213 protein-coding genes and 3 pseudogenes (2 of these 216 only partly in view) are annotated in these 222,526 nt (G+C 73.9%); 117 read left to right on the top strand and 99 right to left on the bottom strand.

Features of this window, described 5'->3' with window-relative positions; genetic code table 11:
- The 6 genes in view from ACFYWG_RS08165 to ACFYWG_RS08140 are tightly spaced (each overlapping or abutting the next) and all read left to right on the top strand, a layout consistent with a single transcriptional unit that may run on beyond the window.
- A protein-coding gene (locus ACFYWG_RS08165) for an ATP-binding protein (protein WP_389200014.1) crosses the window boundary here: on the top strand, positions 1–80 show its end. It extends 1,567 nt beyond the left edge of the window; 80 of the gene's 1,647 nt are visible here — the last part of the coding sequence; the start codon falls outside the window, past its left edge; its stop codon occupies positions 78–80.
- A complete protein-coding gene (locus ACFYWG_RS08160) occupies positions 77–499 on the top strand; it encodes a roadblock/LC7 domain-containing protein (RefSeq protein WP_376334747.1) in 423 nt (140 codons plus the stop codon). Before ACFYWG_RS08165 ends, ACFYWG_RS08160 begins: the two co-directional genes overlap by 4 nt.
- Positions 496–858, top strand: a complete 363-nt coding sequence (locus tag ACFYWG_RS08155; protein ID WP_376334749.1) for a DUF742 domain-containing protein — start codon at positions 496–498, stop codon at positions 856–858. Before ACFYWG_RS08160 ends, ACFYWG_RS08155 begins: the two co-directional genes overlap by 4 nt.
- Positions 830–1,456 (top strand): ATP/GTP-binding protein, encoded by a 627-nt coding sequence (locus tag ACFYWG_RS08150; protein WP_376334751.1) that lies wholly within the window; start codon positions 830–832, stop codon positions 1,454–1,456. The genes ACFYWG_RS08155 and ACFYWG_RS08150 overlap by 29 nt, the downstream gene beginning before the upstream one ends.
- Positions 1,453–2,694, top strand: coding sequence for a cytochrome P450 (locus ACFYWG_RS08145; RefSeq protein ID WP_385420149.1), 1,242 nt, complete (start codon positions 1,453–1,455; stop codon positions 2,692–2,694). The genes ACFYWG_RS08150 and ACFYWG_RS08145 overlap by 4 nt, the downstream gene beginning before the upstream one ends.
- On the top strand, positions 2,691–3,920 hold the full coding sequence (locus ACFYWG_RS08140; protein ID WP_383509771.1) for a cytochrome P450: 1,230 nt from the start codon (positions 2,691–2,693) through the stop codon (positions 3,918–3,920). The genes ACFYWG_RS08145 and ACFYWG_RS08140 overlap by 4 nt, the downstream gene beginning before the upstream one ends.
- 243 nt (positions 3,921–4,163) lie before the next feature.
- Here ACFYWG_RS08140 and ACFYWG_RS08135 read toward each other — a convergent pair whose 3' ends face one another.
- On the bottom strand, positions 4,164–5,651 hold the full coding sequence (locus ACFYWG_RS08135) for a helix-turn-helix domain-containing protein (protein ID WP_383509774.1): 1,488 nt from the start codon (positions 5,649–5,651) through the stop codon (positions 4,164–4,166).
- 163 nt (positions 5,652–5,814) lie between these two features.
- On the opposite strand from ACFYWG_RS08135, the gene ACFYWG_RS08130 reads away from it, so the two are divergent.
- The 3 genes from ACFYWG_RS08130 to ACFYWG_RS08120 all read left to right on the top strand — a co-directional run bounded on the left by ACFYWG_RS08130 (position 5,815) and on the right by ACFYWG_RS08120 (position 9,270).
- The gene (locus ACFYWG_RS08130; RefSeq protein ID WP_376334759.1) at positions 5,815–6,435 is read left to right on the top strand and encodes an L-threonylcarbamoyladenylate synthase; all 621 of its coding nucleotides are present in this window, start codon (positions 5,815–5,817) and stop codon (positions 6,433–6,435) included.
- A gap of 222 nt (positions 6,436–6,657) precedes the next feature.
- The gene (locus tag ACFYWG_RS08125) at positions 6,658–8,163 is read left to right on the top strand and encodes a metallophosphoesterase family protein (RefSeq protein WP_389200009.1); all 1,506 of its coding nucleotides are present in this window, start codon (positions 6,658–6,660) and stop codon (positions 8,161–8,163) included.
- 81 nt (positions 8,164–8,244) lie between these two features.
- Complete coding sequence (locus tag ACFYWG_RS08120; protein ID WP_389200007.1) at positions 8,245–9,270, top strand: LLM class flavin-dependent oxidoreductase; 1,026 nt, start codon at positions 8,245–8,247, stop codon at positions 9,268–9,270.
- 57 nt (positions 9,271–9,327) lie between these two features.
- Here ACFYWG_RS08120 and ACFYWG_RS08115 read toward each other — a convergent pair whose 3' ends face one another.
- From ACFYWG_RS08115 to ACFYWG_RS08100, 4 genes are all read right to left on the bottom strand, one after another.
- The gene (locus ACFYWG_RS08115; protein WP_376334764.1) at positions 9,328–10,302 is read right to left on the bottom strand and encodes a TauD/TfdA dioxygenase family protein; all 975 of its coding nucleotides are present in this window, start codon (positions 10,300–10,302) and stop codon (positions 9,328–9,330) included.
- A 112-nt stretch (positions 10,303–10,414) separates the two neighbouring features.
- Entirely contained in the window at positions 10,415–12,757 is a 2,343-nt protein-coding gene (locus ACFYWG_RS08110; RefSeq protein ID WP_389200005.1) for a SpoIIE family protein phosphatase, read from the bottom strand.
- A 70-nt stretch (positions 12,758–12,827) separates the two neighbouring features.
- Positions 12,828–13,295: a peroxiredoxin gene (locus ACFYWG_RS08105; RefSeq protein ID WP_376334767.1), complete on the bottom strand. Its 468-nt coding sequence runs from the start codon at positions 13,293–13,295 to the stop codon at positions 12,828–12,830.
- Positions 13,292–13,672: a MauE/DoxX family redox-associated membrane protein gene (locus tag ACFYWG_RS08100; protein ID WP_383509783.1), complete on the bottom strand. Its 381-nt coding sequence runs from the start codon at positions 13,670–13,672 to the stop codon at positions 13,292–13,294. The genes ACFYWG_RS08105 and ACFYWG_RS08100 overlap by 4 nt, the downstream gene beginning before the upstream one ends.
- A 214-nt stretch (positions 13,673–13,886) precedes the next feature.
- Here ACFYWG_RS08100 and ligD point away from each other — a divergent pair, with 214 nt between their 5' ends.
- The 3 genes from ligD (at position 13,887) to hemC (ending at position 16,874) form a co-directional block, all read left to right on the top strand.
- Complete coding sequence (gene ligD / locus ACFYWG_RS08095; RefSeq protein WP_389200002.1) at positions 13,887–14,867, top strand: non-homologous end-joining DNA ligase; 981 nt, start codon at positions 13,887–13,889, stop codon at positions 14,865–14,867.
- Between the two features lie 144 nt (positions 14,868–15,011).
- Positions 15,012–15,785: an NPP1 family protein gene (locus tag ACFYWG_RS08090; RefSeq protein WP_385420134.1), complete on the top strand. Its 774-nt coding sequence runs from the start codon at positions 15,012–15,014 to the stop codon at positions 15,783–15,785.
- Between the two features lie 153 nt (positions 15,786–15,938).
- Positions 15,939–16,874 (top strand): hydroxymethylbilane synthase, encoded by a 936-nt coding sequence (gene hemC / locus ACFYWG_RS08085; protein WP_383509792.1) that lies wholly within the window; start codon positions 15,939–15,941, stop codon positions 16,872–16,874.
- Between the two features lie 24 nt (positions 16,875–16,898).
- On the opposite strand, the gene ACFYWG_RS08080 is transcribed toward hemC, so the two are convergent.
- The gene (locus ACFYWG_RS08080; RefSeq protein WP_376334777.1) at positions 16,899–17,420 is read right to left on the bottom strand and encodes a hypothetical protein; all 522 of its coding nucleotides are present in this window, start codon (positions 17,418–17,420) and stop codon (positions 16,899–16,901) included.
- A 561-nt stretch (positions 17,421–17,981) separates the two neighbouring features.
- Between ACFYWG_RS08080 and ACFYWG_RS08075 the strand changes: the two genes are divergently transcribed.
- Positions 17,982–18,773, top strand: a complete 792-nt coding sequence (locus ACFYWG_RS08075) for an RNA polymerase sigma factor SigF (RefSeq protein WP_383509795.1) — start codon at positions 17,982–17,984, stop codon at positions 18,771–18,773.
- Positions 18,774–18,815: 42 nt separating this feature from the next.
- Here the strand turns inward: ACFYWG_RS08075 and ACFYWG_RS08070 are convergent, their stop codons facing one another.
- On the bottom strand, positions 18,816–19,136 hold the full coding sequence (locus ACFYWG_RS08070) for an ANTAR domain-containing protein (protein ID WP_376334780.1): 321 nt from the start codon (positions 19,134–19,136) through the stop codon (positions 18,816–18,818).
- A gap of 241 nt (positions 19,137–19,377) precedes the next feature.
- On the opposite strand from ACFYWG_RS08070, the gene ACFYWG_RS08065 reads away from it, so the two are divergent.
- Positions 19,378–20,181 (top strand): VOC family protein, encoded by an 804-nt coding sequence (locus ACFYWG_RS08065; protein WP_383509798.1) that lies wholly within the window; start codon positions 19,378–19,380, stop codon positions 20,179–20,181.
- A gap of 71 nt (positions 20,182–20,252) precedes the next feature.
- Here the strand turns inward: ACFYWG_RS08065 and glgX are convergent, their stop codons facing one another.
- Together glgX and ACFYWG_RS08055 are read right to left on the bottom strand one after the other, a co-directional pair.
- Positions 20,253–22,412, bottom strand: a complete 2,160-nt coding sequence (glgX, locus tag ACFYWG_RS08060; RefSeq protein WP_389199998.1) for a glycogen debranching protein GlgX — start codon at positions 22,410–22,412, stop codon at positions 20,253–20,255.
- Positions 22,409–22,909 carry a pep a2 gene (locus ACFYWG_RS08055; protein WP_376330751.1) on the bottom strand — a complete coding sequence of 167 codons (501 nt, stop codon included), beginning with the start codon at positions 22,907–22,909 and terminating at the stop codon, positions 22,409–22,411. Before ACFYWG_RS08055 ends, glgX begins: the two co-directional genes overlap by 4 nt.
- A 361-nt stretch (positions 22,910–23,270) precedes the next feature.
- Between ACFYWG_RS08055 and ACFYWG_RS08050 the strand changes: the two genes are divergently transcribed.
- From ACFYWG_RS08050 to ACFYWG_RS08025, 6 genes are all read left to right on the top strand, one after another.
- Positions 23,271–23,570: a DUF5133 domain-containing protein gene (locus ACFYWG_RS08050; protein ID WP_376330752.1), complete on the top strand. Its 300-nt coding sequence runs from the start codon at positions 23,271–23,273 to the stop codon at positions 23,568–23,570.
- Between the two features lie 74 nt (positions 23,571–23,644).
- Entirely contained in the window at positions 23,645–25,642 is a 1,998-nt protein-coding gene (locus tag ACFYWG_RS08045) for an alpha-1,4-glucan--maltose-1-phosphate maltosyltransferase (RefSeq protein ID WP_389199995.1), read from the top strand.
- Entirely contained in the window at positions 25,639–27,357 is a 1,719-nt protein-coding gene (treS, locus tag ACFYWG_RS08040; RefSeq protein ID WP_376329582.1) for a maltose alpha-D-glucosyltransferase, read from the top strand. The genes ACFYWG_RS08045 and treS overlap by 4 nt, the downstream gene beginning before the upstream one ends.
- Before the next feature lie 28 nt (positions 27,358–27,385).
- Positions 27,386–28,756: a maltokinase gene (locus ACFYWG_RS08035; protein ID WP_383511268.1), complete on the top strand. Its 1,371-nt coding sequence runs from the start codon at positions 27,386–27,388 to the stop codon at positions 28,754–28,756.
- A gap of 3 nt (positions 28,757–28,759) precedes the next feature.
- Positions 28,760–30,964, top strand: a complete 2,205-nt coding sequence (glgB, locus tag ACFYWG_RS08030; protein ID WP_383511266.1) for a 1,4-alpha-glucan branching protein GlgB — start codon at positions 28,760–28,762, stop codon at positions 30,962–30,964.
- A 111-nt stretch (positions 30,965–31,075) separates the two neighbouring features.
- A complete protein-coding gene (locus tag ACFYWG_RS08025) occupies positions 31,076–32,164 on the top strand; it encodes a glutamate--cysteine ligase (protein ID WP_389199992.1) in 1,089 nt (362 codons plus the stop codon).
- A gap of 27 nt (positions 32,165–32,191) precedes the next feature.
- On the opposite strand, the gene ACFYWG_RS08020 is transcribed toward ACFYWG_RS08025, so the two are convergent.
- Complete coding sequence (locus tag ACFYWG_RS08020; protein ID WP_383511262.1) at positions 32,192–32,425, bottom strand: DUF6480 family protein; 234 nt, start codon at positions 32,423–32,425, stop codon at positions 32,192–32,194.
- Between the two features lie 152 nt (positions 32,426–32,577).
- On the opposite strand from ACFYWG_RS08020, the gene ACFYWG_RS08015 reads away from it, so the two are divergent.
- Both ACFYWG_RS08015 and ACFYWG_RS08010 read left to right on the top strand, forming a co-directional pair.
- Positions 32,578–34,476 (top strand): AMP-dependent synthetase/ligase, encoded by a 1,899-nt coding sequence (locus tag ACFYWG_RS08015; RefSeq protein ID WP_383511260.1) that lies wholly within the window; start codon positions 32,578–32,580, stop codon positions 34,474–34,476.
- Between the two features lie 117 nt (positions 34,477–34,593).
- Positions 34,594–35,028 carry an ATP-binding protein gene (locus ACFYWG_RS08010; RefSeq protein ID WP_333930237.1) on the top strand — a complete coding sequence of 145 codons (435 nt, stop codon included), beginning with the start codon at positions 34,594–34,596 and terminating at the stop codon, positions 35,026–35,028.
- A 176-nt stretch (positions 35,029–35,204) separates the two neighbouring features.
- Here the strand turns inward: ACFYWG_RS08010 and ACFYWG_RS08005 are convergent, their stop codons facing one another.
- A complete protein-coding gene (locus tag ACFYWG_RS08005; RefSeq protein ID WP_376329565.1) occupies positions 35,205–35,576 on the bottom strand; it encodes a PRC-barrel domain containing protein in 372 nt (123 codons plus the stop codon).
- A 350-nt stretch (positions 35,577–35,926) separates the two neighbouring features.
- Between ACFYWG_RS08005 and ACFYWG_RS08000 the strand changes: the two genes are divergently transcribed.
- From ACFYWG_RS08000 to ACFYWG_RS07960, 9 genes and pseudogenes are all read left to right on the top strand, one after another.
- On the top strand, positions 35,927–36,319 hold the full coding sequence (locus ACFYWG_RS08000) for an STAS domain-containing protein (RefSeq protein WP_383511883.1): 393 nt from the start codon (positions 35,927–35,929) through the stop codon (positions 36,317–36,319).
- 264 nt (positions 36,320–36,583) lie between these two features.
- A complete protein-coding gene (locus tag ACFYWG_RS07995) occupies positions 36,584–37,471 on the top strand; it encodes an STAS domain-containing protein (RefSeq protein WP_383511881.1) in 888 nt (295 codons plus the stop codon).
- A complete protein-coding gene (locus tag ACFYWG_RS07990) occupies positions 37,468–37,887 on the top strand; it encodes an STAS domain-containing protein (protein ID WP_376329558.1) in 420 nt (139 codons plus the stop codon). Before ACFYWG_RS07995 ends, ACFYWG_RS07990 begins: the two co-directional genes overlap by 4 nt.
- The gene (locus tag ACFYWG_RS07985; RefSeq protein ID WP_376329556.1) at positions 37,887–38,327 is read left to right on the top strand and encodes an anti-sigma regulatory factor; all 441 of its coding nucleotides are present in this window, start codon (positions 37,887–37,889) and stop codon (positions 38,325–38,327) included. The genes ACFYWG_RS07990 and ACFYWG_RS07985 overlap by 1 nt, the downstream gene beginning before the upstream one ends.
- Positions 38,327–38,725: pseudogene (locus tag ACFYWG_RS07980) on the top strand (ATP-binding protein); the annotation flags it as partial. The gene ACFYWG_RS07985 and the pseudogene ACFYWG_RS07980, both read left to right, overlap by 1 nt.
- A 45-nt stretch (positions 38,726–38,770) precedes the next feature.
- Entirely contained in the window at positions 38,771–39,787 is a 1,017-nt protein-coding gene (locus ACFYWG_RS07975) for a PP2C family protein-serine/threonine phosphatase (protein ID WP_389200740.1), read from the top strand.
- Positions 39,784–41,511 (top strand): PP2C family protein-serine/threonine phosphatase, encoded by a 1,728-nt coding sequence (locus tag ACFYWG_RS07970; RefSeq protein WP_389199987.1) that lies wholly within the window; start codon positions 39,784–39,786, stop codon positions 41,509–41,511. Before ACFYWG_RS07975 ends, ACFYWG_RS07970 begins: the two co-directional genes overlap by 4 nt.
- 218 nt (positions 41,512–41,729) lie before the next feature.
- A complete protein-coding gene (locus ACFYWG_RS07965) occupies positions 41,730–43,100 on the top strand; it encodes an NAD(P)/FAD-dependent oxidoreductase (RefSeq protein ID WP_383511422.1) in 1,371 nt (456 codons plus the stop codon).
- A gap of 82 nt (positions 43,101–43,182) precedes the next feature.
- Entirely contained in the window at positions 43,183–45,420 is a 2,238-nt protein-coding gene (locus tag ACFYWG_RS07960; RefSeq protein WP_389199985.1) for an FUSC family protein, read from the top strand.
- Positions 45,421–45,438: 18 nt separating this feature from the next.
- On the opposite strand, the gene ACFYWG_RS07955 is transcribed toward ACFYWG_RS07960, so the two are convergent.
- The 6 genes from ACFYWG_RS07955 to ACFYWG_RS07930 form a co-directional block, all read right to left on the bottom strand.
- Complete coding sequence (locus ACFYWG_RS07955; RefSeq protein ID WP_376329549.1) at positions 45,439–45,873, bottom strand: hypothetical protein; 435 nt, start codon at positions 45,871–45,873, stop codon at positions 45,439–45,441.
- Positions 45,874–45,901: 28 nt separating this feature from the next.
- Positions 45,902–46,738 carry a DUF1206 domain-containing protein gene (locus tag ACFYWG_RS07950; RefSeq protein ID WP_383511414.1) on the bottom strand — a complete coding sequence of 279 codons (837 nt, stop codon included), beginning with the start codon at positions 46,736–46,738 and terminating at the stop codon, positions 45,902–45,904.
- A 142-nt stretch (positions 46,739–46,880) separates the two neighbouring features.
- Entirely contained in the window at positions 46,881–47,726 is an 846-nt protein-coding gene (locus tag ACFYWG_RS07945; protein ID WP_385414247.1) for an ANTAR domain-containing protein, read from the bottom strand.
- 120 nt (positions 47,727–47,846) lie between these two features.
- Complete coding sequence (locus ACFYWG_RS07940) at positions 47,847–48,116, bottom strand: DUF5133 domain-containing protein (RefSeq protein WP_376329543.1); 270 nt, start codon at positions 48,114–48,116, stop codon at positions 47,847–47,849.
- Between the two features lie 31 nt (positions 48,117–48,147).
- The gene (locus ACFYWG_RS07935; protein ID WP_389199982.1) at positions 48,148–49,011 is read right to left on the bottom strand and encodes a SigB/SigF/SigG family RNA polymerase sigma factor; all 864 of its coding nucleotides are present in this window, start codon (positions 49,009–49,011) and stop codon (positions 48,148–48,150) included.
- Positions 49,012–49,225: 214 nt separating this feature from the next.
- Positions 49,226–49,708, bottom strand: coding sequence for an ATP-binding protein (locus ACFYWG_RS07930; protein WP_389199980.1), 483 nt, complete (start codon positions 49,706–49,708; stop codon positions 49,226–49,228).
- 275 nt (positions 49,709–49,983) lie between these two features.
- Here ACFYWG_RS07930 and ACFYWG_RS07925 point away from each other — a divergent pair, with 275 nt between their 5' ends.
- From ACFYWG_RS07925 to ACFYWG_RS07915, 3 genes are all read left to right on the top strand, one after another.
- Entirely contained in the window at positions 49,984–50,205 is a 222-nt protein-coding gene (locus ACFYWG_RS07925) for a hypothetical protein (protein WP_383503812.1), read from the top strand.
- Positions 50,206–50,470: 265 nt separating this feature from the next.
- Entirely contained in the window at positions 50,471–51,946 is a 1,476-nt protein-coding gene (locus ACFYWG_RS07920) for an aminotransferase class I/II-fold pyridoxal phosphate-dependent enzyme (RefSeq protein ID WP_385414254.1), read from the top strand.
- A 305-nt stretch (positions 51,947–52,251) separates the two neighbouring features.
- Entirely contained in the window at positions 52,252–52,707 is a 456-nt protein-coding gene (locus ACFYWG_RS07915) for a cyclic nucleotide-binding domain-containing protein (protein ID WP_383503810.1), read from the top strand.
- 4 nt (positions 52,708–52,711) lie between these two features.
- Here ACFYWG_RS07915 and ACFYWG_RS07910 read toward each other — a convergent pair whose 3' ends face one another.
- Both ACFYWG_RS07910 and ACFYWG_RS07905 read right to left on the bottom strand, forming a co-directional pair.
- Positions 52,712–54,007 carry an MFS transporter gene (locus ACFYWG_RS07910; protein WP_385414257.1) on the bottom strand — a complete coding sequence of 432 codons (1,296 nt, stop codon included), beginning with the start codon at positions 54,005–54,007 and terminating at the stop codon, positions 52,712–52,714.
- A gap of 81 nt (positions 54,008–54,088) precedes the next feature.
- Positions 54,089–54,706 (bottom strand): LysE/ArgO family amino acid transporter, encoded by a 618-nt coding sequence (locus ACFYWG_RS07905; RefSeq protein ID WP_389199976.1) that lies wholly within the window; start codon positions 54,704–54,706, stop codon positions 54,089–54,091.
- A gap of 69 nt (positions 54,707–54,775) precedes the next feature.
- Between ACFYWG_RS07905 and ACFYWG_RS07900 the strand changes: the two genes are divergently transcribed.
- A complete protein-coding gene (locus ACFYWG_RS07900) occupies positions 54,776–55,675 on the top strand; it encodes a LysR family transcriptional regulator ArgP (RefSeq protein WP_389200738.1) in 900 nt (299 codons plus the stop codon).
- Between the two features lie 13 nt (positions 55,676–55,688).
- On the opposite strand, the gene ACFYWG_RS07895 is transcribed toward ACFYWG_RS07900, so the two are convergent.
- The gene (locus tag ACFYWG_RS07895) at positions 55,689–56,399 is read right to left on the bottom strand and encodes a TetR/AcrR family transcriptional regulator (protein WP_383503806.1); all 711 of its coding nucleotides are present in this window, start codon (positions 56,397–56,399) and stop codon (positions 55,689–55,691) included.
- A gap of 184 nt (positions 56,400–56,583) precedes the next feature.
- On the opposite strand from ACFYWG_RS07895, the gene ACFYWG_RS07890 reads away from it, so the two are divergent.
- A complete protein-coding gene (locus ACFYWG_RS07890) occupies positions 56,584–57,801 on the top strand; it encodes a saccharopine dehydrogenase family protein (RefSeq protein WP_376329521.1) in 1,218 nt (405 codons plus the stop codon).
- 102 nt (positions 57,802–57,903) lie between these two features.
- Positions 57,904–58,155, top strand: a complete 252-nt coding sequence (locus ACFYWG_RS07885) for a WhiB family transcriptional regulator (protein ID WP_376329519.1) — start codon at positions 57,904–57,906, stop codon at positions 58,153–58,155.
- A gap of 25 nt (positions 58,156–58,180) precedes the next feature.
- Here ACFYWG_RS07885 and ACFYWG_RS07880 read toward each other — a convergent pair whose 3' ends face one another.
- Complete coding sequence (locus ACFYWG_RS07880) at positions 58,181–58,624, bottom strand: DUF6098 family protein (RefSeq protein ID WP_389199972.1); 444 nt, start codon at positions 58,622–58,624, stop codon at positions 58,181–58,183.
- Positions 58,625–58,766: 142 nt separating this feature from the next.
- Between ACFYWG_RS07880 and ACFYWG_RS07875 the strand changes: the two genes are divergently transcribed.
- Complete coding sequence (locus ACFYWG_RS07875; protein ID WP_383503802.1) at positions 58,767–59,117, top strand: DUF488 domain-containing protein; 351 nt, start codon at positions 58,767–58,769, stop codon at positions 59,115–59,117.
- A 192-nt stretch (positions 59,118–59,309) separates the two neighbouring features.
- Here ACFYWG_RS07875 and ACFYWG_RS07870 read toward each other — a convergent pair whose 3' ends face one another.
- Together ACFYWG_RS07870 and ACFYWG_RS07865 are read right to left on the bottom strand one after the other, a co-directional pair.
- Positions 59,310–60,983 carry an FAD-binding dehydrogenase gene (locus ACFYWG_RS07870; protein ID WP_389199969.1) on the bottom strand — a complete coding sequence of 558 codons (1,674 nt, stop codon included), beginning with the start codon at positions 60,981–60,983 and terminating at the stop codon, positions 59,310–59,312.
- A gap of 17 nt (positions 60,984–61,000) precedes the next feature.
- Positions 61,001–61,633 carry a TetR/AcrR family transcriptional regulator gene (locus ACFYWG_RS07865; RefSeq protein ID WP_389199967.1) on the bottom strand — a complete coding sequence of 211 codons (633 nt, stop codon included), beginning with the start codon at positions 61,631–61,633 and terminating at the stop codon, positions 61,001–61,003.
- A gap of 102 nt (positions 61,634–61,735) precedes the next feature.
- On the opposite strand from ACFYWG_RS07865, the gene ACFYWG_RS07860 reads away from it, so the two are divergent.
- From ACFYWG_RS07860 to ACFYWG_RS07850, 3 genes are all read left to right on the top strand, one after another.
- A complete protein-coding gene (locus ACFYWG_RS07860) occupies positions 61,736–62,356 on the top strand; it encodes an alpha-ketoglutarate-dependent dioxygenase AlkB (protein WP_383503799.1) in 621 nt (206 codons plus the stop codon).
- A 123-nt stretch (positions 62,357–62,479) separates the two neighbouring features.
- A complete protein-coding gene (locus tag ACFYWG_RS07855; RefSeq protein WP_389199964.1) occupies positions 62,480–63,226 on the top strand; it encodes an MBL fold metallo-hydrolase in 747 nt (248 codons plus the stop codon).
- A gap of 41 nt (positions 63,227–63,267) precedes the next feature.
- On the top strand, positions 63,268–64,539 hold the full coding sequence (locus tag ACFYWG_RS07850; protein ID WP_383503797.1) for a DUF4032 domain-containing protein: 1,272 nt from the start codon (positions 63,268–63,270) through the stop codon (positions 64,537–64,539).
- Between the two features lies 1 nt (position 64,540).
- Here the strand turns inward: ACFYWG_RS07850 and ACFYWG_RS07845 are convergent, their stop codons facing one another.
- Entirely contained in the window at positions 64,541–65,434 is an 894-nt protein-coding gene (locus ACFYWG_RS07845) for a universal stress protein (protein WP_383503796.1), read from the bottom strand.
- A gap of 183 nt (positions 65,435–65,617) precedes the next feature.
- Between ACFYWG_RS07845 and ACFYWG_RS07840 the strand changes: the two genes are divergently transcribed.
- The 4 genes from ACFYWG_RS07840 to ACFYWG_RS07825 all read left to right on the top strand — a co-directional run bounded on the left by ACFYWG_RS07840 (position 65,618) and on the right by ACFYWG_RS07825 (position 72,095).
- The gene (locus ACFYWG_RS07840; protein WP_389199961.1) at positions 65,618–67,294 is read left to right on the top strand and encodes an FAD-dependent oxidoreductase; all 1,677 of its coding nucleotides are present in this window, start codon (positions 65,618–65,620) and stop codon (positions 67,292–67,294) included.
- On the top strand, positions 67,291–68,736 hold the full coding sequence (locus ACFYWG_RS07835; protein WP_385414285.1) for an ATP-binding protein: 1,446 nt from the start codon (positions 67,291–67,293) through the stop codon (positions 68,734–68,736). The genes ACFYWG_RS07840 and ACFYWG_RS07835 overlap by 4 nt, the downstream gene beginning before the upstream one ends.
- A complete protein-coding gene (locus tag ACFYWG_RS07830) occupies positions 68,733–69,086 on the top strand; it encodes a UBP-type zinc finger domain-containing protein (protein WP_376329491.1) in 354 nt (117 codons plus the stop codon). The genes ACFYWG_RS07835 and ACFYWG_RS07830 overlap by 4 nt, the downstream gene beginning before the upstream one ends.
- A gap of 75 nt (positions 69,087–69,161) precedes the next feature.
- The gene (locus ACFYWG_RS07825; RefSeq protein WP_389199958.1) at positions 69,162–72,095 is read left to right on the top strand and encodes an AAA family ATPase; all 2,934 of its coding nucleotides are present in this window, start codon (positions 69,162–69,164) and stop codon (positions 72,093–72,095) included.
- A gap of 54 nt (positions 72,096–72,149) precedes the next feature.
- Here ACFYWG_RS07825 and ACFYWG_RS07820 read toward each other — a convergent pair whose 3' ends face one another.
- Together ACFYWG_RS07820 and ACFYWG_RS07815 are read right to left on the bottom strand one after the other, a co-directional pair.
- Positions 72,150–73,397 (bottom strand): SGNH/GDSL hydrolase family protein, encoded by a 1,248-nt coding sequence (locus tag ACFYWG_RS07820; RefSeq protein WP_389199954.1) that lies wholly within the window; start codon positions 73,395–73,397, stop codon positions 72,150–72,152.
- 68 nt (positions 73,398–73,465) lie between these two features.
- The gene (locus ACFYWG_RS07815; protein WP_389199952.1) at positions 73,466–73,675 is read right to left on the bottom strand and encodes a hypothetical protein; all 210 of its coding nucleotides are present in this window, start codon (positions 73,673–73,675) and stop codon (positions 73,466–73,468) included.
- A gap of 85 nt (positions 73,676–73,760) precedes the next feature.
- Here ACFYWG_RS07815 and ACFYWG_RS07810 point away from each other — a divergent pair.
- The 5 genes and pseudogenes from ACFYWG_RS07810 to ACFYWG_RS07790 form a co-directional block, all read left to right on the top strand.
- Positions 73,761–74,213 (top strand): annotated as a pseudogene (locus ACFYWG_RS07810) (AIM24 family protein); the annotation flags it as partial.
- Positions 74,214–74,386: 173 nt separating this feature from the next.
- Positions 74,387–75,442, top strand: coding sequence for a tetratricopeptide repeat protein (locus ACFYWG_RS07805; protein WP_385414298.1), 1,056 nt, complete (start codon positions 74,387–74,389; stop codon positions 75,440–75,442).
- Between the two features lie 200 nt (positions 75,443–75,642).
- Positions 75,643–76,641 (top strand): polyprenyl synthetase family protein, encoded by a 999-nt coding sequence (locus ACFYWG_RS07800; RefSeq protein WP_385414818.1) that lies wholly within the window; start codon positions 75,643–75,645, stop codon positions 76,639–76,641.
- Between the two features lie 103 nt (positions 76,642–76,744).
- Positions 76,745–77,704: a threonine/serine dehydratase gene (locus ACFYWG_RS07795; RefSeq protein ID WP_385414301.1), complete on the top strand. Its 960-nt coding sequence runs from the start codon at positions 76,745–76,747 to the stop codon at positions 77,702–77,704.
- Between the two features lie 361 nt (positions 77,705–78,065).
- Positions 78,066–79,712 (top strand): serine/threonine-protein kinase, encoded by a 1,647-nt coding sequence (locus tag ACFYWG_RS07790; RefSeq protein ID WP_385414304.1) that lies wholly within the window; start codon positions 78,066–78,068, stop codon positions 79,710–79,712.
- Here the strand turns inward: ACFYWG_RS07790 and ACFYWG_RS07785 are convergent.
- Complete coding sequence (locus ACFYWG_RS07785; protein WP_383503787.1) at positions 79,704–81,143, bottom strand: serine hydrolase domain-containing protein; 1,440 nt, start codon at positions 81,141–81,143, stop codon at positions 79,704–79,706. The genes ACFYWG_RS07790 and ACFYWG_RS07785 overlap by 9 nt on opposite strands.
- Positions 81,144–81,216: 73 nt before the next feature.
- On the opposite strand from ACFYWG_RS07785, the gene ACFYWG_RS07780 reads away from it, so the two are divergent.
- The 4 genes and pseudogenes from ACFYWG_RS07780 to ACFYWG_RS07765 all read left to right on the top strand — a co-directional run.
- Positions 81,217–82,188 (top strand): LLM class F420-dependent oxidoreductase, encoded by a 972-nt coding sequence (locus ACFYWG_RS07780; protein ID WP_389199948.1) that lies wholly within the window; start codon positions 81,217–81,219, stop codon positions 82,186–82,188.
- Between the two features lie 101 nt (positions 82,189–82,289).
- Entirely contained in the window at positions 82,290–83,330 is a 1,041-nt protein-coding gene (locus ACFYWG_RS07775; RefSeq protein ID WP_389199946.1) for a hypothetical protein, read from the top strand.
- Between the two features lie 62 nt (positions 83,331–83,392).
- The gene (locus ACFYWG_RS07770) at positions 83,393–83,818 is read left to right on the top strand and encodes an SsgA family sporulation/cell division regulator (RefSeq protein ID WP_376329465.1); all 426 of its coding nucleotides are present in this window, start codon (positions 83,393–83,395) and stop codon (positions 83,816–83,818) included.
- A 234-nt stretch (positions 83,819–84,052) separates the two neighbouring features.
- Positions 84,053–84,610: pseudogene (locus ACFYWG_RS07765) on the top strand (DUF2238 domain-containing protein); the annotation flags it as partial.
- A 132-nt stretch (positions 84,611–84,742) separates the two neighbouring features.
- On the opposite strand, the gene ACFYWG_RS07760 reads toward ACFYWG_RS07765, so the two are convergent.
- Entirely contained in the window at positions 84,743–85,168 is a 426-nt protein-coding gene (locus ACFYWG_RS07760) for a DUF6328 family protein (RefSeq protein WP_376329699.1), read from the bottom strand.
- Between the two features lie 213 nt (positions 85,169–85,381).
- Between ACFYWG_RS07760 and ACFYWG_RS07755 the strand changes: the two genes are divergently transcribed.
- Positions 85,382–85,726 (top strand): hypothetical protein, encoded by a 345-nt coding sequence (locus ACFYWG_RS07755; protein ID WP_376329463.1) that lies wholly within the window; start codon positions 85,382–85,384, stop codon positions 85,724–85,726.
- Between the two features lie 79 nt (positions 85,727–85,805).
- On the opposite strand, the gene ACFYWG_RS07750 is transcribed toward ACFYWG_RS07755, so the two are convergent.
- Positions 85,806–86,789: an aldo/keto reductase gene (locus tag ACFYWG_RS07750; RefSeq protein ID WP_389199943.1), complete on the bottom strand. Its 984-nt coding sequence runs from the start codon at positions 86,787–86,789 to the stop codon at positions 85,806–85,808.
- A 100-nt stretch (positions 86,790–86,889) separates the two neighbouring features.
- Positions 86,890–88,098, bottom strand: a complete 1,209-nt coding sequence (locus tag ACFYWG_RS07745) for an FAD-dependent monooxygenase (RefSeq protein WP_376329458.1) — start codon at positions 88,096–88,098, stop codon at positions 86,890–86,892.
- 346 nt (positions 88,099–88,444) lie between these two features.
- On the opposite strand from ACFYWG_RS07745, the gene ACFYWG_RS07740 reads away from it, so the two are divergent.
- Complete coding sequence (locus ACFYWG_RS07740; protein WP_383503785.1) at positions 88,445–88,819, top strand: tyrosinase cofactor; 375 nt, start codon at positions 88,445–88,447, stop codon at positions 88,817–88,819.
- Positions 88,820–88,851: 32 nt separating this feature from the next.
- The gene (locus tag ACFYWG_RS07735) at positions 88,852–89,673 is read left to right on the top strand and encodes a tyrosinase family protein (protein WP_383503784.1); all 822 of its coding nucleotides are present in this window, start codon (positions 88,852–88,854) and stop codon (positions 89,671–89,673) included.
- Positions 89,674–89,690: 17 nt separating this feature from the next.
- Here ACFYWG_RS07735 and ACFYWG_RS07730 read toward each other — a convergent pair whose 3' ends face one another.
- The gene (locus tag ACFYWG_RS07730) at positions 89,691–90,416 is read right to left on the bottom strand and encodes a ribonuclease H (protein WP_389199940.1); all 726 of its coding nucleotides are present in this window, start codon (positions 90,414–90,416) and stop codon (positions 89,691–89,693) included.
- Positions 90,417–90,467: 51 nt separating this feature from the next.
- Positions 90,468–91,265: a VOC family protein gene (locus ACFYWG_RS07725; RefSeq protein WP_385414321.1), complete on the bottom strand. Its 798-nt coding sequence runs from the start codon at positions 91,263–91,265 to the stop codon at positions 90,468–90,470.
- A gap of 197 nt (positions 91,266–91,462) precedes the next feature.
- Here ACFYWG_RS07725 and ACFYWG_RS07720 point away from each other — a divergent pair, with 197 nt between their 5' ends.
- Together ACFYWG_RS07720 and ACFYWG_RS07715 are read left to right on the top strand one after the other, a co-directional pair.
- The gene (locus ACFYWG_RS07720) at positions 91,463–92,395 is read left to right on the top strand and encodes an SGNH/GDSL hydrolase family protein (protein WP_389199937.1); all 933 of its coding nucleotides are present in this window, start codon (positions 91,463–91,465) and stop codon (positions 92,393–92,395) included.
- Positions 92,396–92,401: 6 nt separating this feature from the next.
- Positions 92,402–93,289, top strand: coding sequence for an aminoglycoside phosphotransferase family protein (locus tag ACFYWG_RS07715; protein ID WP_389199935.1), 888 nt, complete (start codon positions 92,402–92,404; stop codon positions 93,287–93,289).
- A 46-nt stretch (positions 93,290–93,335) separates the two neighbouring features.
- Here the strand turns inward: ACFYWG_RS07715 and ACFYWG_RS07710 are convergent, their stop codons facing one another.
- Positions 93,336–93,818: a VOC family protein gene (locus tag ACFYWG_RS07710; RefSeq protein WP_376329441.1), complete on the bottom strand. Its 483-nt coding sequence runs from the start codon at positions 93,816–93,818 to the stop codon at positions 93,336–93,338.
- A 206-nt stretch (positions 93,819–94,024) separates the two neighbouring features.
- Here ACFYWG_RS07710 and ACFYWG_RS07705 point away from each other — a divergent pair, with 206 nt between their 5' ends.
- A complete protein-coding gene (locus ACFYWG_RS07705; protein WP_376329438.1) occupies positions 94,025–94,666 on the top strand; it encodes an ATP-dependent Clp protease proteolytic subunit in 642 nt (213 codons plus the stop codon).
- Complete coding sequence (locus ACFYWG_RS07700) at positions 94,666–95,268, top strand: ClpP family protease (protein ID WP_389199932.1); 603 nt, start codon at positions 94,666–94,668, stop codon at positions 95,266–95,268. Before ACFYWG_RS07705 ends, ACFYWG_RS07700 begins: the two co-directional genes overlap by 1 nt.
- A gap of 18 nt (positions 95,269–95,286) precedes the next feature.
- Here ACFYWG_RS07700 and ACFYWG_RS07695 read toward each other — a convergent pair whose 3' ends face one another.
- Positions 95,287–95,697, bottom strand: coding sequence for a helix-turn-helix domain-containing protein (locus ACFYWG_RS07695; RefSeq protein WP_383503779.1), 411 nt, complete (start codon positions 95,695–95,697; stop codon positions 95,287–95,289).
- Between the two features lie 173 nt (positions 95,698–95,870).
- Between ACFYWG_RS07695 and ACFYWG_RS07690 the strand changes: the two genes are divergently transcribed.
- Positions 95,871–96,758, top strand: a complete 888-nt coding sequence (locus ACFYWG_RS07690; protein ID WP_389199930.1) for an RNA polymerase sigma factor SigF — start codon at positions 95,871–95,873, stop codon at positions 96,756–96,758.
- Positions 96,759–97,029: 271 nt separating this feature from the next.
- Here ACFYWG_RS07690 and ACFYWG_RS07685 read toward each other — a convergent pair whose 3' ends face one another.
- Positions 97,030–97,494 (bottom strand): ATP-binding protein, encoded by a 465-nt coding sequence (locus ACFYWG_RS07685; RefSeq protein WP_376329427.1) that lies wholly within the window; start codon positions 97,492–97,494, stop codon positions 97,030–97,032.
- Positions 97,495–97,682: 188 nt separating this feature from the next.
- Between ACFYWG_RS07685 and ACFYWG_RS07680 the strand changes: the two genes are divergently transcribed.
- Genes ACFYWG_RS07680 through ACFYWG_RS07670 form a run of 3 tightly spaced genes read left to right on the top strand, consistent with a single transcriptional unit; the run spans position 97,683 to position 98,817 of the window.
- Positions 97,683–97,823 (top strand): hypothetical protein, encoded by a 141-nt coding sequence (locus tag ACFYWG_RS07680; protein WP_376329424.1) that lies wholly within the window; start codon positions 97,683–97,685, stop codon positions 97,821–97,823.
- Positions 97,820–98,404, top strand: coding sequence for a PRC-barrel domain-containing protein (locus ACFYWG_RS07675; protein WP_389199927.1), 585 nt, complete (start codon positions 97,820–97,822; stop codon positions 98,402–98,404). Before ACFYWG_RS07680 ends, ACFYWG_RS07675 begins: the two co-directional genes overlap by 4 nt.
- On the top strand, positions 98,401–98,817 hold the full coding sequence (locus ACFYWG_RS07670) for a PRC-barrel domain-containing protein (protein WP_376329419.1): 417 nt from the start codon (positions 98,401–98,403) through the stop codon (positions 98,815–98,817). The genes ACFYWG_RS07675 and ACFYWG_RS07670 overlap by 4 nt, the downstream gene beginning before the upstream one ends.
- Positions 98,818–98,920: 103 nt before the next feature.
- Here ACFYWG_RS07670 and ACFYWG_RS07665 read toward each other — a convergent pair whose 3' ends face one another.
- Complete coding sequence (locus tag ACFYWG_RS07665) at positions 98,921–100,105, bottom strand: DUF6777 domain-containing protein (protein ID WP_376329417.1); 1,185 nt, start codon at positions 100,103–100,105, stop codon at positions 98,921–98,923.
- Between the two features lie 184 nt (positions 100,106–100,289).
- Between ACFYWG_RS07665 and ACFYWG_RS07660 the strand changes: the two genes are divergently transcribed.
- Positions 100,290–101,588, top strand: a complete 1,299-nt coding sequence (locus tag ACFYWG_RS07660; protein WP_385414347.1) for a streptophobe family protein — start codon at positions 100,290–100,292, stop codon at positions 101,586–101,588.
- A 28-nt stretch (positions 101,589–101,616) separates the two neighbouring features.
- On the opposite strand, the gene ACFYWG_RS07655 is transcribed toward ACFYWG_RS07660, so the two are convergent.
- Genes ACFYWG_RS07655 through ACFYWG_RS07640 form a run of 4 tightly spaced genes read right to left on the bottom strand, consistent with a single transcriptional unit; the run spans position 101,617 to position 106,520 of the window.
- Entirely contained in the window at positions 101,617–102,618 is a 1,002-nt protein-coding gene (locus ACFYWG_RS07655; protein ID WP_383503772.1) for a serine/threonine-protein kinase, read from the bottom strand.
- Positions 102,615–103,715, bottom strand: a complete 1,101-nt coding sequence (locus ACFYWG_RS07650) for a hypothetical protein (protein ID WP_385414351.1) — start codon at positions 103,713–103,715, stop codon at positions 102,615–102,617. The genes ACFYWG_RS07655 and ACFYWG_RS07650 overlap by 4 nt, the downstream gene beginning before the upstream one ends.
- Before the next feature lie 9 nt (positions 103,716–103,724).
- Positions 103,725–106,055, bottom strand: coding sequence for an FHA domain-containing protein (locus ACFYWG_RS07645; RefSeq protein ID WP_389199923.1), 2,331 nt, complete (start codon positions 106,053–106,055; stop codon positions 103,725–103,727).
- A gap of 54 nt (positions 106,056–106,109) precedes the next feature.
- On the bottom strand, positions 106,110–106,520 hold the full coding sequence (locus ACFYWG_RS07640) for a hypothetical protein (RefSeq protein ID WP_376329720.1): 411 nt from the start codon (positions 106,518–106,520) through the stop codon (positions 106,110–106,112).
- 399 nt (positions 106,521–106,919) lie between these two features.
- Between ACFYWG_RS07640 and ACFYWG_RS07635 the strand changes: the two genes are divergently transcribed.
- Positions 106,920–107,204, top strand: a complete 285-nt coding sequence (locus tag ACFYWG_RS07635; RefSeq protein ID WP_376329723.1) for a DUF1905 domain-containing protein — start codon at positions 106,920–106,922, stop codon at positions 107,202–107,204.
- 144 nt (positions 107,205–107,348) lie between these two features.
- On the opposite strand, the gene mgrA is transcribed toward ACFYWG_RS07635, so the two are convergent.
- A complete protein-coding gene (mgrA, locus tag ACFYWG_RS07630) occupies positions 107,349–108,341 on the bottom strand; it encodes an L-glyceraldehyde 3-phosphate reductase (protein ID WP_376329726.1) in 993 nt (330 codons plus the stop codon).
- Positions 108,342–108,457: 116 nt separating this feature from the next.
- Between mgrA and ACFYWG_RS07625 the strand changes: the two genes are divergently transcribed.
- Positions 108,458–109,375, top strand: coding sequence for a LysR substrate-binding domain-containing protein (locus ACFYWG_RS07625; protein WP_385414359.1), 918 nt, complete (start codon positions 108,458–108,460; stop codon positions 109,373–109,375).
- Between the two features lie 120 nt (positions 109,376–109,495).
- Positions 109,496–110,011, top strand: a complete 516-nt coding sequence (locus ACFYWG_RS07620) for a DUF664 domain-containing protein (RefSeq protein ID WP_383510541.1) — start codon at positions 109,496–109,498, stop codon at positions 110,009–110,011.
- Here the strand turns inward: ACFYWG_RS07620 and ACFYWG_RS07615 are convergent.
- Positions 109,993–111,072, bottom strand: coding sequence for an adenosine deaminase (locus ACFYWG_RS07615; protein WP_389199920.1), 1,080 nt, complete (start codon positions 111,070–111,072; stop codon positions 109,993–109,995). The two genes, ACFYWG_RS07620 and ACFYWG_RS07615, sit on opposite strands and share 19 nt — an antisense overlap.
- 75 nt (positions 111,073–111,147) lie before the next feature.
- Positions 111,148–111,540 (bottom strand): VOC family protein, encoded by a 393-nt coding sequence (locus ACFYWG_RS07610; RefSeq protein ID WP_385414365.1) that lies wholly within the window; start codon positions 111,538–111,540, stop codon positions 111,148–111,150.
- 302 nt (positions 111,541–111,842) lie between these two features.
- On the opposite strand from ACFYWG_RS07610, the gene ACFYWG_RS07605 reads away from it, so the two are divergent.
- The 3 genes from ACFYWG_RS07605 to ACFYWG_RS07595 are packed head-to-tail and all read left to right on the top strand — an operon-like array spanning position 111,843 to position 114,969.
- Positions 111,843–113,504, top strand: coding sequence for a PP2C family protein-serine/threonine phosphatase (locus tag ACFYWG_RS07605; protein ID WP_389199917.1), 1,662 nt, complete (start codon positions 111,843–111,845; stop codon positions 113,502–113,504).
- A gap of 11 nt (positions 113,505–113,515) precedes the next feature.
- Entirely contained in the window at positions 113,516–114,589 is a 1,074-nt protein-coding gene (locus ACFYWG_RS07600; protein ID WP_389199915.1) for a B12-binding domain-containing protein, read from the top strand.
- Positions 114,586–114,969, top strand: a complete 384-nt coding sequence (locus ACFYWG_RS07595) for an STAS domain-containing protein (RefSeq protein WP_383510549.1) — start codon at positions 114,586–114,588, stop codon at positions 114,967–114,969. The genes ACFYWG_RS07600 and ACFYWG_RS07595 overlap by 4 nt, the downstream gene beginning before the upstream one ends.
- A gap of 247 nt (positions 114,970–115,216) precedes the next feature.
- Here ACFYWG_RS07595 and ACFYWG_RS07590 read toward each other — a convergent pair whose 3' ends face one another.
- Entirely contained in the window at positions 115,217–116,587 is a 1,371-nt protein-coding gene (locus ACFYWG_RS07590) for a phospholipase (protein ID WP_389199912.1), read from the bottom strand.
- Positions 116,588–116,662: 75 nt separating this feature from the next.
- On the bottom strand, positions 116,663–117,553 hold the full coding sequence (locus ACFYWG_RS07585) for a glycoside hydrolase family 19 protein (RefSeq protein WP_383510553.1): 891 nt from the start codon (positions 117,551–117,553) through the stop codon (positions 116,663–116,665).
- 281 nt (positions 117,554–117,834) lie between these two features.
- On the opposite strand from ACFYWG_RS07585, the gene ACFYWG_RS07580 reads away from it, so the two are divergent.
- On the top strand, positions 117,835–118,884 hold the full coding sequence (locus ACFYWG_RS07580; RefSeq protein WP_389199910.1) for an acyl-CoA dehydrogenase family protein: 1,050 nt from the start codon (positions 117,835–117,837) through the stop codon (positions 118,882–118,884).
- A gap of 41 nt (positions 118,885–118,925) precedes the next feature.
- Here the strand turns inward: ACFYWG_RS07580 and ACFYWG_RS07575 are convergent, their stop codons facing one another.
- Positions 118,926–119,099 carry a hypothetical protein gene (locus ACFYWG_RS07575; protein WP_369194118.1) on the bottom strand — a complete coding sequence of 58 codons (174 nt, stop codon included), beginning with the start codon at positions 119,097–119,099 and terminating at the stop codon, positions 118,926–118,928.
- A gap of 226 nt (positions 119,100–119,325) precedes the next feature.
- Here ACFYWG_RS07575 and ACFYWG_RS07570 point away from each other — a divergent pair, with 226 nt between their 5' ends.
- Positions 119,326–119,766, top strand: coding sequence for an SPW repeat protein (locus ACFYWG_RS07570; RefSeq protein WP_376329753.1), 441 nt, complete (start codon positions 119,326–119,328; stop codon positions 119,764–119,766).
- 15 nt (positions 119,767–119,781) lie between these two features.
- On the opposite strand, the gene ACFYWG_RS07565 is transcribed toward ACFYWG_RS07570, so the two are convergent.
- Entirely contained in the window at positions 119,782–120,573 is a 792-nt protein-coding gene (locus tag ACFYWG_RS07565) for a GNAT family N-acetyltransferase (RefSeq protein ID WP_389199907.1), read from the bottom strand.
- A gap of 153 nt (positions 120,574–120,726) precedes the next feature.
- Between ACFYWG_RS07565 and ACFYWG_RS07560 the strand changes: the two genes are divergently transcribed.
- The 3 genes from ACFYWG_RS07560 (at position 120,727) to ACFYWG_RS07550 (ending at position 126,382) form a co-directional block, all read left to right on the top strand.
- Positions 120,727–121,212, top strand: coding sequence for a nucleoside deaminase (locus ACFYWG_RS07560; RefSeq protein ID WP_376329756.1), 486 nt, complete (start codon positions 120,727–120,729; stop codon positions 121,210–121,212).
- A gap of 154 nt (positions 121,213–121,366) precedes the next feature.
- Complete coding sequence (locus tag ACFYWG_RS07555; RefSeq protein WP_389200735.1) at positions 121,367–125,641, top strand: aminotransferase class I/II-fold pyridoxal phosphate-dependent enzyme; 4,275 nt, start codon at positions 121,367–121,369, stop codon at positions 125,639–125,641.
- Positions 125,642–125,647: 6 nt separating this feature from the next.
- Positions 125,648–126,382, top strand: a complete 735-nt coding sequence (locus ACFYWG_RS07550; protein ID WP_383510717.1) for a class I SAM-dependent methyltransferase — start codon at positions 125,648–125,650, stop codon at positions 126,380–126,382.
- Positions 126,383–126,399: 17 nt separating this feature from the next.
- Here ACFYWG_RS07550 and ACFYWG_RS07545 read toward each other — a convergent pair whose 3' ends face one another.
- Complete coding sequence (locus ACFYWG_RS07545) at positions 126,400–127,041, bottom strand: chaplin (RefSeq protein ID WP_389199904.1); 642 nt, start codon at positions 127,039–127,041, stop codon at positions 126,400–126,402.
- Positions 127,042–127,335: 294 nt separating this feature from the next.
- Between ACFYWG_RS07545 and ACFYWG_RS07540 the strand changes: the two genes are divergently transcribed.
- Both ACFYWG_RS07540 and ACFYWG_RS07535 read left to right on the top strand, forming a co-directional pair.
- Complete coding sequence (locus ACFYWG_RS07540) at positions 127,336–128,904, top strand: alpha/beta hydrolase (protein WP_376329765.1); 1,569 nt, start codon at positions 127,336–127,338, stop codon at positions 128,902–128,904.
- 291 nt (positions 128,905–129,195) lie between these two features.
- Positions 129,196–130,593: a PP2C family protein-serine/threonine phosphatase gene (locus ACFYWG_RS07535; RefSeq protein ID WP_389199902.1), complete on the top strand. Its 1,398-nt coding sequence runs from the start codon at positions 129,196–129,198 to the stop codon at positions 130,591–130,593.
- A gap of 33 nt (positions 130,594–130,626) precedes the next feature.
- Here the strand turns inward: ACFYWG_RS07535 and ACFYWG_RS07530 are convergent, their stop codons facing one another.
- On the bottom strand, positions 130,627–132,120 hold the full coding sequence (locus ACFYWG_RS07530; protein ID WP_376329770.1) for a hypothetical protein: 1,494 nt from the start codon (positions 132,118–132,120) through the stop codon (positions 130,627–130,629).
- A gap of 232 nt (positions 132,121–132,352) precedes the next feature.
- On the opposite strand from ACFYWG_RS07530, the gene ACFYWG_RS07525 reads away from it, so the two are divergent.
- Positions 132,353–133,492: an aminoglycoside phosphotransferase family protein gene (locus ACFYWG_RS07525; protein ID WP_389199899.1), complete on the top strand. Its 1,140-nt coding sequence runs from the start codon at positions 132,353–132,355 to the stop codon at positions 133,490–133,492.
- A gap of 69 nt (positions 133,493–133,561) precedes the next feature.
- On the opposite strand, the gene ACFYWG_RS07520 is transcribed toward ACFYWG_RS07525, so the two are convergent.
- From ACFYWG_RS07520 to ACFYWG_RS07510, 3 genes are all read right to left on the bottom strand, one after another.
- Entirely contained in the window at positions 133,562–134,059 is a 498-nt protein-coding gene (locus tag ACFYWG_RS07520; RefSeq protein WP_333930152.1) for a hypothetical protein, read from the bottom strand.
- A gap of 91 nt (positions 134,060–134,150) precedes the next feature.
- Complete coding sequence (locus tag ACFYWG_RS07515) at positions 134,151–135,053, bottom strand: universal stress protein (RefSeq protein ID WP_385414398.1); 903 nt, start codon at positions 135,051–135,053, stop codon at positions 134,151–134,153.
- 218 nt (positions 135,054–135,271) lie between these two features.
- Positions 135,272–135,514, bottom strand: a complete 243-nt coding sequence (locus tag ACFYWG_RS07510; RefSeq protein ID WP_333930150.1) for a DUF397 domain-containing protein — start codon at positions 135,512–135,514, stop codon at positions 135,272–135,274.
- A 228-nt stretch (positions 135,515–135,742) separates the two neighbouring features.
- Between ACFYWG_RS07510 and ACFYWG_RS07505 the strand changes: the two genes are divergently transcribed.
- A complete protein-coding gene (locus ACFYWG_RS07505; RefSeq protein WP_389199896.1) occupies positions 135,743–137,566 on the top strand; it encodes a sulfatase in 1,824 nt (607 codons plus the stop codon).
- Positions 137,567–137,659: 93 nt separating this feature from the next.
- On the opposite strand, the gene ACFYWG_RS07500 is transcribed toward ACFYWG_RS07505, so the two are convergent.
- A complete protein-coding gene (locus ACFYWG_RS07500; protein ID WP_389199894.1) occupies positions 137,660–138,493 on the bottom strand; it encodes an alpha/beta fold hydrolase in 834 nt (277 codons plus the stop codon).
- A 54-nt stretch (positions 138,494–138,547) separates the two neighbouring features.
- Positions 138,548–140,065, bottom strand: a complete 1,518-nt coding sequence (locus ACFYWG_RS07495) for an acyl-CoA synthetase (protein ID WP_389199892.1) — start codon at positions 140,063–140,065, stop codon at positions 138,548–138,550.
- 337 nt (positions 140,066–140,402) lie between these two features.
- Between ACFYWG_RS07495 and ACFYWG_RS07490 the strand changes: the two genes are divergently transcribed.
- Positions 140,403–142,184 (top strand): serine hydrolase, encoded by a 1,782-nt coding sequence (locus ACFYWG_RS07490; protein WP_389199890.1) that lies wholly within the window; start codon positions 140,403–140,405, stop codon positions 142,182–142,184.
- A gap of 13 nt (positions 142,185–142,197) precedes the next feature.
- On the opposite strand, the gene ACFYWG_RS07485 is transcribed toward ACFYWG_RS07490, so the two are convergent.
- The 4 genes from ACFYWG_RS07485 to ACFYWG_RS07470 all read right to left on the bottom strand — a co-directional run bounded on the left by ACFYWG_RS07485 (position 142,198) and on the right by ACFYWG_RS07470 (position 145,973).
- Positions 142,198–142,389 (bottom strand): DUF2795 domain-containing protein, encoded by a 192-nt coding sequence (locus ACFYWG_RS07485; RefSeq protein WP_376329786.1) that lies wholly within the window; start codon positions 142,387–142,389, stop codon positions 142,198–142,200.
- A gap of 94 nt (positions 142,390–142,483) precedes the next feature.
- Entirely contained in the window at positions 142,484–144,061 is a 1,578-nt protein-coding gene (locus ACFYWG_RS07480) for a phytoene desaturase family protein (RefSeq protein WP_389199888.1), read from the bottom strand.
- Positions 144,062–144,183: 122 nt separating this feature from the next.
- Positions 144,184–145,296, bottom strand: a complete 1,113-nt coding sequence (locus ACFYWG_RS07475) for a serine/threonine-protein kinase (RefSeq protein ID WP_389199886.1) — start codon at positions 145,294–145,296, stop codon at positions 144,184–144,186.
- A 302-nt stretch (positions 145,297–145,598) separates the two neighbouring features.
- Positions 145,599–145,973: a four-helix bundle copper-binding protein gene (locus ACFYWG_RS07470; RefSeq protein WP_383508029.1), complete on the bottom strand. Its 375-nt coding sequence runs from the start codon at positions 145,971–145,973 to the stop codon at positions 145,599–145,601.
- A 94-nt stretch (positions 145,974–146,067) separates the two neighbouring features.
- On the opposite strand from ACFYWG_RS07470, the gene ACFYWG_RS07465 reads away from it, so the two are divergent.
- The 8 genes from ACFYWG_RS07465 to ACFYWG_RS07430 all read left to right on the top strand — a co-directional run bounded on the left by ACFYWG_RS07465 (position 146,068) and on the right by ACFYWG_RS07430 (position 152,905).
- On the top strand, positions 146,068–146,433 hold the full coding sequence (locus ACFYWG_RS07465) for a DUF6479 family protein (RefSeq protein ID WP_376329796.1): 366 nt from the start codon (positions 146,068–146,070) through the stop codon (positions 146,431–146,433).
- 264 nt (positions 146,434–146,697) lie between these two features.
- Positions 146,698–147,204, top strand: a complete 507-nt coding sequence (locus tag ACFYWG_RS07460; RefSeq protein ID WP_376329799.1) for a SigE family RNA polymerase sigma factor — start codon at positions 146,698–146,700, stop codon at positions 147,202–147,204.
- Positions 147,205–147,215: 11 nt separating this feature from the next.
- The gene (locus ACFYWG_RS07455) at positions 147,216–147,737 is read left to right on the top strand and encodes a cellulase (protein WP_389199883.1); all 522 of its coding nucleotides are present in this window, start codon (positions 147,216–147,218) and stop codon (positions 147,735–147,737) included.
- A gap of 133 nt (positions 147,738–147,870) precedes the next feature.
- Entirely contained in the window at positions 147,871–149,217 is a 1,347-nt protein-coding gene (locus ACFYWG_RS07450; protein WP_383508022.1) for a glycosyltransferase, read from the top strand.
- Entirely contained in the window at positions 149,214–150,476 is a 1,263-nt protein-coding gene (locus tag ACFYWG_RS07445; protein WP_389199880.1) for a glycosyltransferase family 39 protein, read from the top strand. The genes ACFYWG_RS07450 and ACFYWG_RS07445 overlap by 4 nt, the downstream gene beginning before the upstream one ends.
- Positions 150,477–150,585: 109 nt before the next feature.
- Positions 150,586–151,035 carry a hypothetical protein gene (locus ACFYWG_RS07440; RefSeq protein WP_385414423.1) on the top strand — a complete coding sequence of 150 codons (450 nt, stop codon included), beginning with the start codon at positions 150,586–150,588 and terminating at the stop codon, positions 151,033–151,035.
- Between the two features lie 130 nt (positions 151,036–151,165).
- Positions 151,166–151,651 (top strand): cation:proton antiporter regulatory subunit, encoded by a 486-nt coding sequence (locus ACFYWG_RS07435; RefSeq protein WP_376329812.1) that lies wholly within the window; start codon positions 151,166–151,168, stop codon positions 151,649–151,651.
- Positions 151,652–151,657: 6 nt separating this feature from the next.
- A complete protein-coding gene (locus ACFYWG_RS07430; protein WP_389199878.1) occupies positions 151,658–152,905 on the top strand; it encodes a cation:proton antiporter in 1,248 nt (415 codons plus the stop codon).
- A gap of 37 nt (positions 152,906–152,942) precedes the next feature.
- Here ACFYWG_RS07430 and ACFYWG_RS07425 read toward each other — a convergent pair whose 3' ends face one another.
- The 4 genes from ACFYWG_RS07425 to ACFYWG_RS07410 form a co-directional block, all read right to left on the bottom strand.
- Positions 152,943–153,524 carry a hypothetical protein gene (locus tag ACFYWG_RS07425; RefSeq protein WP_389199876.1) on the bottom strand — a complete coding sequence of 194 codons (582 nt, stop codon included), beginning with the start codon at positions 153,522–153,524 and terminating at the stop codon, positions 152,943–152,945.
- 79 nt (positions 153,525–153,603) lie between these two features.
- Complete coding sequence (locus tag ACFYWG_RS07420; protein ID WP_389199874.1) at positions 153,604–155,307, bottom strand: RecQ family ATP-dependent DNA helicase; 1,704 nt, start codon at positions 155,305–155,307, stop codon at positions 153,604–153,606.
- A gap of 104 nt (positions 155,308–155,411) precedes the next feature.
- Positions 155,412–156,539, bottom strand: coding sequence for a winged helix DNA-binding domain-containing protein (locus tag ACFYWG_RS07415; RefSeq protein WP_376329821.1), 1,128 nt, complete (start codon positions 156,537–156,539; stop codon positions 155,412–155,414).
- 388 nt (positions 156,540–156,927) lie between these two features.
- Complete coding sequence (locus ACFYWG_RS07410) at positions 156,928–158,181, bottom strand: PP2C family protein-serine/threonine phosphatase (protein WP_385414824.1); 1,254 nt, start codon at positions 158,179–158,181, stop codon at positions 156,928–156,930.
- Between the two features lie 197 nt (positions 158,182–158,378).
- On the opposite strand from ACFYWG_RS07410, the gene ACFYWG_RS07405 reads away from it, so the two are divergent.
- Entirely contained in the window at positions 158,379–158,729 is a 351-nt protein-coding gene (locus tag ACFYWG_RS07405; RefSeq protein WP_389199872.1) for a hypothetical protein, read from the top strand.
- Positions 158,730–158,746: 17 nt separating this feature from the next.
- On the opposite strand, the gene ACFYWG_RS07400 is transcribed toward ACFYWG_RS07405, so the two are convergent.
- Positions 158,747–159,841 carry a glutamate--cysteine ligase gene (locus ACFYWG_RS07400; protein ID WP_383507998.1) on the bottom strand — a complete coding sequence of 365 codons (1,095 nt, stop codon included), beginning with the start codon at positions 159,839–159,841 and terminating at the stop codon, positions 158,747–158,749.
- Positions 159,842–160,107: 266 nt separating this feature from the next.
- On the opposite strand from ACFYWG_RS07400, the gene ACFYWG_RS07395 reads away from it, so the two are divergent.
- The 3 genes from ACFYWG_RS07395 to ACFYWG_RS07385 all read left to right on the top strand — a co-directional run bounded on the left by ACFYWG_RS07395 (position 160,108) and on the right by ACFYWG_RS07385 (position 163,011).
- Complete coding sequence (locus tag ACFYWG_RS07395) at positions 160,108–160,782, top strand: hemerythrin domain-containing protein (protein ID WP_383507995.1); 675 nt, start codon at positions 160,108–160,110, stop codon at positions 160,780–160,782.
- A 145-nt stretch (positions 160,783–160,927) separates the two neighbouring features.
- Positions 160,928–162,640 carry a cytochrome c oxidase subunit I gene (ctaD, locus tag ACFYWG_RS07390; protein WP_376329830.1) on the top strand — a complete coding sequence of 571 codons (1,713 nt, stop codon included), beginning with the start codon at positions 160,928–160,930 and terminating at the stop codon, positions 162,638–162,640.
- Positions 162,641–162,669: 29 nt separating this feature from the next.
- Positions 162,670–163,011 carry a hypothetical protein gene (locus ACFYWG_RS07385; RefSeq protein WP_389199869.1) on the top strand — a complete coding sequence of 114 codons (342 nt, stop codon included), beginning with the start codon at positions 162,670–162,672 and terminating at the stop codon, positions 163,009–163,011.
- 216 nt (positions 163,012–163,227) lie between these two features.
- Here the strand turns inward: ACFYWG_RS07385 and ACFYWG_RS07380 are convergent, their stop codons facing one another.
- From ACFYWG_RS07380 to ACFYWG_RS07370, 3 genes are all read right to left on the bottom strand, one after another.
- Positions 163,228–163,761: a hypothetical protein gene (locus tag ACFYWG_RS07380; protein ID WP_383508420.1), complete on the bottom strand. Its 534-nt coding sequence runs from the start codon at positions 163,759–163,761 to the stop codon at positions 163,228–163,230.
- Between the two features lie 93 nt (positions 163,762–163,854).
- Positions 163,855–164,700, bottom strand: a complete 846-nt coding sequence (locus tag ACFYWG_RS07375; protein WP_389199867.1) for an LLM class flavin-dependent oxidoreductase — start codon at positions 164,698–164,700, stop codon at positions 163,855–163,857.
- A gap of 236 nt (positions 164,701–164,936) precedes the next feature.
- Positions 164,937–165,827: an MBL fold metallo-hydrolase gene (locus tag ACFYWG_RS07370; RefSeq protein ID WP_383508425.1), complete on the bottom strand. Its 891-nt coding sequence runs from the start codon at positions 165,825–165,827 to the stop codon at positions 164,937–164,939.
- Positions 165,828–165,972: 145 nt separating this feature from the next.
- Here ACFYWG_RS07370 and ACFYWG_RS07365 point away from each other — a divergent pair, with 145 nt between their 5' ends.
- Positions 165,973–166,398: a MarR family winged helix-turn-helix transcriptional regulator gene (locus tag ACFYWG_RS07365; RefSeq protein ID WP_376329843.1), complete on the top strand. Its 426-nt coding sequence runs from the start codon at positions 165,973–165,975 to the stop codon at positions 166,396–166,398.
- A 101-nt stretch (positions 166,399–166,499) separates the two neighbouring features.
- Here the strand turns inward: ACFYWG_RS07365 and ACFYWG_RS07360 are convergent, their stop codons facing one another.
- Positions 166,500–167,420, bottom strand: a complete 921-nt coding sequence (locus tag ACFYWG_RS07360) for a hypothetical protein (RefSeq protein ID WP_389199865.1) — start codon at positions 167,418–167,420, stop codon at positions 166,500–166,502.
- 234 nt (positions 167,421–167,654) lie between these two features.
- On the opposite strand from ACFYWG_RS07360, the gene dhaK reads away from it, so the two are divergent.
- From dhaK to ACFYWG_RS07345, 3 genes are read left to right on the top strand one after another with little or no spacing between them, the layout of a single operon-like run.
- On the top strand, positions 167,655–168,647 hold the full coding sequence (gene dhaK / locus ACFYWG_RS07355) for a dihydroxyacetone kinase subunit DhaK (protein ID WP_383508434.1): 993 nt from the start codon (positions 167,655–167,657) through the stop codon (positions 168,645–168,647).
- 48 nt (positions 168,648–168,695) lie between these two features.
- Positions 168,696–169,295: a dihydroxyacetone kinase subunit DhaL gene (gene dhaL, locus ACFYWG_RS07350; RefSeq protein WP_383508437.1), complete on the top strand. Its 600-nt coding sequence runs from the start codon at positions 168,696–168,698 to the stop codon at positions 169,293–169,295.
- A complete protein-coding gene (locus ACFYWG_RS07345) occupies positions 169,288–169,698 on the top strand; it encodes a PTS fructose transporter subunit IIA (protein WP_376329850.1) in 411 nt (136 codons plus the stop codon). Before dhaL ends, ACFYWG_RS07345 begins: the two co-directional genes overlap by 8 nt.
- Before the next feature lie 150 nt (positions 169,699–169,848).
- Here the strand turns inward: ACFYWG_RS07345 and ACFYWG_RS07340 are convergent, their stop codons facing one another.
- Complete coding sequence (locus ACFYWG_RS07340; protein WP_389199862.1) at positions 169,849–170,568, bottom strand: glycoside hydrolase family 75 protein; 720 nt, start codon at positions 170,566–170,568, stop codon at positions 169,849–169,851.
- Between the two features lie 411 nt (positions 170,569–170,979).
- Between ACFYWG_RS07340 and ACFYWG_RS07335 the strand changes: the two genes are divergently transcribed.
- Together ACFYWG_RS07335 and ACFYWG_RS07330 are read left to right on the top strand one after the other, a co-directional pair.
- A complete protein-coding gene (locus ACFYWG_RS07335) occupies positions 170,980–171,966 on the top strand; it encodes a fibronectin type III domain-containing protein (RefSeq protein ID WP_389199860.1) in 987 nt (328 codons plus the stop codon).
- Positions 171,967–172,134: 168 nt separating this feature from the next.
- On the top strand, positions 172,135–172,677 hold the full coding sequence (locus ACFYWG_RS07330) for a hypothetical protein (RefSeq protein ID WP_385414461.1): 543 nt from the start codon (positions 172,135–172,137) through the stop codon (positions 172,675–172,677).
- Between the two features lie 55 nt (positions 172,678–172,732).
- On the opposite strand, the gene ACFYWG_RS07325 is transcribed toward ACFYWG_RS07330, so the two are convergent.
- The 3 genes from ACFYWG_RS07325 to ACFYWG_RS07315 form a co-directional block, all read right to left on the bottom strand.
- On the bottom strand, positions 172,733–173,302 hold the full coding sequence (locus tag ACFYWG_RS07325; protein WP_376329856.1) for a PadR family transcriptional regulator: 570 nt from the start codon (positions 173,300–173,302) through the stop codon (positions 172,733–172,735).
- A 28-nt stretch (positions 173,303–173,330) separates the two neighbouring features.
- Complete coding sequence (locus ACFYWG_RS07320; protein ID WP_389199857.1) at positions 173,331–175,346, bottom strand: FAD-dependent oxidoreductase; 2,016 nt, start codon at positions 175,344–175,346, stop codon at positions 173,331–173,333.
- Positions 175,347–175,783: 437 nt separating this feature from the next.
- Entirely contained in the window at positions 175,784–176,152 is a 369-nt protein-coding gene (locus ACFYWG_RS07315; protein WP_383508452.1) for a hypothetical protein, read from the bottom strand.
- Positions 176,153–176,382: 230 nt separating this feature from the next.
- Between ACFYWG_RS07315 and ACFYWG_RS07310 the strand changes: the two genes are divergently transcribed.
- Positions 176,383–178,494 carry a SpoIIE family protein phosphatase gene (locus ACFYWG_RS07310; protein WP_383508454.1) on the top strand — a complete coding sequence of 704 codons (2,112 nt, stop codon included), beginning with the start codon at positions 176,383–176,385 and terminating at the stop codon, positions 178,492–178,494.
- Here the strand turns inward: ACFYWG_RS07310 and ACFYWG_RS07305 are convergent.
- Positions 178,484–179,344, bottom strand: a complete 861-nt coding sequence (locus ACFYWG_RS07305) for a putative protein N(5)-glutamine methyltransferase (RefSeq protein WP_383508457.1) — start codon at positions 179,342–179,344, stop codon at positions 178,484–178,486. The genes ACFYWG_RS07310 and ACFYWG_RS07305 overlap by 11 nt on opposite strands.
- Before the next feature lie 349 nt (positions 179,345–179,693).
- On the opposite strand from ACFYWG_RS07305, the gene ACFYWG_RS07300 reads away from it, so the two are divergent.
- The 5 genes from ACFYWG_RS07300 (at position 179,694) to ACFYWG_RS07280 (ending at position 184,272) form a co-directional block, all read left to right on the top strand.
- Positions 179,694–180,131, top strand: coding sequence for a MarR family winged helix-turn-helix transcriptional regulator (locus tag ACFYWG_RS07300; protein WP_389200732.1), 438 nt, complete (start codon positions 179,694–179,696; stop codon positions 180,129–180,131).
- A 161-nt stretch (positions 180,132–180,292) separates the two neighbouring features.
- A complete protein-coding gene (locus tag ACFYWG_RS07295; RefSeq protein WP_383508460.1) occupies positions 180,293–180,898 on the top strand; it encodes a sulfite oxidase-like oxidoreductase in 606 nt (201 codons plus the stop codon).
- On the top strand, positions 180,891–181,646 hold the full coding sequence (locus ACFYWG_RS07290) for a ferredoxin reductase (protein WP_389199853.1): 756 nt from the start codon (positions 180,891–180,893) through the stop codon (positions 181,644–181,646). The genes ACFYWG_RS07295 and ACFYWG_RS07290 overlap by 8 nt, the downstream gene beginning before the upstream one ends.
- Positions 181,647–181,978: 332 nt before the next feature.
- Complete coding sequence (locus ACFYWG_RS07285; protein ID WP_383508466.1) at positions 181,979–182,947, top strand: acetylxylan esterase; 969 nt, start codon at positions 181,979–181,981, stop codon at positions 182,945–182,947.
- Positions 182,948–183,066: 119 nt separating this feature from the next.
- Positions 183,067–184,272 carry a serine hydrolase domain-containing protein gene (locus ACFYWG_RS07280; RefSeq protein WP_389199850.1) on the top strand — a complete coding sequence of 402 codons (1,206 nt, stop codon included), beginning with the start codon at positions 183,067–183,069 and terminating at the stop codon, positions 184,270–184,272.
- 237 nt (positions 184,273–184,509) lie between these two features.
- Here the strand turns inward: ACFYWG_RS07280 and ACFYWG_RS07275 are convergent, their stop codons facing one another.
- The gene (locus tag ACFYWG_RS07275; RefSeq protein WP_389199848.1) at positions 184,510–185,256 is read right to left on the bottom strand and encodes a class I SAM-dependent methyltransferase; all 747 of its coding nucleotides are present in this window, start codon (positions 185,254–185,256) and stop codon (positions 184,510–184,512) included.
- 4 nt (positions 185,257–185,260) lie between these two features.
- On the bottom strand, positions 185,261–185,827 hold the full coding sequence (locus ACFYWG_RS07270; RefSeq protein WP_376329877.1) for a PadR family transcriptional regulator: 567 nt from the start codon (positions 185,825–185,827) through the stop codon (positions 185,261–185,263).
- Positions 185,828–185,897: 70 nt separating this feature from the next.
- Here ACFYWG_RS07270 and ACFYWG_RS07265 point away from each other — a divergent pair, with 70 nt between their 5' ends.
- The 3 genes from ACFYWG_RS07265 to ACFYWG_RS07255 all read left to right on the top strand — a co-directional run bounded on the left by ACFYWG_RS07265 (position 185,898) and on the right by ACFYWG_RS07255 (position 189,412).
- Positions 185,898–186,296, top strand: coding sequence for a nuclear transport factor 2 family protein (locus ACFYWG_RS07265; RefSeq protein WP_389199846.1), 399 nt, complete (start codon positions 185,898–185,900; stop codon positions 186,294–186,296).
- 653 nt (positions 186,297–186,949) lie between these two features.
- Positions 186,950–188,089 carry a transcription termination factor Rho gene (gene rho / locus ACFYWG_RS07260; RefSeq protein ID WP_389199844.1) on the top strand — a complete coding sequence of 380 codons (1,140 nt, stop codon included), beginning with the start codon at positions 186,950–186,952 and terminating at the stop codon, positions 188,087–188,089.
- A 150-nt stretch (positions 188,090–188,239) separates the two neighbouring features.
- Positions 188,240–189,412 carry a D-alanyl-D-alanine carboxypeptidase family protein gene (locus ACFYWG_RS07255; protein WP_389199842.1) on the top strand — a complete coding sequence of 391 codons (1,173 nt, stop codon included), beginning with the start codon at positions 188,240–188,242 and terminating at the stop codon, positions 189,410–189,412.
- Positions 189,413–189,574: 162 nt separating this feature from the next.
- Here the strand turns inward: ACFYWG_RS07255 and ACFYWG_RS07250 are convergent, their stop codons facing one another.
- The 9 genes from ACFYWG_RS07250 to ACFYWG_RS07210 form a co-directional block, all read right to left on the bottom strand.
- The gene (locus tag ACFYWG_RS07250) at positions 189,575–190,507 is read right to left on the bottom strand and encodes a glutaminase (protein WP_376329883.1); all 933 of its coding nucleotides are present in this window, start codon (positions 190,505–190,507) and stop codon (positions 189,575–189,577) included.
- 36 nt (positions 190,508–190,543) lie between these two features.
- Positions 190,544–191,953 (bottom strand): aspartate ammonia-lyase, encoded by a 1,410-nt coding sequence (gene aspA / locus ACFYWG_RS07245; RefSeq protein WP_376329885.1) that lies wholly within the window; start codon positions 191,951–191,953, stop codon positions 190,544–190,546.
- Between the two features lie 120 nt (positions 191,954–192,073).
- Entirely contained in the window at positions 192,074–193,090 is a 1,017-nt protein-coding gene (locus ACFYWG_RS07240; protein WP_389199839.1) for an asparaginase, read from the bottom strand.
- A gap of 32 nt (positions 193,091–193,122) precedes the next feature.
- The gene (locus ACFYWG_RS07235; protein ID WP_389199837.1) at positions 193,123–193,467 is read right to left on the bottom strand and encodes a hypothetical protein; all 345 of its coding nucleotides are present in this window, start codon (positions 193,465–193,467) and stop codon (positions 193,123–193,125) included.
- A complete protein-coding gene (locus tag ACFYWG_RS07230; RefSeq protein ID WP_389200730.1) occupies positions 193,464–194,144 on the bottom strand; it encodes a FadR/GntR family transcriptional regulator in 681 nt (226 codons plus the stop codon). Before ACFYWG_RS07230 ends, ACFYWG_RS07235 begins: the two co-directional genes overlap by 4 nt.
- 178 nt (positions 194,145–194,322) lie before the next feature.
- Positions 194,323–194,670: a fluoride efflux transporter CrcB gene (gene crcB, locus ACFYWG_RS07225; RefSeq protein ID WP_383508497.1), complete on the bottom strand. Its 348-nt coding sequence runs from the start codon at positions 194,668–194,670 to the stop codon at positions 194,323–194,325.
- A complete protein-coding gene (locus tag ACFYWG_RS07220) occupies positions 194,667–195,047 on the bottom strand; it encodes a DUF190 domain-containing protein (RefSeq protein ID WP_389199835.1) in 381 nt (126 codons plus the stop codon). Before ACFYWG_RS07220 ends, crcB (ACFYWG_RS07225) begins: the two co-directional genes overlap by 4 nt.
- Entirely contained in the window at positions 195,044–195,526 is a 483-nt protein-coding gene (crcB, locus tag ACFYWG_RS07215) for a fluoride efflux transporter CrcB (RefSeq protein WP_389199833.1), read from the bottom strand. Before crcB (ACFYWG_RS07215) ends, ACFYWG_RS07220 begins: the two co-directional genes overlap by 4 nt.
- A gap of 202 nt (positions 195,527–195,728) precedes the next feature.
- The gene (locus tag ACFYWG_RS07210) at positions 195,729–195,986 is read right to left on the bottom strand and encodes an ArsR/SmtB family transcription factor (RefSeq protein ID WP_389199831.1); all 258 of its coding nucleotides are present in this window, start codon (positions 195,984–195,986) and stop codon (positions 195,729–195,731) included.
- Positions 195,987–196,300: 314 nt separating this feature from the next.
- Here ACFYWG_RS07210 and ACFYWG_RS07205 point away from each other — a divergent pair, with 314 nt between their 5' ends.
- On the top strand, positions 196,301–196,690 hold the full coding sequence (locus ACFYWG_RS07205; protein ID WP_389199829.1) for a MarR family winged helix-turn-helix transcriptional regulator: 390 nt from the start codon (positions 196,301–196,303) through the stop codon (positions 196,688–196,690).
- Between the two features lie 28 nt (positions 196,691–196,718).
- On the opposite strand, the gene ACFYWG_RS07200 is transcribed toward ACFYWG_RS07205, so the two are convergent.
- The 7 genes from ACFYWG_RS07200 to paaA all read right to left on the bottom strand — a co-directional run bounded on the left by ACFYWG_RS07200 (position 196,719) and on the right by paaA (position 203,359).
- Positions 196,719–197,120, bottom strand: coding sequence for an SseB family protein (locus ACFYWG_RS07200; protein WP_376329901.1), 402 nt, complete (start codon positions 197,118–197,120; stop codon positions 196,719–196,721).
- Between the two features lie 346 nt (positions 197,121–197,466).
- Positions 197,467–199,428: a heavy metal translocating P-type ATPase gene (locus ACFYWG_RS07195; protein ID WP_389199827.1), complete on the bottom strand. Its 1,962-nt coding sequence runs from the start codon at positions 199,426–199,428 to the stop codon at positions 197,467–197,469.
- Positions 199,429–199,620: 192 nt separating this feature from the next.
- The gene (paaE, locus tag ACFYWG_RS07190; protein ID WP_383508516.1) at positions 199,621–200,736 is read right to left on the bottom strand and encodes a 1,2-phenylacetyl-CoA epoxidase subunit PaaE; all 1,116 of its coding nucleotides are present in this window, start codon (positions 200,734–200,736) and stop codon (positions 199,621–199,623) included.
- Positions 200,736–201,251 carry a 1,2-phenylacetyl-CoA epoxidase subunit PaaD gene (gene paaD / locus ACFYWG_RS07185; RefSeq protein ID WP_389199824.1) on the bottom strand — a complete coding sequence of 172 codons (516 nt, stop codon included), beginning with the start codon at positions 201,249–201,251 and terminating at the stop codon, positions 200,736–200,738. Before paaD ends, paaE begins: the two co-directional genes overlap by 1 nt.
- Positions 201,245–202,072 (bottom strand): 1,2-phenylacetyl-CoA epoxidase subunit PaaC, encoded by an 828-nt coding sequence (paaC, locus tag ACFYWG_RS07180; protein ID WP_376329909.1) that lies wholly within the window; start codon positions 202,070–202,072, stop codon positions 201,245–201,247. The genes paaD and paaC overlap by 7 nt, the downstream gene beginning before the upstream one ends.
- Before the next feature lie 10 nt (positions 202,073–202,082).
- Positions 202,083–202,376 carry a 1,2-phenylacetyl-CoA epoxidase subunit PaaB gene (paaB, locus tag ACFYWG_RS07175; RefSeq protein WP_094051976.1) on the bottom strand — a complete coding sequence of 98 codons (294 nt, stop codon included), beginning with the start codon at positions 202,374–202,376 and terminating at the stop codon, positions 202,083–202,085.
- Positions 202,373–203,359, bottom strand: coding sequence for a 1,2-phenylacetyl-CoA epoxidase subunit PaaA (gene paaA / locus ACFYWG_RS07170; RefSeq protein WP_389199821.1), 987 nt, complete (start codon positions 203,357–203,359; stop codon positions 202,373–202,375). The genes paaB and paaA overlap by 4 nt, the downstream gene beginning before the upstream one ends.
- A 196-nt stretch (positions 203,360–203,555) precedes the next feature.
- Here paaA and paaI point away from each other — a divergent pair, with 196 nt between their 5' ends.
- Both paaI and paaK read left to right on the top strand, forming a co-directional pair.
- Complete coding sequence (paaI, locus tag ACFYWG_RS07165) at positions 203,556–203,933, top strand: hydroxyphenylacetyl-CoA thioesterase PaaI (RefSeq protein WP_383508555.1); 378 nt, start codon at positions 203,556–203,558, stop codon at positions 203,931–203,933.
- Between the two features lie 9 nt (positions 203,934–203,942).
- Positions 203,943–205,295, top strand: a complete 1,353-nt coding sequence (paaK, locus tag ACFYWG_RS07160) for a phenylacetate--CoA ligase PaaK (protein ID WP_389199819.1) — start codon at positions 203,943–203,945, stop codon at positions 205,293–205,295.
- 147 nt (positions 205,296–205,442) lie between these two features.
- Here the strand turns inward: paaK and ACFYWG_RS07155 are convergent, their stop codons facing one another.
- On the bottom strand, positions 205,443–206,720 hold the full coding sequence (locus tag ACFYWG_RS07155; protein ID WP_389199817.1) for a PP2C family protein-serine/threonine phosphatase: 1,278 nt from the start codon (positions 206,718–206,720) through the stop codon (positions 205,443–205,445).
- 113 nt (positions 206,721–206,833) lie between these two features.
- Positions 206,834–207,592: an IclR family transcriptional regulator gene (locus tag ACFYWG_RS07150; RefSeq protein WP_389199815.1), complete on the bottom strand. Its 759-nt coding sequence runs from the start codon at positions 207,590–207,592 to the stop codon at positions 206,834–206,836.
- A 149-nt stretch (positions 207,593–207,741) separates the two neighbouring features.
- Between ACFYWG_RS07150 and ACFYWG_RS07145 the strand changes: the two genes are divergently transcribed.
- Entirely contained in the window at positions 207,742–209,484 is a 1,743-nt protein-coding gene (locus ACFYWG_RS07145) for a hydrogenase maturation protein (protein WP_389199813.1), read from the top strand.
- Between the two features lie 139 nt (positions 209,485–209,623).
- Here ACFYWG_RS07145 and ACFYWG_RS07140 read toward each other — a convergent pair whose 3' ends face one another.
- Complete coding sequence (locus ACFYWG_RS07140; protein ID WP_383508540.1) at positions 209,624–210,094, bottom strand: DUF6069 family protein; 471 nt, start codon at positions 210,092–210,094, stop codon at positions 209,624–209,626.
- A gap of 169 nt (positions 210,095–210,263) precedes the next feature.
- Here ACFYWG_RS07140 and ACFYWG_RS07135 point away from each other — a divergent pair, with 169 nt between their 5' ends.
- The 3 genes from ACFYWG_RS07135 to ACFYWG_RS07125 all read left to right on the top strand — a co-directional run bounded on the left by ACFYWG_RS07135 (position 210,264) and on the right by ACFYWG_RS07125 (position 214,833).
- Positions 210,264–211,940, top strand: coding sequence for an NAD-dependent malic enzyme (locus ACFYWG_RS07135; protein WP_389199811.1), 1,677 nt, complete (start codon positions 210,264–210,266; stop codon positions 211,938–211,940).
- A 224-nt stretch (positions 211,941–212,164) separates the two neighbouring features.
- A complete protein-coding gene (locus tag ACFYWG_RS07130) occupies positions 212,165–213,271 on the top strand; it encodes an AI-2E family transporter (RefSeq protein ID WP_385414543.1) in 1,107 nt (368 codons plus the stop codon).
- A 164-nt stretch (positions 213,272–213,435) separates the two neighbouring features.
- Positions 213,436–214,833 carry an MFS transporter gene (locus tag ACFYWG_RS07125; protein WP_383508549.1) on the top strand — a complete coding sequence of 466 codons (1,398 nt, stop codon included), beginning with the start codon at positions 213,436–213,438 and terminating at the stop codon, positions 214,831–214,833.
- Positions 214,834–214,879: 46 nt separating this feature from the next.
- Here ACFYWG_RS07125 and ACFYWG_RS07120 read toward each other — a convergent pair whose 3' ends face one another.
- From ACFYWG_RS07120 to lnt, 4 genes are all read right to left on the bottom strand, one after another.
- Positions 214,880–216,877, bottom strand: a complete 1,998-nt coding sequence (locus ACFYWG_RS07120) for a helix-turn-helix domain-containing protein (RefSeq protein WP_389199808.1) — start codon at positions 216,875–216,877, stop codon at positions 214,880–214,882.
- A gap of 229 nt (positions 216,878–217,106) precedes the next feature.
- Positions 217,107–217,907 (bottom strand): 3-hydroxybutyrate dehydrogenase, encoded by an 801-nt coding sequence (locus tag ACFYWG_RS07115; protein ID WP_389199806.1) that lies wholly within the window; start codon positions 217,905–217,907, stop codon positions 217,107–217,109.
- A gap of 54 nt (positions 217,908–217,961) precedes the next feature.
- Entirely contained in the window at positions 217,962–218,441 is a 480-nt protein-coding gene (locus ACFYWG_RS07110) for an NUDIX domain-containing protein (protein WP_376330994.1), read from the bottom strand.
- Between the two features lie 68 nt (positions 218,442–218,509).
- On the bottom strand, positions 218,510–220,126 hold the full coding sequence (gene lnt / locus ACFYWG_RS07105; protein WP_389199804.1) for an apolipoprotein N-acyltransferase: 1,617 nt from the start codon (positions 220,124–220,126) through the stop codon (positions 218,510–218,512).
- A gap of 295 nt (positions 220,127–220,421) precedes the next feature.
- Between lnt and ACFYWG_RS07100 the strand changes: the two genes are divergently transcribed.
- Positions 220,422–221,495 (top strand): O-antigen ligase family protein, encoded by a 1,074-nt coding sequence (locus ACFYWG_RS07100; RefSeq protein ID WP_389200727.1) that lies wholly within the window; start codon positions 220,422–220,424, stop codon positions 221,493–221,495.
- Between the two features lie 79 nt (positions 221,496–221,574).
- On the opposite strand, the gene ACFYWG_RS07095 is transcribed toward ACFYWG_RS07100, so the two are convergent.
- Both ACFYWG_RS07095 and ACFYWG_RS07090 read right to left on the bottom strand, forming a co-directional pair.
- The gene (locus tag ACFYWG_RS07095; protein WP_376330999.1) at positions 221,575–222,129 is read right to left on the bottom strand and encodes a hypothetical protein; all 555 of its coding nucleotides are present in this window, start codon (positions 222,127–222,129) and stop codon (positions 221,575–221,577) included.
- A gap of 150 nt (positions 222,130–222,279) precedes the next feature.
- Positions 222,280–222,526, bottom strand: the 3' end of a protein-coding gene (locus ACFYWG_RS07090) for a glutamate racemase (protein WP_385414555.1). Its footprint extends 539 nt past the window's final position; 247 of the gene's 786 nt are visible here — the last part of the coding sequence; its start codon lies off the right edge, out of view; it ends in the stop codon at positions 222,280–222,282.

Genomic DNA, 222,526 nt, shown 5'->3' with positions numbered 1-222,526 from the left:
CACCGGCGCCCGAGGACACCGAGGGCGACACCGACGGCAACGATCACATTCACCACCACGAAGGGGGAACCGCGCGATGACCAGCCGCGCAACGGGGGACACGGCATGGGTGCTCGAACCCGTCCTCGAGGTGCCGCACGTCGTGGCGGCCGTCCTGCTCACGCGGGACGGGCTGGTGACGGGCTGGACCGACGCCCTGTCGCAGCCGTCGGCGGAGCGGGTGGCGGCCATCACCAGCACCGTGCAGGGCGCCTGCCGCACCGCGGCGGCGGCCTTCGCGGACGCCGACCGGGCCGACATCCGGCAGGTCGTCATCGAGTCCGACCACGGGTACGTGCTGATCGTGCCCACGGACCACGGCACCTGCGTGGCGGCGTACGGCGACCCGGAGGTGCGCCTGGACCTGCTCGCCCACCGGGTGCACTCGCAGGTGGCCCGGCTGGGCCGGAAGGCGATGGCCGCCGGGCCCAGAGGCGCCGACGGCGGCACACCGGCATGACCGGCCGCCGAGGCGGCCGTCCCCTGGTTCCCGCGTACCTGTCCACCGGCGGGGTCGCACGGCCCAGCCATGGCCATCTGGAGCGGCTGTCGGTCCTCACCGGGCGCGGCCTGCCGGTCCCCGCCGGTCTGCCCGCCGCGCAGGCGGCCCTCCTCGAGGAACTGGAGGGCGGGTCCCTCACGGTGCTGGAGGCCGCGGCGCTGCTGCGGCTGCCGGTCTCCGCCGTGCTGGTGCTGGCCGCCGGTCTGCTCGACCGCGACCTGGTGCACGCCCGCCCGCCGATCCCGCCCGCCCGGCGCTTCGACCCCGACCTGCTGAAGAGAGTGGCCGATGGCCTCCGCGACCTCAAACACCCTTGACGCCCGCAGCGGCGACGTGGACATCCACCTGCCGGACACGGCCCGGGACCTGGTCAAGATCCTCGTCACCGGCCCCTTCGGGGTGGGCAAGACCACCTTGATCGGCTCGGTGTCGGAGATCCGGCCGCTGCACACCGAGGAGCAGCTCACCGAGGCGTCCGTACGGGTTGACGACCTCGCCGGCGTGCGGGACAAGTCGACCACCACGGTCGCCATCGACTTCGGCCGGATCAGCCTGCCCGGCGGTGTCGTGCTCTACCTGTTCGGCACCCCGGGCCAGGAGCGGTTCCGGGCGCTGTGGGACGACATCGCCTACGGGGCGCTGGGCGCGCTCGTGCTGGTCGACGCGCGGCGGATCGACGCCTCGTTCGACGTGCTCGGGCTGGTGGAGGAGTCCGGACTGCCGTACGCCGTCGCCCTGAACACCTTCCCGGACGCGCCCCGCCACCACACGCCCGAACAGCTGCGCGCCGCGCTCGACCTGGAACCCACGACCCCCATGGTGACCTGCGACGCGAGGGAGGCGGACTCCTCGATCGACGCCCTGCTCGCCCTGGTGCAGCACCTGATCGACCACCACCCCCCGGAGCCCCGGTGACCCACCCCTCCCCCGCCGAGCAGGCCTTCTCCCTCGCGGCCCCCGTCCGCCTGTGGGAGGACGGCTTCGCCCGCGACCCCGCGTCCTACTACGCCGCCCTGCGCGCGCAGGGCCCGGTCGGCTGGGCGGAACTCGCGCCCGGCGTCCCGGCCTACGTCGTCACCGGCCGGCGCGCCGCCCTGGAACTCCTGCACGACACGGAGACGTTCTCGCACGATCCGCGTCCCTGGGAGGCGACCGTCCCCGACGACTCCCCCGTCCTCGGCATGATGCGCTGGCGGCCCAACACCCTGTTCGCCGACGGCGCGGCACACGTCCGGTACCGCACCGCGCTGCTCGACGCCTTCGACCTGGTGGAGCCGCACGATCTGCGGGAGCGCGTGCACCGGGCGGTGCACCTGCTGGTGAGCCGGTTCGGCCCGCGCGGACGGGCCGACCTGGTGGGCGACTTCACCCGGCCGCTGATGGCGCTGGTCTTCAACAGCCTGTTCGGGCTGCCGGACAGTGCGAGCGACCGGCTCGACACCGCCCTGGGCAAGATGATGGAGGGCGGAGCCCAGGCGGCGGAAGGGGAGGCCGAGTTCGGCGGCTACGTGCTGGAGCTGATCGCCGCCCGGACCCGGCAGCGCGGCGACGACCTGCCGAGCAGGCTGCTGGACCACCCGGCGGGCCTGACCCCCGAGGAGGTCACCTGGCAGGTGTTCCTCACCCTCGGCGCGGGCCACGAGCCGACGGCGAACCTGGTGTCGAACGCCCTGTCCCGCATCCTCGGCAACCCCGCCTACTACTCGACCCTGACCAGCGGCGCCCGGCCGGTGACCGACGCGGTGCTGGAGGTGCTGCACCACGAGACCCCGCTCGCCAACTACGGCATCCACTACGCCCGTACACCCGTCACGTTCCACGGCGCGTGGATCCGGGCGGCGGTGCCGGTGGTGATCTCGTACGGGGCGCTCGCGGAGGAGGCCGAGCGGCGGCGCGGCGACGGGGAGCGCCACCCGTCGGACGCCTCGCACCTGTCCTGGTCGGCGGGCCCGCACGCCTGTCCGGTCAAGCGGCACACGCTGCTCATCGCGACCGAGGCGATCGAGCGGCTGACCCAGTGGCTGCCCGACCTCGAACCCGTGCTGCCGCGCGAGCACCTGACCTGGCGGCCCGGCCCCTTCCACCGCTCCCTGACGGCACTGCCCGTCCGCTTCACGCCCCGCCGCCCCGACCAGCCAGGAGGCCGCCCGTGACCGTCACCGACCGCATCGCCCTCGACCCGTCCGGCGCCGACATCCCCGCCGAGAGCGCCCGGCTGCGCGCCCTCGGACCGGTCGTGCCGGTGGAGCTGCCCGGCGGCATCCCCGCCTGGGCGCCCACGCGCTACGACACGCTCAAGGAACTCGTCCTCGACCCGCGGGTCAGCAAGGACCCGCGGCAGCACTGGCGGCTGTGGCCGGAACTCGGCGAACACCCCTCCTGGGGCTGGATCCTGGGCTGGGTGGGCGTGGTGAACATGCTCTCCACGTACGGCCCGGACCACGCCCGGCTGCGCAAGCTGGTGGCGCCGAGCTTCACGCACCGGCGCACCGAGGCCATGCGGCCCCGCGTGGAGGCCATCACGGCGGAGCTGCTGGACGCGCTCGCCGCCGCCGGCGGCGGGCCCGTGGACCTGAAGGAGCGGTTCGCCCATCCGCTGCCGATGCGAATGATCTGCGAACTGTTCGGTGTTCCCGAGGAGTTGCGCGAGGACACCGGCCGGCTGATCGCGGCCATCATGGACACCAGCGACCCCAGCCCGGAGCACGCGGCCTCCGTGCAGCGCCAGATCGGCACGGTGCTGCCCGCGTTGATCACGCACAAGGCGGCGCATCCGGGCGACGACATGACGACCGAGCTGATCCGGGTCCGCGACGAGGACGGCGACCGGCTGAGCGACGAGGAACTGCTGTACACGCTCCTGCTGGTGATCGGCGCCGGCTACGAGACCACGGTCAACCTCATCGGCAACGCGGCGGTCGCCCTGCTGCGCGATCCGCGGCAGCCGGCCGCCGTGCGGGACGGGCGGATCGGCTGGGACGCCGTCGTCGAGGAGACGCTGCGCGCCCACCCCTCGATCGCCACGCTGCCGCTGCGGTTCGCCGTGAGCGACCTGCGGGTCGGCGGGGTCACGATCCCCGCCGGCGACGCCATCGTCACCACGTACGCCGCGGCAGGGCTCGACCCCGAGCACTACGGGCCGGACGCCCATGTCTTCGACGCCACGCGGGCCGCCGACGACCATCTGTCGTTCGGGATCGGGGTGCACCGCTGCATCGGCGCCCCGCTGGCCCGGATGGAGGCGCTGACCGCGCTGCCCGCGCTGTTCGACCGCTTCCCCGGCCTGCGGCTCGCGGCGGACGACGGGGAGCTGCGGCAGGTGCCGTCCTTCATCGCCTTCGGCTGGCAGGAGATCCCTGTGCTGCTGGGGGACCGCTGACACCGGCCGCCGCCGGGGACCGCTGACCCCGGCCGAGGCGCACGCGGCTCGCGGGAGCGCGACCGGTCCCCCGTTCCGGTCGTGCCCCCGCGGTGCCCCGAACCTACGTGGATGACGACGGCCTTGTGAATCGTGCCGGTGCCCATCACGCGCTCCGCCGGACTCACCTGTGCACAGCCGCGTCCGGTTGGCCCGGGTTCGTCCGTACCGCCCCGGCCGCCCCCCGCCTCGCCGGGGGGCCGCTCAGGCGGGTGGCCCGATGACGGGCAGGTCGAGGTCGCCCACGGCGAGATGGGCGAGGACCACCTCGTACAGGTCGGTGCCGGCCGCGAGCAGCTGGCGCTCCAGGACCGGTTCGGCGCTGCGGACGTGCTCGCGCACGGTCTGCGCGTGCATGCCGAGTGCCTGGGCGGCGCGCTCGGCGTTGCCGCCCGCGGCGATCCAGGTGCGCAGGGTGCGGCGCGGGTTGCGGGCGTCGGCGTCCAGGCGGCCGAGGAGGTCCCGCGCCCAGGTGCGCAGGGCGGGACCGGCCAGCAGGTCGGCGAGCAGCGGGGCGCGGTCCGGGGTGCCGTCGGCCGGGCGGCCGTCGGGCAGGCCGATCTGCGTGTTGACCGCGAGGTGGACGACGGCCCGGGCGGCGAGGTCGGTGAAGTCCGCGCCGAGCAGGGTCTCGACCCGTTCCATGCGGGCGCGGACGGTGTTGCGGCTGACGCCGAGGACCTTGGCGGCGTTGACGGCGGTGAACTCCAGGCCCAGCCGACTGGTGGCCAGGAGCTCGGCGCGGGTGTGGTGGGGCAGGGTGTCCAGCGGGCGCAGCGCCCGCGCCGTCCAGCCGCGCAGCAGTCCGGGGTCCATCAGGCGCTCGGGGTGGGTGCGTTCGGCGTACACGGCGGTGTTGTCCGGGCGGAAGTGCGCCACGGCCAGGGCGCTGACGGCCTGCCCGTAGGCGGTGGCGGTCCGGGCGAGGCTCTGGCGGACGCTGCCGCCGAGGAAGAGGTCGCGGTGCCCGGCGACCAGGGACCGCAGGGCGCCGGCGACGGCGTCCCGGGGGCTGACGACGATGACGTGTCCGGCCATGGCGGGGCAGCGCACGACGAGGGCGTTCTCCCGGGTGCGCTCCAGGCACTCGTGGGCGATCCGGTCGCGCAGGGAGGGCGCGGACTCGACGACGTAGACGCAGGCCGTGTCGGCGTCGAGCAGTCCCGGCCACAGGCCGGCGGCGACCCGGCGGGCGGCGACGGTGTCCTCCACCATGAGCAGTTGCAGGATCGCCAGGCGCAGGTCGGAGGTGGCCCGCCGCAGCCGCTGTCCGGCCGCGGCCGACTCGTGCGCGGTCAGCAGCAGGCCGATCACCTGGGCGGTGTGCGTGACGGCGTCGGCGGCCCGGCGGTCGAACGGCGCCGCGCGGGAGACGGCCAGGACGCAGGACCGGGTGGCGTGCTCCACTCTGACCAGCCGCAGATGACGCTCCCGGCTCTGCCAGGCGGCGGAGGCGATCCGGCCGGTGGTGAGGTCCGCGACGAGGCCGTCGTCGAGCGGCAGCCGCTCGCCGGCGATCAGGTTCCCGGTGCCGTCCTGCAGCGCGACGGCGGCGTCCACGGTGCCGGAGAGCCAGGTGACGACCCTGCGCACATCGCGTCCCGCCGGACGCAGGTGCTCCAGGAGCTCCGCCGCCCACGCCCCGTCCGCGCCGGTCGTCCGCTGCGGTTTCCCGTCCTCACGGCCGGTCACCTCGGCCCTCCCCTCGTCGCTCGTGCCGCCGTCCGGCACACCGGCCGGGGACGTTACCCGACGGATGCCGGACCGCCCCGCCCGCCACCGGCGCGCCCGGCCTCCGCGAGTCCGGCGGCGGCCCCTGCCGCACCGGCCGGGGCACGCGGCATAAGCTCGGCGGATGGCGAAGTACTACGACGTGCACCCCGACAACCCCCAGCCGCGCACCATCGGCCAGATCGCCGACAGCATCCGCGCGGACGCCCTTGTCGCCTACCCCACGGACTCCTGTTACGCACTGGGCTGCCGTCCGGGCAGCCGCGACGGCGTCGAGCGGATCCGCTCGATCCGCAAGCTGGACGACCGCCACCACTTCACGCTGGTGTGCCAGGACTTCGCGCAGCTCGGGCAGTTCGTGCGGATCGACAACGACGTGTTCCGCGCGATCAAGGCGTCCACGCCGGGCAGTTACACCTTCATCCTGCCCGCCACGCGGGAGGTGCCGCGGATGCTGCAGCACCCCAAGAAGAAGACGGTGGGCGTGCGCATCCCCGACCACGTCGTCACCCAGGCGCTGCTCGCGGAGCTCGGCGAGCCGCTGCTGTCGAGCACCCTGCTGCTGCCCGGCGAGGAGGAGCCGCTGACGCAGGGCTGGGAGATCAAGGACCTGCTCGACCACGTGCTCGACGGGGTCGTGGACTCCGGCGAATGCGGCACGGAGCCGACCACGGTCGTCGACTTCTCCGGCGGGGAGGCGGAGATCGTGCGGTACGGGGCGGGTGACCCCTCGCGCTTCGAGTGACGCGCCGGCGGTTCGGGTGAAGCGCCGACCAAAAGCGGTTCACGGTTCAACCTGGCGGCGGGGGCGGGTTCCGTCCCCGCCACCCCGCAGAAAGGCAGCCGCCATGACCGCCGCAGGCGCCTCCCTGCCGCCGGGGCACGTTCTGACTCCGGTCGGCCCCGCGGCGCGAGGAGGCGCGACCCACCCATCTCCCGCGGCCCGCGGGGTTGTTACGGTGCACCGGTGTCCGACTCCTCACGCGATACCGCCGAGGGCGCCGGCTGGGGCAGCGCCGAACGGGGCGCGTACCAGCAGCTGATGCCGCCGAAGACGGAGAAGATCTCCTGGCTGGACCCGAGGATGCTGTGGGCCGCCCGCAACGGCGTCCTGGCCTCCTGGTTCGGCGATCCCACCGGCCGGACCCGCGGCCGCTGGGTGGCGCAGCGGGCCGCCGCCGGTGCCCCGGCCGACAAGGTGATCCGGCGTGACGACCCGGACCGCTTCTCGTTCCTGGTCGTCGGCGACACCGGGGAGGGCGACGACCCCCAGTACGCGGTCGTGCCCGGGCTGCTGAAGGCCGGTCAGGACACCCGCTTCGCCGTCCTGGCCAGTGACGTGATCTACCCGGTGGGCAGCGCGGACGACTACGGCCCGAAGTTCTTCCGCCCCTACCGGGACTACCCGGCGCCGGTCTACGCGATACCCGGCAACCACGACTGGTACGAGGACCTCGACGGCTTCATGCGGGTCTTCTGCGACGACGCCCCCGCCCTGCCGCCCGAGCCCCGGCCGCGCCCGCTGACCCGCGCCTGGCTGCGCTCCCTGCTCTGGCACCGGCCGCGTCCCGGCACCGGCCGGCAGCTGGACGAGGCGCGTAAGCTGCGTTCCGACCCGGCCCAGCAGGCCGTCCAGCCAGGCCCGTACTGGGCGATCGACGCCGGGCCGGTGCGGATCGTCGGCATCGACACCGGTCTGCTCGGCACCCTGGACGCCGAGCAGGGTGCCTGGCTGCGCGAGGTCTCCCGCGGTGACCGCCCGAAGATCCTGGTCACCGGTTCGCCGCTGTACGTCGACGGCCGGCGCGAGCCGTGCCCCGTCGAGGGGGGCGGCACCGTCGACGACATCGTCCGCGACCCGGCACACCACTACGTCGCGGCGATCGGCGGCGACATCCACAACTACCAGCGCTACCCGGTCCGCCTGGACGACGGCCGCACCCTGCAGTACGTCGTCGCGGGCGGCGGCGGCGCGTTCACGCACGCCACCCACACCGTTCCCCGCGTGGACGTCGCCGGCGTCACCGAGCGGGACTTCCGCTGCTACCCGCTGCGCGGCGACTCCCTGGCCTTCTACAGCAGGCTCTACGGCCGGCGCCTGCGCCTGCCCCGCTTCTTCACCCTCACCGAGGCCGAGGCGACGGCCGTGATCGCCGAGCGCCTCGGCATCCCGCCCACGCGCGCGCAGGGCGCCCCGGCCGAGGTGACCCGGCGCGTCCGGCTGGTCGCCGGGCTGCTCGGCACCGGCCGCCGCCCCGACCGGGCCCGGCGGTTCCGGCTGCCGGTGCGCAAGATCTACACGTCGTTGTTCTCGCCGGGTTCCGCGACGTACAGCCCGCCGTTCTTCAAGTCCTTCCTGCGCCTGGACGTCTCCGCCGAGTCGGTCCGCCTGCGCTGCTACGCGGCGACCGGCAACCGGGCCCAGGAACTCGACCCGCCGGTCGAGGACGAGGTGACGATCCCGCTGCGCTGAGCCGCGCCGGCCGGGAACACGGCGGCGGGGACCGGGGTTGCCAGTGGCGTGAGCCATCGAGCGAGCGACGACGGAGGGCCCGTGCCAACCACCCCACGACCGCTGCGGAAGCTGGGCTTCCTGACCATCGGGCTGTTCGACGGGGCGGACCCGCGCCGGGGCCACGAGTCCACCCTGGAGATCATCGAGCTGGGCGAGCGGCTCGGCTTCGACAGCGCCTGGGTGCGCCACCGCCACCTGCAGTACGGCATCTCCTCCCCCGTCGCCGTCCTGTCGGCCGCCTCCCAGCGCACCCGCCGGATCGAGCTGGGCACGGCGGTCGTCCCGCTCGGCTGGGAGAACCCGCTGCGGCTGGCGGAGGACCTGGCCACCGTCGACCTGCTGTCCGGCGGCCGGCTCAACCCGGGCGTGAGCGCGGGGCCGCCGACGCACTTCGAGCGGGTCAAGGACGCCCTGTATCCGGACACGGCCGACTTGGAGGACTTTGGTCACGGCCGGGTGGAGCGGCTGCTGGGCTTCGTCCGGGGCGAGCCGGTGACGGACTTCAGCGGGGTGGAGGGCTTCGAGGTCTTCTCCGACCGCGTGCAGCCGCACTCCCCCGGGCTGGGTCGCCGCATGTGGTACGGCGGCGGCAGCCTGCGCTCGGCCCGGTGGGCGGGCGAGCACGGCATGAACCTGCTCACCAGCAGCGTCGTGAAGGCCGAGGAGGAGGGCCCCTGGGACTTCGCGGCCCTCCAGCTCGCCCAGATCCGCGCCTTCCGGGCCGCCCACCCCGACGGCGAGGCGGCCCGGGTCTCGCAGGGGCTGGTGGTCATCCCGACGGACTCCGCCTCCGCCGGCCAACGCGCCCGCTACGCGGAGTACGCGGCCGGGCGTACCCCGCGCACCACGTCCCCGCAGGGCCCGGCCCGCCTGCTGTTCGCGCCGGACCTGGTGGGCCCGTCGGCCGAGATCGCCGAACGCCTCCACGCGCACGCCGCGTTCCGCGAGGTCGACGAGGTCGCCTTCGCGCTCCCGTTCACCTTCGAGCACGAGGACTACGTCCAGATCCTCACCGACATGGCCACCCATCTGGGCCCGGCCCTCGGGTGGCACCCGGGCGGCTGAGCCCGGCCGGCGCCCGGCCCTCACCGGCGGGGCCCGCCGGCTGCGGCGTCCCGGCGCTCACCAGCGGCCTTCGGCCGTCCCCGTGAGCGGTTGCGAGGGCCGGCCGTCGGGGCCGACGGGGACGTCGCCGGTGAGCATCACGCGGTGCATGATCCGCGGATGGTCCAGGTGGGCCGTGTCGCCGGGCGCCAGGTGCATCGTGGCGCGGTTGTCCCAGAACGCCACGCTGCCCGGCTCCCAGCGGAAGCGGACCGTGTACTCGGGCCTGACCGCGTGCTCCAGCAGCAGCTCCAGGATCGCCGCGCTCTCGGGCCGGGACAGCCCGTCGATCTGCTCGACGTAGTAGCCGTTGACGTACAGGATCCGCTCGCCCGTCTCCGGGTGGACCCGCACCAAGGGGTGCAGGGAGGCGACCTGACGCTCCAGCAGGTGACGGACGTAGGCGTCGTCGCCGGGCCGGGGCTGGTAGCCGACGCCGAGCCGGTGCTCGGCCCGCAGCCGGTCGGCGAACTCCCGCAGCGGCGCGGAGAGTCCGGCGTACGCCGCCGCCAGGTTCGCCCAGGTCGTGTCGCCGCCGTAGGGCGGGACGGCCTCAGCCCGCAGGATCGTCGCGGCGGGCGGGTCGACGCGGGCGCCGTGGTCGCAGTGCCAGCCGCGCAGCAGCGTGTGGCGGCGCCGCCGCAGCCACTCGTCGTGCTCCATGCCGTACCGGCCGCCCAGCTCCAGCCGGTCGGCGGTGGTCTCGATCTCGGGGACGTCCGGCGGCGAGGCCTTGCCGCGCCGCGGCAGCACCACCGGCGTGCCGAACCGCCTCGCGAACGCCACGTGCCCGGCGTGGTCCAGCCGCTGCCCGCGGAAGAACACCACCTTCCAGCGCAGCACCGCCGCCCTGATCGCGGCGACCACCGCGTCGTCGAGGTCGTCCGCCAGGTCCACTCCGCCGATCTCGGCCCCGATGTGCCCGGCGACCGGCCTCACCTCGATCCCGGCCTCCGCCGCCGTCTCGTCCGTCGTCCGGCTGTCCGTCGTCATGAGAGCTCCGCTGGTCGTGGGCGTGGTCCTTCCTCGCCGAAGATCGTGACAGCGATCCGGGCGCAGGGCGACCCTGCCTCACGACCACCCCCGTGCCCGGGCACTGCGGCCCTCACCACGGCGGCGTGAGCGACTGCTCGCACCAGATGGTCTTGCCCCGGCTGGTCTGCCGGCTGCCCCAGCGCCGGGTGAGCTGGGCGACGAGCAGCAGCCCGCGTCCGCCCTCGTCGTCCTGGTGCGCCCGCCGCAGGTGCGGGGAGGTGGAACTGCCGTCGGAGACCTCGCAGATGAGGGTCCGGTCGCGGATGAGCCGGAGCTGCACCGGCGGGGCGCCGTAGCGGATGGCGTTGGTGACCAGCTCGCTGACGACGAGTTCGGTGACGAAGGCCGACTCGTCCAGGCCCCAGGCGGAGAGCCGGTCGGTGGCGGCCTGGCGGACGACGGCCACCTGCGCGGGGTCGGAGGCGATGTCCCAGGTGGCGACCTGGTCGGCGCCCAGCGCCCGGGTGCGGGCCAGCAGCAGGGCCACGTCGTCGGAGGGCTCCTCGGGCAGGACGGCCTTCAGCACCGAGTCGCACAGGGCGTCCAGCGAGTCGGCGGGCACGGTCAGGGTGCGGCACAGCTCGCCGGTGGCGTGGCCGACGTCGCGGTCGCGGCCCTCGACGAGACCGTCGGTGTAGAGGGCGACCAGGGACCCCTCCGGCAAGTGGAGTTCCGTCGCCTCGAACGGCAGTCCACCGACGCCCAGCGGGGGTCCGGCGTTCACGGGGATCAGCCGGACGGACCCGTCGGGCAGCACCAGCGCGGGGGCGGGATGCCCGGCGGCGGCCACGTCCAGGCGGCGGGCGACAGGGTCGTAGACGGCGTACACACAGGTGGCCCCCACTTCGGAGACCTGCTCCGCGAGGTCGTCCGAGGCCAGGTGCGTGACCAGGTCGTCCAGGTGGGTCAGCAGCTCGTCCGGGGGCAGGTCCACGTCGGCCAGGGTGCGGACCGCCGTGACCAGCCGGCCCATGGTCGCCGAGGAGGGGATGCCGTGCCCGACGACGTCCCCGACGACCAGTGCCACGCGGCTGCCGGACAGCGGGATGACGTCGAACCAGTCGCCGCCGATCCCGGCCGCCGCACCGGAGGGCAGATAGCGGTGGGCGACCTCGACGGCGGCCTGGCCGGGCATGCCGCGCGGCAGCAGGCTGTGCTGGAGGGCGAGGGCGGTGCCGCGCTCCCGGGCGAAGCGGCGGGCGTTGTCCACGCAGACCGCCGCCCGGCCGGCGAGTTCCTCGGCGAGCACGGCGTCGTCGTCGCCGTAGGCGTCCGGCTGTGCCACGCGGACCGCCACGGCGACGCCGAGGGTGGCGCCGCGGGCCCGCAGCGGTACGGCCATCATCGAGTGGGCGCCCTTGCGGTACGGCCGTCCCCGCGGCGAGCGGCTGTCGCGCTCGGCGACCCAGCGCATGAAGGCCGGTTCCCCCGCCTGGCCGACGACGGCCCGGCTCTCGCGCAGGGCCCGGGCGATGGGCGAGAACGGGGGGTGGAGGTCCACGTCGCCCAGGTGCACGGCGGCTTCCGGGGTGCCCTCGCCGGCCGATCCGTGGGCGACCCGGCGCAGGGCGACGTCCTCGGCCGGGGCGGCCGGCGCCTCCTCCGCGCCGAGGACCCAGTCGAACAGGTCGACGCTCGCGAAGTCGGCGAACCGGGGCACGACGACGCCGACGAGTTCCTCGGCCGTGCGGACCACGTCCAGGGTGGTGCCGATGGCCGCCGCGGCCTCGTTCAGCAGGGCGAGCCGCTGCCGGGCCCGGTAGTGCTCGGTGCTGTCGAACGCGGCGAGGGCGGTGCCCACCAGGCTCCCGTCGGCGTCCCGGACCGGCCACATCTCGGTGACCCAGGCATGCTGCCGGTTCCGGGCGGGAGCGCCGGTGCGGCTCTCGTGGCGCAGGGGCCAGCCGGTCTCCGCGACGCGGCGCAGGTGCCGGTCGAAGCCGCGGCTGTGTTCGGCCTCCTCCACGGTCTCCGGGAAGTGCCGGCCGAGCAGGGCCTCCTCGGGTGCGCCCATCACCCGGCAGGCGGTGTCGTTGAGGCGCAGGTAGCGCTGGCCGGTGTCGAAGACCGACATCGCCACCGACGCCTGCTGGAAGGCGCGGCCCGCGAGGGAGGTCTCGGCGCGGCCGGGCGGGGCTGCGGTGACGACGTACCCGTCCGGCCGTCCGTCCCCGCCGGCCACGGCGCACGCCCGGACCCGGACCCCGAGGAGGTGGCCGTCGCGGTGGCGCACGAGGACGGTGCCGGAACGGGTGGACACCGTCTCGAGGGGGACGTCCTCGGCGAGCAGGTCCCGCACGGGCCGGCCCACGACCTCGGCGGCGGGATGCCCGGTCAGCTGCCGGGCGCCGTCGCTCCACCCCGTCACGATGCCCCGGGCGTCGATGATCGCAGCAGCGGAGGACTCCTCCATTGGTCCAGGATTGACCCTTGGCCGCCCCGCATCAACCGCGGGACGGCGCGTGGGCGGCCGGGGGACGGTGTCAGGCCCGGTGGGCGCGGAGCGCGGCGAGGGCCCGGTCGGCGTGGGCGTTCATGCGCAGTTCGCTGCGGACGACGTCGAGGACGGTGCGGTCCTGCGCGATGACGAAGGTGGTGCGCCTGGTGGGGGCGAGGGAGAAGCCGCGCTTCACGCCGAAGCGCTCGCGGACGGTGCCGTCGGTGTCGGACAGCAGGGGCATGCCGAGACCGTGCCGTCCGGTGAACTCGCGCTGCCGTTCGACGCTGTCGGCGCTGATGCCGACGGGCCGTGCGCCGACGGCGGCGAACTCGGCCGCGAGGTCGCGGAAGTGGCAGGCCTGGGCGGTGCAGCCGGGCGTCAGGGCGGCCGGGTAGAAGAACAGCACGACGGGGCCTTCGGCGAGCAGTCCGGACAGGCTGCGGACGGTGCCGGTCTCGTCGGGCAGCGAGAAGTCCTCGACCAGGTCCCCCACGTCCACGCGGGCGCTCACGGCCGGCCCCCGGCGTTCCGGGCGACGCCGCGGGCCCACAGCACCAGGGGCACCTGGAGCGGCAGGCGCCCGAAGGCGGCGGCCTTCTGGCGGGCGGGGCGGTGGCGCCAGTCGGCGGCCATCTTGACGTTGGCCGGGAAGACACCGACGAAGAACGCCGCGGTGGCCAGCGCCGCCGTCCTGCGGGTGCGGGGCAGCGCCAGACCGGCCGCGAGCGCGAGTTCGGCGGCGCCGCTGGCGTAGGTCCAGGTCCGCGGCGAGCCGGGCAGGGCGGCGGGGATCGTCGCGTCGAACGGGCGGGGGGCGGCGAAGTGGGCGATGCCCGCGGTGGCCAGCAGGCCGGCGAGCAGCAGGGGCGAGCGTTCGGACCGGGACACGGTTCCTCCTCTGATGACCTGCCGCGCGATATTACTCGACGGTAGGCGCGGCGCGACGCCCGGTCTCCGTCCTGCGGCGACGGGCTCCGCGAACCCCGGCACGGCGCCGCTCCCCCACACCGTCGCGTGACTCACACGGGTCCGGGCGGCGCCGTTCAGGGGAAAGGCACGGGCAACGCGCGTGAGCGCACCCCGGCCCGTCGACATCTCACCCGTGAGTCTGCCGCTGATCCCGCCCATGCTCGCCACCTCCGGCTCCCTGCCGCCCGCCGCACAGGACGCGCGCTGGGCCTACGAGACCAAGCAGGACGGCCAGCGGGTGGTGGTCTACCTCCCCGGGGACGGCAGCGTGGTGCTGCGGGCCCGCTCCGGCGACGAGATCACGGCCGCCTATCCCGAACTGCGCCCGCTCGGCACCGCCCTCGGCACCACCCCCGCCGTCCTGGACGGCGAGATCCTGGCCCTGGACGCCGAGGGCCGGGCCAGCTTCCAGCTGCTGCAGACCCGCATGGGCCTGGCCCACGCACCCGTCCGGGCGGCGCGGCGGGCGGCGGAGGTCCCGGCCCACCTCGTGCTGTTCGACGTGATGCACCTGGCCGGCGCGTCCCTGCTGCGGCTGCCCTACACGCGCCGGCGCTCGGCGCTGGAGGACCTCACCCTCGCCGGGCCCTCCTGGTCGACCCCGGCCGCGCTCGTCGGCCACGGCGCGGAGGCGCTGCGCGCCACCCGGGAGCACGCCCTGGAGGGCCTGGTCTGCAAGCGGCTGGACTCGGTGTACGAGCCGGGCGTGCGCTCACGGGCATGGATCAAGATCCGCAACATGCGCACCGAGGACGTCCTGGTCGGCGGCTGGCAGCCCGGCAAGGGCCGGCTCACCGGCCTGCCGGGCGCGGTGCTGGTGGGGCAGCGCGCGGGCGGACGCCTGCGGTACGTCGGCAGCGTGGGCACGGGCTGGAGCGAGGCCGAGCGCAGGGAGCTGGCCGGGCTGCTGGCGGCCGCCGCCACCGGCACCTGCCCCTTCGACCCGGCTCCCCGGGCGCCGGGCGCGCACTGGGTCGTGCCCCGGCTGGTCGGCGAGGTCCGCTACAGCACCCGGACCCGGGAGGGACTGCTGCGCCAGCCGTCGTGGTTGCGGCTGCGGCCGGACCTCGCGCCCGAGGAGTCGGCCGCCGACCTCCCGGACGACCCGGCCTGAAACGGCGTCCGGACGCCGGCTGTTGATCTGCCCTTCACCCCTGGGATCCTCCGCCCCTCTTGGCATGGACGCGTTCAACCAGGAAGCTGAACCCCCGTTCCCCCCACAGCCGTTGGGCTGCGCCCGGATCCCGAGGAGGACGCAGTGTCGTCACGCCCGTACACCCGCCGCAGGAGATGGCTCACCGGGGCGGCCGGTGCCGCCGCCCTCGTGCTCGCCGCTTCCGGCACCGCCTTCGCCGCCCCGCCGCCGGCCCTGCCGGCCGACGCCGAGCCGCTGGAGCGGACGTACCAGCCGGCGTACGACTACGACACCGACGGCTGCTACTCCTCGGCCGCCATCGGCGCCGACGGCAGCGTGAACAGCGGGCTGAAGCCGACCGGGGCGCTCAACGGCAACTGCCGTGACGCGTCCGACCTGGACAACACCAACGGCTACGCGCGCTCCAAGTGCAACAACGGCTGGTGCGCCGTCCTCTACGCCCTCTACTTCGAGAAGGACCAGGCCCTGCCCGGCATCGGTCTGGGCGGCCACCGGCACGACTTCGAGCACGTCGCGGTGTTCGTGCAGGACGACCAGGTCAAGTACGTCTCGACGTCCGCCCACGGCGACTTCGACGTGCACGCGGCGTCACAGGTGCGCTTCGACGGCACCCACCCCAAGATCGTCTACCACAAGGACGGGATCAGCACCCACTGCTTCCGCCTCGCCGGCCCCGGCGACGAACCGCCCGAGAACCACCGCGGCACCTGGCAGTACCCGCCTCTGGTCGGCTGGAACGGCTACCCGGCCGGAGTGCGCGAGAAGCTGTCCTCGTACGACTTCGGCAGCGCCCACTTCGGCCTGAAGGACGGCAGTTTCGAGAGCCACCTGGCCGAGGCCAAGCCGTCGGGCATCCCCTTCGACCCCTACGCGTGACCCGGCCGGTCCGGCCGCGGGCCCGCGCCTGCGGCCGGACCGTGCCCACCGGCGGAGCGCGGACCGCCGGCGCACCCGAACTGACGTGCGCCGCGCGGCAGTCGAGGGAGGTGTGCGACCACAGCTCCACCGCGAGGGTCTATCGTGTGGCGCATGTCCGTCCCCGAACTGATCCGCATCGTCTCCCGTGACTCCCCCATGGCACTGGCCCAGGTCGAGCGCGTCCGGCGGGAACTGGCCGCCGCCCACCCGTCGGTGCGCACCGAGGTCGTCCCGGTGAAGACCACCGGGGACAAGTGGCTGGGCGACCTGTCCCAGGTGGAGGGCAAGGGTGCCTTCACCAAGGAGGTCGACGCGGCGCTGCTGGCCGGCGAGGCCGACCTCGCGGTGCACTGCGTGAAGGACGTGCCCGCCGACCGCCCGCTCCCGGCGGGCACGGTGTTCGCCGCGTTCCTCAAGCGCGACGACATCCGCGACGCGCTGATCCACCCGGGCGGCCTCACCCTGGACGAGCTGCCCGCGGGCACGCGCGTCGGCACCTCCTCGGTGCGCCGCGTCGCCCAACTGGCGGCTTCGCACCCGCACCTGGAGTGCGTCCCGTTCCGCGGCAACGCCAACCGGCGCCTGGCGAAGCTGGCGGCCGGGGAGGCCGACGCCCTGCTGCTCGCGGCCGCGGGTCTGGAGCGCATCGGCCGCACGGACGTGATCACCGAGGTCCTCTCGACCGAGACGATGATGCCCCCCATCGGCGCGGGCGTCCTGGCCCTGCAGTGCCGCGAGGACGACACCCGCCTGATCGACGCGGTGAGCGGCCTCGGCGACCCGGACACCTACCGGGAGACGACCGCCGAGCGGATGTTCCTGCACGTGCTGCAGGGGCACTGCAACAGCCCCATCGCCGGGTTCGCGCGGGTCGACCGCGGCGGCGAACTCTCCCTGCGTGCCTGCGTGTTCACCCCGGACGGCAAGACGCGGCTGAACGCCCACGAGTGGGCGGGCCGGCTGGACCCGGCCACGCTCGGCACCTCGGTCGCCGTGGCGCTGCTGCGCCAGGGGGCCCGCGAGATCATCGACGGCATCCCGCACTGACCGCAGGGGCGCCCTGACGCCGGATCAGGCGGTGCCCTCCTCCGCCTGGTCCCGCAGGAAGACGCTCACCTGGTGGGCCAGGCTGTCGCGCACCTGGCCCTGCGGGGCCCCGCAGGGCCCCTCGTGCACGCCGATGCCGCCCGACCACAGGCGGCGGCTCGTCCACTCCTCCTCGACGCGCAACTGCACCTGCACGTCGACCAGGCTCAGGGACTCCTCGGCCCCGGCCGCGTACAGCACGGCCGTCACCCGGCGCAGGGGGTAGACGTCGAAGCCCTCGATGAACTGGGAGTTGCGCCAGTCGATGAAGGCACTCTCGCCGTCCGGGCCGATGCGCACGTCGATCTGGCCGTCCTCCAGGTGGATGCCGAGGTGCCGGTCGCCGCGGTTCTCGACCGTCACGCGCAGCCGGAAGTAGGTGAGCCCGTCGGCGGCGTCGTCCCTGCCGCGGGGCGGTTCGGCCGGTTCCAGACGGTGGACGCGGACGCGCAGACCGGCATGCTCCTCGTACTCCTGCCAGTCCCCGACCACGTTCGGCTCGTACACGCTGCACCCTCTCGACCTCTGGAAGCTGCTTCCTATCTGTGGCCCGAGCGCACTGTCAAATGAGCAGAATGCGCTGTGGCCAGGCAGTTCGCCCCCTCTGATCGATGATCAAGCCGTGCCCAGCGGTTATCCGCGAGTGGCGCGAGAAAGCGCTTGCTCAGGCGTGCCGCACATCACTTCCACGAGTGAAGATCAACGGGTCGGGCGCCCCGGTGGGACCCGGGCCCCAGCGGTCCCGCCGCGGCGGGGGTCGGCAGCGCCATGAAATCGGCCAGAGGCGGGCAGGGCGGCGGGCCGCACACCGCGGGTCGCGCGGTCGGGGGCGCACCGCGGGGCTCCCGCGGTGCGGCAAAGACGTCACCGCGGCGGGGCCGAGACGCCCCGAATGCCGTATTGTCGGAATTGTTTCGTTGTCACTGCCCGACCGAGGGCGGTGAAGTGCTTCGGACAGGAGGCACGTCCGTGGGAGCCGGCCTGCCGGGCCCCGGGTGCTCCGTGAGGTCCGAGTCCGTGCTTCCCCGGTGTCCGTCCCTTCCGGACCTGCTCAGGGAGGTGCGCACCATGCGTATCGCCGGCAGCACCCGAACGCACCCGCACGACGACGCCCCCGACACCGCCGAGGCGTTCCGGCGGCTGGCGCGACTGCCCGAGGGACCCGAGCGCAAGGCCCTGCGCGACGAGCTGGTCGAGGCCTGGCTGCCGATGGCCGAGCGGATCGCCGTCCGCTTCCGCGGCCGCGGCGAGGCCCTGGAGGACCTCTACCAGGTCGCCGCCCTGGGCCTGGTCAAGGCCGTCGACCACTACGACCCGGCCCGCGGCAACGCCTTCGAGGCCTACGCGGTGCCCACGGTCACCGGCGAGATCAAGCGGCACTTCCGCGACCACATGTGGACGCTGCACGTGCCCCGGCGGGTCCAGGACCTGCGCAACCGAGTGCGCAACGCCGTCAAGGAGCTGTCCCAGACGACCCCGGGCCGCTCCCCCGGCCTGGCCGAGATCGCGGAGTACGCCCAGCTGACCGAGGGCGAGGTCCGGACCGGGATGGAGGCCCTGGAGTGCTTCTCCGCCCTGTCGCTGGAGGCGGAGATGCCCGGCACCGACGGCTACGCCCTCGGGGACGCGATCGGCGGCCCCGACCCCGCCTTCGACATCGTGGTCGACCGCGTGGCCGTCCGCCCCTGCCTGGAGGCCCTGCCCGAGCGCGAGCGGGTCATCCTGTACCTGCGGTTCTTCAAGGGCATGACGCAGAGCCGCATCGCCGAGCAGCTCGGCATCTCCCAGATGCACGTCTCACGGCTGCTCAGCAGCTGCTTCGCCCACCTGCGCGAGGAGCTGCTCGTCGAGGCGAGGTGAGGTGAGGTGAGCGGGGCCGCGGGACCACGCCGCCGGCGCGGATCACCGCTCCGGCGGCGTGCCGGGCAGCTGGACCGGTCCCGCGCCGTCCAGGGCGTCCTCCAGAGCGGCCCGGATCCTCTCCGGCATCAGACCGGTGCGCCCCCAGACGAGGATCATCTCCGCGACGTTGCGCAACTTGGTGTTGGTGTGCTGGGAGACCTGCTTCAGCACGGCCCACCCCTGGTCGGGCGAGACCCTGCCGAGCGCCACGACCATCCCGATCGCCTGGTCCACGACGGCGTGGGAGACGACCGCCTCCTTCAGCTGCTGGACCTCCTCCTGCAACTGGAGGATCCGCTCCGAGCCCCCGTCCGTGGGCATGGTCACCTCCGGGTCCGGTGCGCCGCTGTCCGGATGGCCGGACAGGGTGCTTGAGTGCGTTGACACAGTGTCCGACCCGTCCATCGTCGTCATCCGGCCCGCCGGGTGCCACCCGGGTGGACCAGCCGGTTCCGTTTCGGTGCGGCCGGGGTACTCGGCAGGCGCCGCCCATGGCCGCGGCCGGACACTGGTGCCCATCCACCGGTGGCTGCCGGGCCGACGAGATCAGGACACGACTGCCATGAACCACGACACGCCCACCCCCTCCGGCACGAAGGACGTCATCTCCTCGCACTCCGTGTTCGGCGCTCCCTGCTGGGTGAGTCTGACCAGCCGCGACGTCGAGGCGACCGAGAAGTTCTACGGCGCGGTGCTCGGCTGGCGATGGCGGACGGCCAAGCTGGGCGACCGGTTCCGGATCGCCCTGGCCGACGGGAAGCCGGTGGCCGGGATCGCCGGGGTGGCGACCATGTGGCAGATGGCCGTGGCGTGGCTGCCGTACTTCGCGGTGCGCAGCGCGGACGAGGCGGCGGCGCGGGTGCAGGAGCGCATGGGCACGGTCGCGGTCGGGCCGATCTCCCTGCCGCCCGGGCGGGCCGCGCTGCTGGCCGACCGCGACGGGGCGGCGTTCGGCATCTGGGAGGGCGACCTGTTCACCGACTGGGAGACCTGGCGCAACGCGCAGCCCGCGTTCATCACCCTGCACACCCGGGACGCCTTCGACGCCGCCATCTTCTACGGCGAGGTGCTGGACTGGGCGTCGCAGAGCCCCGGGTGCTGCGAGGTCCACTACGAGGGCGGCGAGGTGGTGCTGCGCAGCCGCGGCGACGTCGTCGCGCGGATCGAGTCGGGCGCCCTGGGGGCGGCACCGGATCCCGCGCTCCGCCCTCACTGGCAGGTCCATTTCAGCGTCGACGACGTGGAGGCCTGCGCCCGCGCCGCGGAGCTGCACGGCGGCAGCGTGCTGTCCAAGGGCGGCGACGAGGCGGTGCTGCGCGACCACGACGGGGCGCAGTTCACGGTCACGGCGCGCCGCGGGCGCTGACCGCCCCGGGACCGTGACGGTGGCCCCGCGCGAGCAGTGCTCGCGCGGGGCCACCGTCACGTCCGTCGCCGTCACCGCGTCCGGTCGTCGCTCCGCGCCCGGGAGGGCCGGGACAGCAGGACCAGGCTGCGTGCTCCGACGGTGAGGCCGGTGCCCGCCTTGTGCTCCGCCTCGTCCGGGGTGCCGTCCGGGTCGGCCGTGTCGATCAGGGCCGTCCAGCGTTCGCCGTAGGAGGCGTCCGGGATGCGGAAGTCGATCGGCTCCCAGTGGCTGTTGAGCAGCAGCAGGAAGGAGTCGTCGACGACCCGGCGGCCCCGGGGGTCGGGCTCGGCGATGGCGTCGCCGTTGAGGAACACCCCCACCGAGTGCGCGTCGCCGCGCTGCCAGTCGTCGTCGGCCATCTCGCGGGCGTCGGGCGCCAGCCAGACCAGGTCGGGCAGCGGCTGGTCGGCACGGGTGATCGTCTCGCCGCGGAAGAAGCGGCGCCGGCGCAGCACGGGGTGCGCGGTGCGCAGGCCGATGAGGTAGCGGGTGAAGTCGAGCAGGTCGCGCTGCTCCTCGTTCAGCCGCCAGTCGATCCAGGAGATCTCGTTGTCCTGGCAGTAGGCGTTGTTGTTGCCGCCCTGGGTGCGCCCGAGTTCGTCGCCGTGGCAGAGCATCGGGATGCCCTGGGAGAGCAGCAGGGTGGCGAGGAAGTTGCGCTGCTGGCGGATGCGCAGTTCCCGCACGGCCGGGTCGCGGCTCTCCCCCTCGGCCCCGCAGTTCCAGGACCGGTTGGTGCTCTCGCCGTCCTGGTTGTCCTCGCCGTTGTCCTCGTTGTGCTTGTCGTTGTACGACACGAGGTCGCGCAGTGTGAAACCGTCGTGCGCGGTGACGAAGTTGACGCTGGCGCGGGGCCGGCGCCTGCTGTGCTGGTACAGGTCGGACGAGCCGGTGAGGCGGGAGGCGAACTCGCCGAGGGTGTGGTCCTCGCCGCGCCAGAAGTCCCGTACGGCGTCGCGGTACATGCCGTTCCACTCCGACCACAGCGGCGGGAAGTTGCCCACCTGGTAGCCGCCCTCGCCGACGTCCCACGGCTCGGCGATCAGCTTCACGCGGCTGATCACCGGGTCCTGCTGGATGAGGTCGAAGAACGCCGACAGCCGGTCCACCTCGTGGAACTGCCGGGCCAGGGTGGCCGCGAGGTCGAAGCGGAAGCCGTCGACGTGCATCTCGGTCACCCAGTACCGCAGCGAGTCCATGATCAGCTGCAGGACGTAGGGGTGCCGCATCAGCAGGCTGTTGCCGGTGCCGGTGGTGTCGTAGTAGTGCTTCCAGTCGCCGTCGACCAGGCGGTAGTAGGAGGAGTTGTCGATGCCCCGGAAGGAGAGCGTCGGCCCCCGCTCGTTGCCCTCGGCGGTGTGGTTGTAGACCACGTCGAGGATCACTTCGAGGCCGGCCGCGTGCAGGGTCTTCACCATCTGCTTGAACTCGGCGACCTGGCCGCCGCGCGTGCCGCGGGCGGCGTAGCCGTTGTGCGGCGCGAAGAAGCCGATGGTGTTGTAGCCCCAGTAGTTCGACAGGCCCCGGTCGTGCAGCACCCCGTCGTGGACGAACTGGTGGACCGGCATGAGCTCCACGGCGGTGACCCCGAGCGAGGTCAGGTGCTCGACCACGGCCGGGTGGGCGAGGCCCGCGTAGGTGCCCCGCAGTTCCTCGGGCACCTCGGGGTGGGTCCTGGTCATGCCCTTGACGTGCGCCTCGTAGATGACCGTGTCGGCGTAGGGCCGGCCCGGCCGGGTGTCGTCGCCCCAGTCGAAGGCCGGGTCGGTCACCACGCCGAGCATGGTGTGCCCCGCGCTGTCGGCCGGGTCGGGGCCGTCGGGGTTGCGCTCGTAGAGCGAGGGGTGGTTGTCGATCTCGCCGTCCACCGCGCGGGCGTACGGGTCGAGCAGCAGCTTGGCCGGGTTGCAGCGGTGGCCGGCGTTCGGGGCCCACGGCCCGTGGACGCGGTACCCGTAGCGCTGGCCCGGGCCGACGCCGGGCACGTAGCCGTGCCAGACGAAGCCGTCGACCTCGTTCAGCGGCACCCGGGTGTGGGTGCCGTCGTCGTCGACGAGGACCAGCTCGACGCGCTCGGCGACCTCGCTGAAGAGCGCGAAGTTCGTGCCCTCACCGTCGAAGTCGGCACCCAGCGGGTAGGGGCGCCCGCCCCAGGCGGACGCCCCTTTCCGTTCCTGCCTGCGCGTCACCGGGCGTCCTCCAGGACCCCGGCCGAGGCGGCGAGCCCGGTGAGGGGGACCTCGCGGGGGACGTCCAGGCCCTCGCTCTCGCGCGGGGCGGGCGCGGTCGGCACCAGCGGGACGCGTTCGCCGGCGCGGGCGCGCTGCGAGAACCAGATGACCTTGCTGCCGGTCTCGGTGGCGCAGCAGCCCCAGCCGTCGCTCATCGCCGCGAGGTGCTCCAGGCAGCCTCGCAGTTCCTGGTCGGGGCGCAGGGCGCGGTCGTTGTCACCGATGGCGGTGATCAGGTGCTGCCCGTTCCACCACATCTCGATCGACGTGTTCTTGTCCGTGGCGTGCTCGTCGATGGCCTTGAGCAGCATCTCGGCACCGCCGCAGACGGGCTGGACCAGGTTGTCCAGGTCCCAGAACCTCAGGTGAGCGGCCAGAATGCGGCTGACCTGTCCCACCCGGTCGGGGCTGACTTCCACGTCGAGGTGGTAGTAGCAGGGCACTGCGGTCTTCATCGGTCGGCTCCTCACCGCGAAGCTCAATTCCTTCTCGTCCGCGTCTGCGGAACGAGCCCCGAACACAGAACGTGAGCGCTTATCGCTTCTGAGTCACCTTCAGCGTGAGGGTGCTGCTCCGTTCGTGCAACACGAGCGCACAGCTGAGGCGAGACACCGCACAAGTGAGCAGCGGGGCAGGGCCCGGACGGCCTACCCGGACGGCGACTCGTTGAAGATCCAACAAGACGTTGCGTCATGGTCCGTGCACCATGTGTGACAGAACTCGATCGCCGTCACGGGTCCGCGTCGCTGTGCGCGCGGCACGCCGTCCGACCGTCGGGAGACCGTGCCCCTCGAGCCCCGAAAGGTGATCGGCGCCATGCTGCTACCCGCCAAAGCCGAAGTCGCCCGGCAGTTGCGCCGTTACCGGGCCTGGGAACGCGTGATGCTCGCGGCGCCGAACGACCTCACCGTGCGGAGCACGTTCGAGGACTCCGGCTACACGCTGTGCGTGCTCATGGGCAAGCGCTGCGCGCGGGAGGCGGCCGACGCGGCCGAACGGTACCTGCGCACGAACCACGTCACGTACCTGCAGGAGCAGAACGAGCGGCCGCGCCCGGCCACCGCGGTCCGGCGCAGGCCGCCGGTGGCGGAGCGGAGATCCCCGGCGGGAAGGTGACAGCCTTCCCGCCGCAGCTGTCCCCAGAACCGGGCCCCTCGGCCCGGCTTTCGAGCACGGTGGAGGTGAGGACCATGAGGAAGACCCGGGCCATCGGCCGTATCCCGGTACGGGACGTCCGGCCGGCCGTGGAGGCCGGCAACCGGCCGGCCAAGGCGGTCGTGGGCGAGACGTTCGAGGTCACCGCCACCGTGTTCCGGGAGGGGCACGACGCGGTCGCCGCCAATGTCGTCCTGAAGGATCCCGAGGGCCGTCCCGGGCCGTGGACGCCGATGCGGGAGCTGGCCCCGGGCAGCGACCGCTGGGGCGCCGAGGTCACGCCGCACGCGGCCGGCCGGTGGACGTTCCGGGTGGAGGCCTGGAGCGACCCGGTCGCCACCTGGCGGCACGCGGCGGGCATAAAGGTTCCCGCGGGCATCGACCCGGGCCTGGTGCTGGAGGAAGGCGCGGAACTGCTCGAACGGGCGGCGGCCGGCGTACCGAGGGACGCCGGCCGCGGTGTGCTGCTCGACGCGGCGGCCGCCCTGCGCGACGACACGCGGCCCGCGGCCGAACGGCTGGCGGCGGGCCTGGCACCCGAGGTGGACGCCGTGCTGGCCCGGTACCCGCTGCGGGACCTGGTCAGCACCTCGGAGCCGATGCCGCTGCTGGTGGAGCGGGAGCGGGCGCTGTACGGGTCGTGGTACGAGTTCTTCCCGCGTTCGGAGGGCACCGAGGAGCGGCCGCACGGGACGTTCCGGACGGCGGCGCGGCGGTTGCCGGCGATCGCGGCGATGGGTTTCGACGTGGTCTACCTGCCGCCGATCCACCCGATCGGCACCACGTTCCGCAAGGGCCGCAACAACACCCTCTCCCCCGGCCCGGAGGACGTGGGCGTGCCGTGGGCGATCGGTTCGCCCGAGGGCGGCCACGACGCGGTGCACCCCGATCTGGGCACGATGGACGACTTCGTGTGGTTCGTCGGGCAGGCGCGGGAGCTGGGGCTGGAGATCGCGCTGGACTTCGCGTTGCAGTGCTCGCCGGACCATCCGTGGGTGCACAAGCACCCGGAGTGGTTCCACCACCGTCCCGACGGCACGATCGCCTACGCGGAGAATCCGCCGAAGAAGTACCAGGACATCTACCCCATCGCCTTCGACGCGGACATGGACGGCCTGGTGGCGGAGACGTGCCGGGTGCTGCGGTACTGGATGGACGCGGGCGTGCGGATCTTCCGGGTGGACAATCCGCACACCAAGCCGGTGGTGTTCTGGGAGCGGGTGATCGGGGAGATCAACCGCACCGACCCGGATGTGATCTTCCTGGCGGAGGCGTTCACCCGGCCGGCGATGATGCACACGCTGGCGCAGATCGGCTTCCAGCAGTCGTACACGTACTTCACCTGGCGCAACACCAAGCAGGAGCTGACGGAGTACCTGACGGAGCTGTCGGGTGAGGCGGCCTCCTACATGCGGCCGAACTTCTTCGCCAACACCCCCGACATCCTGCACGCCTATCTGCAGCACGGCGGGCGGCCGGCCTTCGAGGTGCGGGCCGTGCTCGCCGCGACGCTGTCGCCGGCGTGGGGCATCTACTCGGGGTACGAGCTGTGCGAGAACGTGCCGTTGAAGGAGGGCAGCGAGGAGTACCTGGACTCGGAGAAGTACCAGCTGCGCCCCCGCGACTGGGAGGCGGCCGAGCGCCAGGGACGCAGCATCGCCCCGCTGATCACCCGCCTCAACACCGTCCGCAGGAGTCACCCCGCGCTGCACCACCTGCGCAACCTGCGCTTCCACCACACCGACAACGACGCGCTTCTCGCCTACAGCAAGCGCAGCGGAGGCGATGCCGTCCTCGTGGTGGTCAATCTGGACCCGCATCACGCCCAGGAGGCCACGGTCTCGCTCGACATGCCGCACCTCGGCCTGGACTGGCACGAGTCGGTGCCGGTGCGCGACGAGCTCACCGGCGAGACCTACCACTGGGGCCGGAGCAACTACGTGCGTCTCGAGCCGGGGCGGGCTCCCGCGCACGTGTTCCACCTCCAGTCCCCGCCCGCCGCGCAAGGCAACGGAGGGGCAGGAACGTCATGACCGTGAACGAACCCGTGCCGGACACCTTCGAGGACACCCCGGCCAGGGACCGGGATCCCGACTGGTTCAAGCGTGCCGTCTTCTACGAGGTGCTGGTCCGCTCGTTCCAGGACAGCAACGGCGACGGCGTCGGCGACCTCAGGGGCCTGACCGCCAAGCTGGACTACCTCCAGTGGCTCGGCGTGGACTGCCTGTGGCTGCCGCCCTTCTTCAAGTCGCCCCTGCGGGACGGCGGCTACGACGTCAGCGACTACACCGCCGTGCTGCCCGAGTTCGGCGACCTCGCCGACTTCGTGGAGTTCGTCGACGCCGCCCACCAGCGGGGCATGCGCGTCATCATCGACTTCGTCATGAACCACACCAGCGACCAGCACCCGTGGTTCCAGGAGTCGAGGAAGGACCCCGACGGGCCCTACGGCGACTTCTACATGTGGGCCGACGACGACAAGGGCTACCCGGACGCGCGGATCATCTTCGTCGACACGGAGACCTCGAACTGGACCTTCGACCCCGTGCGCGGTCAGTACTTCTTCCACCGCTTCTTCTCCCACCAGCCGGACCTCAACTACGAGAACCCGCGCGTCCAGGAGGAGATCCTCGCCGCGCTGAAGTTCTGGCTGGACCTCGGGATCGACGGTTTCCGGCTGGACGCGGTGCCGTACCTCTACGCGGCCGAGGGCACCAACTGCGAGAACCTGCCCGCCACGCACGCCTTCCTCCGGCGGGTCCGCAAGGAGATCGACGCCCAGTACCCGGACACCGTGCTGCTGGCGGAGGCCAACCAGTGGCCCGAGGACGTGGTCGACTACTTCGGCGACTACGCCAGTGGCGGCGACGAGTGCCACATGGCGTTCCACTTCCCGGTGATGCCGCGCATCTTCATGGCCGTGCGGCGCGAGTCCCGCTACCCGGTCTCCGAGATCCTGGCCAAGACGCCGGCCATCCCGGCGGGCTGCCAGTGGGGCATGTTCCTGCGCAACCACGACGAGCTGACGCTCGAGATGGTGACCGACGAAGAGCGCGACTACATGTGGGCCGAGTACGCCAAGGACCCGCGGATGCGGGCCAACATCGGCATCCGCAGGCGCCTGGCGCCCCTGCTGGACAACGACCGGCACACCATCGAGCTGTTCACCGCACTGCTGCTGGCCCTCCCCGGTTCGCCGATCCTCTACTACGGCGACGAGATCGGCATGGGCGACAACATCTGGCTCGGCGACCGCGACGCGGTACGGACCCCGATGCAGTGGACCCCGGACCGCAACGCCGGCTTCTCGACCTGCGACCCGGGCCGGCTGTACCTGCCCGCCATCATGGACCCGGTCTACGGCCACCAGGTGACCAACGTCGAGGCCTCGATGTCGTCGCCGTCGTCGCTGCTGCACTGGACCCGGCGCATGATCGAGATCCGCAAGCAGAACCCCGCGTTCGGCCTCGGCTCCTACACCGAACTGCCCTCGTCCAACCCGGCCGTGCTGGCCTTCCTGCGGGAGTACGAGGACGACCTGGTGCTGTGCGTGAACAACTTCGCGCGCTTCGCCCAGCCCACCGAGCTCGACCTGCGCGAGTTCGCCGGCCGGCATCCGGTGGAGCTGTTCGGCGGGGTCCGCTTCCCCGCCATCGGCGAACTGCCGTACCTGCTGACGCTCGGGGGCCACGGCTTCTACTGGTTCCGGCTCACTCGAGTCGCATCCCGCATCGGCCGGCGACTGTGAGCGTGCGCCGACGAAAGGAGGCGTGACCATGCCGAAGACCGCATCGCTCCGCCCGGACCTCTCGCGCCTGGCCGAGCCCATGGAGTCGCTCGGTGCCCTGCTGCGCGACTGGCTGCCGCGGCAGCGCTGGTTCGCCGGCAAGGACCGGCCCGTCACCGAACTCGGTCTGCTGTCGATGACCGAGCTGTTCCCGGGGTGCCTGCACCTGCTGGTGCACGCCGGGCACGCGGGGCACACCGGCGTGCCCTCGCCCGGCGGCGCGCCCCCGGCCGGTGACTGCTACCAGCTGCTGCTCGGCGTGCGGGAGCACCCGTCGCCGCGGCTGGGGCGGGCGCTGATCGGGCAGGTGCAGGACGGGCCGCTGGCCGGCACGACCGTCTACGACGCCCTGCACGACCCGCGCTCCGCGCAGCTGCTGCTGGACCGGCTGCGCCGGCCCGGCACCGCGGGCCCTCTGCGCTTCGACTGCGACCCGGAGCAGGAGGTCCCGGCCGGTCTCGTGCCGCGGCTGCTGGACGCCGAGCAGTCCAACTCCTCGCTGGTCTACGGCGACGAGTACATCCTGAAGGTCTTCCGGCGGATCCAGCCGGGCGTCAATCCGGACCTGGAGGTGCCGGGCGCGCTGGCCCGCCAGGGCTGCCACCGCGTGCCCGCGCCCGTGGCCTGGTTCCAGACCAGGCACCCCTTCACCGCGACGCTCGGCGTGCTCCAGCCCTACCTGCAGGGCGCCTCCGACGGCTGGACGCTGGCCCTGGAGGCGCTGGCCGCGGGGGACGACTTCACGGTCCAGGCCCGGGCGCTGGGCGCGGCCACGGCCGAGGTGCACCTGGCGCTGGCCTCGGCGTTCCCGGTGGGGGCGCCCGGGGAGAACGCCCGCACGGCGTCGGCCATGACCGAGCGGCTGGACGCCGCCGCGCACTGCGTACCGGCGCTGCAGCCCCACGTACCGGGGCTGCGCACCGCGTTCGCCGCGCTCACCACCTGCGACCCGGGGCCGCCCGCCCAGCGCATCCACGGCGACCTGCACCTGGGGCAGGTGCTGCGGGCCGGACGCGACTGGTTCGTCATCGACTTCGAGGGCGAGCCGTCCCGGCCGCTCTCCGAACGGCGCAGCGCCCACTCCCCCGTGCGGGACATCGCCGGGATGCTGCGTTCCTTCGACTACGCCGCCCGGCAGCGCCGCCCCTGGCGCCCGGAGTGGGCCCGCCGCTGCCGAGAGGCCTACTGCGCGGGCTACGCCGCCCGCGCCGGCTGGGACCCCCGCAAGAAGCACGGTCTGCTCCGCGCCTACGAGACGGACCGGGCCGTGTACGAGGTGCTGTACGAGGCACGGCACCGCCCCGACTGGCTGCCTGTACCGATGGCGGCGATCGAGCGCCTCGCCGTGAGAGGAGACTGAGCCGTGGCCCTGCGAGACACCTCAATCCCGGAGCCGTCCGGCCCGGTCACGACGGCGCCCGCGCCCGCCCTGAGCGCGGAGGACCGCGGGCGGCTGCTGGCGGGCGCCCACCACGACCCGCACGCGCTGCTGGGCGCGCACCCGGTGCCCGGCGCGGTGGTCTTCCGGGCGCTGCGCCCGTTCGCCCGCGCGGTGAGCGTGGTGACCGGCGGCCGGCACGTCCCCCTGGTCTCCGAGGGGGAAGGGCTCTTCTCGGGCCTGCTGCCGCTGGAGACGGTCCCCGACTACACGCTGCACGTGGTGTACGAGGCCGGTGAGATCGAGACGCACGACCCCTACCGGTTCCTGCCCGCGCTCGGCGAGCTCGACCTGCACCTCGTCCGCGAGGGGCGGCACGAGCAGCTGTGGCAGGCCCTCGGCGCGCAGCCCATGACCCACGAGGGCGTGGCCGGCACCCGGTTCACGGTGTGGGCGCCGAACGCCCAGGGCGTGCGGGTGGCCACGGACTTCACCCACTGGGACGGGACGCAGTTCCCGATGCGCTCGCTCGGCGCGTCCGGTGTGTGGGAGCTGTTCCTGCCGGACGTCGGCGAGGGCACGGCGTACAAGTTCGAGATCCACTCGCGGCACGGCCACCGCTTCCTCAAGGCCGACCCGATGGCCCGCCGCACCGAGGAGCCGCCCAACACGGCGTCGATCGTCACGGCCTCGCACTACGAGTGGAACGACGCCGAGTGGATGGCGCACCGGGCGGACCGGCCCGTGCACGAGGCGCCCTTCTCGGTGTACGAGGTGCACCTGGCGTCCTGGCGGCCGGGGCTGACCTACCGGCAGCTCGCCGAGGAACTCCCGAAGTACGTCAAGGAGATGGGCTTCACCCACGTCGAGCTGATGCCCGTCGCGGAGCACCCGTTCCACGGCTCCTGGGGCTACCAGGTCACCGGCTTCTACGCGCCGACGGCCCGGCTGGGCACGCCCGACGACTTCCGCTTCTTCGTCGACGCCTGCCACCGGGCCGGGATCGGCGTGATCATGGACTGGGTGCCGGCGCACTTCCCGAAGGACGACTGGGCGCTGGCCCGCTTCGACGGGGAGCCGCTGTACGAGCCCGGGGACGACCGCCGTGCGGAGCACCCGGACTGGGGCACCTACGAGTTCGACTTCGGCCGGACCGAGGTGCGCAACTTCCTGGTCGCGAACGCGGTGTACTGGTGCGAGGAGTTCCACATCGACGGGCTGCGCGTGGACGCGGTCGCCTCGATGCTCTACCTGGACTACTCGCGCGAGGACGGCCAGTGGGAGCCCAACGTCCACGGCGGCCGCGAGGACCTGGCCGCGATGGCGTTCCTCCAGGAGATGAACGCGACGGTGTACCGGCGCGCCCCCGGTGTGGTCACCATCGCCGAGGAGTCCACGGCGTGGGGCGGGGTGACCCGGCCGACCGACACCGGCGGCCTGGGGTTCGGGCTGAAGTGGAACATGGGCTGGATGCACGACTCGCTGGAGTACATCTCCCACGAGCCGGTGCACCGCAAGTACCACCACCACGAGATGACGTTCTCGATGGTGTACGCCTACAGCGAGAACTACGTGCTGCCGATCTCCCACGACGAGGTCGTGCACGGCAAGCAGGCACTGGTGTCGAAGATGCCGGGCGACTGGTGGCAGCGGCGCGCCAACCACCGGGCCTACCTGGGCTTCATGTGGGGCCATCCCGGGAAGCAGCTGCTGTTCATGGGGCAGGAGTTCGCCCAGGGGGCGGAGTGGTCGGTGGAGCACGGGCCGGAGTGGTGGCTGCTCGACGAGGGCTACCACTCGGCGGACGACCACCGGGGCGTGCGCGACCTGGTGCGCGACCTGAACGCGGTGTACCTCGCGACGCCGGCGCTGTGGCAGTGCGACACCCGGCCGGAGGGCTTCCGGTGGGTGGCGGTGGACTCGGCCGACGACAACGTGCTGGCGTTCCTGCGCTACGACGCCGAGGGCAGCCCGCTGCTGGCGGTGTCCAACTTCTCCCCCGTGGTCCGGGAGGACTACGGCCTGTGGGTGCCGGGGGACGCCGCGGCCTGGCAGGAGCGGCTCAACACCGACGACCTGCGCTACGGCGGCAGCGGGGTCACGCTGCCCGGCCCCGTGAAGCCGGAGGACGGCTGCCTGCGGATCACGCTGCCGCCGCTGGCCACCGTGTGGCTGACGCCGGCCGGCTAGAAGTCCTGCCGTCCTGCCAGGTGTCCCACCCGCCCGCCGGGGGCACTGGGGGTCGTACCACCGGGACGTTCCGGTGGTGCGACACGGCGGAGACAGAAGGGCGGGCACCAGGTGCGCACCGTGGGAGTGGAGGAGGAACTCCTCCTGGTCGATCCGGAGACCGGGGAGCCGCGGGCACTGTCCGCGGCGGTTCTGGCCCGGGCGGAGCAGGACGAGGCGGGCCAGGACGTGTTCGAGAAGGAGCTCCACGAGCAGATGCTGGAGTTCGCCACGCATCCGCAGTCCTCGATGGAGAGCCTGCACGCGGAGATCGTGCGCTGCCGCAAGGAGGCCGCCCGCCACGCCGGTGACATCGGCTGCACCGTGGCGGCCCTGGCCACCTCCCCGCTGCCGGTCAGCCCGGCGGTCAGCCTCAACCGCCGGTACCAGTGGATGGCCGAGCAGTACGGCATCGCCACCCGGGAGCAGCTCGTCATGGGCTGCCACGTGCACGTGTCGGTGGAGTCCGACGAGGAGGGCGTCGCGGTCGTCGACCGGGTGCGGCCCTGGCTGCAGGTGCTGAAGGCACTGAGCGCGAACTCGCCGTTCTGGCAGGGCAAGGACACCGGCTACAGCAGCTACCGCAGCCGGGTCTGGCTGCGCTGGCCGTCGGCCGGCCCCACGGAGCTGTTCGGCTCGGCGGAGCGGTACCACCGGCTCGTCGCGGACATGGTCGCCACCGGCGCGATCCTGGACGAGGGGATGATCTACTTCGACGCCCGGCTGTCGCGCAGCTACCCGACCGTGGAGTTCCGCGTCTCGGACGTCTGCCTGCACTCGGACACCGCCGTGCTGATCGCCACGCTCGTGCGCGGGCTGGTGGAGACCGCCGCGCGCGAGTGGCGGGCCGGGACCGAGCCGCTCGACCCCGGCGTCGGCCTGCTGCGGCTGGCCGACTGGCAGGCCGCCCGGTGCGGGCTCACGGGCGAGCTGCTGCATCCCGCGACCATGCGCCGCATGCCGGCCGAGGCCGTCGTGCGCGCCCTGCTCGACCACGTGGCGCAGGCCCTCGACGGCACCGGGGACCTGGAGCGGGCCCGGGCCGCCTGCGAGCAGCTGCTGCGCGAGGGGAACGGCGCCCGGGTGCAGCGGGAGCTGATGGAGCGCACGGGGAGCCTGCGGGACGTCGTCACGGAGTGCGTGCGGCACACGCAGGGGTGAGACGTCCCGGCTCGGGCTGCCGACGGCTCAGAGGATCAGCACGAGGGCGTAGGCCAGGAAGAACGCCGCGATCAGCACCGAGACGATGATGATCACGGCCAGCGGCCCCTTGGCCCACCCCTTGGTCGGGTTGTGCGTCTCCCGGGGCAGGGCCTCCGGCATGCTGCTCTCCGCGGGCGGGGTCTCGCCCGGCGGCACACCGCCGCCGGGCTCGAGGCCTGTGCTGCGCTCGGGCTCGGGATCGGGACTGTAGTGACTCATGCCGTCCGGGTCCCCCGATCACGCCCGGATCATCAGCGGGACCCACTTCGGTATTTTCCGACCCCGAAAGCTGCTGCCTGGACTACATTCGAGCACCGCCGATGACGGGACTCGTCGGCACGGTGACACCACGTACATGTCAGGAGCAGTGCATGCGCGACCCCGCCCTCGCTCCACCGGCCGCGCCGGGCCTGGCGGGCGGCCTCGCCGACAGCGTCTTCGAGACGGCGGACCGCGAACCCACCCGGCCCCTGCTGGCCCGCCGCTCCGGTCCGGCCTCCGCCGTCTGGGAGGAGATCACCGCGATCGAGCTGCGCGACCAGGTGGTGGACACGGCCAAGGGGCTGATCGCCGCCGGCATCGCTCCCGGGCACCGCGTGGCCATCATGGCCCGCACCCGCTACGAGTGGACGGTCCTGTGCTACTCCCTGTGGGCGGTCGGTGCCGAGGTCGTCCCGGTCTACCCGACGTCCTCGCGCGACCAGGTGGAGTGGATCCTGCGGGACGCCGGCTGCGTGGCGGTGGTGGTCGAGGACGAGCAGGGCGTCATGACCGTCGGCTCGGTGTGCGCCTCGCTGCCGCTGCTGCGCCACGTGTGGCAGCTGGACGCGGGCGCGCTGGAGCAACTGGCGGCGCGCGGCCGCGACGTGCCGGTCACCACGGTCGACTCGATGCGCCGGATCGTGCTGCCGGACTCCACGGCCGTCGTCGCCTACACCTCCGGGACGTCCGGCCGGCCGATGGGCTGCGCGCTCAGCCACCGCAACCTGGCGGGCCCCTGCGACACCCTGCTGGCGGGCTGGGGCCACACCGCGGCCCCGCGCGGCGAGCAGGGGTCGGTGCTGGCGTTCCTGCCGTTCTCGCACGTGTACGGGCTGATGATCCAGGGGCTGTGCGTGCGCGGCGGCCTGCTCATGGGGCACCAGGCGGATCTGAGCGGGGAGGCGCTGGCCGCCGCGCTGCGCTCGTTCCGGCCGACGTACCTGTACGCGGTGCCCTCGGTCCTGGAGAAGATCTACAAGAACTTCCTGCGCGTCGCGCAGCAGGCCGGTCACGGGGCGCTGTTCGAGCGGGCCGCGGCGACCGCGCACGACTTCGCCGCGGCCCTGGAGCGCCAGCGGCTCGGCCGGGGGCGCGGGCCCGGCCTCGACCTGCGGCTGCAGCACGCCCTGTACGAGCGCACGGTCTACCGGCGGCTGCGCGCCGCGCTCGGCGGCCGGGTGCGGCGGGCCACGTCCGGCGGCTCGCCCCTCAGCCGCGACCTGTCGCTGTTCTACGAGGGCATCGGCATCTACGTGCACGACGGGTACGGCCTGACGGAGACCGCCGGCGGGGTCACGATGCAGCCGCTCGGCCGGGAGAAGTCCGGGACCGTCGGGCAGGCCCTGCCGAACATGGAGATCCGGGTCGCCGAGGACGGGGAGATCCTGGTGCGCGGGCCGTCGGTGTTCCAGGGGTACGTGGGCGACGACGCCGCGACCCGGGCCGCCCTGCGCGGCGGCTGGCTGGCCACCGGGGACCTCGGGCGGCTGGACCCGGAGGGCTACCTCACGATCACCGGCCGCAAGAAGGACATCATCATCACGAGCAGCGGCAAGAGCGTCGCCCCGGCCGCCCTGGAGCAGCGGCTGCGCATGCACCCCCTCATCCACCAGGCGGTGGTGGTGGGCGACAACCGGCCCTGCGTCGGCGCCCTGATCACGCTGGACCCGGAGTTCCTGGCCCACTGGCGGGCGGCGCTGGCCCTGCAGGGCGAGCTGCGCGAGGCCCGGGAGGAGAACGCGCTGCGCGAGGAGGTCGCGCGGGCCGTGGCCGCGGCGAACAGCTCCGTCTCGCCGTCGGAGTCGATCCGGGTGTTCCGGGTGCTGCCCGAGCCGTTCGACGTGACGAACGGGTTGCTGACCCCCTCCATGAAGCTGCGCCGCGACGCGATCGTGCGGCACTACGCCTCCGAGATCGACGCGATGTACGAGTCGCGCAGGCGTCCGGGGCGGCCGAACGCGGGGGACGAACCGTCACATTGGGACGATGCGGACAATGTGTTCCGCTGAGCGGGGTGGTGAACGCGTAGCCCTCGCCACCATGGGAACACGCGACAGTGGCGACGCACGAGAAAGGACGACTGCCCTGACGACAGCCCTCGCTGACGCCCGGGCCGGAAAGGCGATATGTCAACCGAGCCGCGTGGAGACGACGCCCTGACCTCCGAGGAGATCCCCAGCCGCACGAACAGCTTCGTGGGCGAGCCGCACGACGTGACCGGTGCGCGCCTGGCCGCGGAGGAGTTCCTGCGTGATCTGGCACGCTCCTCCCCGCCCTCCGCCCCCGAGTACTGGGACGACATCCTGCTGGTGGTGACGGAGCTGGCCGCCAACGCGGTCCAGTACGCTCCGGGGCCGTTCGCGCTGCGGATGCGCCGCACCTTCGACGGCGTGCACGTGGTCCTGCACGACACGAGCACCACCGAGCCCGCTCCCCGCCCCTTCGATCCGCGCAGCGGCGGCGGCGGCATCGGCTGGCACCTGATCCACACGCTGTGCGACCAGGTCAGCGTGGTGACCGACGACAGCGGCAAGGACGTGCACGTCTTCCTGCCCTGGTGAGTTCCGTGCCCGGGAGCGGAGGACGGGTGACACGTGTGACGGGGGCGCCCGGGGAGCCGGGCGCCCCCGCACGTGTGCGCCTGCCCGGTCCGCGCCGCGGGCCGGGCAGGCGCTGCCGGAAGCCGGGAGTCGCGGACGCGGGGCGCCCGTGGCCGGCGGGCGCGCCGGTCCGTCCCTCAGACCGAGGTCGTCTCGCGCGGCGGCAGCCGGTGGTAGTAGTCGCCCACGGCCGTGAGGTACCGCGGGTCCCTCGTCTCGCTGTCGGTCTCGAAGCGGGGCGCCGCCTTGGCGTCCGCCCGGCTGCAGGCCAGCGTGATCTTCCGCGCCTCGGTGTCGATGCCCGTGACGACCCCGGCCGGCACCAGCACGCTGCGCCCGAAAACCCAGACCCCCGTGTCGACGACGAGGTGCCGCATGCCGTGCGGGGCGTCCTCCCGGTCCACGTGCCCGATCGTGCCGTCGGTCGCCGCGACGGCGAAGCCGGTCAGGTCCAGCCCCTCGGTGTGGGCGCTGCCCGGTGCGTACGACCAGATTCTGTCGATGGCCACGCTGCTCCATCCTCCCTGGCGGTGTGCGGATCGCGGGGCGGCGGCGGACGCCTTCCGCCCGTCCTGCCGTCCCACAGCGGGCAATTACCCTTCTGGCGCACGCGCATTCGGTGATCGGGTCGGCAACCCGGACGACTTCCGCCGGGTGGATCTCCATGTCGTTCGCATCACACAGGCATGCATGTGGGGGTTCCGGGGTAATCGCGGGGCGCGGTGAGATCCGAGCCCGGTTGTGGAAGGAGACGCATGACGAACGGCATCCGAGTCCGGAGAACGACCGGCATCCCCGCGCACCGCGGTCACCCGCAGAGGTGACCGACCCCAGGCCGTAGCACTTGTTGGAGGTACCCGTGCCCCTCGCCCAGAACCCGCTGTCCGTGGAAGTCGAACTGCCCCGGGAGGACGTTGCCCTGATCACGGTCGACGGCTACCTGGACGTCGACACCGCGACCGAGTTCCAGGCCCATCTGGCCAACCAACTCCACCACGGCCGGCGCCACTTCCTGCTGGACCTCTCGTCCGTGCCTTTCATGGACTCGTCGGGGATGAACATCATCCTGCGCGTCTACCAGGAGACCCGTAAGACCGAAGGGAGCGTGCACGTCATCAACCCGACCTCGGCCGTGCGGCGCATCCTCGACCTGACCGGCGTGAGCATCACCGTGCCGATATCGGAGAACGTCGACGAGGCTCTGGCCCGGGTCGACGCGGGGCCGGCGGTCCCGGAGGAACCGGAGGTCTGACCGACCGGAACACCCTCGGGCACGGCACCGGCGCGGGCCGGTCGGCCGGTGCCCGGTTCCGCCTGCCCGGAGGCTGTTCTCCACGCGCCGCCCGCCGGATCCGGTGGTGGCCGACGACCCTTCCCCCGAACCGGACCGCTTGCCCCGGATGAGGTGTCGTACGAGGTCGGCGCGTGGTTAGAGTTGTCGCCCGGCAAGTGTCACGACGCCGTCCCGATCGCTCAGCGGGTGCGGCCGACGCAACGCGGATGAGGAGAGAAGCGAGTGCCGGAACACGAAGCGGACGGACAGCCCGCCGCGCCGACCCAGGAGGTCCGGGACTTCCTGCACCGCCGGCGTGAGCAGATCGCCCAGCGATGGGCGGACGAGCCTCTGTTCCGCACTGTGTTCACCGTCTCGCGCGACGAGGCGGTGGAGGCGGGCAAGGCGATCGTGGACGCGCTGGCCCGGGTGGCCGACTCGGACCAGGTGGAGAACCCGGACGCCGCCGGCTTCAGCGCCGTGCGCGAGCAGCTGGCCCGGATGGGCGCGGCCCGCTCACGCGCCGGGCTGTCCGGCACCCAGGTGTCCAGTGAGCTGGCCGCGCTGCGGCCACCCGTGGAGAACCTGCTGGCCGCCGACCTGGAGCAGGCGCCGCCGGAGCACCTGCGGGCGTCCTCCACCGCGCTGACGGTGCTGATGGGCACCCTGCGGCTGGTGGCGATGCAGGCCGCCCTCAGCGAGTGGCAGGCGCTCAGCGACCGCCAGCGGCTGCAGCTCATGGAGGTGGCCACCCCCGTGATCCGGCTCTGGGACGGCATCGTCGCCGTACCGCTGATCGGCACCCTCGACAGCGCCCGCAGCCAGGTGGTGATGGAGACGCTGCTGAACGCCGTCGTCGACGAGCACGCCCGGTTCGCGATCCTCGACATCACCGGGGTGCCCACCGTCGACTCCCTGGTGGCGCAGCACCTGATGAAGACGGTCGCCGCGGCGCGCCTCATGGGCGCCGAGTGCATCGTGTCGGGCATCCGGCCCGCCATCGCCCAGACGATCGTGCACCTCGGCCTCGACCTGGACGTCATCACCCGTGCGAGCCTCGCCGACGCCCTGGGGTACGCCCTGCACCGGCTGGGCGCCGACATCGTGACCTCGGGCGCGGTCAAGCGGTGAGCGACGTCCACACCCGCCCCGCCACCGGTCACGTACCGGTCCTCCGGCTCGGTGACGTGCTGCTGGTCACCCTCCAGGGAGACCTGCACGACAGCACGGCCCAGCAGCTGCAGCAGGACCTCGCGGAGACCATCTCCCGCACCGGGGTGCACGGTGTCCTGATCGACATCTCCGGCGTCGAGATCGTCGACTCCTTCCTCGGCCGGGTGCTGGCCGAGATCGCCGCGCAGGCCAAGCTGCTCGCGGCGCGCACCGTGGTGGCCGGTATGCGCCCGGCGGTCGCCATCACACTCGTCGAACTGGGCCTGACGCTGCCGGGACTGAGCACGGCGCTCAGTACCGAGGCCGGCATGGAACTCCTCACGGGGCGGTCACCCCAGGCCGGTGCCGGCGGCCCGCGTCAGGAGAGCATGTGATGCACACCGCCGCGGGCGTCGAGGCCTGCTTGCCCATCCGGTCGGACATGGACCTGGTGTGGGTGCGACAGCACGTGCGGCAGGCCGCCGCCCGGCTCGGCTTCGGCCTGGTGGAGCAGACCAAGCTCGTCACGGCGGCCAGTGAGCTGGCCCGCAACACCCTGGTGCACGGCGGGGGCGGGCAGATGGAGGCGACACGCGTCAGCAGCGCGGGCGCCCAGGGCCTGCGGCTGGCCTTCAGCGACGAGGGACCCGGCATCGCCGACCTGGACCTGGCCCTGAGCGACGGCTACACCTCCGGCGGCGGCCTGGGGATGGGGCTGAGCGGGGCCCGGCGGCTGGTCCACGAGTTCGACGTGCAGAGCACGCCGGGCGCCGGTACGACGGTGCGGGTGACCTGCTGGGTGGCGCAGCCGCCGCGTCCACGCGAGGAGGCCTGATGCCCCGCGTGTGGGACGTCGCGGTACGCGACTGGACCCGGGTGCACGACGCCCGGGCCGCCGCCGAGGGCGCAGCGGCGCTGGCCGGGCTGGACGAGCGGCGCACCGCCGCCGCGGTGGCGGTCGCCGCCGAGCTGGCCACGAACCTCCTGAAGCACACCGCGGGCGGGCGGCTCCTCGTGGAGGCCGTGCCCGCTCCGGAGCCGTACGAGGAGGGTGAGCGGTCCCGTGTCGTGCAGCTGGCCGCGATCGACGACGGCCCGGGCATCGGCGACGTCCCCTCGGCCCTGGGCGACGGGTTCTCGACGAGCGGGTCCCGGGGCGCGGGTCTGGGCACCTGCCGGCGCCTCGCCGACACCTTCACCGTGCACAGCACGCCCGGCCGCGGCACGGTCGCGGTGGCCCGCCTCGGCACGACGCCGCCGGGTGCGCAGGTCCCGCCGGTGACTTCGGACGGCGCGTCCGAGCCGGGCAGCCCTCATCCGCCCGCCGCGGGAGGGACGCCCGGCACCGGGCAGCGGCCCGCGGCAGCGGCCCCCCTTTCGGCGCCGCACGCGGGGACGCCCGGGGCCGCCCCCGGGCCCGGAGCGCCCGTCGCGGCGCCCGGCTGCGGCGGCCTGCCGGGACGCACCGCGCCTCCCGGCGCGCCGGACACGGCCCCGCCCACCCGGGTACAGAGCGACACGGCCCCGCCGGTCGGTGCGGTGTGGGGCGAGGGTCGGCCCGGCGGCGCGGCGGTCCCGGCCGGAGGGCTCCGGTCCGGACGGGCCCCGGGGGCCGGCGGTTCCGGGCACGGGCGCGGGCCCGCCGAGCGGCACGCCACCCGGAGTGAACGTTTCGTTCGCCTCGCCCGCGTGCGTGCGGGAGGGCTGAACATCCCCTACGGCGGCGCCGAGTACTCGGGCGACGCCTGGACCTGCGTGCGGGCCGGGGACACGGTCACCCTGATGCTGGCGGACGGCCTGGGACACGGCCCGGAGGCCGCCCGGGCCTCCTCGGCGGCCGTCACGGCCCTGCACGCGTGCGCCGACCTGGCCCCCGCCGACGTGCTGCGCCGGCTGCACGACGCCCTGAAGGGCACGCGCGGGGCGGCTGTCTCCCTGGCCCGGCTCGACCTCGCCGCCGGACGGCTTCGGTTCGCCGGCATCGGCAACGTGGGGGCCAGGCTGCGCACGGGCGGCACCTGGCGGCACCTGCTCGCCCGGCCCGGCATAGTCGGCGTCCACCGGCCCACCACCCTCCGCGAGGAGGAGGCCGACTGGACGGGCGACCCGCTGCTGATCCTGCACACCGACGGCCTGCCCAGCCGCTGGGCCCCGCCGCCCGGAGCCGGCCTGCCGGCGGCCGACCCGGCCGTGACGGCCGCCGTGACGATACGTGACGCGAGCAGTCCCGCCCGGCCGGTGCGGGACGACACCGCCGTGGCCGTGCTGACTCCGACCCCGCCGGAACTCCCATGAAGCGCACTTGGCAGATCACCACCGTCACCGACGCGGCCCGGGCCCGCATCGCCCTCGCGCGGCTGGCCGCCGCCCACGGTGTCCCCACCGTCGAGCGGACCCGGCTCGCCTCCGCCCTCAGCGCCCACCTGCGGCAGTGCCTGACCAAGGGCGGCACCTGGCGGCTCACCCTGGACGTGGCGAGTCCGCCCGCCGGGGAGGGCTCGCTGCGCGCCCTGGTCACCGCCTCGCCGGAGGCGTGCGCCGCGGGCGAGCCCCCGTGGGAGGTCACCGTCCCCTGCCCGGAGACGACTCGCAGCGCCGAGGACGGTGTCGTCGCCGAGGACCCCGCCGCCCTGGCCGAGGCACTGCTCGGCGCCGACGAGGACACGGCCGTGGTGCTGGACAAGCTCACCGAGCAGGAGGACCTGGTCTCCTTCCACCGCGAGGAGCTGCACCAGACCAATCAGGGCGTCCTGGCCCTGCACGCCGAGCTGGACGCGGCCGGCCGGGCCCAGCGCGAGGCCTTCGCCGCCGAGCGCACCGCCCGCAACGAGGCGGAGAACGCCCGCCGCCGGCTGACGTTCCTCGCGGACGCCAGCGCCGTGCTGACCGCCTCGCTCAACCACGAGGAGATCGTGCGCCGGCTGCCGGACCTGCTGGTGCCGACGTACGCCAGCAGCGTCGACGTGTGGCTGTTCGACCAGGACGAGGACCGGGACCGCGCGGCGCCGCATCCGGCCGCGGCCGTCGTCGCGGCCCGGACCGGGCGGCCCCAGTACGCCGCCGACCACCCGGGCGAACTGCCCGGGGTCGACGACCACCCGCCGTCGGCCATCGACCCGGGGCGTCCCCTGCTGTGCGTGCCGCTGCCCACGCGGCGGGCGCCGCTCGGGGTGCTGACGCTGTCCCCGCCCGGAGAGCGCTGGGACCCGGACGACGCGGTGATGCTGATCGAGCTCACCCGGCGGGCCAGCATCGCGATCGACAACGCCCGGCGCTTCGAGCACAACCGGGACATCGCCGAGACCCTCCAGCGGGCCCTGCTGACGGAGCTGCCGGCCACACCCGGCCTGAGCCTGGCCGCGCGGTACCTGCCCGCCACGCACGGGCTGAACATCGGCGGCGACTGGTACGACGCGTTCCCGCAGCGCGCCGGCGGTCTCATCACGGTCATCGGGGACGTCACCGGGCACGGGCTGCACGCCGCCGTCATGATGAGCCAGCTGCGCACCGCGCTGCGGGCGTACGCCGTCGACGGCGACAGCCCGGGCCGGCTGCTGACCCGGCTGCACCGGTTCCTGCACCACCTCCAGCCGGATCTGTACGCCACGGCCGTCATCGCCCGGTTCCACCCGGACGAGCCGACCCTGACCTGGGCGGCGGCCGGGCATCCCCCGCCGGTGCTGCGCCGGGCCGACGGGACGGTGCAGATCCTGGACGCCAAGCCCGGCGCCATGCTCGGCATCCCGCTCTCCCAGGAGATCGACGACCACACGGTGCGCCTGTCGCCCGGTTCGACGCTCGCGATGTACACCGACGGGCTGGTGGAGCGCCGGGCCCAGGGCATAGACCCGGGGATCGGGCGGCTGGCCGAGGCGCTCGGCCGGTTCCGCTCCGAGGAGCTGGACGCGGACCTGGAGCTGTCGGCGGACCGGATCCTGCATCCGCTGCTGAGCGACTCCGAGCGGGACGACGACGTCTGCCTGCTGCTGTGCCACGTCCGCGGGGACACCGCGTCCTGAGCCGCGTCCCGGCGGCCGCGGACCGGCACGGGTTCTTCACTCCCCCACGGTGCTTTTCGGCCACGGTGCGGGCAGGGTGGTGATCGGCACGTTCGTCTGCCTGCCCCGTCCGGCTGGCGCACCGGCGCCGTACGCGGTGGGATCGAAAGGGTGCGAACCGGCGATCCAGGGGCAGTCGAATGGCGTTCGAGGCAGACCGCCTGGAGCCGCAGAAAGGGATGAACACCGTGACACGACCCAGGATCCTGGTGGTGGGCGCAGGCTTCGCCGGCGTGGAGTGCGTCCGCCGTCTGGAACGGAAACTCTCCCCCGACGAGGCGGACGTCACCCTGGTGACCCCGTTCGCCTACCAGCTCTACCTGCCGCTGCTCCCCCAGGTCGCCTCCGGCGTGCTGACACCGCAGTCGATCGCCGTCTCGCTGCGCCGCAGCAAGAAGTACCGCACGCGGATCATCCCGGGCGGGGCGATCGGCGTGGACCTGAAGTCGAAGGTGTGCGTCATCCGCACCATCACCGACGAGATCGTCAACCAGCCGTACGACTACATCGTGCTGGCGCCCGGCAGCATCACCCGGACCTTCGACATCCCGGGCCTGACGGACCACGCGTTCGGCATGAAGACCCTGGCCGAGGCGGCGTACATCCGGGACCACGTGATCTCGCAGCTGGACCTGGCCGACGCGAGCCTGGATCCGCAGGAGCGGGCGTCGCGGCTGCAGTTCGTGGTGGTGGGCGGCGGCTACGCCGGCACCGAGACCGCGGCCTGCCTGCAGCGCCTGACGCACGCGGCGGTCCGGCGCTACCCGCGGCTGGACCCGAAGCTCATCAAGTGGCACCTGATCGACATCGCGCCCAAGCTCATGCCGGAGCTGGGCGAGAAGCTCGGCCGCAGCGCGCAGGAGATCCTGCAGCGGCGGGGCATCGAGATCTCCCTGGGCACCTCCATCGCCAAGGCGGGTCCCGAGGAGGTCACCTTCACCGACGGGCGGGTGATCCCGACCCGCACGCTGATCTGGACGGCCGGTGTCGTCGCCAGCCCGCTGATCGCCACGCTCGGCGCGGAGACCGTCAAGGGCCGGCTCGCCGTCGCGCCCGAGATGAACCTGCCCGGTCACGACGGGGTGTTCGCGCTCGGCGACTCCGCCGCCGTGCCCGACCTGGCCAAGGGCGACGGGGCCGTGTGCCCGCCGACCGCGCAGCACGCGCTGCGGCAGGGCCGGCACGTCGCCGAGAACGTCATCGCGTCGCTGCGCGGCCGGTCGCTGACGCCGTACAAGCACAAGGACCTGGGTCTGGTCGTCGACCTGGGGGGCACCGACGCCGTGTCCAAGCCGCTGGGCATCGAACTGCGGGGCCTGCCCGCCCAAGCCGTCGCCCGCGGGTACCACTGGTCGGCGCTGCGCACCAACGTGGCCAAGACGCGGGTGATGACCAACTGGCTGCTCAACGCGGTCGCCGGCGACGACTTCGTGCGCACCGGGTTCCAGGCCCGCAAGCCGGCACGGCTGAAGGACTTCGAGTACACGGACGCGTACCTGTCGCCCGAGCAGGTGCGGGAGCGGATCGCGGGGGCCGCCCGGCAGGAGTAGCCGGGCCGGCCGGGACCCTCCGCCACCGGCGTGCCATGCTGGAAAGCGGATCTTGGTCTGAGTCGGGAGAGAGTGCGACGGCGTGAGGGCAGCGGGACGCTCGGTGCGGACACGACTGCGGGACCGGGTCGCGGCGTCCGACCCCGGCCTGCTGCGCCTGACGGCCGGGCTGCGGACGGCCGGCGCCATCGCCCTCACCGTGGCCCTGCTGTCCCTGCTGGGCGCCGACGTGCACCTGCTGGTGGCGGGGGCCATCGCGGCGATGGTCGCCACCTTCGCGATCCGGGAGAAGCAGCTCGGCCCGCAGGCGCTCACGCTGGCCGCGGGGCTGCCCGTGGCGCTCGCGTCGGTGTCGCTGAGCGCGGTGCTCTCCACGCGTCCCGTCGTGGGCGACGCCTTCTTCGTCGTCCTGATCTTCTGCGCGGTCTACGGCCGCCGCTTCGGCGACCGGGGCACCGCGCTGGGGCTGATCGGCTTCCAGGTCTACTTCCTGTCCCTGTTCGTGGGCGCGACGGTCTCCGGGCTGCCCGAGCTGTGGGGCGCCATCGCGCTGGCGTTCGCCTGCAGTGCCGTCCTGCGCTTCGCGGTCGTGCCGGCGACGCCCGCGTCCGTCCTCATGCGCCTTCGGCTGGCCTTCCGGGCCCGGCTGGCGCAGCTGGTGGCCGCTCAGCTGGACCTGCTCGACGCGGGCGCGGACGACATGGACAAGGCGCTGGAGGCTGTGCGCGAGGGCACGGCGCGGCTGCACGAGACGGCCATGATGATCCAGGGCCGGCTGGAGGAGGGCACCCCGGACGAGTCGGCCGCGCGGCTGGTGCAGCGCCGCATCGCGGACGCCGAGATCGCCGCCGAGCGGCTCGGGCTGCTGCTGCTGACGGCCCGCAGCGCCCAGCGGGCCGACACGCTGACCCTGCACCTGCCGGGTGCGCCCGCCCCGTCGGTGGCCGTGCCCGCGGTGCCCGACGAGTCCACCGCCATGCTGCGCCGCGACCTCCAGGCGCTGCACACCCTGGTGCTGCGGTCCGGGGACGCGGGGACCGCGCTGGCCCACATGCGCAACCGCCTGCTCGGTTACCGCGACGAGGAGAACCTGCCGGCCGCGTCCCCGGCCGTGCAGGACGTCTTCCGCGGCATCGGCGAGGCGGCCCGCGCGGTGCTCGGACTGCGGATCGCGCTGGACGGGCCGCAGGACGAGTCGGACGACTCCCCCGCCACGGCCCGCTCCCGTGAGGAGCTGGACGCCGAGGAGGCGGCGATCGAGGGCGGCGCCGAGGAGTCCGCGCAGGAGGAGCAGACGGGGCTGCGCCGGCCCACCACGCGTGCGGCCGTGCAGGTCTCCGTGGGGTCCTCGCTGGCGATCCTGGGCGGTGAGCTGCTGTCCACCCAGCGGTGGTACTGGGCGGTGCTGACGTGCTGGATCGTCTTCATCAACACGTCCTCGACGGGCGAGATCCTGGTCAAGGGCTACCGTCGGCTGCTGGGGACCGTGTTCGGCGTGGTGGCCGGGATCGTGCTGGCCGGCCTGGTCGGCAACCACACCTGGACGGCGTTCGCCCTGGTGCTGGTGCTGATCTTCGCGATGTTCTACACGGCGCCGTTGTCGTACACGCTGATGTCGTTCTTCGTCACCGCGATGCTGGGGCTGCTGTACACGCTGCTGCACACCTACAGCCTCGACGTGCTGGTCCTGCGGATCGAGGAGACGGCCCTGGGCGCCTTCTGCGGGGTGGTGGCGGCGGCACTGGTGCTGCCGGTGCAGACCGACCGGCGCACCAACGAACTGCTGGAGACCGTCCTGGAGCGGCTCTCCGACGTCACGCAGGCGGCGGTCGGGCAGCTCAGCGGCGGGCCGGCGGACGACCTGCTGGACAAGGCGCGCGACCTGGACCAGGCGCTGGCGGACCTGCGGGCCGCCGTCCAGCCGCTGACCCACCCGGTCACGCCGCTGCGCAGCCGCCGGGACACGGCCCGGTACGTGGTGGCTCTGCTGGAGACGTGCGCGTACCACGCGCGGACCCTGGCGGCGACCGCCGAACTGCTGCCGACGCATCCGTCGATCGCGGCGGACCCGCGGCTGCGCGGGGCCGCCGGGCGCACGGTGCGCAACATCGAGGCGATCGCGGCCCGGGTCGCGGACGAACGGGCCGACGCGCTGGTGGAGACCGGCCCGAGCATCGCCTCGCTGCTGGGCTCGGACGCCGGAACACCGCGCTACGGCCGGATCACCGACCGCGTGCTGCGGCACCTGGAGCGGCTCGACGAGGCCGTGGTGGGCCTCGCCCGGCCGCTGGGCGTACGGGTGGGCCCGCCCCGGGCATGAGGCGGGCCGTCGTCCGGATCAGAAGTCGGTGGGCAGTCCGCTCACCTCGGCGATACCGCGCAGCTCCTCGGTCTGGCGGTGCCGTTCCTTGATGTAGTCGGCGATCTCGCCGAGCCGGACCGGGTCGGAGGCCGTGGAGGCGTCCGTGACGATCCTGACCGGGCCGGTGTCGTCGACGTCGAGTTCGATGACCTCGTTGTCCAGGCGGCCGGTGACGGCCGTGGCGATGACGAGGGCCACCTCGTCACGGACCTCCTGCGGCAGTTCGTCGTCGGTCCCGGAGTCGAGCGCGAAGTCGAGGCTGGACAAGCGTTCCTCGTCGATCGCCTGGAGCACCGGTTCCACCGTGCGGATCAGGAGGTCGTAGTCCTCCGTGTCCATCCGGATGCGCAGGAGGTCCAGGTACACGTCCACGGGACGGCCATCACCATGCGGAATCTCGGAATCGCTCATTGGCCTCGTGTTCCCCGTTCGGCGCGGATCAGACGCGGCGCCAGCGGGCCATGGCGAAGGAGAACACCCCGAACAGCACCAGCCCGACCGCGACGATCACCAGCAGCCAGGGGCCGAGCGGGGTGTCGGCGAAGGTGCGCAGGGTGTCGTCCAGCCCCTTGGCCTTGTCCGGTTCGAAGTCGACGGCGGCACGGACCGCGAAGACACCGGCCGCGGCGAACACCAGGCCGCGGGCCACGCCGCCGGCCACACCGGTGACGTCGACGAACTGCCGGGTGCGCCGGCTCATCTGGGCCATCCGCATCTTGTCGTGGTACTTGCGCGTCGCGGCCCGGAAGCCGATCCAGCAGCCGGCCCCGATGACGGCGATGCCCGCCGCCCCGACCAGCCACTGGCCGCCCGGCATCTCCATCACCTTGGCGGTGGCGTCGCGGGACTGCTGGTCGCTGTTTCCGCCGCCGTTCTGGTGGCGGGTGGCCGCGAAGGACAGGACGGAGTAGGCGACGAAGCTGTAGAACCCGAAGCGCACCGCCGCGAGCAGCCGCTTGCGGGGGCTGCGGCCGTCCTTGCCGACCGAGCCGAACACCACCTCGGACAGCCGCCACAGCGCCATTCCCACCAGGCCGATGCCCAGCGCCCACAGGAGCACCGCTCCGAAGGGCTTCTGGGACAGTTCCGCCAGGGCACCGCCGCGGTCGGCCTGTTTACCGGTGTCGCCGAAGGCGATCTGCACGGCCAGCGCACCGACCAGCAGGTAGATCACACCCCGGGCGCTCAGGCCCGCCCGCGCCGCCCCCTCGGTCACCGAACCCCGCGCCATGCGCCGCGCCCGGAACCCGTTCTGTGCCATCGCACTCGTGTTCATCTCGACCTCCCGGAGGTGCGGATGCCCCGGGTCGGGGGCCGCACACCCGGCGTGCGGGGCCGTGCCGGGCGGGCGGGTCGTCCGCGGGCCGCGCCTCGCACGCCCTTCGTGCCCCGGGCCGGCCGCGGCGGGCCGGGCGGCGTCAGGAGCGGCGCAGCCGCGCCCCGCGGGCGGTGCGCCCCAGGGCGTGCAGGTACTCCAGGGCGTCGAGGACGACCGTGCGGTCGTGCCAGGCCAGCCAGCGGCCGGCCTGGCCGCCCATGGTGTCGAGGGCCCTGGTCTGCTTGTCGGTCAGACCGGTCAGGGTGCGGTCCATGTGGGCCGAGACCATGCCGATGCACAGCCCGGAGTCGGTCGTCAGCGGAACGCTGTGGCACGCCCTGCTGCCGGCTTCGAGGATCGCCAGCCTGGCCGGTTCGGTGAAGACCGGGGCGCTCTCCACGTCCGGCACGGTCACCTGGGAGACGTCGCGGGCGGCCTGGGCGCAGGACGTGCCGTCCTCACCGACGTGGGCGAAGAAGTCGACGAACCGGTCCGTGAGCCCGGTGTGCTCCTCCATCCGCAGCCCGCCCCGGACGCGGTCGGCGAGCTGGACGTTGCCCATGGGGGTGCCGGTCACCGTCAGGGTGCGTGCGAGCACGGCCTTCAGGACGGCACCGCGGCTGCCGGAGTCGCGGTGCGCGGTGGTGAAGGTCAGTTCCGGCTGGGGCCGCCGGACCCGCCGGGGGAACCACAGCTGCTGCCCGGCGTCGGGCCGGTCCACGGTGAGCAGGGTGCCGGCCAGGGTCCGCAGCTTGACGTTGTAGCGCTGGGAGGCACGCTGCAGCAGGGCGAAGGCGCTCTCGGCGTCGGCCAGGCCGTAGCGCTCCCGCAGCATGCCCTGGGCCTGCGAGATCAGCGGGTACACCCGGGCGCGGGCCCGCAGGTCGCGCACCTCGGCCCGCAGCCGCTCCAGCTCGTCGTCGTCGGTCCGCCCCGCTGGGGACATAGGACTCCTCGCTGTCCGGGCGCCGGCGGGCCCGGCCGCGGCTGCCGCCGTCGGCCGGGCCCCTTGTTCAGGCTCGCCTTCCCCGCCGGGTCAGGCCCACACGTGTCAGGCCCACACCTGTCAGGCGCTGCCCGCGGCCGGGACGCGCGCTTCGGCGGCCGCGGGGGCGGGGACGGTCCCACGGGCGGGAACGGAGGCGGCCGCCAGCCACTGGTGGGCCGCCTCCAGGGCGCGTCGTACGTCCCGGGTGCCGGTGGTCACGCACAGCGTGTACGCCAGGTCGCGTGCCCGCGGGTTCGTCTCTGCGGGACCGTGGCCGGCGTCGGCGGCGGACAGTGCCTCGTACTCGTCGACGAGACGGCGCAGCACGGCGGGGTTGGGCCTCAGCATGGTTCGTTGCTCCTCGGTGGGATCCGGTGGGTCAGACCGTGGTGGAGGGGCCGCCGGTGCCCCGCTTCCCGGTCCGCTGCCCCAGCACCTCGTCGCGCACACGGGCGCAACTGCGGCTGATGAGGCGGGACACGTGCATCTGGGAGATGCCGAGCCGGTCGGCGATCCGGCTCTGGGTCATGTCTTCGAAGAAGCGCATGTAGAGGATGGCCCGTTCGCGCTCGGGCAGCCGGCGCAGGCCTTCCTTGGCGGACTCGCGGTCGATCACGATGTCGTACGACGAGTCGGCGGTGCCGAGGGTGTCGGCGAGGCTGTAGCCGTCGTCGTCCGTCGAGAGCTCGGCGTCGAGCGACAGGGTGCTGAAGCTCTCCAGGGCCTCCAGTCCGGCACCGACCTCTTCCTCGGTGAGGCCGGTGTGGCGGGCGAGGTCCGCCACGGAGGGCTCGGGGCTGCCGGGGTTCTGCGTGAGTTCACGCCGTGCCACCCGCACCTTGTTGCGCAGTTCCTGCACACGGCGGGGGACCCGCAGGGCCCACATGCGGTCGCGGAAGTGCCGCTTGACCTCGCCGGTGATGGTGGGGACGGCGTAGCTCTCGAAGGCGCCCCGGCCCGGGTCGAAGCGGTCGATGGCCTTGACCAGGCCCAGGGCGGCCACCTGACGCAGGTCCTCGAGGGACTCGCCGCGGTCGCGGAAGCGGCCGGCGATGCGGTGGGCCATGGGCAGCCAGAGGGTGACCAGTTCGTCGCGGACGGCGTCCCGCTCGGGGCCCTCCTCCAGTTCCGCCATCCGGGCGAACAGGGCTGCGGTGTCGGGGGCGTCGTCGTGACGCCGCCGGGTGGAGGTGGCCGTCGTTTCGGGCGTGCCGGGACGATGGGTGGGCGTATCGATGAGCATGCGGATTCGCTCCTGAACGGTCGTTTCAGGGATTGACCGCGGGAGGAACGCTGCCCGGAAACGCCGAAGAAGGCCTCCGGGGCAGCTGTACCGCTCCCGCTGGCGCGCCTCCGGTCCGAAGCACGAAATTGCGTCTGCCCCTACCCCGGGGCAGCAAACTCCACTGTGCCGAAGAATCCGAAATCCCGCTTTGCACATGTATCGCGGGAACGGTTCACGGCCGGCCCGGCGAGGCGTAGGTGAACGGGTCCGGGGCCTGCCGGACGAGGGGGACGACCGCGGTGATGCACTTGCCGCCGGCGGGCAGGTCGGACACGCGGATGTCGCGGGAGAGCCGGCAGACGATCGGCCAGCCGTTGCCGCCGTGCCGCGTGCGCCCGCGCGGGTCGGTGCGCGGCAGGGCCACGGGCAGCCTCTCGCTGCGGTCGCTGACGGACACGCGCACCCGGGAGCCGTCGACGTCCACCTGGAAGTCCGTGACCCCGCCGCCGTGCAGGATCGCGTTGCTGGTCAGTTCCGAGGCCACGAGCAGCGCGTCCGAGAGGGCGTCGGCGTCGCACGGGGTGCGGGCGGCGCGGCAGCGCTCGGCCACGGCCCGCCGCACGGCCAGGCGCGCCTCGGCGGGTTTGCGCGGCCGGATCCGTTCCGCCTCCGGCGGCTCGGTGAGGTAGAAGTCGGTCGTGTGCTCGTCGCACATCCTGCAGCTCCCTGGTCAGTGCGGACGGAAGCCGGATCCGGACCGCGCCGGGTGCCCGTCCGCACGCCGGGGTCCGCGGATCCACCGCTTCCTGCTGCCTGCCGCGGCCTGCGGGTCGTGCGCCCGGGGCGCCGCGGGTCTCCTGTTCGCGTCACCTCGCGCCGCAACTGCAAACCTCGGTTCGGCGGGAAAGGCACCTTCGGCCCAGGGCCGGACACCGGGGACGCCCCGGACGGCCGTGCCATCCCCGGGCGTTCACGGGGTACGCGGTGGTCATGACCGATGTGGTGGATTCCGACGAACTGCTGCGGCGCATCCAGCGTGCGAGGGAGTGCGCGCGGGAGGAGGAGCGCACGTGGCGGGCCAGGAGCGAGGAACTGGACGCGACCGACCCCCAGGGAGCCCGGGACGCCGCCGTGCGGCGGATGTCCTACGAGGCGGTGGTGCGGGTCCTGGACGAGATCGTGTCCCCGGGCCGGCACGCCGCGCAGACCTGACACGGCACCGGGCGGCGACCACCGGCGGACCCGGCCCGGCCGGCGGGCCGGGAGTCGTCGGGGACCTTGGGTCCGTTCGGGTGACCCGACGCGATCCGGGAGGGCCCGCCCCGACCGGTTCGCGCATTCGCTCCCGGGGACGACCCGGCCGCGTGCGCGAGGACGGCGTGGCCGGATCGCCGCGCACCCGGAGGCCGGGCGGCGGAGTCGCGGCCCGTGGACGGCCCGGCCGATTGCCCCGGTCCGTGCCGGGCACCCGCTGCGGATGACAGTCGACCACACCCGTGCACCGGTTCTGGAAGCCCTCGACGAGTACCGCGCGAAGGGACACCTGTCGTTCACCCCGCCCGGGCACAAGCAGGCCCGCGGCGCCGACCCGGAGGTCCGGCGGATCCTCGGGGACGCGGTGTTCCACGGGGACGTACTGGCCTCGGGAGGCCTGGACGACCGTCTCAAGCGGGGCCGGGTGCTGGAGCGGGCGCAGGAGCTGATGGCCGACGCGGTCCACGCCGACCACACGTTCTTCAGCACGTGCGGCAGCTCCCTGTCGGTGAAGGCGGCCATGCTGTCGGTCGCGGGCCCGCACGAGAAGCTGCTGATCGGGCGGGACGCCCACAAGTCGGTGGTGTCGGGCCTGATCATCTCCGGCATCGAGCCCGTGTGGGTCGAACCCCGCTGGGACCCCGAGCGGCACCTGGCCCACCCCCCGTCGGCCGAGGAGTTCGAGCGGGCCTTCGAGGCGCACCCGGACGCCCGCGGTGCCCTCGTCACCAGCCCCACGCCGTACGGCGGCTGCGCGGACCTGGAGGCGATCGCCGACGTCTGCCACCGGCGCTCCCGTCCGCTGATCGTGGACGAGGCTTGGGGCGCGCACCTGCCGTTCCACCCCGGTCTGCCCTCCTGGGCGATGGACGCGGGCGCGGACATCTGCGTGACGAGCATCCACAAGATGGGCAGCGGCCTGGAGCAGGGTTCGGTCTTCCACCTGCAGGGCGATCTGGTCCCGCCGGAGCTGCTCGGCATGCGCGCCGACCTGCTGGGCACGACCAGCCCGTCGGTGCTCATCTACGCCGGCCTCGACGGCTGGCGGCGGCAGATGGCGCTGGGCGGCGAGGAACTCATGGGCGGGGCGCTGGAGCTCGCGGCACAGGTGCGGGCGGCGATCGAGGAGATCGACGGCCTGCACGTCGACGACCGGGACGACTTCTGCGGCCCGGGCCGGGCCGACGACTTCGACCCGCTGCCCGGCGTGATCGACCTCTCCGGTCTGGGCATCACGGGCTTTCAGGCGGCCGACTGGCTGCGCGAGCACCGGCACGTCGACGCGCACCTGGTGGACCACCGCCGCATCGGCATGCAGATCACCCACGGCGACGACCGGGACACCACCGACGAACTGCTGGAGGCGCTCGGGGACCTGGCGCGGGCCGCCCGGGAGCTGCCGCGGGCGCCGCGGGTGGAGGTGCCGTCGCCCGCCGGGCTGCGCATGAAGCAGGCGCGGCTGCCGCGTGACGCGTTCTTCGGCCCGGCCGAGGCCGTGCCCCTCGCGGAGGCGGCCGGGCGGATCGCCGCGGAGATGATCACGCCCTACCCGCCGGGCATCCCGGCGGTCCTGCCCGGCGAGCGGCTCACCGAGCCGGTGCTGGCGTATCTGCGGACCGGGCTGGAAGCGGGCATGCACCTGCCGGACCCGACCGATCCGGACCTGGAGACGGTCCGGGTGCTCGACGAGCGGGCGTAGCGGCCCGGAAAGTGAAACGGGTCACCCAACCCGGTTTCCGGTGCGCACGCCCGCGCAAAATGGTTTACCGTTCACTCATACGTGGTGACGAGGTGGACCCCGCCGTCCTTCGTGCACCGCTGCGTACTGCCCTGGCTGGTTTCCCCCGTCCAGCCAGGGCTTTTTCATGCCCGGACCCGGCCGGCCCCGGCGGTGGCGGGCCCGGATCCGGGAAGTCGGCGACGCCGAGGTGCCCCGGTTCCCCCGAGCGGCTGAAATGGGCATAGGGACAGCACCCCAGTCGACCGCCCGGCGAGGAGCCCCGCATGACCAAAGCGATCAAACTCCTGACCGCCCTGCCCCCGCCCCAGCGGCAGCACCTGATGGAGCTCGCCCGGGAGGTCTCCTTCCCCGAGGACGCCCGGATCTTCGAGCCCGGCGGCACGGCCGACCGCTTCTGGGTCATCCGCTCCGGCGCCGTCTCCCTGGACCAGCAGGTCAACGCGCTGCAGCGGGTCACCGTCGCGAGCCTCGGCGCGGGCGACCTGCTCGGCTGGTCGTGGCTGTTCCCGCCGTACGTCTGGGACTTCGGCGCGGTGGCGTTCAGCCCGGTGCGGGCCTACGAGTTCGACGCGGGGGCCGTGCTGGAGCTGTGCGAGGAGGATCCTCGGCTCGGGCTGACGCTGGTGCGCAACGTCGCCGAGGTACTGGCACACCGCCTGGAGATGACCCGGGGCAAGCTGATGGAGCAGTACACGCTGCACCGGCGCGGGGCCCTGTGAGGCGTCAGACGCGGTAGCGCCGCAGCGCGGGGAAGGCGGCGGCCAGCACCAGCATCACGGCGACCACCAGCAGCCCGCCGCCCGCGACGGCGGTGCGGGGGCCGAAGGCGGACCCGGCGGTGCCGTGCAGGACGTCGGCCAGCCGCGGCCCGCCCGCCACCACGACGGTGAACACGCCCTGCATGCGCCCGCGCATCTCGTCGGTGGCGGCGGACAGCAGGATCGCCCCGCGGAAGACCATGGACACCATGTCGGCCACCCCGGCGAGCGCGAGGAACGCCACCGCGACCCACAGGCTGCGGCTCAGCCCGAACCCGGTGACCGCCGCGCCCCAGGCCACGACCGCCCCGATGACCATCCAGCCGTGCCACCGGGCCCGGGAGAAGGTGCCGGAGAACAGCCCGCCCAGCACGGCCCCGACGGGAATCGCGGCGAACAGCAGCCCGAGCGCGAGCCCCTCGCCCCAGGGCGCGAACGTCTGGGCGGCGAGCTGCGGGAACAGGGCGCGGGGCATGCCGAACACCATCGCCACGATGTCGGCGAGGAAGGACAGCAGCAGCACGGTGTGCCCGGCGATGTAGCGGAAGCCGGCGGCGATCTCCCGCAGCCCCGCCCGGCGCCGGGCCGTCGTGCCCGACAGGGGCGGCAGCGCCGGCAGCCGGTACACGGCCCACACCGTGACGCACAGGGCCAGGGCGTCGATGAGGTACAGCTCGGGCAGTCCGACGACGGGTATCAGGGCGCCGGCCAGCAGCGGGCCCGCGACCTGCCCGGTCTGCATCACGGTCGAGCCGAGCGCGTTGGCCGCGGGCAGTTCGTCCTCCGGCACGAGCCGGGCGATGGAGGCGCTGCGGGCGGGCGCGTTCAGCCCCCAGAATGCCTGCTGCATCGCCAGCAGCACCATGAGCGCGGCCACCGATTCCAGGCCGACGAGGGCCTGGAGCCAGAACAGCAGCGAGGTGAGCGCGATCCCGCAGTTGGTGATCAGCAGCAGTCTGCGGCGGTCCATGGTGTCGGCGATCGCCCCGCCCCACAGCGCGAACACGATCAGCGGGACCAGACCGGCCATGCTCGCCGCGCCCACCCACGCCGAGGAGCCGGTGATGTCGTAGATCTGCTTGGGCACGGCGACGGCGGTGAGCTGGCTGCCGACGGCCGTGACGATGGTGGAACTCCACAGCCTGCGGTAGGCCGGGCGGCGCAGCGGGCGGGTGTCCATGGCCCAGCGCCGCCAGCCGCGCCGCCGGGGCGTCTCGGGTGCGGTCTCCCGCTCGTCGGTCCTGCTCTCGCTCGCGTCCACGCGCCGCTTCCTCGATGCTCGTTACATCTTTCCGGCCGGGGATCACTATCGCACCGGTCGCCGCACCGGCGGCGGGCGGTCTCAGCTTCCGGCGATGAGGACGGTGCCGAGCACGATCATGGTGGCGGCGACCAGACCGTCCAGCACGCGCCAGGCGGCGGGGCGGGCCAGGAACCGGCCGAGCATCCGGGCACCGAAACCCAGGGCGGTGAACCAGCACAGGCTGGCGAGCACGGCCCCGACACCGAACGTCCAGCGCAGGGAGCCGTGGTCGGCGGCGACGGACCCGAGGAGGAAGACGGTGTCGAGGTAGACGTGCGGATTCAGCCAGGTCATCGCCAGGCAGGTCAGCACGGCCCGGCGCACGGAGCCCGCCGCCTCCCCCTCCGCCCGCAGCGCCCCGCCCTCGGGCCGGACCACCCGCCGGGCGGCGAGGGCGCCGTAGCACAGGAGGAACGCGCCGCCGATCCAGCCGACCGCGCGCAGCGCGCCCGGCCACGCCACCACCACCGCTCCGACCCCGCCGACGCCGAGCGCGATGAGCAGGGCGTCGGACAGGGCGCAGATGCCGACGACGGCGACGACGGCCTGGCGGCGGATCCCCTGGCGCAGCACGAAGGCGTTCTGGGCGCCGATGGCGACGATGAGGGACAGTCCGGTGCCGAACCCGGCGGCGCCGGCGGTGAAGGTGCTGGTCATGGCGCCGACGCTACGGACACCGCCCCTGCCGGTCCAGCTAAGGATTCTTACGTATCGTTAGCACGCGTGATGACGACCGATCTCCCGCTGGACCAGGTGCGCACGCTGCTCGCGGTGGTGGACGAGGGGACGTTCGACGCGGCGGCGGCCGCCCTGCACGTGACGCCGTCCGCGGTCAGCCAGCGGGTGAAGGCGCTGGAGCAGCGCACGGGCCGGGTGCTGCTGCTGCGGACCAAGCCGGTGCGGCCGACGGAGTCGGGCGAGGTGCTCGTCCGGCTGGCCCGCCAGGTGGCGCGGCTGGAGCACGACGCGTACGCGGAGCTGGGCCTCAGCGGCGGCGGGGAGCCCACGCGGGTCTCGGTCGCGGTGAACGCGGACTCGCTGGCGACCTGGTTCCTGCCGGTGCTCACGCGGGTGCCGCCCGAGGCCCGGCTCTGCTTCGAGCTGCGCCGCGAGGACGAGGACCACACGGCGGCGCTGCTGCGCGAAGGGGTGGTGATGGCGGCGGTGACCTCGTCGCCGGACGCCGTGCCGGGTTGCTCGGTGCGCGCCCTCGGACGCATGCGCTACCTCCCCGTGGCCGCCCCGGACTTCGCCGCGCGCCACCTGAGCGTCCCCCTGGCGCGGGCGCTGGCCGAGGTGCCGGTGGTGGTCTTCGACCGGCGGGACGACTTCCAGGACGGTTTCGTCCGCCGGCTCACGGCGGGCCGGAGCGGCGCGAGTGCGCTGCGGCAGTACGTGCCGACCTCGGAGGGGTTCGCCGAGGCGGTCGCGGCCGGGCTCGGGTGGGGCCTGGTGCCCGAGGCCCAGGCGGAGCCCCTGCTGCGGGAGGGCCGGCTCGTGGGCATCGCGCCGGACCGGGCCGTGGACGTGCCGCTGTACTGGCAGCAGTGGAAGCTCGACTCCCCCGCCCTCGCCCGGGTCGCGCGGACGGTGACGGCGGTCGCCGCCGAAGCGCTGCGAGCGTAGAGAACTCCGGCTCTCATGCCTCCCGGCAGGCGTCCAGCCGGGCCTGGGCGCTGTCCAGCAGCATCTCCAGGGCCGTCGGGTAGGCGCTGGTGACCATGCGGGTGGCGAGCAGGGGTGCCGCCTCGGCGATGCGGGGATGCGTGGCGGCGGGCAGCCGGGCGTAGGTCGAGCCCCACATCTCCTCGTCGGAGCGGAGCGAGTCGGCGGGCAGCGCGAGCGAGGCGGCGTCCAGCGCGGCCAGTCCGAGGGTGGTGTCGATGAAGGCGTGGTAGACCCGCACCGCCTCGGGCAGGGGGAAGCCGGCGGTGCGCAGGACGTCGAGCACCGCCTCGTCGGCCGTGATCTCGCTGCTCCGGCCGGAGACCCGGCTCGCGGTGAGCACCGCCGCCTGCGGGTGCTCGACGTACGCGGCGTGCACCCGCAGCCCGAAGGAGCGCAGGTCGGCCCGCCAGTCACCGGTGCGCCGCCAGCCGTCGAGCGCCTGCCCGATGAGGGCGTCGCCGATGGCGAGGGTGAGGTCGTCCATGCCGCGGAAATACCGGTAGAGGGTGCTCGGGTCGGCGTCCAGGGCGAGGCCGAGCCGGCGGGCGGTCAGTCCGGCGCTGCCGTGCTCGCGCAGCATGCGCAGCGCGGTCTCGACGATCAGCTCCTCGGACAGGACCGTGCCGCTCTTGGTGGGCCGGCGCCGGCGGCGCTTGCCCTCGGGCACCACGGGTTTGGGCACGGTGTGCTCCCTCCTGGGTCCTGAGCAGGCCCTGAGCTCCAGCTTCGCCATGAGACTCCAGGTCCCCGGCCTGCGGGTCACCAGCCCGCGAGTCTTATGCCAACGTCATTGACCTTAAGGCACGGGGCGGCGTTGTATCTCTCCCAAGGCGCGTCACGTTCTTCGCAAAGAGGGAGTTTCTGTCATGCGTGTACTGCTCGTGGGTGCCGGCGGTGTCGGCGGTGCGATCACCCGGATCGCGGCCCGGCGGCCGTTCTTCGAGGCCATGGTGGTGGCCGACTACGACCCGGAGCGCGCCGAGGCGGCCGTCGCCGCGCTCGGCGGGGACTCCCGGTTCACCTCGGAGCAGGTGGACGCGAGCGACGAGGCGGCCGTCTCCCGGCTGCTCGCGTGGCACCGCTGCGACGTCCTGCTCAACGCCACCGATCCGCGCTTCGTGATGCCGCTCTTCCGCGCGGCCCGTGCCGCCGGTGCCACCTACCTCGACATGGCGATGTCCCTGTCCCGCCCGCACGCCGAGCTGCCCTACGCGCAGTGCGGGGTCAAGCTGGGCGACGAGCAGTTCGAGCAGGCGGCCGACTGGGAGAAGGAGGGCCTGCTGGCCCTGGTCGGCATGGGCGTGGAGCCGGGCCTGTCCGACGTGTTCGCCCGGTACGCCGCCGACGAACTCTTCGACGAGATCGAGGAGATCGGCATCCGGGACGGCGCGAACCTGACCGTCGACGGGTACGACTTCGCCCCGTCCTTCAGCATCTGGACCACGATCGAGGAGTGCCTCAACCCGCCGGTGGTCTACGAGAGCGACCGGGGCTGGTTCACCACCGAGCCCTTCAGCGAGCCGGAGGTGTTCGACTTCCCCGAGGGCATCGGCCCGGTGGAGTGCGTGAACGTGGAGCACGAGGAGGTGCTGCTCGTGCCGCGCTGGGTCGATGCCCGCCGGGTGACCTTCAAGTACGGCCTGGGCCGTGAGTTCGTGGAGACGCTGAAGACGCTGCACCTGCTAGGGCTGGACCGCACCGAGCCGGTGACCGTGCCCGGGCCGGACGGTCCGGTGGCCGTCTCACCCCGGGACGTGGTCGCCGCGTGCCTGCCCGACCCGGCGACCCTGGGCGAGCGGATGCACGGCAAGACCTGTGCGGGCACGTGGGTGCGGGGCGTCAAGGACGGCGAGCCGCGCGAGGTGTACCTCTACCACGTGGTCGACAACCAGTGGTCGATGACCGAGTACGGCTCGCAGGCCGTGGTGTGGCAGACCGCCGTCAACCCCGTGGTGGCGCTCGAACTCCTCGCCACGGGCGCCTGGTCGGGCACCGGTGTGCTCGGTCCCGAGGCGTTCCCCGCCCGGCCGTTCCTGGACCTGCTGACGGCCTACGGTTCCCCGTGGGGCATGCGCGAGCAGTGACGGTTCGTCCGGAAACCCCGGTTTCACCGCGCATCGACAGGTGACCCGAACAGAAGTGAGCATCCGAAACTGCACATTTCTACCGCGATGCAGGTGACTTTGATGGACAACTGGCGACACCACGCTTCCTGCCGGACCGAGGACCCCGAGCTGTTCTTCCCGATCGGCACCTCCGGCCCGGCCCTGTTGCAGACCGAACAGGCCAAGGGGGTGTGCCGGCGTTGCCCGGTGCAGGAGCAGTGCCTGCAGTGGGCGCTGGACACCGGGCAGTCCATCGGAGTGTGGGGCGGGACCAGTGAGGACGAGCGCCGTGCGCTGAAGCGCCGCGCCGCCGCCCGCCGCCGCTCCGGCTGAATCCCGCCCCCCCTCCCCCTGGGGGTCAGCTGCGCCGCAGCGTCCCCCAGGGGTTCTCCTGCCGGGCCACCTCCACCTTCGCCTCGTCGATCACGTTCTGGTCGATCCGGCACAGCGGCCGGGCCTCGACGACCAGCGGCTCGTTGTCCGGCCCGCGGGCCGCTTCCCGCCCCGCGAGCACCCAGGGCTGCACCCCGGGCCCCTTCTCGTGCGGCAGGTGGGCGTAGTCGAACAGGCGGCGCGCCACCCACAGGCGGACCGGCCGGTCCGCCCACCACTCCTCGACGCCGAGCGGGTTGGCGGACAGACCCGGCATCTGCACACCGGTCAGGTCGTCCTTGCTGGACACTCTGCGCAGGTCGGTCTCCGGGCCGCGGGACCAGCGGACGTACAGGCCGTCGTGCTGTTCGACCAGTTCGGCGAGTTCGTCGAGTGTGCGCACGACCGGCAGGTCGTCCGTCGCGCTCATGTCGTGACCTCCTCGTTCGGCGCTGTCGGCGGACGGAGTACCCGCCGGACGCACGCGGAATCTGCCGTTTCGCACCGGGCGGTGGGGGCGGCCCGACGGGGTTACGCTCGCTGCACGCCACCGCCCCCGGGAGGAGCCGACCATGAGCGTGCGCGTGCGCCGTGTCTACGACCCCGCCGAGCCCGAGGACGGGGTCCGGGTCCTCGTCGACCGGCTGTGGCCGCGCGGACTGGCGAAGGACGCGGCGCGGGTCGACGAGTGGCCGAAGGCGCTCACCCCGTCGGCGGAACTGCGGCGCTGGTACCACGCGGGCGAGGGCGGTTACGGGGAGTTCGCCGAGCGGTACGAGGCGGAACTGGCCGCCGCCGAGGCGGCCGAGGCCCTCGACGGGGTGCGCGCGCTGGCCCGCGAGGGCGACGTGACACTCCTGACGGCGTCGAAGACCCCGGACGAGAGCCACGCCACGGTACTCGCCCGCCTCCTCACCACCTGAGACGAGCGCCCCGGCCGCCGTGGAACGCCCCGGGCACGGTCGGACCGGCCGTCTCCGCCGGCGTCGAGCTGCCCCGGCCGGGTGAGACCGGCCGTCCCTGCCCGCGTCGAGCCGACACGGGCGAGGTGAAGCCGGCCGCCCCCAGCGCCCTCGGACGGTCCCGGCGTGGTGAGGCCACTGCCCGCGCCGGTGTCAGGCGGTCTGCCGCGCCGCTGCCCGGCCGGCCGCGCGGCCGGAGAAGAGGCAGCCGCCGAGGAAGGTGCCCTCCAGCGCGTTGTAGCCGTGTACGCCTCCCCCGCCGAAACCGGCGACCTCGCCCGCCGCGTACAGGCCCTCGACCGGCTTGCCGTCGGCCCCCAGGGCACGGGAGTCGAGGTCGGTCTGGATGCCGCCGAGGGTCTTGCGGGTGAGGACGTGCAGCTTGACGCCGATCAGCGGGCCCGCCGCCGGGTCGAGGATGCGGTGCGGCGTGGCGACCCGGCCGAGGCGGTCGCCGATGTAGCGGCGGGCGTTGCGGATGCCCTGCACCTGGGCGTCCTTGGCGTAGGGGTTGGCGATCTGCAGGTCCCGGGCCTCGATCTGGCGCTTGACGGTCTCGGCGTCGAGCAGGGGCTCGTCGGTGAGGGCGTTCATCTTCTCCACGAGCTGCTCGATGCCGGGCGCGGTGACGAAGTCCGCGCCCTTGCGCAGGAACGCGTCGACCGGTCCGGGCGCGCCCTTGCCGAGGATGCGCTCCTTCAGGAAGCCGGCGCGGTCCTTGGCGGTGATGTCGGGGTTCTGCTCCGAGCCCGACAGCGCGAACTCCTTCTCGACGATCTTCTGCGTCAGGATGAACCAGGAGTGGTCGTACCCGGCGATGTCCTCGGTGGTGCGCAGGTGCCGGAGGGTGCCGAGGGTGTCGTAGCCGGGCAGGTACGGGCCGGGCAGCCGGCGGCCGAGGGCGTCGAACCACAGGGAGGACGGGCCGGGCAGGATGCGGATGCCGTGGCCGGGCCAGATCGGGTCCCAGTTCCGCAGGCCCTCGGTGTAGTGCCACATGCGGTCCCGGTTGACCAGGCGTGCACCGGCCCGGGCGCTGATGTCCAGCATCCGCCCGTCGACGTAGGCCGGGACGCCGGTCACCATCTCCTTGGGCGGGGTGCCGAGGCGCTCGGGCCAGTGCCGGCGGACGATGTCGTGGTTCGCTCCGATGCCGCCGCTGGTGACGACGACGGCCTGGGCGGTCAGTTCGAACTCGCCCGCCGCCTCACGGCTGGAGGCGACCCCGCGCGGTGAACCGTCCTCGGCCAGGAGTGTGCCGCGCACGCCCCGCACCGCGCCCTCCTCGACGACCAGGGCGTCGACCCGGTGGCGGTGGTGGAAGGCGAGCAGCCCGTCCGCGGCGGCCTGCCGGGCGTGGCGGACGAAGGGCTCGACGACGCCGGTGCCGGTCCCCCAGGCGATGTGGAAGCGGGGCACGCTGTTGCCGTGCCCGTGCGCGGTGAGGTCGCCGCGCTCGGCCCAGCCGACGGTGGGCAGGAACGTGATCCCGTGGCCTGCGAGCCAGGACCGCTTCTCCCCCGCGGCGAACTCGACGTAGGCGCGGGCCCAGCGCACCGCCCAGGAGTCCTCGTCGTCCAGCCGGTCGAAGCCGGCGCTGCCGCGCCAGTCGCTCCAGGCCAGGTCGAAGGAGTCCTTGATGCCCAGGCGCCGCTGCTCGGGCGAGCCGACGAGGAAGAGCCCGCCGAAGGACCAGAAGGCCTGGCCGCCCAGGTTGGCGGCGTTCTCCTGGTCGACGAGCGCGACCTTCCGGCCCCTGCTGGTGAGTTCGTGTGCCGCGACCAGGCCGGCGAGGCCCGCTCCGACGACGATGACATCGGCGTCCATGGCGACCGTTCCCTTCTTCAGTTCTGCACGTGGCCAAGGGTGCCGCTGCCGTCGGTCAGCAGGGCCGTGAGCAGTTGTTTCAGCCAGGCCCGGGCGTGCTCGGCGTCCCGGTCCAGCAGCAGTTGCACGGTGACGCCGTCGTAGGCCGCGACCACGGCGTGGGCGGCCCCGTCGGTGCCGCCGAGGACGGCGGGCAGCGGGGTGCGGCCGCGGGCCCGCGCGAGCCGGTCGGCGATCGCACCGCGCAGCCGCGCCCGGTGTTCCAGCAGGGTGCGGGCCACTTCCGGGTGGCGCGCGGCGTGCACGAGGAAGTCCGTCTTGACCAGCAGCCAGTCGCGGTCCAGGAGCAGGACGTCGGTGACGCGGTCCACGGTGGCCGGGACGTCGAGGCCGGGGCCGTCCAGTGCCAGGGCCCCGGCGACCTGCCCGGCGATCAGCTCGGCCCGCTCCTGGTAGAGGGCGAAGAACAGCTCGTCGAGGCTGGAGAAGTTGGAGTAGAAGGCACCTCTGCTGTAGCCGGCCGCTTCGCAGATCTCCTCGATCGAGACGCGCCCGAAGCCCTTGGCCGCGAAGACGGCGAACGCCGCCTCCAGGAGCTTGGCACGGGTGCGCACCCGGCGCCGGGTCACCCGGCCGGTCGCTGCCTGCACGGTGGCCTCCTTTCGATACGGGAATGTATGGGATACACCGCTGTATCGAAAGGGCCGTGCCCACAATGGAACATCTTTTCGATTGCGAGGTACGCTGCAGGCATGCACCTCCAGGGCTCCCTCTTCGACCAGACCGACGAGCTGCGCCTCGGTCCGCTCGACGGAATCCGCCGCACCGGGCTCGGCCTCGGTGCCTGGCTCGACGTGCTGCCCGGGTGGCTCTCCGGCTCCGACGCGCTGTTCGAACAGCTCGCCGCCGAAGTGCCGTGGCGGGCGGAGCGGCGCCAGATGTACGACCACGTCGTCGACGTGCCGCGCCTGCTGGCGCACTACGGCGCGGGTGAGGTCCTGCCGCACCCGGTGCTGGCCCAGGCGCGGGACGCGCTGAGTGCCCACTACGCCGAGGAGCTGGGCGAGCCGTTCGCCACGGCCGGCCTGTGCTACTACCGCGACGGCCGGGACAGCGTCGCCTGGCACGGCGACCGGATCGGGCGCGGCGCCCGCGAGGACACCATGGTCGCCATCCTGTCCGTCGGAGCGCCCCGGGACCTGCTGCTGCGGCCGCTGGGCGGCGGCAGCACCGTGCGGCACCCGCTCGGCCACGGCGACCTCGTGGTGATGGGCGGGTCCTGCCAGCGCACCTGGGAGCACTCGATCCCCAAGAGCAGCCGGGCCTCGGGGCCCCGCATCAGCATCCAGTTCCGTCCGCACGGCGTGCGCTGACCCCCGCGCGCGACGGCGGTCCCGGCCCCGTCGCCCCGCACCCGCCGCCTCCGCCCCGGCGGCGGTCTGGTTTCCTGTCCCCCGTCGGTACCGGCGGTCACACGGACACAGGGCGGGGCGATCATGCGGGCGGACGTGCACCACGTCGCGGACGGCACCTATCTGGTGCACGGCTCGAACACGAACTGGGTGATCCTCACCGAGGGGGACGCCGTCACGCTGATCGACACCGGCTATCCCGGTGACCGTGAACAGGTCCTCGCCTCCCTCGCCCAGGTGGGCAGCGCGCCGGAGGCCGTCACGGCCGTGCTGATCACCCACGCGCACAACGACCACCTGGGATCCGCCGAGCACCTGAGCGCCGCCCACGGCACTCCGGTGTACCTGCACGAAGCCGAAGTCCCGCACGCGCGGCGGGAGTTCCTGCACCAGGTGTCCGTCGGCACGGTGCTGCGCAACGGCTGGCGGCCGGGCGTGCTGCCGTGGGCGGTGCACGCGCTGCGCTCGGGCGGCACCGCCCACGTCCCCGTCACCGCGCCGCTGCCCTTCCCGAGTCAGGGCGCCCTGGACGTGCCCGGACGGCCGGTCCCCGTGCACACCCCGGGCCACACCGACGGGCACTGCGCCTACCACCTGCCGGGCACGGGCGTGCTGGTCTCGGGCGACGCCCTGGTCACCGGGCATCCCACCGCCCGCGCCGAGGGGCCGCAGCTGCTGCCGGACATGTTCCACCGCGAGCGCTCCCGCGCCGTGGCGTCCCTCGACGTCCTGGCGGACCTGGAGGCCGAGGTGCTGCTGCCCGGGCACGGCCCGGTGCACCGCGGCCCGGTACGCGACGCCGCGCTGAGGGCCCGGGAACGCGCCCTCTAGAGTGAGGCGACGATCGGCGGCGAGACGAGGACGACCGGCCCATGGCACTGCAGATCAGCGCGACCAACCCGGAGCACCCCGCGCTCCTGCTGGAACTGCCGTGGGACGTACCGCTGGAGGAGTGGCCCGAGCAGTACCTCGTCCCGCTGCCGCGCGGCATCTCCCGGCACGTGGTGCGCTACTCGCGGGCCGGGGACGAGGTGATCGCCGTCAAGGAGCTGGCCGAGCGGCCCGCCCTGCGCGAGTACGAACTGCTGCGCGACCTGGACCGCATCGGCATCCCGGCGGTGGACCCGCTGGCCGTGGTCACCGGCCGCACCGACGCCGACGGCGCCCCGCTGGAGAGCGTCCTGGTCACCCGGCACCTGGGCGGCTCGATGCCGTACCGCTCGATGTTCGAGACGACCATGCGCCCGGCCACCATGCACCGGCTGATGGACGCCCTCGCCGTGCTGCTGGTGCGGCTGCACCTGGCCGGGTTCGCCTGGGGCGACTGCTCACTGTCCAACACCCTCTTCCGGCGCGACGCGGGTGCCTACGCGGCCTACCTCGTGGACGCCGAGACCGGTGACCTGCATCCGCAGCTCAGCCAGGGGCAGCGCGAGTACGACCTCGACCTCGCCCGGGTCAACATCAGCGGGGAATTGCTGGACCTGGAGGCGTCCGGGGCGCTGCACCCGTCCGTGGACCCGATCGAGTTCGGCACGGAGATCTGCGCCCGCTACCGCGGCCTGTGGGACGAGCTGACGCGCACCTCGGTGTACCCGGCGGGCAAGTACCACTACATAGAACGCCGCATCCGCCGCCTGAACGACCTCGGCTTCGACGTCGCGGAGATGCAGATCGAGCACGCCGCGAACGGCGACACCGTCACCTTCGTGCCGAAGGTCGTCGACGCGGGCCACCACCAGCGCCAGCTGCTGCGCCTGACCGGGCTGGACACCGAGGAGAACCAGGCCCGGCGGCTGCTCAACGACCTGGAGAGCTGGATGGCCACCCAGGACGACTACGAGCCGGCGGACCCTCCCCCGAGTTCTCGGCTTCGCTCGAACAAGGGGGACCCCCACGGCGCCAGGCCGGAGGTGCTCGCCCACCGCTGGGTGCGGGAGGTGTTCCGGCCGACCGTGCGGGCCGTGCCGCCGGAGCTGCGCGGCGCCATGGAACCGGCGGAGATCTACCACCAGCTCCTGGAACACCGCTGGTACCTCTCCGAGCGGGCCCAGCAGGACATCGGGCTGGACACGGCCGTCCGCGACTACATCGACCACGTCCTGCCCACGGCGAGCGAGACCCCGCAGCCGGCGCAGGACTGAGCTACCGCGCCGGCGCGGTGTGCGGCACCACCGCCACGGGGCAGTCCGCGTGGTGCAGCACGCCGTGGGCGACCGAGCCGATCCGCGCGCCGACGGCCGTACGGCGGGCCCGGCGGCCGACGACCATCAGCTGGGCGGTCCCGGCCACCGACAGCAGCACCTGCCCCGCGCTGCCCATCTCGACGTGCTCCACCACGGGCACGTCGGGGAACCGCTCCCGCCAGGGCCGCACGGCGTCGGCCAGGCCCTTCTTCTCGTAGGGCTCCAGCCCTCCGGCCTCGTCGAGGAGCTTCAGGGAGGCGGGGCTGTAGGCGAACAGCGGCGGCAGCGTCCAGGCGCGGACGACCCGTACGGTCGCCCCGCGCGCGGCGGCCGTCTCGAACGCGAAGCGCAGCACCTCGGCGCTGTCCTGCGGGTCGCCCTGCTGCCCGACGACGATCTCGCGTCCGGCCGCCTCGCCCGACGGCCGGTCGGCGGCCCGGACCAGCACCACCGGGCGGGTGGCCTCGGCGATGACCTGCTGGCCGACCGAGCCGAGCAGGAAGCCGACGATCGGGCCGTGCCCGCGCGAGCCGAGCACCAGCGCCTCGGCGCCGGACGCGGCGGCGGCCAGGGTGCCGACGGCCTCGCCCTGGACGACGTCCGTGGTGACCTTCAGGCCGGGATGCCGTTCGGTGACGGTCGCGACCGCCTCGTCCACCGCCCCGCGCACCCACTCGGCCTGCCGGTCCGCGTCGCCCCGGACCTCCGCCGGGAGCGCCTCCTGGTCCTCCACCCGCCAGGCGTGCACCACATGCAGCGGCCGGTCGCGCCGTACCGCCTCGCGGGCGGCCCAGCCGAGGGCTGCGAGGCTCTCCTGCGATCCGTCGAGCCCTGCGGTGATCGGGCGTGTCATGCGGCTGCCTCCTGGGGTGAGCGTCGGACGATGCCGATCAGTCTCCCCCACCCCGCCGCGGCCGTGTGGAGCGGATCTCCTTGTCGGAGCGCGGGGCGGCGATCGAACATACGATGGGCGGAGGTCGGCGCGGCGCCCCGGGGACGCCGTGCCGTAAGTCGACCGCCCGGTGCTGGGGGACGCATGACACAGGCCGCCGAATCGGCGCGGACCGTCATCATGACCGTGGACGACGATCCGGGGGTCTCGCGGGCCGTGGCCCGCGACCTGAGGCGGCGCTACGGCGCGACGTACCGGATCGTGCGGGCCGAGTCCGGCGCGTCCGCGCTGGAGGCGCTGCGGGAGCTGAAGCTGCGCGGCGACCTGGTCGCGGTGATCCTCGCCGACTACCGGATGCCCCAGATGAACGGCATCGAGTTCCTCGAGCAGGCGCTGGACGTCTATCCGGGCGCCCGCCGCGTGCTGCTGACGGCGTACGCCGACACCAGCGCGGCGATCGACGCGATCAACGTCGTGGACCTCGACCACTACCTGCTCAAGCCGTGGGACCCGCCCGAGGAGAAGCTGTACCCGGTGCTGGACGACCTGCTCCGGGCGTGGCGCTCCAGCGACTTCCGGCCCGTGCCCGCCACGAAGGTCGTGGGCCACCGCTGGTCGGCCCGCTCCTCGGACGTGCGGGAGTTCCTCGCCCGCAACCAGGTGCCCTACCGCTGGTACTCCTCCGACGAGCCGGAGGGGCGGCGGCTGCTGGCCGCGGCCGGCGAGGACGGGCTGCGGCTGCCCGTGGTCGTCACCCCCGACGGGACGCCGCTGGTCGAGCCGGAGCCCGTCGACCTGGCCGCGAAGGTCGGGCTGGCCACCACGCCGACCGCCGACTTCTACGACCTCGTGGTGATCGGCGGCGGCCCGGGCGGCCTCGGCGCGGCGGTCTACGGCGCCTCCGAAGGACTGCGGACGGTGCTGGTGGAGCGGTCGGCGACCGGCGGCCAGGCCGGGCAGAGCTCCCGCATCGAGAACTACCTCGGCTTCCCCGACGGCGTGTCGGGCGCGCAGCTCACCGACCGGGCCCGGCGGCAGGCGGCGAAGTTCGGCGCCGAGATCCTCACGGCGCGCGAGGTGACGGCGCTGGAGGCCAACGGAGCCGCCCGGATCGTCCGCTTCTCCGACGGCTCCGCGGTCGCCGCGCACAGCGTGATCCTCGCGACCGGCGTCTCCTACCGGCAGCTGGCGGCGCCCGGCTGCGCGGACCTGACCGGCTGCGGCGTGTACTACGGGTCGGCCCTGACGGAGGCGCCCGCCTGCCAGGACCAGGACGTGTACATCGTCGGCGGCGCCAACTCGGCCGGGCAGGCGGCGATGTACCTCTCGCGCGGCGCCAAGTCGGTGACGCTGCTGGTGCGCGGGGAGTCGCTGGCGGCGTCCATGTCGCACTACCTCATCCAGCAGATCGAGGAGTCCCCGAACATCCAGGTCCGCACCCGCACGGTCGTCGAGGAGGCACACGGCGACGGGCACCTGGAGCGGCTGACCCTGCGCGACGTGGACGGCGGCGGATCCGAACAGGTCGACGCGCAGTGGATGTTCGTGTTCATCGGCGCGGCCCCGCTGACGGACTGGCTGGACGGGACGGTGCTGCGCGACGAGCGCGGGTTCATCCTGGCCGGGCCGGATCTGACCCCGGACGGGCGGCCGCCGCACGGCTGGGAGCTGGACCGGCCGCCGTACCACCTGGAGACCAACGTGCCCGGGGTGTTCGTGGCGGGCGACGCCCGCTCGGAGTCCGCGAAGCGGGTCGCGTCCGCCGTCGGAGAGGGAGCCATGGCCGTGATGCTCGTCCACCGGTACCTGGAGCAGTCGTGAGCGGGGCGTGCGTGCCGTGCAACCCCGAGGAGATCGGCGCGCTGTTCCTCTTCGAGAAGCTCACGCCCGAACAGCTCGGCCGGCTGTGCGCCGAAGGGCGGGTGGAGCGGTTCGAGCCCGGGCCGGTGTACACCGAGGGTGAACCCGCCACCTGCTTCTACGTGATGCTCGACGGCACGGTCGTGCTCTACCGCAGGGTCGGCGGGGACGACGTGGAGGTCACCCGGACCTCCCAACGCGGGGTGTACGCGGGGGCGATGCAGGCGTACCTCGGCGACCGGGTGCGGCAGGTCTACAACAACTCGATGCGCGTCACGGAGCCGACCCGGTTCTTCGTGCTGCCCGCCGACACCTTCGCGACCATCATGCAGGAATGGTTCCCGATGGCGGTGCACCTGCTGGAGGGGCTGTTCTTCGGCTCGAAGAACACCCAGCGGATGATCGGCCAGCGCGAGCGGCTGCTGGCGCTCGGCTCGCTGTCCGCCGGTCTCACGCACGAGTTGAACAACCCGGCGGCCGCGGCGGTGCGGGCGACGGCGACCCTGCGGGAACGGGTCGGCAAGATGCGGCACAAGCTGGCGGTCATCGCGCAGGGCTCGTACTCCCCCGAGGTGATGGCGAAGCTCATCGACATCCAGGAGCGGACCGCCGAACGGGTCGCCAAGGCGCCCACGCTCAGCCCGCTGGAGGCCGCCGACCGGGAGGACGAGCTGACCGACTGGCTCGACGACCGGGGCATCCCCGAGGGCTGGCGGATCGCGCCCACGTTCGTGCAGGCGGGCCTGGACGTGGACTGGCTGGAGCAGGTCGCCACGGCGGTGGACGAGGACATGCTGCCGAGCGCGGTCGGCTGGCTCAACTACACCGTCGAGACCGAGCTGCTGATGGACGAGATCAACGACTCGACCACCCGCATCTCCCATCTGGTCGACGCGGCGAAGCAGTACTCGCAGCTGGACCGGGCGCCCTTCCAGAACGCCGACGTGCACGAACTCCTCGACTCCACGCTGCTGATGCTGTCGGGCAAGATCGGCCGCGACATCGAGGTGGTCAAGGAGTACGACCGGACCCTGCCGAGGATCCCGGCCTACCCGGCGGAGCTCAACCAGGTGTGGACGAACCTCATCGACAACGCGGTCGCGGCGATGCACGGCGCGGGCGGGCACGGGACGCTGACCGTGCGCACGGCCCGGGAGAACGACCGGTTGCTGGTGGAGTTCCGGGACACCGGTGTCGGCATCCCGGCGGAGCACCGGGAGCGGATCTTCGATCCGTTCTTCACGACGAAACCGGTGGGCGAGGGGACCGGACTGGGTCTCGACATCTCCTGGCGGATCGTGGTCAACAAGCACCACGGGAGCATCCAGGTGGAGTCGGAACCGGGGGACACGCGATTTCAGGTGCTGCTGCCGCTGACAGCGGCGGAGGAGGAGTCGGCATGAGCGAGGCGAACGGCATCGACCCGAAGGCGCCGCCGAGCGGCAGCGGGTGCGCGGAGTGCGAGGCGGCCGGGGGGTGGTGGTTCCACCTGCGGCGGTGCGCGCAGTGCGGGCACGTGGGGTGCTGCGACAGCTCCCCCGCCCGGCACGCCACGGCCCACTTCCGGGAGACGGGGCACCCCTTCGTGCAGAGCTACGAGCCGGGTGAGACCTGGTTCTGGAACTTCGAGACGAACGAGCTGTACGAGGAGGGGCCGGAGCTGGCGGCGCCGGTGAGCCACCCGGCCGACCAGCCGGCGCCGGGCCCCGCCGGACGGGTTCCGGCCGACTGGGCGAAGGTGCTGCGCGGCTAGCGGACCGGGCGCCCCCAGCCCGGCCGGTGGCAGCGGCCCCCTCCCCCGCCCTTCGGCAAAGAGAAAGTTGGCTGTGTGTCCCAGGCTTCATCGGTCGCGCCCGTGGTCGGGCGCGGCGCGGAACTCGCGCGCCTTTCCGGAGTGCTGGAGCGTGCCCGCGCGGGTGAGGCGCGGGCGGTGCTCCTCGCCGGGGACGCGGGTGTCGGCAAGACCCGGATCCTCGACGAGGCCGGGAAGCGGGCCGCCGAGGCGGGCATGACCGTGGTCACCGGCCACTGCGTGGACCTCGGCGACGTCGGTCTGCCCTATCTGCCGTTCACCGAGGTCCTGGGCGTGCTCGCCGCGGACCCCCGGTTCTCGGACGCCCTGGCGGCCCGTCCGGTCGTGGAGCGGCTGCTGGGCTCCGGTACCGGCTCCGTGCGGGACGTCGACGGACGGCTGCGGCTGTTCGAGGGCATGGCGTCCCTGCTGGCCGACGTGGCCGACGCCGCCCCGCTGCTGCTCGTGCTGGAGGACCTGCACTGGGCGGACCAGTCGTCGCGGGACCTGCTGCGCTTCCTGCTCGGCCGCGGTGTGCTGGGGCGCCGGCTCGCGGTGTTCGCCTCCTACCGGGCCGACGACCTGCACCGCCGGCACCCGCTGCGGCCGCTGCTCGCGGAGCTGGTCCGGCTGCCCGCCGTGGAGCGGCTGGAGCTGCGGCCGCTGGCCGACCCCGACGTGGGCCGCCTGGTGCGGGCGCTGGAGCGCCGGCCGCTGCCGGAGGCGACGGTCCGGCGGATCGTGGAGCGGGCCGAGGGGAACGCCTTCTACGCCGAGGAGCTGCTCGCGGCCACCGACACCGACGTGGGAGGGGTGCCGAGCGGGCTCGCCGACGTGCTGCTGATCCGCTTCGAGCAGCTGTCCGACACCGCGCAGCAGGTGCTGCGGACCGCCGCCGTCGCCGGGCGCCGGGTGGAGCACGACCTGCTGCGCGAGGCCGTCGGGCTGCCCGAGGCGGAGCTGGAGTCCGCCCTGCGCGAGGCGGTGGGACGGCAGTTGCTCGTCGCCGGGGACGACGACACCTACTCCTTCCGGCACGCCCTGGCCCGCGAGGCCGTCTACGCCGATCTGCTGCCCGGGGAACGGGCCCGGCTGCACGGGGCGTTCGCGCGGCTGCTCGCCGGACGCGGGCGGCCGGAGAGCGCCGCCGAACGGGCCCACCACTACCGGGAGAGCCACGACCTGGCCGAGGCGCTGGCCGCCTCGCTGGAGGCAGCCGACCACGCCCAGCGGGTGGGGGCGCCGGCCGAGGAGCAGCGGCACCTGGAGACGGCCCTGGACCTGTGGCCGGCCGTACCGCCCGAGGCGCGGCCCGCCGGCGCGGCCGTGGGCCGGGTGCCACTGACCCTGCGGGCCTCGGCGGCGGCCGCGCACGCCGGGGAGCTGCACCGGGCCGTCTCGCTCACCCGGTCCGCGCTGGCGGAGCTGGGGCAGGACGCCGACTCCGACCTCGCCGCGCGGGTGCGCTACACGCTCGCCGGGAACCTGCTCAGCGTGGACAGCCTGACGGCGGCGTTCGCCTACAGCAGCGAGGCCCTGGCGATGATCCCGGAGGACCCGCCGTCGCGCACCTGGGTGTGGGCGGCGGCCACCCACGCCATGGCCGCCCGCTACGTCGGGGAGAACGACACCGCCCTGAAGGTGGCCCGGCGCGCGGTGGAGGTGGCCGAGCGGCTGCACCTGACCGACGCGCAGGCGGACCTGCTGATCTCCCTGGCCGGGTTCGACCCGGGCGGGCGGCGGGGCGCGCAGGGCCGGCAGCGGCTGCTGGCGGCCCGGGACCTGGCGGCGCGTTCGGGCAACGCGGCGGTGGAGCTGCGGGCGCTGTTCAACCTCGCCATGGGCTGCTACGAGAACGGGGAGCTCGCGCAGTGCCTGCCCTGGCTGACGGAGGGCCTGGACCGGGCCCGGCGCGCCGGTCTGCTGTCGTCGCCGTACCCGCTGGAGATGCGGTACCTGCGGCTGGTGGTGCTGCACGTGCTGGGCCGCTGGGACGAGTGCGTACGGGCGGCCGGCGCCGATGCCGACGTGCTGCCTGCGGCCGGCGGGTACACGGTCGGTCCCGCGCTGTACGTGGCGCTGGCCCGCGGCGATCTCTCGGCCGCCGACCGGGCGCACGCCCTGCTCCAGGGGCCGTTCGACTGGATGGCCACCCTCGTCGCGGGCATCGTGCTGACCGACGCCGCGGTGCTGCGCCGGGACCCGGAGGAGGCCGTGGGCCGGGTGCGCTCCACGGTGGCGGCCCTGACCGACGAGGCGGGCACCCGTCCCGATGCGGCGGTCCGGCTCGCCGCCCTGGCGCTGGCCGCGGTGGCCGACGCGGCGGCCGAGGCGCGGCTCACCGGTGACGCGGCCGGGGAGCGCCGCTGGGCGGGCACGGCGACGGAGCTGGTCGAGCTGGGCCGGGACATCGCCGGTCACGGTGAGGACGGCGCGCCGCAGGGCCCGGAGGGCCAGGCCTGGCTGGCGCGCGCCGAGGCGGAGTGGCGGCGCGCCACGTCCGGGCCCGATCCGGACGCCTGGTCGCGGGCGGTGACGGCGTTCGGCTACGGCGACGTGTACGAGCGGACGCGGTGCCGGTTCCGGTACGCCGAGGCCCTGCTCGCGGCGGGGCGGCGCGAGGAGGCGGCGGCGGAGGCCCGGGAGGTGCGGCACCTCGCGGACCGGCTCGGTGCGGTGCCGCTGCGCGAGCAGGTCGACGCCCTGGTCCGCCGGGGCCGGCTGTCGGAGGCGCCGGACGCCGGCGACCGGGCCGGTGCGCTCACCGCCCGCGAGCAGGACGTGCTGCGGCTGCTCGCCCTGGGCCGCAGCAACCGGCAGATCGGCGAGGAGCTGTTCATCAGCGGCAAGACGGCGAGCGTGCACGTGTCGAACATCCTCGCCAAGCTGGGCGCGTCCAGCCGGGGCGAGGCGGTGGCGGTGGCCTACCGGGAGGGGCTGATCACCGCCGAGCCGTCGTCGGCCGGGTGAGGTGAGGGCCGCGGGGCCGGGTGAGGGCCGCGCGGCCGGCCGGCCCCGGCCGCGTCAGCCGGGGCGGCATTCGAGGCTGTCGAGATCGACCGCGTCGGCCACCGCCCGCATGCCCTTGTCGTTGGGGTGGATGTGGTCGCCGCTGTCGAAGGCGGGCAGCATCCGCTCCGGGTCGCGGGGGCTGCGCAGGACGCGGTCGACGTCGGTGACGGCGTCGAAGGCGCCGCCGTGGCGGATGAAGGCGTTGACCTTCCGGCGCGCCGCTTCCGCCGCGGGGTCCCATTCGGGCCAGCCCTTGAAGGGCGCGATGGTGGCGCCGACCACGCACTTCCCGGCCGCGTGCGCCCGGTCGACCAGGGTGCGGTACCCGGCGATCAGCTGGGCCGCGGTGGGGGCGGGGTCGGCCTTGATGTCGTTGACGCCTTGGAACAGGAAGACGGTCCGCACGCCCGGCAGTGACAGCACGTCCCGGCTCAGGCGGTTGAGGGCGCTCTGCCCCGGGCCGTCGGTGAGGACGCGGTTGCCGGAGATGCCCTCGTTGGCGACGCCCTCGACCGTGCCGGTGGCGGATCTCGCCAGCCGGCGGGCTAGGTGGTCGGGCCAGCGGCGGTTCAGGTCGGCCGTGGAGTGCCAGCCGTCGGTGATGGAGTCGCCGAGGGCGGCCACCGCCGCCGCGCCCTTGCGGGGCCTGACGGTGACGGCGTCGAGGTAGAACCAGGAGCCCGTGCGCCGCCTCCAGTGGGTCGCGCTCTCCTCAGCGGTGTGGTCGCCGTCGCTGACGTACGAGGTCTGCAGGGCCGTCCTGTGCCCGGTGAGTGTGCCGCCGGCCCGGGTGACATGGAGGCTGACGGCGAGGTCGCTCCCGGCGGGGACGCGCCCCGGCAGCGGGTCGCTGAGAACGAGGCCGCCGGCCGGGACGGTGACGCTCGGGGCGCCGCCGAAGGTGAGGGGCCGGTTGCTGCCGGGGACGAGGGCCGCACCGGAACGGCGCAGGCCCGCGCGGACACTGCCGAAGGTCACCGGCTGGTCGCCGAAGGCGTTCGACAGCCGCACCCTGAGGCCGCTGCCGCCGACGCTGGTGCGCACGACCAGCCGGTAGCCGCGGTCCCCCCGGGCCGCCTCGCCGAGGCGGTCGGCGGCGGACGCCCAGGTGACCACGCCCCGGCCGGACCCGGCCGGTACGTCGGGCGGCTGGGTCGGCCGGGCGCCCGCCGGGACCGTGCCGGTCCCGCAGCCCAGGGCGACGCAGCAGGACAGGGCGGCGAGGGCGGCACGCCTGCGGGGGCGTGCGGTGCGGGGCATCGTCGGCGCTCCTTCGGCGGGTCGGTTCGGCGGCGAGGACGGCCTCGCGGCGGTGCGTGCGGACGGCCTCACGGGGCGAGGTCCCGTGAGGTCACCGGGCCGCCGGGAGCGACACGGACCTCCCGGGCCGTCCCGGCGTACGCCACCGTAGCGGCACGGCTGCCGGCGCCGTGCGGGGTGGCCTCGGCGGGCCCGCCCCGGTGCCGGCCGGCACCGGGGAGGAGTCCGCCGCGCACCCCGGCGTGGCGCACGCGGTTGTGCTCGAGCAGTTCGATCATGGCGGTACGGGTACCCAGGTTCGCGCCGCTACGAAGGACGCCCCGACGCCCCGCCCCGGTCCCCCTGCCCGATCTTGGCGGAGCGGCGGTCCGCGGGCAGGGCGAGGCGTGGTTCGCGCACGAGGCGCAGAACTGCTTCGTCGTCGACGTCGAGCCCGGTGACGAGTTCACGGTCAACGGCCGCAACGTCCTGTGCTTCGACGCCACTCTGTCGTACCGCATCTCCACCGTGAAGGGCGCCGGCATGACCGGCGGCGGGCTGTTCAACAGCGTCTTCACCGGGCACGGCCGGCTGGGCCTGGTCTGCGAGGGCAGCCCGCTGGTCATCCCGGTGTCGCCGCAGCACCCGGTGTACGTCGACACCGACGCCGTCGTGGGGTGGACCGCCGGGCTGCAGACATCCCTGCACCGCTCCCAGTCCATCGGCTCGATGCTGCGCGGCGGCTCGGGCGAAGCCGTGCAACTGGTCCTGCAGGGCGAGGGGTTCGTGGTCGTGCGGTCCAGCGAGGCGACGCCGCAGAAGGCGGTGCAGCACTGACTCCGAGTGGAGTGATCTGCGCCTCACAGACAACCCGGCCCGCTCCGCGGACGTCTTGACCGGCAACAGACGACGCCCTGGCCCTCGGTGGCCAGGGCTGGTTTCCGCCCCTCTATACGCACCGTGTATACGCGATGTGTAGAGACGGTGTGCATACGGACCGAAAGGCATCGATGTACGGCAAGGCATTCGCCCCCGAGTACCAGGGCGCCCTCACCACACTGTCCGTCAACTCCTCGCTCACCGACGTGCTGGCCGCCGGGACCGAGCAGCTGGAAGCCGCCGAGCGGGCCGGGGAACCCGGCGAGGCGGCGCGGTCGGGACTCGCGGTGGCCGAGGCGCATCGCCGGCTCGGCCGGGTCGAGGAGGCCGACCGGGCCTGGAAGGCCAGCTACCGTGCGGCCCGCCGGGCGGGCGACGTGGCGGCGATGGCCTGGGCCCTGTGGAGCGGCGGCACCCTGGCCCGCCAGCGGGGCGCGTTCCCGCTGGCCCGCCGGCTCCTGCAGCTCGCCGCCGAGCTGGGCGAACGCGGCGGGGACGTCGTCGCACGCGGCTACTCGCTCGCCGGACTGGCCGAGACGGGCCGCATCCAGGGCGACTACGAAGCCGTCGGCCGGCTGCACGAGCAGCTGCTCGCCGAGGCCCGGCGGCGCGGCGAGGCACGGCACACCGTGTGGGCCCTGGAGGGCATCGCGCAGATGCACCGCAACACCGGCAGGTACGACTCCGCGTACGCCCTGTTCGAGGAGGCCGCCGACATCGCCGCGCGCGCCGAGGACCACCGGGGTCACGCCTGGGCCCTGCGCGGACTGGCCGACGTGGTGTCCGTGCGCGACGGGGACGCCGAGCGGGCCCTTGCGCTGCTGAGCGAGGCCGAGGCGACCTGCCGGGCGATGCGGCTGTCGAGCGCGCTCGCCTACAACCACAAGATGCGCGGCAACGTCCTCTACCGGGCCGGGCGTTACGAGCAGGCGCGGGCCTGGTACGAGCAGGCCCTCGCCGAGTTCCGCGAGATGAGCGAGCCGCGCGGGGAGGCCCTGTCCCGCCTCGGGCTGGCCAAGTCCCGGGCCCGGCTCGGGCGCGACCGGGCCGAGACGGCCGCGGAGCTCGCCGGCCTCGCGGCCACGCTGGAGCGCATCGGCCTCCAGCACGCCCGCGCGATGGTGGCCCGGGCACACGAGGAGCTGGGCATACCGGCGCCCGCCGCTGCCCCGGAGGGGTCCCGGTGACGGCGCTCCCGACCCGGCACCCGGGCACGCCGCCGGCCGCACCCGCGCCTAGGGAGGGCGCGGCGGACCCGGTGTCGGCCACCCCGGCGGGGCAGGAGACCCGGCTGTCCACCGCGCCGACGGGCACGGGCCCTTGGGGTGCGGTCGCGGTCGCGCCCCTCACCGCGCCGGAGCGGCCCCTCGGTCCCTCCTCCCGGCCCGTGGACGCCGCCGGCATCCTCCGTCGCTGCCGCGCGCTGGTGCGTCCCGCCCTCGTCGAGGCCGTGGGCCGGATGCATCCCTGGGTCGCCGAGATGGCCGCCTACTCCTTCGGCTGGTGCGAGGTCGGCGGCGCGCCCGCCTCCGCCCCCGGCGGCAAGGGCGTGCGGCAGGCCCTGGCGGTGCTGGGCGCCGAGGCCGCCGGGGCCGACGGGCGGGACGGGGTGGCCGCGGCGGTCGCGGTGGAGCTGGTGCACGCCTTCTCGCTGCTGCACGACGACATCATGGACGCGGACGCGCACCGGCGCCGCCGCCCGGCCGTGTGGAAGGCGTACGGCACGGGACCGGCCGTCCTCGCCGGGGACGCCCTGTTCGCCCTGGCCGTGGAGACGCTGGCCGTGCAGCCGGGCGCGGCCGGGGGCGTGCGGGCCCTGTCGGCTGCGCTCGGCGACCTGGTGCGCGGGCAGGCCGACGACCTGCTCTTCACCGGCCGGCCCTGGACCGGTCCGGACCGGGTGCGCCCGCACGAGTACCGCATGATGGCCGAGCGGAAGACGGGGGCGCTGCTGGGCTGCGCCGCCGCGCTCGGTGCCGTGCTGGGCGGGGCCGACCCGGCGACGGCGGCGGCCCTGGACCGCGCCGGGCGGCACCTCGGGGTGGCCTTCCAGATCGCCGACGACGTGCTCGGCATCTGGGGCGACCCGGACGTCACCGGCAAGCCGGTCCACGGCGACCTGCGCGAACGGAAGAAGACGTACCCGGTGCTGGCCGCGCTCGGCTCCCCGCAGGGCGGGCGCATCGCCGCGCTGCTGGAGGCCGGCGGGGAACCGGAGGCGGCGGCGGCGCTGATCGAGGAGGCGGGCGGGCGGACCGCGGCCCTGGCCGAGGCGCGGCGGCATGTGGCCGCCGTCGAGGCGGCCCTCGCCGGCGCGCCGCTGGCGGCCGGAGCGGCGGGCGATCTGCGCACCCTGCTCGGCCACATGGTGCGCCGGGACCTCTGAGGCGGCGCGGCGTGCGTGCCCGACCACGTTGACCTGGAAGCCCCACGCGGGTCAGGGTGCGTCACGGCGCGTTCTCGCAACCCGCGCCGGAAGGATGGCTGCCGTGATCGGCATCCCGGAGTTGGAAGCGGCGGCCGACCGGATCGCCGGGCACGTCGTGCACACCCCGACCGTGGACAGCCCGGGGCTGTCGGCGCTGCTCGGTGTCCCGGTCACCGCGAAGCTGGAACTGCTCCAGCGCACCGGCTCGTTCAAGGCGCGCGGTGCCGCCGCGAAGCTGCTGTCGCTGGACGAGGCCGAACGGGCCGCCGGGGTGGTGGCGGTCAGCGGCGGCAACCACGGGATCGCCCTCGCGGTGATGGCCGCCGCCCTGCACGTGAAGGCCACCGTGGTGATGCCGCGCTCGGCGCCCGCCCGGGCCGTGCAGGTCGCGGAGGAGGCCGGGGCGTCGGTGCGGCTGACCGACGACATGGACGGGGCCTTCGCCCTCATGACCCGGCTGCAGCAGGAGGGCCTGACCCTGGTCCACCCGTTCGACGACCCGGTGGTGCTCGCCGGACAGGGCACGGTGGGCCTGGAGTTCGCCGCCGACGCCGGTGACCTCACCGACGTGCTCGTCAGCGTCGGGGGCGGGGCCCTGATCTCCGGGGTGGCCGCCGCCCTGCGGGCACGCAGGCCCGGGGTGCGCGTGTGGGGCGTGGAGACCGAGGGCGCGCAGGCGATGTCCGAGGCGCTGAAGGCGGGCGGCCCGCTGCCCGTCGCCCTGTCGTCGATCGTCTCCACGCTCAGCGCCCCGTCCGTGTCGCAGCTGACGTACGACCATGTCGCGGCCCTGGTGACCGAGGTGCTCGTGGTCCCGGACCGGGAGGCCGTGCGGGGTTCGCTGGATCTGGCCGATCACGCCAAGGTGTGGACCGAACCGGCGGCCGGCTGCCTGCTGCCCGCCGCGCGGCAGGTCCTCGACCGGGTGGGCGACGGTGCCCGGCTGGGACTGGTGGTGTGCGGGGGCAACGCGACCACGCAGGACATGATCGCCTGGTCGCACCGCTTCGGTCTGCGCTGACCTCCGGCGCGGGTCCGGTGATTGCTCCGCCGAATTCGGTGGGGCAATCACCGGCCCGATCGGGAAAGGACCCGGCGCCGACCGCCGGACGACCCGCCATTTACCGACGGTTACCGCAAGGCCGGAGGTGTTTCGGCGAATCCCGTCCGGCAGTGGGGAATTGCCCCGCCGGGCCACGCCCGCCGTCGGCCGAGGTGGGCCGCGCCGGAACCCCGGAGACGGCCGCATTTCGCACACGTGCTCGGCGTTGTTGAACAAAAGACAGGAATGGCACCGGAGTTGCGCTCGGATTGAACACCGACGGCCCCGCCTGCCGTACCCCTGGAAAAGGTGAGAGCCGGATTTCCAGCGAGGGATGGCCATGGGCAGGGCGCACGTCTCCACACACCAGCCGGTCGCCGGCCGCTACCGGCTGCTCGAGATCATCCACCGCGAGACCAACCACATCTGCTGGTACGCCGAGGACCTCGGCGCCGGGGAGATCTCCCGCCCGTGTCTGGTCACCCGGACAGGCCTGCCGGAGGAGACGACGCCCGGGCCGGGACGCCGGGCCGCCGCCCGCCTGCTGCGCACCTCGGAGGCCATGACGCTGCTGTGTCCCGGCCGGATCGCCGCGGTCGTCGACGCCGTGGAGGAACCCGGCGTCCTGTGGACGGCCACCGAGTGGATCGACGGCACACCCCTCGGCGAACTCCTCGCCGAGCAGGGCACGTTCAACTACGTGCGCGCCGCCCGCATCGGGCTGGAGCTGCTCGACGTGCTGGACGCCGCCCACACCGAGGGCATCACCCACGGGGAACTCAGCCCCGGCCAGGTGTTCGTCCGGGAGGACCAGTCGGTCGTCCTCACCGGCTACGGGCTGGCCGGGGCCACCCTCGCCCCCCGTCTGACGGCTCCCGCGTACGCCTCGCCGGAGCAGGCACGCGACGAGCGCGTCGGCCCGGAGACCGACCTGTGGTCGCTGGGGGCGCTGCTGTACACGATGGTCGAGGGGCGCCCGCCGTTCCGGGACCGCGGACGCCCGGAGACCACCCTGAAGGCCGTGGACCGCCTGCCGCTGCGCACTCCGGTGCGCGCGGGCCCCCTCACGCAGGTCGTCCAGGGCCTGCTGCGCAGGGACGCGCGGGAGCGGCTCACCCGCCCGGTGGTCCGCGAGGCCCTGCTCCGCGCGCTCGGCGGCGGTTCCGACGCGGCCGCGGCCGCCCTGCCGGCTCCCCGGCTGCGCGGGGTGTACGCCGCCGTGCGGCCCGGGGGTCCGGCCTGGAGCAGACGGACCATGGTCGCGGGCACCGCCCTCGCCGTCGTGACCGTGACGGTCGCCGTGCTGGCCGCCACCCAGGGCCTGCCCGGCACCGACGCGGGCGGCGACGTGGCCGACGCGCCCGCCCGGCCGCCCGCCTCGGCCACGTCGCCGGGCGTCGGCACGGACAGCCCCGCCCCGGGCGGGCCGCCCGCCCCGGCGCCGACCCCCTCCCCCACCACCGGCCCGCCGTCCTCGTCCCCCGCGCCCCCGCCCTCCGCTCCCGCCACGGCCCTGCCGCCCGGCTTCCGCCGCTACCGGGCTCCGGAGGGCTTCTCCGTCGCGCTGCCCGAGGACTTCGAGCGCCTGGACACCGACCGCCAGGGCGACCTGGCGTACCGGGTCGTCTTCGGCACCGACGGCGACGGCGACGGACGCACCCTGGCCGTCACCTACAGCGCCCGTGTCGGACCCGACCCGGTGGCGGTGTGGCGGGACGACGTCGAACCGGACCTGAAGGAGTCCGCCGGCTACCGGAGGATCGGCGGGATCCGCGCGACCACCTACCAGGGGCGGGAGGCCGCCGACATGGAGTGGACCGCGTACTCCGGCGGCACCCGCGTCCACACCTTCGGCCGGGGCTTCCTGCTGGGCGGCGGCCGGAGCTTCTCCCTGCGCTGGACGACACCGGACGCCGACTGGCGCGACCGGGAGAACGAGGAGGCCCTGCGGACCTTCCTCAGGACGTTCCGGCCGGGGTCAGCCTGAACCGCGCGGGGCGCGCAGGGACGTGAGCGGTCCGGGGTGGAGCGGCTGGGTGCGCCAGCGCGCGGTGACCGTCCCGTCCGCCGGGGAGCAAGTCACCGCCAGGCGGTGCGGAGTCTCCAGGAACAGCACCTCGACCGCCGGCGCGCCGCTGTCGTTCCAGCCGCCGCTGACCGCGGTGGGGACGGGCCCGTCGGTCACCGTCCACCCCGGTTCACCGATCCGCAGGTCCAGCCGGTCGTCGCGGTCGCGGCCCGTGAGGGACAGCGTCCAGCCCCGTGCGTCCCGCGCCACCGACGCCGCCCGGACCGGTCCCGTCCCGTCGGCCGCGCGGAACTCGGCGGTGTCCCGGTGACCGGCCGCGCCGGGCGGTGCGCTCCTGCCCGGGGCGGCCGGAAGCGCGAGACCGGCGAGACGCTCGCGCAGCCGCGCGTCGGCGCCCTCCCGGCCGGACAGCGGCCCGGGGCCGAAGGCGGGCAGCAGGTGCTTCCATACGAGGTCGAGGTACTGCTGCATCTCCTCGGTGGCCGCCGTCGTGGCGATGACGGCGTCCTGCTCGGGCAGCACCAGGCAGAACTGGCCGTAGGCGCCGTCGCCCCGGTAGCCGTGCCGGGACATCCAGAACTGGTAGCCGTAGCCCCGGTCCCAGTCGTCGCGGTCCGCCGGCCCCATCGCTCCGGCGGTCGGCGTCCGCGGCCGGGCGGCCCGGGCGGCCCACCCCTGCGGCAGCAGCCGCTCGCCGTCCCAGACCCCGTCGCGCAGGTACAGCTGCCCGAGGCGGGCGACGGCGTCCGTGGTGGCGTGCAGGCCGCTGAAGCCGATCTCGCGGCCGGTGCGGTCCCGCCGCCACACCGCCTCGCCGATGCCGAGCGGATCCAGCAGCCGGGGTCTCAGGTAGGCGGTCAGCGGCTGCCCGGTCACCCGCTGCACGATCGCGGCCAGGGTGTAGGTGGCCGGCTGGTTGTAGGCGAAGACCGTGCCGGGCTCGGCGTCCGGCGGCACCAGCAGGAATCCGCGCACCGGCTCCGCGGGGTCCCGGGCGTACGCCTCCTGGAGGGTCTCGTGGTCGTGGCCGCTCGCCATGGACGCCACGTGCCGCACGAGCATCGACCGGCTGCGCGGGTCGGTGACGTCCGCCTCGAACTCGGGGAAGTAGGAGATCACCGGGGCGTCGAAGTCGAGCAGGCCCTCGGCCTCGGCCAGGGCGGCGGCGGTGCCCGTGAAGCTCTTGCTGAGCGAGTACAGCAGCTGGGGGCGGTCCGGGGTGTACGGCGCCCACCAGCCGGCGGCGACCACATGGCCGTGGCGCACGATCATCAGGCTGTGCGGCTCGATGCCGGGGGCGGCCTCGATCGCGTCCAGGAAGGCGTGCACTCCGGACGCGTCGACGCCCCGGTCCGCGGGGGCGGCAGGGGACAGCGGGACAGGACTCATGACGGCCATCCTGCACGCGCCCCCGGCCGCTGATCGCCCGTTTCCCGCGCAGCTCCCAGGGGACCCGCTGGTCATGGTGCAGATCGGATACACGATGATGACCGAGCAGGCAGGCCCCCGCGACCTGGTCGACCACGTGGTGCGCGCCGAGGAGGCGGGCTTCGACTTCTCGGTGACCTCGGACCACTACTTCCCGTGGCTGCGCTCGCAGGGCCACTCGCCCTACGCGTGGGCCGTGCTCGGAGCGGCCGCCCAGGCCACCTCGCGTATTCCGCTGATGACGTACGTGACGTGCCCGACGTTCCGCTACCACCCGGCCGTGGTGGCGCAGAAGGCGGCGACGGTGCAGCTGCTCTCGGAAGGCCGGTTCCGGCTGGGCCTGGGGTCGGGCGAGAACCTGAACGAGCACGTGGTGGGCGGCGGCTGGCCCTCCGTCGACGTACGGCACGAGATGTTCGAGGAGGCCGTGGAGATCATCCGCGCCCTCTTCCAGGGCGGCCACGTCAACCACCGGGGCACGCACTTCGACGTGGAGTCGGCCCGGCTGTGGGACCTGCCCGACGAGGCGCCGCCCATCGGCATCGCGGTCTCCGGCGAGCGGTCGTGCGCGCTGGCGGGCCGGCTCGGCGACCTGGTGATCGCCACCGAACCCAAGGCGGGCCTGCTGGAGGCGTTCGACCGGCACGGCGGCGAGGGCAAGCCGCGGGTGGGGCAGCTGCCCGTCTGCTACGACCCGGACCGGGACGCGGCCGTCAAGCGCGCCCACGCGCAGTTCCGCTGGTTCGGCAGCGGCTGGAAGGTGAACGCGGAACTGCCGCACCCGGACTCCTTCGAGGCGGCGACCCAGTTCGTCACTCCGGACGACGTGGCCGAGTCCATCCCGTGCGGCGACGACCCGGAGGCGTTCGTCGAGGCCGTCCGCCCGTACGCGGAGGCCGGCTTCACCGAGGTCGCCCTGGTCCAGATCGGCGGCGAGTCGCAGCTGGCGTACCTGGACTGGTCGGAGAAGACGCTCCTGCCGGCGCTGCGCGACGCGTTCGGCTGAGGTCCTGAGCCGCAGGAACGGCGGCGGGGAGGTCGGGGCGGCCGGTGCCGATAGGCTGCCGTTCCCATCCGAGGCCCGCCCCCCACGCTGGAGAGTCGTCCGTGACCGTCGCCCTCACCCCGCCCGAGACGTCCCCCGCGTCCCCGGAGCCCGTGTCCGACCTCGTCGCGCGCGACGCGCGGGACTTCGGCGCGTACGCCCGGACCGGGGGGTGGGCCTTCGGGCTGAAGGTGGCGCGCAGCGTGCGGCCCGGCGGGCAGGCGGCGGGCGAGACACCGAAGGTGTCCGCGAGGGAGTTCGCCGAGCTGGCCGGGTGCTCCGCGGAGCGGGTCATGCGCTACTACAAGGCGTGGGACCGGGCGGCCGACGACGGACTGGTCCCGCACTTCGAGGCCCTGACGCCCGGCGAGGAGGTGGAGCTGCCGGACGCGGACGTGTGGCATGCCTACTACGTCTCCCGCAGCAGCGCCGGATCGGAGCGCGGCACCGCGATCGCCGAGGCGGCCGAGGCGCAGGGCATCCGGCCCACGAAGGCGCTGGAGGTCGCGGAGAACCCCACGGCGCTGCGCGCGGCGATCCTCGCCGACCCCTCCACCGCCCGCGCGGCCCGCCAGGCCCTGCTCGACCGGCTCCGCGAGGACCCGGAACTGCAGTCCGAGCTGGCCCGTGACGTGGTGCGCACCGATGAGCTGAAGAAGGCCGTCGCCGGGGAGAGCCGGGCGGCCGACCGCATCGGCTACGTGCGCCAGATCGCCGAGTCGGGCCGGATCAGGACACCCGCCGGCCAGACGGTGGAGGCGCCCGCCGACCTGCGCCAGGAGGCGGAACGGCATCTGTCGCTCATCGACGAGCTCGACGAGGGCGAGGACGCCGGCGAGTGGGCCGCCGAGGCCTACGGCACCCTGAAGTCGCTGGTCGTCGAGGCCGTGGAGGCCGATCCGGGGCTGCGGGTGCAGGAACGGCGCACCAGGTTCTACAGCAGCCTGGAGAAGGCGACCAAGGTGTTCGAGGAGCTGACCTTCGACGACGCCGGGGAGTTCTACGAGGACGACATGGTGCAGCGTCTGGAGGAGCTCCAGCGGGCCGTTGCCGTATGCATCGAGTCGCTGCGCGGTGCGCGCGAGAATCACCCGTTGAGCTGAGCATCACTGGCGAATCGGGGGTACAAGAGGGCTCTACGTCGGTTCTTCCCGGAGGCCCCCTCGTGAACTCGTTCGTCCACAAGACCGTGGTGGTGCAGCTGCAGGCGGGTGACACCGAGCGCTTCTCCGTGCTCGCCCACCTCAGCTACGACGCGGCGGACCCGTTCGCCGTCACCGTCGTCTTCAGTCACGACGGCCGGGTGCTCGCCCGGTGGCAGCTGGACCGGGAGATGCTCGGGGACGCCCTGCGGCGCCCGGTCGGGATCGGCGACGTGCGGATGCGCCCGGAGTCGCGGGGCATGTGGCAGGAGCTGCGCCTGGAGTTCCTCGGCGACGTCCGCTCCGACGGCGGCCGTCACCACGCGGTGGTCTTCGCCTGGGCCCCGGCGTTCGCCGCGTTCCTCCGCGAGACGCACGAGCTGGTCCCGCCGGGCCGCGAGGAGGTCGGCCTCGACGACTTCCTGGCGGACATCCTGGCCGGAAGCTGAGCCGCGACCGGCCGGGCCGCGGAGCCACCGGATCACGGGACCACCGGCCCCGGACCGACGAGACCGACGAGACCGACGAGACCGACGAGACCGACTGGACCAGGGGAGCATGGGTCTCCCGGCCCCCGGACCCCGGCCCCCGGCCCCCGGCCCCCGGGCCACTACAACCCGAGCCGACGAGCCGCTCGGGCCTCACGAGGCGAACAGCCGGTGCCGGGCTGAGTAGGCGTACTCATGGCACCGCGCACCTCCCGCCGCGACGATGGGCTGCCACGAGAGGAGCCCGCCATGTCCGCCCTTACCGAGGTGCGTTCCCGCCCACGCCCGTCCCTGCCCGCCGCGCTCGCCCTGGGCGTGCTCGCGGTGCTGGCGCTGACCGCCCGCGATCCGCACGACCGCACCACCTGGTTCCTGGAGACCGTGTGGGTCCTCGTCGGCCTGCCGCTGCTGGTGCTGGTGTGGCGGCGCCTCCCGCTCACGAACCTGCTGTGCTGCCTGCTCGCGGCCCACGCGGTGGTGCTGATGGTCGGCGGCCACTACACCTACGCCGAGGTGCCGCTCGGCGACTGGGCACGGGACACCTTCGGCCTGGACCGCAACCCCTACGACCGGTTCGGGCATCTGATGCAGGGCTTCGTGCCGGCCGTGCTGGTCCGCGAGCTGCTGGTGCGGACCTCGCCGCTGCGGGGCAGCCGCTGGCTGGCGCCGCTGACGGTGTGCGCGTGCCTGGCCTTCAGTGCCGTCTTCGAGATGCTGGAGTGGGCGGCCGCGGTGGCCGGGGGGCACGCGGCGGACGCCTTCCTCGCGACCCAGGGCGACGTGTGGGACACCCAGTGGGACATGTTCTGCGCGCTGATCGGCGCGACCGTCTCCCTCCTGCTGCTCGGCCGGGTGCACGACCGGCAGCTCGCGGCGCGGTGGCCGTCACCGGGAGGTGTAGCGGTGCCGGGTCCACAGGGGCAGCACGAACCAGCACAGCAGGTACCAGCCGACCACTCCGGCGACCAGGTAGGGCACGAAGCCGTTGTGCGTCGCCACGCGCAGGATCAGCAGCAGTGAGGCGGTCGTCGTGGCGAGCAGCAGCAGGAGCCCGAGCAGGGTCAGCCGGGAGGCGACCCGCACGGCCTGGGCCTTGATGCGCCGCCCGGCGACCAGGCGGTGCAGGGACACCGGCCCGATGAGGGCCCCCGTGGCGCAGGCGCCGAGGACGACGGTGACCAGGTAGATCGTCTGGTCGGTGGCGGACAGGTCGTCGTACTTGTCGGTGAAGACCACGGTGAGCAGGAAGCCGAAGAGGATCTGCACGCCCATCTGCGCGACGCGGACCTCCTGGATGAGCTCCTGCCACATCCGGTCCGCGCGCTCCTCCTCGCTCTCGTTGCGGCCGCGGCGCGGGGCCCCGCCCTCGGACGTGTCCGGCACGGTTCCTCCCGGTGGTCGACGTGACCCTCCCTTCCCGTGTGCCCCGTAACGGGCCGCCGTCCCCGGCGGCCCGGTTTGAACCACCGGGTGACGGTTACACGGACGGCTCGAACGCAGCACATCCGAGGAGGTCGTGGACGCATGTCCGGTACGCAGCTCACCGTGACGCTCAGCGGCGGAGGCGCCGACGACGCGCGCACGGTCGTCCGGGCCCTGGAGGGCACCTTCGGGGCGCCCGACGAACGCCCGGCGGACGGCAACGCGACGGTGCACACCGCGACCTTCGCAGGCGAGACGGACACGGGTGCCGCCGACGGCGGCGAGGACGCGGGCCGTCTGTCCGCGCCCGTCACCGTGACCGTGCAGGGCAGCCCCGAGGCCGTGCGCCGGGCGAGCGAGACGCTCACCCGGGTCTTCTCGGCCCGCGACGAGGGGGCCGCCTCCGGCGACCAGGAGCAGGAGAGGCAGCTGCACCTGGTGCCGTGACGACGGGGGCCCGGCGGCCGGCCGGCACCGGCACGCCGTGCCCGGGACCAGAGGCCCGGCGGGTTTCCCGCCGGGCCCGCTACCAGCGGTGTTCCACCTGGTCCTTGATGCGCCGGTCGTACAGGTCACGGATCGCGTCCAGCGTCGCCGCGGGCAGCTCCGGCAGCCGGGCCGCGGCCGCGTTGGCACGGGCCTGCTCGGGCGAGCGGGCGCCGGGGATGACGGTGGTGACGCCGGGCTGCTCGATGATCCAGCGCAGGGCCAGCTGGGCCGGGGTGTACCCCTCGGGAGCCAGCGCGGCGAACTCCGCGGCGGCCTCGACACCGGTGGTGTAGTCCACGCCGGAGAAGGTCTCGCCCACGTCGAAGGCCTCGCCGTGCCGGTTGTAGGCGCGGTGGTCGTTCTCCGGGAAGACGGTCTCCTTGGTGTACTTGCCCGAGAGCAGGCCGGAGGCCAGGGGCACGCGGGCGATGATGCCGACGCCCGCCTCACGGGCGGCCGGCAGCACCTCGCGCAGGGGCTTCATCCGGAACGGGTTGAGGATGATCTGCACACTGGCCACGTTCGGCCGGGCGATGGCGGTCAGCGCCTCCGCGCAGGTCTCCACGCTGACGCCGTACGAGGCGATCCGCTCCTCCTCGACCAGGGTGTCGAGGGCGTCGAACACCTCGTCGGTGGAGTAGACGGGCGTCGGCGGGCAGTGCAGCTGCACCAGGTCGATCCGGTCGACACCGAGGTTGCGGCGGGAACGGTCGTTCCAGGAACGGAAGTTGTCGAGGACATAGTTCTCGGGGATCTGCTCGACCCGGCGGCCCATCTTGGTGGCCACCATGACGTGCAGGTCCGGGCGTCCGCTGAGGAACGCCGCGATGGTCTGCTCACTGCGGCCGTCGCCGTACACGTCGGCGGTGTCGAAGAAGGTCACCCCGGCTTCGGCGGCCGCCTCCAGCACGGCCAGTGCTTCCTTGTCGTCGACGTCTCCCCAGTCGGCACCCAGCTGCCATGTGCCGAGACCGATGACGGAGGCGTGCCGGCCCGACCTGTCGAATGTGCGCTCGTCCATGGGCGTCAGTCTGTCACCTGTCCCCGCCGGGCGCGGAACGGAGGCCTCCGGCCCGGCCGTCCGCTTCCCCTCGCCCCGGCGGGGCCCGTGCGGCGGGGCGTCAGTCCCGGCCGGTCAGCGTCCGGGCGTGCACGGTGCGGGCCACCTTCGGGCCCAGCCAGCGCTTGAAGCGCCGCAGCGAGTCCAGCTGTCCGGCCGCCCGGTCGAGCCGGTAGTAGACCTGCGGCGGGATGTGGGGCAGCAGCGGCGAGTGGCGCTGGCCCAGCAGGGCGAACATGCGCTCCGGGGGCAGGTGGATGTAGCGCGGGAGGTTCTCGTACCACTGGGCGCTGTAGCGGGCGGCGCTCTGCACGGGGAGGAGGGCGGCCTTGCGCTCGGTCTCGTAGCGGGCGAGCGCCTCGGGCAGGCTGCCCGGGTGCTCGCGCACCGCGGTGGCCAGCGCGATCGCGTCCTCCAGGGCGAGGGTGGTGCCGGCGCCGATCGAGTAGTGCGTGGTGTGGGCGGCGTCGCCGAGCAGGACGAGGTTGCCGTGGTGCCAGCTGCGGTTGGTCAGGGTCCGGAAGGTCTGCCACGGGCTGCCGCCGGGGCGGCCCAGCAGGGGGTGGCCGTCCAGGACGGCGGCGAAGAGCTTCTCCAGCAGGGCCCGTCCGTCGGCCTCGCTCGACCGGTCCAGGCCGAGGCCGGTCCAGGTCTCCGGTGCGCACTCGATGACGCAGGTGCTGCGGTCGGGGCCGTATCCGTAGCCGTAGCACCAGATCCAGCCGTGGCCGGTCTCGACGAAGGCGAAGGTGAAGGCGTCGAAGACCTGGGTGGTGCCGAGCCACACGTAGTGGTTGCGCCCGGCCGTGAGCCGGGTGCCGAAGTGTGCGGCGTGGCGGTCGCGCAGGGCGCTGCGGACGCCGTCGGCCGCCACGACCAGATCGGTGTCGCCGGGCAGGTCGCCGGCCGTGACCTCGCGGGCGTACTCCAGGCGGACGCCGAGTGCGCGGGCGCGGGCTGCCAGCAGCTCCAGCAGGCGGTGGCGGCCGATGCCGTGGCCCTCGTCGCCGCGGTGCCGGGTCGTCAGGTCACCGACATGGGCGACCCCGTCGCGCCAGCGGACGGAAGCGGCGTCCAGGGCCCGCGCCGACTCGGGGTCCTCCTCGTGGAGGCGGTCGAACAGTCCGCGCCAGTACGTCACGCCCCAGCCGTAGGTGGAACCCTCCGGGTCGCGCTCGTACACGGTGATGTCGTGGGACGGGTCCTGCCGCTTGAGCAGGATCGACAGATACAGACCGGCGGGCCCGCCGCCGACACAGGCGACCTTCACGCACACCCCTGGAGTCACTGAGAGCGGTCGATAGCGGACGCAGAGTAGCAGCAGCCGGGGCCGGTGACCGGACGGCCGGATCGCGTCAGCTTGACGGCGTGACGCGCACCACGGGCCGCACCAGGCACGGGGAGAAACATCCGGCACGACACCCGCCGCGGGTGGAATTTCCCCTTCCGCCCACCCGGCCACCCTCCCCCGAAGCAAGATCATCTTGGTTCAACCTTGCATGACATAAGAGGAATTGCCCGGATCGCAGCCAACCGGCTCGCGGGGATTTCTCCCGCTCCGGTGCGGCCCGGTAGGCATGCGGGGCAGGCAACCGAGACGATCACAGGAGGTCCGCATGCCGGAACTCACCCGCCGCCGCGCGCTCACCGCCGCGGCAGCCCTCGCCACCGCCACCGCGGCGGCGACCCTGCCGGCCGCCGTGCCGGCGCAGGCCGCCGGGCACCACGGCACCACCCCCGGCAGCTTCGACGAGGTCTACAAGGGCCGCCGGATACAGGGCCGTCCGGCCGTCGGGTCCGGGCACCACCACCACGGCGCGGGCTACGCGGTGTTCGTGGACGGCGTGGAACTGCACGTGATGCGCAACGCCGACGGCAGCTGGATCAGCGTCGTCAGCCACTACGCCCCGGTGCCCACCCCGCGCGCCGCCGCCCGGGCCGCGGTGGACGAACTGCAGGGCGCACCGCTGCTGCCCTTCCCCGCCAACTGACCCGCCCCGCACGGCACCTGGAGCACCCGCACATGGCAGTCCGCAAGAACCAGTCCGCCCTGACCGCCGACGAGAAGCGGCGTTTCGTCGCCGCGCTGATCGAGCTGAAGCGCAGCGGCCGTTACGACGCGTTCGTCACGACGCACAACTCGTTCATCGTGTCCGACACCGACAACGGCGAGCGGACCGGGCACCGTTCGCCGTCGTTCCTGCCCTGGCACCGAAGATTCCTGCTGGAGTTCGAGCGGGCCCTGCAGTCGGTGGACGCCTCGGTGTCCCTGCCCTACTGGGACTGGACCGTCGACCGCACCTCGCGCGCCTCGCTGTGGGCGCCCGACTTCCTCGGGGGCACCGGCCGGGAGCGGGACGGCCGGGTCGCGGACGGGCCGTTCTCCGCGTCCGGCGGCAACTGGCCGATCAACGTGCGCGTCGACGGCCGCACCTTCCTGCGGCGCACACTCGGCGCCGGGGTCCGCGACCTGCCGACCCGCGCCGAGGTCGAGTCGGTGCTGGCGATGCCCACCTACGACATGGCGCCCTGGAACAGCGGCTCGGACGGCTTCCGCAACCACCTGGAGGGGTGGCGCGGGGTCAACCTGCACAACCGGGTGCACGTCTGGGTGGGCGGGCACATGGCCACCGGCGCCTCCCCCAACGACCCGGTGTTCTGGCTGCACCACGCCTACATAGACAAGCTGTGGGCCGACTGGCAGCGGCGGCACCCCGGTTCCGGGTACCTGCCGGCCGCGGGCACGCCGAACGTCATCGACCTGAACGAGACGATGCGGCCGTGGCACGACACGAGCCCGGCGGACCTGCTGGACCACACGCCGCACTACACCTACGACGTCTGATCGGACACGGCGTCCGATCAGACGCCGGCACCCGTACGGCACTCGGGGTGACCCCAGCCGCTGTCGTTCTTGGCGATCTGCTCGCCGGCGGCGTAGGTGCGGCCGCACTGGCAGCGGCCGGGGAACTTGGCCTTGATGGTGCGGGCGGAGCCGCCCTTCGCGGCGGTCCCCTTCGCCGCGGAGGCGCGGCCCGTGCGGGACGAACCGCCGCGGGCGCGCGGCGCCTTGGCCGGGGTGTCCGGGGAGGGCGGCGGCTCGGGCGAGCCGAGGCCGCTGCCCGCCGGTTCCTGGACGGTGGCGGCCTGACTGGCCGCGCGGTCGGCGAAGTCGTTGAGCCGGTCGCCGTCGACCTGGTGGGCGGGGACGTAGCGGAACTCGACCGAGCGGCCGTCCAGGAGCTCGTCGATGCGGACGACCAGCTCCTGGTTGGCCACCGGCTTTCCGCCGGACGTCTTCCAGCCGTTGCGCTTCCAGCCCGGCAGCCAGGTGGTGACGGCCTTCATGGCGTATTGCGAGTCCATGCGGATCTCCAGCGGCACGTCCGGGTCGGTCGCCGCCAGCAGCCGTTCGAGCGCCGTCAGCTCGGCGACGTTGTTGGTGGCCCGCCCGAGCGGCCCGGCCTCCCACCGCTGCGGCGCCTCCGACGCGTCGGCGACGACCCAGGCCCAGCCGGCGGGTCCGGGATTGCCCTTCGAAGCGCCGTCGCACGCGGCCACCACACGTTCACGCATGGGCTCGATCATGCCATGGCCGCTCGGGCCGTCCGCCCGGGAGGGCCGGGGGGCGGAGGAGCTTCAGGACACGTCGGTGAGCTTCGGCATCTCGCCCTCGACCGTAGTGGTGTCGATCACCGAGAAGTTCGCGCCCTGGGGGTCGCCGATCGCCGCGAACCGGCCGAACGGCGTGGTCATCGGGCCGAAGCGCAGCGCCCCGCCGAGCTTCACCGCCCGCGCCACCGCCTCGTCGCAGTCCCGCACCCCGAAGTACACGTTGATGTAGGGCCGGACCTCGGGCGGGAAGTCCTCACCCATCTCCATCCGGCCCAGCACGGTCCGGTCGCCGAGGTCGTAGAGCCGGAAGCTGCCCCCGTCGTCCTCCATGTCCCGCTGCCGGTAGGAGAAGAGGGAGGAGAAGAACGCGTCCGACGTCGCGGGGTCCCGGGTGAAGACCTCCGCCCAGGTGTAGGCACCCGGCTCGGCCATGGCCTGGAAGCCCTCGTGGGTGCCGGACTGCCAGACCCCGAAGACGACCCCGCCGGGGTCGGACGCCAGGCACATGCTGCCGAAGTCGCCGACCCGCATCGGCTCCATCAGGATCTCGCCGCCGTGGGCGCGGATCCGCTCGGCGGTGGCGGCCGCGTCCTCGGCCGCGAAGTACAGGCACCACTGCGACTGCCCCTCCTGCCCCGGCATGGGCGGCACGACGGCGGCGACCGCACGGCCGTCGACGTAGGCCTCGGTGTAGTCGCCGAACTCGCTCGACGCCTGGGCGAAGGTCCAGCCGAGGACCTCCCCGTAGAAGTTCTTGGCCCCTTCGAGGTCGCTGAACATCGCGTCGGCCCAGCAGGGGGCTCCCTCAGGTTGTACGGCCATGGCTGCGGCCCTCTCCGGCGAGGTGGTTCGTCCGTTTCCTCACGCTAGCCACCCCCGGGCGGACCCGCGCGCCGGACGGCGGCGCACCTCGTCCGCGGCCGGACGAGGTGCCCGGACGTCCGGAGTTCGTCTTCCGGCAGCGGCCGGACCGTGCTTGCCTGAGGGCCGTCGGGGACGCCGGGGGCGGGAGATGCCGTATGCGCACGCCGTGGGTCGTGGGAGCGGTGCTGGCCGGGGTGCTGCTCGCGGGCTGCGGGGACCCGCGGTCCGCGCCCCCGGAGCCGGCCGCACCGAGGGCGTCGTCCCCCACCCCCGCCCGTCAGCCCTCCCCCGCCCGTCAGCCCGCCCCCGCCGCCTCCCCGTCCCCGCCGGCGGTCCGGGCGCCCCGCGTGCTGTACCTCGGCGACTCCCTGGCGATGGAGGCCCAGACGGTCCTCGGGCGGGAGATGCGACGGGAGCTGAAGGCCCGCTACACCAGCGCCCCGTACTCCGGCACCACGCTCTGCGACTATCTGGAGGGCACCGGCGAGCGGTCCCTGGTCCCGGCCGAGGACAAGGCCGCCGCCCTGGTGCGCCGGCTCCGGCCCGACGTCGTGGTCCTGCAGTTCTGGGGCAACTCCTGGGGCTACACGCCCTGCATGGACGGCCTCACCTACGCCGCGTCCCGGAGCCGGTACGCCGCGCGGTACGCCGACGACGCCCGCAGGCTCACGGAGCAGATCGCCGCGGCCGGGGCCGGCCGGCGCCCGAGGATCGTCTGGGTGGCGCAGGGGCCGGACCCGCTCACCCCCGACCGCGTGCGGCGTGTCAACGCGCTGTACGAGGAGCGGGCAGCGGTCTCCGGCGACCTGGTCGCCGACGCCGGGGAGGCGGTGAGCCCGGCCGGCGCCCGCTACACCTGGACGCGGTACCTGCCCTGCACGGCCGACGAACGCGCCCGCCCCGGGTACTGCACCCAGCCCGGCCGCGGCCGCACCGCCCTGCACCGCGCCGACGACCCCCTCCACTTCTGCCTGGCCCCCACCACGTCCCGGCCGAAGCCCTGCCCGGTGCCCTCCCCCGGGATCCTGCGCATCGCCCGGGCGATCACGGAAACCGTTCGACACGGGGCGACGCGGCCGCTGCAATAGAGCGCCATGGCAGTCACACGCACGCACGAGGACGAACGGGACATCGACACCGCGCTCGTCGGACGGCTGATCGCCCGGCGGTTCCCCCGGTGGGCGGGCCTGCCGCTCAGGCGCCTGCGCTCCTCCGGCACGGAGAACGCGATGTTCCGTCTCGGCACGGACAAGGTCGTGCGGCTGCCCCGGCACCCGCGGGCCGTCGACGCGATCGCGCACGAGCTGTGCTGGCTGCCGCGGCTGGGCCCGGGACTGCCCGCCGCCTCCCCCGAGCCCCTGGGCGAGGGGGCACCGGACGAGGGCTTCCCGTGGCCGTGGTCGGTCTACGGCTGGCTGGAGGGCCGCAACCCCGTGCCCGGGCGGCTCGAGGAGCCGGAACTGCTCGCCGGGGACCTCGCCGCGTACGTCCGCGCCATGCGCCGTGTAGACGCCTCGGGAGCTCCCCCCGGCCGGGGCGTGCCGCTCGCGGCCCGTGACGCCGCGGTGCGCGAGGCGCTCGCACGGCTCGGGGGCCGCGTCGAGACCGGGGCGCTCACCGCCCGCTGGGAGGAAGCCCTGGCGGCCCCCGTGCACAGCGGGCCGCCGGTCTGGGCGCACGGCGACCTGATGGCCGGCAACCTGCTGGTCCGGGGCGGGCGGCTGAGCGCCGTGATCGACTTCGGCACGGTCGGGGCGGGTGATCCGGCCGTGGACCTGATCGCCGCCTGGTGCCTGCTGCCCGCCGGGGCCCGGGGCGTCTTCCGCGAGGCGGTGGGCGCCGGCGCGGCCGAGTGGGCGCGGGGCAGGGGCTGGGCCCTGTCGATCGCGGTGATCGCGCTGCCGTACTACTGGGACACCAACCCGCCGGTGGCCGAGAACTCCCGGCATGTGATCCGGGAGATCCTGGCCGAGCCGGCGTGAGGGGCCGGGGCTCGCCGCGGAGAGCGGGCCCGTCCCGGGCGGCGGGTCACTCGCCGGCGTACGCCCTGTCCAACGCCGCGAGGTCGAACTTGCTCATCGCCATGAACGCCTCGGTCACGCGGGCCGCCTTCGCCGGGTCCGGATCGGTGATCATCGACTGGAGCCGGTCGGGCACGACCTGCCACGACACTCCGAAACGGTCCTTGAGCCAGCCGCAGGGGCCGGGCTCGCCGCCGTCGGCGGTGAGCTTGCTCCAGTAGTGGTCGATCTCCTCCTGGTCCTCGCAGAAGATCATGAAGGAGACCGCCTCGGTGAAGGTGAACTGCGGTCCGCCGTTGAGCGCGAGGAACCGCTGGCCGTTGGCCGTGAACTCGACGGTCATGACGGTGCCGGCCGGCTGCCGCGCCCCTTCGGGGTAGCGGGCCACCTGGCCGATGCTGGAGTTCTTGAAGACCGAGACGTAGAAGTGCGCGGCCTCCTCGGCCCGGCCGTCGAACCAGAGACACGTGGTGAAGCCGTCGGACGCCATGGGTTCCTCCCGGGGTGTTCGTCGCTGTCATCCATGTCGACCGGTCCGCGCGGCGAAACTCATCGGTCCGCCCCCGCCCGGATCCGCCCGCAGCGGATCTGCCCAGGGCAGAGAGGCGGCCCGCGGCGGTCGCGGCGGGCCGACAGTGGACCCGACGGCACGTCCGCGGCAGCTCCGCGGCGCTCTCGCCACGACGAGGAGAACCGATGACACCACTGACGACCCTCGCCCCGCGGGCGGAGGAGGGGGACACCCCTCCCACCCGCTTCGACGACCACCTGGCCGCCCAGTTGCTCGCGCAGCGCATCGTGCTGCTCGGCACCCAGGTCGACGAGGTCTCCGCCAACCGGGTCTGCGCCCAGTTGCTGATCCTGTCCGCGGAGGACCCGCGCACCGACATCAGCCTGTACATCAACAGCCCCGGCGGGGCGGTGCACGCGGGCCTCGCCATCTACGACACGATGCGGCTCGTCCCCAACGACGTCTCCACCCTGGCGATGGGCTTCGCCGCCAGCATGGGCCAGTTCCTGCTGAGCGTCGGCGCCCCGGGCAAGCGCTACGCCCTGCCCCACGCGCGGATCATGATGCACCAGCCCTCGGCGGGCATCGGCGGCACCACCGCCGACATCGAGATCCAGGCGGAGAACCTGGAGTTCACCAAGCGGACCATCGAGCGGCTCACCGCCGAGCACACCGGCCAGAGCCCGGAGACCATCTCCCGGGACGGCGACCGGGACCGCTGGTTCACGGCCGAGGAAGCCCGGGAGTACGGCATGGTGGACCGGGTCGTCCAGTCCCTCGACGATGTCCGACCGGCCGCCACGCGACGCAGGATGGGGCTGCAGTGATGGGGAGCTACACGATCCCGAACGTGATCGAGCGGACCCCGCAGGGCGAGCGGTCCTTCGACGTCTTCAGCCGGCTGCTCAACGAGCGGATCATCTTCCTGGGGACCGAGATCGACGACGGTGTGGCCAACGTCATCATCGCCCAGCTGCTGCACCTGGAGTCGTCGGCGCCCGAGAGCGAGATCTCGGTGTACATCAACTCCCCCGGTGGCTCGTTCACCTCGCTCATGGCCATCTACGACACGATGTCCTACGTGCGGGCGCCCATCTCGACGTGCTGCGTCGGGCAGGCGGCCTCCACCGCCGCCGTGCTGCTCGCGGGCGGCGACCCGGGCCGGCGGTTCGTGCTGGAGCACGCCCGGGTGCTGCTCGGGCAGCCCGCCTCGGGCGGGCAGCGCGGGACGGTCTCCGATCTGGCGCTGCAGGCAAAGGAGATGGTGCGCATCCGCGGCCAGGTGGAGGAGGTCCTGGCGCGGCACACCCACCACGACGTGGCAACACTGCGGGGTGACATGGACCGCGACAAGGTGTTCACCGCGCCGGAGGCGGTAGCGTACGGGCTGGCCGACGAGGTGCTCAGCCGGCGCCTCGTGACGGTCTGAGGCACCGGCCCGCCCGGCTCAGGCGGCCAGGCACATCCCGTCGTGCGAGGCCCCTCGAACCTCGCGGCGCCGGCCGCCCGCGTACCGGGAGGTGACGCGCACCAGTTCGTCCTGCGCCCGGGCCAGCAGGTCGCCCAGGCCCAGCCCCAGGGCCTGGGCGGCGGCCGCGAGGACCTCCGAGGAGGCCTCCTTGCGGCCGCGCTCCACCTCCGACAGGTACGGCATGGAGATGCGCGCCGCGTCGGCGACGTCCTTCAGCGTGCGTTCCTGCGCGAGCCGTTCCCGGCGCAGGACGTCCCCGACCAGGTTCCGCCAGAGCGGCTCCTTGGCGACGGGGGCCAAGGGCCCCTGACGCGGCGGGGTGGCGGGGCGCCGGCCCGGCGGGCGCAGGGGGACGACACGGGCGTCGTTCGGCTGTCGATCGGTCACCGTCCCAGCCTAGGAATCCGCCCCGCGGGGGGAAGGCTCCGGCGTTCCGCCCTCAGGGGAATCAGCGGGATGCGGGATTCCGGATAATAGGGGGGCATGGTGCAGGCATGAGCGGGTACCCGCAACCCGGGAGTACCCCACGCACAGGACAGCAGCGACGTTCGGGAGAGGTAATGGAGACCGCCGTGATCCGGTCGAAGGCAGAGGCCGTCGCAGAGAACGCCGAGGTCGGCACGGGTGACGGAGCGCTGCCGGGTCTCGCGGACCCGCGATCGGTCGCCCCGCGGGACGCCCGCACCCTGTCCCGCCAGTTCTTCCAGCGCCTGACGGAGCTCGAGGAGGGCACGCACGAGTACCAGTACGCGCGCAACACCCTCATCGAGATGAACATGTCGCTCGTGCGGTTCGCGGCCGGCCGGTTCCGGGGCCGCGGCGACGACATGGAGGACATCGTCCAGACCGGCATGATCGGTCTGATCAAGGCGATCGACCGTTTCGAGCTGGCGCGCGAGGTCGAGTTCACCTCCTTCGCGCTGCCGTACATCGTCGGTGAGATCAAGCGCTTCTTCCGGGACACGACGTGGGCGGTGCACGTCCCGCGGCGGCTGCAGGAGCTGCGCGTGGAGCTGGCCAAGGCGCGTGAGGAGCTCGCCAGCCGCCTGGACCGCGAGCCCACCGTCGCCGAGCTGGCCACCTTGATGAACATCTCCGAGAAGGAGGTCGTCGAGGGCCAGATCGCGGCGAACGGATACAACTCGTCCTCGCTGGACGCCGCGCTCACCGGGGACGGCCCCGAGGGCGGCGAGGCGGTCCTGGCCGACTTCATCGGCGTCGAGGAGGACGGCCTGCGGCTCGTGGAGGACTTCCACTCGCTCGCCCCGCTGATGGCGGAGCTCAGCGAGCGCGACCGGCAGATCATCCACATGCGGTTCGTGGAGGAGGCCACCCAGGCGGAGATCGGCGAGCGGCTCGGCTGCTCCCAGATGCACGTCTCCCGGCTGATCAAGCGGATCATCACCCGGCTGCGCGAGGGCATGCTGGGCGAGCTGGGCTGCGCCTGACGCGGACACCACCGGACCAGCGGGTGCCGTCCCCCATGCGGGAGTGGGGCGGCACCCGCGACCATGTCCGCACGCCCTCGGCCGCGCCGCCCCCGCCGGTGGCGCGATCGTCCTGCACGGCAGCGGCTGGTCCGGAACCGACTGAGAGCCGCCCGGGATCCGGGCGGCTCTGCTGCATCTCGGTGTGCGGGGTGTGCCGGGCTTCCGCCGTGACCCCGTAAGGTCCCTGCCCGGCCCGGTGCGTCCGGGCGGCCCGGGTCCGGCCGGAGGTTCACGCGCCGGTCGCGCGGGTGAGGGGCAGGACGGCACGCACCCGCTTGCCCACCGGCACCCGCTCCACGCTGACCTGCTCCGCCAGCGCGTGCACGATCTCCATACCGTGCCGGCCGATGCGCTCGGGGTTGCGGGGGAAGATCCGGGGCAGCGCGGAACTGCTGTCGTAGACCGAGACCGTGACGGCGCTGTCGGTGCCCGTGAGCTCCAGGATGTAGGGGCCGTTGCTGTGCCGGTCGGCGTTGGTGACCAGCTCGCTCACGACAAGCAGCACCGCTCCGTCGAGCCGCTCGTCGACACTGGCGCACCACTCGGTCCGCAGCTGCTCGAGGAAGAGCGCGGCGAAGGACCGCGCCTCGGCGATGCAGCCCTGCTCGCCTGTGTAGTGTGCCGCCCGCCGCAGCGGTTCCACGGGCACGTCGAAACCAGTCGGTATCACTGCCCCGTCCAGGTGGTCGATCATACTTTTCTTTCTGGGAAAGCCGGACTGGCCGGACGCTCTGCAGAGTGCTCGTACCCCGAGTCCGCCTTCGCAGTCCTCACGATTTCCGGCCCGTGCGGTGCCCCGGGCATCGTCCCCCTGCGACGGGGCACCCGGAGGGAATCGGGGCCGGTCGAGCGGCGGCCGGCCCGGCTCGCCGGAGGTGCGCGGTGGCCTGGTGGACTTGGCTGATCGTGGTGATCGCGGCGCTCGCCGCCCTCGCCGTGGTGACGCTCGCGGTACAGGCGGGCAGGCGATCGGGGACGGTCATCGCGGTGCGCCGCCGGCCGGGCGGGAAGGGCATGCGATGAACGAGCTGATGGCCGCGCGGAGCCTGACGACCCTGCCGGTGGTCACCCTGGGCGGTGACGCCGTGGCCCAGATCAAGGACACCGTGTTCGACGCGGCGGGCGGCCGCATCACCGGCTTCACCCTGAGCGGCCGCGGTCTGCTGTCGGGCCCGCTGAAGCAGAGCCTGCCCTGGTCGGCGGTGCACGCGCTGGGCCCGCACGCGGTCATGGTCCGCGACGCGCGGGCCCTGCAGGACACGTCCGTCGTGGTGGCGCGGCGCGAGGCCCAGCAGGGCCGGGTGCTGCACGCGAAGGTGCTCACCGACGAGGGCGCCGAGGTCGGCACGGTGCTCGACGTGGTGGTCGAGGGCGGTACCAGCGGCCGGGTCGTGGGTTTCCGGATCGCCGCGGACAAGTCCCTGGTGGCGGGCTCGCGGCGCAAGAGGCAGCGGGTGTACGTGCCGCGCGGCGAGACGCTCGCCGTGTCCGGCCGGGCCCTGGTCATACCGGCGGACGCCACCCGCTACGTCGCCGACGACCTGCCGGCCTTCACCGCCCGGGTCGGTGCCTTCCGCCAGGAGCACCGGGGGGCGGCGTCATGATGCTGTTCTCGCAGGCGCGGGGGCTGCCGGTGCTGACGCTGGACGACGCCGAGGAGATGGGCGTGCTGAAGTCGCTCACGGTCGACGCCGCGTCCGGTGTGGTCACGCACGTCCGGGTGGGCGGCAAGCACTCCCGCAAGGAGACCGTGCTGCCCTGGGGCGCCCTGCACGCCGTCGGCCCGGACGCGGTCCTGGTGCGCTCCGCCGCCGCACCGCCCTCCGTGCCGCCCCACCACGAGCTGCAAGGCCTGCGGATCCTCACCGACACGGGGGACGCGCTCGGCACGGTCCAGGACGTCGCGTTCGAGCCGGAGACGGGCCGGGTGGAGTCGGTGGTCACCGCGCACGGCGACCTGCCGGCCGACCGCCTGCTCGGTCTCGGCGACTACGCCCTGGTGGTCCGGGCCGCCTGAGGACGTCCCTGCGCACGTCGAGGCCTCGTCGGCCCAGGCCGACCGGTCCGTGCGGCCGGTGGCCGGATCTGCACGCGCGGGGCCCGGCCCCGCGCGGGGCCCGTCAGGACGAGGGGGGCTGCTCCGTCGCGCCGCCGCTGTCCGAGCTGCCGCTGTCCGAGCCGGAGCCGGAACCGCTGTCGCTGTCCGGCGCGGGCGGCTGCTCCGAGGACGGGGGCGGTGATTCGCCGCTGGACGGCGGCTCCGAGGGGTTCTCCGTCTCCGAACTCGGCGGTTCGCCGGTCGACGGTTCGTCGGAGGTCGTCTCACCCGGTGACGAGGGTGTGGTCACGCTCGTGGACGGGGTGGGCTCGTCCGGCTTCTCGGTTTCCTTGTCCTTCTTGCCCGTGTCGCCCTTGTGCCGCTCGAACCACTCGCCGTCCGGTTCGCACATCACGAAGGCGTCGACCGGTTTCGGCGCGGGCTTGACCACCACGACGTCGGAGGCGGAGTAGCCGGGCCACCCCTCGCCGGTGGTCTTGGCGTTCTTCTGGGCGACCGGCGGATCCAGCGGGTTGCCGCAGGCGCAGCGGACCCGGGGCACTCCGCGGTCGTCGACGAGGACGGCGGTGCCGGCCTGCAGCACGGCCTGGTAGCTGGTGGGACGGCCGTCGTTGTAGCCGTGGTTGGTGACGCGGGTGTCCATCCGCAGCTGCACCGGGGTGAGCGAGCGCAGGTAGGCGGGCACGTCCGACGGCTCCCTGCCGACGACCGAGGCGAACGCCCGCTCCTTGTCCGGGTCCTGCTCGAAGAACCTGACCTGCTTCTCCACGTCGCAGGCCGCCACGTTGCGGGTGCCGCCGTACAGGCCGGGCGCGTCGCCCTTCACGCCCGCCAGCGCGTTCTGTCCGGTCGATTCGCTGGCCCCGGTGGGCGGTACGGGCGAGGCGGAGCTCTTCTCGTCCGCCGTGGAGTCGGTGAACGGGTCCGGGCCGGTGTCCGCCGCGGGTTCGAGGAACACCTCGCCGCTGGACGTGCTCGTGCTCGCGTCGGAGGCGCCGGTGCTGCCGCCGTCGGGACGGGACAGGACGACGGCCAGGATCACGGCGGCCACCACGGCTGTAGCGACGATGGCGACCCGGGGGACGGATCCCCACCACGGCCGGCGGGGTTCCGGCGGCTCGCCGCCGCCGCGCCCGGTGGGCGGTTCGGACGGCGGCCCGCCACCCGGAGGAGGCTGGGAGGGACCCGACAGCGGGCCCGACGGAGGACCGGTGGGACGGCCGGACGACGGCGGATCGACGCTCACGATCTCTTCTTCCCCGTGATTGCCTGCGGCTCGCGCGCACTCGGGGCACTCGGCCCGACCTGTGCTGGTGTGCCGCCTTTTTGCTCTTCCTTCATTGTGTGCTCCGGCCCCACGCGTCCCGCAAGCCGACGCGGACGGACGTCTCCGGCGGGCGTCGGGGCAGGGTGCTGCTTAGCGTGACAGCGTGACTTCGCCCTCCCCCTCCGGCCGCGCCGGCCCCGTCGCCGGCCGGGCGTCCGCCCGCCACGGCTGGGTGCACGCCCTCGTCACGGTCCTCGCCGGGCTGCTGGCGATGGGGGTCGTGGCCGCGCTCGGCCTGTGGGCCGCCGGGGCCGCGGACCTCCCGGACGGGGCCTTCGCGCCGGTCGTCGCGGCGACGATGGTCACCGCCGTGGGCGGCACGGTGGAACTGACCGGGAGCGCCGGTGACCTCGCCGACACGCGGGCGGGCCTGACCGTGATCCCCCTGTCGGTCACACTGACCGGGGCGCTCGTCATCGCCTGGGGCTTCCTGCGGCCCCTGCGGCACCGCGCGGTCGCCGGTGCGGCCGAACTGGCCGGCTGGGCCGGGCGGGTGGCCGTCCTGTGGCTGCTCGCGCTCATCGGGCTGACGCTCGCCGCCCGCCACACCTTCGACATCTCCCTCGGCGACGACCTGCTCGGCGAGCTGGGCGACCTGTTCGGCGCCTCGCCCGAGGTGGGCTTCACCACCGACGTCCCGCTGTCGGTGTTCGTCGGCGTGGTGTGGCTGGCCGGTGTGCTGGTGCTCGCCCTGCTGGTCGCGCCCGGGGCCCCGCTGCCCGGCGGGCTGCTGCGCTTCCAGGCGTCGGTGCGCCCGGCCGCGTGGGCGATGGTCGCCATGCTGCTGGCCTGGGTCGCCGTCGGTGTGGTGATCGCGCTGGTCGTCGCGGCCACGCGGGGTGACGCGGCCGAGACCTTCGCCGTGATCCTCCTCGGCATGCCGAACCTGATGTGGCTGGGGCTCACGATCGGGCTCGGCGCGACCTGGAACGGGCGGGTGGAGGGGCCGTTCGGGCTGCCCATGCCGCACGTGCTGGACGAGGTGCTGCGCACCCCGGACGTCGCCGAGCTGAATCTGCGCACGCTCTCCGAGCACGACGGACGGGTGTGGTGGCTGCTGGTCGCCGATGTGGTGCTGCTGCTGGCGGCCGCGTTCGTGATGGCGGCGCGGTCTCCCGCGCGGATCCGGGCCTGGCAGCACGCCGTGCACATGGCGGTCGCCCTCGTGCTGACGGTGTTCATGATCTGTCTCGTCGGGCGGATCTCGGCGTACTTCGGCCTGTCGATCCTCGGCATCGGCGATCTCGGCGGCGGCCTGTCGGGCCGGTTGTTCCTGAGGCCGAAGCTGTGGGGAGCGGTCGGTCTGGCCGTGCCGTGGGGGCTGGTGACCGGGTTCGCCGGAGCGCTGCTGGCGCGCCATGTGCGACGGCGCGGCGAGGTACGCCCGGAGACCGGGGGCTGACCCGGCCCGGGGGCCGGCCCTGCCCGCGCTACGGGCGGGTGCGCTCCACGAACACCGGTTCGGCCCAGCGCGGCGGCGGTTTGGGCCGCTCCTCCCCCGCTCCCGGCAGCTGCCGCTCCGCGCGCGTCGACGTCCGGACGGCCCGTCCGGGTCCCCCGGTCGTGGCGGCCCGCAGCGCGGTCACGAAGGCCAGGCAGGAGGGGTAGCGGTCGTCCGGACTCTTGGCGAGGGCCTTGGCCAGGACGGGATCGGCCTCGGCCGCGATGTCCGGCCGGGCCTCGGTCAGCGGCGGCGGCTCGTCGTACTGGTGGGCCCACAGCAGGGCCATGTCGTCGTCGCGCAGGAAGGGCGGGTGGCCGGTGAGGATCTCGTAGACCACGCAGGCGAAGCCGTAGACGTCGCAGCGGGCGTCCACCGGTTTGCCGGAGATCTGCTCGGGGGCGACGTAGTCCAGGGTGCCGACGAACTGGCCGACCGTGGTGAAGCCGGTCAGGGACAGCGACTTCTTCGTCAGGCCGAAGTCGGTCAGGTAGACGTGCTCGGGGTGGTCGCTGTCGGTGCCCCGGGAGACCAGGATGTTGCCGGGTTTGACGTCCCGGTGCACCAGGCCGTGCTCGTGCGCGGCGTCCAGCGCGGAGGCGACCTGGGCGGCGACGCGGACGGCGGTGGGGGGCGGCAGCGGGCCCTCCCGGTCGAGGAGGTGCCGCAGGTCGCTGCCGGCCACGTACCGCATGGCGATGTAGAGCACGCCGTCGGTCTCGCCCGCCTCGAAGACCGGGACGATGTGCGGGTGGTCGATCGCGGCGGCGGCCCGGGACTCGTGCGTGAACCGGCGGCGGAAGGTGTCGTTGCGGGCGAGTTCCGGAGCGAGCAGCTTCAGGGCGACCGTGCGTTCCAGGCGCAGGTCGCGGGCCCGGTAGACGACGGCCATGCCGCCGCGGCCGATCTCCTGCTCGATCCGGTACCCGGCGATCTGCTGCCCGAGCAGTTCGGACGGCCGTCCCGAGAAGAGGCTGGTCTCGCGGTTCACCGCCCGTCACCTTCGGGCGGGACGACACGGGTGGGGGCGTGCCCGACGGCCCGCGTGGGCGGTGCCCCGGGCGGCTCCGCTTCCTGCGCCTCGTCGGCCGCTGCGCCGTCGGCGGACCGCCCGAACTCCTCAGGGCCGGCGACACGGGTGGGCTCGGGTGGGCTCCCGGCCACCAGCCGCGTGGGCTCGGCGGTCGAGGGCCGGGCGGCCCCGCCGGCGGCCGCCGCCTGGGCGGCGGCCTCCTCGGCGGAAACCACCCGGGCGGGGGCCGGGGCCGCCCGGGCGGGCGCCGCTTCGGGGCCGGCCTCGGCGGGGACCACACGGGTGGGGGCCGGGGCCTCGGGCCGTGTCGCGCCCGCAGCCTCCGGTGGGACGCCCCGGACCGCCGGTTCCGGGGCCTCGGCCGGTACGGCGCCCGTCGTCCCCGGCGGGACGACTCGGGTCGCTGCGGGAGGTACCGGGGGTGCGGCGCCCGCCGGAGGAGCCGTACCGGTGGCGCGCGGGGCGGCCTGCGGGGCCGGGGGCGCTTCGGGGACCACCCGGGTCGGCGGATGCCCGGGTGCCGCCGGCGGCCGGGACGGCCGGCGGCCGCCCTCGGCCGCCGGGCGGTCGGCCCGGGGCGTCTCGTCCGTGGCGTAGGTGGTCAGCCGGACGCCGTCGGCGTACACCCAGCGTCCGTGCGCGGAGTCGTACAGCCAGACCGACTCGCCGTCCACCACCACGCCGATCCGGGTCCCGCGGGTGCGCGCGCGGAAGGACTCCAGGTCGAGCCCGTTCGCCAGGTCCTCCACCGCCGAGCGGTACCGCGCCAGGGCCTCCTGCGCGCGGCCCAGCAGCGGGCGCGGGTCGGCGGTGCGGGTCAGCGGCCCGTCGGTGGTGGGCGGGTCCTGCGGCACGGCCACCAGGCGGCGCCCGTCGACCCAGGCCGACCAGCCGTTGAAGCACAGCACGTGCCCCCAGTCGCCCTGCCGCTCCAGGAGCTGCACCGGCAGCAGCGGGTCGAGGTCGACGGTGGGCCGGGACGGGTCGGGGGCCTCCCAGGCCGGCATCCCGTGCTGCGGGACGACGTGTGTGGGCCGGAATCCGGGGGTCGTCACGGGCGGCTCCTACTTCCGCATCACGGCGGGCTCGTGGCGGCGCAGCAGCCGGGACACCAGGAACCCGAAGAGCACCGACAGCACGACGAGCATGGCCACGTCCAGCAGCCAGATGCCGGCGGCGTGCTCGAACAGCGGGTCCTCGGTCAGGTCGCCGGGCACGATGCGGGCCAGTCCCACGGTCCCGGCCATGGCCGCCAGGGCCCAGCGCGCCGGCACGAGCCAGCCCAGCTGCTCCAGGCCCGGGGTGCCGGCCAGCTGCAGCAGGGCTCCGCAGAAGACGACCTGGACGATGGCGATGAGCACGAGCAGCGGCATCGTCACCTCTTCCTTGCGCACCAGGGCGGAGACGAGCAGGCCGAGCATCATCGCCGTGAAGGCCAGCAGGGCGACGGCGACGGTGATCTCCACCAGGGGCGGCATGAGCACCCCCTCGCCGCCGGGCGCGTTGATGTCGACACCGAGCAGCGCGACCAGGGTCAGCACCACCGCCTGCAGCACGGTGATGACACCGAGGACGACGACCTTGGACATCAGGTACGCCGATCTGGACAGGCCCACCGCCCGTTCCCGCTGGTAGATCACGCGTTCCTTGACGAGTTCGCGCACGGCGTTGGCGGCCCCGGTGAGGACGGCGCCGACACAGAGGATGAGCAGGGCGTTCATCGCCGTGTCGACGGTCAGCCTGCCGCCGGCCAGGGCCCGCGCCATGGCGCCCATCACGAACGGCAGGGCGATCATGATGATGAGGAAGGTGCGGTCGGCCGCGAGCGCCGACGCGTACCGGCGTACGAGGGTGCCGAGTTGGGCTGCGCGGCTGCGCGGCCGGGGCGGCGGGGCGATGACCACCGGCCCGGACCGGTCCTGCCGCGGCTGCGCGGAGGCGTCCCTGACGTACCGGCCGTGCCACGGCGACGCCAAGTACTCCCCCGCCCAGTCCCGTTCCCTGTCCCGTTCGAAGTGCTCGAACGCCTCCGGCCAGTGCTCGAAGCCGAAGAAGGGCAGGGCGTCCTCGGGCGGCCCGTAGTAGGCGATCCTGCCGCCGGGTGCGAGCACCAGGAGGCGGTCGCACACGTCGAGGCTGAGCACGCTGTGGGTGACGACGATGACGGTGCGGCCGTCGTCGGCCAGGCCGCGCAGCATGTGCATCACCGAGCGGTCCATGCCGGGGTCGAGGCCGGAGGTCGGCTCGTCGAGGAAGAGCAGCGACGGTTTCGTCAGCAGTTCCAGGGCCACGCTGACGCGCTTGCGCTGGCCGCCGGAGAGGCTGTGCACGGGCTGGTCGGCTCGCTGCTCCAGGCCCAGTTCGCGGATCACCTCGTCGACCCGGGCGCGCCGCTCGGCCTTGGCGGTGTCCTGCGGGAATCGCAGTTCCGCCGCGTAGGACAGCGCCTTCCGGACCGTCAGTTGCGCGTGCAGGATGTCGTCCTGGGGGACGAGGCCGATGCGCTGGCGCAGCTCGGCGTAGTCGCGGTAGAGGTCGCGGCCGTCGTACAGGACGGTGCCGTGGCCGGCGGGCCGCTGGCCGGTGAGGGCGTTGAGCAGGGTGGACTTGCCCGCGCCGCTCGGGCCGACGACGGCGAGCAGGCACTTCTCCCCGACCGGGAACGACACGTGGTCCAGCAGCGTCCGGCGGCCGCGGTCGACGGTGACGGCGAGGTCCTGCACGTCGAGGGAGACCTCGCCGGTGTCGACGTACTCCTGCAGTTCGTCGCCCACGAGGCAGAACGCCGAGTGGCCGATGCCGACGATGTCGCCCTGGCCGACCGGCGCGGTGGTGACGGGGCTGCCGTTGAGGTAGGTGCCGTTGTGGCTGCCGAGGTCGGTGATCTCGTAGGTGCCGTCGGGCAGGGCGCGCAGTTCGGCGTGGCGGCGGGAGACCACGAGGTCGTCGATGACGAGGTCGTTGTCGGCGGCCCGGCCGATGCGGACGGTGCGCGACGGCAGGGGCCGCACGGTGGTGGGTGCCCGGTAGGTGCCGGTCATGGCCGGCATGGAGACCGCCGAGGGGCGTTCGGGAGCGGCTGCGGGACGGCCGGTCAGCACGACCTGCGGTCCGTCGGCGGGGTTGCCGAAGCGGATGACGCTGCCGGGTCCGACGTCCCGGGCGTGGACGCGGGAGCCGTCGGCCCAGGTGCCGTTGGTGCTGTTCTCGTCCTCGATGGTCCAGTGACCGTCCTCGGGGCGGAGCACCGCGTGGTGCCAGGAGACCCGGTCGTCGTCGATGACGATGTCGCTCAGCGGATCGCGCCCCACGTGGTAGTCGCGGCCCGGGATCATCACGGTGGACCCCGTCTCCGTCTTCAGGACGAGTTCCGGTGCTACCGATGGCTGCGCCATGGTCAGATTCTACCGATGCGCCCTGGTATGCGCCTGGCCGGCGAGGGCGGCGGATCAGGCCACGGGCACCCCCAGCAGGGGTGCGGCGCGCTGCATCCGCAGGGCGTCCACGGACTCGGCGAGCAGTTCGTACTCGGTGGTGTCGTCGCTGGTCGCGATGCGCACCAGCCGTCCGGCCGCCAGTTCCTCGGCGACCCGCTCCTGCTGGGCCGGGTCGGCGCACCAGGCGCGCAGCAGCATGGGCACGTCGGGCACGGAGTCGGCGACCGGCACGAGCGCACCCGGGGGTAAGTGCTCGGCCTCGGGCAGGGGGTCCAGGCGCTGCGCGATCCAGGAGGCCCGGTCGCGCAGCCACCACAGGGCGAGGGCGAGGGTGGGCGCCCGGTAGGTGCCCAGGGGCACCCCGATGCGGCGGCCGTCGCACACCCCGTACGCGGTGACATGGCACAGGAACTCGTCGTGCACGTGACCCTCCCCCGTTGCCCGGCTCGCCGGCCGGGCCTCGCGTGTCGTGCGGCTCGCGTGCTGTGCGTGAGGGCGCGGTCGCTCGAAGTGAAAGCGCTCTCGCGTGTCAGTATGTTCACTGCTGAAACACTGTCACCATGACTTTTTGGCCACTCTCCTGGCATATTCACCGCCCGAGTTGGCCGAAATCCGGCGAAGCCGTTCCGCAGGGCATGAGCCGGGAGGTGTTCGGCCTGCTGAGGGCGGCGGGCACGGCGGTGCGCATCGGGCTCGCCGCGCGGGGGCAACCGGGTTCCGGCCGGCGCACTCGGCCTCCCCGGGTGCCGCGCTGCGATGACTTTCCGGGCGTACGGCGGTCTGCACGGGGAGAGAAGGCCGCCGCGCACACCGGAGGATCCGATGGCCACCACCGCAGCCCTGGACGCCGAGTTCACCGCCGTCCTGCGCAAGAGCCCTGCCGAAGGCGGCTGGACGTATCTGGTCTGGCCCCGCTCCGCCGAGTTCTTCGGCACCCGGGGCCTGGTCAAGGTCCGCGGCACGATCGACGGGCACCCGTTCCGCAGTTCCTTCATGGCCTTGGGCGACGGCACCCACAAGCTGCCCGTGAAGGCCGAGGTCCGCAGGGCCATCGGCAAGCAGGAGGGCGACACGGTGACGGTCCGCCTTCAGGAGCGCCTCGGCTGACGCCGGCGTGCGCGAACAGGGCGGGCCCCGGCCGACGCGATGCACCCCGATCGATCGGCGGGAACGCATGCGTGCCCGGAGGCGGCAACCACCCCCGGGCATACGTGACCGCTGCTACTGCTACTGCTACTGCTACTGCTACTGCTACTGCTTGACGATCGCGTCGATGCGGGCCAGTTCGTCCGCGTCGAAGTCCAGGTCGGCGATGGCGCCGACGCTGTCCTGGAGCTGCTGCGGGCTGCTCGCCCCGACCAGCGCCGAGGTCACCCGGCCACCGCGCAGCACCCAGGCCAGCGCCATCTGCGCCAGGGTCTGGCCGCGCGACGCGGCGATGGCGTTCAGCTCGCGCAGCCGCCCGACCAGTTCCTCCGTGACCGCGTCGGAGTTCAGGAACGGGCTGTCGCTCGCCGCCCGCGAACCCTCCGGGATGCCGTCGAGGTAGCGGCCGGTCAGCAGGCCCTGCTCCAGCGGGGAGTAGACGATCGACCCGGTCTGCAGCTCGTCGAGGGCGTCCAGCAGCCCCTCGTCCTCGGGGCGGCGGTCGAGCATGGAGTAGCGCGGCTGGTGGATCAGCAGCGGCGTGCCCAGCTCGCCCAGGATGCGGGCGGCCTCGCGGGTCTGCTCCGCCGAGTAGTTGGAGACACCGACGTAGAGCGCCTTGCCCTGCTGCACGGCCGAGTGCAGCGCGCCCATCGTCTCCTCGAGCGGGGTGTCGGGGTCGGGGCGGTGCGAGTAGAAGATGTCGACGTAGTCCAGGCCCATCCGCTGCAGGCTCTGGTCCAGCGAGGACAGCACGTACTTGCGTGAACCCCACTCGCCGTACGGGCCGGGCCACATCAGGTAGCCGGCCTTGGTGGAGATCACCAGCTCGTCGCGGTAGCGCCCGAAGTCCGACCTGAGGAACCCGCCCAGCGCGGACTCGGCGGCACCGGGCGGCGGGCCGTAGTTGTTGGCGAGGTCGAAGTGCGTGATGCCGAGGTCGAAGGCGCGGCGCAGGATGGCGCGCTGGGTCTCGACGGGACGGTCCGGGCCGAAGTTGTGCCACAGGCCGAGCGAGAGCGCGGGGAGCTTCAGGCCGCTGCGTCCGGTGCGCCGGTAGGGCATGTCCGCGTAGCGGTCGGGGTGTGCGGTGTACAACGCGACTCCAGAGGGGTTGGCTCGGTCAGGGGAAACCGGTGTCCACTCTGGCGTGACCTGCGGCCATGCGTCCAACAGAAGAATCCGATGGAATTCAGCGGTTACGCTTCTCAGTCATGGAACTGCGTCACCTGCAGCACTTCGTCGCGGTCGCCGAGGACCAGCATTTCACCCGGGCGGCGGAACGCCTCCTGGTCTCCCAGTCGGGCCTGTCGGCCTCGATCCGGGCCCTGGAGCGGGAGCTGCAGACGCCGCTGTTCGTGCGCACGACCCGCAGGGTGACGCTGACCCCGGCCGGGCGGGCGCTGCTCGGCGAGGCGGAGCGCATCCTGGCACAGGTGCGCTCGGCGCACGAGGCGGTCGCGGCGGTGCAGGGCGTGCTGCGCGGGATGCTCGCCCTCGGCACGGAGCAGTGCGTCGCCGGGGTGAACGTGCCGGGGCTGCTGGCGGGCTTCCGGCGGCGCCACCCGGACGTGGAGATCTGCCTGCGGCAGGCGGGTTCGGGCGCGCTCGCGGAGGAGGTCGCCGCAGGGCGCCTGGATCTGGCGTTCGCGGTGCGCACCGCCCGGGAGGAGACCGACCAGCTGCGGGCGGTGCCGCTGTCGAGTGAGCCGATGACCGTGCTGTGCCACCCGAGCCACCGGCTCGCGGCGGCGGGGACCGCCGTGGCGCCCGAGGACCTGGGGGGCGAGGTCTTCGTCGACTTCCACCCGGACTGGGGGCCCCGGCGCACCACGGACGCGGCGTTCGCCGCCGCGGGCGTCCGGCGCGGCGTCGCCCTGGAGGTCAACGACGTGCACAGCCTGCTGGAGCTCGTGGACGAGAACCTGGGCATCGCCGTCGTGCCGCGTCACTTCCGGCACAAGCGCGCGTCGCTGACGGCCCTGCCGGTGACGGGTTTCGGGGACGCCTGCTACGAGACGGTCGCCCTGCTGCCGCCCGCCCAGGCGACCAGCCCGGCGGCCAGGGCGCTGATGGCCCTGCTCGACACGGAAGGCCCCGCACCGTCCCAGGCGGGTGGCCGGCCCTCCTGACCCGGGCCGTCCGGCGCCGGGACCATGAGCGCGGATCCGCCTGCTCGGGCGGCTGCCGCCGGGGTTCCCGGCGACCGGGCTCCCGACGCGTCATCCCCGAGGATGCGCGAAGGTGGACGTATGCATGCCAAGGACATCCTCGTCGAGGGCTACAGCCGCATCCGGGAAGAGGTCCACGCCGCGCTCGACGGGCTCGGCCCGGAGGAACTGGCCGCCCGGCCCGCGCCGGGCACCAACTCCGTCGCCTGGCTCGTCTGGCACCTCACCCGCGTGCAGGACGACCACGTCGCCGACGCCTTCGGCCTGGAGCAGGTGTGGCTGTCGCAGGAGTGGGACGAGCGCTTCGGGCTGCGCCTGCCCCGCCACGACACCGGCTACGGCCACAGCGCCGCCCAGGTCGCGAAGGTGAAGGTGGAGTCGGGCGAGCTGCTGACCGGGTACTACGACGCCGTGCACGAGCAGAGCCTGCGGGCCCTGCGCGGCCTGACCGCCAAGGACCTCGAACGCGTCGTCGACGAGCGGTGGGACCCGCCGGTCACCCTGGGCGTCCGCCTGGTCAGCGTCCTGTCCGACGACCTCCAGCACGTCGGACAGGCCGCCTACGTACGGGGACTGCTTCAGAGCGCGGCGTCGTAGCCGGGGAGCACGACGTCGCGGATGAGGGCGGTGCGCTCGTCGAACGGCAGGAAGGCGCTCTTGACGGCGTTGACGGTGACCGTGCGCAGGTCCTCGACCGTCCAGCCGACCTCCTCGACCAGCAGGGACATCTCCCGGGTCATGGTCGTGCCGGACACCAGCCGGTTGTCGGTGTTCAGGGTGACGCGGAAGCCGAGGTCCTTCAGCGCGGTGATCGGGTGCTCGGCGATGGAGGTGGCGGCACCGGTCTGGAGGTTGGAGGTGGGGCACATCTCCAGGGCGATGCGGCGGTCGCGCACCCAGCTCGCGAGGCGGCCGAGCTTGCCGGACGCGAGGTCGGGGATGTCGTCGGTGATGCGCACGCCGTGCCCGATGCGCTGGGCGCCGCACACCTGGAGGGCCTGGTGGATGCTGGGCAGGCCGTGTGCCTCGCCGGCGTGGATGGTGAAGGGCACGCTCTCGCGGCGCAGGTGCTCGAAGGCGGCGAGGTGGTCGGCGGGCGGGAAGCCGTCCTCGGCGCCGGCGATGTCGAAGCCGACGACACCCGCGTCGCGGAACGCCACCGCCAGGTCGGCGGCCTCGCGCACCCGGTCGAACATCCGCATTCCGCACAGCAGGGTGCCGACCCGCACGGGCGTGCCCGCGGCGGCGGCCTTGGCCATGCCCGCGGCCAGGCCCTCCTGGACGGTCTCCACGACCTCGGCCATGGCCAGCCCGCCCCGGGTGTTCAGCTCGGGCGCGTAGCGCACCTCGCCGTAGACGACACCGTCGGCGGCGAGGTCGAGGACGTACTCCTCGGCGGTGCGCAGCAGGCCCTCGCGGGTCTGCATCACGGCGAGCGTGTGCTCGAAGGTGGCTATGTAGCGCACCAGGTCGCCGGAGTTGGCCGCCTCGTAGTACCAGGCGGCGAGCTCGTCGGGGTCCGTGGTGGGCAGCGTGTGGCCGACGGCGTCCGCGAGTTCCACGACGGTGGCCGGGCGCAGGCCGCCGTCGAGGTGGTCGTGCAGCACAGCCTTGGGGAGACGGCGGATCACATCGGCGTCTACGCGCGTAGCAGTCATGGCGGGTCTTTCCTTGATCGGGCGGATCGGGCGCATCGGGCGGTTTCGAGGAGCGGGGAGAGCGGGGAGAGCGGGTCAGGCGGCGGGCTGGAGCAGGTCCCAGCGGTTGCCGTAGAGGTCCTGGAAGACGGCGACCGTCCCGTACGGCTCGTGCCGGGGCTCCTCCAGGAAGGTCACGCCGGCGGCGGTCATCCGGGCGTGGTCGCGGGCGAAGTCGTCGGTGTGCAGGAAGAACCCGACCCGGCCCCCGGTCTGGTCCCCGACCCGGGCGGCCTGGGCCTCGCCCTTGGGCCGGGCCAGCAGCAGCCCGGTCCCCGCTCCCGGGTCACCGGGCTCGACGACGACCCACCGGGAACCGTCGGGCCGGGCCTCGTCCTCCGCGAGCCGGAAGCCGAGGGCGTCGGTGTAGAAGCGGATCGCCTCGTCGTAGTCGTCGACGACGAGGGTGACCAGGGCGATACGGCGCATCGGAACCTCTCGGAGCACGGGGTTGACCGGAGAGGTTATACGTAAAACTCCCGTGGTGCCAACCACTGCGCGGGCGACTGCGCCGCGGAGGCACCCGATGCCGCCGTGACCAGGCATGACGGCCGATGATCCGCCGGATGACCCCCTTGATCGCGCCCCCGTCGCAATGTGAGGGAAATCCGACGCATATGTGGCGCTCTTCTGGGTGGGTTGCACTGCCGACGCGGATGCGGGACGGTTGCGGTCTGCATGTTTTCCAGTGAAGGAAGGTGGTGGGGTGCGCACGATGCGTGCCTCCGCTTGTGACCGCTTCCCCCAGTTCCTCCTCCCGCTCACGCAGCGCCGACACCAGGGTCGGCAGCGCGTGGGGTGACGCTCCCTATCCCGTGCTGGTCGTCGACCGGCACGGCACCGTCGTGCAGCTGAACGATGCCGCGCGGCTCCTCCTGCCCGGCGCGGCGAGCGGTGACGGGCTGCGCGAGGCGGCGCCCTCCTGGCTCTCCGAGGCCCACCGGCTGCTGGCCGGCGAACCCCCCACCCCCGGCGCCACCCCACCGAGCGGCCCGGTCAACGACCGCATCGTCCAGGCCCACCCGACCGCGGCGGCCGACGGGGACGTGGTGTGGTGGCTGGTCGACGACACCGACCGCCACCTCGCGCAGCGGGCCGCCCGCAACGCACAGGCACGGTCGGAGATCCTCTCCGAGGTCTCCTCGACGCTGCTGTCGACACTCAACGTGCCCCGCTGCATGGAGGTGGCCGCGTCGATGGCCGCGGAACATCTCGCCGAGGCCGCCGTGCTCGTCGCCCCCGCACAGGGCCGCCGGCACCCCCTGACGTACGCGCCGCAGGGCGGGCCCGTCGTGCAGGTGACGCGGCAGATCGACACGCACAGCGTGCCCGGCCTGCCCGAGGCGCTGCAGGGGTTCCCGCCGGTGCCCGCACGGTGGATCGACCCGTCGGTCCTTCCCGAGTGGGTGATCCCCGACGCCTTCACCGGCACGGTCGGCTCGGTGATAGTCACTCCCCTGCCCGGACACGGCGTGCCCGCCGGTGCCCTGATCCTGCTGCGCTCCAGCACCGAGCAGGCGTTCACGGAGGGCGAGGAGGTCTTCGCCCGGCTGTTCGCCGCCCGGGCCGGTGCCGCGCTGTCGGCGGCGCGCCTGTACACCGAGCAGGCCACCATCACCGCCACCCTCATGCACGAACTGCTGCCGCCCACGCTCCACCGGGTGCACGGCGTGCAGTACGCGGGCAGCTACCGGGCCGCCAAGGACCACGAGCGCGTCGGCGGCGACTTCTACGACGTCCACCCCGGTGCCGACCCCTCCCAGGAGACCCTGGTCGTGCTGGGCGACGTGGCGGGCAAGGGACTGGACGCCGCCGTGCTCACCGGCAAGATCCGCAACACCCTGCACGCCCTGCTCCCGCTGGCCGGCGACCACCAGCGGGTGCTGGACCTGCTCAACGGGGCGCTGCTCAGCTCCCGGCACACCCGCTTCGCCACGATGGTCCTCGCCTCGGTGCGCCGCCGCGCGAGCCGGGCGCAGCTCCGGCTGACCAGCGCCGGACATCTGCCTCCGCTCATCGTGCGCGCCGACGGCCGTGTCGAGGAGGTGGCCTCGCGGGGCACCCTGATCGGTGCCCTGCCCACGGTGACCGCCCACACGGTCGAGACGGTGCTGGAGCAGGGGGACGCCTGCCTGCTGTACACCGACGGCATCACCGAGGCGCGCGGCGGGCCGCTGGGCGACGAACTGTTCGGCGAGGCCCGGCTGAAGCGGGCCCTGGGCGACTGCGCCGGGATGCCGGCCGAGGCCGTCGTGGAGCACGTGCAGATGCTGGCCGCCGACTGGGTCGGGGGCGGACGGCACGACGACATGGCCGTCGTCGCCATCGGCGTCCCCAGGACCGGTGGCCTGTCGGTCGTCAACGGCCACCGAGGTGACGGGAAGGACGGGTGAGCACTCCCGCGATGTCCGTGACACTGCAGAAACGGTTGTGGCGGGCCATGGCCGAAGGCGACGAGTACGGCGCCGTGGACGTGCTGTCCGGCGCCCTCGCCGACGGGCTGGACGAGGAGAGCCTGCTGCTGGACGTGATCGCACCGGTGCAGGAGAGGGTCGGCGCCGAGTGGGCCGCGGACCGCATCACCGTCGCCCAGGAGCACGCCGCCACCGCCATCAACGAGCGCGCCGTGGCCGCCCTGGCCCACCGCGGCCGGGACGCGGTGAGGCGCCCGGCGCACCGGGGCCGCGTGACGGTCGCCTGCATCGACGGCGAGTGGCACGCCTTCCCGGCCCGTCTCGTCGCCGAGACCCTGCGTCTGCGCGGCTGGCAGGTCGACTACCTCGGGGCCCAGACGCCGACGCCGCACCTCATCGCGCACCTGCACCGGACCAACCCGGACGCGGTCCTGCTGTCCAGCTCGATCCCCACCCACCTGCCGGCCGCCCACGGAGCGATCACCGCGTGCCAGGCCGTCGGCGTCCCCGTCATGGCCGGCGGACTCGCCTTCGGGCCCAAGGGGCGCTACGCGCGAGCGCTGGGCGCGGACGAGTGGGCCGCCGACGCGCGCAGTGCCGCCGACGCCCTGGCCGCCGGACTCGCCCGGCCCCGGCCCGCGGCGCTGCGCCAGGCGGTCGACGACCTGCCGCACCTGGCCGACCAGGAGTACACGATGGTCGCGCAGACCCGGGCCCGGCTGGTCCGGGGCACCCTGGCCGACCTGGAGGACCGCTTCCCGGCGATGCGGTCGTACACGGGCGAGCAGCGGGAGCGCACGGCCGAGGACGTCGCCCACATCGTGCAGTTCCTCGCGACCGCCCTGTACGTGGACGACGCCGAGCTGTTCACCTCGTTCCTGACCTGGACCGCCGGCATCCTCGAGGCCCGCAACGTGCCCGCGCGGTCGGTGATCGCCGCTCTGGACATCCTCGCCGGGCGGCTGCACGACTTCCCGCGGGCCCTCGCCCTGATCCGCGACGGCACCGCCGTGCTCGCCGACCGCCCCGCCCGTCCTGTCCCCGGCTCCGAGACTTCCGCATGACGAACCTGCCACCCGTTCCGTTCACCGTCGTCACCGACCGCTCCGCGGACACGCTCACCGTGCGCGTGGTGGGCGAGCTCGACTACGACACCTCCGGCGACCTCCTGGACGCCGTCGTCCCCCTCCTGTCCGAGAGGGCGGGGCTGCGCGAGGTGCGCCTGGACTTCAGCGGTCTGACCTGGATCGACTCCTCCGGTCTGTCGGCCCTGCTGATGGTGCACCGGCACACCAGCGCGGCCCTGGCGGTCCTCCGCCTCGACCACCGGCCGGCCTTCCTGGAGCGCATGCTCCATCTCACGAACGTCCTGGAGTTCCTGACGGAGCCCGCGGCCCCGGCGGGCGCCCGCACCGACGACGTCTCGGAGGCCGAAGCCACCTGACGGCGCGGGCGGTCCGATCCGCCCGTGGCGGTCGCGGCGGACACGGACGACGAACGCGGCGTCCCTGGCCTCGCCCCGGTGCTGTGCCCGGACGGCACGACGAGCAGAGCGAGGCGGCCGTCCTCGACGCGGTCCGCGCGGAGGCCGACCGCAGTGCGCGGGCACGGCGGCCGACCGGTCGCGGTCGTCCGTGCACGTGCCGGCGCGGTCCCACCCGCGCCGGCACGAGGCACGCCCGCCCGCCCGCTTACGGATACGTGTACGTGTTGAGGGTGTCGACGGCCGCGGCGGGGTTGCCGCGGTCGTAGTGGTCCACGGCGAGGAAGTTGGGCTTCTTGCGGGCCGCCGGGCGGCAGAACCGCTGGGCGCGGTCGGCGAGTTTGCCGTTGTCCGTCGCCGCGGTGCCGGTGAGCGGGACGTCGCGGAAGTGGTTCATGACGAACAGGGGGCGGAACGCCGGCTCGGTGCGGGTCAGCGGGATGTTCGTGTCGGCGCCGTACCAGCGGCTGTAGCAGGACCAGTCGGAGGTGCCGACACCCGAGCCCATGGACCAGTGGTTCTCCACGGTCCACTCCTGCTGGTACATCACCCCGAAGCTGTCCCGGAACAGGCCGCCGGCCTGGTCGGCGGAGCGGGTGCGGTCGCTGAAGATGAGCAACCGGTCGTTGGCGGCGGCCAGTTGGGCCATGGTCGGCCAGCCGCTCTGCCGCACGCCGGTGAGGTCGGGCCGGTACAGCACGTCGGACAGGCCCCTGACGCGGGCGAGTTCGGCGCGCAGCACGCCCGGGTCGACGCGGTCCTCCAGGAAGACGGTCACGAACTGGTCGGGATGCGCGGCGAGGAAGTCGACCATGCGCTGGAGGTCGACCCACAGGGCGACCGGCCGGCTGACGAGGGTGCAGCTGTTGTGGCAGAGGATGGCGCCGTCGCGGGTCTGGTGGATGTCCAGCATGAAGCCGCGGACCCCGTCGGCCAACTGCCGTTCGATGCCCCGGGTCTGGTTGGGCACGAGGTTGACGAAGGGCGGGGCGAAGCCGCCGTCGACCCCGTTGGCGTAGGCGTTGTGCGTGGTGAGGAAGGTGACCTGGTCCAGGGTGCGCCGGTCCGGCGGCGGCATGGGCGAGGTGACGGGGTCGACGGGCGTCAGGTACCAGTCGGCCCGTTCGCCCGCGCCGCCCAGGGCGAGGCGGGCGGGGTGGGTGGACCCGGCGGGCTTGGGGGCGACGGTGAGGTGACGCGCGGTGCCGGGCACCGTCAGGGTGTACCGGTCGGCGCCGGACGGGGTGATCTCCCAGGCGGCGTCCCCGCTCGTGCAGGCGACGGTGGCGGCCAGGTCGCCGCCGCGGCCCAGACAGCGGCCCGCCGTGTCGGTGTTCTCCAGGAGGTACGAGGATCCGTTCGGCTTCAGCCGCCACTGCTGGCGGTCCTCGTTGCCGCGGGGTCTGTGCTGCTCGACGGCGTCGCCGGTGTCGGCGGCGTTGAGGCCGGTGGTGGCGCTCTGGACGTAGTAGGTGCCCGGGGCCGGGACGGCGGCGGCAGCGGTCGACTGCGAGGCCGCGACCGCGGTCGCGAGCGCCGCGGTCGTGGCCAGCAGGAGGTGGGGGGTGCGTGGGCGCATGCGGGATGCCCTTCGTCCGACGGGACTGGTCAGGAGCATGACATCCCGCATGACACCACGTCCGGGGGTCCGGCGTCAGCAGTAGAGGTTGCCGCCGGGGGTCGTCCCGAGGATCTGCGTGAAGCGCTGGTAGTTGTTCACGCGGCTCTGGACCTGCGCCGGGTTCTTGCCGTCGCACTCCAGGGAGCCGTTGATGCTGCGGATCGTCTGGCCGAAACCGGCGCCGTTCACCATGGCGTTGTGCGGTGTCATGCTGCCGGGCCCGTTCTGGGTGTTCCAGTACCACAGGGCCGTCTTCCAGGCGACGGCCGAGTCGTTCTGCACCAGCCAGGGGTTGTTGAGGAGGTCGATGCCGAGGGCGTCGCCCGCCGCCTTGTAGTTGAAGTTCCAGCTCAGCTGGATCGGGCCGCGCCCGTAGTAGGCGGCCTGCCCGGCCGGACAGCCGTAGGGCCGGCTCCAGTCGCAGTAGTGGGGGTAGTTGGCGGTGTTCTGCTCCACCACGTGCACCAGGCCGCCGGTCTCGTGGCTCACGTTGGCGAGGAAGGCTGCGGCCTCCTGCTTCTTCACCGTGTCGCTGCCGGTGTTGGCGAAGCCGGGGTAGGCGCTCAGGGCCGCGGTCAGGCCGCTGTAGCTGTAGAACGAATTCCGGTTGGGGAACATCTGGTTGAACTGCGCCTCCGTCACGACGAAGCGCCCGTCGGGCGTGCCGGTGCCGCCGTCACAGGCGTACGGCTCCCAGTACCAGGTGCTGATGACCGGGTCGTAGCCCGGGTTGGCGTGCTCGGCGATGTACGCCTTGCCGTCGGTGTAGCGGACGATGTCACCGGCGTTGTACGCCTTGCCGGCCACCCAGTTGGGGTAGCTGGAGCACGTGGCGGCGGCGGCGTTCGTGGCCGGGAGCAGCACCGGGGCGGTGCCGGCGAGGGTGAGGGCGGCCAGGACGGCGGAGACACGGCGTCTCGACACGGGATCAACTCCTTTGCGGGGCACGGCCGCACCCCGGTGGGGCAGGACGCAGCGGCCCGCACCGCACGCACCGGCGGACCGGACACGGCGTGGGGGGCGGCCGTGGTGGGGGGCTGTGGAGGGACACTCAACCGTGTTGGTCTGTACCAGTCAAGGGTGTAGACCAGTCAGGTATAGACCATTTCCGGACCGCTTCCGCCTCCGCCGGATCGGGGCAGCGCTCCGGACACACCGTGGCCGTCCCGGCGCGCGGCGCGGCGGCAGGCACCACAATCACCTGCATGACCACCACTGCCCACCCCCTCGTCACCGCCGCCCAGCGGCTGGCCCGCGATCTTCTGGTCCCGCAGGCGGAGCGGGTCGACCAGGAGGGGGTGCCGGCGAGCCACATCGAGGCGATCAGGCGGGCGGGCCTGCTGGGAGTGGGGGCACCGGCGGAGTACGGCGGGGCGGACGCGCCCGTCGCCGTGGCGCGCCGGACCGCGGAGATCCTGGCCGGGGCGTGCTGCTCCACCTGGTTCGTGCAGACCCAGCACCACACGCCCGTGAAGCTGCTCGCCGCCCATGACGGCCCGGCCAGGGAGAGGCTGCTGCACCCCCTGGCGACGGGCGAGCTGATGGCCGGCATCGCGTACGCCCATGTGCGCGCCTTCCCCCGGGTGCCGGTGCGGGCCTCTCCCGAGCGGGGCGGCTGGCGCTTCGACGGCAAGGTGCCCTGGTACACGGGGTGGGGCCTGAACGACGTGATGCTGCTGGCCGGGGTGACGGACGCGGCGGAGGTGGTGTTCGCCTTCTCCGGCGCCCGGGAACAGCCGGGCCTGACCGCCTCCGCGCCGATGCGGCTCGCGGCCCTCTCCGCCGCGCGTACGGTCTCCCTCGACCTGGACGGCCTGTGGCTGCCGGAGGACTCCGTGGTGCAGCGGGTGCCGCAGGCGGACTTCGCCGGAATCGATCTGCCGCGGGCCGCCAACGCCGGCCCCGCCGTCTTCGGGGTCGCGGAGGCGGCGCTCGACCTGGTGGGGCGGAGCCCGGACGGCGAGGAGCCGGCCCGGACCCTGCGCGTCCGGCTCGACGAGGTCCGCCGGGAGGCGTACGCCTTGGCCGATCAGCCGGTCACCCGGGAGTGCGTCACCCGGCGGCTGGCGGCGAGGTCACGGGCGTACGACGTGATGCGCGCGGCCACGACCGCGGCGATCGTGGCCGGCGGCGGGCGGGCGATGGCCCTGGACGACCGGGCGCAGCGCCTGGCCCGTGAGGGGATGTTCCTGCTGATCCAGGGCCAGACCGCCGACGCGCGCCGCAGCCATCTGGGTTCGCTGGCGTCCCCGTAGCGGACCGCCGGACGACGGTCGCCGTCCGGCGGTCCGCGGCGTCAGTCCTCGTCCGGGACGACCACGAGGAAGGCGTCGGACTCCAGGTCCATCACGACCGTGGCGGCCTCACCCTCGGCGCGGCGACGTGCCGCGTACTCCTCCGCCGGCCACGAACCGCGGGGGGATCCCGCCGGGAACCGTTCCAACACCTTCGCACTGATGGCCGCAGTCACGTCCGCTGCCCTCCCCAGTTCCGCGCCGCCCACCAGGGCCGCGTCGATCGGTCGCTGTCGTACACATCCGGTTGCCCCCGATCCGCCCGCACATGTACGGGCGTTCGAACTTCGCACATCGCTGGAGCTCTACACATAAAGGATGAATAAGAGCAGAATGATGCTTACGTGGCGCTTACCGCACTCCCCACCAGACGCGGTCGCCCTGCACAGAAGGAGACGAGTCATGGCCAACGTCTCGCCCACCCGAGGTGACATCACCAGCCACCCGGACGCTTCGGAGATGCGGGACCGGTACGCCCGTGTCCTCGGCGGCCGCGATGTGGCGCTCGTGGACGGACCGGTGTTCCTGCTCGGTCTGTACTGCGCCGCGTCACCGTGGATCGTCCACTACACGACGAGCCAGCCGTCCGTCGCGACCCACAACCTGATCATGGGCATCGCCATCGGACTGCTGGCGCTCGGCTTCACCCGCGCGCCCGAGCGCATGTACGGCCTGAGCTGGGCCATGTGCGCCCTCGGGGTCTGGATGATCGTCTCGCCGTGGATCGTCGGCAGCAGTCCGGACGCCGGTGTGGTGTGGAACAACATCGTCATCGGCGCGCTGGCCGTCGTCCTCGGCCTGGTGTGCGCCGGCACGGCGGCGAAGGCCTCGCCGAGGCCGTAGCCGCGCCGGAGAGGCTCAGCTGCGCACCGTGTACCGGTACGGCGTCGTCGTGGTCAGCGGCACGAACCCCAGACGCTCCAGGATCGGCCGGCTCCGGTCGGAGGCGTCCACCTGGAGGTGGGGGCAGCCGCGGGCCGCGGCGACCCGGGCACGGTGCGCCACCAGCGCCCGGTAGACGCCCCGGCCCCGCGAGCCCTCGACCGTGCCGCCGCCCCACAGCCCGGCGAAGCCGGTACCGGGCACGAACTCCAGGCGGGCCGCGCCGACCGCCTCGTCGCCGGCCATCGCCACCAGGGCGACCACGCCGCCCGGGTCGGCCGTGAGCCGGGCGAGCAGCTGCTCGCGCAGCCAGGAAGCGTCCGAGCCGAACGCCTTCTCGTGGACGCCCGCCACGAGGTCCACGCCCCCCGCGTCGGTGACCTGCACGACACGGACGCCCTCGGGCGGTTCGGCCACCGCGGCGGGACCGTCGCTGCGGCCGACCATCAGCGTCTCCGCGGGTCCGGGCCGGAACCCGGCCGCGCGCAACCGCCGCCCCAGGTCGGCGGGGCCGTCGTGTCCGTACAGCTTCCATTCGAAGTCGGCGCCGAGCCCGCGGAAGCGCTCGATCTGCTCGGCCACGGCGGCATCCGCCCCGGCCTCGTCGAGTGCGGACCAGACCACACCGTTCCAGCTCCGGACACCGCCGAGCTGGCGGACCACGTTCGCGGAGCGTTCCACGCGTGCGCCGGGGCCGTCCGGCCGGGCCCCTTCCCGCACATCCCGGTCGAACTCGGCGAGCAGCGCGGCCCTGTGCTGGTGATCCATGGCCGTACTCCAGCAGCGGCCCGGGCCGCCCCGCAACGTCTTTTCCCGCGCGGCGCCCGCCGCCGTGCCGCCCGCCACGCCGGTGTTTTCCGTCCCGAAGGGAGCGCGCCGTAGGGTCCTGACGATCACATCCGCGCGTGAGAGGGCTGCCCCATGGTCGTGAAGGACTCGGAACTGCCGTACCTGCGCCGCTGCGTGGAGCTCGCGGCCGAGGCACTCGAGGCCGGGGACGAGCCCTTCGGTTCGGTGCTGGCCGGCGGCGACGGCACGGTGCTGGCGGAGGACCGCAACCGGGTGGCGGACGGCGACCGCACCCGTCACCCCGAGTTCGCGCTGGCGCGCTGGTCGGCCCGGCACCTGACCCCCGCGGAGCGGGCCGCGGCCACCGTCTACACCTCCGGGGAGCACTGCCCGATGTGCGCGGCCGCCCACGCCTGGGTCGGCCTGGGCCGGATCGTCTACGTCGCCTCCTCCGAGCAACTCGCCTCCTGGCTGGAGGAGTTGCAGGTTCCCGCACCGCCGGTGCGGACACTCCCCGTGCACGACGTGGCACCCGGCGTGGCCGTCGACGGCCCGGTGCCGGAACTGGTGGAGGAGGTGCGGGCGTTGCACGTCCGCCTGCACCGCGGGCACGGCTGAGCCGCAGGCCGGTCCGGCGGCGGTGGCCGCCCGGGATGCCCCGAGATGCAAGGCCACCGGGGCGAATCTACGATCGGATTCAACGAGATCAGGTGCACGCCTCGGTCTCCCCGACGGGGGGAGGCGCATGTCCTCGCTGCCGGCCCACCGGCTGATGGCCGTCTACCTCGGCCTGGTCACAGCCGTGACGATCCTCTACATGACCCTGCCGGTGGCGGCTCCCGCGCTCTGGGCCGTAATCGGGCTGGCCGGCGTGGCCGCCGTCGTGACCGGCACACTCCTGCACCGGCCCAGCCATCCCTGGCCCTGGTGGGTGCTGGCCTGCGGGCTGCTGACCTTCATCGCGGGCGACACCTACTACAACGTGATGGAGGGGTACTTCGACGCCTCCAACCCGTTCCCCTCCCCCTCCGACGCCCTCTACCTCCTCACCTACCCGCTGTTCGCGATCGGGCTGTCGGGGCTGGTGCGCCACCGGTGGGCCGACCGCGACCTGCCGAGCCTGCTGGACGCGCTGATCATCACGGCCGGCCTCGCGCTGCCCGTGTGGGTCTACCTGGTGCAGCCGCTGACGGTCGTGGACGGGATGACCTGGCAGCAGCGGGCGATCAGCATCGCCTACCCCCTCGGAGACGTGCTGGTGCTGGCGCTGCTGGCGCGCCTGCTGGCCCCGAGCCCGGTGACCGGCCCCAACCGGGCCGTGCAGCTCCTGGTCGTCGGCACCGGGACGCTGCTGCTGTTCGACATCGCCTACGGGATCCTGCAGCTGAAGGACCTCTGGGAGACCGGCACGCTGCTGGACCTCGGCTGGATCGCCTTCTACACCGCCTGGGGGCTGGCCGCGCTGGACCCGTCCATGGTCGAGCTGACCGCCTCGGTGCCGCAGCGCGAGTCCATGCTGCCGCCCCCGCGCCGCCTGGTCATGCTGGCCGTGGCGACGCTGATCCCGCCGGGGATCCTGCTGCACGAGGGACTGAGCGGCGAGACGCGGGACGCCGCCGTGATCGCGGCGTTCTCCGGGGTGCTCTTCCTGCTGGTGATCCTGCGGCTGGCCGGCATGGTGGTGGCCCACCGCAGGTCCGTGAGCCGGGAGCTCGCCCTGCGCTCGGCCGCCGCGTCCCTGGTCTCCGCGTACCGCCCGGAGGAGGTCGACCGGACCTGCCGTACGACCGTCGACCGGCTGATGGGCCCCGACGTGGAGCACCGGACGCTGCTGCTGCCGACCGACCGGGCCGGGGACTTGGGCGGCGGCGGCTCCCAGCTGGTGAGCCCGGCCGTGCTCGACCCGCAGGTCGCCGCCGGACTGGACGGCCTGCCCTCGGTGCTGGTGTGCCCCATGGTCCAGCGGGACCGGCCGGGCGCGAGCGTGCCCGGTGTGCTGCTGGTCGCCGCGCCGGAGCGGCAGCTGAACGAGACGTGGGGCTCGCTGGAGATCCTCGCCTCGCACGCGGGTCTGGCCCTGGAGCGCGTCACCCTGCGCCAGGAGGTCGTGCGGCGGGAGAACGAGGCGTACTTCCGCACCCTCGTGCGCAACGCCTCCGACGTCATCCTGATCGTCGAGGACGACGACACGATCCGGTACGCCAGCCCGTCGGCGCGCTCGGTGTTCGGCACCGAGGAACTGGTCGGGGTCTCGCTGCCCGGACTGGTGGACCCGAGCGACCGGCAGCGGGCCCGGCGGGATCTGGCCGCGCTGCGCGCGCACGGTTCGCGAGCGGGGCACGACCACTGGTGGGTGCGGCGCGGGGAGGAGCGCGTCGAGGTCGAGGCCCGCTTCAGCGACTTCCGCGCCGAGCGGACCGTGTCCGGGCTGGTGGTCACCCTGCGGGACGTCACCGAGCAGCGGCGGCTGGAGCAGGAGCTGACCCAGCGGGCGTTCCACGACTCGCTGACCGGACTGCCCAACCGGACCCTGCTGCTGGAGCGCATCGAGCGCGCCCTGCTGCGCGGCCGCCGTGAAGCGTCCCTGACCTGCCTGCTCTTCATCGACCTGGACGACTTCAAGCTGGTCAACGACACGATGGGGCACCGCGCCGGCGACCAGCTGCTGATCTCGGTGGGCAACCGGCTGTCCCGGGCGCTGCGGCGCACCGACACCGCGGCCCGGCTCGGCGGGGACGAGTTCGCGGTGCTCATGGAGGACGCCAAGCAGCCGCTGGACGCCGAACTCCTGGCGGCGCAGGTGATCCAGACCCTCAGCCGGCCGTTCGACCTGGCCGACGAGGCGGTGACCGTGTCGGCCAGCGTGGGGGTGGCCACCGCGCGTGACAGCACGGACGCCGAGGAACTGCTGGGCCACGCCGACCTCGCGCTGTACGCGGCGAAGGCGGCGGGCAAGCGGCAGTGGCGCCGCTTCCGGCCGCTGCTGCGCAGCCGCATGGTCGAGCGGCACGACCTGCAGACCCAGCTGGCCCAGGCCGTGGCGGACAAGGCCTTCCGCCTGCGCTACCAGCCGGTCGTGGACATCACCGCGGGCGAGGTCGTCGGGTTCGAGGCGCTGGTGCGCTGGCCGCAGGAGCGGCCCCAGGTGGGCCCGGAGCAGTTCATCGGCCTGGCCGAGGAGACCGGGCACATCGCGCCGCTCGGCTCCTGGGTGCTGGAGAACGCGGTCAACGACATCGTCGGCCTGCAGCAGCTGCCCGGGCCCGCCCGTCCGCCGTACGTCAGCGTCAACGTCTCCGCCCGTCAGTTCCGCGACGCCGGCTTCATCGAGCAGGTCGGCGAGGCCCTGAGCACGCCGGGTCTCGAACCCGGCTCGCTGCAGCTGGAGCTGACGGAGACCGTGCTGCTGCAGCGCGACGACCGGCTGCAGACGGTGCTGAACACGCTGAAGGAACTCGGCGTGCACATCGCGGTCGACGACTTCGGCACCGGCTTCTCCTCCCTGCGCTACCTGCGCGACTTCCCGATCGACGTCCTGAAGATCGACAAGTCGTTCATCGACGACATCGCCCGGGACGCCCAGCAGGTCGCCCTGGTCGAGGGGATCGTGCGGATCGCCGACACGCTGGGGCTCCAGGTCATCGCGGAGGGCATCGAGGACACCTCGCAGCGGGACCTGCTGGCGAGCATGGGGTGCCGCTTCGGGCAGGGGTTCCTGTTCGCCAGGCCCCTGACGGTGGAGCAGAGCGCTCACGTGCTGCGCGAGCCGAGCGCACGGCCTTTCGCCCCGCCCCGGCCCCGCAGGCCGCGGATGGACGCGGCCAAGGGGCGCAGGGAGGCGCGCTGGGCCGACCTGGAGCACCTGCGGCGCACCAGCCCGATGAGCGACGCCGTCCTCGACGAGGTGCGCGGCCGGCACATCCGCAGCGGCGACCACTGGCTGATCGACTTCGCCTCCTGCAACTACCTGGGCTTCGACTGGGACCCGGAGGTCATGGAGTCCGTGGATCCCGCGGTGCGCCGGTGGGGCACGCACCCCAGCTGGTCGCGGCTGCTGGGCAGTCCGCGCCTGTACCCGGACATCGAGGAGCGGCTCGCCGCGCTGCTGGGCGCGCCGGACACCCTGCTGCTGCCGACGCTGACGCTGGTGCATTCGTCGGTGATCCCGGCGCTGGCCGAGGACGGGCACATCTTCGTGGAGGCGACGGCCCACCGGACCGTCTACGACGGCTGCGTGGTGGCCCGGGCGCAGGGCGCGACCCTGCACCGCTTCCACGCCGAGCGGCTGGACGAACTGCGCGCCCTGCTGGCCGGGGTGCCACCGGGCACGCCCCGGCTGGTGTGCCTGGACGGCGTCAACAGCATGAGCGGCAACATCCCCGACCTGCCCGCGCTGGCCGCCGTGTGCCGCGCCGAGGGCGCGACGCTCTACGTCGACGACGCGCACGGCTTCGGCGTGATCGGGGAGCGCGGCCCGGACGAGCCGTGCCCGTACGGCATGCGCGGCAACTGCGTGGTGCGGCACACCGGTGAGTCGTACGACGGGATCGTGCTGGTGGGCGGCTTCTCCAAGGCGTACTCGTCCCTGCTGGCGTTCCTCGCGCTGCCGTCCGAGCTGAAGAACCGGCTGAAGACCGCGGCGGCGCCCTACCTGTACTCCGGGCCCTCCCCCACGGCCTCCCTCGCGACGGCGCTGGCGGGGCTGGACGTCAACGAGCGCCGCGGCGACGTCATCCGCGCGGACCTGTACCGCAAGACGGTGCGGGTGCTGGACCACCTGGACGGCATGGGCGTGAGCACCCTGAACGCGGACCGGCTGCCCATCGTGGAGGTCCCGCTGGCCAACCCGGCGGACCTGGACGCGGTCGCGGCGTTCCTGTGGCAGGAGGGGGTGTACGTGACGCTGGCCGCCTACCCGCTGGTCCCGCGCGACCGGGTGGGTTTCCGCGTCCAGCTCACGGCGCTCAACTCGGACGAGGACATCGGCCACCTGAACGGGACCCTGACCCGGTTGTCCGAGCGTTTCCCGCTGCGGATGAAGGGCTGAACGGCCATGACGACGCACAACGACGACGTGGACTGGGACCGCTGGCCGGTCGCCGACTACCTGGCCGAGAACTACCGCGAGGTGCACCCGTCGGACGCGGCGGTCATCGCCCACCACAGTGCCTTCTACCGGCGTTTCGCGCCGGGCGCGATCGCGCGCTCGGTGGAGTTCGGGGCGGGCCCCAACCTCTACCCGCTGATGCTGGCGTCGGCGGCGAGCCGCCGGATCGACGCGGTGGAGGCGGGGGCGAGCAACGTCGGCTACCTGACGAACCAGATCTGCCACCGCCCGGACGCCAGCTGGCTGCCCTTCCACGCGCTGTGCCGGGAGCTCAACCCGGACGTCCCGGCGACCCTGGCGGGGGCGCTCGCCCCGGTGCACGTCGTCCACGCCGACGTCCGCACGCTGCGGCCGGGGACGTACGAACTGGCCTCGATGCACTTCGTCGCCGAGGGCGCCACGGAGGACTTCGGCGAGTTCGCCGACTTCTGCCGCCTGTTCGTGCGGACCGTGGTGCCGGGCGGTCACCTCGTCGCCGCGTTCATGGAGAACCTGCCGACCTACCGCATCGGCCCGGCCTCACGGTGGCCGGGGTGCCCGGTGGACCCGGCCACCGTCACGGAGGTCTTCGCCCCGCTCACCCGCGACCTGGACGTGACCCGCATCGACGTGGACCCGACGCTGCCGGACTACGGCGACTCGGGCATGGTGCTGCTGACGGGGGTGGCGGAGGCGGTGTGAGCGGAAGGCTCCGGGGCTCAGCGCTGCGAACCGGGGCGGAAGCGCCGGCGCAGCACCACTCCGCCGGCCAGCAGTGCGGCGCTCGCCGCGACGGTCTGGAGGGTGTGGTCGGTGCCGGTGTGGGCCAGGGCGGCCCTTGCGCGAGGCGCGGCGTGCGGCACCGGGGCGGGCGCGGGGAGCGTGCGGGGCGGGGTCGGCGGCTCGGGCTCGGGCTCGGCCTTCGGCGGCTGCCGGGGGCGTTCGGGCCGGACGGGCGGGGCGTCCGGGGTGTTCGAGGACGCGTTGCCGGTCGCGGGGTTGCCGACGCCGACCACGTTCACGGAGTTGCCCGTGACGTTGACCGGCAGGTCGACGGGCAGTTGCACCCCGTTGCCGGAGACCACGCCCGGGGAGTCCTTCGCTGCGCCCTCGGCACCCGCCCCGTGCGGGCCGCGGGGGCCGTCGTCCACGTTGGCGCAGGTGTTGCCCGCGGCCGGGTTGAGCAGCCCCACCACGTTCACCGTGTTGCCGCACGCGTTGACCGGCACGTGCACCGGGAGCTGGACGCTGTTGCCGGAGACCGCTCCGGGCGATCCGGCTGCGGAGCCGTCCGCACCGGCCCCTGCGTACGCGGGCACGGTCATGGCCATCGCGCCCGAGGCGGCGGCGACGGCGATCATGCCGTTCCTGGTAACCCGTTTCATAGGCTGCCTGCCTTCCAGACATCGTCGTCACGGGCACTCACCCGCACCGGATAGAACTCCCGCCGCCCGGTCCGAGTTATGGCTGATCGGCCTTTCACCCCATCGAGCGTCCCGGTTGTCGAACGGGCGGTAAAGCGTTTCGTATGCCGGTCAGGGGGCGAAGGCCGGTGGCCGCTCGTGCGGAGGCGCGGGTTCCGGGGTGCGCCTATCGTGGGCGAGGGCGCCGTTTCCCGGTCCGCTGCGAAGCGTCCCGCGTCCCTGGAGGCATCCATGCTGGCGAAGCTGTCCACGCGCCCCTCGATACCGCGCTGCGCGGTGTCGGCGGCGGCCGGGCTGGCCCTGCTGGGCACCGCGCTCCCGGCCGTCGACGAGCCGTCGCCCGGCCTGGCGCGCTTCTACGACCAGAAGGTCACCTGGTCCCGGTGCCCGGGCCTGGAGATGCCGAAGGACCTGCAGTGCGGCAAGGTCACCGTTCCGCTCGACTACGCCCACCCCGGCAAGGGCACCCTCGACCTGGCCGTGGCGCGCTACCGCGCCACGGGCGACTCCCGCGGCTCGGTGCTGTTGAACTTCGGCGGCCCGGGCGGTCAGGGCGTGGCCCAGCTGGGCATGGGCGGCAAGGACTTCATGGGCCTGACGGACCGCTACGACGTGGTCTCCTTCGATCCCCGCGGTGTCGGCCGCTCCTCACCGGTGAGCTGCGGCAACGCCCCCGACGCCCTGGCGGCGGCGGACGAGGCCGCCGACGGGGGCGACGCCCGTGCCGTGCTCGAGGAACTGCGCGCGGCGGCCGCGGCGTGCGCCGAGCACTCCGGCCCGGTCCTGCCCCACATCGGCACGGTGAACGCCGCCCGCGACCTCGACGTGATGCGCGCCGCCCTCGGCGACGGCAAGCTGAACTACCTCGGCTTCTCCTACGGCAGCCGGCTCGGCGCCGTGTACGCGGCGGAGTTCCCCGGCAAGGTCGGCAGGATCGTGCTGGACGGCGTCGACACCCTGACCGAGCCGCTGTCCGAGCAGGGCGTGGCGAGCGCGCAGGGTCAGCAGACCGCCCTGGAGAACTTCCTCACCTGGTGCACGGACGACATCGCCTGCCCCTTCGGGCGCAACCCCCGGGAGGCCCGGGAGCGGGTGGTGCAGGTGGTGAAGTCGCTGGACGAGGACCCGGTGCCGACGGACTTCGGGGAGGCGTTCAGCGGGCAGGACTTCGCCGGCGCCCTCGGGCAGGGCCTCTACAGCCGCGAGCTGTGGCCCTCGCTGCAGCGGGCCCTGTCGCAGTTGCTGGAGGACGGCGACACCCGGGGCCTGGAGGCCTTCCTCTCCGGGGGGTTCGCCCTCCCGCCGCGGCGGACCCCGCACGCCGGGCTCACCGATCCGCAGGACGTCCCCATGGACAACCTTCCGGCGGCGCTGATGGCGGTCAACTGCGCGGACGACCCCGACCGCCCCGCGGCCGACCGGGTCACCCGCGACCTGGACCGGCTGCGCGCCCGCTACGAAGAGGCCTCACCCGTCTTCGGCCGGTACCGGCTGACCCAGGTGCTGATGTGCTACGGGCGGCCCAAGGGCACCGACTACATCCGCGAGAAGGTCAAGGACGTCGACACCCCGCGGATGCTGCTCGTCGGCACCCGGGGCGACCCGGCCACGCCGTACCGGTGGACGGTGGAGACGGCGAAGCGGCTCGGTTCGTCGGCCGTGGTGCTGGACAACCGGGGCGAAGGGCACACCGGCTACGGCTCCTCCCCGTGCGTGCAGCGCAAGGTCGACGCCTTCCTGCTCTACGGCACGCTGCCGCCGGACGGCAGTTCCTGCGGCTCCGACCACGACGCCGAGTGAGGGCACGAGGACGGCACTCTACCTCTCGAACACAAGGCCGTCGAACGTGTGCGGCAGCATCGCGCGAACACCCCGACGGTCCGTCAAAACCCCTGTGTCGTCTAGGATTTGAGGCTCCCGGCAGCACTCGCAGGAGCTACCTTCGAGTAACTCGGTGAGACTGTGGCATATGCCGGAAGCACCACCGTATCGTGTGGTGCCAAATCCCTTACAGGCCGTCGCGGGCTGTGCAACAGTCGTAGCGGTCCCTCCGTCCGCCTTGGTCGTACCGTCCCCGCATCGGAGTGCGTCATGCCGTCCCACCTCTCCGCGGACCGCCCCGCCCCCCAGCCGCCAGGACGCGGCTCGGTCGACGCGCTCATCTCGCAGACGCGGCGGCTCAAGGGCGACGTGGACGCGGTGCGCCGGGGCGCGGACGACGAGCCGGACCACCCCCGGGGCCGATGGCAGCGTGCACTGTACGACCTGGCCCTGCACCAGCTCGACGACCTCGACGAGCACCTGGCCCAGCTGCGCGACGGCCCGCTGCCCGCGACGGCGCAGACCGAGCCGGCGCCGCGGGGCTCGCTGCTCAGCAGGGTCGGCAGCGCCGAGTGGAACCTGCAGACGGACGAGGCCAGTTGGTCCGGCGAGCTCTACCACATCCTGGGCCGCGATCCCGCCGCCGCTCCGCTCACCCTCGACGAACTGCCGTCGCTCGTGCTCGACGAGGACCGGCCGAGGCTGACGGCGATGGTCACCAACTGCCTGGTCGACGCCCGCCCCATCGACGGCGAGTTCCGCATCGCCCGCCGGGACGGGGACGTGCGCACCGTGCACATGATGGGCGAACCCGTGCTGGACGCCGACGGGAGCACCGCCTCGATGTGGGCCGTGCTGCGGGACGTCAGCGAACTGCGCCGCAACCAGCGGGCGGTGAGCGAGACCCGTGACTCGCTGCACCGCCGGCGAGAGGCCGCGCACGGCGAGCGCCGGCTCGCGGCCGAGTTGCAGGAGGCCGTGCTGCCGCCGGGGCTCGGCTCCCCGCGGCTCCCGCACCGGGCCTCCGGCGCGCTCGACCTCGCCGCCCGCCGCCTGCCGGCCTCCACGCGCACGCCGATCGGCGGCCACTGGTACGACGCCCTCGAACTGGCCGACGGGGACACGCTGCTGAGCGTCGGCGACCTCACGGGTCAGGGCGTCGGCGTCACGTCGACCATGACCATGCTGCTCGGCGCCGTCCGCGGCATGGCCATGGCCGGGACCGGGCCCGCCCAGCTGATGGCCTGGCTGAACCAGTTACTGGACGCCACCGTGCAACCCGCCCTGGGCAGCGCCGTGTGCTGCCGCTACCGGCCCGGCACGCGCACCCTGGTGTGGGCGCAGGCCGGGCACCCCGCCCCGCTGCTGTTCCGCGGCGGGACGGGGCGGGTGCTGGACGCCCCGGCCGGCGTCCTGCTCGGCGCCACCTCCGGACCGGTCTACGGGCAGGCCGAAGAAGCCCTGGAGGACGGCGACCTGCTCCTCCTGCACACCGACGGGCTGGTGCCGGGACACACCGGGAGAGCAGCCGCGGACGTCCTCCTCGGCCTGGCGCCACGCCTGGGCGGCGACCGCACTGCGGAGGACTGCGTGCGCACGGTCGTCGAGGAGTTCGGCACGCACGAGCGGGAGGACAACGCCTGCCTGCTCGTCGTCAAGGTGACGTGAAGTCTCCCCAAGCGTCCATGATTTGACGGCGGCTCAGGCCGGTGCGCGGCCGGCTTCCTTGCCCTTGGGCTTCGGCAGGGCCAGCTTGATCTCCTCCCGCAACTCCTGGATTCTCGGCGTCCCCGAGTACTGGGCCGTGAGCCGGTACATCTCGCGCAGCCGGTCCCAGGTGCGGTGCGAGGAGTTGGACCCCATCGACACCAGTGCCAGGCGGGCGTAGCGGTCGGCCTGTTCGGGATCGTCCGCGATGAAGCAGGCGGAGGCCATCGACAGGTAGTCGAAGATCTTCGACCGCTGCCGGCCGTCGACGCGCAGGGCGAGCGCCTTCTCCGCGTAGTGCTGGGCGTGCACGGCCGCACCCGGCTCGAACTCGGCCAGCGTGCGGTACGCGAGGGCCTGCATGCCGTACAGGTCCTCCTCCTTGAAGGTCTGCATCCAGTCCGGGGGCGGGACGTCGGCCTTGTCGGAGACGAACAGGTCCTCCGCGCGGCCCAGGGTGCGGCGCATGGCCTGGCCCTTGCCCATGGCGGCCTGCGCCCAGGCCTCGACGGTGTAGAGCATCGCCCGGGTGCGGGGCAGCACCTCCTCGCCCGAGCCGGACGTGGCGAGCTTCATCAGGTCCAGGGCGTCGTGCGGCTTGCCCAGATGCACCATCTGGCGGGCCGCGCGGGAGAGAGCCTCGCCCGCGCGGGGCCGGTCGCCGCCCTCCCGGGCCGCGTGCGCGGCGATGACGAAGTACTTCTGCGCCGTGGGCTCCAGGCCGACGTCGTGGGACATCCAGCCGGCGAGGACGGCGAGGTTGGCGGCGACGCCCCACAGGCGCCGCTGAAGGTGGGGCGGGTGGCGGTAGGCGAGCATGCCGCCCACCTCGTTGAGCTGGCCCACCACGGCCTTGCGCTGGAGCCCGCCGCCCCGGGCGGCGTCCCAGGCGCGGAACACCTCGACGGAGCGCTCCAGTTCCTCGATCTCCTGCGACCCGATGGGGGCGGCCTCGTAGCGGTCGAACCCAGCGGGGTCGGCGTGCAGGGAGTGGTCGAGGCGGGGGGCGTCGGCCGTCAGGGCCGGGTCGGTGTGCAGCCAGTCGTACATGGCGCTGCTGAGTGCGGATCCCGCGGCGAGCGCGGCGCCCGCGCCCACCAAGCCGCGTCGGTTGAGCATGAGGTCCATTCCCGTGAATTCGGTGAGGACCGCGGCGGTTCGCTCGGGCGCCCACGGCACACCGTCGGGAGACTCCGTGCTCCCGCCGCCCTGCCGTTTCCCCGTACGCCCGTGCCTGACCAGACCGAGGTCCTCGATGGTCACGACACGGCCGAGACGCTCGGTGAACAGAGCCGCCAGCACCCGCGGCACCGGATCGCGCGGGATCTCTCCCGTGTCGATCCACCGCCGCACCCGGGAGGTGTCGGTCGCCAGCTGGGGATGGCCCATGGCCGCCGCCTGCCGGTTGACCAGCCTCGCGAGTTCGCCCTTGGACCAGCCGGCCAGGCCGAACAGGTCCGAGAGCCGGGTGTTGGGTTGTCCGCTCACGTCAAGCCCCCAGGTTCTCGGCTGAGTTGACAGTAGCCCGGCCGGAGTTGCCGGGCGACTATTCGCCAGGGTTCGCCAGGGTGCGCCAGATGGTGTGCCAGGGGCCATCCGGTGTCAGGTAGGAACGCGCCACCCCGACCCGGTCGCCGCAGGGGCATTCCCCAGGATGATCCCGGGCCCCGGGCCGGGTGTGCGCTGTCGTCGCAGGCACACGAAGGGATCTGTTTCGCCCATGTACACAGCATCGTCCTCCGTGTCCGCACCGCCCCGGTCGCTGCACCCGCGTCCCGCGGACAACGGCCCCTACCTGGCCCCCGCCCGGCCGGCGAACCCCGTGCTCGGCGCGGGCCGGCCCCGGCGCGGCGCGCTCCTCGGCACCCAGCCGCTCAGCGGGAGACTCGACCTGTCCGGCCCCCAGGGCGCGCAGCTGCGCACGGCCATCGCGTCGGTGCACCGCATCTGCCCGGAGTTCAGCCCGGTGCAGGTGCTGCGCCGCAGCGGCCGGTCCGTGATCCTGGTCGGCACGACGGGCCGCAGCTTCGCGGTCGCCAAGTGTTTACTGGACCACTCCCCCGCCTGGTCGGAGCGGATCCGCCACGAGATAGCGGCCTACCGCTCGTTCGTCCGGCACCGCCCTCCGGTGCGGGCGCCGAGGCTGATCGCGGCGGACCCGGACAACTGCACGCTGGTGATCGAGCGGATGCCCGGGCGGGTGGCGGCACTCCAGCGGCACCCGGCCGAGGCGCCGCCGCGTGCGGACATCAGAGCGGCTCTCGGCGCGATCTGCCGGCTGAACGCCTGGCGGCCGCCGGCGGGCACGTTCGACGCCCCGCTGGACTACGCGGCCCGCATCGCGCGCTACCACGAGCTGGGCCTGCTCACCGACCGCGACCTCGGCGACCTGCAGAAGCTGCTGCACGGCATCGCCCAGTCGGCGGGGCGGCAGGGCATGGGCCAGTTCTGCCACGGCGACGCGCTGCTGTCGAACATCCTCCTGTCACCGGCCGGTCCAGTGCTGGTGGACTGGGAGCACGCGGGCTGGTACCTGCCGGGTTACGACCTGGCGACGCTGTGGTCGGTGCTCGGGGACGCACCGGTCGCCCGTCGTCAGATCAGCCAGATCGCGCAGTCGGCGGGCCCGGCGTCCAGGGACGCCTTCCTGGTGAACCTGATGCTGGTGCTGACCCGGGAGATCCGCACCTGCGAGACGGCCGTGCAGCGTTCCCTGCACGAGGTGACCCCGGCGGCACCGGGTCCGGCCCACCAGGGTGCCGCGCCGTCCGGCGAGGAGCAGAGGCTGCTGCTGCGGCGGCTGCACGACGACTGCCAGCTGGCCCGGCGGGCCGTGCGGGCAGCGGTCGGTACTCGCTGACGGGGACGCACGAGGGTCGCTGGGCGCCGATCGGCGCCCAGCGGCCCTCCCGTGTGCGCGGGGGCGGGTTCAGCCCTGCTGGAACAGCTCCGCCGGCAGCGGCTTGAGCAGGGCGTACAGGTCGTCCGTGATGGGGCGGTCCCAGGCGGCGATGGTCACCAGGACGTTGTCGCTGCGGTCGAACTGGACGCAGGAGATCCGGCTCTCGGAGAGCTTAACGCGCCGGACGATCAGGAGGTTGTCGCCCTGCATCACCGGGACGTCCTCGGTGTCGACGACGGTGACCTCCTCGTCGTTCTCCAGCGCCAGCAGCAGCTGGGCCACCTCGAAGGGGACCTCGCCCTCGGGGACCTCGCGGGCCGGCGATCCCTCGGGCAGGTTGCCGATGATCATCGCGGGGCCGCGGCCGCCGAACAGGTCGTAGCGCAGGAAGACGCCCTGGCAGGTGCCGTCGGGCGCGGGCAGCAGTCCCGCACCGAGGTTGCCGGGCCAGTCGCCCGGGTCCATGGCCAGGACGTCGAAGTCGGGCCCGGCGGGCGTGGCGCTGCGGCGGCGGAGGAACGACATGTCGCCCATGGTACGTGCCCGGGGCCGCGAAGCGCCGGGCGGGCGGCGGACGGACGGGCCCCGGCCGCCGCCGCTCCCGGCCGGGTGGCCCTCAGTCCTCGCCGGGGGCGGGCGGCACCACCGCAACGGGGCTCTCGGCGTGCAGCAGGACGGCCTGGGTGACCGAGCCCATCATCCGGGCGGGTGCCGTCAGGCGCCGCCGGTGCCGGCCCACGACGACGAGGCCGGCGTCCGCGGAGGCGTGGACGAGGTGACCGGCCGCGTCACCGGCCGCGGCGACCGTCTCGGCGTCGACGTCGGGATGCCGCTCGCGGTACGGGGCGAGGAAGCCGTCGGCGAGGACCCGGGCCTCGTCCTCGATGACGGTCTGGTCGACGATCGGCGGGGGCAGCTCGCCCGGCATCATCCAGGGCTGCGCGGGCCACGGGTAGGCGGCCACCGCCCGGAGGCGGGCGCCGCGCCGGGCGGCCTCCTCGAAGGCGAACGCCAGGGTGGCCTCGTCGGGGCCGTCCACCTTGAGGCCCACGACCACCCGCGAGCCGGGACCGGGCACCGCGCCGCCGGGGACCTCGCGTCCGGGCCGGGGTACCACGACGACCGGGCACTCGGCGTCGCGGGCGGCGGCCATGCTCGTGGAGCCGAGCAACAGGCCGGCGAAGCCGCCGCGGCCCCGGGACCCGAGCACCAGCAGCTGCGCGCCGGCGCCCAGTTCGGCGAGGACCACGCCGATCGCACCCTCCGGTGCGGAGTACTCCGTGTCGGGCAGGCCGGGGCGTCCCTCCAGGTGGGCGCGGACCCGGTCGAGGACCGGGTCGTCCCGGGGGTCCGCCGGTCCGGCGGTGAGCACGTCGGGCCGGGCCCAGTGCGCGTACTGGCGGACATGGACCACGCGCAGGGGTGCCGCGCGCCGGCGTGCGGCGTCGACGGCCCAGTCGAGGGCGCGCAGGCTGCCGTCCGAACCGTCGACCGCCGCGACGACCGGCAGGGTGCTCATGGGTTCCTCACCTCCGGGAGACGACCGTCCCCTCCCGGTGCCAGCCTGACGTACGGAACGGCCGCGGGAGGACGCCCCGGGTCTCGTGTCCGCGATCGCGGCGGGAACACCCCCGCACGGGCCGCCCTGTCACCCGGCAGGCGGGTACGGTCCACTCCCGGCACGCCCGCCGGGGCCGGTGGTGCCGGTGGTGCCGGTCCGGTGCCGTCCGGGGCCGGTCAGGTGAGGTCGAACTCGCCCTCCCGGGCTCCCGAGACGAACGCGCCCCACTCGTCGGGCGTGAAGATCAGGGAGGGGCTCTCGGGCCGGGCGCTGTTGCGCATGGCGATGAAGCCTTCGACGAAGGCGATCTGCACATCCCCCCGGCCTCGGCTGCTGGACTGCCACTGCGCGTTGCTGAGGTCCAGATCCGGCTTGTCCCAGCCCGTGAACGGGCGCTGCTGGGTGGTGGTCTCGGGCACGTCCGTGCTCCTCCCCATTTCGTCGTCCGCGGCCAGCCTAGCGACCGTGTCCCACGGCCGACAGGGCACGTGAGGGGGACCTTTCGGCGGTGGCGGTTGAACTCGCGGTGACATCCGGACGTACTGGTGGTGGCAGGCCCGCGCGCGGGCTCTGTTCGCCATGCCTCTGCACGACCTCAGCTTCTGCACGACCGCAGCCTTCGCACGACCGCACGGAAGGACCATCGGGTGTCGCCTTTCACTCGCTCCCGCCCCCAGCCGGACTCGGCCGAGAGCGGTACGGAACCCGACGGCGACGCCACCGGACCCGACCCGGTCCGGGACGCGGACGTCCCGCGGGGCGCCGCCGCGGGCGGGGAGGGGAGCGGCGCTGCCGGGGAGCCGGACCCGGACGGCGGACGGCCCGGTTGGTTCGGCTGGCGGCGGCGCCACCCCCGGGCGGCGCACCGGGTCTCGCTCGCGGTCACCGTGCTGGCCGGTCTGCTCGTGCTGGTCGCGTTGCTCCTGCCCAACCGGATCGAGCGGCTGGAGTTCACGTCGTTCCTCCGGATCCCCGCCGAGGGCGTGCTGCTGGCGGGGCTGCTGCTCGCGCTGCCGCCGAGGCCCCGGCGGATCACGGCCGTCGTGACGGGGATGCTGCTGGGGCTGCTGACCGTCCTGAAGTTCCTGGACATGGGCTTCCACCAGGTCCTGGCCCGGCCGTTCGACCTGGTCCTGGACTGGATCCTGCTCGACGACGCGACGGACTTCCTGCGGGAGTCGTTCGGCCGCACCGGCCAGGTCCTGGCCGTCACCGCCGTCGTGGTGCTGTTCGTCGCGCTGGTCGTGCTGACGACGCTGGCGGTGGTGCGGCTGACGAACCTGATGGTCCGCCACCGGCACACCGCCGGCCGGACCGTGCTCGTCCTGGGCACGGCGTGGATGACCTGCATGACGCTGGGCCTGCAGATCGGCACCGTGCCGATCGCCACGAAGGGCAACGCGGACTTCGTCGGCAACCGCGTCGAACAGGTCCGGGCGGGGCTGCGGGACGCGCGGGTGTTCCGCGAGCAGGCCGCCGTGGACGCCTTCGCGAAGACCCCGCCGGACCGGTTGCTGACGGGACTGCGGGGCAAGGACGTCCTGTTCACCTTCATCGAGAGCTACGGACGCGTGGCGATCGACGATCCGGCGATGGCCGCGCAGACCGACGCCGTGCTCAGGGAGAGCACGGCCGGGCTGAAGTCCGCCGGGTTCGCCTCGCGCAGCGGCTGGCTGCGCTCCCCGGTGACGGGGGCGGGCAGCTGGCTCGCCCACTCGACGTTCCTGTCCGGCCTGTGGATCAAGAACCAGCAGCGCTACCGCAGCCTGACCACCAGCGACCGCATGACGCTGACCAAGTACTTCGGGAAGACCGGCGCCTGGCGGACCGTCGGCATCGTGCCGGGCGTGCGGCGGGCCTGGCCGGAGGGAAAGTTCTTCGGCCTGGACCACATCTACGACTCCGAGCACCTCGGCTACCACGGCCCCTACTTCAGCTGGACGCCGGTGCCCGACCAGTTCAGCATGGAGGCCTTCCAGCGCCTGGAGCACGGCAAGAAGGACCGGGAGCCGATCATGGCGGAGATCATCCTGGCCTCCAGTCACAACCCCTGGTCGCCCGTGGCGCACATGATCGACTGGGAGGACCTCGGCGACGGCTCGGTGTTCCACCGCATCAAGAAGGAGGGCACCGACCCCAAGGAGGTCTGGAAGGACCCGGAGAAGGTGCGCGCCGAGTACCGCAAGGCCATCGAGTACTCGATCCGCAGCCTGACCGAGTGGATGCAGCGCTACGGCGACGAGGACACGGTCCTGGTCTTCCTCGGCGACCACCAGCCGGTGCCGACCGTTCTCGCCGGGGACACCGGCAGGGACGTGCCGATCAGCATCGTCGCCAAGGACAGCAAGGTCCTGGACCGCGTGGCCGACTGGGGCTGGACGGACGGCCTCAAGCCGGCGGCCAACGCCCCGCGTTGGGGGATGGACAAGTTCCGTGACCGCTTCATGACGGCGTACGGCCCGCAGCCCTGAGGGCGCCGTGGGGCGGCAGCTGCGGAGCGGGCCGTGCGGGCGGCGGTCCCTGAGCGGGCCGTACCGGCGGCGGGCCGGCCGGGTGCCGCGCGGTCAGGCGAAGAAGGCGGACACGCGGCGCGTGAACCACCGCGGGTCGTCGAGCCACGGGTAGTGCCCCGCGCCCGGCTGCACCACGCACTCGGCGTGCGGGAAGACGCCCGCGGTGCGGCGGGCGAGGGCCGGGGCCGGTCCGCCGTCGGCCCCGCCGGCGAGGACGAGGACGGGCGCGGTCAGCCGGGCGAGCGCGGCTCGCGTCGCCTCCGGGTCCCAGGCGCCGTCGGCGCCGTAGGCGTCCGCCGCCTCGTCGTTGGTCTCGGCCTCCTCGCGGCCGGCGTGGGCGCGGGCGGTGTCGTCCCAGCGTCCGTGGAAGAACGGCACGAACACCGGGTCGAAGTCGCCCGAGCCGTCGAGCCAGGCCTCGAACGCCGGGAACGCGTCCGCGAACCAGGGTTCCGAGGCTCTCGACAGGGCCGCCCCGCGCCGGTCGCCGGCGGTGGCGGGCCACCCCAGCGCCCAGGGGGTGGCGGTGACCAGCGCCAGCCGAGCGATGCGCTGCGGATACCGGGCGGCGTAGAGCAGGGCGAGGCTCCCGCCCGCCGAGTGCGCGAGCAGGTCCATCCGTTCCAGGCCCAGCCGGAGCCGCAGCGCCTCGACGTCGTCGACGAGCCGGTCGCAGCGGTACGTCTCCGGGTCCGCCGGCGTCTCGGAGTCCCCGGTGCCGCGCAGGTCGAGCAGCACCAGCCGGTGGTGGGCGTCCAGCCCGCCGAGGTTTCCCAGGTAGGCGGAGGCCCGCATGGGGCCGCCGGGCAGCACGACCAGCGGCCGGCCCGCACCGCGCTGGTGGTAGGCGAGTCGGGTTCCGTCCGGGGCGTCGAAGATCGGCACGGCGTCGATCCTCGTGCCGGGGGCCGGCCCGGCACAAGCGGGTTCTCCGGTCCTCTACCCGTGCCCGAGGTCGTCCCTGAGCCGGCGCTTGAGGATCTTCCCGCTGGCGTTGCGCGGGAGCTCGTCCACGAACACCACCCGCTTCGGCGCCTTGAACGGGGTGAGCCGCTCGCGGACGTGGTCGACCAGCTCCGCCTCGGTGACCTCCCCGTGCGGGACGACGACGGCCGTGACGGCCTCGATCCACCGCTCGTCGGGCAGGCCCACGACCGCGGCCTCGGCGACCCGCGGATGCGTGTAGAGGGCGTCCTCGACCTGGCGTGAGGCGATGACCACACCGCCGGAGTTGATCACGTCCTTCACGCGGTCGACGATCGTGAAGTAGCCGTGGGCGTCGCGCACGGCGAGGTCCCCGGAGCGGAACCAGCCGTCGCGGAAGGCCTCGGCGGTCTCCTCGGGCTTGTCCCAGTACCCCTCGCACAGTTGGGGGGAGCGGTAGACGATCTCGCCGGGGGTGCCGTCGGGCACGTCCTTGCCGTCCTCGTCGACCACCCGGGCGTCGACGAACAGCACGGGCCGGCCGCAGGAGTCCATGCGGCCCTTGTGCTCGTCCGGTCCGAGGACGGTGGCCAGCGGGCCGATCTCGCTCTGGCCGAAGCAGTTGTAGAAGGCCAGGCCCGGCAGGCGCTCCCGGAGCCGCTCGAGGACCGGCACCGGCATGATCGAGGCGCCGTAGTAGGCCTTGCGCAGGCCGCTCAGGTCACGCGTGGCGAAGTCGGGGCGCCGGGACAGGGCGATCCAGACGGTGGGCGGGGCGAACAGGCTGTCCACCCGGTCCGCCTCGATCAGGTCGAACAGCCGGTCTCCGTCGGGGGCGTCGAGCACGATGTTCGTCGCGCCGACGGCCAGGTACGGCAGCAGGAAGACGTGCATCTGGGCCGAGTGGTACAGCGGCAGCGCGTGCGCCGGGCGGTCGCCCGCACGGAGGTCGAGCGCGGTGATCGCGCTCACGTACTCGTGCACCAGGGCCCGGTGGGTCATCATCGCGCCCTTGGGCAGGGCCGTCGTGCCGGATGTGTACAGCAGCTGCACGAGGTCCTCGCCGCGCGGCTCGGGACCGTCGTGGGCGGGCGCCTCCTCCAGCCGGGCGAGCAGCGAGCCGTCGGCGTCGCGCAGGGGCAGCGTCCGGACGCCGCCGGGGAGCCGGGCGGCCAGGTCCGGGTCGGTGAGGACCAGGGAGCTGCCCGACTGGCCGAGGAGGTAGGCCAGATCGGCACCGGTCAGGTTCTGGTTGACCGGGACGTGCACCAGGCGGGCGCGGGCGCAGGCGAGGAAGGCGATCAGGTAGGCGTCGGAGTTGTGGCCGTAGGCAGCGACCCGGTCGCCCGGGGACAGCCCCAGGGCGAGCAGGACGCTCGCCGCGCGGGAGACGGCGGTGTCCAGTTCCTCGTAGGTCCAGGTGCGCTCGCCGTACTCCAGGGCGACGCGGGCCGGGGTGCGCCGGGCGCTGCGCCGCAGGACTCCGTCGACCGTGCTGCCGTGTCCGGGCGGGATCGTCGCTGGCGTCGTCATGACGACGATCTTCGGTTCGGCCCGGGAGCGGGTCAAGGATCGCGCGGGCGCGAGCCGGGGGCACGCAGGCCGCTCGACCCCTGCGCCGCCTCCGGCGTCCGCCGGGGGTGGCACCGCTGACGGGTCGTGCACGAGCACCGCCGACCGGCCGTGCACGCCGACGGTGCGGCACGCGGGTGCCGCGGGCCGGGCGTGCCCGGTGCCCCGCCGCGACCTGAGAAGTCGTCAACTGCTCACGAGCACAACGGCCGTGTCCGTCCGAGCCTCCGGTTCGCGGATGCGTGCGGCGGACATACTTCCGGGGACACGCGTGACGGTGGTGGCGAAGGGATACGCGGTGACCCACGAAGCGGCAGTCGGCGGACCCACCCGGCGTCAACTGGCCCGCGCGGGGCTGGCCCTGGGCGGGGCGCTCGCCCTCGCCCCGCTGCCCGCCGGACCGGCCGCGGCCGCTCCCGCGGCGCGGGACCGGCGGCCCACCCTGCGGCACGGTTCGGCCGCACGCGCCGGACTGCTCCCCTCCCACCTGCGCAGGCTCGTCACCGACGCCGAATCGTTCCTCGGCCCCTCCCCCGTCCACCCCTGGTACGCCGGTGCGGTCCTGCTCGCCGGCCGCGGCGGCACGGTCGCCCTGCACCGGCCCATCGGGACGGCGGTGCGCTACCGGGCCTACGACGAGAAGACCGACACGGGCGTGGAGTTCCCGCCCGGCGAGCAGATCCCGATGGCCGAGGACACCGTCTTCGACCTGGCGTCGGTGTCGAAGCTGTTCACCTCGATCCTGGCCGTACAGCAGATCGAGCGGGGCGCGCTGGGGCTGGAGGCCGAGGTCGCCTCCTACCTGCCGGATTTCGCGCGGGCGGGCAAGCAGGACGTCACCGTCCGGCAGCTGCTGACGCACACCTCGGGCTTCCGCGCGTGGATCCCGCTGTACAGCGCGCCGACCCGCGAGGCGCGGCTCGAACTCGTCTGGAACGAGGCGCCGGTCTCCGCACCGGGCACGGCGTACCTCTACTCGGACCTCAACCTCATCTCGCTCCAGCTGGTGCTGGAGCGCATCACGGGCCGCTCCCTGGACACCCTGCTGCGCGAGGAGATCACCGCCCCGCTCGGGCTGCGCCGTACGCGCTACAACCCACCCGCCTCCTGGCGGCCGGGCATCGCGGCCACGGAGGACGCCCGCAAGCCGTGGTCCGGGCTGGACCGGGGCCTGGTGTGGGGCGAGGTGCACGACGAGAACGCCTACGCGATGGGCGGGGTCGCGGGCCACGCGGGCGTCTTCTCCGACGCGTGGGAGCTCGCGGTGCTCGGCCGGACCCTGCTCAACGGCGGTGTGTACGGGCGCGGCCGGATCCTGGCGCCGGAGTCGGTGGAGCTGATGTTCACCGACTTCAACACGGCCTTCCCCGGCGACGAGCACGGGCTCGGTTTCGAGCTGTACCAGCACTGGTACATGGGCGCGATGGCCACGCCGCGCACGGCCGGGCACACCGGTTTCACCGGCACCTCGCTGGTGCTCGACCCGACGACCGACTCGTTCCTGGTGGTGCTGGGCAACTCCGTGCACCCGGTGCGCAGTTGGCGTTCCGGTTCCGCTCCCCGGGTGGCCGCCGCGAACAGCCTGGCCCGGGCGGTGCCGGTCCGGCCCGCGCGGGGCCGCACGGCCTGGTTCTCCGGTACGGCGCTCTCCGCGACGGCGACGCTCGCCCTGCCCGCGCTCGACACCTCGCGCGGCGGCGGGCGGCTGCGCTGCGCACTGTGGTGGGACACGGAGCCGGTGGCGGACACGCTGGTGCTGGAGGCGTCCACCGACGGCGGTACCGGCTGGCAGCCGGTGCCCTTCACCACCTCCCGCCGCGGCGAGGAGCCCCGCACCCACTCCTCGGGCGCGGTCACGGGCTGGTCGGGCCGGGTCTGGCACCGGACGACCGCCGAGCTGCCCGCCGCCCGCGGCCTCACCCTGCGCTGGCGGTACACGACGGACCGGCTCTACGTGGGACGCGGCTGCTACGTGGACGGACTGCGGGTGGAGTCGGCCGGCGGTGTCCTGTTCGACGAGGCGCGTCCGGCGGACGCGGCACGCGTCGAAGCGGTGGGCTGGGCACCGTCGGCCGACTGAGGCGGCTGTCGCGTCACTGGTTGAAAACGGCCTTCTGCACCTCGTTGGGACCGTCGAAGCGGTCCTCCTTCAGGCCGTCGAGCGTGCTGACGATCTTGTCGTCGGCGTGGTTGCTGCGGGCGCGTTCCACCAGGTGCTGCTTGTCCGTGGGGTAGTCCATGCCCTTGAGGGCCTTTTGCAGGTCGGTCGGGCTGAGCTCGGCCATGAGGGGCCTCCCGTGGGGTGGTGCGACCGTCAGAGACGGCCGGACAGTCCGTTTTCCTTCGCTTTGTCGGAGTGCCCCGGGGCGGCGGTGTGATTCACTCCGTCTCCTTTTCGAGGAGCGCCATCGCGGCGTTGTGCCCCGGCACCCCGCTGACTCCGCCGCCGCGCACCGCGCCCGCCCCGCACAGCAGGACGTTGGCGTGCCGGGTCTCCACGCCCCAGCGTCCCGTGCCGTCCTGGGCGTAGGGCCAGCTCAGGTCCCGGTGGAAGATGTTCCCGCCGGGCAGGCCCAGGTCGCGTTCCAGGTCGAGCGGCGTCCGGGCCTCGATGCAGGGCCGGCCGTCGGCGTCGGTGGCCAGGCAGTCCGCGAGGGGCTCGGCGAGGTGGGCGTCGAGCTGGGCGAGGGTCGACTTCAGCAGTTCCTCCCGCACGGCGTCGTTGTCCCGCGCGAACAGCCGGGCCGGGGTGTGCAGGCCGAACAGGGTGAGCGTCTGGCAGCCTCGCTCGGCCAGGCCGGGCCCGAGGATGGTCGGGTCGGTGAGCGAGTGGCAGTAGATCTCGGAGGGCGGCGCCGCGGGCAGCCCGCCCGCGGCCGCCTGGGCGTGCGCGGCGGCCAGCTGCTCGTAGCCCTCGGCGATGTGGAAGGTGCCGGCGAACGCCTCGCGCGGGTCGACCGAGGTGTCGCGCAGCCGCGGCAGGCGTTCGAGGAGCATGTTGACCTTGAACTGGGCGCCCTCCGCGGGCTCGGGGGGCGTGTCTCCCGTCAGCTCGGCGAGGGCCTGCGGGGAGGCGTTGACCAGGACGTGCCGGGCCGCGACGGTGCCCTCGCCGCCGGCCGTGCGGTAGGCGACCTCGGCCGTGCGGCCGTCCGTGGCGATGCTCAGCGCCTCGTGGCCGGTGGCGAGGACGGCGCCCGCGGCGCGGGCCGCGCCGGCGAGGGCGTCGGTGAGCGCGCCCATGCCGCCGACGGGCACGTCCCAGTCGCCGGTACCCCCGCCGATCACGTGGTACAGGAAGCAGCGGTTCTGCTTGAGGGAGGGGTCGTGGGCGTCGGCGAAGGTGCCGATGAGGGCGTCGGTGAGGACCACTCCGCGCACCAGGTCGTCGGCGAAGTGCTCCTCGACGGCCGCACCGATGGGCTCCTCGAAGAGCGTGCGCCAGGCCCGGTCGTCGTCGAGCAGACGGCGCAGTTCCTCGCGGGTGGGCAGCGGCTCGGTCAGGGTCGGGAAGATCCGCCGCGCCGCGCGTCCGGTAATGCCGTAGAACTCCTGCCAGGCCCGGTACTCGCGGTCGGAGCCGGTGAGCCGGGCGAAAGCCTCGCGGGTGCGCCGTTCGCCGCCGCCGACCAGGAGGCCGGTGGGCCTGCCGTCGCGTTCGGCCGGCGTGTAGGAGGAGACGGTGCGGGTGCGGACCCGGAAGTCCAGGCCGAGGTCGCGCACGATCTTCCGGGGCAGCAGGCTGACCAGGTACGAGTAGCGGGACAGCCGGGCGTCGACCCCGGCGAAGGGCCGGGTGGACACGGCCGCCCCGCCGGTGTGGTCCAGCCGTTCGAGGACGAGCACGGAGCGGCCCGCCCGAGCCAGGTAGGCGGCGGCGACCAGGCCGTTGTGGCCGCCGCCGACGATGACGGCGTCGTACGTCCGGTGTGCGCGGGGTCCCTCGGGTGCGGTCATGGTTCTTCGTAACACGGGGTGATCGTCGTCGGCCAGACGGCCGCCGGACCGGCCCGCGGGCGGCCGGGGTGCCGGGGTGGACGGCGCTGAGACTCGCGTCGTGCCGATCGGTCGGCCAGGGGTCAGGGCCGGTGCAGCGGGGCGGGCCGCTCGCCGGGGACCGGGTCGCCGGGGCCGGTGGCGGGGCGGGCGATCCACTCGCCGGACAGTCCGGCCGCCGGGTCGGGACGCGAGGTGGGCGGCACGGCACCGGCCGAGGGGCGCCCGCCGGTCATGCCGCGGGTCCAGGGCGGCATCCGGCCCCCGGGCACCGGCGCGCCGGGAGCCGGGAAGGGCGCGGCGGGGACGGGGAAGGGCGCGGCGGTGGCGGACACGGGGACCTGCGCGGCGCGGTGGGCGGTGATGCGCCAGGCCAGTTCGCGGGCGTCGCCCGGTCTGTCGTCGGGATCCTTCGCCAGCAGGTCGAGGATCACCCGCTCCAGGAACACCGGCAGCTCGGGCCGGAGTTCGCGGGGCGGACGGGGCGGGGTGTCGCGGTGGCCGACGAGGATCGACCAGGCGTCGTCGAGGTCGAACGGCGGCACGCCGGTGGCGAGTTCGTACAGTACGCACCCGAACGAGTAGAGGTCGCTGCGCTGGTCGACCTCGGTGCCGGCGATCTGCTCCGGGGACATGTAGTGCGGGGTCCCCATGGCGATGCCGGTGCCGGTCAGCCGGGAGGTGAAGCCGATGTCGTGGCCGAGGCGGGCGACGCCGAAGTCGCAGATCTTCACCGTGCCGTCGCCGAGCCGCACGATGTTGGCGGGCTTCAGGTCGCGGTGCACGACGGCCTGTTCGTGGCAGTAGGCCAGAGCGGCGGCGACCTGCTCGGCGATCTCCACGATGTCGGCGACCGGCAGCGGCCGGTGCCGGTGACCGGCCAGCAACTCGCTGAGGTTGCGGCCGTCCAGCAGCTCCATCACCAGGTACAGGACGCCCTCGGACTCCCCGAAGTCGTGCACCACGGTGATTCCCCGGTGCTGCAGCGCGGCGGCCACCCGGGCCTCGCGCCGGAACCGTTCGCGCACGACGTGGGTGAAGGCGCGGTCGTGGTTCGCGCCCAGCGGCTTCAGGCACTTGACGGCGACGTGCCGGCCCAGCGACTCGTCGCGCGCCCGCCACACCTCGCCCATGCCGCCGCGTCCGATCAGTTCCAGCTGCCGGTAACGGCCCTGGATCAGCCTGCTCTCCCCCATGTCGCGCGACGCTCCCCCCGGTAGCCGTTCGCCCGCCCCCTGGCCCCTCCAGTATGGCGGCCCACCGTCCGCGTGTGCACGGGGGCGGGCCGGGCGTGCGGGTCGATCCTCGGCACGGCCGACGGGAGTCGTACGGGCGGGAGTTGGGCCCGGGACCGGCTTGCGCCTCCGCGCGCGGGACGGCGGACGAGCCGGGACGGTGGCGTTCACCGGGGCACGGGCGCCGGGGACACCCGACTCGTCGCCCGGGCCGGTGGGGCAACGCCGCGACCGCGCGCCGGTACGGCAGCCCCCGCCTGCGGTCAGTCGAGCGTGGCGAGGAACTCCGTGCAGGCGCGCGCGCAGGCGCGGCACATCGCCGCCGAGCCCTCGGCGCCCGGCTGCCGGTCGAAGACGTGGGCGGCCTCCAGGCACACGGTCCGGCACCACTCCACCTGGACCCGGATGCTGTCCTCGTCCACCTGGTTCTGCTCGGACAGCACGCGGCAGGTCGCGTCGCAGACCTCCGCGCACATGATGCCCTTGCGCCGTACGAGTTCCTGGTTCTCGGTGCCGTCGGGATCCACGAGGCTCGCGCGCAGCGCACAGGCCCGCGCACACTCGGTGCACGCCTGGGCGCAGGCGAACCGGTCCTCCAGGAACCGGAACAGCTCCTGCTGGGATGTCGTCGAAGTCACGCAGCGCGGGTAGCCCCGCCGGGTGCCGTCAAACCCGGTACCGGGGTGCCGGGTGAGCCTGGTTCACGGCGGAAAGCGGGGGTACCCGCGGGTCATGGATAGCGCATGGATGGAGATGGCCGCGGGGCGTGGCGCCCTCGGCATCGGGCTGGTTGCGGCGGGTGTGGTGGTCGTGGCCCTGCTGCTGGGGGCCTTCGTCCTCGGCTTTCGCAACAAGCGCAGGGAACTTCCCGCACCCCGCCCGGAGGAGCAGCCGCGGATGCCCGAGGGCGGCCCGGTCCGGGAGACGCTGGAGCGCCGGGAGCCGGAGGAGATGCCGCGCAGCGACGAGCGCCTGACGCCGCACGAGCTGAAGACGAACGGCCGGCAGAGCGACCGGACGAGCGCCTCGCAGGAACGCCCGCGCTGGAACGAGGGCAGCAGTGGCGGGTTCGGCAGCGGCGGTCCGGGAGCGCGCTGACCCGCACCCCCAGCCACCCAGTCCCAGCGCAGCCCCAGCCGCACCCTCATGTGCCCCCTGGTCGGGGCGTTCGATCGACGAAGGGCCCGTGCCTGCCGCACGGGCCCTTTCGCGTGTCCGGCACTCCGCCGTCCTTGCCGGCCTCTCGGTACCCCGCACCCGGTCCGTCGAGTGAGGTGGATCACAGGATCGGGGTGCAGCGTGGCGAAGGGTCCAGCGTCTTCTCACAGGTGTAGGGGGCCACTGAGACGCAGGACGGTGAGGATGGAGCAGGATCGAGCGGAGGGCTTCGACGCGTTCGCGGCCGCCCGTTGGTCGGCGCTGCTCCATGTCGCGCGTCTGCTCACGGGGGGCGACCGCCAACGGGCCGAGGACCTGGTGCAGGAGGCGCTGGTCAAGCTCTGGTTCGCCTGGCCGAAGGTCGCCGAGCAGGCTCCGGAGGCCTATGTGCGCACGGTGCTCGTGCGGCTCGCGGCCCGCTCGGCCCGGCGGCGCTGGTGGGGCGAACGCCCGGTGGACCAGCTGCCCGACCGGGCCGACACCGGCGACATGTCGTCCGCCGTCGCGGAACGCTCGCGGCTGGAGGCGGCGCTGGCCCAGCTGTCACCGAAGCAGCGGGCCGCCGTGGTGCTGCGCTACTGCGAGGACCTGCCCGAGGCGCAGGTCGCCCGGGCGCTGGGCTGCCCGGTCGGCACCGCGCGGTCCCACGCCTCACGCGGCGTCGCCCGGCTCCGCGTGCTTCTGTCCGACGCCGCCCGGCCCGTGGGGTGAGAGGAGTGGAGATGGACGACTTCGAGCGGGACCTGTCACGCCTGATGCGCGACACCCGGCAGCACGCCCCCTACGAGCCCGAGCACCACCGGCGGGTGCACGCCGGGATCCGGGCCCGCCGCCGGTCCAGGATGCTGTGGAAGGCGGCGGGTTCGGCCGTCGCGGTGGCCGGGCTGAGCGTGGGGCTGGCCCTGCTGCCCCAGCTGGGCACCCGCGCGCAGCCCGCGGATCCCCGCCCGCAGCCCACGCTCAGCCCGGCGCCCACCGCCGACCCGGACCCCACGACCAACGCGCCGAGTCCGAGCCTCACCCCGACCGGGCCCGAGTCGTCGCCGCCCGCGGCCACGGCGGGCAGCAGCACCCCGCAGGGCGGTACGACCCCGCCGAGCGGCCCCACACCCACCGCCACGGCCTCGGAGAGCCGCACCTCGTCGCGTCAGCCGGACACCCCGCCGCCCACCTCGGCACCCGGTACCGCCCCACCGTCCGTCCCGGAGTCGGAGACGCCCTCCGCCTCGGTCCCCCCCGGCTAGCCGCCCGCGCGGCCTCACCTCAGGGCGTCCCCTCCCGCACCGTCACCGCACCATCCGCCACGGGCGCCTTCGGCCTGCCCGGAGACCGGCGCGCCCACCGCGGCCCGCGCCAGAGAGCGACCGTGAGACAGCCATGAGAACCGCACGGCGGCCGGCCCGGGCCGATCGCCTCACAACGGCCCCGACCGACCGCCCCACGACCACCCCGGCGGGCCACCCCGCAACCGCCGCGACCGGCCGCCCGGCACCCGAGCCGTCCGCGCTGCCGCGCCGGGCGCCCCTGCCCGCGCGCCACCCCGAGCCGGTCCTGGACGTGGTCGTGCCCGTGTACAACGAGGAGGACGACCTGGAACGGTGCGTGCGGCGGCTGCACGCGCACCTCGTCGAGACGTTCCCCTACCCGTTCCGCATCACCGTCGCCGACAACGCCAGCACCGACGGCACACCGCGCATCGCCGCGCGGCTGGCCGCCGAACTGCCCGGCACGCACTGGATCAGGCTGGCCGAGAAGGGCCGCGGGCGTGCGCTGCACACCGCCTGGTCCCGGTCGCGGGCGCCGGTGCTGGCCTACCTCGACGTGGACCTGTCCACCGATCTGGCCGCACTGCTCCCGCTGGTCGCTCCGCTCATCTCGGGGCACTCCGACATCGCCATCGGCACCCGGCTGGCGCGCGGCGCGCGGGTGGTGCGCGGCCCGAAACGGGAGATCATCTCCCGCTGCTACAACGGGCTGCTGCGCGGCACGCTCGCGGTGGGCTTCTCGGACGCGCAGTGCGGCTTCAAGGCGGTGCGGCGGGACGTCGCCGAGCGGCTGCTGCCGCTGGTGGAGGACCGCGAGTGGTTCTTCGACACCGAACTGCTGGTCCTCGCCGAGCGCGCGGGACTGCGGATCCACGAGGTGCCGGTCGACTGGGTGGACGACCCCGACAGCCGGGTCCACATCGTGTCCACGGCACTGGCCGACCTGCGGGGCGTGGCCAGGGTGGGCCGGGCCCTGGCCTGCGGCCGGCTGCCGCTGAGCGCGCTCGGCCGCGGCGGCGACCTGGCCGGGCACCTGCCGGCGGGCCTGGCCCGGCAGGCGGTGCGCTTCGCCGCCGTCGGCCTGGTCAGCACCCTGTTGCATCTGCTGCTCTACACGTCCCTGCGGCCGGCGGCGGGCGCGCAGGCGGCCAACGCCCTGGCCCTGCTCGCCGGCGCGGTCGCCAACACGGCCGCGAACCGGCGGCTCACCTTCGGCATCCGGGGTCACGGCGGCGCCCTGCGCCACCAGCTCAAGGGCCTCGCCGCCTTCCTGGTCGGACTGGCCCTGACCAGCGGTTCCCTGGCCGCCCTGCACCATGCCGCGCCCGGCTCGGGCCACCGCGTCGAACTCGTGGCGCTGATCGCCGCCAACCTCGCCGCGACCCTGCTGCGCTTCCTCCTCCTCCGCGCCTGGGTCTTCCCCTCCCGCTCCGCCCGCCGCACGTCAGGAACCTCATGAGCACCGTCGAGCTGCACCGGCCGCCCACCGGCCCCGGAGTCCCGGAAGTCCCGGGCGATGTACGGGAGTTGCGGCCACGTCTGCGTGCCGCCGCGGCCCGCTGGGGCCCGGTGCTGCTGACGTACGGGGTGCTGAAGCTGGCCGGCTTCGCCGTCTTCATGTACCTGCTGGACTCCACGGGCGACTTCCGCAGGAAGAACCCGCGCTTCGGCGGCGGCGCGCACGCCTGGGACGTCCTGGCCAGCTGGGACGGCTGGTGGTACCAGCAGATAGCCCTGCACGGTTACGACCCCGCCCTGAAGCCCGTCCCGGGCGCGACCGGCCTGATCACCCTGGAGGGCAACTCGGCGGCGTTCTTCCCGCTGTACCCGGCACTGATGCGCCTGGTCTCGGAGGTCACCGGCCTCGGCCCGTACGGCGCCGGCATGACCGTCTCCGTGATCGCCTCCTTCGCCGCCGCACTCGGCGTCTACACGGTCACCCGGCACCTGGGCGGCCACCGGGCCGGTCTGGTGGCGGCCGGCCTGTGGGCCGTCTGGCCCGGATCGGGCACCGAGTGGTCGGGCTACTCGGAGTCCCTCTACACGGCCCTGGCCGCCTGGGCCTGCCACGCCGTCGTGACCCGCCGCTGGATCACCGCCGGACTGCTCACCGGCGCCGCCGGACTGTGCCGGCCCACCGCCGTCGCGCTGATCGCCGCCCTCGCCGTCGCCGTGGTGCTGTCCCTGCGGCGGCGCGAGGACGGTGTCCGCCGCCCCCTGGCCGCGCTGGCCGTCGCCCCGCTGGGGCTGGTCGGCTACCTCGGCTGGGTCAACCACCGCATGGGGGACCTCAACGGCTACTCCAAGCTCCAGGACGGCGCCTGGGCCCACAAGTTCGACGGGGGCGTCCACACCTTCGACGTGCTGACCTCCGTGCCCGTCGGCCGCTTCGACTACCTGTTCGCCATGCCCTTCGAGGACGTCATCGGCGTGTGCGTGGTGCTCATGGTGCCGGTGCTGACGGTCCTGCTGGTGCGGCTGCGGCCACCCGCGGTGCTCATCGTGTACACGGTGCTGTCGTACCTGATGGTGATGACCACCCAGCAGATCTTCGGCAACGTCTCGCGCTACCTCCTGCCGCTCTTCCCCCTGTACGTCCCCCTCGCGCTCGCCATGCGGCGGCTCAGGTGGCCGTCCCTGCTCACGGTCCTCGGCACGGCCGCTCTCGCCTCCGGGTCGTATGCCGGATACGTCCTGTTCGAGCTGGGCGTGCCGTGACCCCGGCGCGGCAGTGCGTGCGCGGGCGGGCGCAACCGCCTGACCTGGCGGCATACTGATCACGCGCCGCGCCACGACCGGGCCGGCGGCGCAGAGGGGATGACGCGACGTGACCACGGAAGGAACGGGTGGGCGGGGGACGTCCGGCGAGCCGGACGGCCTTCCCGCGCTCACCGACGAGGTGTGGCAGCGTTTCCTCGCGGACAGCGAGTCGGCGATACGGGCCACCGCGCCGAGGGAGCCGTCCGCGCGGGAGCGGGCGCAGGGCCGCCGGCCCCAACCGCCGCAGACCGTGGGCGACCTGTGGCAGCCGGACGAGCCGCGGGCCCGCGTGGCCTGGCGGGATCTGGACCACCGCGGGCGGATGCGGCGCGCCGCGCGCTTCGCGGTGACCGCGGCCGCCGTCGCCCTGGCCCTCGGGGCCTGGTCGCAGCTCTCCACCGGCGCGAACCCGGACAGCCGGCCGGAGGAGGGCACCGTGCAGCAGGTGCAGGGCGCGGAACTCTCCACGGCCACTCCCCTGCCGTCCGGCACCCCCGTTCCGGGCGCCCCCCGATAGCACCCGCAGGACGGGTGCGGTCCGGCGGCGCCGCCTAGCATGACCTCACCGGCCGGGTCCGGCGTTCGCCGGGCGCGGCCCCGGCCGGCGACCCGGCCGGGACGCGCACGCCGACCCGAAGGGGACAGCCATGAGCGCGCCACGCCTGAGCAGTACGCCGTTGCCCGGCATAGGCGTCCGCTACGACCTGACGACACGGGAGGAGCGCAGGCTGTCGGTCGTCGCCCACCGCGACGGTCACCGCACCATCAGCGCCTACCGGGAGGACGACCCGGACGCCTGCGACCTGTCCGTGCGGCTGTCGGCCGACGAGGCGGCGACCCTCATCGACGCGCTGATGCCGGCGCACCACACCCCGAACCTGCTCTCCACCACCGACCTGGGACTGGTCGCCGAGCGCATAGGACTGCCCGGCTCCTCGCACTGGAACGGACGGCTGCTGGGCGAGTCGCGGATACGCACCGAGACCGGCGCCTCCGTGGTGGCGGTGCTGCGCCGGGCGGACGCCATCCCCTCGCCCGCCCCCGACTTCCGGCTGGCCGGCGGCGACACCCTCATCGTCATCGGCACCCGCGAGGGCGTGGAGGCGGCCGCCGCGATCCTCGGGCGGGAGTGACCCGCCGTGCACGACTCCGCGGTCTTCCTGATCGAGTTCGGGTGCCTCGTCCTCGGGCTCGGACTGCTCGGCCGGATCGCCGGGCGCTTCCGCTTCTCCCCCATCCCCCTGTACCTGCTGGCCGGACTGGCCTTCGGCAAGGGCGGTCTGCTGCCGCTGGGCGCCAGCGAGGACTTCGTGGCCGTCGGCGCCGAGATCGGCGTCATCCTGCTGCTGCTCATGCTGGGCCTGGAGTACACGGCCGCCGACCTCGTCACCAACCTGCGCACCCACGGTCCGGCCGGGCTCGCCGACGCGGTCCTCAACGCCCTGCCGGGAGCGGCGCTGGCCCTGCTGCTGGGCTGGGGCCCGGTCGCCGCGGTCGTCCTGGCCGGGGTCACCTGGGTGTCGTCCTCCGGCGTCATCGCCAAGGTCCTCGGCGACCTGGGCCGGCTCGGCAACCGCGAGACGCCGGCCATCCTGAGCATCCTCGTCCTGGAGGACCTCTCGATGGCGATCTACCTGCCCATCGTGACGGCCCTCTTGGCCGGAGTGGGGCCGGCCGCGGGCGGCGCCACCCTCGCCCTCGCCCTGACCGCGGTGTCCCTGGTGCTCGTCCTGGCGGTGCGCTGCGGCCGGCACGTCTCCCGCTTCGTCTCCAGCGACGACCCCGAGAAGCTGCTGCTGGTCGTCCTCGGAGTGACGCTCGTGGTCTCCGGTGTGGCCCAGCAGCTGCAGGTGTCGGCCGCGGTGGGCGCCTTCCTGGTGGGGATCGCGCTGTCCGGTGAGGTGGCCGAGGGGGCGACGAGCCTGCTCGCGCCGCTGCGGGACCTGTTCGCCGCGGTGTTCTTCGTCTTCTTCGGGCTGCACACCGACCCGGCCGACATCCCGCCGGTGCTGCTGCCCGCCCTCGCCCTGGCGGCCGTGACGACCGCGACGAAGATCGCCACCGGCTACTGGGCCGCGCGCCGCGCCGGGGTGGGGCGCAAGGGACGCTGGCGCGCCGGCGGCACCCTCGTCGCCCGCGGCGAGTTCTCCATCGTCATCGCCGGTCTCGCCGTCACCGCGGGCATCGAGCCGTCCCTCGGCCCCCTCGCCACGGCCTACGTCCTGATCCTGGTCCTGCTCGGCCCGCTGACCGCCCGCTGGACCGAACCCCTGGCCACCCGCCTGACCGCCCGGCCGGGCCGCGGACGCGGGTCCGGGCGGACGCCGCCCGCTCCTTCCGGGGAGCACGAGGCGATCGAGGACCGGGACGCGGTCGGGCGGGCCTGACGCGGGCAGTGCGGCGACCGCGCGCGGCGGGCGCCGTTCAGCCCGTCTTCCAGCCCCGGCGGGTGTCGACGCGCTCCCACTCCGCGTCCCACATCGCCAGGCGCCGCCCGTCCAGGACCAGGCGGGCCAGCCACACCGTGCCGAGGACCGTGCCGCCGGCGAAGGCCCCGGCCAGCACGCCGCCCATCGCGCTGTGCAGCCACGCCTCGCCGCCGGACACCGGCGGACTGGTGAGGTCGCCCTCCCGGTCCACCCACACGGCGACCGCGGAGCCGGCGCCCGCCCGGGGCGGCACGCGGGCCTCCTCCTGGTGGCGGGACCCGTCCGGCGCCGTCCAGCGCACCGTGCCCCACACGCGGTGGTCACTCGCCGCGCGGGCCGCGGACGGGCCCGGCGCGTCCCGGACCAGGACCGCCCGCACCTCGTGGCTCTCCGCCCGCTGCCGTTCCACGGCCCGGTCGACGGCGCCGGACGCCATCAGCCCGGCGCACAGCCCGCCCAGCAGGGCCAGCACCCAGCCGGCGACCACGACCCACGCCTCGACGACGTCGACACGCCGTCGCAGCGGGTTGGACCGCCACCTCCACCACCGCACAGTCGTGCGCTCGGACGCCTCCATCGGCCGACACCCCCTCGTGAGCACCGGCAGCACCCTTCCAGTGTGCTCCCGGCACCGGCGAAGGGCCCTGTCGGGGGGCTCAGCCCGACCAGCGGTCCTCTCCGGGCTTGCGCACCACCGCCAGCAGCCCGTCCTGGGCGGCCACCGCCTCCAGGGCCAGGGTGCGGTAGCCGGCCTGCGCGAAGAAGACGGTGATGCGGTCCTGGTCCTCGCTGAGCACCGTCCCGTCGCCCCACTGCTCGTGCCGGACCTCGGTGCCGACGGGGTAGGCGGCCGCGGCCGGGTGCACGGGCCGGTCCTCGGTGTCCTGCCCGTCCCGGTCCGCGTCGCAGAGGTCGCAGTTGCCGCAGGGCGCGGCGTGCTCCTCCCCGAAGTAGCCGAGGAGGAAGTGCCGCCGGCAGCCGGTGGTCTCGGCGTAGGCCCGGGCCATCTCGACCCGGGTGCGGTCCGTGCGGCGGTGGGCCTGCGCCGTGCGCGCCGCCTCCTCCGCCGCCTCCTCGGGGGACACGCCGTCGGCCGGGAGCACCGCGCCCTCCTCGCCCGTGTCGACCGCCTCGGCCTCCTGCAGGAGGTTCACCGCGGCGGTCACCCGGTTCCGGGACAGGCCCGTGTCCTCGCGCAGTTCGTCCAGGCCGGCGGGGTCGTCACCGTGGTCGTGGACGGCCCGGGCGACCTCCGACAGGGTCTCGCGGCCGGGGCTGCGTCCCGCGAAGTAGGTCTGCATGCCGGTGTCCTCGGACCGGTAGTGCAGGACGGCCAGGGCCGGTTCCCCGTCCCTGCCGCTGCGGCCGATCTCCTGGTAGTAGGCGTCCAGCGAGCCCGGCAGCGAGGCGTGCAGGACGAACCGTACGTCCTCCTTGTCGATGCCCATGCCGAACGCCGAGGTCGCCACGACCACGTCCGCCTCGCCGGAGAGGAACGCGTCGTGGATGCGCTCGCGTTCGGCCGCGCGCAGCCCGGCGTGGTAGGCCTCCGTGGTCAGCCCCAGGGAGGCGAGCTCGCGGGCGTAGTGCTCGCTGTCCTTGCGGGTGCCGGCGTAGACGATGCCCGGCTTGGGCTCGGCCGCGGCGCGTTCGACGACGGTCCGGCGCCGCTCCTCGTCGTCCAGGAAGCGGCGGACCTCCAGTCTGATGTTGGGCCGGTCGAAGCCGGTGACCATCAGGCGCGGGCGGCGCATGCCGAGGCGTTCGGCGATCTCCTTGCGCACCGGTGAGGCGGCGGTGGCGGTCAGGGCCAGGACGGGTGGCCGGCCGACGCGGCGCACGGCCTGCTCCAGGCGCAGGTAGTCGGGGCGGAAGTCGTGGCCCCAGGACGACACGCACTGCGCCTCGTCCACGACGAACAGGGCCGGGTCCAGCGCGGCCAGCCGTTCCAGCACGTCGTCCTTGGCGAGCTGCTCCGGCGACAGGTACAGCAGCCGGGCCTCGCCCCGCTCCACCGCTTCCCAGGCCTCCTGCGTCCCGGTCGCGCCCAGGTCGGAGTTGACCGCCACGGCGCCGGGTGCGCGCTCGCCCTCCGGCAGTCCGGCGATCTGGTCGCGCTGGAGGGCCAGCAGGGGCGACACGACCACGACCGGGCCGGACAGCAGGACCGCGGGCACCTGGTACACGGCGGACTTGCCGGATCCGGTCGGCATGACGACGAGGGTGTCCTCCCCGTCGAGCACCCACTCCATGGCGGTGAGCTGCTCGGGCAGGAGGGTGTCCCAGCCGAACACGTCGGCCGCGGTCTCCCGCAGGCTCGCGGCCCGGTCCTGCCGTGTCCCCGGCCGCTTCCGTCCCATGCCGGCTCCTCGCTTCTTCCGTGCGGACGGCGGTGGCTCGCGTCCGCGGCGCAGCCCTGGGTACCCGCCGGACCGCGTCCGTATCAGGGGTGTGCGCGGCGACGTCAGCGCGGGGACGCGGCGATCCGCACCCGGCCGGGGCCGCCCCCGGCATCGCCGCAGTCGCCGGGATCCGTGTGCAGGAAGCGGGCCAGGGCGCGCCCCTCCTCCGCCACGGCGTCGCGCTCGGCGCGGGACAGGCCGCGCAGCGGGGTGACGTGGACGGTGTCCGCCTCGGTGGTCCAGGTCGCGGCGACCCGCCCGTCGACCAGCACCAGGCGGGCCCCGGCGACCGACAGGCCGCGGTGGGCGGCGTCGATGATGCGGCCGCGGTCGTCGTAGCCGAGGACCGCGTTGTCGAAGGCGGGCAGGAACCGCACCGGGGCGGGGGTGCCGGGGTCGGGGCGGGGCGCGCCGGGGAGGTCGAGGAGTTCCCGGCCGCGCTCGTCGCGGAAGGAGACCAGTTCCCCGCGCAGGGCGCTCACCGCGCGCGGCAGCCCGGCCAGGCCGCACCAGGCGCGCAGGTCGGCGGAGGCGGCGGGGCCGTAGGCGGCGAGGTACCTGCGCACGAGCGTCTGCCCGACGGGGTCGGAGCCGTCCGGCGCCGGCGGGTCGGTCTCGCGTCCCAGCCAGGTGGACATCAGGCCGTACCGTGCGCCGCCCTTGGCCCGCCACAGGCCGCGCGGCGGGAGCTGCACGGTCGGCAGGAGACCGGCGACCAGCATCTCGCCCAGGGCCCGTGGTCCGGCGTGCGGCCAGCGGCCGGCGACGGCCCGGGCCAGTTCGGGCATGGTGCGGGGTCGGCCGTCGGACATCACCTCCTCGCCCGCCGCGGCGAGTTCACCGAGGTCCACGCCGTCCAGTTCGCGGCGGTACACCCCGAGCACCCGCTGGCGCAGCATGGCGTCGTGGCGGGCGCGCCAGGCCAGGGCGTCGTCGGCGGTGACCAGGTGGACGGTGCGGCGCATCAGGTGGGTGCGCACGACCCGCCGCGCGGTGAGCAGTGCGGACAGCTCCTCGGGGTCGAACGCCCGCAGCCGTGACCAGAGCCCGGTGAACGGCTCCTGCGGCTCCTGCGCCTGGAGCCCGCCCAGGTGGGCGACGGCGTCCGGCACGGGCAGATCGGCACGGTCCAGGAGCAGCTGGCGTGCCAGGGTGGCGCGATTGAGCGCCCGTGCGTCCAGAACGGTCATCGTGGAGTCTCCGGCCCTTCGTGTCGTGCGCCGGCCCGTCGTCCGGTCTCCGGGCGGCCTCACGGCCACCCTGACAGGCGACGAGGTCGATTCCTGACCGCATCCGCTTCCGTGCCGCCGGCGCGGGAGGGGCCCGGCACCCGTGTCGCTCCGGTGCCGGGCCGTCCCAGACCCCTGCCCGCGCCTCAGTCCTTGCCCCTGGCCTTGCGGACCGTGTCCTTCGTCCGGTCCATGAGGGCGGCGACGGGGCCCAGGGCGATGTTGGCGGGGGGATTCGCCCGCCGGCCGTTCTGAAGCGTGGCCTCGGGGGCCGATGAGCACGGATGCGTCCGTGGAAGTCTTTCGGCGCGGCCGGGTTCCGGCCACCGGCCGGATGCCAAGCGGGTGCTCAGTGGATCGGGCCGGCTCCCGCGCCGCGGGCCGGTCCGTGCGCCGACAGGCCGGTCAGAGCCGCCGCGGTGGCGACCGGCTCCAGGTGGGGTCCGATCCATTCGCACAGCAGGACGGTGGCGTCGTCCTCCAGCCGGCCGTCGTGGTACTCCAGGACGGCCTGGACCAGGCGGCGCAGTGTCTCCGGGACGGGCAGGCCGTCGGCGTGGTGGCGGACGAGGAAGTCGGTGAAGCGCTCCAGGCCGAACTCCCGGCCGCCGGAGCTGCGGGCCTCGGTGATGCCGTCGGTGTACAGGACGACGCGGTCGCCCGGCTGGAGGTGCTCCTCGCACACGGTGGTGCGCAGACCCAGTCCGGTGCCCATGGGGTGGGCCGGGGGGCAGCGCAGATGGGTGGACCAGCGGCTGTCGCGGATGATGATCGGCGGATGGTGGCCCCGGTTGACCCACCGCAGGACGCCGGTGCGGGTGTCGAGGGTGGCCAGGATGCCGGTGACGTACCGGCGGTGGTCGTACTGCTCCAGCAGGGCCGCTTCGACGGCGTCGGCCTTGTCGGCCAGGTCCGCGCCCTGACGCCGGGCGTTGCGGCAGGCGCCCAGCGCGAGGGCGCCGGAGAGTCCGGCGGCCGTGTCGTGGCCCATCGCGTCGAAGATCGTCAGATGGACCAGCGGCCCGTCGACGGCGTACTCGAAGACGTCGCCGCTGATGTCGTAGGCCGGTTCCAGCGCGGCGGAGATCGTGACCCGGCCGTCCGCGTAGGTGCGGGGCGGCATCAGGTTCCACTGCATCTCCGCGGCCACGCTCATGGGCCGGCTGCGCCCGAGCCGGGCCAGCGCGTCGCTGGTGCCCCGCTTGCTCACGATGATCAGCGCGACGAGGCCCGCCAGCGCCTCCATGTCCGCGTGGGCGGCCGCGTCGTCGCGCTCGGCGCTCACCCGGAGCAGCCCGATGCGCTCGGTCCCGTCCAGCAGCGGCACCCACCACTCGAAGACGCCGCCGCCCGGGGGCGAGGCAGGCAGGACACCGCTGTGCTGGAAGGCCCGTCCGGCGACCGTGCCCGCGACGGGCAGCTCGCGCTCGGCGTCGCCGCCGTCCGCCCCGGCACCGGGAAGCAGGCGCAGCGTCCGGCGCTGGAGGTCGGCCAGGTAGATCAGCACCCGGCTGAAGGAGGCCGCGCGTGCGCACTCGGTCGCCTTGTCGGGCAGCAGCTCGACCGGCATGAGGTGGCTCGCGGCCAGCAGATCGGCGAGCATCCGCCGGCCGCCTTCCCCGCTGTGTTCCCTCACGGTCCCGCCTCCTCCGTTCCCCGGCCGCAGCGGTCGCGTCGGCCCCCGGGGTGCACCGGACGGATACCCACCGGGCCGCGGATCACCGGCGCGGAGGCGTCGGTGTCCCGCCCAGGGGTACTTCGAGGGTGAACCACCGCCCGCCGCACGTGGAAAAGGAGGCCGTGTTGCTGTCCCACTCCCTCGATCACGGAGTCCTCGTCGTCACCGTCCACCACGACCCCGGCGTCGGCGGGCAGGCCGGGCTGATCGCCCGGATCAGCGGCCTCGTCGAGGCGTACCGCCCGGCTCCGCTGGTCGTCGTCCTGGAGCAGCCGGCCACGGCCGCCGCGGTCGGCGCGCTCCTGCGGGTGCACCGGCTGTGCAGCCGCCTGGGCGTGCTGATGTCGGTGGCGACGCACAGCGCCCCCACCCGCCGGGCGCTGGAGGCCCAGGCCGACCCGGCCGGCACGCGCCTGGTCGTCCACGCCCGCGCGGACGTCGCCGTCGCCGCCGCGTTCGCCGCGGCCGCCTGAGGAGCGCAGCCCCGGCGTCACGGCATCGTGCTCTGGGCGCTGACCAGGTCGGTGACGGCCCGCAGACCGCCGTGGGCGAGGGCCGCGCGCTGCCGGTCCGCGCCGGTGCCGTCCTGCAGGAGCCGGTGCACCAAGGACGTCACCTGACGGGCGTCGCCGGAGGCGTCGAGGGCGAGGCTCACGTGCCGCAGGAGCTGGTACAGCACATCGCCCGCGCGCTGCAGGGTGCCGCCGGGATCGACCAGCGTGTCGCCCAGTCCGTGCCGGGCCGCGTGCCACATGGTGCCCTGGAGCAGCTCCTGGGCGCAGTCCGGGGCGGGGGCGCCGGCGTTCGCCTCCGCCAGTGCCGTCTCCACCAGGGCCCGGATGATCGCGGCGAGCATCACGGCCTCGTCGGCGCGCAGCTGGACGTCCGGGCAGCGGACCTCGATCGTCGGGTAGCGGGAGGAGAGCCGGGCCTGCCAGTACAGCTGGCCGACGTCGGAGATCAGGCCGGCCTCCAGCAGCCGCTCCACACGCCGGTCGTAGTCCTCGACGTCGCGGAAGGACGGGGGCATCCCGCTCACCGGCCACCGGCTGAAGATCACCGTGCGCCAGCTGGCGAAGCCGGTGTCGTGGCCGTCCCACAGCGGGGAGTTCGCCGCCATCGCCGTCAGCGTCGGCAGCCAGAGGCGGATCCGGTTGAGGACCTGCACGCCCGCCTCCCGGTCCGGCACGCCCACGTGCACGTGCGTGCCGTTGACCAGCTGCTCGGCGACCAGCTGCGGCGCCTGGGCGACCATCGCGCGGTAGCGGGCCTGGTCGGTGACGGCGATGGGGCGGCCGTGCCGCACGGGGGGCGTGCCGCACACCCCGATCCGGCAGCCGTGCTCCTCGGCCGCTCCGCCGACCGCGTGGCGCAGCCGCAGCAGATGGCCTCCGACCTCCTCCAGGGTGCTGCAGACGGGTGTGGCCACCTCGACCTGCGCCTGCAGCAGCTCGTACTGCACCTCCTGATCGGCCACCAGGCGGCCCACGCCGGCCGCGGCGCGCACCTTGTCCGCCTGGGGCACCGGCAGACCCGTGACCGGGTCGAGCAGCAGGTACTCCTCTTCCACGCCGATCGTCGTCATCGACCACCCTCTGTTCCGCCCGCCCGGCGGGCCGGGGCACCGTACGCCCGGCCCGCGCTCGGTGCGCGGCGGGGACCGCTCTCGCGGGTCACCGAGTGCCGCGGCCCCGCTCGCGGCACACCACGCCGGACCGGTGGAACCAGCTTGCCCCCGGGAAAGGCGCGTGCGCGAGGTGTAGCCGCCGGGAGCCGGGTACTCGCGCGCGGCATCCGGCCTCCGCCGGGGGTGACGCCGGTGTCGCGCCGGCCCGTGGAAGGGAGCGGCCCATGCCCAGGACGATCGAGGAGCAGTCCGTCGAGGAGCTGGGCGGTCAGGCCAGCGTCCTGGCGCGGCAGCGCCGCGACCACGCGGAGATGGACCGCCTGATGGGCCGGTACGGGTCGCTGCCTCCCGGTGAGGACCGGGAGAAGGTCCTCAAGGACCTCGTCCAGCTCGTCTTCAGCCACGCCTTCGCCGAGGAGACCGTGCTCTGGCCCGCGCTGCGGCGTTCCGTGCCGGACGGCGAGGAGCTGACCTCCCGCGTGGAGGAGGAGCACCAGGAGATCAACGACCTGGTCGCCGACATCGAACGCCTGGAGCCCGGCACCCCGGAGCGCGAGGAGAAGGTGGAGCGCGCCTTCGCCCTGATCCGGCAGGACATCCAGGACGAGGAGGGTCTCCTGCTCCCCCGGCTCCAGGAGGCGGTGGACACGGACCGGCTGCGCAAGCTCGGCACCGCCTGGGAGACGATGCGCAGGACCGCGCCCACGCACCCCCACCCGGTCATCCCCCGGCGCCCGCCGGGCAACACGGTCCTCGGCGTCCCGCTCAGCCTGTACGACCGGACCCGCGACGCGCTGGGGCTGAACGTGCCCGCGCGCGTGCTGAAGAAGGTGCTGGTGGGAGTCGCCGGGTTCGTGGTCGGCGTGGCGGCCTTCGCGGTCGTGCGCAAACGGCGTTGACGCCGCCGCCCCATCGAATGGAACATTCCGCCATTCAGCCCAAGAAAGCACCATGTCGGGCAATGGCGGCCAATCAGAGCGACTAGGTTCCTCGGGTCGGATGACCCGTCACCCGTCATGCATCGTTGCTGCCGATAGAGGACTGATGGCGACACACACTGAACCGGTTGCGCCAGTACCCGCGGTGGAGCGCCGCGGCAGAGGGAAAGTGGTCGTCACCTGGCTGACGACCACCGACCACAAGAAGATCGGACATCTGTACCTGATCACCTCGTTCCTGTTCTTCCTGGTCGGAGGAGCACTCGCGATGGCGATCCGGGCCGAACTGGCGCGGCCGGGCCTGCAGATCCTGTCCAACGAGCAGTACAACCAGTCGTTCACGATGCACGGGACGATCATGCTGCTGCTGTTCGCGACACCGACGTTCGCCGGGTTCGCCAACGCGATCATGCCGTTGCAGATCGGTTCCCCGGACGTCGCCTTCCCCCGGCTGAACATGTTCTCGTACTGGCTGTTCGCCTTCGGCGGGGTGATCGTGCTCAGCAGCTTCCTCACCCCGCAGGGCGCGGCCGACTTCGGCTGGACGGCCTACACCCCGCTCAGCGGCGGCGAGCGCACCCCCTACATCGGCGGCGACCTGTGGATCATGGGGCTGGCCCTCGCCGGCTTCGGCACGATCCTCGGCTCGGTCAACTTCATCACGACCATCATCTGCATGCGCGCCCCCGGCATGACGATGTTCCGCATGCCGATCTTCACCTGGAACGTCCTGCTCACCTCGGTGCTGGTGCTGCTGGCCTTCCCGGTGCTGGCCGCCGCGCTGTTCGCGCTGGAGGCCGACCGCCGTTTCGGGGCGCAGATCTTCAACCCGGAGAACGGCGGAGCGGTGCTCTGGCAGCACCTGTTCTGGTTCTTCGGCCATCCCGAGGTCTACATCCTCGCCCTGCCGTTCTTCGGCGTGATCACGGAGATCATCCCGGTCTTCGCCCGCAAGCCGATCTTCGGCTACACGGGCCTGGTCGGCGCCACCATCGCCATCGCGGGCCTCTCCGTGACGGTGTGGGCGCACCACATGTTCGCCACCGGCGCGGTGCTGCTGCCGTTCTTCGCCTTCATGACGTACTTGATCGCCGTCCCGACGGGCGTGAAGTTCTTCAACTGGATCGGCACCATGTGGAAGGGCTCCTTGTCCTTCGAGCCGCCCATGCTGTGGGCGGCGGGCTTCCTCGTGACCTTCCTCTTCGGCGGGCTGACCGGCGTCATCCTCGGCTCGCCGCCGCTGGACTGGCACGTCACCGACTCGTACTTCGTGATCGCCCACTTCCACTACGTGCTGTTCGGCACGATCGTCTTCGCGATGTTCGGCGGCTTCAGCTTCTGGTGGCCGAAGATGACCGGCACGATGCTCGACGAGCGCCTGGAGAAGGTGCACTTCTGGACGCTGTTCGTCGGCTTCCACATGACGTTCCTGGTGCAGCACTGGCTCGGCGCCGAGGGCATGCCCCGCCGGTACGCCGACTACCTCGCCGCGGACGGCTTCACCGCGCTGAACACCATCTCCTCGATCGGCGCCTTCCTGCTCGGCATGTCGACCTTCCCCTTCCTCTACAACGTGTGGAAGACGGCCCAGAAGGGCGAGAAGGTCGAGGTCGACGACCCCTGGGGCTACGGCCGTTCCCTGGAGTGGGCGACCTCCTGCCCGCCGCCCCGGCACAACTTCGTCACCCTGCCGAAGATCCGCTCCGAGTCCCCCGCCTTCGACCTGCACCACCCTGATGTGGCCATGCTGGACCAGGCGGAGAACACCGGACGGCGCGACATCATGGAGGCCGAGGGCCACAAGGGCGACCGGCCGTGAGACGCCTCCGGCACGGGGCGCCGGCCGGCGTGACGGGAAGCGGCCTGGCCGAGGAGGCCGAGGGGTACCTCCTCGCCCAGAGCCACCGCGACCAGGCCCGGCGTGAGGCCGAGGAACTGTGCGCGCAACTGCCGTGGCTGACCACGGCCGAGGCCGAGGACCTCACCACCCACTTCGTCCGGCAGCGGCTCGACGTCAGCCGCCGCCTGCTGCGCGGCACGGTCCGGCGCGCGGCGGAGCTGCGCGAGGAGTACGAGGCCCGGTACGCCGAACTCCGGCGCGCTCTGCTGCGCCGGCACGCGGCGGGGGCCTGTGCCGTCCTCGCCTGTGCCGTGTCGGTGAGCGCCGTGGTCTGCGACCTCATCGGCTGACGGCGCAACCGGCCGGGAGCGGGGCCCCCCCGCCGCCCGGGCGGGGGCCCCCCCCCCCGGGCGCCCACCGGGGCCCGCGGGGTAACCGGGGGAGGGGGGCGATGGGGGGGGGGGGGCCCCACCCCCCCCCCGCCCCCCCCCCCCGCCCGCCCCCCCCCCCCCCCCCCCCCCCCCCCCCCCCCCCCGCTCCCGTGTCCGCTCACGGGATCCGGCTCTTCACCGGGTCCAGGCGTCCTTGCGGGGCAGGGGCCCGACACCGGCCCGGCGGCCCCGGCGCAGGGCGGCGTGGCGCTGCCCCGGGCCGGGGCCGCCACGCGCGGCGAGGGCGTCGGCGACGGCGCCGGTGACGAAGGCGTACACGGCCTTGTGCAGGACGTCCACCGCGAGTTCCTTGCGGGGCCAGGTCTGGGGCGGGGCGCCGACGCCGGTCGCGTTCTCGAGGATCTGGTCGTTGGTGAGGCGGACGACCGTGAACTTGGCCGAGGCGACCGGGCCGCGCAGCCCGGCCTGGGCCATGACCGAGCGCAGCACACCGAGCACGGCGGCCTGGCCGAAGTGCATGGCCCAGTTGACGGGCAGCGGCTGGGTGCCCGGGCGTTCGCGCATCCCGGTGAGTCTCTGCAGGACCCGGGCGGGCACGTGGGAGTCGGGACGGCCGGTCACCGCCTGCTCCGCCTTCTCGCCGAGGGTCATCACGACGCCGCCGGCGGTGCCGGCGACCAGCCCTTGCCACAGTGCGCGCCTGATCATGCGGCGGCGGGTACCCGGCGGCCCGGTCTTCATCCCGGCTCGACGGCCGGTGACAGACCCGTCCTCACACTGGGCCGCCGGGCCCGCGCCCGGTCACAGGGCGTCGGCGAGGCGGTCGACCTGGTCCGGATCGGAGCCGTGGCAGTAGAGCATGACCTCGTCGGCGCCGAGTCCGGCGAAGCCGGTGACGGCCTCCCGGACGGCGGCGGGAGTGGTGAGCAGCCCCTCGACCATCCGGTCCGGCATCCCGGTGAAGGCGTAGTAGGCGTGCATCGCGGCCCGGGCGTCGTCGACGACGTGGGCCGGGCCGAGGGCGACGTCGACCTGGGCGACCAGGCGCGGCTCGCCGTCGCGGCCGTACTGCTGCCAGCAGGCGCGGGCGGTGTCGAACAGGCCGCCTGCCCAGGACAGCGGTGCCGCGGCGAGGAAGCCGTCGCCCCAGCGGGCGACGCGTTCGATCGCGGCGGGCTTGAAGCCGCCGAAGAGCACTTCGGGACCGCCGGGCCGGGCGGGCCGCGGGCCGATCGGGCCCGCGCCGTCGCCCCAGGACCGACCCGACCACAGGCGGCGCATCAGCGCCATCTGCTCGTCCAGGCGCCGGCCCCGGGTGTTCACGGCGACACCGGCGACCTGGTGGTCGTCGTCCCGGCCGCCGACGCCCAGGCCCAGGACGAGGCGGCCGCCGGTCATCCGGTCCAGGGTGGCGGCCTGCTTGGCGAGCAGGGCGGTGTCGCGCAGCGGGGCGAGCAGCACCTCGGTCTGCACTCGGATGCGGGAGGTGGCACCCGCGAGGACGGCGAGCGCGACGAGCGGTTCGGGGTTGTCGTAGACGAGCCGGTCGAGCAGGCCGAGGGTGCTGAAGGGCCCGGCCTCGGCGCGCCGGGCCCAGGAGAGCAGGGACGCGGGGTCGCCGATGGGCAGACCGATACCGACGTTCATGAAGGAGACCTCCGACAGGAAGGGTCGACAAGGACGGCTGCCGCCCCTCCGGCACCTCCACGAGGTGGGACGCTCCCGCCCTGCGGCGCGATTCCGGGGAGCGTCTCGTCGAAGTGGCCCCACTCTAGGACCGGCCGGACCGGAGGCCAACCGGATTTCGGCGCGTCCGCCGGGGGGCGGTCCGGTCGCAGCCGGGGGGGCCGCCCGGGGTGCGCGTCCCGCCCGGCTCGGGGGCGTCAGTCGTCGAGTGGGTGCCAGACAGCACGGCCGCCGTCCCGCCGGACGGTGCCGAACACCACGTCGGCGAAGTGGATGCCGAACCCGATCGTGCCGGGCTCCCCCAGCTCGGTCACCAGCCGGTGCCGGAATCCGGCGGACTGCTCGGGGTCGTGGTCCGAGGCCGCCGACCACTCCGGGTGCGTCACCTGGATCGGGGAGTGCAGGGCGTCGCCGAAGGCGATGAGCCGCCGTCCACCGGACTCGACGACGTAGGCGAGGTGGCCCGGGGTGTGGCCGGGCATCAGCCGGGCCCGGACCCCTGGGAAGATCTCCTGGCCGTCGGCCACGGTCCGGACGCGGGGCGCGAGGGCCGCCAGCATCTTCTCGTCCGTTCCGTGGGCGTGGAGCAGGTGGCGCCGGGACCATTCGGACTCGCTCACGAGAAGGGCGGCCCGGCCGAAGGCGGGTCCGGTCGTGCCCGGTGCGGGCTGCCAGGCCCATCCGATGTGATCGATGTGCAGATGGGTGAAGGCCACCGCCTCGATGTCCTCGGGGGCCCTGCCGAGCGCGGCCAGGCTGTCCAGCAGCGCGCCGCCGTGCAGGGCGCCGTGCGGGTTGCCGGGTGCGGCGGGCACCGCCTGGGGTCCGAAGCCGGCGTCGATGAGCAACGCGCGGCCGTCGCGCTCCACGAGCAGGCCGCCGATGCCGGCCACGAGGTGCCCGGTGCCGTCCAGGTACTCGGGGTGGGCGGACCACACCTCGTCGCCGGTGTCCGGAAGCCAGCGGTGCGGGACGAGCTGGACCGCGCCGTCGGGCACGTAACTCACCTTCGTCGCCCCGAGTGTCACCGACCTGGCGACCGCGGGCCGCCGCAGTCGTTCACCGGTGATCGGCTCGGCATCGGTGATGGGCTCGGCATCGTTCACTGTGCACCTCTCCAGGAAGACCGGAACGGGGGCCGCCGCCCGGCGGCCGCAGCCCACCATAAGCATCAAGCTAGAACCATTCAAGCTTGCAATATTCAGGCTGCATGCACTCGCTAGACTGGTGGGCATGAGGGACGCGGACGCCCGGGCCACGGCCGAGCGCGAGTTGTGCGGCCTGGTGAACGGCATGGCTCACCGGATCGCGGAGCATGTGCGGCAGCGCGCCGGAAAGCTCGGGCTGACAGCGCCTCAGGCGACCGCTCTGCGCGAGCTGACCGGGCCGATGACCATGCGGGAGCTCGCCGACCGCCTGAGCTGCGAACCCTCCAACGCCACCTTCATCGTCGACAAGCTCGAGAAGCAGGCCCTGATCGAGCGCCGGCCGCATCCCGCCGACCGACGCGCGAAGCAGCTCGTCCTGACGCCGGAAGGCACGGCACTGCGGGAGCGGCTGCTGGAGCTGCTGACCGCGGACTCCCCGCTGGCCGGCTTGTCGCAGGAGGAGCAGCGCACCCTGCAGCGCCTGTTGCAGCAGGCAGTTCAGCACCGCTGATCGGCCGTACGCGGTGCCCGTACCGGCCCCGAGGTGGTGCCCGGCGGGTCCGGGCGGACCCGGTCGGCCGCCGGGGATGAAGCCACCCGCGGGCCGGGCGGTCAGAAGCCGTCGTCGATGCGGTCCTCCCGCATCAGCCGTTCCAGTTCCGCGTCGGACAGCGGGCGCAGCGTGTCCAGGAGACGGCGCAGGCCGGGCTCGGCGAGGGTCTGGCTGGAGACCGTGGCCTCCGCGCCGCGGTACCGGCGGGTCAAGGTGATCTCCGCCGCGCCGCCGGGGACCCGGCGGACCGTGCGGATGCCGCCCCCCGGGTCCGTATCGCACGTCAGGCCCTTCTCCGGCGGCTCGGGGCACCGCGCCCGCGGAGCCGAGGCCGAGTGCACGGTGAGCGAGGCGAGCGAGAACTCGTCCTCCCGGACGCCGCGGTACTCGACACCGAACGCCGGGCCCACCCGGATGCGCGCCACCGTCATCCCGGGCGGTGCCGCGCCCAGGTACTGCACCTCCGCGTACTCCCGGTAGCGGGCGATCTCCGCCTCGTGCTGCCGCTGCCGGGCCTGCGCCGGACCGGCGAAGCCCCCGTAGGCCACAGCGGCCGCGAGCGCGGTCACGGCGCCCAGCCGGACCCACCGGCCCGGCACGAACAACGCGGCGGCCACGGCGTACGGCACCCCGGTCAGCACCACCCGGCCGCCCGCGCCGCCCAGGTCCACGTCGGCCCGGTACGCGGCCAGGCCCGCGACGACCCCGGACGTGCCGAGGAGGAAGACCGCGGTCGCCCAGCCGAAGCGGCCACGGGCGGTGGCGCACAGCGGGACGACCGTCCGAGCCGGGACACCCGCCAGGGCCAGCAGGCCCACGGCCGCCGGCGCACCCACCACGAGCACCACGGACGCGGCACCGCCCCCGCCGCCCCAGGCCGCCGCGAGCAGCGCGAAGCCGAGAGCCGGTACGACGACCACCGCCACCGCCCAGACCAGGACAAGATGCAGCGCCGTCGTCGCCCCTCTGCCGTTCGCCATACGGCGGATGCTGTCAGCCGTACCGTGCGCCGCACATGAGTTGCCGTACTCAGGACCCGGCGGACCGCCGGCACCCGTGACCCCGGCCGCCGTACGGCCGATACTGGCCCGCAGCAGTGTCGCGCCGGACCGTACCGATCCCGGATTCCGGACGTTCGAGAACTGGCCCGCCCCATTGTGAACTGCGAAAATGTTGGCCGGAGACATGTTCACCGGTCCCACCAGGAGGTTCCCGTGAAGATGCTGATCAACGTCCCGGAGACCGTGGTCGCGGACGCGCTGCGCGGTATGGCGGCTGCGCACCCGGAGCTGACCGTCGACGTGGAGAACCGGGTGATCGTGCGGCGGGACGCCCCCGTCGCCGGAAAGGTGGGGCTGGTCTCGGGCGGGGGCTCGGGCCACGAGCCCCTGCACGGCGGATTCGTCGGCCCCGGCATGCTGTCCGCCGCCTGTCCGGGCGAGGTGTTCACCTCCCCGGTGCCGGACCAGATGCTGCGTGCGGCCGCCGCCGTGGACAGCGGGGCCGGTGTGCTGTTCATCGTGAAGAACTACACCGGTGACGTGCTCAACTTCGACATGGCCGCCGAGATGGCCGAGGACGAGGGCATCCAGGTCGCGAAGGTGCTGGTCAACGACGACGTGGCGGTGACCGACAGCCTCTACACCGCCGGTCGGCGCGGCACGGGCGCGACCCTGTTCGTCGAGAAGATCGCGGGAGCCGCCGCCGACGAGGGCATGCCGCTGGAGCGCGTCGAGGCGGTCGCCCGGCAGGTCAACGAGAACTCCCGCAGCTTCGGTGTCGCGCTGAGCGCGTGCAGCACCCCCGCCAAGGGCAGCCCCACCTTCGACCTGCCGCCGGGCGAGCTGGAGTTGGGCATCGGCATCCACGGCGAGCCCGGCCGTGAGCGGCGGGCGATGATGACGTCCGGCGAGATCGCCGAGGCCGCCGTCGCAGCGGTCGTGGAGGACCTCCAGCCGCGCAACCCGGCGCTCGTGCTGGTCAACGGCATGGGTGCGACGCCGCTGCTGGAGCTGTACGGCTTCAACGCCGAGGTGCAGCGGGTGCTGGCCGAACGCGGCGTGCCGGTGGCCCGGGTCCTGGTGGGCAACTACGTCACATCCCTGGACATGGCGGGCGCCTCGCTCACCCTGTGCCAGGTCGACGAGGAACTGCTGCGGCTGTACGACGCGCCGGTGAAGACGCCGGGGCTGCGCTGGGGCGTGTGACGCGCGAGGGCAGCGGACGACCACGTACCTACCAGGCAAGGAGAGCCCGTGCTCGACGCCGATTTCTTCCGCCGTTGGATGACGGCGACCGCCGCGTCCGTCGACCGTGAGGCGGAACGGCTCACCGCCCTCGACTCCCCCATCGGGGACGCCGACCACGGCAGCAACCTCCAGCGCGGCTTCGCCGCCGTGACCGCCGCGCTGAAGGAGGAGTCCGCGGACACGCCCGGGGCCGTCCTGATCCTGGCGGGCCGCCGGCTCATCTCCACGGTCGGCGGCGCCTCGGGGCCGCTGTACGGGACGCTGCTGCGCCGCACCGGGAAGGCCCTCGGCGACGACCCCGAGGTCAGCGAGGAGCAGCTGGCGCAGGCACTGCGGGCCGGGGTGGACGCCGTCATGACGCTCGGGGGTGCCGCACCGGGCGACAAGACCATGATCGACGCCCTGGTCCCGGCGGTGGACGCGCTCGGTGAGTCGTTCGCGGCGGCCCGGGCCGCCGCCGAGGAGGGCGCGGTGGCCACGATTCCCTTGCAGGCGCGCAAGGGCCGGGCCAGCTATGTGGGCGAGCGCAGCATCGGGCACCAGGACCCGGGCGCCACCTCGGCCGCGCTGCTGATCGCGGGACTGGTGGAGGCCGGCGGTGAGTGACGAGCGGCTGGTCGGGATCGTGCTGGTGTCGCACAGCGCCGAGGTGGCCGCCTCGGTCGCCGCGCTGGCCAAGGGGCTGGCCGGAGGTGGCCCGGCCGTGCCCGTCGCCCCGGCGGGCGGCACGGAGGGCGGTGGACTCGGCACCAGCGCCGAGCTGATCGCCGCGGCCGCCCTGTCGGTCGACCGGGGCGCGGGGGTCGCCGTGCTCACCGACCTGGGCAGCGCGGTGCTGACCGTGAAGGCGCTGCTCGCCGAGGGCGACGAACTCCCCGAGGGCACGCGCCTGGTGGACGCGCCGTTCGTGGAGGGAGCCGTGGCGGCGGTCGTCACGGCGGCGACCGGGGCGGATCTGGCGGCGGTGGAGGCGGCCGCGGCGGAGGCGTACTCCTACCGGAAGGTGTAGCGGGCCGTTCACCCACGCGGGACCGCTCCCGCGCACCCGGTGCCCGCCGGTGCGCGGGACTGTCCGGCGCGAGGGTGCCCGCCGGTGCAGCCCGGCCGGGCGGCGCTCCTGCCGCGTGCGGAGTCCGGCCGCCGGGCCGGCGGCGCCCGCTCAGCCGACCGGTGTGCTCGGGGCGGGCGCCGCGCCGATCAGCCGGAGGGCCGCCCGCTCCCCCGCCTTCACGGCCGCCGCGTGGTCCTCGATGGGTACGGCCTTCGCGTTCTTGAACACGATGTAGGTCACGCCCGAGGGCACTCCCCCGCCGTGCGGGTCGGGGCGGATGCCGAGCGCCGCGGCGGTCGCGTAGGAGGCCTCGCCGATGATGTTCTGCGGACCCGTGTCGCCGACGACCGCGTACTGCACCCGGTCGCGGTAGACGACGGCGACGACCGAACCGCCGCCGATCCCGTGGGCGCGGTAGTCCCAGATGCGGCTCGGCGCGGGCACGACGATGAACGGGAGGCGCTCGGCGCTCAGCGGGCGGCCGTCCGACTGGGCGTACGCGGTACTCGCAGCGAAGTAGGGATCCGTACTCCGGTTGCAGCGCGGACCGGGGCGGCCGTCGCAGTCGATGTCCATGTCGGCCTTCCAGTGCACGGTGGCGCGGGTGCCGCAGACCGGGATGTCGGCGGGTCGGCCGTTGTCGCTGCGGTACCGGCCCTTGGAGATCTGGTCGCACGCGCGGACCGCGGCGAGCAGGTCGGCGGCGCGGACACCGCCCTCACGCCACACGACCGGCCGGGTGCGCTGCTGGGGCGGGTCGGCGGGCGCGGCCGTCGGGGCGAGCAGGACGGCACTGGCCGCGGCCAGCGTGAGGGACTGGACACGCACGATGGGTGAGCCTCTCCTCGGGGACCTGACGGACACTCAGCCCAATCTGTGCCCGGTCCGGTGGCCGGGCCACCGTTGAGGGGCCGGACGGTGCACGCGTCCGCGACCGGGACGGGGGCCGGGAGGCCGGTGCACCAAGAGGCCCCGGACGTCCCGGCCGCTCGCTCCGGCGCCGGATCCACGACGACAGCGGTCCGCGCGGCAGGCTCGAACTGGCGGCGTCGACAAGCCGGTTCTGCACCGGGCACTTCAGCGCCCGGGCCGCAGAGGGACTTCCGCGCCGGCGTCCGGAGATCCGGGAGGGCGAGGCTCTGGTGCGCGACCCGGCACCACCCCCCTCTTGATGTGATCGCGTCAGGGCGGCATATTGGTCCGGACCATTCCCGAGTGCCGCCCCGGGAGGCAGTGAACGTGCGAGTCCCCTCCGCTCTCCCCGCTTCCCCGCGACGGCTCGCGCTCTGCGCGGGCCTGGCTCTCCTCACCTCGTGCGGCTGGGCCGGTACCGGCCAGGAGGACGGCGGCTCCCTGCCCGGCGCGCCGACGGGGGTCACCGCGCAGGCGGGCACCGCGACCAGCGTGCACGTCATGTGGAACACGACCGCCCGGGCCGAGCGCTACGAGGTGTATCGCGGCACCACGAAGGTCGAGGAGGTGCCTGGTTCGAAGCACATGGTGGATGTCACCAGGCTTCGGCCGTCCACTTCGTACGTTTTCACCGTGCGGGCGCGGGACACCGACGGGCGTCTGGGCCCGAGCAGCCGCGCCGTGCGGGCGCGGACGCCCGCGGCCGTCGCGGACGACCGCTCGGCCCCGAGCCGCCCCGCGCGACCGAAGGGCCGGCCGGCGGGGAGCCGGGCGGTGCAGCTGACCTGGTCCGCCTCGAAGGACGACCGAAAGGTGGTGTCGTACGACATCCAGCAGAGCGGCACCAAGATCCACAGTGTGGGCGGGAACCAGACGGCCGCGGTGGTCACGGGGCTGCGGCCCGGCAGGGCCTATGTGTTCACCGTCCGAGCCCGGGACGCGGCCGGGAACGTCTCCCCCGCCGGCGCCGCCGTCCGGGTCACCACCCCGGGCAGGGACGACGGCCGGGGGACGGCGCCCACCGGCTTCCGGGCGACGAGCCGCCGTGCGGACGGTGCCCACCATCTCCATCTCAGCTGGGTTCCACCCCGGGTCGACGGCGAGATCACGGAGTACCAGATCCAGCTCGACGGCAGGCCCGCCACCTCCCTGGTGTACGGGGGACGGGCCCCCAGGGACCGGGCCGAGTACAGCTTCTACGTGGGGCGCGAGTCCGGTGTCCGCCACCGGGTGCGCGTCCGGGCGATGCTGCCGGACGGCACCTGGGGAGGCTTCTCGGCGGAGCGCACGGTGATCACCGGCGCGGGGCGCTGACCCCGCCCGGTTCACCCGGTGGCGGCACACCGTCACCTGCACGGGGGCGCCCGGCGTGCGGCCCGGGTCCGGGGCGTCTTGGCTGACTCCGAGGCAGCACGGGCGTTCCCCGACCCTCGGCGGCGCAAAGGGATGTACCGCCAACCGTGCCGCCGGAGGGCAGTCCACATGAGCAACTCATCGTCAGTTCTCCGCTCCGGCCTGACCGTGGCAGCCGCCGCCGCGCTGCCCCTCTTCGCGGCCGCGGCGCCCGCCTTCGCCGGCCCGGGCATCTCCGTGAGCACCACGGGGACGACCGTGTCGGTCACGACCAGCTCCTGCACCCAGATCAACGGCAGCTGGGGCACCGCCTCGCTGCTGACCAGCAGTCAGGGCAGCTTCGCCCAGGGACGCCAGGTGACCCTGTCGGGGACGGCCACCAGCCAGTCCGCCGCCTGGTCCGGTGTCTCGCCGGGCACGTACACGGTGATCGTGGTCTGCTCCGACGGCACCACGGCCGGCACGCAGTCCGTCGTGGTGTCCACGGCGCCCACGCCCTCGCGGTCGGCGTCCCCCTCGGCCTCGCCGTCCCGCGGCGTCATGGGCGGCGTCGGCGGGTCCTCGACGGACTACGGCACCGTCACCCTGGTGGCGGGCGGCGCGCTGGTCGGCACCGGTGTGCTCGGCACGGCGCTGTACCTGCGCCGGCGCAACAAGCCGCACCGGCTCTGAGCCGGTGCGTACGGCGGCCCGCCCTTCCGAAGCGCTCCGGTCGGGCGGGCCGCGGTCAGGTCCGTGCGGACGGCCCGGCCGGTGCGCCGTCCGGCACTTCGGGGAAGTCGGCCAGGGCCCGTCGCAGCCACTGGGTCCAGAAGGTCTCCAGGTCGATGCCCGCCCGCAGCACCAGGTGGCGCAGCCGGTCCTCGGTGGCGTCGCGGCCCGGCGGGAAGTCGCGCTCCTCGATCTCGCGGTACTCCGCCAGCTGCCTCTCGTGCAGCTCCAGGTGGCGCCGCAGATCGGCCTCCAGCCCGGCCGTGCCGACGACGGCCGCCGCCCGGAGCCGCAGCAGCAGCGTGTCGCGCTGCGGCTTGGGGTCCTGGGGGGCGGCGGTCCAGCGGGCCAGTTCGGCGCGGCCCGCGGGCAGGACCTCGTAGCTCTTCTTCTGCCCGCGGGCCGGCTGCTCGGAGGGCAGGGCCCGGATGAGGCCGTCGGACTCCAGCTTTCCCAGCTCGCGGTAGATCTGCTGGTGCGTCGCCGACCAGAAGTAGCCGATCGACCGGTCGAAGCGGCGCGTCAGCTCCAGCCCCGACGACGGCTTCTCGAGCAGGGCGGTCAGAATCGCGTGCGGGAGTGACATGGCCTCATCCTAGGGACGCGGTCGCGCCCTACAGGGCGGCCGCCAGTTCGGTGCCCTGCTTGATGGCGCGCTTGGCGTCCAGCTCGGCGGCCACGTCCGCGCCGCCGATGAGGTGCGCGCTGCGCCCGGCCGCGATCAGCTCCTCGTACAGGCCGCGGCGCGGCTCCTGGCCGGTGCACAGCACGACGGTGTCGACCTCCAGCACCGTGCTCTCCTCGCCGACCGTGATGTGCAGCCCGGCGTCGTCGATCCGGTCGTAGCGCACGCCGGGGACCATGGTGACGCCGCGGTGCTTGAGTTCGGTGCGGTGGATCCAGCCGGTGGTCTTGCCGAGGCCGGCGCCCACCTTGGACGTCTTGCGCTGCAGCAGGTGGACGGTGCGCGGCGGGGCGGGCCGCTCGGGGGCGGCGAGGCCGCCGGGGCCGCGGTAGTCGAGGTCGACGCCCCACTGCCGGAAGTACGTCTGCGGGTCCTCGTGGGCCTTGTCGCCGCTGTCGGTGAGGAATTCGGCGACGTCGAAGCCGATGCCGCCCGCGCCGAGGATCGCCACCCGGTCGCCGACGGGTGCGCCGTCGCGCAGCACGTCGAGGTAGCCGAGGACGCTCGGGTGGTCGACCCCCGGTATGTCGGGGGTGCGGGGGCTGACACCGGTGGCGACGACGACCTCGTCGTAGCCGTCGACGTCCGCGCTCGTGACGAGGGTGTCCAGCCGCACCTCGACGCCGTGCTGGTCGAGCTGGGTGCGGAAGTAGCGCAGCGTCTCGTCGAACTCCTGCTTGCCGGGGACCTTGCGGGCGATGTTCAGCTGGCCGCCGATCTCGCTCGCCGCGTCGAAGAGCGTGACCTCGTGCCCGCGTTCGGCGGCGGAGACGGCGCAGGCCAGACCGGCCGGTCCGGCGCCGACCACGGCGACGCGCTTGCGCAGCCGGGTCGGGGAGAGCACCAGCTCGGTCTCGTGGCAGGCGCGCGGGTTGACCAGGCAGGAGGTGATCAGGCCGCTGAAGGTGTGGTCCAGACAGGCCTGGTTGCAGCCGATGCAGGTGTTGATCGCCTCCGGCCGGCCGGCCGCGGCCTTGCTGACGAAGTCCGGGTCGGCGAGCATCGGGCGGGCCATCGACACCATGTCGGCCGCGCCGTCGGCGAGCAACTCCTCGGCCAGCTCCGGGGTGTTGATGCGGTTGGTGGTGACGAGCGGCACGGACACCTCGCCCATGAGCCGCTTGGTCACCCACGTGTAGGCGCCGCGCGGCACGGAGGTCGCGATGGTGGGGATGCGGGCCTCGTGCCAGCCGATGCCGGTGTTGATGATGGTCGCCCCGGCGGCCTCGACGGCCTTGGCGAGGGTGACGACCTCGTCCAGGGTCGAGCCGCCGGGGACGAGGTCGAGCATGGACAGGCGGTAGATGACGATGAAGTCCTCGCCGACCGCCTCGCGCACCCGGCGCACGATCTCCAGCGGGAAGCGCATGCGGTTCTCGTACGAGCCGCCCCAGCGGTCGGTGCGCCGGTTGGTCTGCTGCGCGATGAACTCGTTGACGAGGTAGCCCTCGGAGCCCATGATCTCGACACCGTCGTAGCCGGCCTGCCGGGCGAGGCGGGCGGTGCGGGCGTAGTCGTCGATCGTCCGCTCGATGTCGGCGTCGGTGAGTTCGCGGGGCGGGAAGGGGCTGATGGGCGCCTGGAGGGGGCTGGGCGCCACGAGGTCCTTGTGGTAGGCGTAGCGGCCGAAGTGCAGGATCTGCAGGGCGATCCGGCCGCCCTCGCCGTGCACGGCGTCCGTGACGACCCGGTGCTCCTCGGCCTCTTCCTCGGTGGTGAGCCTGGCGCCGCCCTCGTAGGGCCTGCCCTCGTCGTTGGGCGCGATGCCGCCGGTGACGATCAGGCCCACGCCGCCGCGGGCGCGGGCGGCGTAGAAGGCGGCCATGCGCGCGAACCCGCCCTCGGCCTCCTCCAGGCCGACATGCATCGAGCCCATGAGGACCCGGTTGGGCAGGGTGGTGAAGCCCAGGTCGAGGGGGCTCAGCAGGTGCGGGTAACGGCTCATCGGGCCCTCCGTGCGCGGTGTCGTCCCCGTAGTTGTAGAGGACTACCGCGGGTTTGTGCAACTAGTTGCACAAGGCGTGACGGAGGGCACAGCGGGGCCGTGACCAGCGGTTCGGGGCCCGTCCGACACACATGTGGCCGGCCGCCATCCCTGGGCACCCATGTGGTGCGCGGCTGCGGTCAGATACCCATGTGGCCGGTCGCTACGGTCGGACAGCCATGTGGCCGGTCGCTACGGTCGCACCCGCCTGTGGCCGGTGGAGACGGTCGGGCACACCTGTGGCCGGCCGCCGCGTCCGGGGACGCCACGGCCGGCGCACGGCGAGGGGCCGACCCGCACGGCGAGAGGCCGACCCGCTCTGCGAGGGCTCGCGGAGGGCTCACCCCGCGCTGCGGGGGCTCACCTGCTCTGCCGGGCATCACCTGCGCTGCGGGAACTCACCTGCTCTGCAGGCGGACGTGCAGCTCCTTCTCCTGGTCGCCGGAGGCGGTGCTCAGGTCGTGGACGTCGAACAAGGAGTCCAGGGTGGTGCGCAGCCGCTCGATCGCCCAGTAGCCGCCGTGCAGGTCGGCCTCGACGGAGGACGACAGGGTCACCGGGGTGGCGCGCCCACGCTCGTCGGCGATGTCGAAGGTGCCGAGCCAGACGGTGGGCCGAGTCTCGTGCAGTTCCTCGGGCACGTCGTCGGCGCACCGGTCGGACTCGTAACAGGAGCACAGCGCGTCGAACACGGTCCGGGCGTCGTGCTTGCTGCACCCGCTGATCTCCACCGAGACGGAGTGGGGGTGCGGTCGCTCATGATCCATCGTGATCGCTCCTTCCACGGCCACGCGGCCGGTCCGCCCCTCCCCCAGCAAAGCACCACCGGCCGATGAGCACTACCGGCGGCGCCCCCGCCGTCCGCACGGCGGTCACGGCCGCGGTGGGAGATGGTGGAAGGTGGTGCAAGGAGCCGCTCGAACGCGGCCGCACGCGGTACAACATGGGGTGTCGGCGCACGAGAGCGTGCGCCGGGGAACGGCGAACGGGGCGTGGGATGAGTGCAGCCGGGGCTCCCGAGGGCGACGGACAGCCACGCGGCTCCGCACGGCCCAGCGGACTGCTCGACGTCCTGCGGGTGGCCTCCATCGTCCTCGACTCCGAGGGCCGCATCGTGCTGTGGAGTCCGCAGGCCGAGGAACTGTTCGGCTACGACGCCGCGGAGGCGCTCGGGCAGTACGCCGCCCGGATCATGGTCCACGAGAAGCACCTCGACCTCGTGGTGAAGCTGTTCGCCGACGTCATGGGCACCGGCCAGAGCTGGGCGGGGGCCTTCCCCGTCCGCCGCAAGGACGGCACCACACGGGTGGTGGAGTTCCGCAACATGCGGCTGCTGGACGACCAGGGCGACGTGTACGCGCTGGGACTGTGCGCCGACCAGGGCACCGTGCACCGGCTGGAGCGCGAGGTGGCGCTGTCCACCCGGATGATCGCCCAGTCCCCGACCGGGCTGGCCGTGCTCGACACCGGGCTGCGGTACGTGTCGGTCAACCCGGCGCTGGAGGAGATCAACGGCGTCCCCGTCGAGGAACACCTGGGCCGCACGGTCCGCGAGGTCGTGCCGGGGATGGACGTCGACGCCCTGGAGACCGCGGCCCGCCGGGTGCTGGAGACCGGCCGGCCGGTCGTCGACCAGTCCACAATCGGCCGTACCCCCGCGGATCCGCACCAGGACCACGCCTGGTCGATCTCGCTGTACCGGCTGGAGAACGCCTTCGGGACCGTGCTGGGCGTGGCCGTCTCCGTCGTCGACGTCACCGAGCAGTACCAGGCGGGCATCGAGGCGGAGGCCGCGCGGCGGCGGCTGGCCCTGATCGCCGACGCCTCGGGCCGGATCGGCACCACGCTGGACCTGGAGCGCACGGCCAGTGAACTCGCCGAGGTGGCCGTCCCCGAACTCGCCGACATCGCGGCCGTCGACCTGCTGGACGCGGTGGTGCAGGGCCGGCGCACCAGTCTCGGGCCGGCCGAGTCCGCGGTGATCCGCGCACTGGCGGTACGGGGGTACGACTCCGCCGAGGCGCTGGAGGCGGCCGACACCCCCGGGCAGGTGGCCCGCTACGCCTCCGACCGCCTGGTCACCCAGTGCGTGCGCACGGCCGACCCGGTGATGCTCCCGGAGGTCAAGGAGGAGGACCTGGCGCGCATCGCGCGCTCCCCCGAGGCCGCCGAGCTGCTGCGCCGGGCGGGCGTGCACTCGTACCTGGCGGTGCCGCTGATCGCGCGCGGCGAGGTGCTGGGCGCCCTGGACCTCAAGCGCACCCGCAATCCGCTGCCGTTCAGCGAGGACGACCTGCTGCTGGCACGGGAGCTGGCCGCACGGGCCGCCGTGCAGATCGACAACGCGCGCTGGTACCAGAGCGCCCGCGAGACGGCACTCACCCTCCAGCGGAGCCTGCTGCCCAGCCACCCGCCCGTGACGGGCGGCCTGGAGGTCGCCTCCCGCTACCAGCCGGCCGGGTCGACCAGCGAGGTCGGCGGCGACTGGTTCGACGTGATCGAACTGGAGGGCGGCAAGACAGCCCTCGTGGTGGGCGACGTGATGGGCAGCGGCATCCCCGCCGCGGCGGCGATGGGGCGGCTGCGCACCGCCACCAACACCCTCGCCTCCCTCGATCTCGATCCGCACGTGCTGCTGGAGCACCTCGACCGGATCACCGCCGGCCTGGAGCAGTCCATCGCGACCTGCGTGTACGCCGTCCACGACCCGCATCTGCGCCAGTGCCGCATCGCCAACGCCGGGCACCTGCCGCCGGTGCGCGTCCGGGTGGGCCGCTCCCCGGAGCTGCTCGACCTGCCGACCGGCGTCCCGCTGGGCGTGGGCGGGGTGGCCTTCGCCACCACCACCGTGGACCTCGACCCGGGCGACCGGCTGGTGTTCTACACCGACGGTCTCGTCGAGACCCGCCGCGACCCGCTCGACGACCGGCTCGGCACCCTGCTGTCCCTGCTGGAGGGGCCCGACCGCCCGCTGGAGGAGGTCTGCGAGCTGCTGCTGCGGACCCTGCACGAGCCGGACAACTTCGACGACGTCGCTCTGCTGGTCGCCCGCGCCACGGCGCCGGGTGGCGGGACCGGGGCTCCGGCCGCTGCGGACGTCAGGACCTGACGCCGATCACTACGTGCGCGTAGAGCTCCTCCGAGACGGCCGGCCGGGCCACCAGGCCGTGGCTCTCGAAGGCCGCGACGGCGTCCGGGGCCTGGTCCCGGCTCGTCTCCACGAGGACGCAGCCGCCCGGAGCGAGCCAGTCCGGCGCCCCGGCCGCGACCCGGCGCAGGACGTCCAGCCCGTCGCCGCCGCCGTCGAGGGCGACCCGCGGCTCGTGATCGCGGGCCTCCTGGGGCAGCAGCCCGATCTCACCGCTCGGCACGTAGGGCACGTTGGCCGCGAGGATGCCGACCCGGCCGCGCAGTTCGCCGGGCAGCGCGTCGAACAGGTCGCCGCGGTGGACGTGTCCGCCCAGGGGGCCGAGGTTGCCGCGGGCGCAGCGCACGGCGGCCGGGTCCACGTCCGCGGCGTGCAGTTCCACGGGTCCGAGTCCGGCGGCCAGCGCGGCGGCGACCGCGCCCGAGCCGCAGCACAGGTCGACGACGACCCGGGCGCCGGGCGCCTGCCGCAGCGCCTGCTCCACGAGGAACTCGGTACGGCGGCGCGGGACGAAGACGCCCGGGGCGACGGCGATCCGCAAGCCCCGGAACGCGGCCCAGCCGACGACCAGTTCGAGGGGCAGCCCCTCGGCGCGGCGGCCGGCCATGGCGGCGGCCTCGGCCGGGGTGCGGGCGGCGGCGAGGATCAGCTCGGCCTCGTCCTCGGCGAAGACGCAGCCCGCGGCACGCAGGGCGGCGACGAGGGACGCGCGGGAGGACGGAGAAGACCCGGAGGGTGCGGGAGAAGGGGAGGACGCGGAAGACGCGGAGGACGCAGGAGAAGGGGAGGACGCGGAGGACGCGGAGGACATGGAAGCCAGGAGCCTTTCGAGAGCCGAAGGGCGCTCAGCGGACGCCTACGACCGGCGATCCGCGCGAGGTCGGAGGGAGAGCACCCGAGCTGACACAGCGGTAATGGGTCTCACCTCCTCGGCTTTCCGGCGGCCGGGTCCGTCCCCGGCCGGACGGCAACCCTACCCGACCGATCGGGCGGCCCGAGGGCTCGGTGGGATCCCCGGGTTCGGCGCCCAGGGCGCGCAAGTGGTTGGCCCATGCAACGATGGGAGGGGAGCCCCGGCGTTCGAGGAGGTGACGGTGCCCACCGCCCACTCCGCGCAGACCCGGCGCACCGCCGACGCGGTGGAGACCATCCAGCGGGAGATGACGGTCTTCGCCCGCCGGGCCCGTGCCGCCGCGGGGCGGATGCACCCGGAGCTGTCGCTGGTGTCCTACACGCTGCTCGGGCATCTGGAGGAGAGCGGCGGGTGCCGGGCCACCGACCTGGCCACCCACTACGCCCTGGACAAGTCCACGGTGAGCCGTCAGGTGACCGCGCTGGAACGGGCGGGGCTGGTCGCGCGCCGCCCGGACCCCGACGACCAGCGCGTGCAGGTGCTCCATCTGACCGAGGCAGGGCAGCGCATCCTGGCGCAGGTCACGCGGAGCCGCAGAACGGCCTTCCGGGAGCGGCTGGCGAGCTGGCCCGCCGAGGACCTGGAGCGCTTCGCCGACTACCTGGTGCGCTACAACAGCTCGCCGGGCCCGGGTGCAGAGGAGCAGGACGCGGACGCCCACCAGCCACGGACGGCCACCACATAGTGCTGCAACCCACCTCCCACGGCCGTCACCGCACACGGCCCCGGTGGGCCCGCACATGGCCGCGCAGCACGTGAGGCGGCGGACCACGTACGGTGGGGCAGGCAATCACCGAGCACGCCGGCCCGGCGGGGCACCGCGGACCGGCCCGGAGGCACCACCGCATGCACATCACCCGAGGCTTCACCGGTCGCCCGCGCGGCACCGGTCCCGCCCTGCCGCCCGGGCAGTACGACGCCCGCGACGACTGGCCGGTCCTGTCCGCCGAGGTCACTCCCGAGCTGTCACCCGCCGAGTGGACCTTCCGCGTCGACGGGCTGGTCGAGGAGCCCCGCACCTGGGACTGGGAGGAGGCGCACCGGCTGCCGGCCTCGGGCTACGAGGGCGACATCCACTGCGTGACCGGCTGGTCGAAGTTCGGCGTGCGGTTCTCGGGCGTGTCCCTGGACGCCTTCCTGGATGTGGTCCGGCCCCATGGGTCCGCCACCCATGCCGTTGCCTACGCGCACACCGGCTACACCACCAACCTGCCGTTGGCCGACCTCACCGGCGGGCGCGCCTGGATCGCCTGGGAGTACGACGGCCGGCCGCTCGCTCCCGAGCACGGCGGTCCGGCCCGGCTGGTGGTGCCGCACCTGTACTTCTGGAAGAGCGCGAAGTGGATCGCCGGCCTGCGCATCCTCGACCACGACGAGCCGGGGTTCTGGGAGTCGAACGGCTATCACGCGCGGGGCAACCCCTGGGAGGAGCAGAGGTACTCCGGTGACTGAGACCTTCGTGCCGCCCACGCGCTTCGCGGTGCCGGGGCGGATCGCCGTGAACGAGCAGGCCGCCTCGGTGTGGCGGACCGCGACCTTGGCGGAGATCCGCCCCGAAACCCCGCGTGCCGCCACGTTCCGGTTCGCGGTGCCGGGCTGGCCGGGGCATGTGCCCGGGCAGCATCTGATGGTCCGGCTCACCGCCGAGGACGGCTATGTGGCGCAGCGCCACTACTCGATCGCGTCGGCGCCGGACGACTCCGGCCATGTGGAGCTGACCCTCGACCGCGTCGACGGGGGCGAGGTCTCGGGGTGGTTCCACGGGACCGCCCGCCCGGGCGACCGGGTCGAGCTGCGGGGTCCCGTGAGCGGGTTCTTCGCCTGGCCGGGCGACCGGCCCGCGCTGCTGATCGGCGCCGGTTCCGGGGTCGTGCCGCTGATGTCGATGGTGCGTCACCACCGGGCGCGCGACCTGGACCTGCCGCTGCGCATGGTGGTGTCCGCGCGCAGTCCCGAAGACCTCATCTACGCGCGGGAGTTGGGCAGCGAGACCACCGTGGTGTTCACCCGGAGCGCGCCGGAAGGTGTGGCGGTGGGCCGTATGGCGGCCGCACATGTGGCGCCGCTCCTGGCCGACCAGCCTCCCGGTGGGTGGGAAGCCTATGTGTGCGGCTCCAACTCGTTCGCCGAGCACGCCTCCCGGCTGCTCGTCGCCGCGGGCCAGCCCGTGGACCGTATCCGGATCGAGCGCTTCGGCTGAGGGCGAGCGGGGCGCTCTCCGCACCAATTCGCCCCGCCCCCGTTGGACGGTGCGACGGCGCGACGGCGCGGCAGCACACTCTCACCATGGGCACGGGCGCCTCGGGCGGCGCGGTCCTGCTGGTGCTGCTCGGCCACTTCGCCGTACGCCGATCGCCCTGCGCCGCAGACCGGCCGAGTGGGAGCGGGCACGGGCCCGGATCGGACCGCGGTGGACCACCGCAGCGTGTGACGGCCCCACCGGCGCGGGAGCACCTGGCCGCCCTTCCGGCCACCCCCGTAGGGTGATCGTCCGCACCGCTCCGGCAGCCGTTCACACCCAAGGTGGATCGCATGGCCCTGTTCGACCTTCCGGCCGACGAACTGCGCACCTACCGCAGCGCCTCCGTGGAACCCGGGGACTTCGACGCGTTCTGGTCCACGACCCTCCGGGAGGCACGCGCGCACGACCTCGACGCCCGCTTCGAGCCGGTCGACACCGGCCTGTCCACGGTCCGGGTCCTCGACGTGACGTACGCGGGCTTCGGCGGTCATCCGGTCAAGGGCTGGCTGACGTTGCCCGCCGGGGCGGAGGAACCGCTGCCCCTGGTGGTGGAGTTCATCGGGTACGGCGGGGGCCGCGGCCTGCCGCACGAGCACCTGCTGTGGGCGTCGACGGGCCGGGCGCACTTCGTGATGGACACCCGCGGCCAGGGAAGCGTCTGGGGCGGAGGCGGCGGCACGGCCGATCCGGTGGGCGGCGGGCCCGCCTTCCCCGGCTTCCTGACGCGCGGGGTCGACGCGCCCGAGAACTACTACTACCGCCGCGTCTTCACGGACGCGGTGCGTGCCGTGGAGGCGGCCCGATCGCATCCGCTGACCGACCCGGCGCGCACGGTGGCCGTCGGGTCGAGCCAGGGCGGCGGCATCACGCTCGCGGTCGGCGGGCTGGTGCCGGACCTGGCGGGCATCGCGCCGGACGTGCCGTTCCTGTGCGACTTCCCGCGCGCGGCCGTGCTGACGGACCGTCACCCGTACCGGGAGATCGGCCTCTTCCTGAAGACGCACCGCGGGCGTGGCGAGCAGGTGCTGCGCACGCTGTCCTACTTCGACGGCGTCCACTTCGCCTCCCGCGGCCGGGCCCCGGCGCTGTTCTCGGCCGCGCTGGAGGACCAGACCTGCCCGCCCTCGACCGTGTTCGCGGCCTTCAACGCCTGGGCGCACGAGGACAAGGCGATCGAGGTCTACGACTTCAACGACCACGAGGGCGGCGGCCCCTTCCAGGAGGCGGCCAAGCTGCGCTGGATGCGCTCGTACATCTGATCCGGCCGTTCCCCGCCTTCCCCCTTCCCTTCCGGTCCGACCGGTCGGTACGTTCATCGGGCCCGGGCCGCGGCGTCACCGTCCCAGGCCCCATGACGTGCCGGTGGAGGGGTGGGTTCATGTCCGGGTACGAGGACTCCGGGGACGGGACACAGGTGCACGGCGGCCGCGAGCCGCAGGTGCACGGCCACTGCGAGCCGCGTTTCGCGGCGGTGCGACGGGCGTTCGAGGAGAATTTCCGGGAGCGGCAGGAGCTGGGCGCCGCCGTGGCCGTGGTCCGGGACGGCCGTACGGTGGTGGATCTGTGGGGCGGCTGGGCGGACGCGGCACGCACCCGGGCGTGGGAGCGGGACACGCTGGTGAACGTGTGGTCCACGACCAAGGGGCCGGTGGCCCTGTGCGCGCACCTCCTCGCCGACCGCGGCCTGCTGGACCTGGACGCGCCGGTGGCCGCGTACTGGCCCGAGTTCGCCGCGGCGGGCAAGGACAAGGTCCTGGTACGGCACCTGCTGTCCCACCGCGCGGGGCTGGCCGGGCTGCGCGAGCCGCACTCGCTGGAGCAGCTGTGCGACTGGGAGCTGACCACGCAGCGCCTTGCGGCCACCGAGCCCTGGTGGGAGCCCGGCACCCGGTCCGGCTACCACGCGCTGACCTACGGTCATCTGGTCGGTGAGGTGGTGCGGCGCGTGTCGGGGCTGTCGCCTGCGGCCTTCCTGGAGCGGGAGGTGAGCGGACCGCTCGGTGCCGACTTCCGCATCGGCGTCGTGGAGAAGGACTTCGGGCGGGTGGCGGAGCTGGTGCAGCCGCCCGCGGCTCCGGGGGGTGAGCAGGCGACCGCCTCCGCGCAGCCCTCGCCCGTGGTGCTCGCCGCGCTGGCGAACCCGCCGGTGTCGGCCGCGGCGGCCAACTCGCCCGGCTGGCGGACCGCCGAGATCCCCGCGGCGAACGGCCACGGCACCGCGCGTGCGGTCGCCGAGCTGTACGCCGTCTTCGCGGGGCGGGGCGCCCTGCGGGGTGTGCGCCTGCTGTCGCCGGAGGCGGTCGAGCGGGTGCGGGAGGGGCAGGGCCCGTGCCTCGACCTGGTCCTGGGCGCCGGGCTGGGCGGCGAGACGGAGACAGGACTGGGGCTGTGGCTCAGCGGCCCGGGCGGCTCCTACGGGCCCAATCCGCGCGCCTTCGGTCATGACGGCTACGGCGGCTCCTGCGGCCTCGCCGATCCGGACGCCGGGGTCGCCCTCGGCTACGTGATGAACCGCATGGGGCCGCACATCGCGGACGACCCGAGGAAGAAGGCGCTGGTCGGGGCCCTGTACAGCGCTCTGTGAACGCCGGCGCCCGAAAGGGCGGGCGCGGCTGGTCGCCGGGCACGGCTTCGGCGCGGTGGCGCAGGGCCGCTCGCGCCGGCCGGGGCGGGGCAACGACACGGACCGGTGCGCCGGCGACCTGGCCGAACCGATCGAGGCGCTGGACCTGCGCGACGCGGTCCTGGTGGGTTCAAGTCCACCCGGGCGCCCCGCACGGCCTGGTGGGCGACTGCGAGCGGGCCTTCGACGACAGTCCGCTCACGTTCCTGCGCGGCTGACCGGCCCCGGAGCCCGGGCCACGACCAGGCGCGCCCGCGGGCTGCCGTCCGGTCGCCGTCCGAGCCCGGGCAGCGCCTGCAGTTCCACCTCGAAGCCGGCACGCAGGAGCTCGCGGCGGACGTCACCGAGGCGGAAGGCGCGGTAGTACATCACGAAGGGGGGCCGCCACAGGGCGTTGCGCACGCGCATGACCGCGTCGAAGCCGAACAGCGTCCAGTAGCCGAGGGACCCGGGGCGGGGCGGGGCGAGAACGGGGAACGCGAAGCTGCCGCCCGGCCTCAGCACGGACCTCACCTGGGCGAACAGTCCGGGCAGTTCGCGCGGAAGGAAGTGTCCGAAGGCGCCGAAGCTGACGACCAGGTCGAAAGCGGCCGTGAAGGGCAGGGCGCGGGCGTCGGCGCGGACCCAGGAGACCGCCGGCCCCGCGGGGCGGGTACGAGCGCGCGCGACGGCCAGCATGCCCGAGCTGAAGTCGACGCCGGTGACGCGTTCCCGGCACACCTCGGCCAGGACGCCGACACCGGCCCCGGTGCCGCAGCACAGGTCGAGCCCGGCGCCGTGGGGCCCGGTGCGCCGCAGGGCGTCGGCGACGGCGTCGAGGACCGCGTCGGGCGTCCGGAAGGGGGTGTGGTCGAACTTCGGCGCGAGCAGGTCGTAGCCGCGCTCCACGGACGACAGCGCCTGGACGGCGAGCTCGCGCAGGGTGGGGCCTTCGGGGCTGAACATCGGCTCAGCCTAGGGGAGCGCGCTGCCGCAGGACGGTGAGTACGCGTTCGCACCAGCGGAGGTTGTCCTCCTCGAAGGAGATGCCGCCCATGAGGGTGAGGTAGGGCCCGATGCGGTCGGCCTCGCGCAGGTACTCCTCCTCGGTGCGGCCGGCCAGGAGGCGCTCGCGGACGCGCAGATAGCGGGCCAGCTTGCCCCGGGCCCAGTCCCGGCGCTCCTCGACCAGGGCGCGGGTCGCCGCGGGGTCCACACCGTCGTCCATGGCCTGGATCTTGATGAGGAGTTCGTCGCGGATGGCGGTGGGGCGCCTCGGCGGTGCGGCGGCGAAGGCCCGCAGGTCCCGGCGGCCCTCCTCGGTGAGGGTGAACATCCTCTTGTCCGGTCGCCGTTCCTGGCGCACGACCCGTGCCTCGATCAGGCCGTCCTGCGCGAGCCGCTCCAGTTCCCGGTAGAGCTGCTGGGGTGTGGCGGCCCAGAAGTTCGCCAGCGACACGTCGAACAGCTTGGACAGCTCGTAGCCGGACGCCTCGCCCTCCAGGAGGGCGGCCAGGACGGCGTACTTCAGAGACATGTGGACACCGTACCAAGGGTTGATTAATCTACTGCGCACCTACTCAACTAATTGACCAAGGCGGCTTGAGATGCGTGCATTCCGTGAGGCGGTCGAAGCCCTCGACCTCGACGCCGCCGAGGCGCTGCTGGCGCCGGACGTGGTGTTCACCAGCCCGGTCGTCTTCAAGCCGTACGCCGGGAAGGCGATCACGGCCGCCATCCTGCGCGCGGTCTCCGGGGTCTTCGAGGACTTCCGCTACGTGCGCGAGATCAACGACGAGCAGGGGCGGGACCACGCCCTGGTCTTCACCGCGCGCGTGGGCGACCGGGAGATCCAGGGCTGCGACTTCATCCACGTCGACGAGGACGGCCTCATCGACGAATTCACCGTGATGGTCCGCCCGTTGTCCGCCGCCCAGGCGCTCGCGGCCGCCATGGGCGAGCAGTTCGACCGCATCGCGGAGGACGCCCGGGCCCGCTCCGTGTGAACGGGCGCGCGCGTGCAGGGACGTGAGCGGGCGGGCCGCCGGGCACGGCGGCCCGCCCGCAGTCGTATGCACCTAGGCGTCGGCCGGGCACGCCGGCCCCGGCCTTCGCGCGGCCCGGGGCACGGGCCGTCACCCGCCCCGGTGAGGGGCGGAGCTGCTGCCGCGCCACGGCTGCGTGAGCGGCGGGCCCGTGCGTCCGGGACCACCGGACGCGGCACCCCTCCGGGAAGGAATGGACGAGGCCGTCACGGTGTTGACGACAGCGGGACCAGCCGTGCGACGGCTGCGCGAGAGCGAGGAATCGCCTGGCCGCGCCGACCGCGGACGGTGCGCCCGGAGCTTCGCTCGTGGCGGCCGGCCGAGCCGCGGGATCCCCTGCCGCACGGGCCGTCAGCCGTCCGCCGGTCCACGGCTCCTCCCCCGGAACGACTCCGGGTGGTAGCGTGCGAACAGCACTCGTGCACGCCCCTCTCTTCGTGGGCGCCGGTGCGGTTCTCGCCTCTCTTCTCTTCTTCCACAGCACTGCCGTGCGTGCGCTGACGCGCCCGGGTGCTGTTTCCCCGCCGCTTTCCGGGCGCTCCGAGCGTCCCCTCGCGGCTCTCCCCCTCCCACGCATGTCTCATGACGTCCGTCCGTGAAAGGACACCCCCACGATGACCACCACACTCGACACCCCGGCCGTCCGGCCGCGCGCCGAGACCCGGACCACAGCCGGCGTCCTCGACGTCGACTCCGGCGGGAAGGGGCACCTGCGCGGCCCCGACTGCCTGCCCACCCCCGCCGACCCCGCCGTCTCCCCCGCCCTGATCCGCCGGTACGGCCTGCGCAAGGGCGACTTCGTCGAGGGCTCCCTCGGCGACCGTCGCAGTCTCGCCGACGTCGTGGCGATCGACGGCCGCCCACCGGCCGAGCCGGCGAGCCGCCGCCGCTTCCAGGACCTGACGCCCCTGCATCCACACCGGCGGTTGCGCCTGGAGCACCCGGCCGCCGGTCTCGCCGGGCGGGTCGTCGACCTGATCGCACCGGTCGGCAAGGGCCAGCGCGGACTGCTCGTGGCCCCGCCGAAGACCGGCAAGACGGTGCTCCTGCAGCAGCTCGCCGCGGCCGTCGCCGGCAACCACCCCGAGTGCCGGCTGATGGTGCTGCTGCTCGACGAGCGGCCCGAGGAGGTCACCGACATGCGGCGCGCCGTGCGGGGCGAGGTCTACGCGTCGACGTTCGACCGGAGCGCCCGGCAGCACCTCGCACTCGCCGAGCTGGTGATCGAGCGCGCCAAGCGGCGCGTCGAGGCCGGCGAGGACGTGGTCGTGCTCCTCGACTCGCTGACCCGGCTGTGCCGGGCGCACAACAACGCGGCCGCCCCCGGTGGCCGCATCCTGAGCGGTGGCGTCGACGCGTCGGCGCTGGCCGGGCCGAAGCGGTTCTTCGGAGCGGCCCGCGCCGCCGAGGAGGGCGGCTCCCTCACGGTGCTGGCCACCGCGCTGGTGGAGACCGGCTCGCGGGCCGACGACTTCTACTTCGAGGAGCTGAAGAGCACCGGGAACATGGAGCTCCGCCTGAGCCGGGACCCGGCCTCCCGCCGCCTCTTCCCGGCCGTCGACATCATCCCCTCCGGCACCCGGCGCGAGGAACTCCTGCTGGATCCGGACGAGTTGGCGACGGTCCGCGGTCTGCGCCGGGCGCTGCGCGACCACGACGGGCCGAGCGGCCTGGAAACCCTCCTGGAGCGGATGCGCGAGACGCCGGACAACGCGGCGTTCCTGCGGCGCGTCCGGCCCACCCTGCCGTCGTGATGCCGGCCGTCGTGAAACGGCCCTCGTACCGGCCGACCGCCTCCTTCCCGTGGGCTGCCTCCGTCCGGCTGCCTCCATCCGGGTGCCGGCGCGGGGTCTACGGCCCCGTCGGCGGCCCAGGAGAGCCTGTTCGTTTCTACGTTGATTCGTATGATCATCGGATTCTCCTCAAGGCTGGCCGTATCGGCGGGCGCGCTGTGTGCGGCGGGCCTGATGGTCCTGGTGCCCGCCGCGGCCGCCGACACCGGACGGGCGGAACCAACGGCTCCGCCGGCCGGGCCCCAAGCGGCCGCCCCGCTCCCGTCGCTGCTGCACCGGCCCGGTGTCCAGGTGCGTCCGCGCGCCGGGGTGCCCCGCGTGCCGAAGGTCTCCGCGCTGTCCTGGCTGGTGGCCGACGCCCGGACGGGTGAGGTGCTGGCGGCCCACAACGCGCACCGCAGGCTGCCCCCGGCCAGCACCCTCAAGACGCTCTTCGCGCTCACGGTGCTGCCCTCGCTCCCGGCGGGTGTCCGGCACACCGTCCGTGCGGAGGAGCTGCGAGGCATCGGCGCCGGGAGCAGCCTCGTCGGGGTCGCCGAAGGGCGGACGTACCGGGTCGACGACCTGTGGCGCGGGGTCTTCCTGAACTCGGGCAACGACGCGGTGCGCGTCCTGGCCGAGCTCAACGGCGGCTGGCGGGTCACGGCGCAGCGGATGCAGGCCAAGGCACGCTCGCTCGGCGCCCTCGACACCCGGGTGGTGTCCCCCGACGGCTACGACGCCCCGGGCCAGGTGTCGTCCGCGTACGACCTGGCGCTCTTCGGACGGACGGGGCTGCGCAACCCCGACTTCGCCCGGTACTGCGCCACGGTGGAGGCCAGGTTCCCGGGGGCCGGCGGGTCGTACGCGATCCGCAACACCAACCGGCTGCTGAGCGGCGCGCACGGTGTGCAGCCCTACCGGGGGATGATCGGCATCAAGAACGGCTACACCAGCAAGGCCGGCAACACCCTGGTGGCGGCGGCGCGCCGGGACGGCCGCACTCTGGTCGTGACGGTGATGAACCCGCAGGAGGGCGACAGTTCCACCGTCTACGAGGAGGCCCGCAGCCTGCTGGACTGGGGCTTCGGCTCGGCGGGGCGGGTGGAAGCCGTCGGCTCGCTCGGTGCCCCGCGCCCCGCGGCGCGGGTGGCGACGACACCGCCCGCGGTCGCCGCGGCCGTGTCGGAGCAGCCGGGATCCGTCTGGAGCTCGGCGGTCCTGATCGCGGGGGCCGCCGGGACGGGAGCCGCGGTCGTCGTGCTGGTGCTGCGCATCCCCGTCCGCAGGAAGAGCCGGCCCTGACCCGGTGGGCGACGCGACCCGTGGGCCGGGGAGGCGGCGGACGGAGCCGCCTTCCCCGGCCCCGCGCCGGCCCGGCGGATCCGCACGGCCGGCGGCACGTGAACGCCCCGCCGGGGTCCGGTCCCCGGACCAAAGCCCCGCCGGGGTCCGGTCCTCGGTGGGTCAGAACACCGACAGGCCGGTCAGGGTCGTGAAGCGGTCGAGGGCCGCCACCCCGGCGACCGAGTTGCCCCGCTCGTCCAGGCCCGGACTCCACACGCACAGGGTGCAGCGGCCCGGGACCACCGCGACGATGCCGCCGCCGACGCCGCTCTTGCCGGGCAGGCCCACCCGGTAGGCGAAGTCGCCGGCCGCGTCGTACGTCCCGCAGGTCAGCATGATCGCGTTGATCTGCTTGGCCTGGCTGCGGGTCAGCAGGCGGGTGCCGTCGGCCCGGACGCCGTGCCGGGCGAGGAACCCCGCGGCCAGGGCCAGGTCGGCGCAGGACGCCGCGATCGAGCACTGGCGGAAGTACTGGTCCAGGAGCGTGGGCACCGGGTTGTCGATGTTGCCGTAGGACGCCATGAAGTGGCCGAGGGCCGCGTTGCGGTCGCCGTGGGCGGACTCGGAGGCCTCGACGGTCCGGTCGAAGGTCAGGTCGGGATTGCCGCTCTCCGCCCGCAGGAACGCCAGCAGTTCTCCCGAGGCGTCACCGGTGCGGGTGTGCAACCGGTCGGTGACGACCAGCGCGCCCGCGTTGATGAAGGGGTTGCGCGGGATGCCGTTCTCGTACTCCAGCTGCACCAGCGAGTTGAACGGGTTGCCGGAGGGCTCGCGGCCCACGTGCTCCCACAGGGCGTCACCCTCGCGGGCCAGGTCCAGGGCGAGGGTGAAGACCTTGGTGATCGACTGCGCGGAGAACGGCTCGCGCCAGTCCCCCACGCCGTACACCGTGCCGTCCGGCTCGGCGACGGCCATGCCGAAGCGGCGCGGGTCGCGGGCGGCGAGCGCCGGGATGTAGTCGGCGGGCCGGCCGCGGCCGGGCGTGCGCTCGATCTCCTCGGCGATGCGCTCCAGGACCGGCTGGAAGGTGGTCGGCGGCGTCATGATCGTCATTGTTCCTTCCGGCCGGTCGGGGCGCGCGTCAGCGGGTCAGGCCGGCGCCGGGCCGCTGCCGGCCAGCACCTCGGGGCGGAGCAGGTCCGCGAGCCGGTCGGCCGGCAACAGGCCCTTCTCCAGCACGAGTTCGGCCACGCCCCGGCCGGTGGCGAGGGCTTCCTTGGCGATGCCGGTGGCGGCCGTGTAGCCGATGTGCGGGTTGAGCGCGGTGACCAGGCCGATGGAGTTCTCCACGCTGGCGCGCAGTGCCTCGGTGTTGGCGGTGATGCCGGCCACGCACCGCTCGGCGAGGACCAGGCAGGCGTTGCGCAGGTGCGTGACGGACTCCGACAGGGAGTGCAGGATGAGCGGCTCGAACGCGTTGAGCTGGAGCTGCCCGGCCTCGGCGGCCATGGTGATGGCGACGTCGTTGCCGATCACCTCGAAGGCGACCTGGTTGACGACCTCCGGGATCACCGGGTTGACCTTGCCGGGCATGATCGAGGAACCGGCCTGCACCGGCGGCAGGTTGATCTCCCCCAGGCCGGCGCGCGGCCCGGAGGACAGCAGCCGCAGGTCGTTGCAGCTCTTGGAGAGCTTCACCGCGATGCGCTTGAGGACCCCGGACATCTGCACGAACGCGCCGCAGTCCTGGGTCGCCTCGACCAGGTTGGCCGCCGTGACCAGCGGCAGGCCGGTGAGGGCCGACAGGTGACGGCGGGCCGACTCGGCGTAGCCGGCGGGGGCGTTGAGGCCGGTGCCGATGGCGGTGGCGCCGAGGTTGATCTCGTGGATCAGCTCCACGGCCTCTGCGAGCCGGGCCCGGTCCTCGTCCAGCATGACGGCGTACGCCGAGAACTCCTGCCCCAGCGTCATGGGGACGGCGTCCTGCAACTGGGTGCGGCCCATCTTGAGCACGTCGCGGAACTCGACCGCCTTGGCCGCGAACGTGTCCTGCAGGACCGCCATCGCGTCGAGCAGGCCGCGCACCGCGAACACCGTGGCGATCTTCACGGCGGTCGGGTAGACGTCGTTGGTGGACTGGCCGAGGTTGACGTCCTCGTTGGGGTGCAGGTGGCGGTAGTCGCCCTTGGCGTGGCCGAGCAGCTCCAGCGCCCGGTTGGCGACGACCTCGTTGGCGTTCATGTTGGTGGAGGTGCCGGCGCCGCCCTGGATGACGTCGACGACGAACTGGTCGTGCAGCTTGCCGTCGCGGATCTCCCGGCACGCCTCGGCGATCGCGGCGGCCTTCCGCGGCTCCAGCAGGCCGAGTTCCTCGTTGGCGAGGGCGGCGGCCTCCTTGACCGCGGCCAGCGCGTCGACCAGGTGCGGGTAGGCGGAGATGGGGGTGCCGGTGATGGGGAAGTTCTCCGTGGCCCGCAGGGTGTGCACACCCCAGTAGGCGTCGGCGGGAACGTCACGGTCGCCGAGCAGGTCGTGCTCGGAGCGGGTGGCGGCGGTCATGAGGGTGAGGGATCCCTTTTCTGCGGAACGGGGTGGACGCGCCCCTTGCTCAGGGGCGCGGGGAACTGCGCGGGCGACCGCGGGAGCGCCGCGGGCGCCGACGGGGAATCCGGCAGGTGCTCAGGCGCCGGTGGCACCGGCAGGAGACTCGAGCCGGGGCACGACCCGGACGCGTCCGACCTCCCGCCCGCCCCCGAGCAGCGGCTCCCCCTCGAACTCCTTGAGCAGCGCGGGGTCGACGCCGGCCCGGGCCAGCGCGGCCGCGGTCACCGGCACGCGCGCCCGGTCGGCACCGTCGGCGATCTTCACGGCGACGGCCCGCCCGTCGGCCAGCGCGGCGACCTGGACGCCCTCGAAGCCGTCCTTGGACAGCATCCCCGGCACGGCCCGCATCAGCGCGGCGACGTCCCGGCCGGTGCCGGAGGCCATCTCGGCGTGCTCGCGCATGGCGTCGGCGACGCGTGCCTCGGGCGTACCCGGTGCGGCCGAGACGATCCGGGCGGTGGCCCGGGCCAGGCCGTGCAGGGAGATGGAGAACAGGGGCGCGCCGCAGCCGTCGACGCTGACCTTGGCGATGCGCTGCCCGGTGAGGTCCTCGACGATCTCGGCGACGGCCTGCTGGAGCGGGTGGCCCGCGTCGAGGTAGTTCTCCAGGGGCCAGCCGTTGAGCGCGCAGGTGTAGAGCATGGCCGCGTGCTTGCCGGAGCAGTTCTGCGCGAGCCGCGAGGGCATCCGGCCCGCACGCACCCAGGCGTCCCGGACGGCCGGGTCGTAGGGCATGTCCGGGACGTTGCGCAGGTGGTCCTCGGTGAGCCCGGCGAGTTCGAGGATGCGCCGGGCGCCGGCGAGGTGGCGTTCCTCCCCGGAGTGGCTGGCCGCGGCCAGCGACAGCAGCTCGCCCTCCAGCGGGAGTCCGGCCCGGACCATGGCGACGGCCTGGACGGGCTTGATCGCGGAGCGCGGGTAGAAGGCGGCCTCGATGTCTCCGAGCCGCAGCGTGATCTCCCCGTCGGCGTCGAGGACGACGACGGAGCCGTGGTGGACGCCTTCGACGACGCCGTCGCGGACGAGGTGGGCGACGGGGGCGTGGGCGGGTTCGCGGACCAGGGGTGCGTCCGCGGGGGAACTGCTGAACATCACTGCCTGCTTCTCGTGGGACGGCACGCCGGTCACGTGCCGGATCCGGTGGTGGACATGCGGGCGGTACGGCCGGGGGCGGCGGACCGTCCGGCGGCCGGGGCCCCGGCGATCGGCGGCGGGGACGGCACGGTGGTGCGCCGGGCGCCGCCGGAGGCGTGCAGGGGGGCCGGGGCGCAGGCGCGGAACGGCGGCGTCGCGTTCGCGGCCCGGGGGGAGCCCGGGTGCCGGTGGCCCGGCCGGCTGCGCCCCGCGTCGCCCGCGCCGACACAGCTGGAACGTTTCTGCACTTTGTCGCGCACCGCGTCGCGCACCGCGAGGTGCGCCTCTTCGTGGACCTCGGCGCGCACCTCGGCGCGCAGGGACGGCCCGCTCAACGCCCCGCCCCGCCTTCCGTGCGGGCGTCATCCGTGCGCGGTGAGCGCACGATGTCGGTGAGGGTCGTCTCGACGCGGTCGAGGTGGTGGGTCATGGCCGCCACCGCGTCCTCCTCGCTCCGGTCGGTCAGCGCCTCGACGATCGCGCGGTGCTCGCGGTTGGACTGCTCGCGTCGGCCGCCCAGTTCGTTGAGGAAGGCCGACTGGCGGGCCAGTGCGTCCCGGATCTCCTCGATGACCCGCCGGAAGACCGGGTTCTGCGCCGCCTCGGCGACAGCGAGGTGGAACAGCGTGTCCATCGCGACCCAGGCGGTGGTGTCCGTCTCCCGCTCCATCCGGTCCATCAGATGGGCCAGGTGGTCGAGGTTCTCCGGGGTGCGGCGCAGGGCCGCGTACCCGGCGACGGGGATCTCCACGTGGCGGCGCACCTCCATCAGGTCGCTCGCCGCGTAGTCGCCGAAGGTCGGGTCCTCGACGGCGCCGGCGACGACGAAGGTGCCCTTGCCGGTACGGGACACGGTCAGCCCCATGGTCTGCAGCGCCCGGAGCGCCTCGCGCAGCACCGGCCGCGAGACCTCGAGGGTGCGGCACAGTTCGGCCTCGGAGGGGAGCTTGTCGCCGATGGCGTACTCGCCCCGTTCGATGGCACCGCGCAGGTGGGCCAGCACCGCTTCCATGGCGCTGACCCGGCGCACGGGCTGTCCGGCTGTCCGGCTGTCTGACAGGCTCACGAGACAGATACTCCGGGCCGGGGGTTCCTCCTGTCAAGCGCCGGGCACTCAGTCGCTCGGCACACCTGGTCCGAGCAGGCCGAGCAGCAGCAATTCGCGACGATCCGGATGCCGGCCGCGCGCCTCACAGGCGCACCAGCGCCGCCCCCGCGAAGGCCGCGGCCACGCCGGCCGCCACACTCGCGGCGACGTTGAGGGCCGCCTGCAGCCGCGCCCCGCTCTCCGCGAGGCGCAGCGTCTCGTAGGAGAACGTCGAGTACGTCGTCAGCGCCCCGCACAGGCCGGTCCCCAGCAGCAGCTGCAGCTGGGCCCCGGCGCCGGTGAGCAGTCCGAGGAGCAGGCAGCCGGTGATGTTCACCGTGAAGGTGCCCCAGGGGAAGACGGAGTCGTGCCGGGCCTGGACCATGCGGTCGGTCAGGTAGCGCAGGGGGGCGCCGACCATCGCGCCGCAGACGACCAGCAGCCAGTTCACGGCGACTTCTCACCGTCCGTGTCCGGTGTGCCGGGACGATCCCCGGGTCCGGCGTACCGGATCACTTCGCACTCGTCGACGGTGACGAGCCCGTCGGTGACGAGTTCGCCGAGCTGTGGCAGGAAGGCGCGCACGCGCGGAGCGGTGTCCACGATCACGACCGCCACGGGCAGGTCCTCGCCGAGCGAGAGCAGCCGTGCGGTGTGGATGAGGGAGGAGGCGCCGAAGCCCTCGATGCCGCGGAAGACGGAGGCGCCGGCGAGTCCCGCCGCGTGGGCCCGGTGGACGATCTCCGAGTAGAGGGGCCTGTGTCTCCAGGTGTCGTTCTCGCCGACGACGACGGTGAGTCGCAGGGCTCGGCCGGACGATGCCGTCATGGCTGCCTCCCTTTCAGGGCGGAGCGGGTCGCCGCCTTGACGGCGGAGCGGGTCGCCGCCGCGGCGAGCAAGACCGCCGCCAGGGCGGCGAGCGGGGTCGCCGCGAGGTAGGCGAGTCCGGTCGCCGGCCGGTCGCCGTCGAGCAGCTTCTGGACGTCGACGGCGTAGGTCGAGAAGGTGGTGAAGCCGCCGAGGACGCCGGTGCCGAAGAAGGGGCGCACGAGCGGGTGGACCGTCCGGTGCTCGGTGACCAGGACCATGAACACCCCGATCACGGCGCATCCGGCGACGTTCACCCAGAGCGTGGTCCAGGGGAAGGCGCCCGGCGGCGAGGGCCAGAGCAGGGACGCCGCGTACCTGGCGGCGGCGCCCGCCGCCCCGCCCAGCGCCACGACCGCGACCACGGGCCGCTGCGCGCGCCGGGCGGACGGGCGGCCGGAGCGGGCCGTGCGGCTCAGGGGCTCCTGCGGGGCTGTCACGGTGGTGCGTCTCCTACTCGCCGGGACCCGGGGTGTGCGGGCGCGTGCCGTCGCAAGTAGGGACCGTTGGCGGCGCCTGCGCCGCGGTTCGGGTACGGCGGGCCCCACCGCCGCGCCGCGGGTCGGACGCCCGCGGCCGCGTTCAGGTTAACCCCGTCCGCGCGGCGGGGTCACGTCGAGGGCCGGCTGCCCGGGGGCACGTCTACCAGCCCTTCTCGAACATCCGGGCCACCTCGGCGATGCGCATGTCGTCGCGGTGGTAGCGCTCGGCGCCGGCGGCCCCGCGGGAGCGCAGCAGGCCCGTGGCCGCCAGCAGCCGCAGGTGCGTGCGGGCCACCGGCGGCGCCAGCGAGAACCGCTCGGCGACGGCGTCCGCGGTGACCCCGTCGGCGGCGGGTCCGGGCTCCTTGAGCCAGGCCAGGATGCGCAGCCGCGTCTCGTCCGTGGGAGTCCTCAGCATGTCGTGCCCCTGCCTCGCGGCGACGTCCTCGCCGCGCCCTTCCACTGTCTCGCAGCCGCGGTGGCGCTGTCCGGCACTCGCCGTCGTTGACCGATACCGAACTGCCGTGGCGCGGGGCGGAGTTCGTGATCACGCTCACCGGCGGGGAGGTCGGCCGCCCCATCGGGCCGGGGGGCCGCCCGCATCGGCCGGTACCTGCCCGGCCGTCGCCGGCAGGCCGCCGGGGCCTGCCCCGCCGCCGGGCCCTCCCCGGGCCGTGCGCGAGGAGTGCATGCACACTCATGGAACGGTCCTGCCGGTGTTACCGTGCACCTATGGCAGGGACAACGGCCGGTGTGCGGCTCGAGGAACGGTGGCGGGACATCCTGTCGGCGCACGCGCGCACGATGTGCGAGATCGACCGGGCGCTGCATCCGCACGGACTCGGCGCGTCCGACTTCGAGGTGCTGGACATGCTCGCGTCCGCGACGGCCGAGGAGGGCGAGCAGTGCCGGGTGCAGAACCTGGTGGGCCGGGTCCATCTCAGCCAGAGCGCGCTGTCCCGGCTGATCGCCCGGCTGGAGAAGGACGGGCTGGTGACGCGGTCGGTGTGCATGGAGGACCGGCGCGGGGTGTGGGTGGCGCTGACGGACAAGGGGCGTGCCCTGCACGCCGAGGTGCTGCCGCTGCAGCGGGCCGCACTGGCCCGGACCCTGGGCGAGTAGCGCCCGGGCCCGGACGGGGCCGGCCGCCCTACGGGCGTGCCAGCAGGGTGCGCACTCCCTCCGAGGTCAGCGTCAGGCGGTGCTCGGAACTGCCGTCGATGGTGAGCGACAGGTCGTCGGCCGGCCACTGTGCGGCCAGGGCGCCGAGCGGCACCAGCCGGTAGCGGGACACGAACGGCAGCAGCCCGGCCATCTCCACCTCGGAGGTGAACACGGGCACCACGGGCTCGCCGCCCGGCTGCTCCAGCACGGGCAGGGCCACCGCCGAGGGGTTGGCGGCGTCGCCGTCGCTCGCGTCGTCGGGCACGGGGATGAGCACGTCGCTGTTGGCGAGCGCGTCCAGAGCCGCCGCGTCCTCCGTGTTCTCGGCGAGGACGTCCAGAGCCCGCTGGGCGGGCGTGGGCGTGGGGTCGTTTGCAGGTGTCTCCATGGCAGATTCCCTGGTAGCGGCGGTCGTGCGTCCCGCCCGGGGCATGATCCGCCCCGAGCGCGTTCCTGCTCGCGTACCCGAACGGTTCCGGCGCAATCCTTACGGATCTTGAGAGTTCGCGGGCCGCCGGGACCCGCTTCCGGAAGCCGGCGCAGGACGCAGCCGCCCGTGAGAGAGGGCTCCGCGCGCGGGGCAAGCGGCGGCGTACGCGGGGGGCTCCGCGCGGGGCACGCGACCGCTCAGGTGACGGGAGCCTCCGCGGCCGGACTCCCCTACCCGGTCCGGGCGGACGGCAGGAGGCGGCGTGAGGCGCGGCCGCCGCCCGCCACCCGGTTCTCCGTCTGCTTCACCCTTCGGCCGCCGCGCGGCGCCACGCGGACTCCCTGAGCAGCCGCAGGCCGTTGAGGCCGACCAGGACCGTGGATCCCTCGTGGCCGGCGACGCCCAGCGGCAGCGGCAGGTCACCGGCGAGGTCCCAGACGACCAGCCCCGCGATGAACACCCCGGCGATGACGAGGTTCTGCACGACCAGCCGGCGTGCGCGGCGGGACAGGGCGACGACGGCGGGGACGGCGGCGAGCTCGTCGCGCACGACCACGGCGTCGGCGGTCTCCAGGGCGAGGTCGGACCCGGCGCGGCCCATGGCGACCCCGGTGTGGGCGGCGGCCAGGGCGGGCGCGTCGTTGACGCCGTCCCCGACGACCAGCACGCGGCGTCCCGCCCGCTCCAGCTCCTGGACGGCGGTGAGCTTGTCCTGGGGCAGCAGCCCGGCGCGCACGTCGGCGATGCCGGCCTCGGCGGCGACCCGCGCCGCGGCCCGGGCGTTGTCGCCGGTGAGCAGCACCGGGGCGGTCCCGGCGAGCGCGGTGAGGGAGGCGACCGTGGAGGCGGCGTCGGGGCGGAGCCGGTCGGCGATGCCGAGCAGTCCGGCGGGGACGCCGTCGACGACGACCAGCACGGCGGTCCGGCCGGACTCCTCCAGTTCGGTGGCCGTCTCGGCCGCCGTGTCCGCCAGCCGGGCGGGCGCGCCGACCGCGACGGTACGGCCGTCGACGAGGGCGGTCACCCCCACGCCGGGCGCGGACGTGAAGTCGCGGGCCCCGGGCACGTGGAGGCCGCGGTCGCGGGCGGCTGCGACGACCGCCCGGGCCAGCGGGTGCTCGCTGGGCTGCTCGGCGGCGGCCGCCAGGGCCAGCAACTCTCCCTGGTCCAGGGCGGATCCGGGCAGGACGCGGACGTCGGTCACCCGCGGGCTGCCCTCGGTGAGCGTGCCGGTCTTGTCGAGCGCGACCGCGTCCACCTGTCCCAGCCGCTCCATCACCACGGCGGACTTCACCAGCACGCCGTGCCGTCCGGCGTTGGCGATGGCGGAGAGCAGGGGCGGCATCGTGGCGAGGACGACCGCGCACGGAGACGCCACGATCATGAACGTCATGGCGCGCAGCAGTGCGTCGGTGAGCTGCTCGCCGAAGGCCAGGGGCACCAGGAACACGGCCAGGGTCGCGGCCACCATGCCCAGCGAGTAGCGCTGTTCGACCTTCTCGATGAACAGCTGCGTGGGCGCCTTGGTCTCGGACGCCTCCTGCACCATGCGGACGATGCGGGCGATGACCGAGTCGGAGGCGTCGCGCCCGACCCGGATCCGCAGGGCGCCCGTGCCGTTGAGGGTGCCGGCGAACACCTCGTCGCCCCGGCTCTTCGCCACGGGCAGCGGTTCCCCGGTGATGGTCGCCTGGTCCACCTCGCCGGCCCCGTCGAGCACCGTGCCGTCGGCTCCGACGCGCTCGCCCGGGCGGACCAGGACGGTGTCGCCGACGGACAAGTCCTCCACGGGCACGGTGTGTTCGGTGCCGTCGGGGCCGATCCGGGTCGCGGTGGCGGGGGCCAGGTCGAGCAGCCCGCGGACGGAGTCGGCGGTCCGGGCGGTGGCCAGGGCCTCCAGGGCGCCGGAGGTGGCGAAGATGACGATGAGCAGGGCGCCGTCCATGACCTGCCCGATGGAGGCCGCGCCCAGGGCGGCCACGACCATGAGCAGGTCGACGTCCAGGGTCCGCTCCTTCAGGGCCTTGAGCCCCTCCCAGCCCGGCTCCCAGCCGCCGGTGACGTACGCCAGCGCGTACAGCGGTCCCCAGGCCCAGGCGGGCGCGCCGGTCAGCTGCAGGGGCAGCGCGAGCAGGAAGCAGACGGTGGCCGCCGCGGCCCAGCGGGCTTCGGGCAGCGCGAGGAGACGGGTGCGCCGCCGGGGGCCGCCCCCGGCACGCGCGGGCTCCGCCCGCTCGGCCGGCCGCGGCGTGAGGGTGGAAGTCATGAGGGGTCCTTCGGGCGGGGGCGCGTGGGACCCTCACCTTACAGGAACACATGAAGACTCATTCATACCTTCATGAGCCGTCGGCGTCCTGCGCTCACGACCGTCGACTGCCTGCCTCCGGAGCCGTCGGCGGCCGGTCCCCCGGGTGCGGGACGGCCGCCGCGCGCACGGCTCAGGTGCCCGGTCCCGCCGTCAGGTGTCGAAGTCCACCGTCAGCTCGTCCGAGACCGGGAACGACTGGCAGGTGAGGACGTACCCCGCGTCCACCTCGGCGGGTTCCAGGGCGAAGTTGCGGCGCATGTCGGCCTTGCCGTCGGTGACCTGGGCCCGGCAGGTGCCGCAGACGCCGCCCTTGCACGCGAAGGGCAGGTCGGGCCGGGTCTGCTGAGCGCCTTCGAGGATGGTGCGCTCGCGGGGCAGGGCGGACGTGGTGGAGCGGCCGTCCAGGGTGATCGTGACCTGGCTGACCGGGCCGGAGGGGCCCGCCTCGGTGTGGTGGACCTCCCGGACGGGTTCGTCGCCGGCGTAGAACAGCTCCTGGTGGACGCGGTCGGCGGGAACGCCGAGACCCGTCAGGACCTGCTGGGCGGAGCGGACCATGCCGTGCGGGCCGCACAGCCACCAGTGGTCGGCGGACTCGACGTCGACCAGCGCGCCGACGAGCGCGGACAGCCGCTCGGCGTCCAGGCGCCCGGAGAGCACCTCGGCCTCGCGGGGCTCGCGCGACAGGACGTGGGCCAGCTGGAAGCGCGTCGGGTACAGGTCCTTCAGGTCGGCCAGTTCGTCGGCGAACATCACCGTGCCGGTGCGGCGGTTGCCGTAGAGGAGGGTGACGCGCGAGCGGGAGTCGGCGGCCAGGACCGATTCGGCGATGGAGACCATGGGTGTGATGCCGGAACCTGCCGCGATCAGCACGTGGTGGCCGGGGACGGTGAGGTCCGGGGTGAACGCGCCGGTGGGGGCCATCACCTCGACCGGGTCGCCGGGGCGCACGTCGTGCACGAGCCAGGAGGAGAACAGGCCGCCGGGGACGACCCGGACGCCGATGCGCGGGGCCGTGCCGGCCGGTGCGCAGATCGAGTAGGAGCGGCGCTCGTCGCGGCCGTCGATCTCGCGCCGGAGGGTGAGCGACTGGCCGGGCGCGAACGTGAACTCCTCGGCGAGCGCGGCCGGGATGTCGAAGGCGACGGCCACCGCGTCCTCGCACAGCGGGCGCACCTCGGCGACCCGCAGGGAGTGGAAGACCGGACGTCGGCGCGCACGCGCGGGGGCAGCCGGAGAGGGGGCCGGCTCCATCAGGTCCTCCATCAGATCTCCTTGAGGTACTCGAACGGCTCGCGGCAGGCGAGGCAGCGCCACAGGGCCTTGCACGAGGTGGCGGCGAAGCGCGAGGTCTCCTCGGTGTCGGCGCTGCCGCAGCGCGGGCAGGGCACCGAGCGGCGGGTCGGCGACAGCAGCAGCGGCACCGGGCCGGCGGCGCGTGCGGGAGCGGCGCCGGGCGGGGCGATGCCGTGCTCGGCGAGCTTGCGGCGTCCGTTGTCCGTGATCCAGTCGCTGGTCCACGGCGGGTCCAGGACGGTGCGGATGTCCACCCGCGCGTACCCGGCGTCGCGCAGCCGGGCGGCCACCCCGGCGCGCATCTCCGCCATGGCCGGGCAGCCCGAGTAGGTGGGGGTCAGGCTCGCCACGACCGTGCCGTCCTCGGTGAGCGACACCTCGCGCAGCACGCCCAGGTCGGCCAGCGTGAGCATGGGCAGCTCCGGGTCGGGCACCTGCCCGGCGATCCGCAGGGCCCGCCGGGCGTCGAGCAGCGTGGTCACCATGTCGCCTCCGGGTGCGCCCGGGCCACGCCCTGCAACTCGGCCAGCAGCGGCGCCAGATGCTCCGTGTGCTCGCCGCCGCGGCCCGAGCCGGGCAGTGGCCGGTAGACCGGCATGGGCAGTCCGGCCGCCTCGGTGACCTGGCGCAGGACCGCGACGACCTCGTCGCGCACGTCGTAGGCGGTGAACAGTTCGCCCAGGTAGGGCGCCACCTGCTCCTGCGCCTTGCGCATCCTCCGGTGCGACTCCTCGGTGCCGTCGCCGAGGCGCACGGCCCATTCCGCGGCGTACTGCCGGTGGTAGGCCAGTTCCTTCACGCCCTTGGCGGCGATCGCCGCCAGCACCGGGTCGCGGTGGCCGGTGAGCCGTTCGAAGTGCGCGAGGCGCCAGCTGGAGAAGACCAGCAGCCGCACGATGGAGAACGCGAAGTCCCCGTTGGGCAGTTCGGCCAGGCGTACGTTGCGGAAGTCGCCGGGGTCGCGGAAGTACGCGAAGGCGTCCTCGCCTCGGCCGGTGCCGTCGACCTGGCCCGCGCGGGAGTAGAGGAGGCGGGCCTGGCCGAGCAGGTCCAGGCCGATGTTGGCGAGGGCCACCTCCTCCTCCAGCTCGGGGGCGCGGGTGGTCCACTCGGCGAGCCGCTGGGCCGCCACCAGGGCGTCGTCGGCCAAGGTGACGCACAGGCCGGCCAGTTCACCGGCGTCGACGCCGTCCGGGACGGTGGTGTCGACGCCGTGCAGCGGGTCCTCGAAGCCGGTGCCGTAGGCCCAGCGGGTGTCGTCCTCGTGTCCCTCGGCGAGGGTCAGGTAGACGTGGTCGTCGCTCATGCCCTCTCCTTCAGATGTGCGGGACGTCGTCGGGGATGTCGTAGAAGGTCGGGTGGCGGTAGACCTTGTCGGCGCTGGGCTCGAAGAAGGGGTCCTTCTCGTCGCGCGTGGAGGCGGCGATGTGCTCGGAGCGCACGACCCAGATGGACACGCCCTCGTTGCGGCGGGTGTAGAGGTCGCGGGCGTGGGTCAGCGCCATGCGGTCGTCGGCCGCGTGCAGCGAGCCCACGTGAACGTGGTTCAGCCCGCGCTTGCCGCGCACGAACACCTCGTACAGCGGCCAGTCCTGCTTGCCGGCGGTCATGCCACCGCTCCCTTCCGCTCGCGTCGCGCCTGCTTGGCGGCGTGGGCGGTGGCCGCCTCACGCACCCAGGCGCCCTCCTCGTGGGCCGTGCGGCGCCGGGTCACGCGCTGCTCGTTGCACGGTCCGTCGCCCTTGATGACCCGCATCAGCTCGTCCCAGTCGGGCGTGCCGAAGTCGTGGTGCCCCCGCTCCTCGTTCCAGCGCAGCTCCGGGTCCGGGAGCGTGACGCCGAGCTTCTCGGCCTGCGGGACGGTCATGTCGACGAAGCGCCTGCGCAGTTCGTCGTTGCTGTGGCGCTTGATCTTCCAGGCCATCGACTGCGCGGAGTTGGGCGAGGCGTCGTCGGGCGGGCCGAACATCATCAGCGACGGCCACCACCAGCGGTTCACCGCGTCCTGCACCATCTCGCGCTGCTCCGGCGTGCCGCGCATCATCGTCATCAGCAGCTCGTAGCCCTGCCGCTGGTGGAAGGACTCCTCCTTGCAGATCCGCACCATGGCGCGCGCGTACGGCCCGTAGGAGGAGCGGCACAGCGGCACCTGGTTGCAGATCGCGGCGCCGTCCACGAACCAGCCGATCACGCCGACGTCCGCGAAGCTGAGCGTCGGGTAGTTGAAGATCGACGAGTACTTCTGGCGGCCCTCGATGAGCCGCTCGGTCAGGTCGGCGCGGTCGGCGCCCAGCGTCTCCGCCGCCGAGTACAGGTACAGCCCGTGCCCGGCCTCGTCCTGGACCTTGGCGAACAGGATGGCCTTGCGGCGCAGCGACGGCGCCTTCGTGATCCACTCGCCCTCGGGCTGCATGCCGATGATCTCGGAGTGCGCGTGCTGCGCGATCTGGCGGACCAGTGTCTTCCGGTAGCCCTCGGGCATCCAGTCGCGCGGCTCGACGCGCTGGTCGCGCGCGATCGTCGCGTCGAAGTGCTGCTGGAGAACCGGCTCGGCGCCGTCCGCCCCCGCGGGGCTGGAGTGTGTCGTGTCCATCCGTCCCACTTCCCAACCGACCATTCGTTCGGTCCATGCTATCCAAGCCGGCGGGCCTTGGTAAGACCCCGGCCCTTGACACGCGCCGCGGCGGCTTGATTACTTGGCAGCGCCAAGCTAACCGAATGGTCGGTCGGGCTACAAGGTGGTGCGTGAAGTGACCGGAACCGCTGATGCGTCGTCGCCCGCGGAGGCCATGTTCGCCGCGGACCGGGCCTCCCGGGGCCTGGGGATCGAGGTGCTGGAACAGGGCGTGGGCACCGCGGTGCTGCGCATGACCGTGACCGGGTCGATGGTGAACGGCCACGGCATCGCACACGGCGGCTACGTCTTCCTGCTCGCCGACACGGCGTTCGCCTGCGCCTGCAACAGCCACGGCCCCGTGACCGTCGCGGCGGGGGCGGACATCTCGTTCGTCGCCCCGGCGCACGAGGGCGACGTCCTGGTGGCGAGGGCGCAGGAACGCACCCGGTTCGGCCGCAGCGGCCTGTACGACGTGACGGTCCACCGGGACGGCGAGGTCGTGGCCGAGTTCCGGGGCCGCAGCCGCAGCATCCGCAGCACGAGGTCCTGAGGAGCCGGCATGACCAGTCAGACCCGGACCACGCCGGACACCGCCGCCGGCCCGCGACGGGGTGAGCCCCTCCCCCACGCCCTGCTGGACGACGCGGAGCGCCTCACCCGGGAGGAGCTGCGCGCGCTGCAGCTGGACCGGCTGCGCCGGAGCCTGCGGCACGCGTACGACAACGTCGAGACGTACCGCGAGAAGTTCGACGCGGCGGGGGTGGGGCCCGAGGACTGCCGCTCGCTGGAGGACCTGGCGCGCTTCCCCTTCACCACCAAGGCCGACCTGCGCGACACCTACCCCTTCGGCATGTTCGCCGTCCCCCTGGACCGGGTGCGGCGCGTGCACGCCTCCAGCGGCACCACCGGCCGCCCCACGGTGGTCGGCTACACCGAGAACGACCTGTCGATGTGGTCGGACCTGGTGGCCCGGTCGATCCGCGCCGCCGGCGGCCGCCCGGGGCACAAGGTCCACATCTCCTACGGCTACGGGCTCTTCACCGGCGGCCTCGGCGCGCACTACGGCGCCGAGCGGGCCGGCTGTCTGGTGATCCCGGCCTCCGGCGGCATGACCGCCCGCCAGGTGCAGATCATCCAGGACTTCCGGCCCGAGATCATCATGGTCACCCCGTCTTACATGCTGACCCTGCTCGACGAGTTCGAACGGCAGGGCCTCGATCCCCGGGCGAGCAGTCTGCGCGTCGGCATCTTCGGCGCGGAGCCGTGGACGGAGGAGATGCGCCGCGAGATCGAGGAGCGGACGGACATCCACGCCGTGGACATCTACGGGCTGTCCGAGGTCATCGGCCCCGGGGTCGCCCAGGAGTGCGTGGAGACCAAGGACGGCCTGCACGTGTGGGAGGACCACTTCTACCCCGAGGTCGTCGACCCGATCACCGGCGAGGTGCTGCCCGAGGGCGAGGAGGGCGAGCTGGTCTTCACCTCGCTGACCAAGGAGGCGCTGCCGATCGTCCGCTACCGCACCCGCGATCTGACCCGGCTGCTGCCCGGTACGGCCCGGCCCGCCTTCCGCCGCATCCAGAAGATCACCGGCCGCTGCGACGACATGATCATCCTGCGCGGTGTGAACGTCTTCCCGAGCCAGATCGAGGAGATCGTGCTGCGCACCCCCGGTGTCGCGCCGCACTTCCAGATCCGGCTGACCCGCCGCGGCCGCATGGACCACATGGCCGTGCGGGTCGAGAGCCGGCCCGGTACGCCGCCCGAGACGCGGGAGGCGGCGGCGCGGGCGATCGCCAGGGACGTCAAGGACGGCGTGGGCGTCACGGTCGACGTGGAGATCGTGGAGCCCGACACCCTGGAGCGGTCCGTCGGCAAACTGAAGCGGGTCAAGGACTCGCGCGAGGACTAGGGCCCGTCGTTCGGATCATGGCGCAGACGCGGGAAGCAGGTGCGCGACCTGCGTCGGAAGCCGGTGCACGAGGAGCACGCGCGCGGCCTGCGCGAGCAAGCAGGCCCGCGGCGAGGCGGGCGCGTGGGCGAGGAGGGGGCGAGGCGGTCAGGAGCGGCACCGCACCCGGGCGGCAGGCTCCTCGGCGGGAGGCTCCGGCACGGCGTGCGTCTCGCGGGCCATGTGCTTCCCGGACCCGGCGGCCGACCCGGACCCGGCGGCCGGCCCGGGCGCGGTGTCCGTCTCGGACCGCACCGGCTTGCGGATCAGCAGCAGCGCCGCGTCGTCGTGCAGCCTGCCGCCGACGTGGTCCAGCAGTTCGGCGTGCAGCGCGTCGAGCGTGCGGGCCGGCTCGGGGGTCACGTGGCGCTCCAGCCCTTCGGCCAGCGGGTAGAAGGCCCGTGCGTGGTCGCGGGCCTCGGTGACGCCGTCCGTGCAGAGCAGGAGCTGGTCGCCCTCGGCGAAGGGCAGCTCCTGCAGGCCGGGGTTCTGGCCCGCGAGGGCGCGCAGCCCGAGGGGCGGGGCCGGCAGGTCCGGCTCCACGGGCGTCACGGCCCCCGACGCCCCCACCAGCAGCGGGGGCGTGTGCCCGCAGTTGACGATCTCCATGTGCCCGCCCGGCGGGTAGCCGGCCACGATCGCGGTGACGAAGTCGTCGTGGCCCAGGTTGCGCGCGAGGCTCCGCTCGATCCGCTCGACCACGGCGAGCAGGTCGGACTCGTCGTGGGCGGCCTCACGGAAGACACCCAGCACCAGCGCGGCCGTCCCCACGGCGGGCAGCCCCTTGCCGCGCACGTCACCCACGATCAGCCGCACCCCGTGCGGGGTGGGTATCAGCGCGTACAGGTCACCGCCGATGCGGGCCTCCGCGGCCGCGGCGCTGTAGCGCACGGCTGCCTGGAACGGGCCGACGGCGGCCGGTACGGGCTTGAGCAGCGCGTGCTGGGCGGTCTCCGCCACGGAACGGACGGCCGCGAGCACCCTCTCGCGCCGCCCGCGCAGCCCGACGGCCAGGCCGCTTGCCAGGGTGACGGCCACCAGCGCGGCCAGGACGCCGGTCAGTTCCGGGCCCGCGACCCCGGACCGGAGCCCGAGGAGCGCGGCGAGCACCAGGGCCAGCAGCCCGACGCCGACGACGCCCCGCAGCCCGTTGGTGACGGCCGCGAGGGCGGGCCCGGCGGCGAGCAGCGGGAGCCAGACCGGGCCGGAGCCGCCCGCGAGGGCGGCGACCAGCACCGCGGCGACCACCAGGGCGGGCAGGACGGGCCTGCCGGCGGCCAGGTGCGCGAGAGCGCGTCTGCGGGCCGGTCCCCCGGCACCGGCCGCTCGGTCTGCGGACGGCCGTACCGGGCGGTGGTCGCCACCGAGGTCTCGCGCATGGCTCATGTGCTTATCCGTGTCCTTCACCTGTGCGCGGGGCGCGCACGGGAGCGCGACCCCTGGCTGTCCGTTTCCTCCAGAAAAACGGGTGGGCCGGGACAGCGGCAAGGAGAGGGTTTTCAGATAGTGAGCGAGAGCCCTCTGGTGACGCGGCTCGCGGTCGGGAGCAGCCGCTCGCGGATCTCCGGCAGCCGGGACAGCCGGTGGGCCGGGAGGGAGACGCCGAGGGAGCCGAGGGTCTCCCCGCTGTAGACGGGTACCGCGACGCAGACCGTGCCGAGCGCGTACTCCTCCATGTCCGTGACGGCGGGGGCCAGCGGCGGGGCTTCCAGCCGCCTGAGCAGTTCGGGCAGGCTGGTGATCGTCCGCGGGGTGAGGTCGGCGAGGTGGTGGCGGGCCAGGTAGTCCCGCCGGCTCTCCTCGTCCATCTCCCGCAGGACCGTCTTGCCCAGGGCGGTGGCGTGCCCGGCGTCCTCGAAGCCGACCCACAGGTCGACGCGGGGGGTGCCCGGCCCGTCGACGATCTCGGCGACCCGGATCTCGCCGTCCTCGTAGAAGGTGAGGTAGGCGGCGGTGGCGAGTTCGTCACGGAGGGCGTTCAGCGTGGGCCGCACGCGGTTCAGCAGGGCCTGGGCCCGGCCCGTGGCGCGCAGCGACTGGAGCTTGTCGCCGAGCACGAAGCCGCCGTCGTCCAGCTTCCGCACGTACCCGTCGTGCACCAGGGTCCGCAGCAGGTGGTAGGCGGTGGCCAGGGGCAGGTCGGTCTCCCGTGCCAGCTGCTTGGCCGGCGCGCCGTTCTCGTGCGCGCTCACCGCCTCCAGCAGGCGCATCGCCCGCTGGACGGAGCTGATCAGCGTGGGGCCGTCTCGCGCACCCATACGAACAGCCTGCGCCAGGCCGGCACGGCGAGCAAGGTGGACACCGATACGTACGCAAGCGATGCGCGGGCGGGCAGAAACGGAACAAAGGCGCGAAACGCCGCAAGGGTCCTTCTCGGCCCTCTCCCGAGCGGCCACCATGCCATGTCATGGACATCTTGCTCGTCGCCAGCGCGTTCAACAGCCTGTCCCAGCGTGTGTACGCCGAACTGTCCGACCAGGGCCACCGCCTGGACGTCGTCCTCGCCTCGCACGGCGCCGACGCGGTCCGGGCCGCCGTGCACGATTTCCGCCCGGAGCTGATCGTCGCCCCCATGCTGAAGTCGGCCCTGCCGGAGGACATCTGGCAGGAGCACACCTGCCTGGTCGTGCACCCCGGCCCGCCCGGCGACCGCGGCCCGTCGTCGCTCGACCACGCCCTCGCCGAGGGCGCCCGCGAATGGGGCGTGACGGTGCTTCAGGCCGGGGCCGCGATGGACGCGGGCGACATCTGGGCCGACGGCTCCTTCACCGTGCCGCCGGCCGGCAAGAGCGACGTGTACCGCAACGAGCTGTCCGACGCCGCCACGGCGGCCGTCCTGCAGGCCGTACGCCGCTACGCCGACGGCGCGTTCAAGCCGCGGCCGCAGAGCGACCCGGGGATCCGGGTCGTCTGGCGGGACCACCTCCGCCAGGAGCAGCGGCGCGTCGACTGGGAGAACGACGACACCGAAACGGTCCTGCGCGCCCTGCGGGCCGCCGATTCGCAGCCGGGCGTCCTGGACGAGCTGTGCGGGCACGAGGTGTTCCTGCACGGAGGCCACCCCGAGGACCGGCTGCGCGGACGGCCCGGGGAACTGCTGGCGACCCGGGCCGGCGCCCTGTGCCGGGCGACCCGGGACGGAGCCGTGTGGATCCCGGAACTGCGCCCCCGCAAGAACTCCGGCGACCCGGCCCCGTTCCGCCGCCCCGCGGCCTCGGTGCTCGCCGCCTTCCCCGCGCCGCCCGGAAGCGCCCCGGGCATGCCCGGCATGAGCGACCGCCCGTACTGGCTGCCGGAGATCGCCGCCCGGCTGGAACTGCCCGCGGACCGCACGACCTGGACGGACATCCGCTACCGCCAGCAGGGCGACGTGGGCTTCCTGTCCTTCTCCTTCCCGGGCGGCGCGATGAGCACGGTGCACTGCCGCCGCCTGCTCGCCGCCTACCGGTACGCGCTGACCCGCCCCACCTCCGTGCTGGTGCTCGGCGGCGCCCGGGACTTCTTCTCCAACGGCATCCACCTGAACGTCATCGAGGCGGCGGGCGACCCGGCGGGCGAGTCCTGGGCCAACCTGACCGCACTGGACGACCTGGTCGAGGCCGTGCTGCGCACCACCGACCGGCTGGTGGTCGCGGCCCTCGGCGGCAACGCGGCGGCCGGGGGCCTGATGCTGGCGCTGGCCGCCGACGAGGTCTGGTGCCGCGCGGGCGGTGTCCTCAACCCGCACTACCGGACCATGGGCCTGTACGGCTCGGAGTACTGGACGTACTCCCTGCCGCGCCGGGTGGGGGCGGAGACGGCGGAGCGGCTGACGAGCCAGGCGCTGCCGGTGAGCGCGGTGTCGGCCGAGCGGCTGGGCCTGGTGGACCGTCTGGTGCCGGTGCCGCCGGGGGAGTTCACCGCGGAGGTGGAACGCCTGGCCGCCGAGGTCGCGGGCGACGGCGGCATCGCCCGCCGGATCACCGCCAAGGCCACGGCACGCCACGCCGACGAACTCCAGCGGCCCCTGGCCGAGTACCGGCGCGCCGAACTGGCCCGCATGCGGGCGACCTTCTTCGACCCGCAGGCCCCGTACCACGCGCTGCGCTCCGCCTTCGTGCGCAAGGTCCCGGCCGGCCCGGCCCGGCCGCTGGCGGGCGCGGACGGGTGACGGCTGACCGCTGACGGGCAGGACGACAGGCAGGGGTGACGCGGCACCGGCCGGTGCCGGCACGGCCGACGGCCCGTCGGCGCGGAGCGCGACGGGCCGGTGGGGGAAGACGGGCCGGTGGGGGAAGACGGGCCGGACGTCACCGGCGCACGCGGGACAGCCGCCGGGCCAGCGGCGGGATGATCACCGCGGCGGCCACCAGATGGGACACGGCCAGGACGACCTGGGTGGACACCGCCGTGTGCGGGGCGACGGCCGGGCCGGCCAGGGACAGGACGGTCAGGGCGACGGTGGTCACCGTGAACGTACGGGCGGGCCGCCGGGCCCACCGGGCGAGCGCCACGGCGAGGACGATGCCCGCGACCGACCAGAACACCACGCCGCCGAAGAAGCCGCCGACCGGGATCGCAGCCGCCTCCTTCGCGCCGGGGCTCGCCGCCTCCATCGGAACGCCGGCGGCGCGGGCGGCGAGGGCGAACACCTCGGTCACGACAGCACCCGCGAGCGTCGCCAGGAGGCCGGTCAGCCACACAGGGCGGGCGGCCGTGCCGCCGGAGTCCCGCGCCGGACGGTTCCGTACGGACGGGGTCTGAGAGGTCGTCACAGTCATGTCAGCGTCTCCTGCCGGGGGTCGGGGCTCGGCGAGCCCTGCGCAGTCTTGGACGGCGCGGTCCGGCCGAACTCATCGGTGCGCGCGGAAGAAGTCTCCCGGCCCGCCCGTTCCTCCGGATGGCACACGTCACCGCACGAACCCCGGCCGCCGCGGGAAGGGGTCCGGCATGGACCAGCCGACGAACCTCCCCCGCCCGACCACCAGCCCCGCCGTCACGACGCTGGCCGACCCGCTGGTCAACAAGGGCACCGCCTTCACCCGCAGCGAGCGCCGGGACCTCGGTCTGGACGGCCTGCTGCCGCCCGCCGTGGAGACCCTGGACGAACAGGTCGCCCGCGCCTACGAGGCGTTCCACGGCTACGACAAACCCCTCAACCGGCACATCTACCTGCGGCAGCTGCAGGACACCAACGAGGTGCTGTTCTACCGCCTGGTCACCGGGCACCTGGAGGAGCTGCTGCCGGTCGTCTACACCCCGACGGTGGGTGAGGCCTGCCGCCGGTTCAGCGAGATCTACCGGCGGCCGCGCGGGCTGTTCCTCACCTGGGAGGACCGGCACCGCTTCCGCGACATCCTGCGCAACCGCCCCCACCACGGCCACGACGTCGACGTGGTCGTGGTCACCGACGGGCAGCGCATCCTCGGCCTGGGCGACCAGGGTGTCGGCGGCATGGGCATCCCGATCGGCAAGCTCAGCCTCTACACGGCCATCGGCGGCATCCACCCCGCCCGCACCCTGCCGGTGCTGCTCGACGTCGGCACGGACAACGAGGACCTGCTGGACAACCCGCGCTACCTCGGCCGGCGCGCCCGCAGGCTGACCGGGGCCGAGTACGACGAGATGATCGAGGCGTTCGTGTCGGCGGTCGAGGCGGAGCTGCCGGGCACGCTGCTGCAGTGGGAGGACTTCGCCACGGCCCACGCCCACCCCATCCTGGAGCGCTACCGGGACCGGCTGCTGACCTTCAACGACGACATCCAGGGCACCGCGGCCGTCACCCTCGGCGCCCTGTCCACCGCCGCGAACGTCGCCCGTACGCCGCTGCCCGGGCAGCGGGTGGTGGTCCTGGGCGCGGGATCGGCCGCGATCGGCGTCGCCGACATGATCCGTACGGCGATGACCGACGAGGGACTGTCGCAGGAGGAGGCCACAGCCCGGTTCTGGGTTCTCGACGTCGACGGGCTGCTCGTCCGGTCCAGGCCCGGACTGACGCCCCAGCAGCGGGTGTTCGCGCGTGACGACGCCGAGGTGGCCGACTGGGACGGCACCTCGCTCGCCGAGGTGGTGCGCCGCGTCGAGCCGACGGCGCTGATCGGGCTGTCCACGGCGCACGGCGCGTTCACCGAGGAGATCGTGCGCCGGATGGCGGCCACCTGCGAACGGCCCGTGATCTTCCCGCTGTCCAACCCCACCTCCCACTCCGAGGCCGAACCCGCCGACCTCACCCGCTGGACGGACGGGCGGGCGCTGATCGCCACCGGTTCGCCGTTCCCGCCGCTGACCGTCGGCGGCCACCGGGTGCCGGTGGCCCAGTCGAACAACGTGTACGTCTTCCCGGCCATGGGCCTCGCGGTCACCGCGAGCCGGGCCACCCGGGTCACCGACCGGATGCTGGTGGCCGCGGCCCGGGCCGTCGCCGACTGCGCCGTGCGGGCGGCGGAGGGCTCCGGTGGTCCCGTGCCGCTGCTGCCGCCCCTGGCCGGCATGCGGGCCTCCGCCCGGGAGATCGCCCTGGCCGCGGCTCTCGCCGCCGTGGAGGACGGGGTGGCCCCGAGGGCGACCGAGGACGCCCTGCGGGAGGCGATCGCCGCGGCCCAGTGGACACCGCGCTACGCGCACTGAGCGCCACCGGGTGAGCAGGACAGCCGGGAAGATCGGTCCGGCCGGTCCCGCCACGACCGTGCGGCCGGGCGGTCGCGGGTGCGGCGGGCGACAACCGCCTCCGCCCCGGCCGAGTCGCGGGTCATCATGAGGCACGACGATCGCGACCGGTCCGCCTACCGGCCTTCGGGGGAATTACGGCCCGGCCCCGCGGTTGCGCGGGCCTAGGGTGGTACGGGCAACGGGTGTCCACGCCTCCCGATCCGCCCGCCTCGCCGCTGCCTCCCCTGAACGACGCGGAGGAGCGGGTACCGCGAGTGCTGCGGACCGCCGCGGCCTACGCCTGGCGCCTCATCGCCGTCGGCGTCGTCGTCCGGGTCGCCTTCTCCGTGCTCGGCCAGTTCCACCGTGTGGCCGTCGCGGTCTTCCTCGGGCTCGTGATCACGGCGGTGCTGCGCCCGGTGGCCGGCCTCCTGGCCCGTCACATGCCCCGGCCGCCCGCCGTCGCCATCGCCCTGATCGGCGGCATCGCGCTCGTCCTCGGGGCGCTGGCACTGGTGGGCGAGACGGTGGCGGAGCAGCGCAGCGGGCTGGAACGGGAGTTCGTGGCGGGCGTCGACCGGATCGAACGGCAGCTGGAGCAGGCGCCCTTCCACCTCCCGGCCCACATGTTCGACGACGTCCAGTCACGGGTCGGCAGGCTGCTGTCGGAGCACCGCTCCACCCTCATCAGCACGGCGCTCACCGGTGCCAGCCGGCTGCTGGAGGTGCTGACCGTGCTCGCGCTGGCCCTGTTCTGCTCGGTGTTCTTCACCTACTCCGGCGAACGGCAGTGGCAGTGGCTGTGCGAGCAGCTGCCCGAGCGGGCGCGGCTGCGCGTCTCGGTCGGGGCCGGGGCCGCGTGGCGGACCTTCACCGGCTACACGCACGGCATCCTGCTGGTCGCGGCGACCAACGCGGTCCTCGTGGGCATCGCCCTGTTCGCCCTGGGGGTGCCGCTGGCCGTGCCCCTGGCCCTGCTGGAGTTCGTCGCCGCGTTCATCCCGCTGATCGGCTCGCCGATCGCCCTCGCCGTGGCGGCGGTGGTGGCCCTCGCCTCCAAGGGCCCGCTGATCGCGCTGGTGGTCGTCGCCCTGATCGTGGTCATCGGCCAGATCGAGGGGCACCTGCTGCACCCCCTGGTGATGAGCTGGGCGGTCCGGCTGCACCCGGTGGTGGTCGCCCTGGCCGTCGTGGGCGGCGCGGTCGCGGCAGGGGTGATCGGCGCGGTGGTGGCCGTACCGCTGGTGGCGGTGGTGTGGTCGGTCTACCAGGCCCTGCGCGGCGGCGCCGGGGAACGCCCGGCGGCCTAGGGCTCCCGGCGACGCCACCTGGTCCCGCGTCGACCGCCAGGCGTGGTCGCGCTCTACACCGGTGGGTCTAACTATGGTGTCCCGCCACATACGCCCCTGACCTGGCCGTTCCTACGGTATGGCGACACACAACCGTCCCCGCAGAACGCCAGGAAGTGGTGCCGATGTCGTCGCCCGCGACAGCTCCCCCCGCCCCGTCCAACCTCAAGCGCATCGTCGCCGCCAGTCTCATCGGCACCACCATCGAGTGGTACGACTTCTTCCTCTACGGCTCCGCCGCCGCCCTCGTCTTCAACAAGCTGTTCTTCCCGGACTCCGATCCGCTGGTGGGCACGCTGCTGTCGTTCCTCACCTACGCCGTGGGCTTCGCGGCGCGGCCGCTGGGCGCGCTGGTGTTCGGGCACTACGGCGACCGGCTCGGGCGCAAGAAGCTGCTCGTGCTGAGCCTGCTGCTGATGGGCGGGGCGACCTTCGCGATCGGCCTGCTGCCGACGCACGCCACCATCGGCACCGCCGCCCCCGTCCTGCTGACCGTGCTGCGGCTGGTGCAGGGATTCGCCCTGGGCGGTGAATGGGGCGGGGCCGTGCTGCTGGTGTCCGAGCACGGCGACGCGCGGCGGCGCGGCTTCTGGGCCTCGTGGCCGCAGACCGGCGCCCCGGCCGGCCAGCTCCTGGCCACCGGTGTGCTGTCGCTGCTCACCGCCCTGCTGTCCGACGCCGCGTTCGGCAGCTGGGGCTGGCGCATCCCGTTCCTGCTCTCCGGCGTCCTGGTGATCGTCGGTTTGTGGATTCGTCTGTCTGTCGACGAATCGCCCGTCTTCAAGGAGGCACTGGCGCAGGCGGAGGCCCGCAAGGCGGCTGCCCTCCCGACCGAGGCGGAGAAGACCCCGCTGGTCGCCGTGTTGCGCCACCACTGGCGTGACGTCCTGGTCGCGATGGGCGCCCGCATGGCGGAGAACATCAGCTACTACGTGATCACCGCCTTCATCCTGGTCTACGCCACCACCTCGGCCGGCGTGTCCAAGCAGACGGCCCTCAACTGCGTGCTGATCGCCTCCGCGGTGCACTTCGCCGTCATCCCGGCGTGGGGGGCCCTCTCCGACCGGATCGGCCGCCGACCGGTGTATCTCGTCGGCGCGGTCGGGGTCGGGCTGTGGATGTTCCCGTTCTTCGCCCTGATCGACACCGGCGGCTCCGGCAGTCTGCTCCTCGCCGTCACCGTCGGCCTGGTGCTGCACGGCGCGATGTACGCGCCGCAGGCGGCCTTCTTCTCCGAGATGTTCGCGACCCGGATGCGGTACTCCGGCGCCTCCATCGGCGCCCAGTTCGCCTCGGTCGCCGCGGGCGCGCCCGCCCCGCTGATCGCCACGGCGCTGCTGTCGGAGTACGGGAGCTCCACGCCGATCGCCCTGTACGTCATCGCCTCCGCGCTGCTGACGGTCGTCGCGGTGGCGGCGGCCAAGGAGACCCGCCTGCGGAACCTGGCGGACGTCGCCGCCCCCGGCGCCGGAACCGCCGCCGGCCCGGTGAAGGCCGAGCCGGAGGACGCCCGCACCGTCTGAGGCAGCCTGTCTCGTGACGCCCCGCACGCGCGAAGCGTGCGGGGCGTCACGGCCGTGCGGGCGCCGACAGCCGGTGCAGGCGCAGGGCGAGCTGGATCTCCAGGGCACGCGCCGGGCTCTGCCAGTCGGCGCCGAGGAGGCGGCCGACGCGCTCCAGGCGCTGGGCGACGGTGTTCACGTGGACGTGGAGGTCGTCCTTGGTGCGGGCGGGGCTCATCCCGCTGGCGAAGTACGCGTCGAGGGTGCGCAGCAGGTCGGTCCCACGCCGCCGGTCGTAGTCCACGACCCGGCCGATGGTCCGGTCGACGAAGCCGGGGATGTCCCGGTCCCCGGCCAGGAGCAACCCGAGGAAGCCGAAGTCCTCGGCGGCGGCACCGTCGCCCCGGCGGCCGAGGAGGCGCAGCGCGTCGAGGCAGCGCCCGGCCTCCGCGTACGCCGCGGCCACGGCGTCCGGGCGGGCGGCGAGGTCCCCGGCGGGCGCGGAGGCGCCGACGGTGACCGGGGCGTAGACCGCCGTCCCCAGGTGCCGGGCGGCCCGGCGGGCCACGGCCGTGGCGGTGTCCCCCGGGCCCAGGGGCAGCAGCAGGACCGTGCCGCCGTCGCGTGCGGCGGCCAGGCCGTGACGGGTCGCGGCGAGATGGGAGGCGGCGGCGGCCAGGCGTCTGCGGGCGTCCGCCTCCTGCTCGGCGTCGCCCGTGCCGTCGGCAGCGGCGTCCTCCAGCCGGGCGGCCAGCACCACGTGCACGGCGTCGAGGTCGGCGTCGAGCCGGGCGGCGCGCTCCCGCAGCAGGCGGGGGTCCCGGTCGCGGGCGTCCAGCAGGTCGTCCAGCAGCTCGCCGCGCACGCGCTGTTCGGCGTCGGCGGCGGATCGGCGGGCCAGGAGCAGCAGGGAGGTGACCATCGCGGCCCGCTCCAGGGTGCGCTGGTCGACGGGGTCCAGCTCCGGCTGGCCGTGCAGGACGAGCGCGCCGAGCAGTTCACCGCCGGCGGCCACGGCGGCGATCCAGTCGTCCTCGTGCCGCACCGCGTGGCCCCCCGCTCGGGAGGCCTCCACCGGCCGGGCGGGAGCGGCGGCGGCCTCGGTGAACCGGACCGTGCCGTCGAGGATCTCGGAGACCGCGGCGGCCACGTCGTGGACCCCGCCGCCCCGCAGGACCAGTTCGGCGAGCCGGTCGTGCACGTCGGAGGCGCGTTCGATGACGCCGCTGCGGTCCCGGATGATCTCGTTGGCGCGCTCCAGACCGGCCAGGGCGGACCGGGTCTCGGCGAGCAGGTTGGCGGTGTCGATGGCGGCCGCGGCCAGCGCGGCGAAGGAGCCGAGCAGGGCGATCTGCTCCCGCTCGAAGACCCGGGCGCGCCGGTCCGCCGCGAACAGCACGCCGATGACGTGGTGCCCGAGGCTCAGCGGCACGCCGAGGATGGCCACGAGTCCCTCGTCGCGCACGCCCGAGTCGATCGTGAGGGTGTGCTGGAAGCGGTCGTCCTTGAAGTAGTCGTCGGTGACGTAGGGGCGCGCGGTCTGGGCGACCAGGCCGCCCAGGCCCTCCCCCATGCCGAGCCGCAGCTGCTGGAAGCGGGCCGCGACCGAGCCCTCCGTGACCCGCATGTACGTGTCGCCGCGCTCCGGGTCGTTGAGGCTGAGGTAGGCGACGTCCGTGCCCAGCAGCGACCGGGCGCGCTGCACGATCGCCTGCAGCACCGCGTCCAGGTCGCGCAGCCCGGCGAGGTCGTGGGCGGTCTCGAACAGTGCGGACAGCTCGGCCTCGCGGCGGCGCCGTCCCTCCAGCTCCGCGCGTACCCGCAGGGCGAGCGGCTTGGCGTGCGCGAGCGCGGCGATCCACTCCGCGGGCCGGCCCTCGGCGCGCGCGAGCAGCTCGGGCTGCTCGTAGGCGTCGGCGGAGGCGCCCCGTGCCAGCAGTTCGAGGAACGGCGTCTCGGCACCGGCCGGGAACGTCCGACCCCGCTCCGGCGGCCCAGCGGCCCCGGCCGTCGGCTCACCGTCCCGGGCCCGGGACGCAGACACCCCGGCCGGGGCCGGAGACATCCCGGCCGGGGCCGGCGTTGGCTCGGTCCGGGACGGCGACGGCTCGGGGCGAGCCGGCCTCTCGGCCTCACCGGCGGGCGGGGTTCCGGCTCGGGCCGGCGGCGGTGCGGCCGTCCCCGCGGGACGGCCGGCCGGCTGGATGCGATCACTGGACATGCGCACAGGATTCACCATGACCAGGCCGTCCCGTCAGCCCTGTGGACAACTCCCGGGCGACGGGCACCGGCCGTCAGTGGGCGGTCCAGCCGCCGTCGAGGACGAGCGAGGTGCCGGTCACGAAGGACGCCTGCGGCGCGCACAGGTACGCCACGGCCTCGGCGACCTCCTCCGGCTCGATCAGCCGCTTGACGGCGCTGTCCTGGAGCAGCACCTCGGACAGCACGCGCTCCTCGGGGATGCCGTGCGCCCGCGCCTGGTCGGCGATCTGCTGCTCGACCAGGGGGGTGCGCACATAGCCGGGGTTCACACAGTTCGAGGTGACCCCATGGGCGGCGCCCTCGAGCGCGGCGGTCTTGGAGAGTCCCTCCAAGCCGTGTTTGGCGGACACATAGGCCGACTTGTAGGCGGAGGCCCGCAGCCCGTGGACGGACGACACGTTGACGATGCGGCCCCAGCCCTGGCCGTACATGTGGGGCAGCGCGCCGCGGATGAGCCGGAACGGCGCCTCCAGCATCACGGTCAGCACGGTGTGGAAGACGTCGGGCGGGAAGTCCTCCAAGGGGCGCACGAGCTGGATCCCGGCGTTGTTGACGAGGACGTCGGTCCCGGCGGCGGCGACTTCGGCGGCGTCCAGGTCGGTGAGGTCGAGCACGTGCGGCTCGACGCTGCCGGTGAGGCCGCTGCCCTGCTCGGCGAGCCGTTCCAGGCCCGCGGCGTCCCGGTCGACGGCTCTCACCTTGGCCCCGGCGGCCGCGAGCCGCAGCGCGCAGGCACGGCCGATGCCGCCGGCGGCGCCGGTGACGAGCGCGGTGCGGCCGCCCAGGTCGAGCGGGGAGGCGTGGGGAGCCATGAGGGCACGGGGCGCGGTCATGCCTCGACCCTAGGCAGCGCCCCCGCCGCACCCCATGTGGTGTGGCCCCATACTTCAGCCTGCAGAGGTGGGGTCGAACCATGTGGGGCCGTCGGACATGGCTTGCTTGATCCGCAGCAGTCCGAACTCGTTCAGCTCGGGCAGGGCATCGATGTCGAACCAGGCCACGTCCAGCGACTCGTCGTCGTTGACGCGGGCCTCGCCGCCGACGGCACGGCAGCGGAAGGTGATGTCCATGTACTGGCAGACGTCGCCGTTGTCGTAGGTGACGGGTTGCAGTGCCTGGACCACGACGACCCGTTCGGCGACGCAGTGCACGCCCGTCTCCTCGTACACCTCCCGCACGGCGCAGGCCGCCGGCTGCTCGCCGGGGTCCGGGATGCCGCCGAGCACGGACCACCTGCGGGTGTCGGCCCGGCGGTTGAGCAGCACCCTGCCCTCGTCGTCGAAGACGAGGGCGGTGACGCCGGGGAGCCAGAGCAGTTGATGACCGGCCGAGGCACGGAGTGTGCGGATGAAGTCGGGAGTAGCCATGGCTCCGACCCTAAGCTGCCGCCTCGGGCGCCCCGGCCGGTTCATGGCGGTGTGCGCCCGGCGTACGGCTACGCGTCACCGGCGCGTCGGCCGCGCAGGGCGGTGGCGGCGGCCCAGCCCAGTCCGCCGGCCGCGACCAGCACGAGCGCGATCTCCGGGAGGACGCCGAGCCGGGTGGCCGGGGTCTGCGAGGACCGGAGCGGCACCTTCTGCACGAGCGAGTCGGCCACGAACATGCCGGTCTTCCGGGTGATGGTCCCGTCCGGCATGATGAAGGCGCTGACGCCGCTGGTCACCGGCACGGCCACGGTCCGGCTGTGCTCCACCGCGCGGACGCGTGACATGGCGAGCTGCTGGTAGGTCATCTCGCTGCGGTCGAAGGTGGCGTTGTTGGACGGCACGGAGATCATCTGGGCACCGTCCTCGACCTCGGAGCGCACCGCCCAGTCGAAGGCGGCCTCGTAGCAGGTGACCAGGCCGACCCTGGCGCCGTGCATGGTGAACACGCCCGGTTCGGTGCCGCGGGTGAAGTCCTGGCGGACCATCTCCGTCCAGCTCCGGTTGATCGCGCCGATGAGCGGGCGCAGCGGCAGGTACTCGCCGAAGGGCTGGATCTGCCGCTTGTCGTAGGTGTCCACGGGCCCCTCGGCCGGGTCCCAGAGGATCTGCTCGTTGTAGAGCCTGCCGTCGCGTTCGACGACGCCGCCGACCGAGATCGGCACGCCGACGGCCTTGGCCGCCGAGTCGATGACCGCCCGGGCGTCGGCGTTGGCGAAGGGATCGATGTCGGAGGAGTTCTCCGGCCACAGCACGAAGTCGGGGCGCGCCACCTTGCCGGCGCGGACCTCGGCGGCCAGGCGCCGCGTCTCGCGGGCGTGGTAGTCGAGCACGGCGCGCCGCTGGGCGTTGAACTCCAGGCCGGCCCGCGGCACGTTGCCCTGGATCACCGCCACGGTGACGCTGCCGTCCTCGGCCTTGTCGCTGACCAGGGGACGGGCCGCCACGGCGCCCACGACCGGGACGGCCAGGCTGATCAGGCCCACGGCGGCCGCGGCGCGCCGCACCTCACCGGTCCGCCGCCACCTGAGGGCCGTGCGGATCACGTCGTACAGGCCGAAGCCGCACAGGGCCACGGCGAAGCCGAGCACGGGCGTGCCGCCCACCGCGGCGAGCGGCAGGAACAGCCCGTCCGCCTGCCCGAAGGCGACCTTGCCCCAGGGGAAGCCCTCGAAGGGCACACGCGCGCGTGCCGCCTCACCGGCGATCCACACCGCCGCGGCCCACACGGGCGCGCCGGGCAGTTTGGACACGGCCGCCACGCCGGCGCCGACCGCACCGACGAAGAGCGCCTCGATGACCACCAGGGCCAGCCATGGCCCCGGTCCGACCTCCACCCCGGTCCACACCAGCAGCGGCAGCAGGAAGCCGAGCCCGAAGAGGTAACCGAGACCGAACCCGGCCTTCCAGCCCCGTCCGTGCAGCACCGAGCCGAGGACGGCGAAGGCGGGCAGGGCCAGCCACCACAGGGTGCGGGGCGGGAAGCTGACGTACAGGAGCAGGCCGGCGAGGGCGGCTGCGGCGGCCGGGACGAGACGTGCGAGCCGGTGGCTCCACGTCCGGGCACCGCGCTCGACACGCGGCTCCAGCCGGTCCGACTCGCCGACGGACGTTGCGGTGACGGTCACTCCCGGAGTGTACGGCGAGCGCTGTCCGGGCCGACAGCACGGTCGGTCGGCCCCCACCCGGGCACGCCGTCCCTCCGGGGAGCGGGCAAGCGGGCACGGTTCCCGCCCTTCACGCCGGCAGGAGGTGCACGCCGTCGCTCCTGTTCGCTTCGTCACGGCGCATCCTCAAATCCTTCACGAGCCGTTACCGTGTGCCGAAGCCTTGGACGTGCGGCCCGCAGCGGACCGCGCGGCCGGGGTCTTCACAGGTCAGAGGCTAGGGCGCCGGGGGGCGTGCGGGGTGGGTTCCAGTGGGATGGCGGCCGCGCCGGGTCCGGACGCGGACGGTGACAGACGCAGCGCGGCCGACGCCGTGGGCGTGGCGGTGCTCGGGGCCTGCGCCGGCTGGTCGCTGATCACGGCGGCCGCGCACGACGGCCGGCCCGAGGGCGTGCTCCTCGCGGTGCTGGCGGTCGCTGCCGGGTACGCCGCGGGCCGGATCGGCGGAGCCGTGGCGCCGGTCGGCGCGCCCGTGGCGGCGGCCCTCGCGGGCGTCGCGCTGACCCTGGCCGTGCCGCGCCTCGCCCCGGGCCCGCAGATCGGCGCGCCCCTGGGGCACGCCGGGGCCACCGCCGCCGTGCTGACGCTCGCGGCCGGAGCCGCGTGCTGCGCGGCCTGGGGGACGTCCCGTCCGGCCGTGCGGTTCGCCCTGCGGCTGCTCGCCCTCGGCATCGCCGTCCTGGCCGGCTTCCTCGGCTCCACCACGGGATGCGTGACCTGCGTGGCGGTCCTGCTGTGCTCGCTGGCCGCCGGCCGCATCCCGCACCGCGGTACCGCCCTGGCGGTGCTGGCCTCGGTCGCCGCGCTGGTGACCGGGCTGACCTGGTCGGTGGCCGCCCGGGCCGTGCCGAGCGGGCCTGGCGGCGCGGTGCGGGAGCGGCTCACCCCGCACCGGGTGGATCTGTGGCAGGACGCGTGGCGCCTGCTGGCCGAGGAACCGGCCCTGGGCGCGGGGCCGGGCCGCTTCGGGGAGCTGAGCGCGACGTCGGCCCACTCGCTGCTGTCCGACGGCCGCCCGCACTCCGCGGCGCTGCAGCAGGCGGCCGAGCAGGGCATCGTCGGCGTGGTGCTGCTGGCGGCGGCGTTCGGCTGGGTCCTGTACGCGCTCTGGCGGGGTCCGCGTCCCACGCCGGTGGCGCTCACGGCGGGCGCGGCCCTGACGGCACTCGCCGTGATCGCGGCGCTGGGCAACGCGCTCAGTTTCACCGCCGTCTCGGTGGGAGCGGGTCTGCTGGCGGGCACGGCCACGGCGCGCCCCCTGCCGGCCCATCCGGTGAGCCGCGCGCCGGAGGAGTCACACCCGCGGAACGCGGGCCACGCTCCCGCCTGACACCGCGGCGGCTCCACCTCAGCGGCCGCTCGGCTCGACCGGCACCGGCTCGGCACGAACCCGGTGGGGCGCGCCGGCTTCAGTGCGCGGCGGCTCCCGGCTTGCCCGGCCGCAGCCGCTCCTCGATGACGCGGACGGCCGCCTCCGCGTCGTCGACGGTGACCGTGAAGGTGTGGCCGTCCCACAGCTCCAGGACGACGCCCTCGCCGCGGCGCACGACCACCGCCGTCCCCTTCTCGGGCCGCCACCGGTAGCCCCAACCGCCCCAGTGGCGCGGTGTGACGTGCGAGGCGTACGTGGCGCCGACGACCTGGGAGAGGGGGATGCGTCTGCGCGGCAGGCCCATGTGGCCGCAGCGGACCTCGAGGTGGTCCTCGTCGACCCGGAGGGCCACGTGCACGAAGGCGAGGGTCCCGAAGAGGACCAGCAGACCGGCGGCGATGCAGCCGACGACGGCCATCACGAGCGGGGCGATCCCGGACTTCCACGCCGAGTCCACGGCCAGCGCGATGCCCAGGGCCAGACAGGCGGCGCCCGCGAGCGCCAGCAGCCACTGGGCCCGGTTGGTCGCACGACCGGTCCAGACGTCGGGGTACCTGTGGGTGGCGTTCTCGCCGTCGGGGTGGTCCCTCATGCCATCGAGGTTACTCAGGTTTCGCTGTGCGGGTACCTGGTGGCGGAGGGTGACTGCGCCGGCCGGGCGTCCGTGGGGGGGCGACGCACCGCGCCCTTCCGCTGCCGCCTCGGCCTCCCGGGGGGTGTACGGCGTCCACCGGCCCGGCGTTCACCGCGCGGGCGTGACCGCCTGCAGCAGCCGGCCCTCGGCGTAGGCCAGGGCGGGCTCGGGCAGCGCGCCCTCGCGTCCGCTGAGCAGCACGGTGAGGGTGCCGTCCGGTGCGGCGTCCGGTGCGGGCTGCTCGCCGAGGCGGCGCAGGGCCTGGGCGGCCACGGCACCGGCGGAGCCGTGCAGGACGAGGGGCGGGCGGCCGGGGCGCTGGACGGCGGCCCGGATGCGCTCGGCGACCAGCTCG

The organism is Streptomyces sp. NPDC003456 (assembly GCF_042878735.1).
In the GTDB taxonomy this organism is placed as follows: Bacteria; Actinomycetota; Actinomycetes; order Streptomycetales; family Streptomycetaceae; genus Streptomyces.
Note: the sequence above shows the minus strand (reverse complement) of the source record. Positions and strands in the feature narration are given on the sequence as shown.

Bases quoted from the DNA above. Each gene is read 5' to 3' on its own strand.
- ACFYWG_RS07715 (WP_389199935.1), top strand. From the start codon at position 92,402: ATGGCAGTCACACGCACGCACGAGGACGAACGGGACATCGACACCGCG.
- ACFYWG_RS07200 (WP_376329901.1), bottom strand. From the start codon at position 197,120: ATGGAGACACCTGCAAACGACCCCACGCCCACGCCCGCCCAGCGGGCT.
- ACFYWG_RS07465 (WP_376329796.1), top strand. From the start codon at position 146,068: ATGGATAGCGCATGGATGGAGATGGCCGCGGGGCGTGGCGCCCTCGGC.
- ctaD (WP_376329830.1), top strand. From the start codon at position 160,928: ATGGCGACACACACTGAACCGGTTGCGCCAGTACCCGCGGTGGAGCGC.
- ACFYWG_RS07965 (WP_383511422.1), top strand. From the start codon at position 41,730: ATGAACACCGTGACACGACCCAGGATCCTGGTGGTGGGCGCAGGCTTC.
- ACFYWG_RS07700 (WP_389199932.1), top strand. From the start codon at position 94,666: ATGGGGAGCTACACGATCCCGAACGTGATCGAGCGGACCCCGCAGGGC.
- ACFYWG_RS07395 (WP_383507995.1), top strand. From the start codon at position 160,108: ATGCCCAGGACGATCGAGGAGCAGTCCGTCGAGGAGCTGGGCGGTCAG.
- ACFYWG_RS07485 (WP_376329786.1), bottom strand. From the start codon at position 142,389: ATGGCCGAGCTCAGCCCGACCGACCTGCAAAAGGCCCTCAAGGGCATG.
- ACFYWG_RS07140 (WP_383508540.1), bottom strand. From the start codon at position 210,094: ATGACTGTGACGACCTCTCAGACCCCGTCCGTACGGAACCGTCCGGCG.
- ACFYWG_RS07480 (WP_389199888.1), bottom strand. From the start codon at position 144,061: ATGACCGCACCCGAGGGACCCCGCGCACACCGGACGTACGACGCCGTC.
- ACFYWG_RS07320 (WP_389199857.1), bottom strand. From the start codon at position 175,346: ATGAGCCGTTACCCGCACCTGCTGAGCCCCCTCGACCTGGGCTTCACC.
- ACFYWG_RS07295 (WP_383508460.1), top strand. From the start codon at position 180,293: ATGCACATCACCCGAGGCTTCACCGGTCGCCCGCGCGGCACCGGTCCC.
- ACFYWG_RS07325 (WP_376329856.1), bottom strand. From the start codon at position 173,302: ATGTCACTCCCGCACGCGATTCTGACCGCCCTGCTCGAGAAGCCGTCG.
- ACFYWG_RS07615 (WP_389199920.1), bottom strand. From the start codon at position 111,072: ATGACTGCTACGCGCGTAGACGCCGATGTGATCCGCCGTCTCCCCAAG.
- paaB (WP_094051976.1), bottom strand. From the start codon at position 202,376: ATGACCGCCGGCAAGCAGGACTGGCCGCTGTACGAGGTGTTCGTGCGC.
- ACFYWG_RS07400 (WP_383507998.1), bottom strand. From the start codon at position 159,841: ATGACGACGATCGGCGTGGAAGAGGAGTACCTGCTGCTCGACCCGGTC.
- ACFYWG_RS07275 (WP_389199848.1), bottom strand. From the start codon at position 185,256: ATGTTCAGCCCCGAAGGCCCCACCCTGCGCGAGCTCGCCGTCCAGGCG.
- ACFYWG_RS07935 (WP_389199982.1), bottom strand. From the start codon at position 49,011: ATGCTCATCGATACGCCCACCCATCGTCCCGGCACGCCCGAAACGACG.
- ACFYWG_RS07760 (WP_376329699.1), bottom strand. From the start codon at position 85,168: ATGTGGCAGGAGCTCATCCAGGAGGTCCGCGTCGCGCAGATGGGCGTG.
- ACFYWG_RS07705 (WP_376329438.1), top strand. From the start codon at position 94,025: ATGACACCACTGACGACCCTCGCCCCGCGGGCGGAGGAGGGGGACACC.
- ACFYWG_RS07720 (WP_389199937.1), top strand. From the start codon at position 91,463: ATGCGCACGCCGTGGGTCGTGGGAGCGGTGCTGGCCGGGGTGCTGCTC.
- ACFYWG_RS07515 (WP_385414398.1), bottom strand. From the start codon at position 135,053: ATGAGCACCCTGCCGGTCGTCGCGGCGGTCGACGGTTCGGACGGCAGC.
- ACFYWG_RS07905 (WP_389199976.1), bottom strand. From the start codon at position 54,706: ATGACCAGCACCTTCACCGCCGGCGCCGCCGGGTTCGGCACCGGACTG.
- ACFYWG_RS07955 (WP_376329549.1), bottom strand. From the start codon at position 45,873: ATGAGCGATTCCGAGATTCCGCATGGTGATGGCCGTCCCGTGGACGTG.
- ACFYWG_RS07110 (WP_376330994.1), bottom strand. From the start codon at position 218,441: ATGGCTACTCCCGACTTCATCCGCACACTCCGTGCCTCGGCCGGTCAT.
- ACFYWG_RS07365 (WP_376329843.1), top strand. From the start codon at position 165,973: ATGAGGGACGCGGACGCCCGGGCCACGGCCGAGCGCGAGTTGTGCGGC.
- ACFYWG_RS07565 (WP_389199907.1), bottom strand. From the start codon at position 120,573: ATGGATCACCAGCACAGGGCCGCGCTGCTCGCCGAGTTCGACCGGGAT.
- ACFYWG_RS07830 (WP_376329491.1), top strand. From the start codon at position 68,733: ATGAGCGAGGCGAACGGCATCGACCCGAAGGCGCCGCCGAGCGGCAGC.
- ACFYWG_RS07855 (WP_389199964.1), top strand. From the start codon at position 62,480: ATGCGGGCGGACGTGCACCACGTCGCGGACGGCACCTATCTGGTGCAC.
- ACFYWG_RS08050 (WP_376330752.1), top strand. From the start codon at position 23,271: ATGCTGCTACCCGCCAAAGCCGAAGTCGCCCGGCAGTTGCGCCGTTAC.
- ACFYWG_RS07315 (WP_383508452.1), bottom strand. From the start codon at position 176,152: ATGGATCATGAGCGACCGCACCCCCACTCCGTCTCGGTGGAGATCAGC.
- ACFYWG_RS08010 (WP_333930237.1), top strand. From the start codon at position 34,594: ATGTCAACCGAGCCGCGTGGAGACGACGCCCTGACCTCCGAGGAGATC.
- ACFYWG_RS08150 (WP_376334751.1), top strand. From the start codon at position 830: ATGGCCTCCGCGACCTCAAACACCCTTGACGCCCGCAGCGGCGACGTG.
- ACFYWG_RS07240 (WP_389199839.1), bottom strand. From the start codon at position 193,090: ATGTTCAGCAGTTCCCCCGCGGACGCACCCCTGGTCCGCGAACCCGCC.
- ACFYWG_RS07525 (WP_389199899.1), top strand. From the start codon at position 132,353: ATGTACACAGCATCGTCCTCCGTGTCCGCACCGCCCCGGTCGCTGCAC.
- ACFYWG_RS07920 (WP_385414254.1), top strand. From the start codon at position 50,471: ATGACAGTCGACCACACCCGTGCACCGGTTCTGGAAGCCCTCGACGAG.
- ACFYWG_RS07785 (WP_383503787.1), bottom strand. From the start codon at position 81,143: ATGAGTCCTGTCCCGCTGTCCCCTGCCGCCCCCGCGGACCGGGGCGTC.
- ACFYWG_RS07300 (WP_389200732.1), top strand. From the start codon at position 179,694: ATGACGGTCTTCGCCCGCCGGGCCCGTGCCGCCGCGGGGCGGATGCAC.
- ACFYWG_RS07580 (WP_389199910.1), top strand. From the start codon at position 117,835: ATGACCACCACTGCCCACCCCCTCGTCACCGCCGCCCAGCGGCTGGCC.
- ACFYWG_RS08015 (WP_383511260.1), top strand. From the start codon at position 32,578: ATGCGCGACCCCGCCCTCGCTCCACCGGCCGCGCCGGGCCTGGCGGGC.
- ACFYWG_RS07540 (WP_376329765.1), top strand. From the start codon at position 127,336: ATGCTGGCGAAGCTGTCCACGCGCCCCTCGATACCGCGCTGCGCGGTG.
- ACFYWG_RS07670 (WP_376329419.1), top strand. From the start codon at position 98,401: ATGATGCTGTTCTCGCAGGCGCGGGGGCTGCCGGTGCTGACGCTGGAC.
- ACFYWG_RS07595 (WP_383510549.1), top strand. From the start codon at position 114,586: ATGACGAACCTGCCACCCGTTCCGTTCACCGTCGTCACCGACCGCTCC.
- paaI (WP_383508555.1), top strand. From the start codon at position 203,556: ATGTTCGCCGCGGACCGGGCCTCCCGGGGCCTGGGGATCGAGGTGCTG.
- ACFYWG_RS07545 (WP_389199904.1), bottom strand. From the start codon at position 127,041: ATGATCGCCGTCGCCGCCGCCTCGGGCGCGATGGCCATGACCGTGCCC.
- ACFYWG_RS07360 (WP_389199865.1), bottom strand. From the start codon at position 167,420: ATGGCGAACGGCAGAGGGGCGACGACGGCGCTGCATCTTGTCCTGGTC.
- ACFYWG_RS07125 (WP_383508549.1), top strand. From the start codon at position 213,436: ATGTCGTCGCCCGCGACAGCTCCCCCCGCCCCGTCCAACCTCAAGCGC.
- ACFYWG_RS07495 (WP_389199892.1), bottom strand. From the start codon at position 140,065: ATGACGACGCCAGCGACGATCCCGCCCGGACACGGCAGCACGGTCGAC.
- ACFYWG_RS08160 (WP_376334747.1), top strand. From the start codon at position 77: ATGACCAGCCGCGCAACGGGGGACACGGCATGGGTGCTCGAACCCGTC.
- ACFYWG_RS07265 (WP_389199846.1), top strand. From the start codon at position 185,898: ATGCGTGCATTCCGTGAGGCGGTCGAAGCCCTCGACCTCGACGCCGCC.
- ACFYWG_RS07730 (WP_389199940.1), bottom strand. From the start codon at position 90,416: ATGATCGAGCCCATGCGTGAACGTGTGGTGGCCGCGTGCGACGGCGCT.
- ACFYWG_RS07310 (WP_383508454.1), top strand. From the start codon at position 176,383: ATGAGTGCAGCCGGGGCTCCCGAGGGCGACGGACAGCCACGCGGCTCC.
- ACFYWG_RS08045 (WP_389199995.1), top strand. From the start codon at position 23,645: ATGAGGAAGACCCGGGCCATCGGCCGTATCCCGGTACGGGACGTCCGG.
- ACFYWG_RS07840 (WP_389199961.1), top strand. From the start codon at position 65,618: ATGACACAGGCCGCCGAATCGGCGCGGACCGTCATCATGACCGTGGAC.
- ACFYWG_RS07690 (WP_389199930.1), top strand. From the start codon at position 95,871: ATGGAGACCGCCGTGATCCGGTCGAAGGCAGAGGCCGTCGCAGAGAAC.
- ACFYWG_RS07900 (WP_389200738.1), top strand. From the start codon at position 54,776: ATGACGACCGATCTCCCGCTGGACCAGGTGCGCACGCTGCTCGCGGTG.
- ACFYWG_RS08055 (WP_376330751.1), bottom strand. From the start codon at position 22,909: ATGAAGACCGCAGTGCCCTGCTACTACCACCTCGACGTGGAAGTCAGC.
- ACFYWG_RS07815 (WP_389199952.1), bottom strand. From the start codon at position 73,675: ATGATCGAACTGCTCGAGCACAACCGCGTGCGCCACGCCGGGGTGCGC.
- ACFYWG_RS07100 (WP_389200727.1), top strand. From the start codon at position 220,422: ATGGCGGCCGCGCCGGGTCCGGACGCGGACGGTGACAGACGCAGCGCG.
- ACFYWG_RS07945 (WP_385414247.1), bottom strand. From the start codon at position 47,726: ATGTCCCCAGCGGGGCGGACCGACGACGACGAGCTGGAGCGGCTGCGG.
- ACFYWG_RS07915 (WP_383503810.1), top strand. From the start codon at position 52,252: ATGACCAAAGCGATCAAACTCCTGACCGCCCTGCCCCCGCCCCAGCGG.
- ACFYWG_RS08155 (WP_376334749.1), top strand. From the start codon at position 496: ATGACCGGCCGCCGAGGCGGCCGTCCCCTGGTTCCCGCGTACCTGTCC.
- ACFYWG_RS07620 (WP_383510541.1), top strand. From the start codon at position 109,496: ATGCATGCCAAGGACATCCTCGTCGAGGGCTACAGCCGCATCCGGGAA.
- paaD (WP_389199824.1), bottom strand. From the start codon at position 201,251: ATGGTGACCACGCTGCTCGACGCCCGGCGGGCCCTGCGGATCGCCGGG.
- ACFYWG_RS07675 (WP_389199927.1), top strand. From the start codon at position 97,820: ATGAACGAGCTGATGGCCGCGCGGAGCCTGACGACCCTGCCGGTGGTC.
- ACFYWG_RS07985 (WP_376329556.1), top strand. From the start codon at position 37,887: ATGCACACCGCCGCGGGCGTCGAGGCCTGCTTGCCCATCCGGTCGGAC.
- ACFYWG_RS07870 (WP_389199969.1), bottom strand. From the start codon at position 60,983: ATGGACGCCGATGTCATCGTCGTCGGAGCGGGCCTCGCCGGCCTGGTC.
- ACFYWG_RS07970 (WP_389199987.1), top strand. From the start codon at position 39,784: ATGAAGCGCACTTGGCAGATCACCACCGTCACCGACGCGGCCCGGGCC.
- ACFYWG_RS07740 (WP_383503785.1), top strand. From the start codon at position 88,445: ATGCCGGAACTCACCCGCCGCCGCGCGCTCACCGCCGCGGCAGCCCTC.
- ACFYWG_RS07570 (WP_376329753.1), top strand. From the start codon at position 119,326: ATGGCCAACGTCTCGCCCACCCGAGGTGACATCACCAGCCACCCGGAC.
- ACFYWG_RS07420 (WP_389199874.1), bottom strand. From the start codon at position 155,307: ATGGGACGGAAGCGGCCGGGGACACGGCAGGACCGGGCCGCGAGCCTG.
- ACFYWG_RS08065 (WP_383509798.1), top strand. From the start codon at position 19,378: ATGAACCACGACACGCCCACCCCCTCCGGCACGAAGGACGTCATCTCC.
- hemC (WP_383509792.1), top strand. From the start codon at position 15,939: ATGTCCGTCCCCGAACTGATCCGCATCGTCTCCCGTGACTCCCCCATG.
- ACFYWG_RS07415 (WP_376329821.1), bottom strand. From the start codon at position 156,539: ATGACCGTTCTGGACGCACGGGCGCTCAATCGCGCCACCCTGGCACGC.
- ACFYWG_RS07845 (WP_383503796.1), bottom strand. From the start codon at position 65,434: ATGACACGCCCGATCACCGCAGGGCTCGACGGATCGCAGGAGAGCCTC.
- ACFYWG_RS07220 (WP_389199835.1), bottom strand. From the start codon at position 195,047: ATGACGGCATCGTCCGGCCGAGCCCTGCGACTCACCGTCGTCGTCGGC.
- ACFYWG_RS07645 (WP_389199923.1), bottom strand. From the start codon at position 106,055: ATGGCGCAGCCATCGGTAGCACCGGAACTCGTCCTGAAGACGGAGACG.
- treS (WP_376329582.1), top strand. From the start codon at position 25,639: ATGACCGTGAACGAACCCGTGCCGGACACCTTCGAGGACACCCCGGCC.
- ACFYWG_RS07610 (WP_385414365.1), bottom strand. From the start codon at position 111,540: ATGCGCCGTATCGCCCTGGTCACCCTCGTCGTCGACGACTACGACGAG.
- ACFYWG_RS08020 (WP_383511262.1), bottom strand. From the start codon at position 32,425: ATGAGTCACTACAGTCCCGATCCCGAGCCCGAGCGCAGCACAGGCCTC.
- ACFYWG_RS07600 (WP_389199915.1), top strand. From the start codon at position 113,516: ATGTCCGTGACACTGCAGAAACGGTTGTGGCGGGCCATGGCCGAAGGC.
- ACFYWG_RS07095 (WP_376330999.1), bottom strand. From the start codon at position 222,129: ATGAGGGACCACCCCGACGGCGAGAACGCCACCCACAGGTACCCCGAC.
- ACFYWG_RS07875 (WP_383503802.1), top strand. From the start codon at position 58,767: ATGAGCGTGCGCGTGCGCCGTGTCTACGACCCCGCCGAGCCCGAGGAC.
- rho (WP_389199844.1), top strand. From the start codon at position 186,950: ATGACCACCACACTCGACACCCCGGCCGTCCGGCCGCGCGCCGAGACC.
- ACFYWG_RS07880 (WP_389199972.1), bottom strand. From the start codon at position 58,624: ATGAGCGCGACGGACGACCTGCCGGTCGTGCGCACACTCGACGAACTC.
- ACFYWG_RS08115 (WP_376334764.1), bottom strand. From the start codon at position 10,302: ATGACGACGGACAGCCGGACGACGGACGAGACGGCGGCGGAGGCCGGG.
- ACFYWG_RS07425 (WP_389199876.1), bottom strand. From the start codon at position 153,524: ATGGAGGCGTCCGAGCGCACGACTGTGCGGTGGTGGAGGTGGCGGTCC.
- ACFYWG_RS07755 (WP_376329463.1), top strand. From the start codon at position 85,382: ATGTCCGGTACGCAGCTCACCGTGACGCTCAGCGGCGGAGGCGCCGAC.
- ACFYWG_RS07150 (WP_389199815.1), bottom strand. From the start codon at position 207,592: ATGGGTGCGCGAGACGGCCCCACGCTGATCAGCTCCGTCCAGCGGGCG.
- ACFYWG_RS07195 (WP_389199827.1), bottom strand. From the start codon at position 199,428: ATGACTTCCACCCTCACGCCGCGGCCGGCCGAGCGGGCGGAGCCCGCG.
- paaE (WP_383508516.1), bottom strand. From the start codon at position 200,736: ATGGAGGACCTGATGGAGCCGGCCCCCTCTCCGGCTGCCCCCGCGCGT.
- ACFYWG_RS07885 (WP_376329519.1), top strand. From the start codon at position 57,904: ATGGACAACTGGCGACACCACGCTTCCTGCCGGACCGAGGACCCCGAG.
- ACFYWG_RS07930 (WP_389199980.1), bottom strand. From the start codon at position 49,708: ATGTGCGACGAGCACACGACCGACTTCTACCTCACCGAGCCGCCGGAG.
- ACFYWG_RS07725 (WP_385414321.1), bottom strand. From the start codon at position 91,265: ATGGCCGTACAACCTGAGGGAGCCCCCTGCTGGGCCGACGCGATGTTC.
- ACFYWG_RS07115 (WP_389199806.1), bottom strand. From the start codon at position 217,907: ATGACCGCGCCCCGTGCCCTCATGGCTCCCCACGCCTCCCCGCTCGAC.
- ACFYWG_RS07790 (WP_385414304.1), top strand. From the start codon at position 78,066: ATGGGCAGGGCGCACGTCTCCACACACCAGCCGGTCGCCGGCCGCTAC.
- aspA (WP_376329885.1), bottom strand. From the start codon at position 191,953: ATGACCGCCGCCACCCGCTCCGAGCACGACCTGCTCGGCGACCGTGAC.
- ACFYWG_RS07375 (WP_389199867.1), bottom strand. From the start codon at position 164,700: ATGAACGTCGGTATCGGTCTGCCCATCGGCGACCCCGCGTCCCTGCTC.
- ACFYWG_RS08110 (WP_389200005.1), bottom strand. From the start codon at position 12,757: ATGGAGGAGTCCTCCGCTGCTGCGATCATCGACGCCCGGGGCATCGTG.
- ACFYWG_RS07255 (WP_389199842.1), top strand. From the start codon at position 188,240: ATGATCATCGGATTCTCCTCAAGGCTGGCCGTATCGGCGGGCGCGCTG.
- ACFYWG_RS07925 (WP_383503812.1), top strand. From the start codon at position 49,984: ATGACCGATGTGGTGGATTCCGACGAACTGCTGCGGCGCATCCAGCGT.
- ACFYWG_RS07410 (WP_385414824.1), bottom strand. From the start codon at position 158,181: ATGCTCGCCGATCTGCTGGCCGCGAGCCACCTCATGCCGGTCGAGCTG.
- ACFYWG_RS07460 (WP_376329799.1), top strand. From the start codon at position 146,698: ATGGAGCAGGATCGAGCGGAGGGCTTCGACGCGTTCGCGGCCGCCCGT.
- ACFYWG_RS07685 (WP_376329427.1), bottom strand. From the start codon at position 97,494: ATGATCGACCACCTGGACGGGGCAGTGATACCGACTGGTTTCGACGTG.
- ACFYWG_RS07475 (WP_389199886.1), bottom strand. From the start codon at position 145,296: ATGGGGGAGAGCAGGCTGATCCAGGGCCGTTACCGGCAGCTGGAACTG.
- ACFYWG_RS08035 (WP_383511268.1), top strand. From the start codon at position 27,386: ATGCCGAAGACCGCATCGCTCCGCCCGGACCTCTCGCGCCTGGCCGAG.
- ACFYWG_RS07250 (WP_376329883.1), bottom strand. From the start codon at position 190,507: ATGACGATCATGACGCCGCCGACCACCTTCCAGCCGGTCCTGGAGCGC.
- ACFYWG_RS07305 (WP_383508457.1), bottom strand. From the start codon at position 179,344: ATGTCCTCCGCGTCCTCCGCGTCCTCCCCTTCTCCTGCGTCCTCCGCG.
- ACFYWG_RS08070 (WP_376334780.1), bottom strand. From the start codon at position 19,136: ATGCCCACGGACGGGGGCTCGGAGCGGATCCTCCAGTTGCAGGAGGAG.
- ACFYWG_RS07560 (WP_376329756.1), top strand. From the start codon at position 120,727: ATGGTCGTGAAGGACTCGGAACTGCCGTACCTGCGCCGCTGCGTGGAG.
- ACFYWG_RS07145 (WP_389199813.1), top strand. From the start codon at position 207,742: ATGGACATCTTGCTCGTCGCCAGCGCGTTCAACAGCCTGTCCCAGCGT.
- ACFYWG_RS07120 (WP_389199808.1), bottom strand. From the start codon at position 216,877: ATGTCTCCGGCCCCGGCCGGGGTGTCTGCGTCCCGGGCCCGGGACGGT.
- paaC (WP_376329909.1), bottom strand. From the start codon at position 202,072: ATGAGCGACGACCACGTCTACCTGACCCTCGCCGAGGGACACGAGGAC.
- paaK (WP_389199819.1), top strand. From the start codon at position 203,943: ATGACCAGTCAGACCCGGACCACGCCGGACACCGCCGCCGGCCCGCGA.
- ACFYWG_RS07625 (WP_385414359.1), top strand. From the start codon at position 108,458: ATGGAACTGCGTCACCTGCAGCACTTCGTCGCGGTCGCCGAGGACCAG.
- ACFYWG_RS07850 (WP_383503797.1), top strand. From the start codon at position 63,268: ATGGCACTGCAGATCAGCGCGACCAACCCGGAGCACCCCGCGCTCCTG.
- ACFYWG_RS07750 (WP_389199943.1), bottom strand. From the start codon at position 86,789: ATGGACGAGCGCACATTCGACAGGTCGGGCCGGCACGCCTCCGTCATC.
- ACFYWG_RS07280 (WP_389199850.1), top strand. From the start codon at position 183,067: ATGTCCGGGTACGAGGACTCCGGGGACGGGACACAGGTGCACGGCGGC.
- ACFYWG_RS08075 (WP_383509795.1), top strand. From the start codon at position 17,982: ATGCGTATCGCCGGCAGCACCCGAACGCACCCGCACGACGACGCCCCC.
- ACFYWG_RS07380 (WP_383508420.1), bottom strand. From the start codon at position 163,761: ATGATCAGGCGCGCACTGTGGCAAGGGCTGGTCGCCGGCACCGCCGGC.
- ACFYWG_RS07940 (WP_376329543.1), bottom strand. From the start codon at position 48,116: ATGCTGAGGCCCAACCCCGCCGTGCTGCGCCGTCTCGTCGACGAGTAC.
- ACFYWG_RS07155 (WP_389199817.1), bottom strand. From the start codon at position 206,720: ATGAGCCATGCGCGAGACCTCGGTGGCGACCACCGCCCGGTACGGCCG.
- ACFYWG_RS07205 (WP_389199829.1), top strand. From the start codon at position 196,301: ATGGCAGGGACAACGGCCGGTGTGCGGCTCGAGGAACGGTGGCGGGAC.
- ACFYWG_RS07135 (WP_389199811.1), top strand. From the start codon at position 210,264: ATGGACCAGCCGACGAACCTCCCCCGCCCGACCACCAGCCCCGCCGTC.
- ACFYWG_RS07860 (WP_383503799.1), top strand. From the start codon at position 61,736: ATGCACCTCCAGGGCTCCCTCTTCGACCAGACCGACGAGCTGCGCCTC.
- ACFYWG_RS07285 (WP_383508466.1), top strand. From the start codon at position 181,979: ATGGCCCTGTTCGACCTTCCGGCCGACGAACTGCGCACCTACCGCAGC.
- ACFYWG_RS07590 (WP_389199912.1), bottom strand. From the start codon at position 116,587: ATGCGCCCACGCACCCCCCACCTCCTGCTGGCCACGACCGCGGCGCTC.
- ACFYWG_RS07735 (WP_383503784.1), top strand. From the start codon at position 88,852: ATGGCAGTCCGCAAGAACCAGTCCGCCCTGACCGCCGACGAGAAGCGG.
- ACFYWG_RS07555 (WP_389200735.1), top strand. From the start codon at position 121,367: ATGGCCGTCTACCTCGGCCTGGTCACAGCCGTGACGATCCTCTACATG.
- ACFYWG_RS07780 (WP_389199948.1), top strand. From the start codon at position 81,217: ATGGTGCAGATCGGATACACGATGATGACCGAGCAGGCAGGCCCCCGC.
- ACFYWG_RS07635 (WP_376329723.1), top strand. From the start codon at position 106,920: ATGGCCACCACCGCAGCCCTGGACGCCGAGTTCACCGCCGTCCTGCGC.
- ACFYWG_RS07950 (WP_383511414.1), bottom strand. From the start codon at position 46,738: ATGAACACGAGTGCGATGGCACAGAACGGGTTCCGGGCGCGGCGCATG.
- ACFYWG_RS08130 (WP_376334759.1), top strand. From the start codon at position 5,815: ATGGCGAAGTACTACGACGTGCACCCCGACAACCCCCAGCCGCGCACC.
- ACFYWG_RS07820 (WP_389199954.1), bottom strand. From the start codon at position 73,397: ATGCCCCGCACCGCACGCCCCCGCAGGCGTGCCGCCCTCGCCGCCCTG.
- ACFYWG_RS07890 (WP_376329521.1), top strand. From the start codon at position 56,584: ATGCGTGTACTGCTCGTGGGTGCCGGCGGTGTCGGCGGTGCGATCACC.
- ACFYWG_RS07445 (WP_389199880.1), top strand. From the start codon at position 149,214: ATGAGCACCGTCGAGCTGCACCGGCCGCCCACCGGCCCCGGAGTCCCG.
- ACFYWG_RS07550 (WP_383510717.1), top strand. From the start codon at position 125,648: ATGACGACGCACAACGACGACGTGGACTGGGACCGCTGGCCGGTCGCC.
- ACFYWG_RS07435 (WP_376329812.1), top strand. From the start codon at position 151,166: ATGAGCGCGCCACGCCTGAGCAGTACGCCGTTGCCCGGCATAGGCGTC.
- ACFYWG_RS07455 (WP_389199883.1), top strand. From the start codon at position 147,216: ATGGACGACTTCGAGCGGGACCTGTCACGCCTGATGCGCGACACCCGG.
- ACFYWG_RS07520 (WP_333930152.1), bottom strand. From the start codon at position 134,059: ATGTCGTTCCTCCGCCGCCGCAGCGCCACGCCCGCCGGGCCCGACTTC.
- ACFYWG_RS07210 (WP_389199831.1), bottom strand. From the start codon at position 195,986: ATGCTGAGGACTCCCACGGACGAGACGCGGCTGCGCATCCTGGCCTGG.
- ACFYWG_RS07230 (WP_389200730.1), bottom strand. From the start codon at position 194,144: ATGGAAGCGGTGCTGGCCCACCTGCGCGGTGCCATCGAACGGGGCGAG.
- ACFYWG_RS07270 (WP_376329877.1), bottom strand. From the start codon at position 185,827: ATGTCTCTGAAGTACGCCGTCCTGGCCGCCCTCCTGGAGGGCGAGGCG.
- ACFYWG_RS07710 (WP_376329441.1), bottom strand. From the start codon at position 93,818: ATGGCGTCCGACGGCTTCACCACGTGTCTCTGGTTCGACGGCCGGGCC.
- ACFYWG_RS07535 (WP_389199902.1), top strand. From the start codon at position 129,196: ATGCCGTCCCACCTCTCCGCGGACCGCCCCGCCCCCCAGCCGCCAGGA.
- ACFYWG_RS07330 (WP_385414461.1), top strand. From the start codon at position 172,135: ATGAGCAACTCATCGTCAGTTCTCCGCTCCGGCCTGACCGTGGCAGCC.
- paaA (WP_389199821.1), bottom strand. From the start codon at position 203,359: ATGGACACGACACACTCCAGCCCCGCGGGGGCGGACGGCGCCGAGCCG.
- ACFYWG_RS07805 (WP_385414298.1), top strand. From the start codon at position 74,387: ATGTACGGCAAGGCATTCGCCCCCGAGTACCAGGGCGCCCTCACCACA.
- ACFYWG_RS07450 (WP_383508022.1), top strand. From the start codon at position 147,871: ATGAGAACCGCACGGCGGCCGGCCCGGGCCGATCGCCTCACAACGGCC.